At 34.9% G+C, this 230,686-nt stretch carries 163 protein-coding genes (1 of these 163 only partly in view); 84 read left to right on the top strand and 79 right to left on the bottom strand.

Annotated elements, in window-relative coordinates; translation table 11 throughout:
* Positions 1 to 282 precede the first annotated feature (282 nt).
* Positions 283 to 993 (top strand): pseudouridine synthase, encoded by a 711-nt coding sequence (locus ABID42_RS05195; protein WP_367282745.1) that lies wholly within the window; start codon positions 283 to 285, stop codon positions 991 to 993.
* A 7-nt stretch (positions 994 to 1,000) separates the two neighbouring features.
* On the opposite strand, the gene ABID42_RS05200 is transcribed toward ABID42_RS05195, so the two are convergent.
* Positions 1,001 to 1,708, bottom strand: a complete 708-nt coding sequence (locus tag ABID42_RS05200; protein WP_367282746.1) for a hypothetical protein — start codon at positions 1,706 to 1,708, stop codon at positions 1,001 to 1,003.
* Positions 1,709 to 2,052: 344 nt separating this feature from the next.
* Here ABID42_RS05200 and rpsJ point away from each other — a divergent pair, with 344 nt between their 5' ends.
* Entirely contained in the window at positions 2,053 to 2,358 is a 306-nt protein-coding gene (rpsJ, locus tag ABID42_RS05205) for a 30S ribosomal protein S10 (RefSeq protein WP_184135098.1), read from the top strand.
* Between the two features lie 72 nt (positions 2,359 to 2,430).
* On the opposite strand, the gene ABID42_RS05210 is transcribed toward rpsJ, so the two are convergent.
* Positions 2,431 to 4,155, bottom strand: a complete 1,725-nt coding sequence (locus ABID42_RS05210; protein ID WP_367282747.1) for a M3 family oligoendopeptidase — start codon at positions 4,153 to 4,155, stop codon at positions 2,431 to 2,433.
* Positions 4,156 to 4,337: 182 nt separating this feature from the next.
* Between ABID42_RS05210 and recQ the strand changes: the two genes are divergently transcribed.
* Together recQ and ABID42_RS05220 are read left to right on the top strand one after the other, a co-directional pair.
* The gene (gene recQ, locus ABID42_RS05215) at positions 4,338 to 6,482 is read left to right on the top strand and encodes a DNA helicase RecQ (RefSeq protein ID WP_367282748.1); all 2,145 of its coding nucleotides are present in this window, start codon (positions 4,338 to 4,340) and stop codon (positions 6,480 to 6,482) included.
* 632 nt (positions 6,483 to 7,114) lie between these two features.
* The gene (locus tag ABID42_RS05220; protein WP_367282749.1) at positions 7,115 to 9,994 is read left to right on the top strand and encodes a PAS domain S-box protein; all 2,880 of its coding nucleotides are present in this window, start codon (positions 7,115 to 7,117) and stop codon (positions 9,992 to 9,994) included.
* A gap of 60 nt (positions 9,995 to 10,054) precedes the next feature.
* On the opposite strand, the gene ABID42_RS05225 is transcribed toward ABID42_RS05220, so the two are convergent.
* From ABID42_RS05225 to rhaT, 3 genes are all read right to left on the bottom strand, one after another.
* The gene (locus ABID42_RS05225) at positions 10,055 to 11,578 is read right to left on the bottom strand and encodes a response regulator (RefSeq protein WP_367282750.1); all 1,524 of its coding nucleotides are present in this window, start codon (positions 11,576 to 11,578) and stop codon (positions 10,055 to 10,057) included.
* A gap of 5 nt (positions 11,579 to 11,583) precedes the next feature.
* Positions 11,584 to 12,723 (bottom strand): FIST signal transduction protein, encoded by a 1,140-nt coding sequence (locus tag ABID42_RS05230; protein WP_367282751.1) that lies wholly within the window; start codon positions 12,721 to 12,723, stop codon positions 11,584 to 11,586.
* Between the two features lie 444 nt (positions 12,724 to 13,167).
* Positions 13,168 to 14,244: an L-rhamnose/proton symporter RhaT gene (rhaT, locus tag ABID42_RS05235; protein ID WP_367282752.1), complete on the bottom strand. Its 1,077-nt coding sequence runs from the start codon at positions 14,242 to 14,244 to the stop codon at positions 13,168 to 13,170.
* Positions 14,245 to 14,601: 357 nt separating this feature from the next.
* Here rhaT and ABID42_RS05240 point away from each other — a divergent pair, with 357 nt between their 5' ends.
* Both ABID42_RS05240 and ABID42_RS05245 read left to right on the top strand, forming a co-directional pair.
* Positions 14,602 to 15,612, top strand: a complete 1,011-nt coding sequence (locus ABID42_RS05240; RefSeq protein WP_367282753.1) for a GntR family transcriptional regulator — start codon at positions 14,602 to 14,604, stop codon at positions 15,610 to 15,612.
* Positions 15,613 to 15,739: 127 nt separating this feature from the next.
* Positions 15,740 to 16,183, top strand: coding sequence for a transcription elongation factor (locus ABID42_RS05245; protein ID WP_323326918.1), 444 nt, complete (start codon positions 15,740 to 15,742; stop codon positions 16,181 to 16,183).
* Here ABID42_RS05245 and ABID42_RS05250 read toward each other — a convergent pair.
* On the bottom strand, positions 16,161 to 17,054 hold the full coding sequence (locus ABID42_RS05250) for an AraC family transcriptional regulator (protein WP_367282754.1): 894 nt from the start codon (positions 17,052 to 17,054) through the stop codon (positions 16,161 to 16,163). The genes ABID42_RS05245 and ABID42_RS05250 overlap by 23 nt on opposite strands.
* A gap of 264 nt (positions 17,055 to 17,318) precedes the next feature.
* On the opposite strand from ABID42_RS05250, the gene ABID42_RS05255 reads away from it, so the two are divergent.
* From ABID42_RS05255 to ABID42_RS05265, 3 genes are all read left to right on the top strand, one after another.
* Complete coding sequence (locus tag ABID42_RS05255) at positions 17,319 to 18,140, top strand: sugar phosphate isomerase/epimerase family protein (protein WP_367282755.1); 822 nt, start codon at positions 17,319 to 17,321, stop codon at positions 18,138 to 18,140.
* Between the two features lie 114 nt (positions 18,141 to 18,254).
* The gene (locus ABID42_RS05260) at positions 18,255 to 19,364 is read left to right on the top strand and encodes a Gfo/Idh/MocA family protein (protein ID WP_184137432.1); all 1,110 of its coding nucleotides are present in this window, start codon (positions 18,255 to 18,257) and stop codon (positions 19,362 to 19,364) included.
* Between the two features lie 214 nt (positions 19,365 to 19,578).
* Entirely contained in the window at positions 19,579 to 23,298 is a 3,720-nt protein-coding gene (locus ABID42_RS05265) for a PVC-type heme-binding CxxCH protein (RefSeq protein ID WP_367282756.1), read from the top strand.
* A gap of 21 nt (positions 23,299 to 23,319) precedes the next feature.
* Here the strand turns inward: ABID42_RS05265 and ABID42_RS05270 are convergent, their stop codons facing one another.
* Both ABID42_RS05270 and ABID42_RS05275 read right to left on the bottom strand, forming a co-directional pair.
* Positions 23,320 to 23,604, bottom strand: coding sequence for a hypothetical protein (locus ABID42_RS05270; protein ID WP_367282757.1), 285 nt, complete (start codon positions 23,602 to 23,604; stop codon positions 23,320 to 23,322).
* 96 nt (positions 23,605 to 23,700) lie between these two features.
* Positions 23,701 to 25,275 carry a reverse transcriptase domain-containing protein gene (locus ABID42_RS05275; RefSeq protein WP_367282758.1) on the bottom strand — a complete coding sequence of 525 codons (1,575 nt, stop codon included), beginning with the start codon at positions 25,273 to 25,275 and terminating at the stop codon, positions 23,701 to 23,703.
* Positions 25,276 to 25,669: 394 nt separating this feature from the next.
* Here ABID42_RS05275 and ABID42_RS05280 point away from each other — a divergent pair, with 394 nt between their 5' ends.
* The 3 genes from ABID42_RS05280 (at position 25,670) to ABID42_RS05290 (ending at position 28,972) form a co-directional block, all read left to right on the top strand.
* Entirely contained in the window at positions 25,670 to 26,842 is a 1,173-nt protein-coding gene (locus tag ABID42_RS05280) for a WYL domain-containing protein (RefSeq protein WP_367282759.1), read from the top strand.
* A gap of 500 nt (positions 26,843 to 27,342) precedes the next feature.
* Positions 27,343 to 27,807 (top strand): hypothetical protein, encoded by a 465-nt coding sequence (locus ABID42_RS05285; protein WP_367282760.1) that lies wholly within the window; start codon positions 27,343 to 27,345, stop codon positions 27,805 to 27,807.
* 178 nt (positions 27,808 to 27,985) lie between these two features.
* The gene (locus ABID42_RS05290; RefSeq protein WP_367282761.1) at positions 27,986 to 28,972 is read left to right on the top strand and encodes a PDDEXK nuclease domain-containing protein; all 987 of its coding nucleotides are present in this window, start codon (positions 27,986 to 27,988) and stop codon (positions 28,970 to 28,972) included.
* Between the two features lie 185 nt (positions 28,973 to 29,157).
* Here ABID42_RS05290 and ABID42_RS05295 read toward each other — a convergent pair whose 3' ends face one another.
* From ABID42_RS05295 to ABID42_RS05350, 12 genes are all read right to left on the bottom strand, one after another.
* A complete protein-coding gene (locus ABID42_RS05295; protein WP_323258517.1) occupies positions 29,158 to 29,700 on the bottom strand; it encodes a YceI family protein in 543 nt (180 codons plus the stop codon).
* A gap of 1 nt (position 29,701) precedes the next feature.
* The gene (locus tag ABID42_RS05300; RefSeq protein ID WP_367282762.1) at positions 29,702 to 30,613 is read right to left on the bottom strand and encodes a DUF5777 family beta-barrel protein; all 912 of its coding nucleotides are present in this window, start codon (positions 30,611 to 30,613) and stop codon (positions 29,702 to 29,704) included.
* Positions 30,614 to 30,712: 99 nt separating this feature from the next.
* On the bottom strand, positions 30,713 to 31,159 hold the full coding sequence (locus ABID42_RS05305; RefSeq protein ID WP_367282763.1) for a Rieske 2Fe-2S domain-containing protein: 447 nt from the start codon (positions 31,157 to 31,159) through the stop codon (positions 30,713 to 30,715).
* A gap of 206 nt (positions 31,160 to 31,365) precedes the next feature.
* The gene (locus ABID42_RS05310) at positions 31,366 to 32,535 is read right to left on the bottom strand and encodes an efflux RND transporter periplasmic adaptor subunit (protein ID WP_367282764.1); all 1,170 of its coding nucleotides are present in this window, start codon (positions 32,533 to 32,535) and stop codon (positions 31,366 to 31,368) included.
* Positions 32,528 to 36,859, bottom strand: coding sequence for a CusA/CzcA family heavy metal efflux RND transporter (locus ABID42_RS05315; RefSeq protein ID WP_367282765.1), 4,332 nt, complete (start codon positions 36,857 to 36,859; stop codon positions 32,528 to 32,530). The genes ABID42_RS05310 and ABID42_RS05315 overlap by 8 nt, the downstream gene beginning before the upstream one ends.
* A 158-nt stretch (positions 36,860 to 37,017) precedes the next feature.
* Positions 37,018 to 37,413: a hypothetical protein gene (locus ABID42_RS05320; RefSeq protein ID WP_323258522.1), complete on the bottom strand. Its 396-nt coding sequence runs from the start codon at positions 37,411 to 37,413 to the stop codon at positions 37,018 to 37,020.
* Positions 37,414 to 37,545: 132 nt separating this feature from the next.
* Positions 37,546 to 39,507, bottom strand: coding sequence for a 1-deoxy-D-xylulose-5-phosphate synthase (dxs, locus tag ABID42_RS05325; RefSeq protein WP_367282766.1), 1,962 nt, complete (start codon positions 39,505 to 39,507; stop codon positions 37,546 to 37,548).
* A gap of 199 nt (positions 39,508 to 39,706) precedes the next feature.
* Entirely contained in the window at positions 39,707 to 40,618 is a 912-nt protein-coding gene (locus ABID42_RS05330; protein WP_184137411.1) for a rhomboid family intramembrane serine protease, read from the bottom strand.
* A gap of 86 nt (positions 40,619 to 40,704) precedes the next feature.
* Positions 40,705 to 41,493, bottom strand: a complete 789-nt coding sequence (locus tag ABID42_RS05335; protein ID WP_367282767.1) for a rhomboid family intramembrane serine protease — start codon at positions 41,491 to 41,493, stop codon at positions 40,705 to 40,707.
* A 35-nt stretch (positions 41,494 to 41,528) separates the two neighbouring features.
* Positions 41,529 to 43,019, bottom strand: coding sequence for a cysteine--tRNA ligase (gene cysS, locus ABID42_RS05340; protein WP_367282768.1), 1,491 nt, complete (start codon positions 43,017 to 43,019; stop codon positions 41,529 to 41,531).
* A gap of 67 nt (positions 43,020 to 43,086) precedes the next feature.
* Positions 43,087 to 43,467 carry a HEPN domain-containing protein gene (locus ABID42_RS05345; protein WP_367282769.1) on the bottom strand — a complete coding sequence of 127 codons (381 nt, stop codon included), beginning with the start codon at positions 43,465 to 43,467 and terminating at the stop codon, positions 43,087 to 43,089.
* Positions 43,460 to 43,786, bottom strand: coding sequence for a nucleotidyltransferase domain-containing protein (locus ABID42_RS05350; protein ID WP_323258528.1), 327 nt, complete (start codon positions 43,784 to 43,786; stop codon positions 43,460 to 43,462). The genes ABID42_RS05345 and ABID42_RS05350 overlap by 8 nt, the downstream gene beginning before the upstream one ends.
* Positions 43,787 to 44,013: 227 nt before the next feature.
* Here ABID42_RS05350 and ABID42_RS05355 point away from each other — a divergent pair, with 227 nt between their 5' ends.
* Positions 44,014 to 45,189, top strand: a complete 1,176-nt coding sequence (locus ABID42_RS05355; protein WP_367282770.1) for a hypothetical protein — start codon at positions 44,014 to 44,016, stop codon at positions 45,187 to 45,189.
* A gap of 96 nt (positions 45,190 to 45,285) precedes the next feature.
* Here the strand turns inward: ABID42_RS05355 and porW are convergent, their stop codons facing one another.
* Positions 45,286 to 47,442 (bottom strand): type IX secretion system periplasmic lipoprotein PorW/SprE, encoded by a 2,157-nt coding sequence (porW, locus tag ABID42_RS05360; protein WP_367282771.1) that lies wholly within the window; start codon positions 47,440 to 47,442, stop codon positions 45,286 to 45,288.
* 174 nt (positions 47,443 to 47,616) lie between these two features.
* Here porW and ABID42_RS05365 point away from each other — a divergent pair, with 174 nt between their 5' ends.
* The 4 genes from ABID42_RS05365 (at position 47,617) to ABID42_RS05380 (ending at position 52,547) form a co-directional block, all read left to right on the top strand.
* Complete coding sequence (locus ABID42_RS05365) at positions 47,617 to 47,829, top strand: AtpZ/AtpI family protein (protein WP_323258531.1); 213 nt, start codon at positions 47,617 to 47,619, stop codon at positions 47,827 to 47,829.
* A gap of 272 nt (positions 47,830 to 48,101) precedes the next feature.
* A complete protein-coding gene (gene mrdA / locus ABID42_RS05370; protein WP_367282772.1) occupies positions 48,102 to 50,126 on the top strand; it encodes a penicillin-binding protein 2 in 2,025 nt (674 codons plus the stop codon).
* A gap of 87 nt (positions 50,127 to 50,213) precedes the next feature.
* Positions 50,214 to 51,503 (top strand): rod shape-determining protein RodA, encoded by a 1,290-nt coding sequence (gene rodA / locus ABID42_RS05375; protein WP_323258533.1) that lies wholly within the window; start codon positions 50,214 to 50,216, stop codon positions 51,501 to 51,503.
* A gap of 21 nt (positions 51,504 to 51,524) precedes the next feature.
* Complete coding sequence (locus ABID42_RS05380; protein WP_323258534.1) at positions 51,525 to 52,547, top strand: hypothetical protein; 1,023 nt, start codon at positions 51,525 to 51,527, stop codon at positions 52,545 to 52,547.
* Positions 52,548 to 52,616: 69 nt separating this feature from the next.
* Here ABID42_RS05380 and ABID42_RS05385 read toward each other — a convergent pair whose 3' ends face one another.
* Positions 52,617 to 52,988: a DUF423 domain-containing protein gene (locus ABID42_RS05385; protein WP_367282773.1), complete on the bottom strand. Its 372-nt coding sequence runs from the start codon at positions 52,986 to 52,988 to the stop codon at positions 52,617 to 52,619.
* Between the two features lie 221 nt (positions 52,989 to 53,209).
* Between ABID42_RS05385 and ABID42_RS05390 the strand changes: the two genes are divergently transcribed.
* From ABID42_RS05390 to ABID42_RS05415, 6 genes are all read left to right on the top strand, one after another.
* A complete protein-coding gene (locus ABID42_RS05390; RefSeq protein ID WP_367282774.1) occupies positions 53,210 to 53,782 on the top strand; it encodes an RNA polymerase sigma-70 factor in 573 nt (190 codons plus the stop codon).
* A gap of 64 nt (positions 53,783 to 53,846) precedes the next feature.
* Positions 53,847 to 54,908 carry a FecR family protein gene (locus ABID42_RS05395; protein WP_367282775.1) on the top strand — a complete coding sequence of 354 codons (1,062 nt, stop codon included), beginning with the start codon at positions 53,847 to 53,849 and terminating at the stop codon, positions 54,906 to 54,908.
* A 36-nt stretch (positions 54,909 to 54,944) separates the two neighbouring features.
* The gene (locus tag ABID42_RS05400) at positions 54,945 to 56,711 is read left to right on the top strand and encodes an STN and carboxypeptidase regulatory-like domain-containing protein (protein ID WP_367282776.1); all 1,767 of its coding nucleotides are present in this window, start codon (positions 54,945 to 54,947) and stop codon (positions 56,709 to 56,711) included.
* A gap of 71 nt (positions 56,712 to 56,782) precedes the next feature.
* The gene (locus tag ABID42_RS05405; protein ID WP_367282777.1) at positions 56,783 to 57,883 is read left to right on the top strand and encodes an energy transducer TonB; all 1,101 of its coding nucleotides are present in this window, start codon (positions 56,783 to 56,785) and stop codon (positions 57,881 to 57,883) included.
* A 107-nt stretch (positions 57,884 to 57,990) separates the two neighbouring features.
* On the top strand, positions 57,991 to 59,823 hold the full coding sequence (locus tag ABID42_RS05410; protein ID WP_367282778.1) for a 3-keto-disaccharide hydrolase: 1,833 nt from the start codon (positions 57,991 to 57,993) through the stop codon (positions 59,821 to 59,823).
* Positions 59,824 to 59,840: 17 nt separating this feature from the next.
* Positions 59,841 to 61,727 carry a hypothetical protein gene (locus tag ABID42_RS05415; RefSeq protein WP_367282779.1) on the top strand — a complete coding sequence of 629 codons (1,887 nt, stop codon included), beginning with the start codon at positions 59,841 to 59,843 and terminating at the stop codon, positions 61,725 to 61,727.
* A gap of 92 nt (positions 61,728 to 61,819) precedes the next feature.
* On the opposite strand, the gene ABID42_RS05420 is transcribed toward ABID42_RS05415, so the two are convergent.
* Together ABID42_RS05420 and ABID42_RS05425 are read right to left on the bottom strand one after the other, a co-directional pair.
* Positions 61,820 to 62,314 (bottom strand): GNAT family N-acetyltransferase, encoded by a 495-nt coding sequence (locus tag ABID42_RS05420; RefSeq protein ID WP_367282780.1) that lies wholly within the window; start codon positions 62,312 to 62,314, stop codon positions 61,820 to 61,822.
* An 8-nt stretch (positions 62,315 to 62,322) separates the two neighbouring features.
* Positions 62,323 to 62,724 (bottom strand): DUF983 domain-containing protein, encoded by a 402-nt coding sequence (locus ABID42_RS05425; RefSeq protein ID WP_323258545.1) that lies wholly within the window; start codon positions 62,722 to 62,724, stop codon positions 62,323 to 62,325.
* Between the two features lie 155 nt (positions 62,725 to 62,879).
* Here ABID42_RS05425 and ABID42_RS05430 point away from each other — a divergent pair, with 155 nt between their 5' ends.
* Positions 62,880 to 63,983 (top strand): hypothetical protein, encoded by a 1,104-nt coding sequence (locus tag ABID42_RS05430; RefSeq protein ID WP_367282781.1) that lies wholly within the window; start codon positions 62,880 to 62,882, stop codon positions 63,981 to 63,983.
* Here the strand turns inward: ABID42_RS05430 and ABID42_RS05435 are convergent.
* The 6 genes from ABID42_RS05435 to ABID42_RS05460 form a co-directional block, all read right to left on the bottom strand.
* Entirely contained in the window at positions 63,977 to 65,206 is a 1,230-nt protein-coding gene (locus ABID42_RS05435; RefSeq protein WP_367282782.1) for a glycosyltransferase family 4 protein, read from the bottom strand. The two genes, ABID42_RS05430 and ABID42_RS05435, sit on opposite strands and share 7 nt — an antisense overlap.
* 50 nt (positions 65,207 to 65,256) lie before the next feature.
* Positions 65,257 to 65,889 (bottom strand): LON peptidase substrate-binding domain-containing protein, encoded by a 633-nt coding sequence (locus ABID42_RS05440; RefSeq protein ID WP_323258548.1) that lies wholly within the window; start codon positions 65,887 to 65,889, stop codon positions 65,257 to 65,259.
* A gap of 39 nt (positions 65,890 to 65,928) precedes the next feature.
* The gene (locus tag ABID42_RS05445) at positions 65,929 to 66,405 is read right to left on the bottom strand and encodes a gliding motility lipoprotein GldH (protein ID WP_494337606.1); all 477 of its coding nucleotides are present in this window, start codon (positions 66,403 to 66,405) and stop codon (positions 65,929 to 65,931) included.
* A gap of 70 nt (positions 66,406 to 66,475) precedes the next feature.
* Complete coding sequence (locus ABID42_RS05450) at positions 66,476 to 68,050, bottom strand: PSP1 domain-containing protein (RefSeq protein ID WP_367282784.1); 1,575 nt, start codon at positions 68,048 to 68,050, stop codon at positions 66,476 to 66,478.
* 58 nt (positions 68,051 to 68,108) lie between these two features.
* Complete coding sequence (purD, locus tag ABID42_RS05455) at positions 68,109 to 69,389, bottom strand: phosphoribosylamine--glycine ligase (RefSeq protein ID WP_367282785.1); 1,281 nt, start codon at positions 69,387 to 69,389, stop codon at positions 68,109 to 68,111.
* A 94-nt stretch (positions 69,390 to 69,483) separates the two neighbouring features.
* Positions 69,484 to 71,838 carry a RecQ family ATP-dependent DNA helicase gene (locus ABID42_RS05460; RefSeq protein ID WP_367282786.1) on the bottom strand — a complete coding sequence of 785 codons (2,355 nt, stop codon included), beginning with the start codon at positions 71,836 to 71,838 and terminating at the stop codon, positions 69,484 to 69,486.
* A 107-nt stretch (positions 71,839 to 71,945) separates the two neighbouring features.
* Between ABID42_RS05460 and ABID42_RS05465 the strand changes: the two genes are divergently transcribed.
* From ABID42_RS05465 to ABID42_RS05475, 3 genes are all read left to right on the top strand, one after another.
* On the top strand, positions 71,946 to 72,914 hold the full coding sequence (locus ABID42_RS05465) for a KpsF/GutQ family sugar-phosphate isomerase (RefSeq protein WP_367282787.1): 969 nt from the start codon (positions 71,946 to 71,948) through the stop codon (positions 72,912 to 72,914).
* Positions 72,915 to 73,318: 404 nt separating this feature from the next.
* Entirely contained in the window at positions 73,319 to 76,531 is a 3,213-nt protein-coding gene (locus ABID42_RS05470; protein WP_367282788.1) for a T9SS type A sorting domain-containing protein, read from the top strand.
* A 406-nt stretch (positions 76,532 to 76,937) separates the two neighbouring features.
* Positions 76,938 to 78,077 (top strand): ATP-grasp domain-containing protein, encoded by a 1,140-nt coding sequence (locus ABID42_RS05475; protein ID WP_367282789.1) that lies wholly within the window; start codon positions 76,938 to 76,940, stop codon positions 78,075 to 78,077.
* Between the two features lie 109 nt (positions 78,078 to 78,186).
* On the opposite strand, the gene ABID42_RS05480 is transcribed toward ABID42_RS05475, so the two are convergent.
* The 3 genes from ABID42_RS05480 to crtD all read right to left on the bottom strand — a co-directional run bounded on the left by ABID42_RS05480 (position 78,187) and on the right by crtD (position 81,176).
* A complete protein-coding gene (locus tag ABID42_RS05480) occupies positions 78,187 to 78,666 on the bottom strand; it encodes a DUF4293 domain-containing protein (RefSeq protein ID WP_367282790.1) in 480 nt (159 codons plus the stop codon).
* Between the two features lie 71 nt (positions 78,667 to 78,737).
* Positions 78,738 to 79,628 (bottom strand): hypothetical protein, encoded by an 891-nt coding sequence (locus tag ABID42_RS05485; protein WP_367282791.1) that lies wholly within the window; start codon positions 79,626 to 79,628, stop codon positions 78,738 to 78,740.
* 69 nt (positions 79,629 to 79,697) lie between these two features.
* Positions 79,698 to 81,176, bottom strand: a complete 1,479-nt coding sequence (gene crtD, locus ABID42_RS05490; RefSeq protein WP_367282792.1) for a 1-hydroxycarotenoid 3,4-desaturase CrtD — start codon at positions 81,174 to 81,176, stop codon at positions 79,698 to 79,700.
* Between the two features lie 232 nt (positions 81,177 to 81,408).
* Between crtD and aspS the strand changes: the two genes are divergently transcribed.
* Positions 81,409 to 83,172, top strand: coding sequence for an aspartate--tRNA ligase (gene aspS, locus ABID42_RS05495; RefSeq protein WP_367282793.1), 1,764 nt, complete (start codon positions 81,409 to 81,411; stop codon positions 83,170 to 83,172).
* 77 nt (positions 83,173 to 83,249) lie between these two features.
* Here aspS and ABID42_RS05500 read toward each other — a convergent pair whose 3' ends face one another.
* The 6 genes from ABID42_RS05500 to ABID42_RS05525 form a co-directional block, all read right to left on the bottom strand.
* Complete coding sequence (locus ABID42_RS05500) at positions 83,250 to 84,284, bottom strand: glycosyltransferase family 4 protein (RefSeq protein ID WP_367282794.1); 1,035 nt, start codon at positions 84,282 to 84,284, stop codon at positions 83,250 to 83,252.
* Positions 84,285 to 84,309: 25 nt separating this feature from the next.
* Complete coding sequence (locus tag ABID42_RS05505) at positions 84,310 to 85,230, bottom strand: NAD-dependent epimerase/dehydratase family protein (RefSeq protein ID WP_367282795.1); 921 nt, start codon at positions 85,228 to 85,230, stop codon at positions 84,310 to 84,312.
* A gap of 191 nt (positions 85,231 to 85,421) precedes the next feature.
* Positions 85,422 to 86,687, bottom strand: coding sequence for a nucleotide sugar dehydrogenase (locus tag ABID42_RS05510; RefSeq protein ID WP_367282904.1), 1,266 nt, complete (start codon positions 86,685 to 86,687; stop codon positions 85,422 to 85,424).
* An 88-nt stretch (positions 86,688 to 86,775) separates the two neighbouring features.
* Entirely contained in the window at positions 86,776 to 87,978 is a 1,203-nt protein-coding gene (locus ABID42_RS05515; RefSeq protein ID WP_367282796.1) for a glycosyltransferase family 4 protein, read from the bottom strand.
* Entirely contained in the window at positions 87,953 to 89,560 is a 1,608-nt protein-coding gene (locus tag ABID42_RS05520; RefSeq protein ID WP_367282797.1) for a heparinase II/III domain-containing protein, read from the bottom strand. The genes ABID42_RS05515 and ABID42_RS05520 overlap by 26 nt, the downstream gene beginning before the upstream one ends.
* Before the next feature lie 314 nt (positions 89,561 to 89,874).
* Complete coding sequence (locus ABID42_RS05525) at positions 89,875 to 91,110, bottom strand: nucleoside recognition domain-containing protein (RefSeq protein WP_367282798.1); 1,236 nt, start codon at positions 91,108 to 91,110, stop codon at positions 89,875 to 89,877.
* A gap of 163 nt (positions 91,111 to 91,273) precedes the next feature.
* Between ABID42_RS05525 and ABID42_RS05530 the strand changes: the two genes are divergently transcribed.
* From ABID42_RS05530 to ABID42_RS05545, 4 genes are all read left to right on the top strand, one after another.
* Positions 91,274 to 92,008: a M15 family metallopeptidase gene (locus ABID42_RS05530; RefSeq protein ID WP_367282799.1), complete on the top strand. Its 735-nt coding sequence runs from the start codon at positions 91,274 to 91,276 to the stop codon at positions 92,006 to 92,008.
* Positions 92,009 to 92,299: 291 nt separating this feature from the next.
* Positions 92,300 to 93,754, top strand: a complete 1,455-nt coding sequence (locus ABID42_RS05535; protein ID WP_367282800.1) for a TolC family protein — start codon at positions 92,300 to 92,302, stop codon at positions 93,752 to 93,754.
* Between the two features lie 56 nt (positions 93,755 to 93,810).
* On the top strand, positions 93,811 to 95,187 hold the full coding sequence (locus ABID42_RS05540) for an efflux RND transporter periplasmic adaptor subunit (RefSeq protein ID WP_323258569.1): 1,377 nt from the start codon (positions 93,811 to 93,813) through the stop codon (positions 95,185 to 95,187).
* A 127-nt stretch (positions 95,188 to 95,314) separates the two neighbouring features.
* Positions 95,315 to 96,604 (top strand): aminotransferase class V-fold PLP-dependent enzyme, encoded by a 1,290-nt coding sequence (locus ABID42_RS05545; RefSeq protein WP_367282801.1) that lies wholly within the window; start codon positions 95,315 to 95,317, stop codon positions 96,602 to 96,604.
* A 75-nt stretch (positions 96,605 to 96,679) separates the two neighbouring features.
* On the opposite strand, the gene ABID42_RS05550 is transcribed toward ABID42_RS05545, so the two are convergent.
* Positions 96,680 to 97,819: a 2-isopropylmalate synthase gene (locus ABID42_RS05550; RefSeq protein WP_367282802.1), complete on the bottom strand. Its 1,140-nt coding sequence runs from the start codon at positions 97,817 to 97,819 to the stop codon at positions 96,680 to 96,682.
* Positions 97,820 to 98,194: 375 nt separating this feature from the next.
* Here ABID42_RS05550 and bioB point away from each other — a divergent pair, with 375 nt between their 5' ends.
* Positions 98,195 to 99,229: a biotin synthase BioB gene (gene bioB, locus ABID42_RS05555; protein WP_367282803.1), complete on the top strand. Its 1,035-nt coding sequence runs from the start codon at positions 98,195 to 98,197 to the stop codon at positions 99,227 to 99,229.
* A 28-nt stretch (positions 99,230 to 99,257) separates the two neighbouring features.
* Entirely contained in the window at positions 99,258 to 99,725 is a 468-nt protein-coding gene (locus ABID42_RS05560) for a redoxin domain-containing protein (protein WP_367282804.1), read from the top strand.
* A 60-nt stretch (positions 99,726 to 99,785) separates the two neighbouring features.
* Here the strand turns inward: ABID42_RS05560 and ABID42_RS05565 are convergent, their stop codons facing one another.
* Positions 99,786 to 103,091: a T9SS type A sorting domain-containing protein gene (locus ABID42_RS05565; RefSeq protein WP_367282805.1), complete on the bottom strand. Its 3,306-nt coding sequence runs from the start codon at positions 103,089 to 103,091 to the stop codon at positions 99,786 to 99,788.
* Between the two features lie 132 nt (positions 103,092 to 103,223).
* A complete protein-coding gene (locus ABID42_RS05570) occupies positions 103,224 to 105,968 on the bottom strand; it encodes a T9SS type A sorting domain-containing protein (RefSeq protein WP_367282806.1) in 2,745 nt (914 codons plus the stop codon).
* Between the two features lie 299 nt (positions 105,969 to 106,267).
* On the opposite strand from ABID42_RS05570, the gene ABID42_RS05575 reads away from it, so the two are divergent.
* Positions 106,268 to 108,070 (top strand): hypothetical protein, encoded by a 1,803-nt coding sequence (locus tag ABID42_RS05575; protein ID WP_367282807.1) that lies wholly within the window; start codon positions 106,268 to 106,270, stop codon positions 108,068 to 108,070.
* Positions 108,071 to 108,170: 100 nt separating this feature from the next.
* Here ABID42_RS05575 and rplI read toward each other — a convergent pair whose 3' ends face one another.
* The 4 genes from rplI to ABID42_RS05595 all read right to left on the bottom strand — a co-directional run bounded on the left by rplI (position 108,171) and on the right by ABID42_RS05595 (position 110,343).
* Positions 108,171 to 108,614, bottom strand: a complete 444-nt coding sequence (rplI, locus tag ABID42_RS05580) for a 50S ribosomal protein L9 (RefSeq protein ID WP_323258579.1) — start codon at positions 108,612 to 108,614, stop codon at positions 108,171 to 108,173.
* Positions 108,615 to 108,721: 107 nt separating this feature from the next.
* A complete protein-coding gene (rpsR, locus tag ABID42_RS05585) occupies positions 108,722 to 108,973 on the bottom strand; it encodes a 30S ribosomal protein S18 (RefSeq protein WP_184137058.1) in 252 nt (83 codons plus the stop codon).
* 34 nt (positions 108,974 to 109,007) lie between these two features.
* Positions 109,008 to 109,379: a 30S ribosomal protein S6 gene (gene rpsF / locus ABID42_RS05590; RefSeq protein WP_323258580.1), complete on the bottom strand. Its 372-nt coding sequence runs from the start codon at positions 109,377 to 109,379 to the stop codon at positions 109,008 to 109,010.
* Positions 109,380 to 109,500: 121 nt separating this feature from the next.
* A complete protein-coding gene (locus ABID42_RS05595) occupies positions 109,501 to 110,343 on the bottom strand; it encodes an OmpA family protein (protein ID WP_367282808.1) in 843 nt (280 codons plus the stop codon).
* Positions 110,344 to 110,610: 267 nt separating this feature from the next.
* On the opposite strand from ABID42_RS05595, the gene ABID42_RS05600 reads away from it, so the two are divergent.
* The 3 genes from ABID42_RS05600 to ABID42_RS05610 all read left to right on the top strand — a co-directional run bounded on the left by ABID42_RS05600 (position 110,611) and on the right by ABID42_RS05610 (position 114,386).
* The gene (locus tag ABID42_RS05600) at positions 110,611 to 111,159 is read left to right on the top strand and encodes a hypothetical protein (RefSeq protein ID WP_367282809.1); all 549 of its coding nucleotides are present in this window, start codon (positions 110,611 to 110,613) and stop codon (positions 111,157 to 111,159) included.
* 120 nt (positions 111,160 to 111,279) lie between these two features.
* Entirely contained in the window at positions 111,280 to 112,479 is a 1,200-nt protein-coding gene (lhgO, locus tag ABID42_RS05605) for an L-2-hydroxyglutarate oxidase (protein ID WP_323258583.1), read from the top strand.
* A gap of 143 nt (positions 112,480 to 112,622) precedes the next feature.
* A complete protein-coding gene (locus ABID42_RS05610) occupies positions 112,623 to 114,386 on the top strand; it encodes an ABC transporter ATP-binding protein (protein WP_367282810.1) in 1,764 nt (587 codons plus the stop codon).
* A 46-nt stretch (positions 114,387 to 114,432) separates the two neighbouring features.
* On the opposite strand, the gene smpB is transcribed toward ABID42_RS05610, so the two are convergent.
* The 4 genes from smpB to ABID42_RS05630 all read right to left on the bottom strand — a co-directional run bounded on the left by smpB (position 114,433) and on the right by ABID42_RS05630 (position 118,745).
* Positions 114,433 to 114,888, bottom strand: a complete 456-nt coding sequence (gene smpB, locus ABID42_RS05615) for an SsrA-binding protein SmpB (protein WP_184137047.1) — start codon at positions 114,886 to 114,888, stop codon at positions 114,433 to 114,435.
* Between the two features lie 124 nt (positions 114,889 to 115,012).
* Positions 115,013 to 115,612 carry an OmpH/Skp family outer membrane protein gene (locus ABID42_RS05620; protein ID WP_323258585.1) on the bottom strand — a complete coding sequence of 200 codons (600 nt, stop codon included), beginning with the start codon at positions 115,610 to 115,612 and terminating at the stop codon, positions 115,013 to 115,015.
* A 246-nt stretch (positions 115,613 to 115,858) separates the two neighbouring features.
* Positions 115,859 to 116,269: a hypothetical protein gene (locus ABID42_RS05625; RefSeq protein WP_367282811.1), complete on the bottom strand. Its 411-nt coding sequence runs from the start codon at positions 116,267 to 116,269 to the stop codon at positions 115,859 to 115,861.
* A 34-nt stretch (positions 116,270 to 116,303) separates the two neighbouring features.
* Positions 116,304 to 118,745 (bottom strand): penicillin acylase family protein, encoded by a 2,442-nt coding sequence (locus ABID42_RS05630; protein WP_367282812.1) that lies wholly within the window; start codon positions 118,743 to 118,745, stop codon positions 116,304 to 116,306.
* A 714-nt stretch (positions 118,746 to 119,459) separates the two neighbouring features.
* Here ABID42_RS05630 and ABID42_RS05635 point away from each other — a divergent pair.
* On the top strand, positions 119,460 to 120,719 hold the full coding sequence (locus ABID42_RS05635; protein WP_367282813.1) for an efflux RND transporter periplasmic adaptor subunit: 1,260 nt from the start codon (positions 119,460 to 119,462) through the stop codon (positions 120,717 to 120,719).
* A 219-nt stretch (positions 120,720 to 120,938) separates the two neighbouring features.
* Here ABID42_RS05635 and ABID42_RS05640 read toward each other — a convergent pair whose 3' ends face one another.
* Positions 120,939 to 121,289 carry a four helix bundle protein gene (locus ABID42_RS05640; protein ID WP_367282814.1) on the bottom strand — a complete coding sequence of 117 codons (351 nt, stop codon included), beginning with the start codon at positions 121,287 to 121,289 and terminating at the stop codon, positions 120,939 to 120,941.
* Positions 121,290 to 121,570: 281 nt separating this feature from the next.
* Here ABID42_RS05640 and ABID42_RS05645 point away from each other — a divergent pair, with 281 nt between their 5' ends.
* The 15 genes from ABID42_RS05645 to ABID42_RS05715 all read left to right on the top strand — a co-directional run bounded on the left by ABID42_RS05645 (position 121,571) and on the right by ABID42_RS05715 (position 155,692).
* Positions 121,571 to 122,248: an ABC transporter ATP-binding protein gene (locus tag ABID42_RS05645; RefSeq protein WP_367282815.1), complete on the top strand. Its 678-nt coding sequence runs from the start codon at positions 121,571 to 121,573 to the stop codon at positions 122,246 to 122,248.
* 162 nt (positions 122,249 to 122,410) lie between these two features.
* Entirely contained in the window at positions 122,411 to 124,807 is a 2,397-nt protein-coding gene (locus ABID42_RS05650) for an ABC transporter permease (RefSeq protein WP_367282816.1), read from the top strand.
* Positions 124,808 to 124,927: 120 nt separating this feature from the next.
* On the top strand, positions 124,928 to 127,306 hold the full coding sequence (locus ABID42_RS05655) for an ABC transporter permease (protein WP_367282817.1): 2,379 nt from the start codon (positions 124,928 to 124,930) through the stop codon (positions 127,304 to 127,306).
* 157 nt (positions 127,307 to 127,463) lie between these two features.
* Positions 127,464 to 129,938, top strand: a complete 2,475-nt coding sequence (locus tag ABID42_RS05660; RefSeq protein WP_367282818.1) for an ABC transporter permease — start codon at positions 127,464 to 127,466, stop codon at positions 129,936 to 129,938.
* Positions 129,939 to 130,082: 144 nt separating this feature from the next.
* Positions 130,083 to 132,509 carry an ABC transporter permease gene (locus ABID42_RS05665; protein WP_367282819.1) on the top strand — a complete coding sequence of 809 codons (2,427 nt, stop codon included), beginning with the start codon at positions 130,083 to 130,085 and terminating at the stop codon, positions 132,507 to 132,509.
* A gap of 111 nt (positions 132,510 to 132,620) precedes the next feature.
* Positions 132,621 to 134,981, top strand: coding sequence for an ABC transporter permease (locus ABID42_RS05670; protein ID WP_367282820.1), 2,361 nt, complete (start codon positions 132,621 to 132,623; stop codon positions 134,979 to 134,981).
* A 104-nt stretch (positions 134,982 to 135,085) separates the two neighbouring features.
* The gene (locus tag ABID42_RS05675) at positions 135,086 to 137,470 is read left to right on the top strand and encodes an ABC transporter permease (RefSeq protein WP_367282821.1); all 2,385 of its coding nucleotides are present in this window, start codon (positions 135,086 to 135,088) and stop codon (positions 137,468 to 137,470) included.
* A 116-nt stretch (positions 137,471 to 137,586) separates the two neighbouring features.
* A complete protein-coding gene (locus ABID42_RS05680; protein ID WP_367282822.1) occupies positions 137,587 to 139,971 on the top strand; it encodes an ABC transporter permease in 2,385 nt (794 codons plus the stop codon).
* A 116-nt stretch (positions 139,972 to 140,087) separates the two neighbouring features.
* Entirely contained in the window at positions 140,088 to 142,505 is a 2,418-nt protein-coding gene (locus ABID42_RS05685) for an ABC transporter permease (RefSeq protein ID WP_367282823.1), read from the top strand.
* Positions 142,506 to 142,629: 124 nt separating this feature from the next.
* Entirely contained in the window at positions 142,630 to 144,999 is a 2,370-nt protein-coding gene (locus tag ABID42_RS05690; protein ID WP_367282824.1) for an ABC transporter permease, read from the top strand.
* A 12-nt stretch (positions 145,000 to 145,011) separates the two neighbouring features.
* Positions 145,012 to 147,396 carry an ABC transporter permease gene (locus ABID42_RS05695; RefSeq protein WP_367282825.1) on the top strand — a complete coding sequence of 795 codons (2,385 nt, stop codon included), beginning with the start codon at positions 145,012 to 145,014 and terminating at the stop codon, positions 147,394 to 147,396.
* Between the two features lie 185 nt (positions 147,397 to 147,581).
* A complete protein-coding gene (locus ABID42_RS05700; RefSeq protein WP_367282826.1) occupies positions 147,582 to 149,984 on the top strand; it encodes an ABC transporter permease in 2,403 nt (800 codons plus the stop codon).
* Positions 149,985 to 150,088: 104 nt separating this feature from the next.
* The gene (locus ABID42_RS05705; protein ID WP_367282827.1) at positions 150,089 to 152,473 is read left to right on the top strand and encodes an ABC transporter permease; all 2,385 of its coding nucleotides are present in this window, start codon (positions 150,089 to 150,091) and stop codon (positions 152,471 to 152,473) included.
* Between the two features lie 90 nt (positions 152,474 to 152,563).
* The gene (locus tag ABID42_RS05710; protein WP_367282828.1) at positions 152,564 to 154,975 is read left to right on the top strand and encodes an ABC transporter permease; all 2,412 of its coding nucleotides are present in this window, start codon (positions 152,564 to 152,566) and stop codon (positions 154,973 to 154,975) included.
* 54 nt (positions 154,976 to 155,029) lie between these two features.
* Positions 155,030 to 155,692 (top strand): ABC transporter ATP-binding protein, encoded by a 663-nt coding sequence (locus ABID42_RS05715; RefSeq protein ID WP_323258604.1) that lies wholly within the window; start codon positions 155,030 to 155,032, stop codon positions 155,690 to 155,692.
* A gap of 55 nt (positions 155,693 to 155,747) precedes the next feature.
* Here ABID42_RS05715 and ABID42_RS05720 read toward each other — a convergent pair whose 3' ends face one another.
* Positions 155,748 to 157,088, bottom strand: a complete 1,341-nt coding sequence (locus ABID42_RS05720) for an aspartyl protease family protein (protein ID WP_367282829.1) — start codon at positions 157,086 to 157,088, stop codon at positions 155,748 to 155,750.
* A 330-nt stretch (positions 157,089 to 157,418) separates the two neighbouring features.
* Here ABID42_RS05720 and tpiA point away from each other — a divergent pair, with 330 nt between their 5' ends.
* The 3 genes from tpiA (at position 157,419) to ABID42_RS05735 (ending at position 160,085) form a co-directional block, all read left to right on the top strand.
* Positions 157,419 to 158,180: a triose-phosphate isomerase gene (tpiA, locus tag ABID42_RS05725; protein ID WP_184137839.1), complete on the top strand. Its 762-nt coding sequence runs from the start codon at positions 157,419 to 157,421 to the stop codon at positions 158,178 to 158,180.
* Between the two features lie 135 nt (positions 158,181 to 158,315).
* The gene (locus tag ABID42_RS05730) at positions 158,316 to 159,206 is read left to right on the top strand and encodes a glycosyltransferase family protein (protein WP_367282830.1); all 891 of its coding nucleotides are present in this window, start codon (positions 158,316 to 158,318) and stop codon (positions 159,204 to 159,206) included.
* 12 nt (positions 159,207 to 159,218) lie between these two features.
* Positions 159,219 to 160,085 carry a glycosyltransferase family 2 protein gene (locus ABID42_RS05735; RefSeq protein ID WP_367282831.1) on the top strand — a complete coding sequence of 289 codons (867 nt, stop codon included), beginning with the start codon at positions 159,219 to 159,221 and terminating at the stop codon, positions 160,083 to 160,085.
* A gap of 3 nt (positions 160,086 to 160,088) precedes the next feature.
* Here the strand turns inward: ABID42_RS05735 and ABID42_RS05740 are convergent, their stop codons facing one another.
* The gene (locus ABID42_RS05740) at positions 160,089 to 161,174 is read right to left on the bottom strand and encodes an endonuclease/exonuclease/phosphatase family protein (RefSeq protein ID WP_367282832.1); all 1,086 of its coding nucleotides are present in this window, start codon (positions 161,172 to 161,174) and stop codon (positions 160,089 to 160,091) included.
* A 253-nt stretch (positions 161,175 to 161,427) separates the two neighbouring features.
* On the opposite strand from ABID42_RS05740, the gene rpmB reads away from it, so the two are divergent.
* On the top strand, positions 161,428 to 161,667 hold the full coding sequence (rpmB, locus tag ABID42_RS05745; protein ID WP_184137596.1) for a 50S ribosomal protein L28: 240 nt from the start codon (positions 161,428 to 161,430) through the stop codon (positions 161,665 to 161,667).
* A gap of 152 nt (positions 161,668 to 161,819) precedes the next feature.
* On the opposite strand, the gene ABID42_RS05750 is transcribed toward rpmB, so the two are convergent.
* Positions 161,820 to 162,629 (bottom strand): SDR family oxidoreductase, encoded by an 810-nt coding sequence (locus tag ABID42_RS05750; RefSeq protein ID WP_323326719.1) that lies wholly within the window; start codon positions 162,627 to 162,629, stop codon positions 161,820 to 161,822.
* 163 nt (positions 162,630 to 162,792) lie between these two features.
* On the opposite strand from ABID42_RS05750, the gene ABID42_RS05755 reads away from it, so the two are divergent.
* The 13 genes from ABID42_RS05755 (at position 162,793) to porN (ending at position 182,303) form a co-directional block, all read left to right on the top strand.
* Positions 162,793 to 163,233, top strand: a complete 441-nt coding sequence (locus ABID42_RS05755) for a GNAT family N-acetyltransferase (protein WP_367282833.1) — start codon at positions 162,793 to 162,795, stop codon at positions 163,231 to 163,233.
* A 167-nt stretch (positions 163,234 to 163,400) separates the two neighbouring features.
* Complete coding sequence (gene rimP, locus ABID42_RS05760) at positions 163,401 to 163,874, top strand: ribosome maturation factor RimP (RefSeq protein ID WP_323258611.1); 474 nt, start codon at positions 163,401 to 163,403, stop codon at positions 163,872 to 163,874.
* Positions 163,875 to 163,977: 103 nt separating this feature from the next.
* On the top strand, positions 163,978 to 165,225 hold the full coding sequence (nusA, locus tag ABID42_RS05765; protein ID WP_184137602.1) for a transcription termination factor NusA: 1,248 nt from the start codon (positions 163,978 to 163,980) through the stop codon (positions 165,223 to 165,225).
* Between the two features lie 125 nt (positions 165,226 to 165,350).
* A complete protein-coding gene (infB, locus tag ABID42_RS05770; protein ID WP_323258612.1) occupies positions 165,351 to 168,782 on the top strand; it encodes a translation initiation factor IF-2 in 3,432 nt (1,143 codons plus the stop codon).
* A 211-nt stretch (positions 168,783 to 168,993) separates the two neighbouring features.
* Complete coding sequence (locus tag ABID42_RS05775) at positions 168,994 to 172,566, top strand: VCBS repeat-containing protein (protein WP_367282834.1); 3,573 nt, start codon at positions 168,994 to 168,996, stop codon at positions 172,564 to 172,566.
* A 469-nt stretch (positions 172,567 to 173,035) separates the two neighbouring features.
* Positions 173,036 to 173,911 carry a succinate--CoA ligase subunit alpha gene (gene sucD / locus ABID42_RS05780; protein WP_323258614.1) on the top strand — a complete coding sequence of 292 codons (876 nt, stop codon included), beginning with the start codon at positions 173,036 to 173,038 and terminating at the stop codon, positions 173,909 to 173,911.
* 86 nt (positions 173,912 to 173,997) lie between these two features.
* Positions 173,998 to 175,230: a DUF4271 domain-containing protein gene (locus ABID42_RS05785; protein ID WP_367282835.1), complete on the top strand. Its 1,233-nt coding sequence runs from the start codon at positions 173,998 to 174,000 to the stop codon at positions 175,228 to 175,230.
* Between the two features lie 87 nt (positions 175,231 to 175,317).
* On the top strand, positions 175,318 to 176,103 hold the full coding sequence (locus tag ABID42_RS05790) for a uroporphyrinogen-III synthase (RefSeq protein ID WP_323258616.1): 786 nt from the start codon (positions 175,318 to 175,320) through the stop codon (positions 176,101 to 176,103).
* Between the two features lie 204 nt (positions 176,104 to 176,307).
* The gene (locus ABID42_RS05795; RefSeq protein WP_323258617.1) at positions 176,308 to 177,285 is read left to right on the top strand and encodes a PorP/SprF family type IX secretion system membrane protein; all 978 of its coding nucleotides are present in this window, start codon (positions 176,308 to 176,310) and stop codon (positions 177,283 to 177,285) included.
* 267 nt (positions 177,286 to 177,552) lie between these two features.
* On the top strand, positions 177,553 to 178,689 hold the full coding sequence (gene porK / locus ABID42_RS05800) for a T9SS ring complex lipoprotein PorK/GldK (protein ID WP_367282836.1): 1,137 nt from the start codon (positions 177,553 to 177,555) through the stop codon (positions 178,687 to 178,689).
* A gap of 139 nt (positions 178,690 to 178,828) precedes the next feature.
* On the top strand, positions 178,829 to 179,617 hold the full coding sequence (porL, locus tag ABID42_RS05805) for a type IX secretion system motor protein PorL/GldL (protein ID WP_367282837.1): 789 nt from the start codon (positions 178,829 to 178,831) through the stop codon (positions 179,615 to 179,617).
* A 103-nt stretch (positions 179,618 to 179,720) separates the two neighbouring features.
* Positions 179,721 to 181,298, top strand: a complete 1,578-nt coding sequence (gene porM, locus ABID42_RS05810; RefSeq protein ID WP_367282838.1) for a type IX secretion system motor protein PorM/GldM — start codon at positions 179,721 to 179,723, stop codon at positions 181,296 to 181,298.
* 102 nt (positions 181,299 to 181,400) lie between these two features.
* The gene (gene porN, locus ABID42_RS05815) at positions 181,401 to 182,303 is read left to right on the top strand and encodes a type IX secretion system ring subunit PorN/GldN (RefSeq protein WP_367282839.1); all 903 of its coding nucleotides are present in this window, start codon (positions 181,401 to 181,403) and stop codon (positions 182,301 to 182,303) included.
* Positions 182,304 to 182,371: 68 nt separating this feature from the next.
* Here porN and xylA read toward each other — a convergent pair whose 3' ends face one another.
* Positions 182,372 to 183,703, bottom strand: a complete 1,332-nt coding sequence (xylA, locus tag ABID42_RS05820) for a xylose isomerase (protein WP_367282840.1) — start codon at positions 183,701 to 183,703, stop codon at positions 182,372 to 182,374.
* A gap of 457 nt (positions 183,704 to 184,160) precedes the next feature.
* Between xylA and ABID42_RS05825 the strand changes: the two genes are divergently transcribed.
* Positions 184,161 to 184,907: a polyprenol monophosphomannose synthase gene (locus ABID42_RS05825; RefSeq protein WP_367282841.1), complete on the top strand. Its 747-nt coding sequence runs from the start codon at positions 184,161 to 184,163 to the stop codon at positions 184,905 to 184,907.
* A 14-nt stretch (positions 184,908 to 184,921) separates the two neighbouring features.
* Positions 184,922 to 185,467, top strand: coding sequence for a CopD family protein (locus ABID42_RS05830; RefSeq protein ID WP_367282842.1), 546 nt, complete (start codon positions 184,922 to 184,924; stop codon positions 185,465 to 185,467).
* Positions 185,468 to 185,537: 70 nt separating this feature from the next.
* Here the strand turns inward: ABID42_RS05830 and ABID42_RS05835 are convergent, their stop codons facing one another.
* Positions 185,538 to 187,280 (bottom strand): RagB/SusD family nutrient uptake outer membrane protein, encoded by a 1,743-nt coding sequence (locus ABID42_RS05835; RefSeq protein WP_323258625.1) that lies wholly within the window; start codon positions 187,278 to 187,280, stop codon positions 185,538 to 185,540.
* A 114-nt stretch (positions 187,281 to 187,394) separates the two neighbouring features.
* On the bottom strand, positions 187,395 to 190,592 hold the full coding sequence (locus ABID42_RS05840) for a SusC/RagA family TonB-linked outer membrane protein (RefSeq protein ID WP_323258626.1): 3,198 nt from the start codon (positions 190,590 to 190,592) through the stop codon (positions 187,395 to 187,397).
* A gap of 591 nt (positions 190,593 to 191,183) precedes the next feature.
* On the opposite strand from ABID42_RS05840, the gene uvrC reads away from it, so the two are divergent.
* Positions 191,184 to 192,995 (top strand): excinuclease ABC subunit UvrC, encoded by a 1,812-nt coding sequence (gene uvrC / locus ABID42_RS05845; RefSeq protein WP_367282843.1) that lies wholly within the window; start codon positions 191,184 to 191,186, stop codon positions 192,993 to 192,995.
* Positions 192,996 to 193,031: 36 nt separating this feature from the next.
* Here uvrC and ABID42_RS05850 read toward each other — a convergent pair whose 3' ends face one another.
* The 3 genes from ABID42_RS05850 to ABID42_RS05860 form a co-directional block, all read right to left on the bottom strand.
* The gene (locus ABID42_RS05850) at positions 193,032 to 194,048 is read right to left on the bottom strand and encodes a GntR family transcriptional regulator (RefSeq protein WP_367282844.1); all 1,017 of its coding nucleotides are present in this window, start codon (positions 194,046 to 194,048) and stop codon (positions 193,032 to 193,034) included.
* A 60-nt stretch (positions 194,049 to 194,108) separates the two neighbouring features.
* Complete coding sequence (locus ABID42_RS05855) at positions 194,109 to 196,436, bottom strand: penicillin-binding protein 1A (RefSeq protein WP_367282845.1); 2,328 nt, start codon at positions 196,434 to 196,436, stop codon at positions 194,109 to 194,111.
* Between the two features lie 226 nt (positions 196,437 to 196,662).
* Complete coding sequence (locus ABID42_RS05860) at positions 196,663 to 196,800, bottom strand: hypothetical protein (protein ID WP_323258630.1); 138 nt, start codon at positions 196,798 to 196,800, stop codon at positions 196,663 to 196,665.
* A gap of 29 nt (positions 196,801 to 196,829) precedes the next feature.
* Here ABID42_RS05860 and ABID42_RS05865 point away from each other — a divergent pair, with 29 nt between their 5' ends.
* Complete coding sequence (locus tag ABID42_RS05865; RefSeq protein WP_367282846.1) at positions 196,830 to 197,744, top strand: PfkB family carbohydrate kinase; 915 nt, start codon at positions 196,830 to 196,832, stop codon at positions 197,742 to 197,744.
* A 45-nt stretch (positions 197,745 to 197,789) separates the two neighbouring features.
* On the opposite strand, the gene ABID42_RS05870 is transcribed toward ABID42_RS05865, so the two are convergent.
* The 12 genes from ABID42_RS05870 to ABID42_RS05925 all read right to left on the bottom strand — a co-directional run bounded on the left by ABID42_RS05870 (position 197,790) and on the right by ABID42_RS05925 (position 212,440).
* Complete coding sequence (locus tag ABID42_RS05870) at positions 197,790 to 198,227, bottom strand: CBS domain-containing protein (protein WP_184137209.1); 438 nt, start codon at positions 198,225 to 198,227, stop codon at positions 197,790 to 197,792.
* A gap of 71 nt (positions 198,228 to 198,298) precedes the next feature.
* Entirely contained in the window at positions 198,299 to 199,582 is a 1,284-nt protein-coding gene (locus ABID42_RS05875) for a M16 family metallopeptidase (RefSeq protein ID WP_367282847.1), read from the bottom strand.
* Positions 199,583 to 199,705: 123 nt separating this feature from the next.
* Positions 199,706 to 200,866 carry a type IX secretion system outer membrane channel protein PorV gene (porV, locus tag ABID42_RS05880; protein WP_367282848.1) on the bottom strand — a complete coding sequence of 387 codons (1,161 nt, stop codon included), beginning with the start codon at positions 200,864 to 200,866 and terminating at the stop codon, positions 199,706 to 199,708.
* Positions 200,867 to 200,960: 94 nt separating this feature from the next.
* Positions 200,961 to 204,377: a type IX secretion system sortase PorU gene (gene porU / locus ABID42_RS05885; RefSeq protein ID WP_367282849.1), complete on the bottom strand. Its 3,417-nt coding sequence runs from the start codon at positions 204,375 to 204,377 to the stop codon at positions 200,961 to 200,963.
* Positions 204,378 to 204,422: 45 nt separating this feature from the next.
* The gene (locus ABID42_RS05890) at positions 204,423 to 205,031 is read right to left on the bottom strand and encodes a SprT-like domain-containing protein (protein WP_367282850.1); all 609 of its coding nucleotides are present in this window, start codon (positions 205,029 to 205,031) and stop codon (positions 204,423 to 204,425) included.
* A gap of 107 nt (positions 205,032 to 205,138) precedes the next feature.
* Positions 205,139 to 205,312, bottom strand: a complete 174-nt coding sequence (locus tag ABID42_RS05895; RefSeq protein ID WP_184137199.1) for a PG1828 family lipoprotein — start codon at positions 205,310 to 205,312, stop codon at positions 205,139 to 205,141.
* 239 nt (positions 205,313 to 205,551) lie between these two features.
* A complete protein-coding gene (locus tag ABID42_RS05900; RefSeq protein ID WP_323258636.1) occupies positions 205,552 to 206,040 on the bottom strand; it encodes a GtrA family protein in 489 nt (162 codons plus the stop codon).
* Positions 206,041 to 206,042: 2 nt separating this feature from the next.
* The gene (locus tag ABID42_RS05905) at positions 206,043 to 207,458 is read right to left on the bottom strand and encodes an NADH-quinone oxidoreductase subunit N (RefSeq protein WP_323258637.1); all 1,416 of its coding nucleotides are present in this window, start codon (positions 207,456 to 207,458) and stop codon (positions 206,043 to 206,045) included.
* A gap of 70 nt (positions 207,459 to 207,528) precedes the next feature.
* The gene (locus tag ABID42_RS05910) at positions 207,529 to 208,980 is read right to left on the bottom strand and encodes a complex I subunit 4 family protein (RefSeq protein ID WP_367282851.1); all 1,452 of its coding nucleotides are present in this window, start codon (positions 208,978 to 208,980) and stop codon (positions 207,529 to 207,531) included.
* 62 nt (positions 208,981 to 209,042) lie between these two features.
* The gene (gene nuoL / locus ABID42_RS05915; RefSeq protein WP_367282852.1) at positions 209,043 to 210,944 is read right to left on the bottom strand and encodes an NADH-quinone oxidoreductase subunit L; all 1,902 of its coding nucleotides are present in this window, start codon (positions 210,942 to 210,944) and stop codon (positions 209,043 to 209,045) included.
* A 55-nt stretch (positions 210,945 to 210,999) separates the two neighbouring features.
* Positions 211,000 to 211,329, bottom strand: a complete 330-nt coding sequence (nuoK, locus tag ABID42_RS05920; protein WP_184137192.1) for an NADH-quinone oxidoreductase subunit NuoK — start codon at positions 211,327 to 211,329, stop codon at positions 211,000 to 211,002.
* 295 nt (positions 211,330 to 211,624) lie between these two features.
* A complete protein-coding gene (locus tag ABID42_RS05925) occupies positions 211,625 to 212,440 on the bottom strand; it encodes an exonuclease domain-containing protein (protein WP_367282853.1) in 816 nt (271 codons plus the stop codon).
* Between the two features lie 150 nt (positions 212,441 to 212,590).
* Here ABID42_RS05925 and ABID42_RS05930 point away from each other — a divergent pair, with 150 nt between their 5' ends.
* From ABID42_RS05930 to ABID42_RS05950, 5 genes are all read left to right on the top strand, one after another.
* The gene (locus ABID42_RS05930; RefSeq protein WP_367282854.1) at positions 212,591 to 213,562 is read left to right on the top strand and encodes a polyprenyl synthetase family protein; all 972 of its coding nucleotides are present in this window, start codon (positions 212,591 to 212,593) and stop codon (positions 213,560 to 213,562) included.
* Positions 213,563 to 213,685: 123 nt separating this feature from the next.
* The gene (locus ABID42_RS05935) at positions 213,686 to 214,303 is read left to right on the top strand and encodes a rhomboid family intramembrane serine protease (protein ID WP_367282855.1); all 618 of its coding nucleotides are present in this window, start codon (positions 213,686 to 213,688) and stop codon (positions 214,301 to 214,303) included.
* 173 nt (positions 214,304 to 214,476) lie between these two features.
* Positions 214,477 to 215,628, top strand: coding sequence for a 1-deoxy-D-xylulose-5-phosphate reductoisomerase (locus tag ABID42_RS05940; protein ID WP_367282856.1), 1,152 nt, complete (start codon positions 214,477 to 214,479; stop codon positions 215,626 to 215,628).
* A gap of 77 nt (positions 215,629 to 215,705) precedes the next feature.
* A complete protein-coding gene (gene rseP / locus ABID42_RS05945) occupies positions 215,706 to 217,094 on the top strand; it encodes an RIP metalloprotease RseP (protein ID WP_367282857.1) in 1,389 nt (462 codons plus the stop codon).
* Positions 217,095 to 217,646 carry a DUF6702 family protein gene (locus ABID42_RS05950; protein WP_367282858.1) on the top strand — a complete coding sequence of 184 codons (552 nt, stop codon included), beginning with the start codon at positions 217,095 to 217,097 and terminating at the stop codon, positions 217,644 to 217,646. It abuts the gene before it with no gap.
* Here the strand turns inward: ABID42_RS05950 and ABID42_RS05955 are convergent.
* The 5 genes from ABID42_RS05955 to ABID42_RS05975 all read right to left on the bottom strand — a co-directional run bounded on the left by ABID42_RS05955 (position 217,643) and on the right by ABID42_RS05975 (position 223,739).
* The gene (locus tag ABID42_RS05955; protein ID WP_367282859.1) at positions 217,643 to 218,692 is read right to left on the bottom strand and encodes a 5-methylcytosine restriction system specificity protein McrC; all 1,050 of its coding nucleotides are present in this window, start codon (positions 218,690 to 218,692) and stop codon (positions 217,643 to 217,645) included. The genes ABID42_RS05950 and ABID42_RS05955 overlap by 4 nt on opposite strands.
* 85 nt (positions 218,693 to 218,777) lie before the next feature.
* Positions 218,778 to 220,109: an AAA family ATPase gene (locus tag ABID42_RS05960; protein WP_367282860.1), complete on the bottom strand. Its 1,332-nt coding sequence runs from the start codon at positions 220,107 to 220,109 to the stop codon at positions 218,778 to 218,780.
* 85 nt (positions 220,110 to 220,194) lie between these two features.
* The gene (locus ABID42_RS05965; RefSeq protein ID WP_184135077.1) at positions 220,195 to 221,751 is read right to left on the bottom strand and encodes an Rne/Rng family ribonuclease; all 1,557 of its coding nucleotides are present in this window, start codon (positions 221,749 to 221,751) and stop codon (positions 220,195 to 220,197) included.
* A gap of 729 nt (positions 221,752 to 222,480) precedes the next feature.
* On the bottom strand, positions 222,481 to 223,338 hold the full coding sequence (locus ABID42_RS05970; protein ID WP_367282861.1) for a tetratricopeptide repeat protein: 858 nt from the start codon (positions 223,336 to 223,338) through the stop codon (positions 222,481 to 222,483).
* A 116-nt stretch (positions 223,339 to 223,454) separates the two neighbouring features.
* Positions 223,455 to 223,739, bottom strand: a complete 285-nt coding sequence (locus ABID42_RS05975) for an HU family DNA-binding protein (protein ID WP_184135073.1) — start codon at positions 223,737 to 223,739, stop codon at positions 223,455 to 223,457.
* A 325-nt stretch (positions 223,740 to 224,064) separates the two neighbouring features.
* Between ABID42_RS05975 and mutY the strand changes: the two genes are divergently transcribed.
* The 4 genes from mutY to ABID42_RS05995 all read left to right on the top strand — a co-directional run bounded on the left by mutY (position 224,065) and on the right by ABID42_RS05995 (position 228,200).
* Positions 224,065 to 225,156 carry an A/G-specific adenine glycosylase gene (gene mutY / locus ABID42_RS05980; RefSeq protein ID WP_367282862.1) on the top strand — a complete coding sequence of 364 codons (1,092 nt, stop codon included), beginning with the start codon at positions 224,065 to 224,067 and terminating at the stop codon, positions 225,154 to 225,156.
* Positions 225,157 to 225,292: 136 nt separating this feature from the next.
* Entirely contained in the window at positions 225,293 to 225,763 is a 471-nt protein-coding gene (locus ABID42_RS05985) for a single-stranded DNA-binding protein (protein WP_367282863.1), read from the top strand.
* A 132-nt stretch (positions 225,764 to 225,895) separates the two neighbouring features.
* A complete protein-coding gene (gene gldE, locus ABID42_RS05990) occupies positions 225,896 to 227,275 on the top strand; it encodes a gliding motility-associated protein GldE (protein ID WP_367282864.1) in 1,380 nt (459 codons plus the stop codon).
* A gap of 22 nt (positions 227,276 to 227,297) precedes the next feature.
* Complete coding sequence (locus ABID42_RS05995) at positions 227,298 to 228,200, top strand: hypothetical protein (RefSeq protein WP_367282865.1); 903 nt, start codon at positions 227,298 to 227,300, stop codon at positions 228,198 to 228,200.
* Between the two features lie 136 nt (positions 228,201 to 228,336).
* Here the strand turns inward: ABID42_RS05995 and ABID42_RS06000 are convergent, their stop codons facing one another.
* Positions 228,337 to 229,551 (bottom strand): ATP-grasp domain-containing protein, encoded by a 1,215-nt coding sequence (locus ABID42_RS06000; protein ID WP_367282866.1) that lies wholly within the window; start codon positions 229,549 to 229,551, stop codon positions 228,337 to 228,339.
* A gap of 76 nt (positions 229,552 to 229,627) precedes the next feature.
* Positions 229,628 to 230,686 carry the 3' portion of a leucyl aminopeptidase family protein gene (locus ABID42_RS06005; protein ID WP_367282867.1) on the bottom strand. Its footprint extends 399 nt past the window's final position, so the window shows 1,059 of its 1,458 coding nt (coding positions 400-1,458); its start codon lies off the right edge, out of view — the gene reads right to left on this strand; the stop codon is at positions 229,628 to 229,630.

Raw genomic sequence — 230,686 nt, forward strand, 5'->3', positions numbered from 1 at the left:
AAGTGAAGGATTTTGGGAGTTATGAATTTTGAATGATGAATTATGAAATTAATGTATTAGGATATAATGCTTCTCTTGAAATTACAGAATTTATGCAAGAAGACAAAATAAGTAATCTATGTAAAATGACTTGATTATATTGATTCAGCATTTTGTAGAGATACCTAAATTCATAACCTCAACGGCGGACTGCTCATAATTCATAACTCATCTTTCATAATTAGCATAAGCTTTCAATAAAAGCGTCGTAAATTGCAGGAATATTTTGTAATCTTATTCTGAATGTCCCAAGAATTTCCGCCACTTCCCATACTTTTTCAAGACGAGCATTTTGTTGCTATTAACAAACCGCATAATTTATTAGTCCATCGTTCTTCTATCGCTGCTGATGAAAGTGTTTTTGCCTTGCAATTACTCCGAGACCAGTTGAATTGTTGGGTAAGTCCATGCCATAGATTAGACCGCAAAACTTCGGGCGTTTTACTTTTTGCGCTTTCTTCCGAAGCCGACAAAGAAGTTAAAAAGCAGTTTGAAGCCCATACCATTCAGAAAAAATACTTGGCTTTGGTGAGAGGTTATTTGCCAGCATCGGGCATGACCGACCGACCATTGGAGCGAGAAAAAGGAGGTTTTCAGGATGCCATTACACATTTTAAATGTTTACAACAAGTAGAATTGCCGATTATGGTAAGTAGATACCCTACTTCTCGGTATTCATTGGCAGAAATTTCGCCAGAAACGGGAAGAATGCACCAAATCAGAAGGCATTTTGCACAATTGAGGCATTATTTAATTGGTGATAAAACTTACGGCGAATGCAAGCAAAATAAAATGTTTGAAGAGAAATTTGATTTACACACCATGCTTTTACACGCCAGAGAATTGGTTTTTGAACATCCATTTACGCAAGAAAGTACCCGAATTGTTGCTCCGATGAACGAAGAATTTATCCAAATACTTTCTGAAATTGGTATGAATACAGCAGGACTGTAGCGAAAATTTAGATATTTCCGCTTATTTCTTGAACGGTTGCAGCCAAACGAGTATAATATAAAGTCGTTGTAGCCTCAAAGCCAGAATCCGTTCCTAAAATCAACCAAAGGTTACCATTTGCATCAGTTTTACCTGTAGCTACTCCTGTTTTTCTGATTAATTTGTACTCGCTTTTTTCTGTACCATTGGCAATATTTCCATACACTTTCATATCGTCACCACTAGTGGCTTGTTGCATTTTTTTAATATTCATGGTATAATGATTTGAAGTACTGTCAAGCACTTTTTTAGGTTCAATACCTGTAAAACCTAAACCAAAATAAACACTTTCGCCCGGAGCACCGCCCACACCAACAGCATTTGAAGGAGCATTTGAAGCAAGTTCTACTTCAAAGCTAATCGTATATTTTTGATTAGCTTTCAGCCCTGAATATTTTCGGCTCAGGAACATAAACAAGTCGTCGCTATGGTTATTTCCCGAAATTCTGAGTGCTTTTTTAGTCGTATCTAAAGGCAATGGCAAATTGGCTCTACTGTACGATAATTGGTAAAAATTCTCTTCCCCAACAGGATAATCAGCGAAGTCACCCTTCCATCCTTCTATAGAAGTATTGAAGTTTTCATTGATATAAAACGTCGGAATGTAAGGTGTACTTTCCAAGGCACATGAAGATAGAATAGAGGCTACGAATAAACTTAAAATGATTTTTTTCATGATATTTTTTTAAAGTTTGTTTCACCAATGACCCTCCTCTTGTTCAAATAGTTGGAAAATATTTTTATATTTTTTAGAGGAAACAGCTATCATTCTGATAGTCAATACCATAAAATTTCTCACCCTAATTTTAAAAACAGTTTCAATTGTATTAATCATTTGAATGATATCCTTCCTTTATCTATTGAGAAAATAGGTAGTTAAAAGAAGATAATCTTTCATATAAAGAATATTTTTTACCGTTATCGTTCTGAATATTAATAAATTCACTAATTTTGCAGTCCCGAAAATGAAGCTAATGGTACTTTCGTTGCGGGAATTACAAATTTTAACGTACCAATACAATGAATCAAAAAATCAGAATTAAATTGAAGTCATTTGACCACACTTTAGTGGACAAATCGGCTGAGAAAATCGTGAAAGCGGTTAAAGCTACAGGTGCAGTAGTTTCAGGTCCAATTCCTTTGCCTACTAAAATTGAAAAATTCACAGTTTTGCGTTCACCACACGTTAACAAAAAAGCTCGTGAGCAATTCCAATTATGTACTTATAAGCGTTTAATTGACATTTTCTCATCATCTCCAAAAACAGTTGATGCGTTAATGAAATTAGAATTGCCTTCAGGTGTTGATGTTGAAATCAAGGTGTAGTTTTCCTTGCTTAGAACATAAAAAAATCCCTTTTAACCTTGTTAGAAGGGATTTTTTAGTTTTAGTCGGTTCTTACTTCTTCAAAATTACTAATTCAGCTTGAACGAAATTCATCAAAGACGCAATATGTTCTTTCGAGAAATCAAAAGGAATATTGGCTGCTGCATAAATTTCTTTCATCGGCTTGGTATAACCCAGTTTCAAAGCGTTTAAATAACCTTCCAAACCTTTTTGAGGATTTTCTTTATAATTTTTCCACACGCCAATCGCTCCTAATTGAGCAATTCCGTACTCGATATAATAGAAAGGCAATTCAAAAATATGCAATTGACGATGCCACATCCAAGATTTATAATTTTCTAAACCAGACCAATCTGTTACAGAATCAGCAAATTTCTCGTAAATACTTACCCAAGCAGTTGTACGTTCTTCTACGCTATGCGTTGGGTTTTCGTAAATCCAATGTTGGAATTTATCCACCGTTGCTACCCACGGAAGTGTACTGAGAATATCCTCTAAATGTTGAATTTTAGCACGTTTTAATTCATCTTCGTTATCAAAATACACATTCCAGAAATCCATCGAAATCAATTCCATCGACATTGAAGCCAATTCTGCTACTTCCGAAGGAAAATTACGGAAAGTATTCAACATCAAATCTTTCGTTACGATTGAATGCACCGCATGACCGCCCTCGTGAAGCATCGTAATTACATCACGCATCAGCGATGAAGCATTCATAAAAATGAATGGGAAACCTGTTTCTTCTAAAGGATAATTGTATCCGCCGGGTGCTTTGCCTACTCTTGATTCCAAATCCAAACGACCCATTTCTTTCATAATACTTAGGCATTCACCTAAAAATGGATCTAACTGAGTGAAACATTCAATGGTTTTATTCAATAAATCTTCGCCACCATTGAAAGGATGCAAAGCCGCACGACCTTGCGCATCCACAGATTTATCCCACGGACGTAGCTCGCTTACTTGTAAAGCATTTTTACGCTCAGTTGCTACATTATTTAAAATCGGAACAATGGTTTCAGCCACCGCTTCGTGGAAATTGAAACAATCGGCAGGAGTATAATCGAAGCGTTTTAAAGCAGCAAAAGAGTAATCACGATAATTTTCAAAACCTGCATTCAAAGCAATTTGATGACGCAAAGCAGTCAATTTATTGAAAACTTCGTCCATCTTTTCATGGTCTTGAAAACGACGTTCCTGAATTTTTCTATAAACAGATTCTCTTAAAGCACGGTCGGTATTTTCCAAGAAAACACCTGCTTGTTGAAGTGTTTTAGTTTGTCCGTCCAATTCAACCGTCATTGCTCCTACCGTTGCTTGGTATTGGCTTGACAGGTTTTGGATTTCCGTAAAAAGAGCAATGTTTTCATTTCTAAAAATCTCAGTCGATTTTTTCATTCCTCTAATCGTGATGTCAAAACCTGTTTCGGTTAATTCATCCAAGAACGGACTTTCAAGTGTTTTTTTGTTCAACACATCGTCGTACTCAGCCAAATGTGGTTGAATTTCCGTCACAAATTGATCAAAATGAGCTTTAATTTCTTTATCGCCCGTATCGCAAGTCATTTTGATATAGCGCCAAGCAAAGTTTTCAGAAAGGTAACTTTCTAATTCAGAGCGGTCGGTAAAAAATTTGCGTAAATCTTCTGCATTATTCAGTGTACGCTCTACTAAATTATCGAATAAAGGTTTTACACTTTCCCAAGTACTTAATTGGAAATCTGCCGTTAAAAACTTTCGAACTGGTGGATTAATGTTTATCGTTTTTGTCATTGTATTTTATAAAGAAATAGGCAGCTTTTTCATCACCTTTCAAGCTACTCTTGTTTTAAATTTTGTTTCTCAAAAGTAATAGAACTTTGTTTGATTGCCCCAATCTTAACCAAAAATCACCCGAAAAATGTAAATTGCATAAAAATGAGATTTAAAACAATTCCTACGTTTCGATAAAATTCATGTCACTCACCAAAGAACAAGTTCTTAAACAATATTACGGCTACAATGCCTTTCGTCCGCTACAAGCTGATATTATCGATTGGGTACTTTATGGGCAAGATGCGATGGTGTTGATGCCAACGGGTGGTGGGAAATCACTCTGCTTTCAGATTCCAGCTTTGGTTATGCAAGGTTTAACCTTGGTTATTTCTCCGTTGATTGCCTTGATGCACGACCAAGTTCAAGCCCTGAAAGCCAATGGTATTGCAGCAGAATATGTTAATTCATCACTTACTTCACAAGAACAAAGTACTATAGAACGCCAATGCAGAAATGGCGAGCTAAAACTTTTATATATTTCGCCTGAAAAGCTTTTTACACAGGGATATTTAGAGTGGATTCTTACTTTAAATATTAGTCTTTTTGCGATTGATGAATCGCACTGTGTTTCTACTTGGGGACATGATTTCCGCCCAGAATATACCAAGCTGAGTGTTTTAAAGAAAGCACTTCCAAACGTTCCGATGATTGCTTTAACAGCTACTGCCGACAAAGTAACTCGTAAAGATATTCTGACTCAACTGGGAATTCCAGAAGCTAAAATTTTTATTTCTTCTTTTGATAGACCCAACCTTTCGCTTTCCGTACAAGCTGGGCGAAATCGTATTAAAATCATTCAAAATTTCATTGCAGAACGCCCACGACAATGCGGAATTATTTACTGCTTGAGTCGAAAAAATACTGAAACAGTAGCAGAAGCACTTCGAAAAGTAGGCATCAATGCCAAGTATTATCATGCAGGAATGCCAGCACAAGAGCGTTCGGAAGTACAAAATCAATTTATTCAAGATGATATTCAAGTAATTGTAGCCACGATTGCCTTCGGAATGGGTATTGATAAATCGAATGTTCGTTGGGTGATTCATTATTCGATGCCCTCGAATGTAGAAAGTTTTTATCAAGAAATTGGTCGTGCTGGTCGTGATGGCGTAAAATCAGACACTTTGCTTTTTTATACTTACAATGATTTGTTGGTCAGGAAAGATATGATTGCGAATTCTGAACTTCCAGTGGAAATGAAAGAAGTACAAGTAGCCAAACTCGACCGCATGAAGCAATATTCTGAAGCAGAAATTTGTCGCAGACGCATCCTTTTGAGCTATTTTAACGAAGAGGTTACAAACGACTGTGGTAATTGTGATGTGTGTAAAAACCCTCCAATACGTTTTGATGCTACGCTGATTGCCCAAAAAGCCCTTTCTGCCATTGCCAGAACAGGCGAAAACGTAGCGATGAGTATGTTGATTGATATTCTGAGAGGTTCGAACAATAGACGCATCATTGAACATAAGTATCACGAAATCAAAACCTTTGGTGCTGGTAAAGAGTTAAAAGCAGACGAATGGGCAGACTATTTACAGCAAATGTTGAATTCGGGCGTGATGGACATTGCCTACGATGAAGCCCATGCTTATAAACTCAACAATGCGTCTTGGGCGATTTTGAAAGAAGGCAGAAAAGTGCAGTTGGTGCGTTACAGACCTTTTGAAGAAAAACAAGCCGAACGAGAAGCCAATATTCCAAAAGAAAAATCGAAAAGAGAAATCATCAAAGATGAACTTTTTGAAAGATTGCGAGTACTCAGAAAACAAATTGCTGATGAAAAAAACATTCCGCCTTTTGTGGTTTTCTCGGATGCTACGCTTTCGGACATGGCACAGAAAAAGCCATTGAATCAATTAGAAATGTTCAATGTTTCGGGCGTTGGTGAACAAAAATATCGACAATTCGGAGAAGCATTTTTAAAAGAAATTCGAGACTTTTTGAAAACAGTTGCCAAGAGTAGTTCAGCTACTGGCATTGATACTTTTCATTATACTTATCAGTTGTACAAAGAAGGTTTATCGGTAGAAGAAATTGCTGAACAGCGAAGTTTGAATCCAGTTACAATTTTTTCACACCTTGCAAAATTATATGAAGACGGCGAAGATATTAATATTTCAGCATTTATAACTGAAATGGAGTATCAGCAAATTATAGGTGCTGCAAAAATAATGAATGTAAAAAAAGGAGATCCTATCAAACCACTCTTTGAAGCTATGGATGCTAGGTTCGAATACCACAAAATAAGAATTGCTCTTTTAATTGCAGAAAAGAAAAAATAAAACTTTAATATTATATTTATACAATTATTGTTGCTACACATTTTTTTATCAAAAAAAATGTTAAATTTCATCAAATTTTTAGCTTGATAAAACCATTAATATTAAACTTGTATCTTTTTCAAATAATCTCAAAGATTCACTAATAGCAAGTGTTTCACTCTTAAGCCAAAAGCAGGTTTCGTTATTTTATGTTTTCAACTTTTGAAAGCAGTTTAACTGCAAAGCAAGATTTACTTATTTGAATTATCATCATTTTATACAAACAAAACATCATTGATGTACTTGCTTATTCGGTAAAATGCGAAATATTCACAAAATTCATCTTCCTACAAAAGCTTCAACTATAAAACTTAGAAAACATTAAATGGATAACCTTGTGTTTATCCTGAAGCCTTTTTTACTCCTAAAATATTTTGTTTATATAAATAATCTTTTGACCCCAAATAGTTTAGTACAAAAAAGCATTAACCATTTATAATTCATTATAAAAGAGTGAGTAAAAACTTCAACTTATGGCCTAAGTGAAGAAAAGTATCAGAAAATCATCAAAATGATATTTTGGAATAATTTATGATGTGTTGATACCTAATTAAGTAAGTTGAAGAAAAACTTTTGATTGTGTAAAAATTAATATGGAAGAAATAGAAAAGCTCAAACGTCAAATAGAGCTAGAGAAACAAGCTCACCAGCAAACCGAGATTATCTTGGAGAAAAAGGCTTTGGAACTCTACGAGACCAGCGAACAATTGCAACTGCTTAACCAAAATCTTGAACAACAAGTAAAAAATGCTGTTGATGAACTAAAAAAGACAGAAAAAAGATACCGCTACTTAATAGAATCAGTTCAAGATATTATTTATAAAATTTCTACTGATGGCATTTTTACATACGTCAATCCAGTTATCAAAGAAAGATTAGGCTTTTCTGAAGACGAAATTATTGGTCGTCATTTCTCTACTTTAGTTTTACCAAACTATCAGGAAGCTCTCATTAATTTTTATGCTGAAATGGTTCAGAATAAGGAAGAAAGTACTTATAATGAATTTCCGATTAAAGCAAAAAATGGTAATATCGTTTGGATTGGGCAAAATGTAAGACGCATCGAAAACGATGACGAATCTATTGAATTGGTAGCAGTAGCCCGTGATATTACTGAACGCAAAATAACAGAGGATACCCTCAGAGCTACTCAAGCCAGATTTAGCAACTTTATTTCTAATCTTCAAAAAGGAATACTTGTTGAAGACGAAAACCATACCATCATTTTAGCGAATCAGCTTTTTTGTGATTTATTCAATATTGATTTATCTCCTTCTGATCTTATAGGAATTAATTGTCTTTCATTAGCTGACGAAATCCAAGGGCACTTCAAAGACCCTGAAAATTTCCTTAGCAGAGTTAATGAAGTACTAGAAAAAAGGGAAATTGTTGTTGAGGAACAACTTGAAATGGTCGATGGAAGAATCATTGAAAGAGACTATATTCCAATTTTTATTGAAGGACAATACAGAGGTCATTTATATAACTTTTCGGATGTAACCGATAAATACTTTGCTCATGAGCGTCTTCGTAAAAGCGAAGAAAAGTATAGAGGTATTCTGGATAATATGACCTTGGGTTTATTGGAAGTTGACAATAACCATAAAATTCTAAGAGCTTACGATCGTTTCTGCGAAATGTTGGGCTATACCAACGAAGAACTTGTTGGGCAAAATGCTAAGGAGCTATTTTTACCCGAAGCTGAAACCGACATTGTTGATGAAAGACAAGAAGAACGAGAAAAAGGAGAAGCAAGCTCTTACGAGGTATGTCTTATCAAAAAAGATGGTACTCCTATTTGGGTATTGATTAGCGGTGCGCCAATTATTGATGAACATGGCGATACAGTTGCCTCGATGGGTATTCATTATGACATTACCGAAAGAAAATTACTAGAACAAGAACTAGAAAAAGCGAAAGAAGTTGCAGAAGAAGCTAGACAGGCTGAAAAGCAATTCTTGGCAAACATGAGTCATGAGATTCGTACTCCGCTGAATGCTATTATCGGGATGACACACTTGATGTTTGATACTCGTCCAACAAATGAACAATTTGAATACTTGGACATCTTGAAAACATCAGCTGACTTTTTACACAGTCTTATTTCAGATTTACTTGATATGGCAAAGATAGAAGCAGGACGAATAGAAATTCACAAGCATCCATTCGATTTAGTTGGTTTGCTTCGTACCATTCAAAGAGTTTTCCAGATAAAACTTGATAGTAGTCCTGTTGAAATTAATCTATTAACAGATGTCAAAATCACTGGTAATTATTTAGGAGATGATTTACTCCTAAACCAAATTCTATTGAACATTATAGGCAATGCTGAGAAGTTTACAGAACATGGAAGCATTGATGTAATGGTTAAACTTTTAAAAGAAGAAGATGAAACTTGCTGGATTGAATTCAAAATTTCAGATACGGGTATTGGTATTCCAGCTGATAAATTGGATTTAATCTTCCAAAAATTCAAGCAAGTAGATTCTGAACAAGGTCATAAACACAAAGGAACTGGACTAGGGCTTGCCATTACCAAGCAATTAGTTGAGCTTCAAGGCGGTAGTATTCTTGTAAAAAGTAGAGAAGGTGATGGTACTACTTTTACGGTTACCTTGCCTTTCCAAAGATCTAAGAATGAAGTTGTTAAAAATAACCATGTAATTAAAGAGGCTGATCGTAGCTTAGAATCTTGCAAAATACTTGTTGCAGAAGACAATGCGATGAACCAAAAATACATCAGTAGTTTATTAAACAAATGGCATTTTACTTATGCAATAGCTTCTGATGGTAAAAAAGCAGTCGATAAAGCATCAAAAGAACGTTTTGATATTATTTTGATGGACATACAAATGCCAAATATGGATGGATATGAAGCGACGATTACGATACGAAATACCAAAAATCCTAATCAAGATACGCCAATTATCGCCTTGACGGCATCCGCCATGCTCGACCAAAAGAACAAGGCTTTTGAAGTAGGGATGGATAATTTCGTTACTAAACCATTTTCACCTAACCATTTATTAAGTGTTATTCAGAATTATGTAAATACAAAATCTGAATATGCTGTAATGGTTACAGAAGAAGAAAGTACTGTTACGAAAACTTACGAAAACAATATTTTCCTTGATAACGAACGACTAACTGACCTTTATGGTGATGACAGAGAATATGCTGCTGATATTTTTCAGACTTTCCTAGAAGATGTTTTGCCTGATTTTCAAGAAATATCTAACTTAATTCATCAACAAAATTGGGAAGCATTAAGAAAGCTGGCACATAAACTCAAACCAACATTAGGAATGGTGGGGCTTACTGAACTGGAGCAATTATTGATTGGCATTGAAAATCAAGCAAAAGAAAAACCAGAGTACGAAAGTTTACAATACATGTGGAGCTTGTTTCAAATAAAATTAGACGAAAGTGTTCCTGTACTGAGAGCCGAATTAGACAAACTATTAGCGCAATAAAATTAAAAGGCTCAACGAATATTTCGTTGAGCCTTTTAATTTTATTAGCATTTCTATTATCTATCGATAACTATATTTTGCAATTTTTTGGAATAATTCGTTAGGGTTGAAAGGCTTAGTTACATAATCGTTCATCCCAACTAAAAATGCTCTATCTTGGTTATTGAGTGTTGCAGAGGCTGTCAAAGCAATAATTGGAGTGTCTGTATCTGTTTCTCTGATTCTTGCTGTAGCCGAGTAACCATCTAATACTGGCATCTGAATATCCATTAAAATCAAATCGTATTTTCCTTTTTCGTATTTATCCAAAGCGATTTGTCCATTTTCGGCTACATCAATTACAATTTGCCAACGCTCTAAGAATTTAGTAGCGACCTTGATATTCATTGGATAATCTTCTACCAGAAGTACTTTTACGCCTTTCAACGTGTTTTCATTCAATAATTCTGTATGTGCTTCGTTTACTTTCGTTCTTAGTTCTGTTCCTATTTCAAGGTCTAAAGTAAAATAAAACGTCGAACCTTTGCCTTCTTCACTTTCAAGATGAATATCACTATTATGCAATTGCAATAAACTTCTTGTGATAACCAAACCAAGACCAGTACCACCAAACTGACGAGTTGTTTCTGAATTTGCCTGCGTAAATTTATCAAAAATCATCGCTTGTTTCTCTAAAGGAATACCAATTCCTGTATCCGTTACAGAGACGTCAATCGTAACATGGGTTGCAGTACGGTGTCGTTGAGAAAGTTCTATCGTAATGCTTCCGTCTTTAGTAAATTTTACTGCATTTGAAATCAAGTTAGTGATGATTTGCCCTAAACGTAGCGCATCGCCCAATAAAACATTCGGCACATCATCATCAATCATTAATCTTACTTTGTTACCTTTCTCTTCAGCCTTTATCTGATTTGCTTTCTTGATGTTTGAGACCAATTGTTTAATATCAAAAGGCACTCGTTCAAGCTCAACTTTTCCTGCTTCAATTTTACTAAAATCTAAAATATCGTTGATAAGTACGTGCAAATTATTTGTTGAGAATTGAAGTATTTTCAAATTCTCAGCCAAAGATTCTGATACTTCTTCTTGTTGCATCAAATAAGTAAGTCCCACAATCGCATTCAAAGGCGTGCGAATTTCATGACTCATCATCGAAAGGAATTCCGATTTTGCTTGCGTAGCTGCTTCAGCCAATTCTTTCGATTTTCTTAAATCTGTTTCAAGCTGCTTGCGATTATCAATTTGAACTTTCAAGAAATCCATCAATCCTAACATATCATCAGGATTTAAAGGTTTTTCTTCTGTTTCTTCGCTTACCTCTAAAGAATAAATCGCTTCAATCAATTTTTCCACAGAAAGACGTCTTTGTTTAATTTCATCTTTGAGTTTATTATTGATTTCGGCATAATCTCTTTCATTCAATTGAGATGAATGTTCAAACAGTTCTTTATCTCTATCAAAGCTCAAGTAAGATTCATTAACCGCTTTAATAAAATTTTGAAAGTTTTCATTTTCCAGACATTCGTCTGTCAAATGTTTTTTGATTTGCTTGCCAAGTAATCTGTGAAATGTTGTGTTATTCATTCTAATCAATTTTCAGAAAGTGTGGTAATTGTCATGGTTTGGTTATGCAAGCCACAACGAGCATTTGGGTTTAATGGTGAAATTTCGCCATAAGAATAAAAACCTGTTATTACAGTTTCATCGCCCATTATTTCACGAGCCGCTTCTACTTCTTCTTCAGTTCTTTGTCCAAGTACTAATTTTCTACCCACGCAACTCACTAAAATGGCCAATTCTGGTGAATCTTCAAAAGGTTGGATAGAATCTTGGGCAGCTTTTGCCGAAGCGTCAATGAGTCGGTCGAAATTGGCTTTCATAAAACGAACCAAAGAGCCTTTGGGTAATTCTCCTGCAAAAGTCATACTTTTCTTTTCTTCATCAATAGAAAGTATGGTTCTTACAACGGGTTCAGCATCTTCGGTTTCACGCATTGATAAAGGAAAAAGTAAAGCCGCACCCGGAAGTCCTTCTACATATTTCCCTAAGTATTCTTTGTATAAATCCAAAGCGGCAACATCGCCAATTTTGTATAATATATTGTATTCAGATTCTGTTACTTCACGTTCCGGACCAAAACCATCCCAACCTCCCATTGTGCCATGCCCAACGCTCAGATTTTTACTGTACAAACCTATTGCAACAATTTTTCCTTCTTCTGGATTACGATTCAACCCAACTAAAGTTTTTTCAAATCTTGCTGCATCACCAGCCAAACCTCCAGAAATCAAAATCCTTTCGTCTGTCTTTTTATTCAAACTGGCAATCAACTCACTTCCATTTACTCTTCCTCCATCCGAAATGACAAAAATTGTTCTCAAATCGTCTCCAGTCAAAGCTTCAGCTATTTTTTCACCCGCAATACCGCTTTCATAATGCGAATTAATGTCTATTTCAACACTTTTGATTGATGTTTTTTCAAATTCAATGGCTGTTACAATGATTGAACCATCGTGTACAGAATCTTGGTAGATTTCACCCGAAGTTGAATTAATGACAATATCCGCATTAGGATAAAGATTTTTGAGATAATCAAAAGGTTTGATAGTCTCTAAAACAATTCTTTCCCCAAATGCCAATACCCAATTAGCATTTGAAGCAACAAAACCCTCATTTTCAGAGATAGTTTTCCATTGATTGTTAGTGAATACAGTTTGTTGGGTTTTCATAGTGAGCAAAGCTTAGGAATTTATCGAGATTATGAAATTGTATAATTTACTTCAAATCAATTCTTTAGATATCGACGAATAAATTGGGATTTACTCATCACAAATTTTCCATTTTCAGATAAAACCTTAGGCTAATTTCAACTGTAATTGGATAAAAAATTTGTCCTTTTACTCAAAGATACTACTATTATTAAAAAAAAAATATTTGACGCATTTCATATTTAAATAAATATTAACGTATAATATCCTTCATTCATCAGAACAAATAAATCAAATAGCATACCAATTTTAATCAAAAAAAATATTTGCCTTAAAAAAAGACATTTATCAAAATTTTTCATCGTTTAGTACAAACTTATATTATCACAAGATAATATTTTGGCATAAAAAAAGGGGCATCAAATTTTTCAATCTGATGCCCCTTTTTTTATATTTTTTATTTTTTTAACCTTTCAAAGAGTTGCCATAACCCACAATTAATACCGAAAGTACAATCGTTAAGATTCCGACGATGATTGTCGTTAAAGTCTTCTTAGAAACACCTTTCCATTCATTTAATACTAAACCCCATGAATTAGCTACTAAAATAATAAATGCCATGTGGAGAATCCAAGAACTAGGTCCATTTCCTAATTTACTCTCTCCCATTCCGTAAAAGAAGAATTGTAGAAACCATGTTGTTCCAGCAATGGCACTAAATACATAGTTTTTCAATAAAGGAGTTTCAGCATTGGTATAATCACCAAAAGATTTATTCTTGAAGTTCAAGTACATACACCAAATCAAATTAGTTGTTAAACCGCCCCAAAGAATAACGATATACACAACGTTGTTACGATAAAGAAATTCGCCTTGTCCGGGATTACTTGCTACCCAAATTTCATTCGCTACATTCGACATCGCCGAACCTGCTTCAATACCAAAACTAAAACAAGCACTCAACAAACCAGAAATAATCGAAAAAGTAAGTCCTTTCACAATATCAAACTCTTGGTTTTCAGCACTTGCTTGTCCTGCCAAATCTTTGTCTTTACTTCCACCTGCTTTTCCACAAATCACAATTCCTAACACACAAACAGCCAAACCAAGTAAAACCATTTGTCCCCAATTGGTAGATACTAAATCATAGATGGTATCTTTTCCAGGAGTTTTGGTGAAGTAATAATAAACTGAGGGAATCAAAGAACCAAAAACTGAACAAAGCCCAAGAATGATTGAACTACCCAATGAAATACCCAAATAACGTACTCCTAAACCGTAAGTTAAACCACCAATTCCCCACAAAACGCCCATGCCGTAAGTCCAAAACAATACGCTTCCTTCACTACTAGCAATAATTGAAGTAAAATCTGGAATGGTAAGATACGCTGCTAAAGGTGGAACAATTAACCATGAAAAAACACCTCCTGTAATCCAATAACTTTCCCATGACCAACCTCTAACTTTCTTGTAAGGAATATAAAAACTCCCTGATGCAAAGCCGCCGATAAAGTGAAAAATAACACCTAAAATTGCTCCCATAATCAATTATCTATTTGAATTTTGCTTGGCAAACACTTCTCTTTTATGTTTGCTTTTTTGTTAGAATGAATATTTTGTATCTAAGCGAAACCTAAGAATTGCCCCCAAACATCATCTTAAAAATTGAATAACATTTTTAGAGTAATTATTATAAATCTAGTTCTTTGAAAGAATAGTTTGTAAATTTGTTTCTTGGAATCGTATAAAATTTTACAAGGATAAACCAAAAACAAAAGGGAACTATCATGCACTTCCCTGCTCAAAAGATTTAAATTAAAAGAATGTATAGCAAAATTAATTCTCAGCCTTAACGCTTCTTACTAGAGAAAATGTGTGAAGCTGAGTTTCCAAAGAATCATGTACCAGCTCAAACTCAATCCAAACGATAAAACACCAAAGTACAAGCAGATAATCCAGTCGGTTATTTCGGATATTGAACGCAATGTCTTGAAGAAAAACGAACAGCTTCCATCTATCAGTGAACTCAGCGAAGAGTATTATTTAGCCCGTGACACCGTGGAAAAAGCTTATCGTGAATTAAAAGAAAGAGGCTTCATTACTTCTGTACAAGGAAAAGGATATTATGTAAACAGCGGAGAAAGTAGAAAAATGAGGATTTTGTTAATCTTCAATAAACTAAGCTCTTATAAAAAGTTGATTTACTATGCTTTTTTGAAAGTATTGGGCGATAAAGCTTCGGTTGATTTACAGATTCATCATTATAATGCTCGTCTTTTCGATGAAATCATTGATAAAAATCTTGGTAAGTATAACTATTATGTAGTAATGCCGCATTTTTTCCCTGATTCAGAAAAAGCTATTGCCATGAAGGCTTTGGAAAAAATCCCTTCGGATGAATTGGTTTTACTTGATAAAGATTTACCCGAATATAAAAACGAATGTTTGTCGGTCTATCAAGATTTTGAGCGTGATGTTGCAGAAGCTTTAGAAAGTGCTAATGATTTATTTGCTAAGTATCAACGAGTTGTGTTGGTTTTTCCGAGTGATGGCAATTATCCTGCTGATATTGTAAGAGGTGTTCGTTACTTTTGTGTAAATGCCCACAAAGAATTTATCATCAGAGAGAACGTTGATGAAGAATTACTCACTCCACATACTGCTTATGTAGTTGTTGAAGAACACGATTTGGCTGAATTAGTTAAAAAGGTTCGTCAATCAAGTTATACTTTGGGTGATGAAATCGGCGTGGTTTCTTTCAACGAAACAACTTTAAAAGAACTCTTAGGCATTACCGTTATCACAACTGACTTTGAAACAATGGGCAGAACGGCGGCGGCTTTGTTGTTAGATAAAAAGAAAATTAAAGTAAAGAATCCTTTTTATATGATTCGGAGAGAAACGCTTTGATAGCTTTGAGCTGTGAGCTATGAGCTATGAGCAGTGAGCTTTTTAGAAATTAAGCTCACAACTCAAAGTATAAAAAGTTAGACAAAAAGCTCAAAGCTAATAGCTCACGGCTCAAAGCTAAAAAAACATGAAACAAAAGATTGTCGATTATATTAATAATTTTTTAGACCAAAGAATACAAACTTCCTACGATGCCATGCAGGCGGCTCAGGCTTCTGCCAATGAAGAATCAAAATCGTCTGCGGGTGATAAGTACGAAACTTCCAGAGCAATGGGGCAACTCGACCGAGACATGCACGGTTTAATGCACGAACAAGCCAAAAGAGAAAAAGCCATTGTTGAAAGAATTGATATGAATCTTACTTTCAAAAAAGGAGCCGTTGGTGCTTTTCTGAAAACTTCTACTGGAAATTACTTCTTGGCTGTGAGTGTGGGTATTTGTAAAATCGATGGAGAAAATATCATGATTATTTCGCCACAATCGCCCATCGGAGCATTGTTGATGGGAAAAGGCAAAGGCGATACTTTTAATTTCAGAGGAAAAGAGGCTAAGATTGAGGAGATTTTTTAAAAGTTGTATCGCCAAAAGCAAGCCTAAATTGCGAAGGCGTTTGTCCTTTCAAATCCTTAAATTGTTTATTGAAATTCGATAAAGTATTAAAACCACTTTCATAGCAAACTTGCGTCACACTTAATTTATCTTCCATCAACAATTTGCAGGCATAACCAACCCGCAATTCACTGACAAAATCCGAGAAGGTTTTATTCGTTCTTGCCTTAAAGTAACGGCAAAAAGCCGCCGTAGCCATACCTGCCAACGAAGCTACTTCTGTTAAGTTGATTGAAGTACGATAATTGTTCAGCACGTACTCGTGAACTTTGTGCATTCGTTCGGTTTCAGAAGTTTTGAAAGGATTGGTATAACCAACGCTACTGATAAAATCATATTCGTTGGAGTTGGCTAATAAATTCAGCATTTCTAATAATTTCAAAATCCCTTCAAATCCCTGTAATGGCAATAACTCTTTCATAAAAGTAAGAATCTTGTCATGTAATTCTCCACTGATTTCTAATCCACGACTGGCATTTAAAAAGAAATGTTTGAGCTTCGTCATTTCATATTTCTCAAAGAAATCTTTTCCCAAAAAATCTTCTGTAAAATACACCACAATTCCATGCGTTTTTAATTCAGGATTACCCTGAAAGTAAATCTCATCACTCCGCCAAAGATGTGGCAAATCTGGTCCAACAAAAACCATATCTCCTGCTTCAAAATGTTTGATATTATCTCCAATAAAGCGGGTGCCTGTTCCTTCCAACACCACAAATAATTGATAATGCGGGTGAAAATGCCAGTTGGGGTCGAAGTATGGTTCTTTCAACTCTTTCATGGTGAAAGAATGATTTGGCGATTCTATACTTTTATTTAATGGACTTTTCAAAACCTATTTTTTTACTTTAATTACTGATACTAATCTAAAAAATATCAAAATACAGTCAAAACTAATCAAAACAGCGGAAATTTTTATGACTTTTTTTAGATTATTTTGTATTGTCAAAAATCCTTATCTGTTTGATTAAAATTAAACCCAAAACCAAATTTGGTTTGACGAACTCTGAAAATTAACAATTGAACACAATTAATAATTTATACACAAAATCAATCAAAAAAACCTTACGATAAAGATAAAATGAAAAAATACGGAATGAATTTGCTCTTATGGGGGACTGAGATTAACGAAGACCTTTTCCCAGTGTTAGAGCAGATTAAAGCGATTGGTTTTACGGGCGTTGAAGTACCCATTTTTGATGTTGACCCTGCGCATTGGAAATCTTGGCGTACAAAATTGGATGAATTAGGTTTAGATAGAATTGCGGTAACGATTTGTGGACCAGATTTCAATCAAATCAGTCCAGACCCAGCAATGAGAGCCACTACTTTAGAAAGAAACAAAAGAGCTATCGACTGTGCCGTGGTTTTAGGAGCAGATTTATTGACAGGCCCATATCATTCAGCATTAAGTCATTTTACAGGAAAACCTGCTACTCAAGAAGAATGGAATTGGGCGGTAGAAAACTTGAGAGAATTAGCAGATTATGCCCAAGAAAAAGGAATTGTTTTAGGCTTAGAATACCTCAATCGTTTTGAAAGTTACTTGGTTTCTTGTGCAGATGAATTATTTCAATTGGTTGAAGACATCAATCATCCACATTGTAAAATCATGTTTGATACTTTCCACGCTAATATTGAAGAGAAAAGTTTGGGCGATGCCATCAAAAAATTAAGTAAACATTTGGTGCATGTACAAGTATCTGAAAATGATAGAAGTACCGTTGGCAAAGGAAATGTAAACTGGACAGATGTTTTTACGGCTTTAGAAGAAATTAAATACGATGCTTATTTATCAGTAGAAGCATTTAGTTCAAAATTAGCAGTAGCCAATATTTGGAGAAAAATGTTTGACAACGAAGAAACATTGATGAAAGAAAGCTTGGAGTTTATTAGAGCTATGAGCTTTAAGCCTTGAGCTGTGAGCTAACATACTTATATATAGTTAATTATCGCTTTTTCATAAACTAACAAAGTACAAAACTCAAAGCTCAAGGCTCACAGCTGATAGCTTCTTAATAAATTAAACAAAATGAAACTAAACATTGCCATTGTCGGCTTAGGATTTGGAGCTGAATTTATTCCCATTTATCAACGTCACCCGAACACGAATATGTACGCTATTTGTCAGCGTACTGAAGAGAAACTCAATGCCATTGGCGATGCTTTCGGAATCGAAAAGCGTTATACCAGCTTTGAAGATTTATTGGCAGACCCAGCTGTAGATGTTGTACACATCAATTCTCCGATTCATAATCATGCAGAACAAAGCTTAAAAGCCTTGAATGCAGGCAAACACGTAGCTTGTACCGTTCCGATGGCAACTTCTGTAGAAGAATGTAAAGCAATCGTTGAAGCGACAAGAAGAACAGGCAAAAAATACATGATGATGGAAACCGTAGTTTACAGTCGTGAATTTTTGTATGTAAAAGAATTATACGAAAAAGGAGAATTAGGAAAAGTACAATTCTTGAAAGCTTCGCACCAACAAGACATGGACGGATGGCCGGGTTATTGGCCAGGTTTACCGCCAATGCACTATGCTACGCACTGTGTGGGTCCTGTAGCTGGTTTGTTGAAATTACAAGCAGAGTACGTTTCATGCTTTGGTTCAGGAACAATTCGTGAAGAATTACACCAACATTATAACTCTCCTTTTGCTATTGAATCTGCTCATATCAAATTCAAAGATTCAGATTTAAGTGCTTTGGTATATCGTTCATTATTTGATGTAGCTCGTCAATATCGTGAGAGCTTTGAAGTATATGGTTCAAAAAAATCTTTTGAATGGTCGTTGATTGAACACGAAGAGCATGTTGTTCATACCGCTAAAAAACCTGAACCAGAAATTCCTGAGAAAGTAACTGTGCCAGATTACGCACATTATTTACCAGAAGAAATTCAAGTATTTACGACTGGTGGAGTATATGATACCGACGAAAACCAACACCTTTCTTTCTTGCAAGGTTCTGGTCATGGAGGTTCGCATCCGCATCTTGTGCATGAATTTGTTTCGGCAATTGTTGAAGACCGTGACCCATTCCCAAATGCTGAACAATCTGCCAACTGGACATCAGTAGGTATTTTATCACATGAATCTGCTTTAAAAGGAGGCGAAATTATTTATATCCCTGATTTTTGATTTGCATAATAATGAGGCTGTCCTAAAAAATTTTGTGACCAAACATTATTCTGCGCAAGACCTCACCCCCAACCCCTCTCCTGTTGAGAGGGGAGCTTTGGGGACTAAAAAAAGCCCCCTCTCTGCGGGAGAGGGGGTTGGGGCTGAGGTTGAGTGTAGAAAAATATTCAATACCCAATTTTAAATTATCCATGAATTTATACTATCAAAAGAAATGAAAAAATCATTGCTTAGTCTTTGCTTATTGCTGACTTGCCTCGTAGGTTTTTCTCAGAAAAAAGCGAAAAAAAACAACAAAGCAGCTATTCAAACAGCGGTGAAAGCTCGTCGTTTGGAAGTACTGTTTCTTGGTGACAATGGTCATCATAAACCTGTAGAACGTGTGCCAACATTGATGTCTGCACTCGGAAATAAAGGTATCAATATTACTTATACTGATAAATTAGAAGACATCAATACTACTAATTTGAATAAGTATGATGCCTTAATGATTTATGCCAATTGGGATAAAATTACTCCTGAAGCTGAAAAAGACCTTTTGGCTTATGTGGCTTCTGGCAAAGGAATTTTACCTATTCACTGTGCTTCTTATTGTTTTAGAAATTCTGAAGAATACGTTAAAATGGTAGGCGGACAGTTCTGGAGACACACAATGGATACTATTCAAGCGAATATTGTTCAACCTCAAAACCCAATATTAAAAGATATTTCTGGCATTAAAGCCTTCGATGAAACGTATTTACACAGTCATTTACAAGCAGATAATAATGTTTTGATGACTCGTGACATTAAAGCTGACCAAACAAAAGATCGTCCAGATGCTAAAACTGAACCTTATACTTGGACTCGCCAGTATGGTCAGGGAAGAGTATTTTATACCGCTTACGGACATGATGAGCGTACTTGGACAAATCCTGATTTCTTGAAATTATTAGAAAATGGAATCATTTGGTCAGTTGACGAGCAAGCTCGTTTAGCACATGCAGCTTTAACCCCAGAACCTTTTTCTTACAGCGAAGCAAAATTGCCCAATTATGAAAAACGCCCTGGTCCACAATTATTACAAGCAGCGCTTTCTCCAGAAGAAACACTGAAACATATACAAGTACCCGTTGAATTTAATTTAGAAGTATTTGCGCATGAACCAAACGTAATGCACCCAATTGCGATGTCGTGGGATGAGCGTGGTCGTTTGTATGTTTTAATCACGAAAGATTATCCAAACGAACGCAAAGAAACTGGCGGTAGCGATTATATCTTGATTTGTGAAGATACCGACAAAGATGGAAAAGCAGATAAATTCACTCGCTTTGCCGATGGCTTGAGTATTCCTACAGGTTTGGTTTTTGCCAATGGCGGAGTAATTGTAGCCCAAGCTCCACACATGTTATTCTTGAAAGATACCGATGGCGACGATAAAGCAGATGTAAAGAAAATCTTGTTCTCTGGTTTTGGTACTTCTGATACGCACGCTGGGCCATCAAACTTACATTATGGTTTTGATAACTGGATTTGGGGTTCTTTAGGTTATGCAGGTTTTCAAGGGAAATTTGCTGAAAAAGATTCAGTAAAATTCGGTCAAGGTTTCTTTAGATTCAAAGCTGATGGTTCAGATTTTGAACATATCACCAGTACTTCAAACAATACTTGGGGCTTTGCTTTCAACGAAACGGGCGATGTTTTTGGTTCAACTGCCAACAATTCACATGGCTGGTACATGGCGATTCCACATAGAAATATTCTTTCGCCAACTGCCACAAACGGTAGCCGAAGTACAGATACGCACAAAGACATGAAAACCATCACGCCAAGAATTCGTCAGGTGGATGTTTTCGGTGGATATACTGCGGCGGCTGGTCATAATTTTTATACTGCAAGAGCATTCCCTAAAAAATATTGGAATCAAATCGCTTTTGTTTGTGAACCAACAGGACACGTAGTTCACCAAAACGTAATGACCAAAAACGGAACAGATTATAGCGACGTAGAAGGTTTCAACCTTTTGGCAGGTGCAGATGAATGGGTTTCTCCAGTTTTTGCAGAAGTTGGTCCAGACGGTGCGGTGTGGATTGCCGATTGGTACTCTTTCATTATTCAGCACAATCCAAAACCAAATGGTTTTGAGATGGGTCAAGGAAATGCTTATGAAACCGATTTAAGAAACTTTACACATGGTAGAATTTACCGTGTAAGTGCGAAAGATGCACCAAACTATACTCCTTTGAATTTATCAAAAGACCGTCCACAAGAATTATTGTCGGCTCTTAAAAATTCAAATATGTTCTGGAGAATGAACGCACAACGTTTGTTAGTAGAACGTGGACAAAAAGACGTAGTGCCAGCATTGATTGAAATCACGAAAGACCAGTCTTTAGACGAAGCAGGTATCAATCCAAGTGTGATTCATGCACTTCGTACTTTAGAAGGTTTGGGCGTATTGAACGATGCCGAAGTACAAAAAGCTTTAATCGCTTCTTTATCGCATCCATGTTCGGGTGTTCGTAAAACGGCAGTTCAATTGTTGCCTCGTAACGAAGCTTCAGTAAAAGTTTTATTGGAACAAAATTCATTGAATGATAAAGAGCCTTTGGTGGTGTTAAATACACTTTTGGCTTTATCTGAAATGCCTTTAACGGCTGAATCTGAAAAAGCTTTGTTGACTCGTATGGAACAATCAACAGAAATTAACGACCGTTGGTTGCCAGATGGTTTCGCTTCTGTATTGACAAGCCACAAACAAGCTTTATTGAAAAAGCATTTACAAAACCTTACTAAAAATGCTTCGCCAGTAAAAGCTAAAACAGAAGAAATGCCTGCTCATCACGACCATGCGGCCATGATGAAAGAAGAGAAAGCTACCGCTGTTTCGGCAAGCAACAAGCCTGATTTAGTGATTAGCAAAATCAACTTCACACCAGCAAATCCTGCTGTTCTTGAACCTGTACTTTTCAATATTGAGGTAAAAAACCAAGGCGGAGTAGCGATTGCAAAAGGAGAAGTAATCAATCTTAATGTTAGAATTGAAGGTGTAGGTAGAAAATATGATTTGGTAAGCCATACTTTTAATGACGGTATTCCAGCCAATGAAAGCGTTAAAATTAGTACTTACAATAATGGCGCATGGACAGGAAATCTTGGTTTAACATCTGATATGCCGGGTACTTATACCGTTTCTGTTGAAATAGACAAAGCCAATACCATTGCAGAAGAGAACGAGAAAAACAATGCTTATAGCCAAAAAGTGACTTTCAATGTTCCTAAAAGTATGTCGAATTATGCGATGGAGAAAGCCGTTAAAGGTTATGCCAATGTTAGCTCGGCTGATTCAGTAATTGCTTTATTGAAATTAAGCCAGAAGTTGGATGAAACTAGCGCTTCTTCCCTGATTAAAGGCATCACAGATGGTTGGAATTATAGAAAGAAAGTACAGGTAAAAGACAGCGACAAAGTATTCTTAGCAGGCTTAAACAAAACACTTTCAGCAGATAACAAAGCGAAATTAACTCGTTTGTTCCAAGCTTGGGAAGTCAAAGCCGAAGAAGCAACAGATCCAAACAAAGTAATTATTGTGATAAAATCTGTGAAAGAAGAAATGAAGTATGATAAAAAGGAATTCACGGTAAAAGCAGGAACTAAAGTAGAATTAGTTTTTGAAAACCCTGATGCGATGCAACATAATTTGGTAATCGGCAAACCGAAATCTTTAGAAATTATCGGAAAAGCCGCTAACAAAATGATTACGCAAAAGGATGCTTTGGATAAAAATTATGTACCAAACATTCCTCAAATCATCGCTTCAACACCTTTAGTAAACCCAGAAGAATCTTATAGATTAAGCTTCACCGTACCAGAACAAATAGGAGATTATCCATTTGTCTGTACCTTCCCGGGTCACTGGAGTATCATGAATGGAATAATGAAAGTAATAAAATAATTTTTTTGATTGAAAAGAATGCTAAACCTCCGCAGGCTTGTTTTTGCGGAGGTTTTTTTTGTAGATTATTGCTCCATCACTCTTAATGAATCTAGTGCCGTTGCGTGTGTCTTCACACGCAATCCTATTACAAAAAAAATCGCTCGTGATGACACGAGCGACGGTATAAGCGTACTTCCCATTTCCCTTTAATTCGCATAAGTGCGATGAAATGAGGGAATAAGAAATTTCTATTGAATGGGTACAAGTACTCAATAAGCCAGCCAATGGCTGGCTTATTGCAAAACCTTCAAATTGGGTAGCCACTTGTTGCCAAAGTTTAGAATAAGTATTACCAGATTTTATACCCTCATTAGAGAATTTTGCTTGGCATCGAGAGAAGGTTTTTAATAGGTAAGTGTATTAAATTTTTCTTAAATGTCTCTTCAACGCTTGATTAAATATTCCTTTATGCTTCTTTCCAATCTGTTTTGAAATAGCATCTTCGTCCATTATTTTACTTGCTCTTTTAATATAAGACAGATAATTACTTCTAAAACTCTTCTCACTTTTGCTTGATTCAATTCTGTATTCTCCTAAGTTATTTTGCGTAAAAATCTTTCGACGTAAATGAACTTTAACTTTATTAAGATTTGAATTCATATAGAGTTTATACAATCTTCTTTTATATAAAACAGGCTTTTCTTTACCTTCTCTTTCAGCAATCTTAATGGCTAATTTGCTTTTTCTCTTAACTGTCGAAATCATTCTTCTATAAAACTTAGCCAAGTTCGCAGACTTTATTAAAGTTTTACTTCCATAAAACTCAAATCCTAAATAAGTAAAAGGAGCTTCAATAATACATCTATCTTCTGTAATTTTTATTGATGTTAATCTTTTTTCTTTCTTGCCTAATTGGATACTTTTGAATAAAAAAGTTTCTGTTTTATTTCTACTAATTTCTACTAAACTATTTTCAATTTCAGACTCAACAAAAACTTTTAATTTGTCTGCGTTTTCTTGATTGCAAATAACAATCATATCATCTGAATAGCGTCTATAAAACCCACCTAAATCTGTTACCCGTTCAAAAACAAGTTTATCAAATTCTAATAAATAAAGATTTGCTAAACCAGCACTAATAGGTAGCCCTTGGGGAATACCCATTGGCTTATTATCTTTTTTATCTCTAAATGGGAAACGATGAAGTTTAATTTTTCTGTCTTTAAGTTGATTTCTAAAGTCTTCCGGTGATTCAAAAAAAGCATTAAATCCCTTTTCATTTCTTATCTTGGCTAATTTCTTTTCATCAAATCCTGCTTTTCTACCCCTATTTTTTTGAGTAAGCCGAAGGTCATCCAAAAGAATATAAGAAAATCTTGTCGCCGCTTTAAAAACATTATAGTGGTCATCTGGCAACTTATCTTTTTGAATGAGTTTTGCCCAAGCTTGTTTTAATAAATGATGGTTTAGACTTGAAAAAAAGCTTTTAATATCAAATGTTAGAACAATACAATCTTCGTTTTGACTTCTTCTTTGAATTTCAGAAAATACTTCATCTGCAAAATGAATAGTGCTTTTGCATTTACTATCTTTTTCTTCAGAAATTTTTATTTTACGATACGCCAAAATACATTTTGAAAATTCTTCATTACGTAGTAATTCTTTTTCGTATTCTGTTTGTAGTAACTCAGCATAATAGCCAAATATTAAGGCATCCATGTGAGTTGCATAATGAAGAGGTCTTTTCTTAATGTGCCTTTGAGTAAGCCCATTCTCATCTTTGTATGAATGACAATGTTTATTGAATGGATTACGCTTATACCTACGTTCGTCTATTGAAGCATGAATTAATGGGAAGAAAGCATATTTAGCAACATAATTGCTATTATATATCTTTGATAATAGCCTTTGGGGATTGTCGTAAACGTTTATTTGTTGAGTGATATGTAGGTATCCTCTATTTTTTAGCCAAGTAGGAAATTCTTTAATCTTCATAGAATAAATAAACCTTGATAAGAATACATGAGTGGTGTAATAGATATAAAATTAGACATATACCTCCGAAGAGTAAGACCAGTACCCAAGTTCTTGAGTCACACTTAATTTGAATTGTATAAATTTGAGTCAATTAATATTTACAGTTATGAAAATATACTTTATGTTCATATTTATTACAGAAGACATCAATGAAATCATAAATCTATTGCAGAAAGTTATGAGCATTGAATGTAATCATTCACCTGCATAATCTACATATACAGTAAATTTCTATTTAAAATAGAAACTTTATAGTCCATACCAGATGTCTAAAATCTTTCATAATTATCCTTAACAAGGTTTAGCCAAAGATACAGATTTTCAGTATGTTTGTCAAAAAAATAAACTTACTATGGAAACATCTTCTACTCCAGTTACACACTCATTTAAAATTGGTGATATTGTAGCCTTAACCTCCCACCCTTTTACCGCATTAAGTCAAGACGTTCTTATTGGAGGAGACCCTCTACTAATTTCTCCATTAATGGTAATTGTTGAAATTATTGGAGACTCTCAAAACTTGTATGATGAAAATACAGGTCTATTACTACAAGAAAAAAGTCATAAAACTGCTCAATGTAAATGTATTTGGTATTCTTCCAAATCTTTTCAATTTGAAGAAGCTTGGCTTTCAACAAAGCTTTTAAAGAGAATTAAAGAAAAAAATAGTAATTCTGTTTTAAAAGAAAAAGATAATAGCGACAATTATCAAAATATTCAAATTGGGACAAAAGTCACTCTCTCCACAGCAGAAATGGAGTTAAAAAAACTAAAAAGTTCATACAAAAGTGAAGGAGAAAATGAACGAATGAGTATAAATCCACTACTATCTTTTGTAAGCCCTATTATGCAGATTATTGGCACTGCTAAAAATGATTTAAAAGAACCTTCTTACGATACAAAAACAGGGAAAAAGAAACGAGAAGTATCTGACCTATTAATTAAATGTAAATGGTTTAATCCATCGTCTGAAAAAATGTCAGAAAAGTTACTTCCGATTGATGCTTTGACTTTAATTCCAGATGTTGATGAAGAGAAACTAAATGAAATACAAGCTTTTATTAAAAATAAAAAACATATATTAATAGCTTACAAAGGAGTTCAAACTATACTTCAACCAGAACGTATTATTTGTGTTCATGGGTTTTATAGACTTTCTGGATATGACTATATAAAAAATACTTTAAACACATTCCCCATAAATAAAAATCTATCATTACCTATAGAAGGATGTCAACCATATTCAATTAAGCATTCAAATTTTAAAGAAGAAAATACTGATTATGTAACACAATTAGAAGAAGTAATAATTAATGCAATTCAAAATAAAAATTACTTGAGAATAAAATATTGTGACAGGCATGGAAATGTGACTACACGAAGCGTCAGTAACTTTAAACATTCCAGAACAGAGAATGGCAATTATCTTGAAGGAATGTGCATGCTACGCAAAGCAGAAAGACAATTTCATCTTGATAGAATTCAGTTCTTAGAAGTGCTTAATGTTAAGTTTGGTACAAAGTAATTCGTGTCATTTTAACATTTTACAAAAACTCTTTTCAAACTACTAAGTCTCTAAATCATTCTTATCCTTTTGAATCTCCAACCATATCCCGACATACTTCAAGTATCTCACGAGATATTTTTTTGCGGTATTTTGCGGGATTTAGTATCTCTCGACATACTTGAAGTGTCTCATGAGATACTTTTTTGCGGTATTTTGCGGTAATTAGTATCTCACGACATACTTGAAGTATCTCGTGAGATACTTCAAGTATGTATTTTGGCTCCAAAACCGCAAAATGCCGCATTTTATTACTTTTCAAATACCGTTTTTGTATTTATCAAATTTTTTAGACCGTTAACTAAATAACAAACAGCACTTTAAGATATTTTCTATATTTTCAAAACGTTAAATATTTCTACTCCTTGTAAGATGAAAATCATTCTACAAGGTCTTCTTTTAAACCGCAGTAGCATTATTTAGCTTCAATATTTTATTTCTACTTTTAAACAACCAATCAAATGGAAAATCGCATTTCTTTTTCGCTTACCGAAGCTGAACAAACTCAGCTAAACCAACATCTCAACAGTATTATTGCTATTCTTCAACCCAAAGCCATTGTCTTGGATGCCGAAGACAGACTAGAACTCATCAAGATGGCTGATGGCAACTTACCTTTTACCGAAAAAGCTATTGGTTACATGGACAGTAACCCTAATTTCAAACCTGATTTTGTCAGTAAAGAAGAGGCAGAAGTCGATTTAGATGCCTTTAAATTGGGGAAGCAATTTTTGACCGTCGCCCAACAGGTAGAAAGTATCTTAGAAAACATTTGCGTATTGTCGGGTTCAGAAGCTTATACTGCAGCTTTGATTTATTATAAAAATGTTAAGATGCAGGCACAATTAAAACAGCCTGGCGCACAAGAAATATATGAAGAATTAGCCAAACGATTCATCAAAAAAAGTAGTAAAAAGAAAGAATAGTTAACCAAAAACCCTAGAAGGTCAGGCATAGCACCTGACCTTTTTTTATTGGTGATAACAAGTGATTTGTTTCATTGTGTATATCTCCACAAACAATCCAATTACTACTAAAAATTCGCTCGTGATGACACCGAGCGATGGCATAGATTTACATCCATCTTAATTTTTCCTTTTGAATATGCAATTAGAACAACAATTCAGTCATATTTCTAACCTGATTAAAGAGGCAAAACAAAGAGCTTTTCAGGCTGTTAATAATGAGCTAGTTAACCTTTACTGGCAAATTGGAATGTATGTCAGTCAGCAAGTGACATCAAATGTCTGGGGGAAATCTGTCGTGAAAGAATTGTCTGAATTTATCCTTCAATCAGACCCTAATATTATTGGCTTTTCATCGCAAAATATTTGGCGAATGAAGCAATTTTATGAAAGCTACAAGGATTTCCCAAAACTCTCGGCAGTGCTGAGAGAAATTTCGTGGACTAATAACACAATCGTTTTTTCAAGATGTAAAAGTGCTGATGAAAGGGAATTTTATTTACAAACAATAATAAAAGAAAGATGGTCGTCAAGAGAATTAGAAAGACAAATTAATTCTTCCTATTTTGAACGTGTAATGATTGGCAATTCAAAACTTCCACCAATGGCTAAAACATTACCACAAAATATCATCGATTCTTTCAAAGATACTTATGTTGTTGAACTGCTAGACTTACCAGAAAAGCATTCGGAAAAAGACCTCAAAAAAGGAATTACACAAAATATCAGTAAATTTTTACTGGAATTTGGAAGAGATTTTGCTTTTATGGGAGAAGAATACCCTGTTCAAGTGGGTAATCAGGATTTCGCAATCGACCTTGTTTTTTATAATCGTAGTCTTAATTGCATGGTAGCTATTGAATTGAAGATAGAGAAATTTACCCCTGCTCATTTAGGACAACTTAATTTCTATCTTGAGGCTCTTGACCGTGATGTAAAAAAGTCTCATGAAAATCCTTCAATTGGTATTTTGTTGTGTAAAGGGAAAGATGATACGGTAGTTGAGTATGCCCTAAATCGTAGTCTTTCACCAACTCTTGTGGCAGATTATCAGACTAAACTTCCCGATAAAAAACTATTACAAGCAAAATGGGAGGAGTTATTGGACGGTTTAGAGGACGATTAGCTACTTCGTACAAGTTATCTGAAATCTGTTAATCGTTTGTTTTCAATCAATTGACAGATTTCAAGATTTCTGAAAACTTTTGTCTGTGCCGTTGCGTGTGTCTTCACACGCAATCCTATTACAAAAAAATCGCTCGTGATGACACGAGCGATGGTATAAATCCTTTCACGACTTGAGAATTCGTATTACTTTTTGATTAAAGAAAAGCTGTTTTTAACAGCAATTTTCTCGGCAATTTTTTCCCAAACTAATTTAGGTACGTCAATTTTATAATCTACTAAGGCGATTTCAAAATTGGTGTCGATGCTGATATTATCTTTTCCAACCGTTAGTTTTCCTGTGAGTACTTTTTCTTTGCTTACTCCGTGAATCATCATCACACCTTTGGCAGTTACATCATAAGTACCTTCTTTGGTAAAATCTATCTTTTCAGCAATTTTGCCTTTGAAAGTAGCCGCTGGAAATTTCTCTGATTCTAAATAGTTTTCGTTGAAATGCTCCTCCATTAATCTATTTGGAAATCTGAATTGATTGATGTTCATTCGCACGGCGATGTCGTTGGTTGCCGTGTTTAAAATAGAAGAAACTGTGCTGTTTACTGCTGAAATATCTTCTAAAGGTGTTTTGGAAAAGAAGCTAGTTTTACCTGTTTGGGTAAAATATAGCTGTGCAAAACTGGCTTGACTTATCAATAAAGCCCAAACCAATACTAAAATATTTTTTTTCATGTTAGTGCTTATCTTTCTTTGATTTGCCATCAAAACTGAATGTTCTGGCAATGTTAAATCCATAGAAAATATCTCCTTTACCCCATTCTCCAAGCGTTTGAGCAATAAAATGACGCTCTACCATTCCTCTTGAATTGGTAAAATGCAATTGGAAAACGTGTCCACCTGTTTCAATATCAAAGCCAACTGCTAATGAATTATGGTACTTGCCTGAAATACTGCTATTGCCGTGGTCTGCTAGGTAATATTCGGCATTTAGCGTTACTCGTTTAGAAAGCTTATATCTACCTCCAAAACCCAATGCTAACATATCGTTTTTCATATCTTCCACTTCAGTTTTGTTGAAGTGAATAACCGTTGGCATAATTTGCAAAGAAAGTTTATCGCTGAATTTACGAGCAATCAGAATTTGTGCACAGTACGTTTGGCGTTCTAGGTTATCATCAAATTTCAAGGTTGAACCAGAAGGAAGTGTATAACCTGTAGCCATTGTATTGGCTGCACCACTCAAATAACCAGTAACAGTAACAGGCACGCTATTCGACTGACGAATTGCTTTATACTTCAGATAGTAGTCGTATGTTTTTTCTTGTGAACTTCTGCCCAAACCAATGGTCAGGTTATCACTCAAACCATATTCTAAACCGAGTCTGATACGAGCTTCGTCTAAACCAAAAAAGTTATCAATAAAGCCTGAGTTTACTGCTCCAAATCGATGAGAAATCCAGAAATTAAGATGCTTTTTACTGACGGTTTCAATGGTTTGTCCATTGATTAAGCGAGTCGCTTTAAATGTTGCGGAAGTATATTCGGGTTGCGTTCCTTTTTCTTTGTTAAGCATATCCATCAGGTCGTCCTGACAAAAACTTTGGAAACTGATTAAGCAACTGAATACCAATAGATATTTTTTCATAAGTTGGATATTTTTAAACGAAATGGTTTTAAATCTTTCATAAAACCATTTCGTAATTTACTGTCGAAAAGACATACGTAATTTTCGGTTGTAGGGTCTCTAGGTTATCGTTAAAACTGTACCGCTTTGTGTAACCGTATAAGCTTTTAAACCAGCACTTCCATTGGCATTCGTTCCTTTGCCAGTATTATCATAAGTAGCGCCGTGAGCAGTACAATAAAATTTATCCGTAGCATAAGTAATTTGCTTTTGTCCTTCATGACTACAAATCAACGTTACAGCCACATAAGTACCCACATTGGTAAAGGCTACCACAATGTTGTTGGTTCTATCCACAACATATCCACCTTTTGTGAGCAAAGCAGCATTGGCTGCTAGCGATAAATCAAACGTTACTCCAGTACTTGGTAAAGGCGTTACTTCGTCGCTTTCGTTAGTACAAGAACTCATCGTTACACCACAATACACTGCCATTAAACTTGCCCCTGAAAGTCCTAGTTGTTTTAGAAAAGTAAGGCGATTCATTTTTTCTTCTGTAGTATTCATAAATTTTAAGGATTAATTGAAAAATATTTATTTGCTCGGATGAAAACGTAGAACATTATGAAAGTTATATCATCTATAAAAGATTATTGGGTATTACTTTCAAAAACCAAATACTTGGTATGCTCTAATCCTTTATACAGGATAAAACGCTAAACGGTTGCGTCTAAACATTAATTTATTTCTTAATCACTTTTTTATGCTACAAATTACTCTTCTGAACCCGTCAGCATTGCTTGTAAAATAGAAGCTCCTTGTTTTACAACCTGTTGATTACCTATATTTTTTTCAGGAATTACTTCGATATTTCCTCTTTCAGTAATGCCAATTTTTACTGGGATTTGCTGGAAAGTACTTTCTTTCGTTTTGATAAAAATAAAACCGCCATTTCCATGCAATACCACTGCTGACTCTGGCAAAGTATTAACGATTCTTTTTCCTGTTAGGATTTTCGTGTTGACGTACTGCCCAACGGTTAGTTTATCTTCCATCGCTTCATCATCAATATGCCCGTGAATATTAATGGTTTTGGTATCCGCTTCAACATTTTTTCCTACCAAAAAAACCGTTGCGGTCATGTTTTTTTCCGAGAATTTCGGATTTTCTACCATGATTTTTTGTCCTACTTTTATTTTATTGATGTCGTTTTCAAATACTTTCAATTCGATATGCTTATGGGCATCGCCAACAATTTCAAACAAAACATCAGTAGGTGCTACATTTTTCCCAATGGATAAATTAGCGATTTTCACATAGCCATCAATCGGAGAAGTAATATTAATGACAGATAAAATTTGTCCTTTTTTAAGCTTTTCCACAGAACAGCCAATCATTTCAAGTTTCAATTCAAGAGCTTTCGTCAATGCTTTTATCGACGAAACTTCCGAATCAGCCTGTTGAAGTTTTTTCTTAGCACCAACATCTTCTTTACTTAAAGTATTCTGGCGGTCGAGTTCCAGCTCTAAATACTTCAATTTACTAACAGCCTGTAAATAATCTTGCTGTAATTGAATATAATCCATGCTGTAAATCGTGGCTAAAACTCCTCCTTTACGAATGGCCGAACCGGGCAAAATATTAGTACTTTTTACATAGCCGCTAATAGGAATACTCACAGAAGCCATATTCATCGGCGGAACATCCACCATACCATTGGCTTTTACTTCATCCGAAATAGTGGTTTGGTCGAAATTCCCCAAAGTCAGCTTTGCATTTTTGATTTGTTCAGCCGATAAAGTAACGACGTCGGTTATTGTTTCAGCCTCTTTGTCTTGTTCTTCAGCTTTTGTATTTGAACAAGCAATATTGATTAATAAAGTAATACCTAATAAAAAGCCTTTTTGAAAGGAAATTATATGATTTTTTGGAAGATTATTCATTGCCAATTAAAGTTTCGATATTGATGATAATTTGATTAAAGTGCTGTAATTCAGCCAAGTAATTTTCTTTGATTTGCCAAGCTTGTGTGATATTCTGTACAAATTCCACATATTCAATTTCGCCTGATTGATAGCTTTTTGAAGCCGTTTTAGCAATCAATTCCGCTTGTGGCAAGGCTGAATTTTTGTAATAATTCAGTGACTTTTCAGCTTTATCAAACTGTATTTTCAATGAATTCAACTGACTTTGCAATTGGTTTTCAGCATACTGATATTGCTGAGTAATTACTTGCTCATTGATTTTTGAAGCAGTAATTCTAGCTTGTTGCGCTTTGGTAAAAATCGGCACATTTAGCCCAAGCTGTACAAAGTTTTGATTGAAATGATTTTCAATACTTTGGTTGGTTAACGCCAATCTCACATCTGGCTTCAAGCGTTGTTGTTCCAAATTGGTTTGCAATTTGCTTACTTCGCTTTGCTGTTTAATGATTTCTAAGAAAGGATTGGAAGCTAATTCAGCATTATTTAACACCATTGCTTTTTGTTGATTTCCTGCGTAATCAATCTCAAAGTTTTCGTTGGTATTCATCAAAAACCTTAATGTTTGATACAAATTCTGCTCATCAGCTTGGCTTTGTTGGATACGATTTTGGATTTCTCTGAGTCGAGTTTCAGAAGATACTTTTTCTAATAAATCCGTCTCTCCAGTTTTGTATCGCACCGAAGTCGCTTTGAAAGCACTCTGATAAAGGCTGTCTTGCTGGGCTAATAATTGAATAAATTGATGCGTATGTAAAATCTGAAAGTAAACACTTTTTACTTCGCCTATTAATTGTGTTTTGGTGAGTTTTGCACGTTTTTCAGCCGTCAACACATTGCCTTTTAGCAAATTTTCTTGAGCTTTATACAAACTTGGCAAAGCAAAAGATTGTCCGACCGTAAAGGTTACATCATTTCCGTTGAATACTTGTGTTCGCCCGTATTGAGCATCAAAACTGGTTTTGGGCAATTCTTTAGCCGTTTTCACCAAAGCCTGATTCCCCGAAATTTCTAAATTAGCAATCTGTACATTTTGGTTTTGACGAACCGCTTTATCAATACACATTTGCAAATTCTGTGGCGGAGTATTTTGTGCAAAAGTGGCTGTACTTATCAACAATAAAGCGATTGAAGTAACTAGGGTTTTCGAAGCTTTTGGTTTTCTACCAAAAACCAGACTGTAAATTACAGGCAAAACCACCAAAGTAAGAATGGTTGCGGTAATCAATCCACCAATTACTACCGTTGCCAAAGGTCTTTGTACTTCTGCACCGGGCGAATGGCTCAAAGCCATTGGTAAAAAACCCATTGAAGCCACAGCCGCCGTCATCATGACGGGTCTGAAACGAGTTTTTGTTCCTTCTAAAATCCGTTGTTTAATATCACTTATTCCTTCTTTTTCCAGAATTTTAAAGTAAGAAATCAGTACGATACCGTTTAAAACCGCCACACCAAAAAGAGCAATAAAACCAATTCCCGCCGAAACAGAAAAGGGCATATCACGCAACCAAAGAGATAAAATACCACCAATTGCCGAAAGTGGAATAGCTACAAAGACAATCAAGGCTTCTACAAAAGAATTGAACGTAAAGAATAAAAGCGCAAAAATTAAGAAAAGTGCCACTGGCACAGCGATAAACAATCTACTTTTCGCCGCTTGAAGATTCTCGAAAGCACCACCATATTCAACCGTATAGCCAATTGGAAGTTTTACTTGTTTGTCGATAATCGTTTGAACTTCTTTCACCAAGCTTTCTACATCACGATTTCTAACATTAATACCAATCGAAATTCTACGGCGAGCGTTATCTCTGGTAATTTCAGCGGGCGCATCTTTGTATGAAATTTCTGCTACTTCCGAGAAAGGAATTTTACCACCATTGGGTAAATCCAAGTATAAATCTCTGATATTTTGGATGTCTTTTCTGTACGAAGAATCCAATCGAATTACCAAACCAAAACGTTTTTCTCCTTCATAAACAACGCCTGCTTCTTCGCCTGCAAAAGCTGATTTCAACAAAGTATTCAGATTGCTGATTTTTAAACCATATTGAGCTATTTTCTGACGATTGTAAGTTACCACCATTTGTGGTACGCCATCAATTTGCTGTACTTTCATATCAGCGATACCATTTACTTTATGAATCTTCTTGGCTACTTCTTGGGCTTTTTCGAATAAAACATCTAAATCTTCTCCAAAAATTTTAATGGCTACATCCGACTTTACGCCTGCAATTAATTCATTAAAACGCATTTGAATAGGTTGCGTAAATTCAAAAGTGACACCCGGAATATCTTTCAAAACATCATCCATTTTTTGGGCGAGTTCTTCCATCGTTTCCGCTTTTTTCCATTCTTTGGTATCTTTCAAATCAATAATTAAATCACAGGCATTGATACCCATTGGATCAGTTGGAATTTCGGAAGAACCAATTCTGGACACTATTTGCGCTATTTCATCGGGAAATTCACGAAGTAAAAGCTTTTCTGCTTCATTGTTAGAATACACACTTTGAGACAATGAAGCATTACTGTGAAGAATGGTTTCAACAGCAAAATCACCTTCGTTTAATTCAGGAATAAATTCACCGCCTAAACTGCCGAAAAGCATCAAACTTGCTACAAAAAATGCCAATGAAGTACTTAAAATAATCGTTTTCTTATTCAACGACCAAGTGATGATGGGTTGATAGAATCTATACAGAAAGTTGATAATTTTATCAGCGATGGTTTCTGAATGGTCAATCTTTTTACTTAAACATAAAGAAGACATCATCGGCACGTAAGTCAACGACAAAATCAATGCGCCAATAATGGCAAAACTTACTGTTTCAGCCATTGGGCGAAACATTTTTCCTTCAATGCCCGTCAAGGCAAGTATTGGGAAGTAAACAATCAAAATGATGATTTCACCAAATGCAGCAGATTTCCGAATCGTAACGGCTGAATCATACACAGATTCATTCATTTCAAGCTGAGTGAGTCTGTAAGCTTGTCCGTCATGATTTTCAGGAATGGTTCTAGTATGTAATCGGTGTACAACGGCTTCTACGATAATTACTGCTCCATCGACAATCAAGCCAAAGTCAATCGCACCAAGTGACATCAAATTAGCCGACACGCCAAAGAGTTTCATCATGGCAAAAGAAAAAAGCAAGCAAAGTGGAATCACCGAAGCAACGACCAAACCTGCCCTGAAATTTCCCAAGAATAAAACCAAAATGAAAACCACGATTAAACCACCTTCAATCAAGTTTTTCTGAACCGTACCGATAGACTTATCAATCAGTTTACTCCTATCAATAAACGATTCTACTTTTACGCCTTCTGGCAAAGATTTTTGAATTTCTGCTACTCTTTTCTTAACATCTACCACTACTTTTTCGGCAGATTCACCTTTCAGTAAAAGTACAACTGCGCCAACAGCTTCACCTTCGCCATTACGAGTCATCGCTCCATATCGCACTGCATGACCAAACTGAACTTTCGCCACATCATTTACTAACACAGGAACGCCTCCACGAGTAGTAATCACAACGTTTTCAATATCTTGCAAACTATTTACTCTTCCTTCCGAACGAATAAAGTAAGCATCTGTGCCCTTCTCGATATAACTACCGCCAGAATTGGCATTGTTATCTTGTAAAGCTTGAAATACTTCTGCGACGCTCAGATTCATCGCTCTTAGTTTTTCTGGGTTAATTGAAACTTCGTATTGCTTCAAATGTCCACCAAAAGAACTTACTTCTACGACGCCTTTTATGCCTAAAAGTTGTCTTTTCACAACCCAATCTTGCAAGGTTCGTAAATCAGCTAAGGAGTATTTGTCTTTGAATTTTGGGTCAACGACCAAAGTATATTGGTAAAATTCGCCAAGACCAGTCGTAATTGGCGCCATCTCTGGGCGACCAGCACCAGCAATTAAATTAGGTTCTGCTTCTCTAATTTTTTCAGAAACTTGTTGTCTGGCTTTTTCAGTAGGCACATCGTCATCAAAAACGACAGTAATAACCGATAAACCCATTCTTGAAATTGAACGAATTTCTTTGGTATTAGGAACAGTTCTTAATGAGATTTCTAACGGATAAGTAATAAATTTTTCTACTTCAGAAGCAGGCAAAGCTGGCGACTGCGTAATTACTTGCACCTGATTGGAAGTAATATCTGGAAGGGCATCAATGGTTAATTGAGTTAGTGAAACACCACCCCAAGTCGCCAATGCCAATACCAATAAACCGATTGTCAGCTTATTGTATATGCTGAATCGAATGATTGAATCTATCATTGTATATTTTTCAAGAAGAAGAGCCCAAATTTTAAGACATAAAAATTTGTAATTCCATGACGGAAAAGCTCATTATTATAAATAAAGGTATTTTCACGAAGGAAACTTCGTGATGGAAAAATGATAAGAAATGACAAAGCGGATTTTGCCTAGAGAAATTAGAATCGAGGAGGATTGAATAGCGTCTGAACTATAGAAAAACTATAGAAATTTTTCCAAACGAAATTGGGTTCAGAAAAGACTTTGAAGATAGCATCAAAGTGGAGTACAATTTTTTTATTGAAAGTAGGTTCAAACAGCGTTGCTGTACTGTGTGAATCTAAATTTGGTAAATTTGAATGAGAATGTTTCGCTGTTTTTAAGTGTTTAGATGCGGTAGAGTAGTGCATCGTTAAAAACTCTAAAAAGCTAATGTTTTCATTCCAACTATTTTTGTGTTCTTTATAGTGTTTTACCAATTCTCCAATTTTTGCTAACTGCAAAGCATCGGCTTTGGGGAATAGGCTTCCCACAAAGATGACTAAACTTAGCAATATGGCTGTAAATTGTTTCATTGGGCAAATGTAGTTAATAAAGCCAAAATAAAAAAGGCGAAAAATCATTTTCGCCTTAGTCATTATTAATTAGCCTTCAGATGTGAGTGTTATTAGTTATCCCTCTTATTTTCAGCAGATTATCTCTAAAAATTAATTTAGAGCCACCTTAACTATTTCTGCTTTGTTCATATTCTTTTGAGTTCCAAGAATACTTCTAACCGCTTCTGCAATGCCTTCTGGGTCAAATCCGCATTCATGATGTAACTCTAATTGTTCTCCATGCTCTACAATTCTATCAGGAATACCCAAACGTTTGATTTGCGCTGCGTAATTATTGTCCAACATAAATTCTGCTACCGCTGTACCAAAACCACCTTGAATACAACCATCTTCTACCGTAATTACTTTATCGTAATTTTGGAAAATTTCATGAAGCATCGTTTCGTCTAAAGGTTTTACAAAACGCATATCATAATGTGCTGGATTGATGCCTTCGTTGGCTAATGCTTCACAAGCTTGAACGGCATAATTTCCGATATGACCGATTGTGAGTATCGCTACACTTTCACCATCTTTAATTTTTCTACCTTTACCGATTTCCATTTTCTCAAATTCGGTTTTCCAATTAGGCATAACACCTTCGCCACGTGGATAACGAATAGAGATACATTTTTTCAAGTCTTTAAATTCGTCTTGAGCAACAGTAAACATAATATCTCTCAACTCTTTTTCATTCATCGGAGCGAAAACAATCATGTTTGGAATACAACGCATATAAGCAATATCGTAAGCTCCATGATGCGTAGGACCATCAGCACCAGCAAAACCAGCACGGTCTAAACAGAAAATAACGGGTAATTCCTGAATAGCAACGTCATGAATTACTTGGTCATAAGCACGTTGCATAAAGGTTGAATAAATATTACAGAAAACCGTAAGCCCTTGCGTAGCCATACCCGCCGAGAAAGTAACTGCATGTTGTTCCGCAATTCCAACATCGAAAGCACGATTTGGCATAACTTTCATCATCAAATTCAGCGAACTTCCCGAAGGCATTGCAGGCGTTACACCCATAATTTTTGGATTTTTCTCTGCTAATTCAACAATCGTATGCCCAAAAACATCTTGATACTTTGGCGCCTGAGGCGTAGAATAATACTTTTTCTTGATTTCACCAGTAATCTTATCAAACTTACCCGGTGCATGCCATAAAGTTTGGTCTTTTTCAGCCAAGGCATAACCTTTACCTTTGGTAGTAATACAGTGAAGAATTTTAGGACCAGGAATGTTTTTCAAATCATTCAAGACCGTAACCATATATTCTACATCGTGTCCATCAATTGGTCCGAAGTATCGTAAATTCAGTGATTCAAATAAATTACTTTGTTTGAGCAAAGTAGCTTTTAAGCCATTTTCAATTTTAGAAACAATGTCTTGAGCAGATTTCCCAAATGTTGACATTTTTCCTAACAGATTCCACACTTCATCTTTTACTCGATTATAAGTATGTGAAGTAGTAATATCTGTTAAATATTCTTTCAAAGCACCTACATTGGGGTCGATTGCCATACAATTATCATTCAAAATGATAATCATATTGTTCGGAATATCTCCCGCATGGTTCATCGCTTCAAAAGCCATTCCTCCCGTCATTGAGCCATCACCAATTACTGCAATATGCTGACGGTCAGTTTCTCCTTTATAATTAGAAGCCACCGACATTCCCAAAGCCGCTGAGATAGAAGTAGAAGAATGCCCAACACCGAAGGCATCATATTTACTCTCTTTGCGTTTTGGGAAACCAGAAATACCACCATAAAGGCGATTGGTATGAAAATTATCTCTACGCCCTGTTAAGATTTTATGTCCGTAAGCTTGATGACCTACATCCCAAATTAACTGATCGTTGGGCGTATTGAAAACATAATGAAGTGCTACGGATAATTCAACCACACCAAGCGAAGCCCCAAAATGTCCGCCATACACCGATACATCATCAATAATGTATTGACGCAGTTCATCACAAATCTGCAACAATTCAGAACGATTACGTCTCCTTAAATCTTCTGGAGTATTAATCTGAGCTAATATTTTTCCGGGTATAATTTGCATGGGTTTTCCGAGTGTGAATTTGAAAGTAATAACCCTGTTAATCCTTAAAATGTTTTACTAAACTTAAATATAGAAAGAATCTTAGGTCAAACTTCGTATTGAGCTGACAAATTTACGGAAATATTTTAAGCTTGGTAACAATAAAAAAGGTCAAGCAGATTTACTACTTAACCTTTTTTTGAAAAATGAGTATATTATCTTACTTCTGAGAAGCTTTGAATAGTTTTTGTTTTTCTTCTTTTGTTAAACTTTCGTAGCCTGAGCGTGAAATTTTATCTAAAATAGCATCAACTTCATCTTCATCTGGATAGCCAACGCCTACACCTACACTTGTACTATTGTAAGAAGTTTCTTTTTGTCGGTAAGCAACTTTAATCTTCGGTTTTTCGGTACGATTGATAATTCTTTTGAAAAAATCTACCGTTACATCAATTGGTGTTCCCCAATCGTTACCTGCTTGCAATTGTTTTACGTACAAGTAACCCAATAAAGCACCGCCTAAGTGGACAATTCCTCCGCCAGCATTTACTCCAATTGCACCAGCCAATGAAATCAAAAAGAAAAAGAAGGCGATGTATTTTATTCTAACAGGACCAATCAAAAACAAGAAAAAAGTATAATCTGGAGCAAGCGTAGCGGCGGCAAACATAATTGCCATTACACTGCCAGAAGCACCAATAATGGTTGTATTAATTCCTGTTTGATAATAAGGAATAAAGTTGAAAGTAAGTAATGCAAAAACACCTCCGAAAATTGCCCCTAAAATATACAGATTAATTAATCTACGGCTACCCAAAAATTCTTGAATGATGGCTCCAAACCAGTAAAGCATCAACATGTTGGGCAATAAATGAGCAATGGGATTAACAGAGTGAAAGAAAGAGTAAGTAAGAATCGTCCACGGACGATACATAAAAACCCCTAAAGACGGTGTGAGACTTAGGTATGATAAAGCATTATCAAACAATTCAGCTTTTTTAAAGAAAATTGTTAGACTTATCAACACCAACAACATCACAACATATACAGCCACATTCAACCATATTAGCTGAATTAAGCCATTGTTTCGCTTGGAAAAAGCGTCTTTAAAGTCATCTAAAATCCCACTCATTTTTATATTCCTTTATAAACTTTAATATTACTCAAAAAACTTCAATGTTTCAATATAACAATTTGAAAAACAGAATGTTATTATTTTCAATAAAAGGAGTTTCTATTTTTACCCCAAATTTTAATTAGAATAAATGCAAATATCATTCCACCGATATGGGCAAAATGTGCGACATTATCACCCGGCATTTTATTCAAGCCAGCATACAGTTCGTATAGACCGTATAAAGCTACAAAATATTTCGCTTTTATCGGGATTGGTAATAAAAAAAGCATGAGTTCAGTATTAGGAAAAAGCAAGGCAAAACCTGCCATTACACCAAACACTGCTCCAGATGCTCCGATTAGTGGAGTATCTAAAACAGACTTCAAGCATTCTTGTGCAACTAGAACTGAATTCTGTACGGTAATATTGTTTGGATTCCCTTCAATTAGTGCATAAGCATTATGCGGTATTCCGTCTGGAAAATACTGATACAAAAATTTACTAAACTGATTTAAGTCTGGATGTTCAATATATGCTCTTGTGGCTGATTCAAGCATTGAATAATCATAATACTTTAAACCCATATATAGTAAACCAGAGCCCATTCCTGTTACTAAAAAGAAAGTCAAAAAACGCTTGTCTCCCCAATACATTTCTAACATTGGTCCAAGAAAAAACAAGCCCAACATATTGTTAAATAAATGATGAAGATCTGCATGAACAAAAAGAGATGTTAAAAACTGAAAAGGTAAAAACTTATCAGAAGTAAAGTAATGAAGCCCCATTACCGACACAATCATATCTTTATGACCAAAATACTCTACACCAAATACGATAATATTAATCGCCATCAATGCCTTCACAACAGGCGTTATACTGGGAGTTCTCATTTGAATTCGTTAAAAATTGAATAAAATAGTTAAGGTTACTCTTCGTAAGCCCAATCAATTTTTGTTTTCATGTCTTTGATGACTAAACCATTCGCCTTAAAATAACCTCTGATTTCATCTACTTTATCGTATTGCTTTGCTTCTTTGTATTCACGATAAAGCGATAACATTCCTTTCGCAAAAGCTTCTACATTCTCGTTTGGTTCTTCAATTAAGCCAAGTACATTTTCAATAATAGCAACGAATGATTCTTTCAACAAAGTAAAAGTACTTTCGCCTAATTGGGCGGTTTGTACTTGTCCCATATAAAGCTGGTTGATTTTCTTGACCAAATTAAACAAGCCTGCAATAGCGACAGCCGTATTCAAATCATCATTCAAACCATCGTAGCAGTTTTGAATACCTTTCTCTACTTCAGATACTTGTTTTTCATCAACGGCGATAGCATCATCAGCAATGTATTCAAGATTTTTGACGATTCTTAATCCATTAATCAAACGTTTATAACCTTTCTGAGCAGCTTTCAAAGCATCGTTTGAAAAATCCAAAGTACTTCTATATTGCGATTGCAACATAAAGAAACGAACTGTCATTGGACTAAAAGCTTGTTCCAACAATGGATGCGAACCAGCAAATAATTCAGCAGGCAAGAATGAATTGCCCAAAGATTTAGACATTTTTTGTCCGTTCACGGTAAGCATATTCGAGTGCATCCAATAGCGAACAGGCTCAACACCATTCGCACCTTTTGCCTGAGCAATTTCGCATTCATGATGTGGAAATTTTAAATCCATTCCTCCGCCATGAATATCGAAAGTATCACCTAAATATTTGGTACTCATGCAAGTACATTCTAAATGCCAACCTGGAAAACCATCGCCCCAAGGCGAAGTCCAACGCATTAAATGTTCTGGAGCGGCTTTTTTCCAAAGAGCAAAATCTAATGGATTACGTTTTTCGCCAACACCATCCAAATCACGAGTTTCGGTTAATAAATCTTCCAGTACTCTTCCCGAAAGTTTACCATAATTTCCTCCTTCTGCATTATAACGAGCAATATCAAAATATACAGAACCTTGCGATTCGTAAGCTAAACCTTTGTCAATTAAAGATTTTGTAGTTTCGATTTGCTCTACAATATGACCCGTAGCCGAAGGTTCGATACTTGGCGGAAGTAAATTAAATTGTTCGAGTACTTTATGAAAATCGTTGGTATAACGCTGAACAATTTCCATCGGCTCAAGTTTTTCAAGCTTCGCCATTTTACCGATTTTATCTTCGCCTTCGTCGCCATCGCCCACCAAGTGACCAACGTCTGTAATATTTCTTACATAACGCACTTTGTAGCCAATATGAGTAAGGTAACGATTGAGAATATCGAAAGTTAAAAAAGTACGGACATTTCCAAGGTGAACGTAATTATAAACCGTTGGTCCACAAACATACATTCCCACATGCGGGACGTTGATGGGCGTAAAAAGTTCTTTTTCTCGGCTGAGGGTATTGTATATTTTTAGGGGTTGCATTAATTTTTTGATTAATATTATTTTTGGTTCTCTTTATATGTATTTAAAAGAGTTTATTAATAATTGATTAAATTTTTGAGTGATTTTCTTTGATGAATTCTATAAATTTTTTAACCATTTCAATGGCTTTATCAATATCTACATCATCTATATTTTCTTCTAAATCATAGTCTGCGGTTTGTCTCTGGTCAAATAAGAAAGCAAGTGCATCGCTAAATTCTTTTGGAATGATAGCTGTTTTAATAAACACCTTACTAAACTCACTATAAAGTCCAGAATGTGTTTTGGTAAAGACTCCTCTTGCAAGTAACAAACTCCTGATTAAATAAAAATACGCATAATAACAACGATTAATAGCTACCCTATTTCTGTGATCCTCAGCATTGTAGATTGCATCATCCAATGTGTCCTCCGCAAGAGCAAGAGCGTTTTTAATATCTTCATTCATAAACAATCACACCTTCTTGTTTTACAAATCTAAACAAAGCTTTGGTTGCGGTTTCAAACTTACTTCTCGAAGTCGCAAACATTGAAACCCAAACATCATTCTTTAAAGTTAATTCGTTTAAAAGTTGATAAGTATGCGTAATCTCTTTACTTGCTTTCACTTCTTTATCATTCAAAATCACCATAAAATCAATATCCGATTCCTCATGAAAATCTCCACGAGCATACGAACCATACAAAATTATCTTTGATAGTCGTTCACCATAATGAGCTTTCATGGTTTCTGTAAAATCTTTTATGATTTTTGCTTTGTCAGTCATGATTATCAAAAATTGATTTCTTTACAAAACTAATAAAAGTATAACGGATTGAAGTAATTTTCGTTCCAAAATGCTTATCGCATGACAAACGTAAGTCCTTCGGGTATATTTGACAATTTTTCTGTTATTTTTCTATCGGCTTCCTTCGTAACTTGCAAGCTGACTCAGTAAACATGGAGGCTCTATACAAATCCTCTATCTTTGAAAAAATATTCAACCCAACAACAATGACCATTTTAGAAGTAGCTAACCATAAACATCTCCAACAAGAATTTCTTTTATTACCTGTGAGTTTGTATGAACAGGATAAAAACTGGATTCGTCCGCTCGACCAAGATATTGAAAATACTTTCAATCCTGAGAAAAATAAATACTTCAAACACGGAGAAGCCATTCGTTGGATTTTGCAGGACGAAACAGGTAAAACAATCGGAAGAGTTGCCGCTTTTATCAATCATGAAACGGCTACAAAAGAAGAGCAACCTACTGGCGGAATGGGTTTTTTTGAATGTATCGAAGACGAAACTTCCGCTTTTTTATTATTCGATACTTGTAAAAACTGGCTAGCGTCTAAAGGTATGGAAGCAATGGACGGACCCATTAATTTTGGAGAAAGAGATTCTTTCTGGGGTTTGATGACCAAAGGTTGGCAATATGAACCTACCTACAAAATGCCTTGGACGAAAGAATATTATATTCAGTACTTTGATAAATATGGTTTCAAAGATTATTTCCAACAATATGTTTATGTATCGCCGATTCGTGCAGCATCAGTTGCGAATGCTGTAGAGGAAAAAGCTAAACGTATTTATGAAAATCCAGAGTACTCATTTAGACATATCGAAAAGAGTAAATTGGCGAAATACGGTGAAGATTTCAGAACCATTTTCAATGAAGGTTGGGCAAAATTTCCTGGCGTAAAAGCCATGACAGAAGAACAGGCAAGTAATTTGGTAAAACAAATGAAACCTATTATCGACGAAGAACTTACTTGGTTTGCCTATGCTGGCGAGCGTCCAATCGCATTTTTTATCGTGATTCCAGATATTAATCAAATTGTAAAACACCTTAACGGGAAATTTGGCGTTTGGGAAAAAGCTAAGTTTATGTTACTCCTCATGCGTGGCGTGATTACTCGTACTTGTGGCGTAATCTTTGGCGTTGTGCCAGACTTTCAAGGAAAAGGCGTTGAATCTGCTATCGCTTTGCGTTTCCGTCAGGCGGGAAGAGATAATCCGCATTATCAGTATGAAACCATTGATATGAACTGGGTGGGCGATTTTAATCCAAAAATGAATCGTTTTGTTTCTCAATTAGGAACTACTCGTGACAAAGAATATATCACTTATCGCTATTTGTTTGATAGAACGAAAGAATTTAAGCGCTGTCCGAGAGTGGGGTAGTTAGTGAATGAGTGAGTTGTGAATTGTATTAAAAATTGTACAGAAAGATACTTATTTTTTCAATCACTAAATCACAACTCACTCAATCACAATTAATTATTTAGCACTTAAAACTTCTAATCTTTCTTTCGCCAAAGTAATTAATTGACTTTTCGGATAATCGGAAATGAAATTTTCTAGTGCCGTTTTATATGCTTTTGTATCTTGTGTTTTGGCTAATAATATCGCTTTCAAAAACACTAATTTATCTTCAATTTGACTATTCGGATAATCTTTCAAGCCTGTCTCAACAATTGCTAAAGCATTTGCGAAATTATTCTGACCGAAGTAATTATAAGCTTCCGCATACAATTTCTGTACTTCCGATTCTTTGCCTGTACTTAAACTTTCATTTTGACTTCTTATCAACAATCTTGCAAAATATGAGTCTGCATATTTTGTCATCAATTGATTTTTATAAGAAGCATAAACTCCTGCGTTGTCTTCCGTTAATAAACAAAGTAAATACAATACTTCTGTTTCGTGGCTAGAATTTGGAAATTCTTTCAAGAACTTCTCGAAAGTAATAATGGCATTTTTAGGCTCGTTCAAATTGAGTTTATATACTTTCCCTAAAGCAAAAGTAGCTTCTTCTTGTCTTTTCTTTGAGGCTAAAAGTGCTTCTGGAGAAAATGGAATTTTGGCTCTTAAAGCCGCAATCCCTGCTTTCATTCCTTCAGCTCCTATGTTTTTAGCATTTAATTCACCAAGGTTATTTCCTAAAGTATTCGTCAGATTTTGATTTGAAAGTGCATTATTATCAAACGAAAGCGTGTTTTCTTTGCTACTTCTTCGCCAATTATCTTCTAAAGCTCTATTACCCCAACGAGCAGTAAAGGCTGTTTTTCCTTGTGAAATAGCAATGGGATTATTAAAATACCACATCGGTTTATTCGGGTCATTGAAAGTACTTGCTGTATTTTTATTCTGTAATTGCTTTCCTTTATTGGCAATTTCGGCTGCACGCTTTTGGCTATCTTCTTTGAATTGTTGGTCTATATAAACTTTTTCTAAAATCTTATCCAATTGTTCTGGACTCATTTTCGACAAGCGTTGTAGCGAATCTTCCGTTCTGATAATTCTTACTTGTGTTACAAAATCAGCCAAAGAACGTTGTCTATCAATTACTCTTTTATATTGGGCGTCATGCTGAGGCAATAAAGTAGCAGTACTATCATAATAAGCGGATGCCATTTCATAATCGCCCATTTGGTTATAATAAGAATCCGCCAATCTGATGTAAGTAAATGCTAATTGCTGTGGATTTTGATTCGTTCTGGCAGAAGATTGCAATAAAGTCAAACCAGATTTTGTATTCCCTTTTCTGATTTCAGCAGTTGCCATTGCTTCATAAATCTTATCTTGTAAATCTTTGTTTTTCGGGTCTTTCAATAATTTCTGAAAACTATTAGTTTGTCCTAAAGCCAAAGATTTATTGAGTTTCGCATAAAAACCCAAATTATAAGATGGTCTATTTTTACTAACTGATGAATATTTTTGAGCTGCCAATGTTGGATTATTAATCAATTCATACAATTGCCCTGCCACAAAGTATAACCTTGCTTTTTCTTCATTTTTCGGTAATAGCGGCAAAGCTTCTTCCAAAATAGCAACAGATGTTTTGTACTCTTCTTTCAGTTGGTGTAAATATGCTTTTGTCAAATAAAAATCTGCGGTATTTTCTTTATTCAAAGGTTCTTCACGAAGAATTTCGGCTACTCTTAATGCCGTTTGATATTCGCCTTGTTCGGTATAAGCACGCATCAAACCGATTAAAGCGGCGTCTCGTGCATCATCGCTCGTGGCATTGGTATTGACAAACTTAAACGTTTCGATAGCGTTTTTATAATCTTCTTTCAACAAACGAGCTTGACCGATAATCACATAGGCATCGTCGAGCCATTTAGAATTTTGATGGCGTTCGGCAACTAAAGAAGCTTTTTTAATCACAGAAGCGAGTTGTTCATTGACCGTTTGAGCGGACATAGAATCTATCGGAAGTAATATGGGAAGAAGTTGAGAAAAATTATCTTGACGAGCATCAAAAATTAAGGTTTCGGCTTCTTTAAATTTAATCTTTGCTTGAAACAACGCATTGTACTTGGCATTAACATTATGAAACCCCACGCTCAACGGAGAATTACTGTACTGAGAACAACTCAATACCAAAACTCCTGTAAGACAAGCGACACATAAAATAAAATATTTATTCATAGAGATTTTTAATGCTGAAACCGTGAAAGAAACGCAACTTTACGTAAAATTAGTATCAGTTTTTATGTTAAAGCTAATTTTTTAATTTATTCAATCAAAAAGCCTCATAAATTCAGTTTTGGGTTGAATCATAAGCTTTTCTCTATTTATTCGATTTTAAATATATTCAAAATCATGAAAGACGACTCGCAAAATAATAACAATAAATATATGCGTTATATGGGTGCTGGCACACAAATGTTGGTGACTATAGCAGGAGGAGTATTTTTGGGAAGATGGCTTGATGAAAAAATGATGATGAAAACTCCTTGGTTTACGGTGGGCTGTTCGCTGTTTTTTATTTTTGCAGGAATGTACCTTTTTATCAAAGGGTTACCAAAAGAATAATTTATCAGAATATTACAACTCATTTGGCGTTTTCGTTGATATTTTCCTTAAAAATAACAAATTTTGTAGTAAGCGTTTTTTCAAGAAGAATTGGTATGATTTTCTTGAAAATTTGCTTCAAAGATTAAAAAATTATTAAAACATGCTGTTTAAAATAATTAATTTTTTGAATAGCGTTTTTACCAAAAACAAAGCTCAAAGCTTATTACTCGTTTATTTAAAATACAGACATTCATCAGCCTCGTGGCTTATTTATAAAATTTTTATTACTCGTGGACGAACTAAGAAAACGATTTATCCAAGGTTTCTTTATCCTTATTGCATTTATCTACATCTGTAGGCTGTTTTTCCTGCAAGTTGTTGATGAAACTTACAAGCTAGATGCCGAAAACAATGCCATCCGAAAGATTATGCAAGTGCCTTTCAGAGGTTTGGTTTATGATAGAAACAAAAAACTAATCGTGAGCAACACGGTAGTTTACGATTTATACATTACTCCTAAAAAAGCAAAAGTTGCTGACACACTTCGTTTCTGTCAAATTTTTGGTATTACTCGCCAATCATTTGATAGTCTTACCCATTTAGCAAGAATATATTCTCCCGTTCGTCCTTCTCTTTTTCTAAGACAGCTTTCTCGTGAAGATTTTGCCAAAGTACAAGATGCTATGGTAGATTATCCTGGCTTTGAATTTCAATTAAGTGCTGTCCGTACTTATGATTCAAAAGCAATGGCAAATGCTTTGGGATATGTTGGTGAAATCAGCCCTGAACGCTTAGAAAAATTAGAAGAAGAAGGTGATGAATATTATCGTCAAGGCGATTATATCGGAGTAACTGGTCTTGAGCGATTTTATGAAGAAGACCTTCGTGGTGAAAGGGGAATCAAATATATGATGGTCAATAGCCGAGGTGTTGAAAAAGGAGCTTTTAAAGGAGGTGCTTTTGATAAAAACCCTGTGGCTGGTAAAAATCTTTTGAGTTCGGTTGATATTAATTTGCAAGCTTATGCTGATAGTTTAATGCAACATAAAGTAGGAAGTGTTGTAGCGATTGAACCAAGTACTGGCGAAGTATTGGCAATGGTTTCGGCACCAACTTACGACCCAAGCCAATTATCTGGACGTACTTTTTCCAAGTATTTTCAAACCTTGAACCTAAATCCTCTTCATCCATTATTGAACCGTCCACCGAGTGCTTATTATCGCCCGGGTTCTACGTTCAAAATTATTCAAGCATTGGTAGCTTTACAAATGGGTGTAATTACGCCAAATACTGGTTTTGGTCATGCTGGTTCTCCAATTCGTTGTAGTCACGGTCATCCAGTAGCGAGTGATGTGCAAAAAGCTATTCAATACTCTTGTAACCCCTATTTTTATCAGACTTATAAGCGAATGATTTATAATAATTCTGAAAAGAATATCTTCAAAAAATCAGCATTGGGTTTACAGAAATGGGATGACATGGTGGCAAAATTTGGAATAGGTCAATCATTGGATATTGATTTACCAAATGAGAAAAAAGGCAAATTGCCCAATGTAGCGTATTATAACAAAATGTACAAAGGCGAACTTACTTGGAAATTCTCTAACATTGCCAGTAACAGTATCGGCGAAGGAGAAATCATCGTAAATCCCTTAAAAATGGCAAACGTTGCGGCAATCATTGCCAACAGAGGCTGGTACATTCGTCCACATTTAGTAAAAGGCATTGACACTTTCGGAGCAATCGATCCGAAGTATAAAGAGAAAATATCTGTCGGAATCGACCGCCGTCATTTTAATACTGTTATTGATGGAATGGTTTTAGCAGTAAACAATGGGACGGTTTCAGGAGATGGACGAATGAGTGATATTCAAATGTGTGGAAAAACAGGTACTTCACAAAACCGTCATGGAGAAAACCACTCTATTTTTATTGCTTTTGCGCCAAAAGATAATCCTAAAATTGCCATTGCTGTTTTTGTAGAAAATGCAGGTTCTGGAGGTGCGCATGCTGCACCAATTGCTTCTTTATGTATTGAAAAATACATAAAAGGACATGTTGACAGAAAAGCCATCGAAACTAAATGGATGAATAAAAGCTATCCAAACTTGCTGACAGTTAGAAACGAATTGGCTTCAAAACCAAAAACACAAATGAAGCCAGATACTGCTCAGAAAGTAGATGAAGAGCTATTCTTAACCACACCTACCACCATTACTTTACCTATCGGCGGTTCACCAAAAAAGAATGAAGTAAAAATACCGATGAGCCCCAAAAAAGCAATCAATTCAAAACCATCAGTAAAAAAGAAGTAACGTAGTTGAAAACGTTTCTATTTTTTAAAAATTCTAATTACTCGTTATTCAAAACAACTGAGAATAACCTAATTCATCGAACTCAACTTGGCAAGGCAAGAAAAAATATCTAAAAATCTGGACTGGATTACAGTCTTACTTTTTATCGTTTGCGTAACTGTGGGCTGGTTTAATATCTATGCAGCCATTTATAATCCTGAAAATCCTCTTTGGATTGGCGACCCCGGCTTTTTTGAAACCAATGCTGGCAGACAATTAATTTGGATTGGCACAACAATACTGCTCATTATCGCTATTTTAGTGATTGACTACCGCTTTTATGATACTTTTGCGTTCATCATTTATGGCTTTTTCACATTCATGTTGGTCGTCGTTTTACTGGTTGGAACAGAAGTAAAAGGTTCGCATTCGTGGTTCAGAATTGGTGGGTTTCAATTACAGCCTGCCGAATTTGCCAAAATGGCGACTGCTTTGGCTTTGGCAAAATATGTAAGTACGCCAATGGTGAACTTGGCTCGCTTCAAAGACCAATTTACGGTGGCGTTAATTATATTAGTTCCACCAATTCTTATTTTGGCATCTCATGAAACGGGTGTAGCATTGGTTTTTGCTTCATTTATGATACTCTTGTATCGTGAAGGGCTTCCGGGCGTTTATCCTGCTGTTTTCCTTTCTACTATTATTTTATTTGTACTTTCGCTGATTTATGAAGAGTGGGAAATTTATATTGGTTTAGCTGTTTTGGCAGGAATTGTTATCTTAATTATGCCTCGTTATGAACGAAAAACAAAAAATATCATCACCATTTTAGGAATCGCTTTTGTAATGGGTTTATTCGTTACAGGGGTTGACTGGGCCATTAATAATGTACTTCAACAACATCAACGAAACCGTATTAAAGTATTGGTTGACCCAGATTTTGACCGAAAAAAAACAGGCTATAATGTGCGTCAGGCAAAAATTGCTATTGGTTCTGGTGGACTTTTAGGCAAAGGATATTTACAAGGTACCCAAACAAAATTTGATTTCGTCCCCGAACAAAGTACCGATTTTATTTTCTGTACAGTGGGAGAAGAAGAAGGTTTTCTTGGAAGTTTATTGGTTGTAGGTTTATTCCTTGGACTTTTATTGAGAGTAGCTTATTTGGCTGACCAACAGAAATCCAGATTTGCCCGAGTCTATGGCTATGGCGTCGTCTCCATTTTGTTTTTTCACTTTATGGTAAACATCGGCATGACGATTGGCTTAATGCCAGTTATCGGAATTCCACTGCCTTTCTTTAGTTATGGAGGTTCATCGCTTTGGTCATTTTCAATTTTATTATTTATTTTCTTGAAAATTGACGCCCATCGTACTCAAGTACTTTCAAGATGGTAAACTTTTCGCTCTTATTTAACTATGGCATTAATATCCAAAAAGAAAGTTCCTTTCAAGATTAATCTTCAGCTCAGAAAATATTTAACAAAATATGGTCGGGAGATTAAAATGCCAATTCAATATAACGATTTACTCCGCTTCGAAAGCTCAATCAGTTTGTATGATAAATTTGGGAATGATACTTTATGGATTACCGTTTTTTTCCCTCATTCCGAAATTGAACATGTTTATGAAGGACTCAAAAAAATCTACGCCGATTTAAAAACTGAAGGTGACGAAAAAGTAATCAAACACTTAACTGTTGATAGAATTGATTTGTGTACTTATGGCAATACCCAACCCTTTCGGATTCGGATTGTCAACCGAGTAAATGATAATTTCGATTATTTTTATATCAAAAGAGCCGACTGTTCGAGAGTGTATGGAATGGAATTAGAACATTTACTTTCACCCAATAGAATCAGTTATCTTACTTATGAAAACTCATTAGTTGAAGAACATATCGCTGGTATTCCGGGTGATCAATTTTTCAAAAACTACCTGAGTAATCCCGATATTAATGAAATTCGTTTGGCAAAAGAGTTTGTAAAATTCAATGAAAGATGTTTGGTTTTACTATTAGGAGATATGCACTCTTCTAATTTCGTAGTGGAAATCACGCCAGATTTTGAAGAAGTATATTTTAGAATCAGGGCTATTGACTTCGACCAACAGAGTTACGAAGGCAAACGTACCGTTTATATGCCTCAGTACTTCAAACAGAATAATCCTTTGATTGAAATGGGCATGCGCCACATGACGCCAGAATCGGTAAAGCAGTATCAAATTGAAGAACGTTCACTGATTTCAAAGCGATTGAAAGTAGAAAGCCAAAGAGTCTATGAGTTGATGGCAATTATGGCAAAAGACGATATTTCAACCCCTGAAAATACAGAGCAACTCAAAGTTGAACTTGCAAAATATTATAATTCTGATGAGTTCCTGAAATGCAAAACGATGGGAGAAATCGTTTGGGCAAGTTTAGAACAAGTAAGAATGCAATAATCTCAAAACGAGATAAACTAAAAAAGCTATATACTTCCTCACACAAGGAAAGCATATAGCTTTTTTTATCTACTTCTTAGCTACACCTAAAAAGAAAAAAATCCACCCCGCTATCAAAGCCGTTCCACCAATTGGAGCAACAGCACCCCACATTGTTACGCCAGTCGCACAAATCAAATATAATGACCCCGCAAAAATAAGCGTTCCAATTAGCAATAGATAACCCGCCCAATTCAAAAATTTATGAGGGATTTTCTCTGATAAAATGCCTACAAAAATCAAAGCTAAAGCTCCGTACATTTGGTAACGAGCTGCTGTTTCAAAAGTATCTGTTCGGTTGGCAGCTTCTAAAGCAACTTTGAAAGCATGAGCACCAAAAGCACCCAAAGCCACGGAAAGTCCTGCAAGTAAAGCACCAGCCTGTAAGAAAAATCTATTCATGTTTTTACGAGATAAAAGATAAATTTCCACAAAGAACGCTAATGGAAAATAGAGTTTCAAAATAAGTCATTGAATATTTATTGCATTTTAAAGTATAATTCGACCAATCATCATTTAATCAATAGGGGTTAAACCAAATTTGGTTGTCATCACTGAAAAATACCAAGGAAGTTTGTAATTTTGCGGGAGTAACTCTACGGAAAAAATAACCTCTATCAATTTTGCAACTCTCTGATTCTGATATTTTATTGGCCATTCGACAAGGAAATGAGCGTGTTTTCGAAACAGTATTTCGAAAGCATTATCAGGCTTTGTGCAACTATTCTTGCAATATCCTGAAAGACATGGATGATGCCGAAGAAATAGTGCAAAGCGTTTTCTTGAAGTTTTGGGAACAACGCCAAGAAATAGAAATTACAGTTTCCTTAAAATCTTATCTATATCGTGCCGTTCATAATACCTGTTTAAATCGTATAAAACACCTAAAAGTACAAGAAGTATATCGCCAACATGTTGGCGATTTTATAGAAAATACTTTTGATTCTGCCACCGATTTACTTGATAAAAATGAGCTAGAAATACGCATTGCCGAAGCACTAGAAAAGCTACCTGAACAATGCCGACTTATTTTTAAAATGAGTAGATTTGAAGAACTGAAGTACCAAGAAATTGCCAATCAATTAGGACTTTCTATCAAAACAGTAGAAAATCAGATTGGAAAAGCCTTGAAAATTATGCGAACAGAATTAGCCGATTATTTGCCTTTATTAATTTTTATGGCGATTTTCAACTAAATAATACTGTTTTTGATTAACCAGAACTAAATATTAATATCCTGATAAAGCCTTTGGGTTGAAGATGATTAACGAAGAAAACATAGACGATTTATTAGCAAAATACCTTGCTGAAGAAGCTGACAATCAGGAAGCCGAAGCAGTAAGCGAGTGGATTGCGTTGTCGGATGAAAATCAGAAAACCTTCGAACAAACCAATCTTATTTGGGAAAAATCAAGCTTACTTCGTACTCAACAACAAGTAGATGTTGATGCCGCTTGGAAAAAACTTGGTATTAGTTCAAAAGCCCAAAATATTCATCAAGTTGATTCCGTCAATATTATCAAAGCTTTGCCAAAAACAAATGGTGGCGAGGATAGTACTTTTGAAGCGAAGAAATCAATTAGTAATAACCTTATCTTTAAGAATTTCCTCAAAATTGCTGCTGTACTAACTATTCTTGTAGGCGGAGCATTTTTTCTGAATAAGAACCTTCAATCTCAAGCTGAACTTTTGAGTTTCCAGACTGGTAATATTCCGACGGAAAAAGTCTTGGCTGATGGCACGAAAGTATTTTTAAATAAAAATTCTTCAATTAGTTTTCCAGAAAAGTTTGATGGAGATTTCAGAGAAGTAAACCTTACAGGCGAAGCATTTTTTGAAGTACACCATGATAAAACGCATCCTTTTATCATTCATGCCAATGGCTCTGATATTAAAGTATTGGGTACTTCTTTCAATGTAAAAGCTTATGATGCTCAAGTACAAGTGGCTGTGAGTACGGGAAAAGTACAATTCTCGAAAAATACTCAACAAGTAATTTTGGTAAAAGGCGAAAAAGCGGAAATCACCAAAGGACAAGAAACGATTGTAAAATCAACGAATATCGACGAAAACATACTTTCTTATAAAACAAAAACGTTTACTTTTCAAGATGCTAGTTTAGAAGAGGTATCACAATTGCTTTCTGATAATTTTGGAAAAAATATCGTTTTCGAACAAGATAAGTTTAAAAACTGTAAACTGACTGCCACCTTCAAGCAGGAAAGCTTGGATAATATTCTCACCATAATTTCTGAAACCTTCAATCTGAAAATTACCAAACAAGGAGATTCAATCCTGCTTAATGGCGAAGGCTGTCAGTAGAATGAGATTGAACAACGACCTGAACGTCGTTCTACTATGATAGCTTATTATTTGAAATACATTGCTTTTATAATTTGTTTTTTACTGTTAATTACTCACTCTTCTTTAGGACAAATCCCTATTTTAGAGCGAAATATTAGTGTTAGGTTCAATAATGATAGAATTACCGAAGTGTTGGATGTAATTGCCGACGAAGGTGGTTTTAATTTTTCCTATAATTCTAATTTAATTGATGGCGACAGACGAATTGATTTGGCTGTTACGAACCGTCCCGTTCGTGATGTGCTAAAACAAATTTTTGGCACTTCAATAAGCTACAAAGTACGTGGACAATACATTATTCTTCAGAAAAATCTTACAGAAAACCAAAACTTACATTTCATATTAAGTGGATATATTGTTGCGCCTGAAGAAGGCATAAAATTGCCCGATGCCAGTATTTATGAGAAAACCAGTTTAGCATCTGCGATTTCTAACCAATATGGATTTTACAAAATAAAGCTTTCTACCAAGAAATTCCCTATTCGTTTAAGCATTTCAAAACCAGGTTATGAACGTCAAGTAGTTTGGATTAAAAATGCTCAGAACGATTATCTCAACATTGAACTGATAGCAGAAAAAAAGGAAATCGTTTATGAAACACCTTTTGAAGACAATTCGATAGAACAAATGGAGGCTTTCAAAAGAAGGCACCAGTATGTTGAACCGATTCCAGTTTTTAAAGATAACAGACCTCCATTTGTAGATGCCGCTGGCGACGAAAGTTTTCATCCTGTTTTCGTTTCGACTGATTCGCTGGCATACAGAACCGATTGGGAAAAGTTTAAAAATGAAGTTAGTAAGTTTTTTGTAAGACGCAGTCAACGAATCAACGCATTTAATATCAACGACACCCTTAATCAAAGACTTCAAATATCACTTTTACCTTTTTTAGGCACCAATAGATTATTGTCAGGAAGTATCATCAACGATTTCTCTGTAAATATTTTAATGGGATACTCTGGCGGAGTACGTAAACTAGAAATCGGGGGTTTATTAAATGGTGTTCGCCATGATGTTGAAGGTGTACAAATGGCAGGTTTAGGCAATATCATTGGCGGTGAATTAAGAGGTTTACAAATGAGTTCTTTATTGAATATTACAGGAAATCTGGGAAGAGGACTTCAACTAAGTAGCGGTATCAACGTTGTTGCAAATAGAGCGAATGGTTGGCAAGTTGGTCTTATCAATTTCGCCCAAAATGTTGATAAAAAAGGCAAACAAATCGGTTTACTCAACATCAGTGAAACCACAGAATCAACGCCATTTGGTTTGTTAAGTTTTGTCAGTTCAAGTGATGGCTACAAACGCCTTGAATTAACCGTTGATGAAAACGAAACAGGAAGTGTTACGTTTAAAACTGGCGTAAGAAAATTCTATAATATTCTTACAATTGGTTATAACTTCCTCAGAACTCGTGAGCTTTTCAGTGCTGGTTATGGAATAGGCAGAGCCTACGAAATGAATCATGGTTGGATGCTCAATACAGATTTGGTAGCCAATGTAATGGTTGAATACGATGCTTTCAATCCCAATGTTGGTACTTTATTGAAATTTGATGTGAGCTTCGAAAAACAAATTGCCAAAAATGCCGCTATTACTTTTGGTCCATCATTGAAAGCTCTTTTTATTGATAGGTATAACGTTTCTACTTGGCAAAGTAAGCCTTTCAGCAGAATGCCAACCTATACTCCACTATTTGCTACCGACCATTCTACATTTTGGTTGGGCTTTCAAATGGGTTTAAGAATTCGTTCTAAATAATATCTTTATTTATTAAATTACGAAAATTTAGAACTTTTCTAATAACATACGACTTAAACTAGCACGCATTTATGAAAATACTGTATCTACTAATATTGTCTTTATTATTTAGCTTTTCAGGAGTTAGTCAAATTAAGCGTGATTCCAGCAAAGATTATGATCAGAAAATCATTGGAAATTGGATGAAAGACTATATCGATATGAAAGATGGCAGTAGAATAGACGACCCATCTATTGATGAAATCACCGCTTCAATGCTCATTTTCAGAAAAAATAATATTGCAGTTGTCATACAAGGAAAAGCCGCTGCCACTACTCCTTTTGAAATTTTTGGTGATACTTTATTGGTTGGTAAAATGGTAATGTACCATATCGAAAAACTAACCAATTATGAATTTGTATTCACACAAATTCTAGAAAACATTCCCGATTATCAGTTAAGACGTTACCATTACTTGGCTACACAAGAGAGTTCAAGTGATTATTTTACTCGAAGATTTATTACTTCAAATCTGAAAATTCAAGCAAAGGGCGATTCTGTTTACGCTTTCAGTAAATATATTTTTCCAAAATTCAAATCCAATAGAGAAGATGCTTTCAAAGGCTTAGTTTTTAATACTTTTGAAGATGTATATGAACAATCTTATGATTTAATCGAATCTGTTTTCAATTTTCCTGAAAAGAAAAAAGGCAGCTTTAAAATAGCCTTTGTCATTAGCAAAAAAGGGATTTTGAAAGACATTTCTATCAAAGAAAGTTCTGATTCTAGCTATAATACTCGGTTACAACAAGCCATTTTACAAACTCGTAAATTGTGGATTCCTGCTGATATTGACGGCAAAGCAGTCGATGTCCTTTTTAATTATGAATTCAATTATAATGATAAGCAAGATGAAAATGATGACGGAAAGTACTTCGACCCAACTATCTATCAAAGCTTACTAGAACGTGGCGATAGGCAAATCGAAAAGAAAAATTATATAAAAGCCATCAAGTTATACACCAAATGTATTTTGATGAAAGATGATGCTTTTGATGCTTTATACAAAAGAGCTGATGCTTACTTTACCTTGAAAGTAGAAAAAAATGCTTGTTCCGATTGGAATTATTTAGCGACCAAAGGGCAGAAAAAAGCAGAGGATTTATTTCTAAAAAATTGCTTAAATCGCTAAAAAAACAACTGTTCTAGTGTGTTATACAATTTTTATGAAAATTAATGCCAAAACGTGATAGTCAAAGCAATTTTTTTTTATAAATTCCCTGAAATATTCTCAAATCAATGAAAAAACTATTATTTCTATTATTTCCAATTTCGGCATTTGCCCAAACAGAAATCCCACTCAATGATTTAGGAGCTTTCAAAAATCCAAGTACAAATTGGACAATTGTTGGCGGTATTTCAGGAGATTATCAAGCAACCACGCTAACAAGTACAGAAGGCAAAGGCATTTTATATGGTACTGCCAAAGGTGCAAAATACCAAGCAAATGATGATTTGATTTTCAAACTTGAACATGGCGATATCAGGCTTTCACTTGATTTCATGATTCCGAAAGGTTCAAATTCTGGCGTGTATTTACAAGGACGTTACGAAGTACAAATCTTGGATTCTTGGTTGAAAAAAGAAATCAACGATGGCGATTGTGGTGCCATTTATCATCGTTGGGACGAAGCTCGTGGAGCTGGCAACGAAGGTTATGAAGGACATGCACCTCGCCAAAATGCCGTGAAAGCGCCCGGCTTGTGGAATCATCTTGAAATTGATTTCAAAGCACCAACTTTTGATGCTGCTGGTAAAAAACTAACAAATGCCCGTTTCAATAAAGTAACATTGAATGGCATTATTATCCACGAAAACATTGAACTACTTGGTGTTACTCGTGGTGCCATTTCTCCAAAAGAAGCAGCAACGGGTCCAATCAGAATTCAAGGCGACCACGGTCCAGTAGCATTCAAAAACATCAAATACGAAGTTTTTGATAAAACTCTCGCTACTTTTAGCCCAACTACTTACGAATATTATCAAGGCAAATATGCAAGCCTTCAAACTGGAAATGCTAAACCAGTAAAAACAGGTACTGCTACACAACCAAGCATGAAATTGGCTGAAGCAAAGTCTGATTTCTTACTGAAATTTCAAGGAAAAATCACCATTCCAGAAACAGACAATTATATTTTCACAACGAATTGGACGGGAACAGGAGCATTATTAATTGATAATGATACCATCACAAAAGGTGACCATTGGTACAGCGAAAGTGTACAAGGAAGTAAAAAGCTTTCGGCTGGTGAGCATACTTATACCTTGATTCATGCCAAAGATTTTGGCTGGGGACCAAAAGCATTAGGCTGTTTCGTTGAAAGAATCGGTACTCCAAAACAAGGAATTACTGAAAGAACATCTTTACCAGAACCAGAAGCAACACCACTTATTGAAGTAAAAGTTGGTCAAGAACCCGTTTTACAACGTTCTTTTGTAGTTTATGGCGACAAGAAAAAAACACATGCCATCAGCGTTGGTTTACCAAATGGTTTGAGTTACTCTTATGACCTAAATCAAGGTGGATACTTACAATTATGGAGAGGGAAATTCTTGGATGCAACTCAAATGTGGCACGACCGTGGCGAACCTCAAACCTCATCGCCAATGGGTACAACGGTAAATTCAAACGATAAATTTCCTTTAGCATTTTTAGCGAGTGAATCAGCGGCATTTCCAGATACTTTAACGAAAAGCGATTTGAAATACAAAGGCTATCGTTTCCAAAAGTATGATGTTGGTGGTCAGCAAATTGCTTTTCCTGATTTCATGTATGAATACAAAGGAATCAAAGTAAAAGATACTTCATTGCCAATGGCACAAAATGAAGGAATTAGCCGTCGTTTAAGTTTTGATACTGGTTCAGATTCAAAACTATACGCTCTTTTAGCCGAAGGCATTACAATTACCAACATTGGAAATAACCGTTTTGCAGTAGATAATCAGCAGTATTATGTACAAGTAAATGCAACAGAAGCCAACAAAGTAATCGTTCGTGAAAGCAATGGTAAGAAACAATTACTAATGCCTTTAACTGGATTGAAAGAATTGTCTTATCAATTGATTTTTTAAGTATAATATCTCAAGAAATGAAAATATCATTAAAAATATTGCTTTCAATGGGTTTATTGAGTGTAGCAACTCAAGAACTTTTTGCCCAAGCAAAACCAAAACCTTACACAGAAGAGGATTTTTACGAAATTAAAACGATTGCCATTCCTGACGAAATAAAATTAGAAGCAGGTGGAATTGCCCCAATGCCCGACGGACGAGTAGCCGTTTGTACCAGAAGAGGCGAAGTATGGATTATCGAAAATCCATACCAACTAAACGGTACAAAACCAAGCTATACGCTTTTTGCAAGTGGCTTGCACGAATCTTTGGGCTTGGCTTATCATGAAGGTTCTTTGTATTGTACTCAACGTGGAGAATTGACAAAATTGACTGATACCAATGCCGACGGCAAAGCAGATATTTATGAATCTGTAGCCAATTGGGATTTATCTGGAAATTACCATGAGTACTCTTATGGTCCAGTTTTCGATAAAAACGGCGATATGTATCTTACGTTCAACGTAGCTTGGGTTGGTTATGGCGAAGGGAAATTAGCAAAATGGCGTGGCTGGTTAGTAAAAGTAAAAAAAGACGGAACACTTGAGCCAGTGGCTACAGGTTTACGTTCGCCAGCAGGTTTTACGGTGAATTCAAATGGCGATGTACTTTACGGTGAAAACCAAGGCGACTGGGTAGGTTCTGGTAGAGTTACTCATTTAGAAAAAGGAGATTTTGCGGGAAATGCTGGTGGATTGTTCTGGACAAAAGAACCAGATTCACCTTTGAAATTGACAAAAGCTGACATTCCAGATACTGGCGAGCCAATGTATGAAGCCGCTAAAAAAGTAAAAGCCTTGAAATTACCAGCTGTTTGGTTTCCACACGCTTTGATGGGAATTTCAACAGCCGATATGATTGAAGATGAAACAAATGGAAAGTTTGGTCCATTCCAAGGCCAATACATTGTGTTTGACCAAGGGCAATCAAAAGCCATGAGAATGAGCTTAGAAAAAGTAAATGGCAAATATCAAGGTGCTTGTTATCCTTTCCGTGAAGGTTTCCAATCTGGAACAGTTCGTGCTAGATGGGGAAATGATGGTTCCATTTTTGTTGGGATGACGTCAAGAGGTTGGGGTTCAACAGGAAAAGCTTTGTTTGGTATTCAGCGTTTGGTTTGGAACGGAAGAACTCCTTTCGAAATGAAAAATGTTCACGCTATGCCAGATGGTTTTGAAGTAGAATTTACACAACCAGTAAATCTTAAATCAGCACAAGATTTAGCGAGTTATGAATTAAAAAGCTTTACGTACAAATATCATCACCAATACGGAAGTCCAATTATCAATCAAGAAAAAACTCCACTTAAAGGCGTAATTGTATCGGAAGACCGTCTAAAAGTACGTTTGGTAATGGATAATTTACGCAAAGGTTATATCCATGAAATCTTGGCTTCTGGTTTAGTAAATGATGAAGGACAGCCTTTATTGCACGACATCAGTTATTATACTTTGAATGATATTCCAGCCGGAGAATTAGCAAAAATTACAACAAAGGCTACTCCAGTCGCTCCTGTAAAACCTGCTACTTTGCCTGCGAAAAAAGAAAAAGTAGTTGTAGGAAATATTGTTGATACCAAACAAGTAGCTTCATTATTGAAAAAACACGCTTGTACAAGTTGCCATGCAGAAGCGACGAGAGTTGTAGGTCCTCCGTTCACAGAAGTAGCAAAAAGAAATTATACCAATGAACAAATTTTGGATTTAGTATATCATCCAAAACCAGAAAACTGGCCAGATTATGCTACAGAAATGGCTTCAATGACACATGTTCCCAAAGCGGATGTATTGAAAATTGCTAATTGGATTAATTCTTTAGGAAAAAAACAAAAACCCGATTTAAATAAAATAGAGAACAGAGATTAATGATTATATCATAAAATAACATTCTCTTAATAAAAGCAAAGCGCTCAGAATTTCTTATTCTGAGCGCTTTGCTTTTATACTTTTATCAAAACTTATTCCTCTAAAGATTGATACAGCACATAAGCATCAACCAAACCTAATTGCTGATGATTGAACGCTTTTGGAAGAGTACACATAATCTGAAACCCAATATTTTTCCACAGCTTTACCGCATAAGTATTGGTACTAACAACAATATTAAATTGCATGGCTTTAAACCCTAATGATTTAGCTTCTTGCAAAGAATGTTCTCCTAAAATTCTCCCAATTCCTTTTCCTTGAAAAGCTGGATGAACCATATAAGAACCATTGGCAATATGCGAACCCAAATCTATTTGATTTGGCTTAATGATATAAGTACCACAAATTACACCATCTTCAAGCGCCACATAAGTAAACATATAATCGGCAAACCAATGTTTGGTTAAAGCTGATTTAGGCGTATCAGGAGCAATAACATAAGTATCTCCAGAAGCAATTACTTGGTGAAAGATTTCCCAAATACCATCATAATCTTTCGTAATATCGGCTTTTCTAATTTCTATCATTTTTTCAATTATCTTGGTTTATACTTTACAAAACCAAATAAATGGATGAACAATGAACGTGAAGCCCTAAAATTAAAAGGCACAGCCGCCAAAGAAAGTACTGTTATCGGAATGATATAATAAAGTATCGGTGGGTCATTGAAAACGAAGAAAATAGCAACACCTAAAAATGCCAAAAAAGCCACATTAATAGCATAACTGATAAACATTGCGCCATACCAAAAGCCCGGTTCTACTTCAAAACGTAGATTACATACCGGACAATTATCGTGCATTTTATCAAATTTTCCGATTTGCCAAAACGGATACATAAACATTTTCCCTTCTCTACATTGTGGGCATTTCCCTTCAACAATTGCTTGAATCCTAGAATGTTTTACATCCAATTTCAGCTTAGTACTGTCTTCCATATCAATTTAATTTATATCGACAAAGTTAAACTAATTCGATAAAAACTCAATTTTTATCCTCTACCCTTTCTTGATTATCACAGTTGATGAATACTTTACTTTTAAAATAAAGTAAATTTGTAACATCGAATCCTTCATTTTAAAACAAAAGACGTATGTCAAATCTTAATAGCTTAATTCTTACCAAAAAAGCTGAGAAAAATCTGTCTAAACTTCAAAAACAGTTTAATACTTATGTCCAGAAAATTGATGAATTAAAAGTAAGATTGGCAAACGATAAAGTTCAGATTCAACAAATAGAGCATTTTTTTCAAACGGAAATTGCGCCACTCGAAAGAAAACATACCAACAAAATTGTGGACTTGGTTTATGTTTTTGATAAACATTATGAAGACCCATTTTTCAAGTTTCATGAAAAAGATAAAATAGCACATTTTATCTTAGAAAAATCTGTTGAGCTAATCGAAAAAGCAGGAAAAGAAGAATTGATACCGATTTTTAATAAGTATAATGATACTGGAACTTACGAGGAAATCAGCGAAGAATATGAAAAAGACAGTGCGGAAACGATGAAAAAAATGATGCAATCGTTCTACGGATTGGAATTAGATAAAGAGGAATTGAACATCAATAACCCTGAAGAATTACAAGATTTGTTTCAGCAGAAACTGGCAGAAAAACAGGCACATGACGAGGCAAAAAAAACAAATAATACAAAAACTGAAAAGCAGTTAGCAAAAGAACAAAAGCTAAAAGAAGAAGCTAAAAACATCAGTAAAACGGCAAGAAGTATTTATACAGATTTAGTGAAAAGTTTTCATCCCGACCGTGAAAAAGATGAAGCTGAGCGTGTCCGTAAAACGGAAATCATGAAGCAAGTAACGGCTGCTTATGAAAAAGATGATTTGTTTGAATTACTTCGCCTTAAAGTTTCATTGATGAACACCGATGTGGCTTCGCTTACGATGGCTGACGAGCAATTGAAATACTTCAATAAATTATTGAAAGAACAAATCAATGAATTGGAAGCCAATCTTTGGGAATTGTACAATCAAAATCCACTTACCAACAATGGTTCAAACCTATTGAAACGTTATGGCGGAGATGCCAAAACAATGAAAATGAAATTTAATAAAGAAGTAAATCAACTCAAAAAATCAATTAAAGCTATTGACGAAAGTCTTTCTGAGTTGAGATTCAAGGAAAATATGAGACATTTCTTGAAAGTTTATCAGATTGAAGAAGACGATTTTTATTGATTCACGACTTCGGTTAATGCAGTAATAAGTCTTTCTGAACCAGCCTGTAAAGACCAATTTTCTCTAACATTTTGCAAAGCAAAGGCTGACATTTCTTGTCTGAGTCCTTTATCTGCAATTAGTTTTTCAACATAAAAAGCCAATTCACTTGCTTTATTATTGGTCAAAAATCCATTTTTTCCATGAATAACCGTTTCACGAACGCCTCCTTCTGCAACGGCTACAACGGGTGTTCCGCAGGCGTTGGCTTCAAGTGGTGCAAAACCAAAAGGTTCTAATTTTGAAGTATAAACCATACAAACTGCATTACTGAGCAATTGTATCAATTCTTCATCAGAAACCATTTTCTTTAGTTCAATTTCCACATTCAGCGACTGCGCAAGTTTAGACATTTCGTTCCAATACTCATCAGTAGCCATGTTGCCAATCCAAAGTAATTTTGGGCGATTTTGTTTGATTAATCCCAAAGCTCTAATCGCAAATTCTGGATTTTTATGCGACATAAAACTTCCTAAACCTACCACATATTGCTCCTGATTTGTCTTTTCAGTTGAAGGATGAAACAAAGTTGTATCAACACCCAAGTAACAAACCTCAGAAGGCAAAGCATATACTCTTTGGCAACTCTCGGCAGAAAAATATGAATTGACTAATACTTTATCAAAAGCTTGATAGTTTTTCCATTCTTCACGCACGAAAGTACGGAATCTGTTCAAACGCCAAGCACTGGCAAAAGTGTGCGTCCAATACTCAAGGCTCAATTTACTTTGCGTTCTATTTGGTGCTTCCCAAACTTGCTTTGGCATGGCTTCGTACAAAAAACGCATGGGTTCGCCCAAGTACAAAACTTTTGGAATTTTCACAAATCTTCCAATAAAAGGAACAGCGTAATATGAACAACTATTGGCAAATAATACATCAAAATTCTCCGCATGAATTTCATCCGCACATTGCTGACAATGCGCTTCCATCGCCAACATATTAGCTTCTTTCTCGAAAAAAAGTAAAGAAATTTTTTCTTTAAAACTAGGATTAGCTTTAGAATGAACTGCTGGAACAGCATGAAGTTTTACACTCGCTGGCAATTTCATAAAGCCATTTGCATCAGGATTTACTGCCCAAACTTCTACTTGATGTCCACGCTCTATTAAACCCAAAATGTGATACTGCAAGGCTCTACTACCTCCACCACTATGTAAATTATGCCAAACAGCAATCTTCATTTTTGTAATTTTTAAAAATTAATCGTGAATAGATTATAGAATTTAGTTTCTTAGAAATTCAATGGATCCAAATTCTTGAAATGTCCATTCATTCTGATTCTTTCTTTTGTTTTTTCAACTTCTTGCAAAACAGAAATTACTCTTTCTAAATGTTGAATTAAAAAGCCTTGTCGCTCGGCTTCAGTTGGCATTTTTAGCAACTGATATTCCTCTTCTAAAGTCAAGCCAATTTTATGAGCAATCTGATACGAATAAGGTTGAGCTTTATTCATATCAAAAGTATTTTCTTCTTCTAAAAGGCGATATAAAACCTTTACTCTTTCCAATAAACCAAGCATTACCGTTGGGCGAATTTCTGCTTCTGGCAACATTTCTAGCACGCCACCAGCATACATTTTTTGAGGAACTGGATTCTGAAAATCTATGATTCTGAATGTTCTAACGCCTTCGGTTTTAATGTCCATTCGTCCATCATCAAAGCGTTTAGACAAAGCGATGATTTTTACTTCTGTTCCAAATCCGGGTAATTTCCCATCCATAAAAGTAGGAATCCCGAAGGTTGTTCCCTTCTCTAAACATTCATTGATTAATTCACGATAGCGTGGTTCGAAAATGTGAAGATTGAGCGCTTCCATCGGATAAACCACCAAATTGAGCGGAAATAAAGGAAGAAATTTTTGCATGGCTAAGTTTCTCTTTACGATTACTTATCGATTTAAAAATTAATGAATCACTTTTTCAATCGAAAAGCCTGCACTTACTATATCTAAAAGTGGGTCTTGTCGCATGTACTGGCGAATCTGGATTTTATATTTTCCATTCTTGGGGAATCGAAAATCTTTAAAGACAAGTACTTTATGGTCGTAAATATCACCAAGTCCTTCGCCTAAAGGTCGCCCAGAAGTTTGGTCGAATAAAATTACTTCATCCAATTTCTGATGAATTACTTTTCCTGCATCTGTACTTAAATAATGAGTTAAGTACAAATTGTAATATGGATACGAACGATTATTACGAATGGTATAAAACACATTGTAAGTCGATTCTGCATCTTTTACTTCAAAAGTAAAAGTGGGCGCATCCTTGATAAACCACTTGGCATCTGGAATGTCATAATTATCTTTTAAAATTGTGTTGGTATCACAAGATGAAAGCGTGAACAAACAAATAGTTAACAAAGCCATTATTTGAACATTCAGTAAGTTTTTAGCCTTTCTGAACGATTCTGCAATGACTTTATTAACTAGATATCTTTTACTCCACATATCGCTAGACTGCTTTGTTATCGTCATTGTTACGGTTATTGTTCCGATTTTGTGGCGGACGATTCTGTTTTTGATGGTTGGGCTTTCTATTTCCCTGATTATTATTGTTCGCTTTTGGCTGTTGCGCTTGCGCAGCTGGCTTTTCCTGAGCGTCCGCTACATTAGCTGGTTGGTTCGGCTGTTGTTGTGGTTTCGGACCTTTCTGATGATGCGGTCTTTGGTTATTCTTAAGATGCGCTGGCTTTTGCTCTTGCGGTTTCTGAACTTGTTGTTTTGGTTGATGAACAGGTTTTTCTGCCTGTACTTTATCTTCAACTTTTGCAGGACGTTGCTCAGGTTTTACTTCTCCTCTTTTTTCTTGTTTGAAATCTCTGCGTTCACGTTCAGGACGAGGAGTATCTCTTTTCTCTGATTTGAAATCTGGACGATCTCCTTTTTTCTTATCAAAGTTTTTCTTCCCACCGTTTCCACCGTACTTTCTATCCATTTTATCCAAATCGGCATTCAATGGACCAGTACCTTTTTCGATTTCCATTTCAATTTTGGCAGATTCAGCACCATCGATAGTCTGTGGTTTTATGCCCTTTTCATTCAAAGTCATAATTTCCTTTACTCTATCAACCGTTACAGGAATCCAGTTACTTTCTTCGCCTCTGTAGCCAAACCACATAACTCTTTTAAAAATATCCGTTTTCTGTAAAAAAGCTTCTCCTTTAATGGTTTGAAGCGATTTCTCAATCGTTGGAATATCCTTCAAAGCATCCATATAAGTTTCTAGTTCATAGTTCAAGCAACATTTCAATCGCCCACATTGACCAGAAAGTTTTACAGGATTTAAGGAAAGATTTTGATAACGAGCCGCCGAAGTAGTAACATTTTTGAAGTCGGTCAACCAAGTAGAGCAACATAATTCTCTTCCGCATACACCGATTCCGCCCACTCTGGCAGCTTCTTGGCGAAGAGAAATTTGTTTCATTTCAACCCTAACTTTAAATTCTCCAGCCAGCATTTTAATTAACTCCCTGAAATCCACACGGTCGTCGGAAGAATAATAAAAAATGGCTTTGGTATTATCAGATTGGAACTCAACATCCGAGAGCTTCATGTTCAACTTTAAGTCCTTGATAATTTCACGAGTTCGGTACATTGTCGGATAATCACGAGCAACGGCTTGATCATGTTTTTCAAGGTCTTTTTCATTGGCTTTTCGATAGATAACTTTTATTTCTTCATTATCTTTCAGCCCTTTTTTCAACATTTGTAAACGAACCAGTTCGCCTTGTAAAGATACAAAGCCAAGATGATGCCCACTCGGAACATCAACAATTACAGGATCGCCAGCGTAAAGTTCAATTTGGTTTGTATTACGAAAATATTCTTTTCTACCACCTTTAAATTTTACTTCTACAACATTGAATTTACTAAAAGTAGGAATGTCCATATTCGACAACCAGTCGAATACGTTCATTTTATTGCAACCTCCAGTACCGCAAGCGCCGTTGTTTTGACAACCACCTACAGCACCATCGCTTTTATTTTTAGTTCCACAGCTTCCTGAGGAGCAAGATTTACATCCCATAATTTAAGGAGAGAATGAAAAAATCATTCTACTTTATGTGTTTATTAACTAGATATAATTAATACCTCAACACATCTAACCCAATATCTTTTCGATAATATTTCCCATCAAAAAGCACATCTTGGGCAGCTTTTTGAGATTTTTGAATGGCTTTTTCTAAAGTATTCGACATTCCAGTTAATGCCATTACTCTACCACCATTCGTAAGTACCAAACCATTTTCAGGCTTAGTTCCTGCATGAAAAATTGTAGCATCTTTTACTGAATCATAGCCTACAATTACATCACCTTTTCTGTAGTCGCCAGGATAACCGCCAGCTACAACAACCGTTGTTACAGCATGTTGTTTACTCACGGTGAAATCGGCTTCATGAAGTTTATTTTTAGCCGTAGCAATCATCAAGGCTAAGAAATCAGACTCAATTCTTGGTAAAACTACTTCTGTTTCAGGGTCGCCCATACGAGCATTGTATTCAATTACATAAGGTTCGCCTTCGTGATTCATCAAACCAATAAAGATAAAACCATTGTATTTTATTCCTTCGGCTTTCAAACCAGCCATTGTTGGTTTGATTACTTGGTTTTCTACCGCATCCATAAATTTTGCCGTAGCAAATGGAACAGGCGAAACAGCACCCATTCCACCAGTATTTAAACCTGTATCGCCTTCGCCAATGCGTTTATAATCTTTGGCTTCAGGTAAAATTTTGTAAGAATCGCCATCCGTTAATACAAAAACAGAAAGCTCAATTCCAGTTAAAAACTCTTCAATAACTACTTTACTACTAGCATCGCCAAATTTAGCATCAACCAACATTTCTGTTAAAGATTCTTTGGCTTCATCTAACGAAAGTGCAATAATTACTCCTTTTCCAGCCGCTAGTCCATCTGCTTTTAAAACGATAGGTAACTTCTGAGCTTCTAAATATTTTAAACCATCTTCAAGCGTATCTTTAGTGAAAGTCTCAGATTTCGCCGTTGGAACTCCGTACTTTACCATAAAGTTTTTCGAGAAATCTTTTGACCCTTCCAACATCGCTCCATGTGCATCTGGACCAACCATTAGAACGTGTTTCAATTCCTCTCTCGATTGAAAATAATCTCTTACTCCTTTTACTAAAGGCTCTTCAGGCCCAACTATCACTAACTCAATATCATTTTCTAAAACAGCCTCCGCTATTTTCTCAAAATCATTATATGAAATAGGTAAGTTTGTAGCAATCTGAGCAGTACCAGCATTACCTGGTGCTACAAACAATTTATCACAAAGTGTACTCTGGGTTATTCTCCAAGCAAAAGCGTGTTCACGTCCGCCAGAGCCTAAAATTAGTGTATTCATTGATTGTTATTTTCTGGTTTTCCAATGATTCAGTGAATCATTGGAAAACTTCATTAAGCAATTTTATTAATTTTCAAGGATTAATTTCCTTGCATTAGTTGCCTACTTCACTTAAAAATTTAATTCTCATTAATCTTAATTCCTCTTCTGTAATATCATCAATATTACATTCATCCATGGCAAGTGCGATATTGTCTGACTCCGCTTCCATGAAGTATTCGAAAATTTCTTCTTGTTTATCAGGCTCAACTACTTGATTGATATAATAATCAAGATTTAGTTTTGTTCCAGAATAACAAATATGTTCGATTTCTTCAATCAATTCTGCCATCGAAAGTTCTTTCTGATCAGCAATAATGTCTAAATCTACTTTTCTATCTACTTGTTGGATGATATGAATTTTGATTTTTGATTTATTTACTGCCGATTTCACTACTACTTCCGTAGCCGTTTCAATCTCGTTATCTTCAACGTACTTCTTGATTAAATCTATAAACTGACGACCAAACTTCACTACTTTACCCATACCAACACCGTTGATTTGAGCCATCTCATCTTTCGTAGTTGGATAAGTAGTTGCCATTTCTTCCAAAGATGGATCTTGGAAGATTACATAAGGAGGTAAGTTTTTCTCTTTCGCAAGCTTTTTACGAAGGTTTTTCAACAATTCGAACAAGGCTACATCATAAGAACCGCTACCTGAAGCTGCTTCTTTTTCTTCGTCTTCTTCTATTTTCTCGTTTTCGTAATCGTGGTCTTTTGAAAGTGTTAATGGATAAGGGTCTTTCAAGTACTCTTTTCCTTTTTCAGAAACTTTCAAGACGCCATAGTTCTCAACGTCTTTTTCTAAGAAACCTAAAACTGCAATCTGACGTACCATCGAAACGCATTGTTCAATAGGTTCAGGTTCTGCATTTTTTCTACTCTTAGATTTCGCAGCAGGTTTTGTTTTCTTTTGTTTCGGAATCGGATTGCCGTCCTCATCTTCTTCATCCGAAAATTCTACTTCGTCATCATCCTCGTCGTCGTCATCTTCATCCTCATCTGCATTGAGTTTGAACAATGATTTCGCTTTTCCAAAAGTTTCAATTTTGTTGTGTTCATAACTACCTACATATTGGCTTTTATAACCCATCAAAATATCGGCAATGTGTTGTGCATCAAAACGTTCGCCAGTTAATTCAACCGTTTTCAAAGCCAACACTACGGCTTCTTCTACTTTATATTTTGGCGTTGGTTTGTTACAGTTATCGCAGAAACCACAGTCTTTATCAACGTGTTCACCAAAGTAATTTAATAATTGGCGACGGCGACAAGTACCCAAATTAGCATAATGCACCATTTCGTGCAAAAGCATACGGGCAGTATCACGCTCTGTAATGGTTTTATCTTTGTTGAATTTATCTAATTTATTGATATCTTCTTTTGCATAAAACATGATACAAGTACCATCCAAACCATCACGCCCAGCTCTACCCGTTTCTTGGTAATAACCTTCTAATGACTTTGGCGCATCATAGTGAATCACAAAACGAACATCTGGTTTATCGATTCCCATTCCGAAAGCGATAGTTGCTACCATTACGTCTGTTTCTTCGTTCAAGAAAGCCTCTTGATTAGCCATACGAACATCGCCATCTAAACCAGCATGATAAGGCAAAGCTCTCACACCATTTACATTTAATAAATTAGCGATTTCTTCTACTTTCTTACGGCTTAAACAATAGATAATTCCTGATTTTCCATGATTAGCCTTGATGTATTTGATAATTTGTTTATCAACATCATCACGCTTCGCACGGATTTCGTAATAAAGATTTTTACGATTGAAAGAAGATTTAAACAAACGAGCATCGTCCATATTTAAGTTCTTCTGGATGTCCTGTTGAACTTTTGGAGTAGCCGTTGCTGTAAGGGCAATGATAGGCAATTTAATGTTGATACTCTCAACGATTGAACGGATACGGCGATATTCTGGACGGAAGTCATGCCCCCATTCAGAGATACAATGCGCTTCGTCGATAGCTACAAAAGAGATTTTTGCTTGTTTTAAAAAGGCTAAGTTATCTTCTTTAGTTAAAGATTCAGGAGCGATATATAATAATTTTACCTCTCCGCTGATAACCGCATTTTTAACTTTCGTCATTTCAGCACGGTTCAATGATGAATTCAAGAATTGAGCATTGATTCCAAATGCGTTCATTTGGTCAACCTGATTTTTCATCAGGGCAATCAAAGGCGAAATAACAATAGCAGTACCTTCCATCGCAATGGCAGGCATTTGATAACATAATGATTTCCCTGCACCCGTTGGCATGATTACAAAAGTATTCTCGCCAGAGAGAGTATTTTTTATAATATCTTCTTGTTCACCACGGAACTGGGAAAATCCAAAAGTCTCTTTGAGTTTCTCTTTTAAAAAGTCGGTGGTTTCTTGTGTGACACTCATTGTTTTTGAAACTTATAAAAGGTTTTTTGATTAATATGGTGGTTAATAATCCTTTATCTTTGTAATAAATTTAACACAAAATCAGTCTTGAAAAACTGTTTCTAACATTGAAATTAGTAAAAAATATCCAATCAACTGCAAAAAAAGTTTTACAGGAAGAAGCAAATGCAATCCTGAAAATCGTATCAACAATTGATTCTTCCTTTGAATCATGTGTAAATCACCTACTTAACGCCAAAGGGCGCTTTGTGATTACTGGCATTGGCAAATCTGCAATTATCGCACAGAAAATTGTGGCTACTCTTAATTCAACAGGAACTCCCGCTTTGTTCATGCACGCCGCCGATGCTATCCACGGCGACCTAGGAATGATTCAAGCGGACGACACCGTAATGTGCATTTCAAAATCAGGCGATACGCCCGAAATTAAGATTTTAGTCCCTCTTATTAAGCGTACTGGTGTAAAATTAATCGCAATGGTTTCAAATACAAGTTCTTATCTAGGTAAAAATGCGGATTTTATTTTGCACGCACTAGCCGAAAAAGAAGCGGATATTCTAAACCTTGCTCCAACTACAAGTACCACCGTCGCTTTGGCATTGGGCGATGCCCTTGCGGTATGTTTATTAGAATGTAGAGGCTTCAATAGTCAAGATTTTGCCAAGTATCATCCGGGTGGAGCTTTAGGGAAAAAATTGTATTTAAAAGTATCAGATATTTATCCAAATCATGAATTACCGCTAGTTTTTGAAAACGCAAGTATTAAAGATGCCTTTTTAGAAATCAGTTCTAAGCGATTAGGAGCAACAGCAGTAGTGAATCAAAATAACCAAGTAACAGGCATTATCACTGATGGTGACGTACGAAGGATGCTAAACGTTCATGATAACTTGACAGGGCTAACCGCTAAAGACATTATGACTGTTTCACCCAAATCAATACATCCCGATGCTTTTGCTGTAGAAGCATTACAGTTAATGCAAGAAAAAAGCATTACTCAGTTAGTTGTGGTAGAAGATGACAAACCATTAGGTTTTGTACACATTCATGATTTATTGAAAGAGGGTTTGGTTTAGAGCAACAAATATTAAGTAATTCAAAAGCTTCAACAGTATTTTTTCATCATTTTTAAATCTTGTATCCTCTTTAAAGCCGAACTTCGAATTGTATTGGCTAGAGGATACTGGATGTCAATTACCAATCTTCCAAATTCCTTTTCCAAATTTATTGTAGCCAACTATAAATAAATTATATGTTGGGTAAGCTCTCTGCTATCAATAAGGATAAAATAGTCTTCCAAATATCATTTCAATCTAACTTATTTAATTAGAATAATTAGCCTTTTTCTGCACTCAACATTTTGCTAAATAAATAAATGTTAATTTTCAAGCGCAATAAAAGTGATAAATGATAAATATATTATATTTGAATCTACATATAACAATTTACACTTTTCACGCTTTTATTATATTCTATCAAAATGAAAAAAATTCTATTACTCTGTTTAACACTAATTTGTGTTATGAATTCTGGACTAGCACAAAGTACCAATCGAGTAAAATTCATCTCAATAAATCCTTTCGAAAATACTGGACAAGACTACTCTCCTTGGTTAACTGACAACCTTGATACTCTGGTAAAAAATGCTTGGGGTAATAATCTCAAATGGGTTGATGTTAGGCTAACTTTTGAAAATCGAAGTACTATTTCAAAACTTTCGTTTTATGATTATACGGGTGTTTTTACGGATAAACCAGCTTATATCTATGCTTTGAAAGATACGACTTTAACATATCTTGGTTTATTTGACGGTTCTACTTACAATGCTTATGTTGATTTGAACTTAACCAATCCTATTATTGCCGACGCTATCGTCGTCAAGAAATATGGCAATAATATTCCTCAGAAAATCAAAGTATTCGGTGACCCAACACCCAATAGTTCGTCATTGAATCGTGTAAGATTCTTTGCCATTACTCCTAGCCAAAATACAGGTCAAGATTATACTCCGTGGTTTTCAGATAGTTTAAATGTATTAGTAGGAAGTGCTTGGGGAAATAATCATACTTGGGTTGATGTAAAACTGACTCTTGAATTTAAGAGTACTATATCAAAACTTTCTTTTTTTGATTATACAGGTGTTTTTACCGATAAACCTGCCTTAATTTATGCTTTAAATGATACTACAAAAACATATTTAGGTTTATTTGACGGCTCATCATATAATTCATTCGTTGACTTAAATTTAACAAGTCCAATTATAGCTGATGCAATTATTATTCATAAATATGGAAATAATATTCCTCAAAAAATCAAAATTTATGGGAACCCTATCAACGGAGCAGCCAAAGCAACTGTTTCAAGCCCGCCAACAACTCCTACCACACCAACTGGTCCAACAATAGTAGGCACTAAAATTCCTATTACACCTAAAAGATGGTATCAATTAAATCATGTAGGAAATGGATTAGAAGGCCTATTTGATGGAAATATACAAAATGAGGTTTTTACAGGATGGAGTAAAATGTTAAGTAATTACGATTCTTATTATCCTTTAAAGGAGGGAGAAGTAATTAATATTCAAAGTGTAAAGTTTTATGATGGTTCTGGCACAATGACTAATACGCCATTTAAGTTATATGGTATTACTGACCAATGGCAACGAGTACTCATCGCTACATTTACAGGAGAGTCTTATAATCAATGGGTCGGTCCCAACCCAAGTGATGTTAATAATTTTGTACTTTCAAATCCTCCTACAGCTAACTTCAGGTATTTACTCATCAATTGTTATGATGGATATCCTAGAGAAATGGAATTATATGGTACTTATACAGCAAGTACAGTAGCCCAAACTAACCCACCGCTTAAAAGCATAAAAATGAAAGATGCTTTTGGTATCAATTCATTTGAATGGAATTTCTTAAAGTCATCAAATGCTTCTTTAATTGATGAAAATAAAATGCCTGCATTTAAAGCATTTACTGGCTTTCGCCAATACATGGATTGGGAAAAGGTAGAACACTTTGAAAATGTCTATACTTATAACCCATGTTATAACGGAGGATGGAATTATGATGTCATTTATGAACGCTGTAAAACCGAAGGGATAGAAATTCTTCCATGCTTACAAGGTGTTCCTAAATGGTTTTATAATACGTATCCTGATTCTACCTATCACGATAGTGAAATTATCCCTGCTAGATATGGATACGCTTATTCTGACCCAAATGCCTACAGAGACCAAGCTCAGATGGCTTTCCAATATGTTGCTAGATATGGAAGTAATGCAAATGTGGATCCTACATTATTGAGCGTTTTTAATCAACCACGATGGACGGGGGATAGACCTAATGAATTGAAAATTGGAATGAATCTCGTTAAGTATATTGAATGTGGTAACGAAAGAGATAAATGGTGGAAAGGTAGAAAAGGCTATCAGACTGCTCGTGAATATGCTGCCAATCTATCTGCTTTTTATGATGGACATAAAAATACAATGGGTGCAGGAATAGGTGCAAAAAATGCTGACCCTAACATTAAAGTGGTCATGGCGGGTTTAGCTTCTGCAGACCCTGACTATGTACAAGGAATGATTGATTGGTGTAAAGAATTCAGAGGATATAAACCTGATGGTAAGGTTAATTTGTGTTGGGATGTTATCAACTATCACTTATATTCAGACAATGCTAATTCTTCACAAAGTGGTTCTTCAACTAGAGCCGCTGCTCCTGAAGTTTCTGCTGCTTTAAATATTGCCAAAGAGTTTGTACAATTAGCCCATGACCAAGCTTATGATATGCCAGTTTGGATTACAGAGTTAGGCTTTGATTTAAATCAAGGTAGCCCATTAAAAGCTATTCCAATAGGCAGTAAATCAGCAATCATGACTCAAGCTGATTGGGGACTTCGTTCAGCATTAATGTATAATCGTTTAGGTTTAGAAAGAAGCTTTTTCTACATGCAGTATGATTCAAATCCTTATAATCCTACTCAATTTGCTTCTTCTGGTTTAATAGATTCATTAAGACAACGCCGTCCGATTGCTGATTATTTATATCAAACTAAGAACCTAATTGGAAATTACGTTTATAAAGAAACTATTTCACAAGACCCTTTGGTAGATAGATATGAATTAAACGGTAAATCAGCTTATGCTTTAATGATTCCTGATGAAGTAGGTAGAACAGGTAATTATACTTTAACTTTAAGCAACATCAATGATATTAAAATCTATTATCCAAAAGCTGGAAGCGACAAAATGGATAGCCTAAGTGTTGCTGATAGCACAAATAATTTCCATTTAACGGTAACAGAAACTCCTATTTTTGTTATTCCTGGGCAAGAAGTAATAGCTAATAATAATCAAATCCACCCACTTAGTACTACTCGTAATGGTATTCCTTTTTCTAAAGACGATATAACTACTGATAATAACAAGACCGATGAAAGTGTAAGCTCAACAGTAGTTTATCCCAATCCAACGCCTGATATTCTATACATTTCAGCGAGGAATTTAAATAATATTAGTAATTTAAAGCTACAAAGTATCAGTGGTATTACTGTACTTGAAACAAATTCTGTTTCGACGAATGGAATTAACATTAAAAATCTTCCTTCGGGAAGTTATTTACTTTCTATTAGTTTAAAAGATGGAAAAGTAGAGACCCATAAAATTGCTTTAATCAAGTAATTATAATTTTTAACAAATCCTGTTCTAAAGAAATGTATTCATTTTTTTAGAACAGGATTTATCCTAAATTGAAATTCTCTTCAAAAAAATAAATGATTTTCTATTTAAAATAGTAAATTTAAAATCTAAACACTCCTCAAAATCAATATCTCGTTGTTCCTCTTAGTAATTGGGTTATCAAGTTTTGATTTTATTATTTTTAAAAATTATGCTTTTTTATATTACATCAGCATAATTAATGGAATCACAACATTTGTCGAGACGATTAAGTAATATAACCTTCAATATTGCTTAATTCACAGCTATATTTTGATGTTTAATTCTGGTTTAGCACATTATCATTTATCAATACTGGAAAACAACAACATTGCTTAACAACTTATAAATCCTATACTAAGCTATTTTTATGTATAAAGTACTACTTGTTTCTGTTGGACATTTTTTCGACTCAACGGCGGAGATTCCTTCTATTTTCAAAAGAGCTGGTTGCACTGTAGATATTTTTTGTTCAGAAAAATCTTGGCTCAAAAGTAATAAGTTTCATGATAATTGGATTGAAGCCTCTGAAGAAGAAGAGAGCTTTAAATATGAATTAGCCGATTATGTAAAAAAAAATCCAGATAAATATAACTGGATTCTGCTCCTTGATGAATTTACTTTAAAGTTGATGAATAACTTTATTGGAGACGACCCACTCCTTTTTGAAAAGCTTTTACCTATCACTAAAATTGAAAATAGAGAGGTTCTATCTTCAAAAATTGGCATGTCTAGAGCTTGTTCAAGATATAACATTACGACTCCAAGATTTATCAATTATACTGAAGACATTAGCTTGGATGATATTGCTAAAAACCTTCATTTCCCAATTTTATTAAAGGAAGATTTTAGTTTTTCTGGCTTAGGAATTCAGCATTGTGCAAATATTAATGATTTCCAACCTTGTTTGGATAAAGTATTAAATAAAAAAAATCTTGTTCTACAAGAATTTATTGAAGGCGATGACATCGGTGTTGAAGCTCTTTTTTATGAAGGGCAATTAGTAAGTTACAATTGTGCTACTATTTTATCTTATATGGGTGGAAAGTTTTCATTTACTACTCGTAGAACTTATTATCAAGATGCTGCTTTAGCAAAAGAATTAAAAAAACTGGGGGAGTCTTTCGGGATAAGTGGCTTTGGGAGTATTCAATATATTTATCACAAAGGAAGAAATCTATTTTATTTAATAGAAACAGATTTACGTTCTAACTCTTGGATGCCTTATTCTAAATTTACAGGAAAAGATATAGCAGATGGTATAAGGCAAATTATAAGTGGGAAAATCATTGGTGATTTTTCAGAAACAACACCACTTAACGCAAGAACTGAAATCGCTATTTTTGACAGAGATATTAGGCGTTGTATGAAATATAAAGACCTGAAAGGTTTCCTACGTTGGGCTGTGAATTATAAAGGTTATTGGAAATTCATTCCATTTTATGACACAAAACTCTTCAATCGTATTTTCACAAAACTATACAAAGACTTATTTAAGATAAAATATTAATTATTGAAATATATTACCCAAAAAGCTGACTGCAGAAAAGAAAAAGGCTTACAAAAGATTTATTTCTTTGTAAGCCTTTTTTAATGCCTAATTTCGAAAGTCAATAGCACTATCTCATTCTGTCTGAAGATTTTACTAGCATTTCATCTCTACGGATAAAACGGTTTGCAATCATGTTGGCTAACATCGCAACAACTGCGGCGGCAAATCCTGCACCATAATTCCCTTGCACTTCTGGTTCAAACATGGGTACGCCCACTTTGAATACTTGATAAAAACAAATACCTAAACTTATTGCAATCAATACTGAGTTGATTAACCCTAAAGTCATTTGTAAAACTCTTTTTTTGTATTGTGTAATTGAAAAAATTGCAATACAAACAACGATAATTCCTAAAATACCAATAACAGCTGTACTGTTATTACTTACAATAGCATCTCCTTTTGAATGTTCAAGATTAAAAGCTGTAAGACGTACTTTTTCATTTAAAGTAGCACTACTTTTTTCCCAAATAGGTAATGAAGCTGTTACTGCAGCCATTGCCACTGCAACAACAAGTAATAATAAGGTTTGAATTCTTTGAAGCATCTTTGTATGTAATTCGTAAAATTTTAAATTTAATAAGGCAAAGTTCTAAAACTTTACGAAAGTACGCAAGATTACAATTTCAAATCCGCATTTTTATAATATTCATATTCCACTCTAAGGAAAGGAACAGGCCTTTGATTTTCAAATTTCACCCAATCTGACATGATTAAACGGTTTTTGGCATCATAAAATAATTGTTGGCGACGTACCAACGCATTTTTCCAATACACTTTAAGTTCCGTCAATTTTCCAGTACTGTTATAAATGGGAAAAAGCTTTTCGGTATGCCACATCGAAGACGAAACTGAACTATTATTAATATCATCTACTTCTAAAAACTTGGGAATTTTATCTGAATCAGAGGCATAATTCAAGTGTATTTTTTTGATAGTCACTCCTTCATTACTTTTTAATTTGCGCCTTTCTATTCGATTAAAAATATCGGGACTTTCTTGCCAACGAGATGATTTATCTTTTATCAAAAAATCAAAATCGTAATTCAAGATATTGTCTTCAAAATAAGTAACTAATTCTCTACTTTGATTAGGTTTTAAGCTACCATCAATATCAAATTGTACATCGCCACTGCCTTTATTATTGTTGATTGGAATGATGCGGATAGTCTTTAAAAAAGCCACTGTAGAATCTAAGGTTGCCATATTTTTCTTATACTTCGCTCCTATTCCTATTAAATGACCTCTGTCATAATTCATGATAATCACAGCATCCGCACCAACCAATTGGGCTTTTTGCTTGATTTGAACGATGGCATCGTTATAATCATTCCCATCGGTTTCAATCATTTGTGTTTTGAAATAAGGTTCTTTGATGGGCAATTCATGCAAGAAGAAAATATCCACTTCATGCGTATGCGCTAAAGTCGGTACTTTTGTAAATACATTTTGAGCCGAAACTTTCCCACAAACATTCACTAAAATCAGTAGAGCGATTAGTTGTTTCATCGTTGTAATATTTAGTTTTTTAGCTAGACAAGCCATCGCCTAAAAACCCCTAAGGTTTCGTCTTATTATTTAAATCTCAATATATTTACAGGCAATTTTTGCCGAAGAAATCGCCAAAGGGATTCCTCCGCCCGGATGTACGCTTCCACCTACAAAGTACAAGTTCTTAATTTTAGACGAAAAATTAGCATGACGCAAAAATGCGGCATAACGATTATTCGACGAATTACCATACAAAGCTCCTTGTGCCGACGAAGTTTTTGATTCAATCGTGCGTGGGTCGAGGATTTCTTCGCATTCAATCAAATCTGCAATGTTTTCGCCTAACATTCTTGATACTTTTTGAACCACATTTTGGCGAGTATTCGCTATGATTTTATCCCAATTTTGTCCTTCGTTCGCTGGTGCATTGATGAGTACAAACCAGTTTTCACAGCCTTTGGGAGCGTCGTCTGGTTTTAGTTTTGAAGTAATGTTGATATATACCGTTGGGTCGTTGCTGATGGTTTTTTCTTGAAACATTGTGTTAAATTCTTTCTGATAATCATCACTAAAGAAAATATTATGCAAACCTAATTCGGCAAATTGTTTTTTGATTCCCCAATAAAAAATCACGCCCGAACTACTTTTAGGTTGATTCAGCAAACGGTCTGGATGTTTTTGATTGGGCATCAATTTCCGATAAGTAGGCGTTACGTCCATGTTGGAAACTACCACATCAAATGCTTTGCTGATACTTTTCTCCGAAATATTACTGTAACGAATCCCCGAAACTTTATCTTTTTCTACCAAAATTTCTTCTACTTTATTTTCATAGAAAAACTGTACGCCCAAATCTTCCGCCAATTTCACTAAAGAATTGGTAATAGAAACCATGCCTTTTTTCGGGAAAAATGCACCGATATTATACTCCAAATGTGGAATAATATTCAAAGTAGCAGGCGTTTGGTAAGGGTCTGAACCATTATAAGTAGCGTAACGATTGAAGAGTTGAACGATTTTCGGGTTTTTAAACAGTTTTTCGTTGGCTTCGTTCATCGTTCCAAAAATACCGAGTTTGGGTAAATTCAAATATCCTTTTAGGGCTTTGGCGGACGTCCAAGTAGAAAATTTGTGCAAAGAATCTTGTAAAAAAAGTCCGTCGAGTACTTCATATTTAAAAGCGCTGTCTTTCAAAAAATTGAGGATTTTCTGGGCTGGCTCGCCCGTAATTTCTTCTACCTCTTTGGCAAAGCGTTCATTTTCAGCCCAAGCAGTAAGTTTTGTAGCATCTTCCCAAAAATAATGACAAATATCTGGCAACTTTATGTACTCGAAATATTCCTTTGGATTTTTACCGACTAATTCAAAAAGTTCTTCTACTAAATTGGGTAAAGTAAAAAGCGATGGACCCGCATCAAAACGATAGCCATTCAAGTTAAAACTGCTTAATTTACCTCCTGCATAAGTATTTTCCTCAAAAACTGATACTTCAAAACCTTTATGAGCCAAACGAATGGCTGTTGAAATTCCCCCAATACCTGCACCGATGATTGCTACTTTTTTCATAAATCTGTACCACGATTTTCCAAATCGTGCCTATAAATATTTATTTTCTTCAATCAATTTTACTAATCTTTATATAATTACCAATCTTTAAACCAGTCAAATAGTTTTCAAAACGTCTAATTTCTGTAATTTTGCAAAAATTAAAAACTTACCACAAGTTTCTGCCTTTCTGGAATTGGAAAATTCCTATTGATTTTTGCAACAAAAGCCTGTGGCAGGATATACATTCTTTATGCTCAGAACACACAATAATGGCGAACTCCGCCTAACAAATGTAAACCAAACGGTTACCCTCTGTGGATGGGTACAAAAAACTCGTGATAAAGGCGGTATGATTTGGATTGACCTCCGTGACCGCTACGGAATTACGCAGTTGATGCTTGAAGAAGGCAAAACGCCTAAAGAAGTATTGGATTTGGCTCGTACTTTCGGTCGTGAATATGTGATTGCTGCGACGGGTACAGTAGTTGAACGTCTTTCTAAAAATGATAAAATTCCTACTGGAGATGTTGAAGTAAAAGTTACTTCTTTGGAAGTATTGAATCCAGCAAAATTACCTCCATTCTTGATAGAAGATGATACAGACGGCGGCGATGATATTCGCATGAAGTATCGTTACTTAGACTTACGTCGTAATCCTGTAAGAGCCAACTTACAGTTACGTCACCAAGTAGCTCGTTTTACAAGAGATTACCTTGACAGACAAGATTTTATAGAAGTAGAAACGCCAGTGTTGATTAAATCAACCCCTGAAGGAGCAAGAGATTTTGTTGTGCCTTCAAGAATGAATCCGGGCGAATTTTATGCTTTACCGCAGTCTCCACAAACATTCAAGCAATTATTGATGGTTTCTGGTTTCGACCGTTACTACCAAATTGTAAAATGTTTTCGTGACGAAGATTTACGTGCTGACCGTCAGCCTGAATTTACTCAGATTGACTGCGAAATGTCGTTTATCGAACAAGAAGATGTATTGAATATGTTTGAAGGTTTGATTCGTCATTTATTCTTGAACGTAAAAAATATGGAATTGGGCGAGGTATCACGTATGACTTACGCACACGCCATGAAATATTACGGTTCTGACAAACCAGATATTCGTTTTGATATGAAGTTTGTAGAATTGAAAAGCGAAGAAGTTGACTTAACTTCTGGAAAAGATTTCGTTGTTTTCGATTCAGTAGATACAGTAGTGGGTATCAATGCAAAAGGCTGTGCAGAATATACTCGTAAGCAAGTGGACGAATTGACTGATTTCGTGAAACGTCCACAAATTGGTGCAAAAGGTTTGATTTACCTTCGTTACAATGCCGATGGAAGTTTGAAGTCATCTGTAGATAAATTCTATTCAGAAGAAGATTTAAAGAAATGGGCAGAGGCTTTCGGAGCAGAAAAAGGAGATTTAATCTTGATTCTTCCGGGAATAGGCGATAAGGTACGTAAACAATTAAACGAATTACGCCTTGAAATGGGTAATCGTTTAGGTTTGCGTGACCCTAAAAAGTATGCAGCACATTGGGTTATCGACTTCCCTCTATTGGAGTACGGCGAAGAAGAAAACCGTTGGTTTGCGATGCACCACCCATTCACAAGTCCGAAACCAGAAGATTTACAATATTTAGCAACTGGAGAGCTAGGCAAAATTCGTGCAAACGCTTACGATTTAGTAATCAATGGCGTTGAAGTAGGCGGTGGTTCAATTCGTATTTTCCAAAAAGAACTACAAGCTAAAATGTTTGAAGTACTTGGATTCTCGGACGAAGAAGCAAAACATCAATTTGGTTTCTTGATGGATGCTTTTGAATATGGAGCGCCACCACACGGAGGTTTGGCATTCGGTTTCGACCGTCTTTGTTCATTATTCGGTGGTTCAGATTCAATCCGTGATTTCATTGCCTTCCCGAAAAACAACTCAGGACGTGATATTATGATTGATTCACCTTCAACAATCGACCAAAAACAAATGGATGAATTAAAAATCCGCACGGTGCTTTAGTTTTATCCACATAAATAAAAAGAGCTTGTTTTCATGATGAAGACAAGCTCTTTTAGTTTATAGTTAGTTAGAAATTTTCAAGATAAAACTTTTTTTCCTCCTTTTTCATACATTATCTGCAAAAATAACCAAACCAACAAGATATAAATTAGCACAATTATCGAACACATATTTCTCCAGTGATTCGTTCTGACAATATCTTCCATAAAAAAGATAATCATTCCTGAAAGTAAAGAAATCATACTTAACAGCACAACTGTTTGGCGTTCTGAAAAACCCGCATAAACCAAATGATGAGTAAGGTGGTCTTTCCCTCCAACAAATGGTGAAATGCCTTGCTGCATTCTAAAAAAAATAACGGTTGAAGTATCAATCAAAGGAATAATAAAAGACAAAATTGGTACTAAAAACTGTTTTCCTTGTAAACCTTCTACTCCCATTTCTCTAAAATTCCAAAAGTATTGAATACTTATCCAAGCCAAAAATGCTCCTAAAAACTGGCTTCCTGAATCGCCCATATACATTTTAGCAGGTTGCCAATTGAAAAATAAAAAGCTAATCAATCCCCCCATGATACAAGCTATGTAAAAATTTAGCTCTAAACTCGATTCTTCAGGTCGTATTATTAAAGCAATCAACAATATTATCAAAACCGTTGAAGCCAAAATACCATCCATATTATCAAGCATATTAATGGCGTTCATCAAACCAATGATCCAGAAAAAAGTAAAAACAGTATTCACAACATTGCTTTCAACCAAATGAATTGTGTGTTCATTGCCAATTAATAAAGCCACTGAAGATTGTCCAAGTAATTTGAAGAAAGGTGAAAGAACAAAATAATCATCAATCAAGCCAAAACCAAAGGCAATACTCAGCGGAACTAAAAGTGAAATCGTCGGATGGCTTGAGTACACGAATGCAATCAAAAACACAATGTAAAATGAAATTCCACCAAGTGTTGGTTTCTTGGAAATATTCCAGCGTATTTGAAGTTTTGATTTTTGAGGGGCTTGAAATTTAAGATATTTCAACAAAGTATTATTCAATACTAATGAAAAAATCAGGAAAAAGACTCCTAATACAATCAATGGTTCGTAGCTAGTGTTCATAGAGGTAAATTTTAGAGGTATGGATTTATAGATTTATAATACGTTTGAGACCTTCTTCCAAAGAGATTAATTCTCTTCCTAAAATTTGTTTCATTTTAGTATTATCAGGTTTTCTTCTAGCCATATCGCCTTTTTCCAGCGCAGGCAAATGCACAATGGATGAATGTGAGTCAGTAAGCGTAATAATCTTTTCTGCCAAGGATAAAATACTGATTTCAATTTCAGAACCGAGGTTAATTACTTGATTTAATGCCAGATTTTCGTTGAATATTTTATGCGTTACTTCAATATTATCGTCGATATAGCAAAACGTTCGGGTCTGAGAGCCATCTCCATAAATTGTAATCGGTTCATTTTTCAAGGCTAAATTCAAAAACCTTGAAACCACAAAATCATGATTCTGTTTAGCACCATAAGTATTGAAAAATCTGAAAATGGTATAATCTAAATCAAAAGTAAATTTGAAAGACTCAATAATCGTTTCTCCAACTTTCTTGACTGCCGCATAAGGTAATTTCCCATTCAAAGGCGTTAATTCTTCATGTTGGGGATACTCTTTAGATTCTCCATATACTTCCGAAGACGAAGCAAAGAAAATACGCTTTACATTTTTGTCTTTCGCTAAACTCAGAATATTCTTAGTTCCTTCAATATCTCCTAAAACACTCGAAGGGTTTTCAAGTGTTCTTTGAACACCAACAATGGCGGCATAATGGAAAATATAATCAAAATCAAATTGATTCATTATCTCTGAAAGACTTCCATAATCATTGACATCACATTTCAGAAATTGGTAATTGGAAGGCGGTTTTTGGGGAAGATTTCGCTCATTCCCAGTAGAAAAATTGTCGAGAGCAATTATAAAATTTTGCTCATCCTGCAAAAGCCTGTCGGCCAAAGAGCTTGGTATAAAACCTGCTCCTCCTGTGATAAGAATCTTTCTCATGCTAAGGGTAGATTAGGCAGTAAAACGTAGGTTTATCAATATTCTAAAGTAGTAAAAAAATAAAAACGATTTCAAAAAATAGGCATATTTTTTTTATAACTATCTAACAATTAGGCACAAAAAAAGAGACAAGCAAATTGCTTATCTCTTTTTTGTACCTGATTGAATAGTAAACTGAAAAACAAAAATTTTTATAGCCTTGCATCCACTAAATCTTTTTGCCATAAAGATTTAATGTCATAAACTACAGCATCTGGATTTTTCAGTTGTTCCAAATCTAAATTTTTATATTCATCGTGTGAAACTGCTAATAAAATTCCATCATACTTTTCAGTGATTGAATCCAAAAGCGAAATTCCGTACTCTTCATGTACTTCTTTTTTGTCTGCCCATGGGTCATGAACGTCGATTTGTACACCAAATTCTTTTAATTCTTGATACACATCAATTACTCTTGAATTACGAATATCAGGACAATTTTCTTTGAAAGTAATTCCCAAAATCAGGACTTTACTTCCTTCAATTTTATGCCCTTTTTTAATCAATAATTTAATGAGTTTTCCGCCCACAAAAATTCCCATGTTATCGTTTACTCGTCTTCCCGAAAGAATTACTTGTGGATAATAACCCAAACTTTCAGATTTATGCAACAAATAATAAGGGTCAACGCCGATACAATGTCCGCCAACTAAACCTGGTTTAAATTTCAAGAAATTCCATTTTGTACCAGCAGCTTCTAATACTTCGGAAGTATCAATACCCATTTTATCAAAAATCAATGACAATTCATTGACGAACGAAATATTCACATCTCGTTGAGCATTTTCAATGGCTTTGCTGGCTTCCGCAACTTTCAACGACGAAGCTTTGTAAGTTCCTGCTTCGATGATTGAGCCATAAAGTTGGTCAACAAACTCAGCAATTTCTTCTGTTGAGCCAGAAGTTACTTTTCTGATTTTAGTTAAAGTATTGATTTTATCGCCAGGATTGATACGCTCTGGCGAATAACCACAGAAGAAATCTTCATTGAATTTCAGTCCACTTTCTCTTTCCAAAACGGGTACGCAATCTTCTTCTGTACAACCCGGATAAACTGTTGATTCATAAATCACGATGTCGTTTTTCTTCAATACTTTTCCGACTGTTTTACTTGCCGAAAGCAAAGGAATTAAGTCTGGCTTTTTGTATTTATCAATCGGCGTTGGCACAGTTACAATAAACACATTGCAAGTACTCAACATTTCAGGTGAAGCCGAAAAAGTAAGTTTTTCAGAAGCTTTCAACTGCGACGATGCTACTTCGTGCGTGCGGTCGTGACCAGCATTTAACTCGTTTACTCTTGTTTGATTAATATCGAAACCCAAAACTTGGTACTTTTTTCCAAATTCTACTGCTAAAGGTAAGCCTACATAACCAAGGCCAATAATTGCGATTTTTGTTGCTTGTATATCCAAAATGAGCTTCAATTTTAAAAATGCTATCGTCGTTTCATTAATTCTAAATGAAAAATTAATGATTTTTTTGAATTAAAACATAAAGGTAAGCTTATACTACATTTTTTTCAATGTTAGGCGAATGAATCATTGCTAAAATGATTTTTGCCATTTCGTCCATAATCGTTTTTCGACTAAATTTTTCGATAAAATCACTTCGATTTACTGTTGAAAAATGGTGATTTTTTAATTTTTCAACTAAATTTTCTGCATCGCAAGGCTTGAAGAGAATAACGTTTGCTACATTTTTTTCGATGAAATTTCTTGCAAAACCATTTACGCCTGCAATAATGGTTTTGTTGGTCGCTGCATATTCAAAAATCTTGGAAGGCAATACTTTTTCAAAAGCTTGGGCATCGTTCAGGTGTAAAAATAAGTAATCGCTTTTCTGATAAAAATCAATCAACTCTTCCTGACTGACTGGCGTAAATAGATTCACATTTTTTACATCCAGAATACTTAGTTTTTCTGCCAACATTTTTTGGGTATTTCCATCGCCAATGATGTTGAAAATGTACTTTCCCTCTAAAACCTTCGCTACTTCTGGAATAATTTTCTCCAAACCTTGTCCATTGCCAATATTTCCTGCATAAGTAATTATTTGGGGCAGATTCTGTGTAGTATGCTGAAAATTATGCTTTAAAAATACTTCATCAATGCCATTGGTGAAATAACTAATATTTCCCTTGAAGTACTTAAAATTATCGGCAAAAGCTTCTGAAACAAGATTGAGATGTTGAGCGGTATTGACGCTAAATTGTTCAATCATTTTCAAGATTGGCACAAGAAATACTTTCATCAAAAATTTGAGAAAAGGATTTTGAAAAGCTTCTAAAACTGCTTCTGAAAAAATGTCTCTGATGTCAAGAAAAAGTAAAGTTGGTTTTCGGCGAGCAATTATCGCTCCGAGTAAAGCCGTGAAAAGTCGAGACGAAGAAGCGTAAATCAAAGTGTAATCATACTTTTTAGTATATTTCAGCACCGATTTTGCGTAAAATATAAAGGCGAAAATTTGTCCGAAAATACTGTTTTTATGTGCTGGCAAAGGAATTCTACGAATGATTAAATTATCCTTTTGCTCAAAAACTGGGGCTTGATTGCTGAAACTGTGATAGCGATTTGGCGTAGTGGTGAGTACTTCTATTGAATCGGTAGAAGCAATTTTCGTTTGAAGTGCTTTTACCAAAGCTGTACTTCTGAATGAACCTGCACATAAATCTGGCTGAAAATTAAAACTTAGGACGAGGATTTTCATAAGCTTCATGGAATTTAATTGTTGTAGTTAATTCATTTTGAAAGTGTATAATCGCTAATTGGGCTGGTTTGAGTACATTAAATTCTTCGGCTAATAAATAATCCGTAAGCGTAATTTCAAGGTTTTTAGCAAAAGTAATTGTGGCAAAATCGGTTAAAATTGTATTTCCACTAAGCTTAATTTCGATGTTGGGGTAAAAGTGTAAAAATGCTTTTGCTGGAAAATTCTCATTCCCAAGTATTGTATCATGAATAGAAATTTGCTGTTCTTCTATCCAAAAATCTCTTTGATGAACAATTCCCAAACGCTGATAGCCGTTGTGCGAAGCCGAAATATGATTTGCCGATTCTGATAAAATCTTTGGTTTCGCTCGCCTCGCTACTCTAAAAATACTCCAAATTTCTGATTGTTCAAAATCCCCAATTTGAACGGTATTATGTGCCGCAGTCGAACGTTCCTGCTGTCGCCTTTCAGCAAACTGATAAGTAGAAGTACCAGTGTCCACAATAAAAGGCTTTCCACGAATGTGCAAAACAAAATTGAGCGTATCTGAATGAGCGTGTGCAGATAAATACTTTGGAGAAATTTCAGCTACATCAACAAACAATTCGTAAGCTTTTTTCTGAAATTTTCGATAACCGCTTTCTTTAATTTTAGTAGGTTTTGGCAATAAACTCAAGCTTTTGGCATACGCTAAAAGTTCAGCAGTATTGGGTGCAAAATTTTGTGCGGAATCATTTACCAAAGGAATATCGCCATTTTCAAAAGTAATTTCAGCTAAAAACCCTACCATTTTTTGAGCGTAAGTCTTCAACATTTCATTTATTGAGTGCTCGCCAAAATCAGGATTATTCTTCACCAAGTTCAAACAGTCGAGCAAACGAAAGAGTACGATTTGATGATACATGGGCGATAATTCAAAATGTCCGCCATCGGCTAAAATCTGTTCTTTTAATTCATCTTCCAAAAGCTTGGTGGCAATTTTCAGAAAGTATTTATCTCTAAAATAATAAGCTGCGAAAAGTAAAGAAAAAGCATTTTCGAGTAAGTGATTTCCTAAAATGTGATATTCCAGATTCTTGCTTAAAATACAGTAATGAGCCACCAAAACGGCATCTATTTCTGGTTGTTGGATTTGATGATAAGTCAAAAATTTCATCCAATTAATGCCTCTCAAAGAAATCGGATAAGATTCTAAACCTGTGCTGAGGTTTGAAGTGTTGATAAATGAATTTATTAAAATCAAGCCTTCTTCTTTAGATAGGTCTTTTTGATGCAGAAAGTCAAAATAATTCAACTGATAAGCCCATAATTTTCCGAAAGATTTTTCATCATTCCAGTCGATAGCTTCTTTAAAATTCTTGGATTGATTCAGAAAAACGAAACGTTTTTCGATTGGGAAATAAGTCTTTTTAGCAGGAATTGATACTTGTAAATGTAAACTAAAACTTCTCGCTTCAATCGTTTTGGGATATTGCCAGCGAAGTATTTTTCTAACCAAGCGTTTTGTCCGATAATACAATTGATAAAATATTTGCTTCGGACGTAAATGTAGGATTGTGTAGAAGTAGAGCTTTAGCATTTTCATAGATTTGAAGACTTTAGGACATAAGAAACAAGATACAAGATTTTAGACGCAAGATGCTGTATTTCAAAAAACTGATTTTTGAAATACAGCACAAAAGATTCAGTTGGTAATCAATAACTGAAGTAGCGGCAATCCCTTGCGGTTGCCGTTTCGAGAGAGGCAACCGCAAGGGATTGCCGCTACTCGTTTAGTTTTAAAATCAGTTTTATCATTTTTTCGCTTGTTGTTCAATCAAAATTGGCGTTTCTAAACCTTAAAGCAACACAAATCCAACATCCGATAGCCGACTTCTGAAAGCCAACAACAGCCTAATGAAAGAAAATATAGCTCACCCAAATGGCAGTAATCACACTGACTAAATCGGCTGTTAAACCTGCCCAAAGTGTGTAGCGTGTATTTCTGATATTCACTGAGCCAAAGTACAAGGCTAAAACATAAAAAATGGTATCCGAAGAACCTTGAAAAACACATGACAAGCGTCCCGCAAAAGAATCTGCACCGAAGGTTTTCATGGTATCAATCATCATTGCTCTTGAACCTCCACCACTCAAAGGGTGCATCAAAGCCGTTGGCAAAGCGTCCGTAAAATCGGTGTTCATTCCCGTTAAAGAAAAAGCAAATTTCATTCCGTCAACAACCCAAGTTAAAGCACCAGAATTTCGCAAAGCACCAATCGCCACCAACATGGCTACCAAGTAGGGAATAATTTTCACAGAAGTCTCAAAACCTCCTTTTGCTCCTTCAATAAAAGCACTAAAAACATCTACTTTTTTACGCAAAGCACCCAATAAAAATGAAATGATAAATGTAAATAAAATCACATTTGAAGCTATTTTTGAAACTACTTCAATTTGTTCTTTCGGAATACTTGAAAAATACCAAAGTACCAAACCGATGAATAGCGAAATGCCACCTAACCAAGAAAGTATTACTTTGTCAAACAAATTGATTCTCTGGCGAATCGCTACAAAAAGCAAACCCGTAACCGTAGCCACATAAGTAGCTATTAAACAAGGAATAAAAATATCAGAAGGATCTGCCGCACCATAAATCGAACGTTGAGCCATAATACTCAAGGGAATCAAAACGGGGCCAGCACTGTGCAAAACCATAAACATAATTTGTGCATTAGAGGCAACATCCTTACTCGGATTCAGTTCTTGTAAACTTTGCATCGCTTTCAGTCCGAAAGGTGTTGCCGCATTGTCCAAACCCAACATATTGGCAGAAAAATTCATAATCATTTGTCCATTTGCTGGGTGATTTTTAGGAATTTCAGGAAATAAACGATTGAAAAAAGGACCAACCAAACGAGCCAAAAAATTGATTGCTCCTGCACGTTCGCCAACATTTAACAAACCCATGAAGAAAGTCATCACGCCAGCCAAAGGCAATGCGATTTTCATCACCGCTACTTCGGAAGAATCAAACATTCCATCAATGATTAATTTGAATATTTCGGTATCACCCGTAAAAATAAGTTTGATTAATGCAACGATAAAAGCGACAATAAAAAAGGCAATCCAGAGGTAATTTAAGGCCATGTTTAATTGGTTTGATAATCTCAATTTAAAATTTGAATCGATTGGCGAATTGCTCTAACATTTAGAAAATAGCAGTATTAAAAGCGAAAAATGGCTTTATTTACATTATTCAAAGAAATTCACCCTTAAATTTATATTTTATTCTCCAATGAACATCAACAATATGAGAAAACATATTTTTAGCCTCTTACTTTTTTCACTAGCTACTTCTAGTTTTGTAGCCAAGCATGAAAACTTTGAAAATGAAGAAAAAAAGAAATCTTCAAAGCCACAAACTCCATCAACTTGTGAATACGAAAAGAAGATGATTCAACAAGGATTAGTCAATGTTAAAGAAATTGATTCTTCTATTTTGGTAGAACTGAAATATTCAACGACTGATAATTTTGTTGGGAAAGACGTTTATGGCTGTATTACCAATTGTTTTATGCAGAAACGTCCAGCGCAAATGCTAAAAAAAGCGAATGCTTTACTCCAACAAAAAAATCCCAATTACAGACTTTTGGTGTATGACGGCGGTCGCCCATTAAGTATTCAAAAAGTACTTTGGAATACTCTGAGCCAATATCCGCCTAAAGAACGTGCAAAATATGTGGCAAATCCAGCCGAAGGTTCTATTCACAACTATGGAAGTGCGGTAGATTTAACCATTGCTACAGCCGATGGAAAAGCTTTAGACATGGGAACAAAATATGATTATTTCGGAGAATTGGCTTATCCAGTAAAAGAAGATTTTTTTCTCGCACAAAAAAAACTGACCAAACAACAAGTAGCCAATAGAATTTTGTTGAGAAACGTCATGGAAGCCGTTGGTTTTATGCCTATTGACTACGAATGGTGGCATTTTAATGCTGTTTCGAGAAGAGAAGCAAAACAGATTTACCAGATTATTGAATAAAGCTTTGATAAAAATACAATCAACCGTTCGATTTTAGCAAAAAGTGTTCGTTTTCGGACACTTTTTTAGTTTACAAACATTTATAAATACTTGTAAAACAATCATTTATAATCGATGGCATATTACTTGATGATTTTAAGAACAGAACATTTTAGGCATAAGCTTAATGAGATGCAAATTCTATGGAATATTATCAATTTCCCTTTTATCATAGCATCATAGCCGTTTATCCTAAAAATTTTTAAAGCCCCAAAAATCATTCGTAACATTGAACCATAAATTATAAGAATTATGAAATTCTCATTACTAATCCTAACAGGCATTACTTTATTGACTTTTCAAGGAAAAGCTCAGAACGCTATTCAAGCAAGCGGGAATGAAACAAAGTTATCGTTGCAAGAAGCCGTAAATATTGCCTTGAAAAACAACATTTCAGTCAAGCAAAGTGAAAACCAGCTATTGTTGAGCAATTTGCAATTGAAACAATCAAAAGATAATCGCTTGCCGAATGCCAATGGTTCAATTAATGAATCTTTCAATTTTGGTCGAAGCCTTGACCCTTTCACTAACACTTATATTGAAAAAAATATCAATTACAATAGTTTGAGTGTTAATGCTAACGTAACGATTTTCAATGGTTTTCTATTGAGAAATACAATTCTTCAAAACGATTTATTGTTGAAAGCTACCGAATTAGATTTACAAGCTATGAGAGAAAACGTCTCTTTGCAAGTAGTCTTAGCTTACCTCAATATTTTGAATGCTCAAGATATTCTTGTTATTTCTCAAAGTCAAACCCAAATTACTGCCTTACAAATTCAACGTACTGATAAATTGGTTCAGGCAGGTTCTTTACCACAATCTAATTTGTTGGATTTAAAAGCACAATTAGCAACGGAAGAAACAACGGTTATTAACAACCAAAGTACTTTAGATTTAGCTAAACTTTCATTAATTCAATTATTGAATGATAAAAATATTACTGACGTAGCCGTAGAAAGAGTTTCATTACCTGTTCCTGCTACTTCGCAAGGATACGATGCTACTGCTACTAAAATATTTGAAATTGCTGAGAAAAATCAGCCAACTATCAAAGCCGCTGATTTAAGAATACAAGGAGCAATGAAAGGTATTGAAATTGCAAGAGCAGGTTTTTTACCTACTGTTTCTGCAGGAGCAAATTTAGGTGCGAATCAGTCTAATGCTCAAAAATTATACCGCCAAGATGGTACAACAAGTTCTAATTTAGGAACTGTAAATGTAAGCGGAGTTGACTATCCTTTAGTTGTAACCCAAGCAAGATTTGTTGAAGATGGAACAGTAGCTTATTTCCAACAACTAAAAAATACCGCCAACTACGGTTTTGGTTTTAATGCTACCATTCCAATTTTTAGCCGTTTCTTAAATAAAAACAGAGTAGCACAAGCTAAGATACAAAAAAGTAATGCCGACTTGACAGCCCTTCAAGCTCGCCAAACATTACGCCAGAATATCGAACAAGCTTATACCAATATGAATAATGCTGCCAAACGTTTTGATGCCCTTACAATACAAGTAACCGCTTTGGAAGAATCGTTCAGAGCAGCCGAAAGCAGATTTGGTGCAGGTGCTATTGATTTTGTGAATTATAGTTTACAAAAAACCAATCTTGATAAAGCTCGTGGCAACCAAATTCAGGCGAAATATGACTTTATTTTTAGAACAAAAATCTTAGATTATTATCAAAATAAACCACTTACCTTTTAACTTGTGATGAAGTGATTTTAATCTCTCACTAACAGTCACACAATTTAACCAACATTATGGCAAAGAAATCTTCAAATAAAATCTGGTGGATATTAGGTGGAATCATCGTAGCATTAGGCATTGCATTATTTGTTGCAAAACAACAAGGTCTGATTGGCAAAGAACCATCAACAGAAGTAGAATTCTCCAAAGCTAAAAAAGCAGATATTATCGAAAGAGTATCCGCTTCAGGAAAAATTCAGCCTGAAATTGAAGTAAAACTTTCACCAGATGTTTCGGGAGAAATTGTAGGATTGTACGTAAGCGAAGGTGACTCTGTAATAGCTGGTCAGTTACTTTTGAAAATTCGTCCTGATAACTATGAATCTTTATTGGCTCGGGCAGAGGCACAAGTAAATTCATCGAAAGCATCAGTTGAGCAATCAAAAGCAATGCAATCTCAAGCAGAGTCACGTTTGTTGAAAGCAAAAATTGATTATGATCGCAACAAGAAATTACACGATGATAAAGTGATTTCAGATGCAGATTTTGACCAATTCAATTCACAATACTTGGTTGCAAAACAAGATGTAGAATCGACCAAAGCAAGTGTTTTAGCAGCATCTTTCAATGTAAAAAGTTCGGAAGCGGCTTTGAAAGAAGCGAGAGCCAACTTAACAAAAACTACGATTTATGCGCCACAAAGTGGGACGATTTCAAAGTTGAATGTTGAATTGGGCGAACGTGTAGTAGGTACATCACAAATGGCTGGTACAGAATTACTTAGAATTGCCAATTTAAATAAAATGGAAGTACGTGTAAATGTGAACGAAAACGATATTACCCGTGTTTCAATGAATGACACCGTTATTATCGACGTTGACTCATACAGTGCTTCTGGCAGAAAATTCAAAGGAGTAGTTTATGAAATTGCGAGTTCAGCAAATGGTTTGGGAGGTACTTCTGCTACGACGGTTTCTACCGATGCAGTAACAGAATTTGAAGTAAAAATTAGAGTGTTGCGTAAATCTTACGAAGATTTAATTGTAGGCAAACATTCTTATCCATTAAAACCAGGAATGACGGCATCTGTTGAAATTATCACCGACCGTAAAAATGGAGTTTTATCTGTTCCACTGGCTTCTGTAACCACTCGTGACCCAAATGCTAAAGAAGGAGATGAGAAAAAAGAAGGTGCTCCAGAAGAGAACAAGGAAGAGGAAAAAGTTATTAAGAAAGAGAAAGTAAAAGAAGTAGTTTTTGTATTGGGTAAAGACAACAAAGCAAAAATGAAAGAAGTAAAAACAGGTATCTCTGATTTTGAAAATATTGAAATCCTTTCAGGTTTAACAGATGGCGAAACAATTATTTCTGGTCCATATTTAACCGTTTCAAAAAAATTAAAAGACGGTGAATTGGTCAACAAAAAAGAAGTTAAAAAAGACAAAAAATAGTCATTATAATAGTTTGGTTTAGGGTTTATGAAAAAGCCAGTCAGGAATGTTTTGACTGGCTTTTTTGTGGACTTTGGTTTCGCTTCGTTGAAGATTCTTTTGTATATTTATGTAAAACAAACTAAATATGACAACAAGACGACATTTCATCAATCAAGTTTCTGCGCTTGCTGGCGCCTCCTTACTTCCAACTTTTAAAGGTTTATCATCCAATGACTTACAGTTTATTAGTAGTTTCTCTCCAGAAAAATCTGCACTACTGATGGCTTCCGATGAAGACTATTGGTATCAAATTCAACAGGCTTATACCGTTTCTCCACAAATCATCAATTTGAATAATGGCGGTGTTAGTCCGGCACCAACAGTGGTTCAAAATGCGGTGGAACGATACGGAAAATTTGCCAATGAAGCTCCAAGCTATTTTATGTGGCGAATTCTTGACCAAGGTCGTGAACCCTTGCGTGAAAACTTAGCTAAATTTTCAGGCGTTTCGCCCGAAGAAATCGCAATCAACCGCAATGCTACAGAGGCATTGGATACTGTGATTTTAGGCTTGCCTTTAACTCGTGGCGATGAAATCGTTATGAGTAAATATGACTACCCAAATATGCTTCACGCTTGGCGACAAAGAGAGCTTAGAGAAGGTTTGAAAATCAATTATGTAAACATAGATTTACCGCTAGAAGATAACGATTTGATTGTACAGAAATATGTAGAACAAATGACTCCACGAACAAAAGTTGTTCATATTACACATATTGTTAATTGGAACGGACAAATTTTACCCGCAAAACGCATCGCTGATGAAGCGCATAAACGTGGGATTGAAGTAGTAATTGATGGAGCGCATTCATTTGCTCATCTTGAATATAAAATTCCCGATTTGGGTGGAGATTACTTCGGAACAAGTTTACACAAATGGCTTTCGGCACCAATCGGTTCAGGAATGCTTTGGGTGAAAAAAGAGAAAATCAGTAAAGTTTTTCCGCTGATTCCAAATGACAAACCCAATTCAGACAATATTCGAAAATTTGAAAACCTAGGTACTCGTCCATTTATGATTGAACAAGCCATTGGACAAGCACTTAATTTTCAATTAGCCATTGGTAATGCCAGAAAAGAAGCACGTTTACATTTCTTGAAAAATTATTGGGCAAAAGAGGCAAGTAAAATGCCGAAAGTAAAATTCAATACACCCATCAAACCTGAATATTCGGGTGCTTTAGCACATTTTAGTATCGAAGGTATGGAAGCTGGAAAAGTTGAAGCAGAATTATTCGCAAAATATAAAATTCATACGTCGCCTGTAAAATGGGAAAAATTAGATGGCGTAAGAGTTACTCCACACGTTTATACAAGTTTACAAGATTTAGATAGACTTTTGGATGGAATTAAGTATTTGGCAACAAAATCTTAATCATTTGAAAAGATAAATATACTAAAAGGCTTCCCTGATATTCAAGGAAGCCTTTTTACATGATTTAAGAATATATTATCCAACCAATTCTTTCAAATCTTCATCGTTCAATTGTTTACGAGCATCAGCCATCAACAAGAATCGAGTATAAAGTTTATCTAAATCTGGTTTTTCAAATTCATAACCTAATAATTGCAAACGGTGACGCAAGGCAGCACGTCCAGAACGAGAAGTCAACACAATCGCCGATGAAGGAACACCAACATCTTCTGGATTCATAATTTCATAATTCTGAGTATGTTTCAAGAAACCATCTTGGTGAATACCTGAAGAGTGTGCAAAAGCATTTGCACCAACAATTGCTTTATTCGCTTGTACTGGCATTCCCATCAAATTAGAAACAAATTGCGAGAATGGATACAAGTGTTTAGAATTGATTCCTGTGTGGTAACCTAAATCTTTATGCGTATTCAAAATCATTGCTACTTCTTCTAAAGAAGTATTTCCAGCACGTTCACCGATTCCGTTGATAGTTACTTCAACTTGTCTTGCACCAGCTTGAATACCCGCAATGGTATTAGCAGTTGCCAAACCTAAATCGTTGTGGTTGTGCATTGAAATTACCGCTTTATGAATATTCGGAACGTTTTCAAACAAATAGTTAATACGTTGGAACATTTGTTGAGGTAACAAATAACCAGTAGTATCTGGCAAGTTTACCACTGTTGCACCAGCATCAATCACAGCTTCTGTTAATTGTGCTAAGAAAACTAAATCTGCACGACCAGCATCTTCTGCGAAGAATTCAACATCTTCTACATAAGATTTTGCATATTTAACCGCCCAAACACCTTTCTCAAGAATTTCTTCACGAGTAGAGTTGAATTTATATTTAATGTGCGTATCAGAAGAACCAATTCCTGTATGAATTCTTGGATATTTTGCGTGCTTCAACGCTGCGGCTGCCGCATCAATGTCTTCTTTTTTAGCACGAGTCAGTCCACAAACAGTAGCGTTTTTAACTAATTTAGCAATCTCTTCAACCGAACGAAAATCGCCAGGAGAAGAAATCGGAAAACCAGCTTCGATAATATCTACCCCAAGTAATTCCAGTTGTTCAGCAACTTGCAATTTTTCTTCGGTATTTAATTGACAACCTGGCACTTGTTCGCCATCACGAAGGGTTGTATCGAATATTAAAATTTTCTGACTCATGATTCTTGTTTTTTGAAGGATTCTTATTCAAAAATAACACCTGATTGTAGAAAAAACAAATTTTACAAATTCGTCCTTATAGAATTAAATTCTAAAAAAAGTAAAAAATCAATCAGTTATAGAATTAAATTCTATACAATATTCAATTAAAAGAATTTAAAACTAATCATATCCAACTTTGGTGTATTATTTATTTCTTTGAAAAAATTGTTAAAAAAATAATCTCAAAGATAGTTGTCAAGCGAAATCCGTAAAAAATCCAATTTTCTGATAAATTTCAAAACACAAAAAGGCTTATCAATTTGTCAAACCCGAAATCCATGTTTAATTTTGATTAATTAACATAAAGCGAATAAAAATCGCCAAGATGATACCATGATAAAAAATAATTGGACTAGAGAAGAAATCGAAGAAATTTATAACCTCCCATTCATGGAATTAGTGTATCGTGCAGCCACTGTACATCGCCAATTCAATGACCCACAAGAGGTACAAATCAGTACTTTACTTTCAATCAAAACAGGTGGCTGTCCAGAAGATTGTTCTTATTGTTCGCAGGCTGCTCGTTATCATACAGATGTGAAAGTTCAAAAATTAATGGAACTTGACGAAGTATTGTCAGCAGCACAAAGAGCAAAAGATGCAGGAAGTTCACGTTTTTGTATGGGTGCAGCTTGGCGTGAAGTACGTGACAACAAGGATTTTGACAAAGTATTAGGCATGGTACAAGGCGTAAATTCTATGGGTTTAGAAGTTTGCTGTACTTTAGGAATGTTGAGTGAATCGCAAGCTGAAAAATTAAAAGACGCTGGTTTGTACGCATACAACCATAACGTTGATACAAGTGAAGAACATTACGAAGACGTAATTTCTACTCGTACTTTCGCTGACCGTTTAAATACTATTGATAATGTTCGTAAAGCGAAAATTTCAGTTTGTTCTGGTGGAATTATCGGTTTAGGAGAATCTGATGGCGACCGTATCGGAATGTTGAAAACCTTGGCTAATATGCCTCAGCATCCAGATTCTGTGCCAATCAATAACCTTGTACCCATCAAAGGTACGCCACTTGGTGACCAAGAACCAGCTTCTATTTGGGATATGGTTAGAACAATCGCTACTGCAAGAATTTTGATGCCAAAATCAATGGTAAGACTTTCTGCTGGACGTTTGGATATGACTTACGAAGGACAAACACTTTGTTTTATGGCGGGTGCTAACTCAATCTTCTCAGGAGATGTATTGTTGACAACGCCAAATCCAGCTGTGAAAAATGACCAAGAGTTATTTCAAATCTTGAGTATCAAACCACGTGAAGCTTTTAAAGATAGCAAAAAATCAGCTGTTGAATTTCAAGTAACGCCAACCGCAGGTAAAGCTTTGGGAATTGAAGAAGTAACAGTATTATAATCATTATTCACATCTAATTATAGATAAAATGGCTTTACAAATTGGTGAATTAGCTCCAAGTTTTACTTTATTCAATACCGAAAAAAAAGAAATTAGTCTTTCAGATTACAAAGGTAAAAACGTTGTTATTCTGTTTTTCCCTTTAGCATTTACAAGTGTTTGTACTGCTGAATTATGTGAAATGAGAGATAATATCGCTACTTATTCAAAGCTAAATGCTGAGATTATCGGTATTTCTGTTGACTCAATTTTTACTTTAGGTAAATTCAAAGCTGAACAAAGTCTTCCTTTTGATTTATTGTCTGATTTCAACAAAGAAATATCAACTGCTTACGAAAGCATTTATGAAAACTTTGTTTTAGGCATGAAAGGTGTTTCAAAACGTTCAGCCTTTGTAATTGATGGAAACGGAAGCATTCAATATGCAGAAGTACTTGAAAGTGCGGGCGATGTTCCAAACTTCGAAGCAGTAAAAGAAGTTTTAGCAAAATTATAAAACATAAAAAGCTCGATTTCTAAATTGAAATCGAGCTTTTTTATATTTTATATAATCGAACTAACGATTAATAATTATCCTTTTTGCGATTAAAAGAGATTCTGTATTGAGTCTCAACATGTATTCTCCTTCAGGCAACATTGTAAGGTCTAGTGTCCTATTACTATTCAAAGATGCTATTGTTCCTCTTCTCACCATTCTTCCTAATAAATCATAGACTTCATAAGTTGTGTTATTCCAATCATATCTAGCTTCAATTTTTAAAACACCATTACTTGGATTCGGATAAATTGATACTCCACGATCATCAAAATATCTAAAAGCATATTCTTTAGAAGTTGGAGAAAAACAAAATTTATCGCCATAGAAAAGTGTTTTATAGACATTTTTTGCAATTACACTCAGATTTGCTTCTTCAGTAAACCTAATAGGACTTCCCGAAAGAGCATTATTAACCACACCATTTACTTGCCAAACATACTGGTCGGCCTTGACGGCATTTACCGCAACAGTATATGGACTTAAACGAACGATTGAATCTACCGTAGGAGGATTCGGCTTTACTGCCACATAGACATTAGGGGAAATTACAGATTTGCAATTATTAATATCTGTTTGAAATGCACGAAATGCCCCAGACTGAGTTACTGTTAAATTCTGAATTCCATAACTTGTTACTCTTCCATTCTGAGCAGCTAACCATGTTGGCTTATTTCCAGAAGCTAAACTCATTTGCAAAATAGTATTATCTCCATCACAGAAAACACTGTCTTTACTCGTCACAATTGTTGGAGTAGTAGGTAATTGATTTACTGTAATTCTCATTGTAGGAGAATTAATTGAGTAGCAGTTATTATTATCAATTGTTCTTACGATATAATTCCCTTGCGTATTGATTTTAATAGCATTACTTGTAGCACCAGTACTCCATAAATATTTAACAGCATTTTGAGATGTTGAAGTTAAGACCACGTTGGTGTCAGCACAAAATATAGTTGGCCCATTAGCTAAAATACTTGGTGTAGGAGGCAAAGGATTTACGACAACTCTAATACCATCAGAGCTTGGCGAATAACAACCTTGATTATTGATTGTTCTGATGGTGTAGTTTCCTGAAAGATTAATTTTTATATTCTGGCTACTACTTCCAGTACTCCATAAATAATTAACAGCTTGAAGATTCGAAGAATTAAGTACTACATTCGTATCAGCACAAAATGTAGTTGGACCATTCGTCGTAATAGTTGGCTTTGGTGGTAATGGCTTAACAACGATTTGAACAACTGGAGAAGTAGGAGAAAAACATCCTTCCGTACTAATGGTTTTAACAGTATAATTACCCGAATTAATAATTGTTACATTCGGCGTAGTACTTCCTGTACTCCATAAATATTTATTGGCCTGTAAAGTAGAAGAAGTTAATGTAACATCTGTATCTGCACAAAATGTAGTTGGTCCACTAGCAGTTACGCTTGGAGTTGGAGGTAAAGGATTTACTACAATCTGAATACCATCTGAAGTTGGAGAAGCACAACCTTGAGAACTTACCGTTGTTACACTATAAGTACCAGAAGTGGTAACTTTGATATTTTGGCTATTGCTTCCTGTACTCCAAATATAGTTACTAGCTTGTAAGTTTGATGAGGTTAAAGTAACATCTGTATCTGCACAAAAAGTAGTTGGCCCACCTGCAGTAATAACAGGTTTTGCAGGTAAAGGTTTATTTGTAGTAATTACTGATGATGAAAATCCAGATTGACAACCAAACTGGCTAACGGTTCTTACAGAAAAATTTCCAGAAGAAGTAACTGTTATTGATTTAGACGTACTCCCATTGCTCCATTCATAAATAGAGGCATTATTTGCATTTAAGACTACACTATTCCCATCGCAGAAACTAACATCACCACTAGCAGTAATTGATGAAGAAGGAACAGCACTACCTACAAAAGAAATATATGGTACTTGAATGATATTCCCTACATTATCACTATAGCGTGCATAATACGTTTTATCAGTACCTACAGCAAGTGTTGCGTTGCGTTGCGTTGAGAATACTCCATTGGCAAAATTAGAAGCATTATTTGACCATTGATAGTTTGAAAAGCCGTCAGGCAAACTTACGTTTACTTGGTTATTACCACAACTAAAAGCTAAATCAGAAATTGTATTTGGTAATTGAGGTTTTGAATTACTAAAAAAATTATTGTCGAGTACATTATTCCAAGCACTTGCCAGTTGCTCTAAACCTACTCCATTAAAATGTACTCCATCTTGTCTGCCAGTAACTTGAATAAGGTCTGTATTGGGCCCTTGAAAAACATTATTGTTGGCTTGATTAATAACAGCTTGCTGCCCTTTTATAACATTTGCATCTGTCACGATAGGCGTACTACAAAAATCACAAGGCGTTGCAGAACCTCCAGAAGTCAAAGAAACTACCCAAGTAATATCTTTTCCAGCATCTGATCTTGATTTATTAATAACTGTTTGAAGATTTGAACGATATTTTTCACTATCTACTACTAATTTTTGATTGATAAAGAAATTATCTGATTCACCTTGACACCATAACACAGAACGTACACCTAATTGTGCAACAAAATAATGAAAGGCATCTGAGAGGTCTTGATAAGGGAGTTTATTTTTATAAGTATCTCCTGTATATGGATTAGGAGCTATATTTCCATTCGCTGTAGTTGCCCAAGTACTACTTGAAGTACCTTCGAAGGCAGCATTAAAAAACATTACAGGAACGTTCAATTTATTCACGAGTAAATCACCAAGTCTTCCCCAACACCAACCATTCATTCCTCTTGGAGCAATTCTACTTCCAGCCTCTAATTTTGAAAAAGGCGATAAATTAATATAAAAATCTCCTCCAAGATTGGTATCAGTTGCAGAACCAAAACAGTTTACCCTGTCGTTTGTCGCCCCAATTCCGGCAATATTGGGCATTCCTTGTGCATTAGATTGCCCAGCTATCACAAATACTTCCCCAACTCCTACTCTATCCACTCGTGAAGTTCCACCAATATTTGCGCCATTTAAACTTCCTCTTAATTCTAAACTATACCATCCTTGCTTAACTCTCATGACGGCACTAAAATTTCCATTAAGAGGTAAAAGTTTTATCACTGTCCAATCAACAGCTTCGCCTTGTCCAGCTTCCACAGGAATTAAACGGGCTTCAATTTTGTCAATTTGAGTAGCGTAAGTACCAGAAACCGTAATCTGAGAAAAACCCTCTTGATTACGTTGATATACAGCTCGGTTTTGCGGTGAAGTAATCTTTATCTGACAAAAAAGTAAAGTTGGAAAACAGGTTATTAATATCAGTAAAAGAATTCTTTTGGATAACATCATCAGAATTATTGTTTTGAATTTATCTTATGTAAGGATAATATTGTTTTTATCATAGAAAGCTTGCTTAGTCAGTCCATAATAAGTAAAAATACATAATAAAGTTCAGAAGTGTAGATTTTGTGTAAAACGAACTTATCTACTAATCTGTATCATTTTAGAAATTTTAAAGTTATTATTCGTTGCTCTTAAAATGTATGAACCTTCAGCCAAGGTGCTCAAATCCAAGAGTTTCTGAGAATTTAACAACTCTATCTTTGTTTGCAAAAGCTGTTTACCATCTATACTATAAATTGTAATGGTGGTATTCTCTAATTCATATCTACTTTCCAAGGTAAATTTCCCGTTCGATGGGTTTGGATATATCGACAGCCCCTTATCGTTGTAAGCTGCTAAATCATAACTAGCTATTTCCGAAATACAAGTTAATGGATTTACACTTCCTTGAATTTGATAAAGATTTCTAGCTTGAACTGTATAATTTCCTGCTTCGATTGCTCTGATGACAGTATCTTTTGCTGAAGTACTCAATACTTTCCCTTCATACTTCCAGATAAATTCAGTTGGTAATGTTGATGTCTTTACACCCAATGTATAAGTACCTTTTTGAACAATACTTACCGATGTTGGATTATCTTTTTTAGTCGTTTGAATCACATTTGATGATTTTGATAAACAACCTTTATCATCTCTTACAAAACCTTTAACTAATTCTGTGCCAGTAACTTTTATCAAAGACGGATTATTGTTAGTAAGTACATTGTTTCTTTCCCAAGTAAAAGTATATTTTTGGGTATCCGGAGCAGTCAAATTGATATTAACACTAGCGCCATCACAAAATACCACATCACTCAAAGCACTAATTGTAGGTGGCTTTGGCAAAGGATTAACGAAAGTCGTAATATTATCTTTAGAAATTGGAGATAAACAATTATTGGCTCCTCGAGTCTGGACGGAAAATGTACCTGCTTTTTTAACTACAATACTTTGGCTAGTTTCGCCAGTACTCCATAAATAGCCTGAAGCTCCTTCATTTGATGCAACCAAAGTAACACTTTGTTCATCGCAAAATTCCGTTGAACTATTGAATGAAATAGTAGGCGCTACTGGGCGAGGCTTTATCGTCAATTTTATTTCATTTGAAACGGGTGATTGACAAGCATTTTTATCAACTACTCTCAATTTATAAGACCCTTCGTTATTTACAGTAATTGTGTTTGTTGGAGTAATATTAGGATTAGCACCAATCCATTGATAAATAGGGTTTTCGGCTTCTGTTGTACTTTGTATTGAAACACTTGTTCCAATACAAAAATTAACATCATCAATCGCTTTAATCACAGGTGCTTTTGGTGGAGTATTTGCTTTTACAGTAAAGCTTGGTATTTGTATAATGTTTCCATTTGAACGAGTGACTCTCGCAAAATAAGTTCCTGCGGGAACATCTACAGTTCTGCTAGTATATTCTTTATAGTTCTCTTCATTAACCCACTTATATTGCTGATAACCTGTTGGTAAGCTTAATCTCACTAAATCAGCAGAAAGGCATTCTAAGGCAATACTTGGAATTGTATCTGCTGAAATTGGTTCAACCGTTTCAAAGAAATCTTTGTTATCAACAGTCAGCGTTTTTATCCATGCGTCGGCTACGTCGTCTAAACCTTTTCCAAAAAAATGCACACAACGATCTCTTTCCCCAATAAAATCTACTTGAATATTATCTGTAAATGGACCAGGGAAAATCGGTCTGAGAGCATCAGTCGTAATTGCTTGATTTTGTGCATTTACGATAATGGGAGATGGTTTGGGTGGAGATATGATAGAATCGCAACCTCGTTGACTTGAATAAGAAGTACGAGCTACAACCCACGCCAATTTATTGGTTCCTAAATCCTGACGACTCTTTTTGATTAAGCGTTGAAGATTATCTAAATAATTTTCAATCGTTACTGGAGCTGGCTTACCTTGGGCTATAGCCTCCAGATTAAGTAAATTTTGTGTTTCGCCTTCTATCCAAAGTACCGCTCTCACACCTAGATTGATTCCATAATAGCGTAAAACAGCATTCAAATTTTCATAAGGAAAGCCAACAGGTAAATATCGAGTAGGAACATCTATATCCTGAAAATCGTTGAGTACTGCCATATTTGGATTCTCTGCACTTTCTCGCCAAGCCCTAACAGAAGCACCGCCCCAACCTGTATTAAAAAACATAATCGGTACATTCAATTTTGAGGCTAAAGCATCACCAACTTTTCCCCAATAATATGGACCAAGACCAAGTGGACCAATAGTAACTTTTTTACTTAATTGAGAAAATTGAATAATTGAAAAATTAGACGTAGTATAAGTAATATAACTTGTGTTTTGCGGGTCGAATCCTGCTTTGTAAAAGTTATCTCCAAAATCTTTCAAAAAATCAGCACAGTTTACTCTATCGTCAGAAGCAGGAGTTTCGTTTGCAGAACGCAAGCCACTTCCTCCAGCATTTGACTGTCCAGCAATTACAAATACTTCACCAACACCTACTTTTTCTATCTTTGAAATAGCACCAACTACTTTACCTCTTAAAAGCCCTCTTACTTCCATAGAATACCAACCGCCTTTTACTGTAATTGAACCTTTAAATAAGCCCCCAAGTGGGTTAGCTTTTAATAATGTCCAGTCTATTGCAATACCTTGTCCAGCTTTTACAGGAATCATTCTTACTTGTATAGTATCAATGGGTTGCGAATAGCTCCCAGCTACAGCTACGATAGCTTCGTTTTTCAAATTGCGTTGAAATACTTGTCGGAGTACGGGAGAAGTAATCGTAATTTGACCTAACAATAATGTCGGAATGCTGATGAGCAAAAATATCAGTAACAATCTATTAAACATATTCACTGAATTTAAAGATAAAAATTGTTTGTGAAGTGTAAGACGCTAATAGTCAAAAAAGCGTTGCTTTCATCATCAAGAATCGATGTGCAATCGTAGAAAAATCCTACAAAAATAGAGAAAGCATCCCATAATCTGAGATGCTTTCTTTACTTTATTTGAAAATTTATATAATAACAATCAAGAGAAAAGCCACTTAACGACTGCCTTTTTTGAATTTTAGAGAATAGGAATTCAGTAATCTTAACAGTACACACGAAAATTTACTTAATTTTAGCTAATAAATAAATTAATAGCCAATGAATTCTTTGAAAGAAAACCTGTTTTTAAAAACCAGTTCAGTATTAAGTCCATTCAAACTAATCAGTATTTTATTATTTTCATGTCCGATACTTTTATTTTTTTATTGTTTTTTCACCTTCTCTACTGATTTCCCATTCAATGATGACATCGTATTAAACAACTTTCTTTTACTTCACGAAAGGCTAAGTTTTACAGAGAAAATACTTTCATTTTTCCAGCAATATAACGAACACAGAATAGCCTATACAAAGCTAATCATGTTTTTATACTACAGTATTGTGGGAACATTGAACTATAAAGTATTCATGTTGCTAGGAATATCGTCAATATTGTTTTTACTAAGATTACTTGTAAAACAGTTTTCGAACATGAGTTACTTGGCTTTAGTGCCGATCAGCATTTTGCTGTTTTCACCATTGACACACGAGAATGCGCTATGGGCAATGGCATCTTTACAAAATTATACTGTTGTGTTATTTATGGTACTTGCCATTTATTTTATTACACAAAATAAACTAATCTTGAGTATTGTATTTTTTGCACTATCGGTTAGTACCAGTGCTTCCAGTATGATTTTAGCTCCAGTAGGCTTTGTACTGTATTTATTACAACGAGAAAATAAAAGTGCTTTTTATTGGCTAGTAGTCTCTATCATTGCAATATTTCTTTACTATACCAATTATACTCAACCTGATTATTATCCAGGCAAAAGTGTAATTCTTGAAAGACTAAAACACCCTAAAGAATTAATAGCGATTATAGCAATGCCAAGTTTATTAATCGAACCTATTTTTTCTCAACATAAAATAAATACAGCCCTTAATTATGCTTTTGGATTCCTTATTTTCTCATGTTATATCTCTTTTGGTATTGAAGTATTAGAGAGTTACTTTAAAAAAGAAAAAACAACGAAACTATTCCTTTTTGGCATCACAACAATTTGTCTGGCGATTATCGTATTAACTTTCTTTTTAAGAAATGGGAAACAGGAATCAAGGTATATGATTTATCCCTTGTTATTAACGGCTTGTACTTATTTATATCTTTTTTCAAAAATCAATGCTTTTGTAAAAGACACCGTTTTCATAAAAATATTTATATGGGTTTCTGTAGCTTTTTCTTTTGTCTTTATGGCTTATACTTATGCCATTTCTCTTTCAAAATTTGCTAATAAAAGAATCGAGATGCAGGTTTTCAGTGCTAATTTCGAATTGAATAACAGGTATTTTTTCTTTAGGAATGATTCTACAAGAACATTTGACGACCATGAAACAATGCAGCCAGTATCGCTTTCGAAACTTCCAATAAAATTTCCAAGTGGATTACACGGCTTTAGAAAAGGCGATATGAAATTCATCAACGATGTAATGGCAGTATCTTTGAAGCAAGGCGTTTGTCGATTTACGCCTGAAACTGATTCTTTAATAAAGAAAATGCTTGTGGAGACTTCGATTGAAAAAAACAAGCAATCTTCAAAAGGTCAATTCGAATTTCCTTTTTTTATTGTTAGAAATCCAGCAGGTTTTACATATCATGGTTTTGACGAAAGTGTTTTTGTCTTATTTAAGTCTAATAAACACAACATTCTTTTCCCTGTAAATAAAAAAGCTTCTTCAATAAAAACTATCTTAAAGAAAGGTGATTTCATTCAAAGTGATTTTGAAGAAAAAATACATTACTCAACGCTACCAAATGACAAGTATGAGATTTATCTTTTTAGCTTTTATAACAACGAAGTAAAAATCTTAGCCAAATCACACTACGACTTAAATATCACCAGTACAGCAGCCATCAATTGAACGGACTCATAGGCATAAAATAAAGAAAGCATCCCAATTATGAGATGCTTTCTTTATTTTATCTGAAAAATTATCAAACGGTAATAATACCTATCAATTATTAGTCAGCTACAACTGTGAATTTCACTTTGTGTTTTACTTCTTTGTGTAAGTCAAGTGTTGCAGTGAAATCACCAACAAACTTCACTTCAGAATCCAAAGCAATTTTCTTTCTATCTACATCAAAACCTTTTTCTTTCAAAGATTCAGAGATTTGGATAGTAGTAACACGACCAAAGATTTTACCGCTTTCACCTACTTTCGCAGCAATTGCTAAAGTAATATCACCGATAGCTTCTGCCAAAGCAACTGCATCCATTTTCACTTTTTCAGCTTTGTGAGCTACTTGCTTAATGTTTTCAGCAAGAATTTTTTTGTTTGATCCCGTCGCTTGAACTGCGAAACCTTGTGGAATCAAGTAGTTACGTCCGTATCCTGGTTTTACGGTAACTACGTCATTTTTATAACCGAGACCTGCGATGTCAGTCTTTAAGATGATTTCCATTTTTTTATTTTATTAAGATATTAGGGCTTTACTTCGAGGCGACAGTTAAACTCTCAACCTATCTTTTATTACCTAAAACCTATTATCTAAAACCTTATTTATGATAACTATTTCAATCCGTCAGCCACGTAAGGCATTAAAGCCAAGTGTCTAGCACGTTTGATAGCTACAGCTACTTTACGTTGAAATTTCAAAGAAGTACCAGTAAGACGACGAGGAAGAATTTTTCCTTGTTCGTTTACTAACTTCAATAAAAAGTCAGGGTTTTTGTAGTCGATATATTTAATGCCTGATTTTTTGAAACGGCAATATTTTTTGCGGATTACGCTTTTGTCAACTGGTTCGTTTACTAATGTCATGATTTCAAAATGTTGAATTTCGTGAATGTCTTACTTATTCTGCTTTAGCTTCTGCAGCAACTGGTTTCTTACCTACTAAACCTTTTTGCTTACGCTCGTTATATGCAACTGCGTGCTTATCAAGAACAGTTGTCAAGAAACGAATCACTTTTTCGTCACGCTTGTATTCAAGTTCCAATTTAGCTACTAACGTTCCTTCTGCTTTGAATTCAACGATGTAATAGTAACCAGTTTGTTTGTTTTGAATAGGATACGCCAGCTTACGTATTCCCCATGCTTCTTCATTTACGATTTCAGCATTGTTATCCGTTAGGATTTTTTTGAACTTTTCAACGGCATCCTTTGTCTGCTGTTCAGACAAAACGGGAGTTAAGATGAATACCGTTTCATAATTACGTAATTCCATAAGTATGTAATGTTGTTTTAAAAATTGGAGTGCAAAATTACACATTCTGTTTGTAATTACAAAATGTTACCAAGAAAGTTTTTGATAATCAGCAAGATAGAGTTGATATTTGCAGGATTAGTTAATTTCTCGCCCCAGAAATAGCAGTTCCTCTTTGTTGTTCTGATACTTTGCTGTTGATTTTATAGCCTAAAACTTTGATTTCTGTTCGTCTATTAAGTGCATGTTCTTTCTCTGAACAATTTACACCATCCTTACAATGATTCAGTAATTGGCTCTCGCCATAGCCTCTAGCAATAATTCGTTCTTGGGCAATTTTACCTTTATTTACAATGAAATTAACGGCTTCGTCAGCACGTTTTTGAGATAAAACCATGTTGTAACCTTCATCAGAACGGCTATCAGTATGAGACCCAAGTTCTACTTTGATACTTGGATTATCTTTCAGCAACTGAATTAAATTATTCAATCCCGCCCAAGCATCTTTTCTGATTTGCCATTTATCAAAATCATAATGAATATGTTCAACGCCAAAGACATCATTCAAATTAATCTTTTTCATACTCATCGAAGCCTCTATTAAACTACTTTGATTAGACAGTTTACTGATATGCTCAATATCAATTCCCGAAACACAAAATGCTTTGCTGGGATTTTGTAGATAACAAGCGGCATTAAAGCTAGCACGCTGAGTCAGGTACTCGTCGAATTGGGCTAAAAGTTCATATTCATTTCCTTTTTCAAGCTTAAAAATTGCATAGCCATTTTCAACGATACTTGAGTCAACCCTTTGAGGCTTATTTTTCGTATATAGTTTTAAGAAAGTGCCTTCTAAACTTTTATGATTTTCAGCATCTAATACTTTCAGTTTTAGGTGAAAATATGACTTACTGGCAGACTGAACATCTTGTGAAAAAACACGAGTAAAGCTCATCAACAAGAGCAAAAAAGAAATCGATTTCATCTGATTAATTCGTTTAAACAGTACATTCGTTCGGACGCTTTTAGCTCACGATTTGATGGTTTTCGATGAAAATAAAAGATAGGAGCAAAAAATTGAACAAAAATTTCAGCTTTAAAAAAAGTAATTACTACGCTTATCGTAAATTTATAACGAAAAACACGGATTTATCTTTCTTAATGTAAGTATAAATTTCAACATGACTTTGCGCATTTGGCAATGTCGTTTTTACTAATATATTTGTAATGAATTTAACCGCCATTAAATTTCATGAGAAAACCACTATTCTTTATCATCTCGATACTGTGTATCGGGCTGATGACTAGTTGCGATGAAAGCATAACACCTTTAGAAAAGGTTGTTCCTTCAAGTGTAAAAAACACTTCTATTAGTTCTAGCGTTAAGCAAACGTTGGTCAACGGGTTTTGGCAATACAGCGAGATTAATATGCTGGCTGGTACCAAAAACAAGATGTTATTTTCAAGACAAAATAATATTGGTTTGAGTAATACGATTTCAAAAATTCAAATCAATTTCAAACCCGATGGTACAATAACAAGCCTTCAACAAGGTTTAGTTTTGCAAAAAGGAAAATGGAAGTTGCTCAATAACGATAAGCAACTAGAACTTGCTATCGAAAATCAGCCCGCAGAGCTTTACGATATTGTTACTTTCAATAAGGATGTTATTGAATATCATGCTGTTTTAAAACAAAGTAACACAGATGATGCTACTTGGTCGATGAATTTAGCATTTTTAGGCGTATCTGCCACTTCGGTCACAGAAATCGTAACTGTTTATAAACTATCGCCGATATAAGATAAAATACAAGACTTCTTGAAAAGACCTGTGATGTTTTAAATCGTCACAGGTCTTTTTGTTGTATCTTTACAGCCTGTTTTTACAGAAACATTACATGAGAAAACCCTAAAATATATTATGCAGCACGATATTATCGTAATCGGTGGAGGAATCGTTGGGCTTGCTACCGCTCTAAAAATCAAGGAACAACGACCAGAAATGAAAATTTTGGTTCTTGAAAAAGAACGTGAAGTAGCCGTTCATCAAACAGGTAATAATTCTGGTGTAATTCACTCTGGGCTTTATTATAAACCTGGTTCTTTGAAAGCAACCAACTGTATTAGAGGCTATCATCAACTTATTGATTTTTGTAATCAAGAAAATATTCCTTACGAATTGACTGGAAAAGTTGTAGTGGCAACCAAACACGAACAACGCCAACAATTAGAAAACCTTTATATCCGTGGTCAACAAAATGGTCTGGAAGGTTTACGTAAAATTTCAGCTGCCGAAGTAAAAGAATATGAACCTTACGTTACTTGTGTAGAAGGAATGTGGGTACCACAAACTGGTATTGTTGACTATAAAGTAGTTTCGCAAAAAATGGCGGATAAATTAAGAACGCTTGGTGCAGAATTACTCTTTAATGAAAAAGTGACAGGCGTAACCAAAGGACATTCTTTATCAATCATCAAAACTGAAAGAAATACTTACGAAACCAAATTGGTTATCAATTGTGCAGGTTTGTATTCTGATAAAATAGCGCAAATGTCACAAGACAGACCGATTGATGTGCGCATTGTTCCTTTCCGTGGAGAGTACTTTAAGATTCGTCCTGAAAAACATTATTTAGTAAAAAACTTGATTTATCCTGTTCCTGACCCAAATTTCCCATTCCTAGGAGTACATTTTACTAGAATGATGCGTGGTGGAATTGAGGCTGGACCAAATGCAGTATTAGCATTTAGAAAAGAAGGTTATAAAAAATTAGACATCGACCCAAAAGAATTGTGGGATACACTTACTTGGGGTGGTTTCCAGAAAGTAGCAGCAAAATATTGGGAAACTGGTTTAGGAGAAATGTACAGAAGTTTCTCGAAAGCAGCTTTCACTAAGGCTTTGCAAGAGTTAATTCCAGATATTCAAGAATCAGATTTAATTGAAGGTGGTGCAGGTGTAAGAGCACAAGCTTGCGACCGTACTGGTGGTTTACTCGATGATTTCTCAATCATTGAAGATGAAAAAGTAATCAATATTTTGAATGCTCCTTCGCCAGCGGCAACGTCGTCTTTATCTATCGGACAAACTGTTTCTGAAATGGCATTGAAGCGATTTTAAATAAACATAATATATCAAAAACAGCCACAGAATTCTCTTAAATGAGTTTTGTGGCTGTTTCATTTTAAGCCTATTGCATTATTGAGAACTTATTTTTTGAGCTTTGGGTTAATAAGTAGTCTTTAATTCAGCAAATTACCCACATGAAAATACTTTACCGTTACCTCAAAAAATACCAAACTACTGTTTTGGGAGCATTGCTCTTAGCTGCAATCAATCAAATCTTTTCATTACTCGACCCTTTCATTTTCCGAAAAATCATTGATGATGTTGCCACCGTTTATCGTTCCGATAATCACACCGTTCAAGAATTCCTTTATGCCATTTTACCACTTTCTGGTGCTTCAATCGGAGTAGCTTTTGTGAGTAGAGTCGCTAAAAACTTTCAAGATTATTTCATCAGTACTGTTACTCAACGAGTAGGAGCGCAAATTTATGCCGATGGTATTAGCCACTCGCTTGAATTACCTTATGAATCTTTTGAAGATCAACGTTCAGGTGAAACTTTGGGCAAATTGCAAAAAGTAAGAGTTGATGTCGAAAAACTAATTTCGGTCGGAATCAATATTCTTTTCCAATCTGTCATTGCTTTGATATTTATCTCAGTTTATGCCTTTTCGGTTCATTGGATGATTCTGCCTTTATTCTTGGTAACAGGGCCTTTGATTGCTTGGATTAGCTCTGTTTTGAGTAAAAAAATTAAAACCATTCAAATTCAAATTGTAAAAGAGTCTACAGGTTTGGCAGGTTCTACCACTGAATCTTTACGGAATATTGAATTGGTAAAATCACTAGGTTTAGCCAAACAAGAAATTGCCCAACTTAATGCTACCACGCAAAAAATCTTAGCTCTCGAACTCAAAAAAGTACGTTATGTTCGTTCGATGTCTTTCGTGCAAGGCACTTGTGTAAACTTCATTCGTGCTTTGATGGTGTTGGTTTTAATCTATTTGATTTACGAAAACAAAATCACCATTGGTGAATTTTATTCATTGAATATTTACTCTTTCTTCCTTTTTGGACCTTTACAAGAAATTGGAAATGTGGTGAATACTTATCGTGAGGCAGAAGTATCATTACAGAATTTTGAAGATATTTTTAAAATTCCTGTAGAAGTAAAACCTACAAATCCATATCCAGTTATCAGCATTGATTCTTTGGCTTTTGAAGACGTTAAATTCCGTCATCAATCTGCTAATAAAGATGCTCTTCGCAAAATTTCTTTTGAAGCTAAAAAAGGCGAAACCATTGCATTTGTGGGTCCATCAGGTTCAGGGAAATCTACTTTAGTGAAATTATTAGTAGGTTTATATCGACCGAAAGAAGGAAAAATCCTATTCAATGGACATAACTATAATGAAATTGATTTCGACCAACTACGTGAACGCATCGGTTTTGTAACGCAAGATACTCAACTGTTTTCAGGGACAATTCGTGAGAATCTATTATTCGTGAATCCATCTGCAACAGATGAACAATGTTTGGACGTACTGAAAAAAGCGGCTTGTAATACGCTGTTAGAACGTGCTGATAAAGGACTCGACAGCGTTATTGGAGAAGGTGGCGTAAAAGTATCAGGTGGTGAAAAACAACGTTTAAGTATCGCCAGAGCTTTATTGCGTAATCCGAATTTATTAGTATTTGATGAAGCGACTTCTTCTTTGGATTCCTTAACTGAAGAAGAAATTTCAGAAACTATTCGTGAAGTATCGGAAGGACATACACATCTTACCATCGTGATTGCCCACAGACTTTCAACGATTATGCACGCCGATAAGATTTTTGTATTAGAAAAAGGTAGAATTGTAGAAAATGGGTCGCATACTGAATTACTCGACAACAAAGGTTTGTATTATGCGATGTGGAGACAACAAGTTGGTGAAAAAGATTCTATTGAACTAGAGTAAAAATTCGAATCAGTGATTTAATATGGAACGTATTAAATCACTGATTTTATTCACGTTCCATACTTCTTTTCACATCTTTTTCTTTGATAGAATCACGCTTATCGTATAGTTTTTTACCTTTTGCCAAAGCAATATCTATCTTTGCAAAACCTCTGTCAGAAATATACATTCTTGTCGGAACAATGGTTAAACCTTGGTCTTTCAATTTATTCTGTAATTTCTTAATTTCTTTTTTTGTCAATAATAACTTGCGGTCTCTGAGTGGCTCGTGGTTATAATGTGTTCCTTCGTTGTACTTCGAAATATTCATTTGTCGGATGTACAATTCCTCATTCAAGAACAAACAATAAGCATCCGTCAAATTTACTTTCCCCTGACGAATCGACTTAATTTCTGTTCCCATCAACATCACACCAGCCGAGAATTTTTCAATAAAAAAGTACTCGAACGATGCTCTTCTGTTTTTAATTTCTATATTTTTTTCAATGCTTTCCTTTGCCATCTTGATATAGTTTAATCTGTTTTTGAAAAAGTGTAGGGAGAATTCTTGCTAAAAAAAGCCATACAGTAAATCTGTACGGCTTTTTCTTTGACAAAATTATAAAAACTTTAAAGAATAATCTTAATTATTTCTTTTCTGGTCCTTTTTTCTCAGCATATTCTTTGTTTAAGCCTTCTACGATTTCTTTCGTTCTGTCAGCGCTATCGTCAGCAAAAAGAATTCCACCGCCACTCAAAGTATAACCTAATACGAATTCAAATTTGTTTTCAGCATTGTGTTTTTTGATGTATTCACGAATGTTAGCATACAATTCTTGCATTTTTTTGCCTTGTTCTTCGGCTAAAGCTGCTTGTTTTTGTTGGCTGTATTGCTGTAATTCAGAACCTTTTTTCTTCAACATCATGTCGGCAGCTTGTAAATCTGCTTGTGTCATTGTTTGCGCTCTTTGTTGAATTGCTTGTAATTCACCTTGAAGCGATCTTTCACGTTGACCTAAATCTACTTGTAAGCGGTAGCCCTTATTTTCAAATTCTTTTTGAGCATCCTTGTAAAATTGATAGTTTGCCAATAATGAATCTGTATTGACATAAACTGTTTTCTTTTCGCCACTAGCGGCTGATGAAGAAGAGCCAGAAGTAGCAGTTTCCTTGTTGGCAGATTTATCACACGAGAAACATCCAATTGCTAATAAGCCACTGCACAAGATTAGGGATAATTTTTTCATTTCAGTTAAAGCCCCTGCCCCAAGGGATAATTTTTGAATTATGTTTGTCTTCGGTTGGGGTATTTAGAAGATAAAAATTTAACAAATATACTAAATTTGTGGCAATTTGAAAATGAAGTATTCAGCACAATATTACACTGATAATCAAACAGTTAATATCAAAAAGCACGCTTACCAATAAGTTATTTAATTGTTAAGAAGTTACAATTTAAGTGCTTTCATTCATTTTCAAAGCCTTCGTGCCAATTATTTATTGAGTGAACTTCTTACCAAGTAACCACTCATGCCTGCAAAACCGCCTACTAAACCGCCAATCAAAACCGTAATAGCGATTAAAAGACCAGCATTTCCATTCAAAGGTAAAATGCTTGCAATTTTGCTAGAAAGGATGCCATCTGTAGCAATATGATAATATAAAGTTACCAAAAGCCAAAGCATTGCAATGCCGCCTGCTCCTTTTCGGAAGGCTTCTCCGCTAGATTTTGCCTGTAAATAACAGGCTGTAAAAGACGCCAATGCAATTACCCACCAATCAAAAAAGTATTGACTCACAAAAGCCAACATAATAATAATTGAGGTTAGTGGACTAAAAAATGCTGAAACTAGTTTTCCTAAAAAAGTAGTTTCTTTATCGCTTGTTGAAATATTATTTATCATCTTATTATCTGATTTGTATTTTAAAATTATGCCCTTACTTCGTTAGCTTGATTGTTTTTTTGATTCTTGCTGACTTCTCGTTTTTGTTTTGCAGGAATAATAACTCATTGAGTTTTCCTTGTCGCCAAGTTTCAATCATATCATCATAATGCGGACTGCCCGGATTGCCCGATTGCCCACCCGGAATTACACCGTAACCTTTCACAGCATTGTTTTTTCCTAATTGTATAATCATTCTCCAAGATGGACCTGTACGTTCGGTTGTGGCATTGACAATCCCTGTTCCTCCGCCAATATTCACGTTCATTTTACTGAAAGCATCCAAACCGGGAATTAAATGTTTGATGTCAGTAGATTTATAATTTGCCCAAGCCCAAGTATCGCCCATATCGGCTTTTTGCCATTTGGTTAAACTATCTAAAGTAGCGGTTAAGGAAGTACTCGCTAATTCTTCCAGCGTTTCTACTTTGTTTTTTGTATTTACATTATCAAACCATTTTGCTGTTGGCTCTTGTTTGATTAACTGAATAGTTTTATCCAAAGATGGATACTTCATCGGAATATTTTCATCGTAAGCAAATTCATCTTTCCAGATAGATTCGTACAATAAATTCGACCATGTTTCAAAAATCGTTGGTGCTATTTCGGCTACATCATTTTGCTTATTCCAAGTTTGTAATACTTTAATGGCTTTGGCTTGTTTGGCTGTTGGTGCTTTTACCAAGCTGATTAGTTTATCTAATATCCCTGCCGCTTTAAGATTATAATTATCATTTTGCAAAGCTCTTAAACTATCTACTGTAATCTTACTCATACTCTCTAAACGCTGATTGATTCGTCTGCCACGTTGTGAAGGAGCAAATTCCCAATTGATATAATATGGATAAGTTGGGTCGGTAGATGATTGATTGGCTGAACTCACAAAACCTCTTGCTGGGTTTTTCACATGTGGATTGTGTGCATGAGGAATAAATCCTTGCCAATCTGCCATTTTATCTGTTCCATCTAAAATGTACTTTCCTTGTAATTTAGCTTTCAATGGAAATTTGCCATTTACCCAAAGTGCAATGTCGTCTTGATTACTCGCAAAGACAAAATTCTGTGCTGGAGCAGCGTAGAAGCTCAAAGCTTTTACATAATCATCATAATTTTTAGCACGATTTAACTGATAGAATGTCGTTAATTCTTGCGATTTATCATGTGCAATCCATCTTAGTGCATGACCCGTCGGAATATTTTTCTTAAATGGTTTTTCATTATCTAAATACACGATTGGTCCATGATGTGTAAATAAAACGGTATCTAATACAACGTCTCCGTTTTTCATAATATATCTTTCAGGACGCTTGGTAATCTTTTTCCATTGTCCGTCGTGCCAATATTCATTCATTTTGGCATCTTTAAATTTCACTTCATACCAGTCAACAATATCAGCCCCTACATTGGTTACTCCCCAAGCGATGTCCTTATTAAAACCACTAATTACATTCGGAGTACCCGGCATAGTAGCACCATAAACATTAACATTGGGACCAACCAATTGCATTTGATACCAAATAGAAGGAAGACTTAAAGTAAGATGTGGGTCGTTTGCTAAAAGTGGTAAACCCGAAGCAGATTTACTTCCGCTTACTGCCCAGTTGTTTGAACCAATGCCTTTATCACGTTCGGTACTGGCTTTCATACTTCCAGTTCCTACAAAGTCGGCTGGTGCTTTTGGTAAAGGGAGTGGCGTAAAATCTTGTGGTGTTCCAGTTGGAATAATCGGACTTTCTTCAAAAGGATAATTCGGAAAAAGTTCTTCAGCTACTTCTCTGCCATATTTTCTCAAGATATTCGTCATGCGTAAATCGTCTGTGCCAGAAGCTAATACGAAAGACATATTTTTCAAGAACAAAGCACTTTTGATAGGCGTCCAACGCTCTGGTTGATAACCCAACAATTTATATTCTACGGGTAATGTTCTTACTTTTAGCTGGTCGATGTACGCATTCACTCCTTCTGAATAAGCTTCTAAAGCTACTTTCGACTGTGGGTCTTCCATCATGCCTGCTAAAGATTTCTCCGCACCATATACTGCCCCCATTCTACGGTTGTACTTATCAGATTCCAAGGCTTTTTCACCCACAATTTCCGTCAGCCTACCTGCTGCATAATGCGTTTGAAATTCCATTTGCCAAAGTCTATCTTTCGCCGTAACGTATCCTTGCGCTAAGTATAAATCATGGTCATTATTGGCAAAAATATGCGGAATGCCAAGTTCATCGTATTCAATGGTTACTTCATCCTGCAAACCTGCTAATTGTAAAGAACCCTCAACAGGTTTATCGCTCAAAGGTTTTTCGGCATTTACCCAAAAACCTGTAAAAGGACTCAGAAAACGCCCAAAGGCAGGAGCTGTTCCCCAACCTCTATTAAGTGCATAACATAAAGCAATGGTGAAAGCAAGCGAGGCAATGGCTTTAGAATATTTCATTGAAATCAGTGAATGTTAGTTTGACGATAATTGCACTAATTTAGAGAAATTTTATATTAAACATAGCTCCGTAAGGAAATAAAGGACGGAATCTTGATTGAGAATTAATCTTGGATGATTTTTCAACAATCAAGCGAGGCACTAAAAGGATAAAACTTTCCTCTTTTTACCCCAATTTTCCTAAAAAAAGAGGAAAATTTTATCCTTTTAGTGGGAAAATTGGTACTTAAAGTATCTATTTTCCTTCTTTTTTGCGGGAAATTGCGGTATTAAGTAGCAAATTCCCTATTTAACTTCGGATAATTGCGGTTTTAGGTGGCAATTTTGCTATTCCGAGTATCAATGTTCCTGTTTCAAGTGGAAATTTTGCTTGTTTTTTGCGGGAAATTGCGGTTTTAACTGAGATGATTCGATTAGCGAAATAAAACACTCTTTCAATAATCAGGCTTCTATTGGATTTGACATCCATACAATTGCTTAATCTATTCCCTGTCTTTTCCTTAACATTACTATCACCTCAAAAAACAAGCATTAATCCTTGTTCATTTCCGAACAAAAAGTGTATCATTTCCGAACACTTCTTCAAGAAAAATACAACCAAATGCCTAGCTATCAACCACTTAACTTTTTGGCATTATCTTGTTAATAAATCATGCAAAACAGAATGGATAATTGATGAAACACATCTAATCTTATTAAATTAATTTCAATACAATGGATAGAGTAATCGAAAAAAACAAATGGTCTGCAAAACGAATTCTCCCGTGGATTGGTGGCGTAGCAGTAATTGGACTGATTGCAGCAAGTTATTTCAATACCACAGGCAACAGCAAACTGAATGTAGAGGAAGATAAAATTATGATTTCGGAAGTAAGCAAAGGAAGCTTTCAGGAGTTTATCCCTGTCAACGGAATTGTGATGCCTATCCAAACCATTTACCTAGATGCCCTTGAAGGCGGTAGAGTTGAAGAATTGTATGTAGAAGATGGTGCTATTGTAAAGAAAGAACAACCGCTCTTGAAATTATCGAATACCGACCTTGAATTGGATTTGGCAAACCGTGAAACTTCTGTTTTCCAGTTGATTACGCAAATGCAATACACTCAAAATTTGGCTCGTGAAAACACCATTCGTCAACAAGCTAATTTAGCGGATATTGATAACGCTTTGGTAGAAGCCAAAAGAGTATATGAATTGAATAGCCGTTTGCATAAAGAAAAAGTAATCTCTGAACAAGACTATAAATCATCTCTAAACCTATATAACTATAACGTTAGACGTAAATCGCTGATTGAAAAAACCTTAAAACAAGATTCAATCACAACGGCAACACAACTAACACAAATGAAAGAAACCGTTGCCCGCACACAAGAAACCTTGAAATTGATGCGTAAAAAGGCTTCTGATTTAGTGGTGAAAGCTCCAGTAGCGGGTCAACTTACTTCAAGAAATGCCGAAATTGGTGAAAACAAAGTACGTGGTGTAAGGTTAGGACAAATTGATGTACTCAGCGGTTTTAAAGTACGTGCTGATATTGACGAACATTATATCGCCAGAGTATTCATTGGCTTGACGGGTGAATTTACGATTTCGGATAAGACTTATAAACTGCGTGTTAAAAAGGTTTACTCACAAGTAACAAACGGTAGATTCCAAGTAGATATGGAATTTGTTGGAACACCTCCAAGTGACATTCGCCGTGGACAAACGCTTCAAGTTCGTCTTTCATTAAGCGACCAAACACAAGCAGTTTTATTGGCAAAAGGTGGGTTCTATCAACAAACTGGCGGAAACTGGATTTTTAAAGTAGGTGAAAACGGACAGAAAGCATATAAAGTTGACATTCAGTTAGGTCGCCAAAACCCTGAGTTTTATGAAGTATTAGAAGGCTTAAAACCGGGCGACAAAGTAGTGACTTCAAGCTATGAAAATTACGGAGATATGCAGGAGTTGGTGATTAAGAAGCAGAAATAGCTTTGAGCTATGAGCTGTGAGCCTTGAGATTTTAGCTTTGCCTGAAATTGTGCTTAGGATAAAATCAAAAAAAGCTCATTGCTCACAACTCAAAGCTATGAGTCTTGAGATTTTATGTTAAGAGCTTTGAAATTACTTAATGTAAATAAAAAAAGCTCATAGCTCACTGCTCAAAGCTCAAGGCTGATAGCTCACGGCTAATAGCTCACAGCTAAAAAGCTACAAAAGCTTCGCACCATATCCATAAATCATTTTTCTGATTTCGTTGATTTTTTCATTTAAAGATAAAAAAGCTACTGAATCAATATAGTTTAAATCTTTCGCTAAAAGCAATTGATATTCTAATTCAGAAGCAGAGCCTTTAGCAATTGTCAGAAAACGGTTGAGTTCAATATTACTTTCTCGACCACAACCTTCGGCAATATTAGTTGGAATAGAAGAAGAAGAACGTCGCATTTGGCTCACAAGTCCATAGAGTTCATCTTTCGGAAATAAAGAAGTGGTTTTATAAATTTCTAAAGTGAGTAAATGGCTTTTTTGCCAAACTTGTAGTTTCTTAAAATCTCTCATTGTAGTGTATTTTAGCGTTGAGCTACGAGCCTTGAGCTGTGAGTTATAAAAAAGCTGATAGCTCAAAGCTCATTACTCAAGAATAAAAGTTAACAACAATTTACTCAAAAACCTAAATCAAATGCTGAAAAAAACTATAAAAAACTCAAAGCTCATTGCTAAACACTAAAAAGATATCACAAAAAAACAAAAGCTAAAAACTCAAAGCTCATTGCTCATAGCTCAAAACTAAAAACTCATAGCTCACGGCTCATTGCTCAAAGCTAATAAATCCTAAAATCATGCTTAAAATAACAGACTTAGAAAAAATTTACCGTACCGAAGACATCGAAACGGTTGCTTTAAACAAACTTTCTTTAGGTGTAAAAAAAGGAGAATTTGTTGCCATCATGGGTCCTTCTGGCTGTGGCAAATCTACTTTATTGAATATCATCGGAATGTTGGATGATGCCGAAAAAGGTAGCTTTATGTTCAATGGCGAAGAGATTATCCATTTCAACGAACGCCGCCGTGCCGACCTCCGCAAACGCAATATTGGTTTCGTTTTCCAATCATTCAACTTGATTGACGAGCTAACAGTATATGAAAATGTAGAATTACCATTGTTGTACTTGGGCGTGGATGCTGCCGAACGCAAACAAAGAGTAGAAGCTGTATTAGAGAAAGTACAAATCATGCACCGTAGAAATCACTTCCCACAACAATTATCGGGTGGTCAACAACAACGTTGTGCGGTAGCTCGTGCCGTAGTAAATACTCCAAAATTAATCTTAGCCGATGAGCCAACAGGTAATTTGGATTCTACGAATGGTAACGAAGTAATGCAGTTATTGACAGAATTGAATGAAGCAGGAACGACCGTAATCATGGTAACGCACTCTGAACACGACGCTCGTTATGCCCACAGAATCATTCGTTTATTAGATGGAAAAGTGGTGATGGAGAATATTTTGGGATAAAAGATTTTAGCTGTGAGCTTTTAGCCTTGAGCTACGAGCATTGAGTTGTGAGTTATGAGCCGATAAACTTTCTCATTATTCATAGCTAAAAACTCTATACTCATTGCTAAAAGCTCATTGCTCACGGCTCACAGCTAAACAGCTATTAAAACCTTTAAAACCATGTTAACAAATTATATAAAAATAGCTTTTCGTAACCTTTTGAGGAACAAAAGTTACGCTTTTATCAATATTGCAGGTTTGTCTTTAGGACTTACTTGTGCCATGTTGATTTTTGCTTTAGTTCGCTACCATTTTAATATTGATAAACATCACAGCAAATACCAAAATACTTACAGAATTGTAAGCGAATTTCTTTCAAGAGAAGGCGGTGAAAATTTTCATACACCGGGCGTTCCATATCCTTTTGGCAAAGCTGTTTTAACAGATTATCCCAATATCGAAAACCTTTCGATGACGGAATTAGCAGAAGATTTTTTTGAAGCAATTCCTGCTGCAAATGGTGAAGACAAAAAGTTTAAAGAAACAAGTGATGGCGCTTTTGTAGAACCTTCGTTCTTTAAAATCTTTGACTACGAATGGATTCAAGGAGGTTTTGAAGAATTAAAAAATCCTAATACGGTTGTCATCAGTGAGAAAAATGCCATAAAGTATTTTGGAACAACAGACGTAATAGGTAATGTCATAAAACACGAAGGTCGTTTGAACCTTAAAATCGTTGGTGTTTTCAAAGACTATAAAGACAACACGGATTTTGCTTATGAAGTAATGCCTTCCTATGCCAGTTTGAAAGAGTTTTACGGAACGATTAATGATAATTTTGGAAATACGAATAGTAGTACTCGTTGTATTGTTTCGCTCAATGAAAAATTCACCAAAGCTAATTGGGACAAACAAATGCTTGCTTTTGTAAAAAAGTATCGTCCTGATGAAGTACAGTATGTTCGTTATCCAATGCAGCCATTGAGAGAAATTCACTTTTCGGAAGACTACGGTGGCATCAACAAAAACCTTATTTTATCTCTTTTTGCTATTGGAGTTTTCTTGATTATCACGGCAAGTATCAATTTCGTAAACTTAGCGACGGCTCAGGCTTTGAAACGTTCTAAAGAAGTTGGTGTACGAAAAGTATTGGGTAGTTCAAAGGCTCAATTATTTTGGCAATTTATGGCAGAAACAGCCATGATAACCCTTACTTCTTTACTGATTTCAATCGTACTATTTCAGTTAGGTGAAAAGGTAGCTCGAGAATATCTAAATGGCGCTTTCAGATTTACTTTTTACTTCGATGCTTCAGTTATTTTATATGTTATCCTTATCATTCTTGCAGTCATTATCCTTTCTGGAGCGTATCCAGCTTTGGTATTGGCAGGTTTTCAACCTGTAATGGCATTAAAAGGAAAAATATCTACGCAACAAGTAGGCGGTTTTTCGGTAAGAAGAAGTTTGGTAGTGGTTCAATTTGCCATTTCACAAATGCTAATTATCGGCATGGCTGTAGTAACAAGCCAATTATCGTATTTTCAAAGTAAAGATTTGGGCTTCAAAAAAGAATCCATTTTAGCGGTTCAACTTCCTTTTGTTCCACAACAAGATATTATAAAAATGAATACCTTCAAGAACTTGGCTTCGGCAGTTCCTGATGTAGAAAAAATCAGTTTTTCAATGTCTGGTCCACCACAATCTGGTTGGGTAAGTAGCACAAGTTTACGATTTGACAATCGTACAGAAAACGAAAAGTGGAGTACTCAAGCCAAAGGCATTGATGCTAATTATTTAGATTTATATGGCATAAAATTAGTAGCGGGTCGTAACCTTTATCCTTCAGATTCTATCAGAGAAGTAATTGTTAACGAAGCCTTTGTAAAAAAATTGAGCATCAAAGAGCCCTCGCAAATTATTGGTAAAAAGATTGATTCGAGAGGAAAGACGGTAGAAATCGTTGGCGTGGTAAAAGACTTTCATCAGCAATCGCTCGCCAGAACGATTGACCCATTATACATGACGACCGATGCCACAAATTACTATTTTGCCAGTTTGAAATTACGTTCAGCTAATTACAAAAAAGTAATTAAAACCTTAGAAAAGTCATTCAACCAAGTATATCCAGAAAGTTATTTCAATCATCAATTTGTGGATGAAACGATTCAAAGAGCTTATCAACAAGAAGAAACAATGGGCAAGCTTATCAATTTCTTTGCTTTGGTGGCTATTCTGATTGGTTGTTTGGGGCTTTACGGTTTGGTGTCGTTCATGGCAGCACAAAAAACCAAAGAAATCGGTATTCGAAAAGTATTAGGAGCAAGTATTGGCAATATTTTAATGATGTTCGGAAAAGAATTTGCTCAATTAATCATCATTGCTTTTTTCATCGCCGCCCCAGCCGCTTGGTGGATTATGAATGGTTGGTTACAAAACTATGAGTACCGAATCAGCATTGGTGCAGGGATTTTCTTGCTCTCTATTGCCACGACGATTCTCATTGCCAGCATTACGGTAGGTTATCGTTCGGTACGTGCGTCCTTAGCAAATCCAGTAAAAAGTTTAAGAACAGAATGATTTGATTTGGGATGTTGGATTTCGGATTTTATAAAAATAGTTTATCCGAAATCCGAAACCTCAAATCCCAAATCCAGTAGTCCTCTAATCCTAAAATCATCAATCCTAATTCATAAAATCATGTTACAAAATTATTTCAAAATTGCCTTAAGAACTTTACTGAGAAACAAAGCTTTCTCGGCTATTAATATTGTTGGGCTTTCAGTAGGTATGGCTGTAGCAATGCTAATTGGCTTATGGATTTTCGATGAAATTTCTTTCGATAAATATCACCAAAAATACGACCGTCTGGCACAAGTAATGCAAAACCAAACTTGGAATGGCGTTACTGGTTCGCAAACGGCAATGCCTTTGCCTTTAGCACCAGAACTGAGAGCTAAGTATTCAGGAGATTTCAAAAATGTGGTGTTATCGTCTTGGACCTTTGAACACGTTTTATCTGTTGGCGATAGAAAATTCACTAAAACAGGAAATTTTGTAGAACCGAAATTTCCAGAAATGTTTACTTTCAAAATGTTGAAGGGTTCTCAAAAAGGCTTGAAAGACCCCTACGCTATTCTTATCTCAGAATCTGTTGCCACAGCTTTGTTTGGGAATACCGACCCAATGAATAAAGTAGTGAAAGTAGATAATAAAACAGATGTTAAAGTAACGGGAGTTTATGAAGATTTACCGCATAATACCAGTTTGAACGAAGTTACTTTTGTATTGCCTTGGGAAATGTATTTGGCTACAGAAAATTGGGTAAAGAACTCGCAAGACCAATGGAATAATAATTCTTTTCAAACTTTTGCTGAATTGAATCCGAATGCGGATTTTGATAAAGTATCTGCAAAAATCAAATTGGTAAAGTTCAATCACGACAAACAAGATGCGGCTAAACCAACGGTTTTCTTGCATCCGATGAATAAATGGCATTTATATTCTGAATTCAAAGATGGTAAAATTGCTGGCGGACGTATTCAGTTTGTGTGGTTATTTGGCATTATTGGCGTATTTGTGCTTTTATTGGCTTGTATCAATTTTATGAATTTAAGTACGGCTCGTTCAGAAAAACGTGCGAAAGAAGTTGGAGTACGTAAAGCTATCGGCTCGGTTCGTTCACAATTAATTACACAGTTTTTAAGTGAGTCTTTGCTGATTGTGTTTTTTGCATTTGTCCTTACAATTGTATTAGTATTGCTTACTTTACCTTGGTTCAATGAATTATCAGATAAAAAAATGTCCATTCTTTGGGCAAATCCATATTTCTGGCTCATCAGTATTTCATTCTCTTTGATTACAGGTTTGGTTTCTGGAAGTTATCCAGCATTTTACTTATCATCTTTTGACCCTATCAGAGTACTAAAAGGTACTTTCCGTGTAGGCAGATTTGCCGCCATTCCTCGTAAAGTATTGGTAGTCGTTCAATTCACGGTTTCGGTTACTTTAATCATCGGAACGATTATCGTTTATCGCCAAATTCAACATGCCAAAGACAGACCAATTGGTTATAGTCGTGATGGATTAATTGCTATCAACATCAATACTCCTGAACTCGTAGGGCATTATGATGCACTTAGAAGTGATTTATTAAAAACAGGAGCAGTGTATGAAATGTCGCAGTCATCAAGTCCAACAACGGCCGTTTATTCCAACCAAATTGGTTTCAATTGGGAAGGAAAAGACCCTAATCTACAAGCACTTTTCGGCGTAATTGCCGTTTCACATGATTATGCAAAATCGGTAGGTTGGCAATTTGTAGAAGGCAGAGATTTTTCAAGAAGTTTTTCGACAGATACTTCTGCCATGATTTTGAATGAAGCTGCTGCAAAATTTATTGGTTTCAAAAAAACGGCAGGACAAAACATTAATTGGAACGATAAAAATTACCGTATCGTGGGTGTCATTAAAAATATGGTGATGGAATCGCCTTATGAACCTATCAAACCAACAATATTCTTTATCAATTATGGTTGGGCAAATATTATTAATATCAAGTTGAATCCAGCCATGAGTGCCTCCGCTTCTTTAGAAAAAGTAGGAGATGTATTCAGAAAATATAATCCGGGTAGTCCATTCGATTACAAATTTGCCGACGACCAATATGCCTTAAAATTCAGTGGCGAAGAACGAATTGGTAAACTGGCAACTTTCTTTGCTTGCTTGGCAATTTTCATTTCTTGTTTAGGCATTTTTGGTTTGGCATCTTTCACGGCAGAACAACGCACGAAAGAAATTGGTGTCAGAAAAGTATTAGGTGCTTCGATTTTCAATTTATGGCAATTATTATCCAAAGATTTTGTGGTTTTAGTGATGATTTCATTCTTAATCGCCACGCCAATTGCGTATTATTTTATGAATGGCTGGCTGAAAAACTATGAATATCGCTCAGAAATCTCTTGGTGGATTTTTGCAGCATCGGGTTTTGGCGCTTTAATCATTACTTTACTAACGGTGAGTTATCAAGCGGTAAAAGCGGCTTCGGCAAATCCTGTGAAGAGTTTACGGACAGAATAATTTGGAGTGAGGAGTTGTGAATGCTGAATGGGGAGTAATTTTTTACCAAAATCCGAAATCCGAAATTCAAAATCCCAAATCTTTAGTCCTTTAGTCCTTTAGTCCTTTAGTCCTTTAGTCCTTTAGTCCTTTAGTCATCAATCCTAAAGTCAAGAAAATGTTCAAAAATCATTTAAAAATCGCTTTGAGAATCTTGTTGAGAAACAAGGTTTACTCTTTCGTTAATATATTGGGTTTGGCAATTGGCGTAAGTGCCTGCTTGGTGATTTATTTACTTGTAAGTTTTGAACTGAGTTTTGAGGACTTTCAACCCGACCGTGAACGTATTTATAGAGTAACTTCTGGTTTCAAAAACCAAGAAGGAGAAGCTTTTTATAATGCAGGATTATCATCTCCGATGCCCTCTTCTATTGTACAAGAAATTTCGGGCATAGAATATTTATCGGCTTGCCATGTTTGGAGTGCAAGAGCCACCGTGCCAAATGATAAAAAAGATGGAAAAAATCCACCTAAAATCTGGAAAAATGAAGACTCAGAAGTATTAGTTTGTCAGCCTGAATATTTTAAAATTTTCAACTACGAATGGTTAGCTGGCAATCAAAAAACGGCACTAACTACACCAAACGAAGTAGTTTTATCACAAACCGAAGCAGAAAAATATTTTGGCAAAATTCCTTTACAACAAGTGTTAGGCAAGCAATTATACTTTAATGATTCTTTGGCTACCACCGTAACGGGCGTTGTGAAAGACTTCCCTGTTAATTCTGATTTTAAGTTTAAAAACTTTATCTCTTTCAAAAGTATTGAATCCAAAAATTGGCGTAAAGAATTTCAATTAGACCAATGGACGAATACCAATTCGAGTTCAATGGCTTTTGTAAAACTTACTCAAAATACCAAAGCCATTACTGTAAATGCACAATTTCCTGCTTTTCTAAAAAAACATCTCGACCAAAAAGATGAATGGAATATTGGTAGAACACTGACTTTGCAAGCCTTATCAGACATTCATTTTAGTGATAAATTACAAGACAATTTCTCAAGACAAGTACATTTGCCAACGCTATACACATTGTTGGGAATCGCTGGATTTTTGCTGTTGATTGCCGCCATCAATTATGTTAATCTATCAACGGCTCAATCTATTACTCGTGTGAAAGAAATTGGTGTTCGGAAGGTTTTAGGAAGTAATAGAAAAACTTTAGTGATTCAGTTTTTATGCGAAACCTTTATCATCACTTCTTTAGCTGTATTTTTCTCTGTTATTTTAGTAGAACCCATTCTTTGGATTTTCAAAGATTTTATTCCGAAAGAATTATCTTTCAATGTTTTGAGTCCAAATATTTTAGGCTTTTTAGGCATCATCACACTTGCAACTTGTGTATTGTCGGGCTTGTACCCTGCTTGGATGATTTCATCTTATCAGCCCGTTTCATCTTTGAAAAACCAAGTATCATCTGGCGGACAAACTCGTACTGCGCTACTTCGTAAAGCCTTAATTACTTTCCAATTTACGGCATCGCAAGTATTTATTTTGGGAACAATCATCGTGGCTACACAGTCGAAATATATGCTTAATAAAGACCTTGGTTTTAAGAAAGATGCCATCGTTCATTTTTACACAGATTGGAACGACCCAGACAATAACAAGAAATTTGTATTGATTCAAAAAATCAAGCAAATACCTGAAATAGAAAGTGTTAGTCTTGGAGAAACCCCTGCAAGAAATGGTTATTCTACCAACAGAGTAACTTATAACGAAGGCGGAAAAGAAATCAAAATAGACGTTCATAGAAGAACGATTGATGAAAATTATATACCGATGTTTGGTATAAAAATTTTAGCAGGCAGAAACATTATTGATAGCGACTCCGCCAAAGAATTTATCATTAACGAAACCTACGCAAAAGCACTGGGCTTCAAAAAACCAGAACAAGCCGTTGGACATTTTTTAGTGTATTCGGGCGGAAAAGGAGATTATAAGTTGCCCATCGTAGGCGTAGTGGCTGATTTTCATTTACAATCATTGCATAAAGCCATTCAGCCTTTGTATATGATGTCGGAAACCAAGTATGAGTCTGCGATGAGTGTAAAAATTCATAGTAAAGGACAATCTTCTGCTGATTTCAAAAGTGTTTTAGCCAAAATAGAAAAAGCTTACAAAGAAATATATCCTAATAGTTATGAAGAATTCAGTCCGAAGTTTTTTGATGAAAGTATTGCCAAATTCTATGAAAAAGAAGAACGCTTTGCCAAAATTCTCAATACAGCTACGGGCGTTGCTATCTTGATTTCTTGCATGGGTTTATTTGGCTTGGTGGCTTTTACAACCCAACAACGCACCAAAGAAATTGGTATTCGCAAAGTATTGGGAGCTTCAGTGACACAAATCATGCAATTGTTGTCGAAAGACTTTTTGAAATTAGTCATTTTAGGAATCTTCATTGCTACGCCAATTGCGTATTGGGCGATGAATCAATGGTTACAAGATTTTGCTTATCGCATTAATATTAGTTGGTGGATTTTTGCTTTAGGTGGCATTACCTCTATCATCATTGCTTTGATTTCTGTAAGTTATCAATCCGTAAAAGCTGCTTTGATGAACCCAGTGAAGAGTTTACGAACAGAATAATTCGATTTGGGATTGGGGATTTCGGATTTGGGATTTTAAAAAATGACCGAAATCCGAAATCTCAAATCCAAAATCCTTTAGTCCTTTAGTCCTTTAGTCCTTTAGTCCTTTAGTCCTTTAGTCATCAATCCTAAAGTCAAGAAAATGTTCAAAAATCATTTAAAAATCGCTTTGAGAATCTTGCTCAGAAACAAGGTTTACTCATTTATCAACATTGCAGGCTTGGCATTGGGGATTGCTGCCTTTTTGTTGATTTTGGAATATGTAAGTTTAGAAAAAAGCGTGAACCAATTTCACGCCAACTTGCCGACAATGTACCGACTTTTGAACCAAAATACTAAAGGTGAAACTTGGGCACAAATAGAACCAGGTTGGTCTGAAAAAGCACAAGAACGTTTTCCCGAAATCAAAACTTATTGTCGTGTAGCCGAGAGCGTTGGGAAAGGCGTGGTAAAATATGATGCTAATAGTGTTTCTTTCCGAGAGAAAAAAATTGCTTATGCAGAAGGCAACTTCTTCACGTTTTTTAGCTTTCCATTGCTTCAAGGTACGGCTTCGGCTTTGCAAAAACCAGATGTAGTTTTTGTAGCAGAATCGGCTGCAAAAAAGTATTTTGACACAGAAAATCCTATCGGTAAAACCCTTACTTTATATAACCAATTTGGAAAAAAAGATTATTTAATAGAAGGCATTTTTGCCAATATGGGCGACAATTCCGACATTCAACTCGACTTTGTTTTTTCTTTAGAAACCTTAAAAAACCCAGCCAACCTCAATGATAACTCTTGGGCAAATCTTACTAATCTGGATTCTCAGTATATTGACACCTATTTTCAGCTAAATCAAAATGCTGATTACTTGGCACTTGAAAGCAAGCTCAACGTACTTCGCAAGGAACTCAGCAAAGAAAACGATGATATTACTTTCCGTTTACAACACTTTTCAGAAATACATTTGGCAAGTAGCTTATCGGATACTTATCAACACAATGGCAACATCAAATATGTATTTATTCTAAGTGGTATCGCCTTTTTGATTTTACTGATTGCATGGTTCAATTATATCAACCTAAGTACCGCCAACGCCCTGAAAAGAGCGAATGAAGTAGGTGTAAGAAAAGTAATTGGAGCAACCAAAAACAATTTGGTGATGCAATTTTTGGGTGAATCTATTTTGGTAAACCTTTTTGCCTTTGTCGGAGCAATTTTTCTGGTGACGCTTTTGCAACCATTTTTCAATGATATTATTCAGAAAAATCTTTCACTAAGTACTTTACTTTCCTCTTCTTTGTGGATAATTGGCTTGGGCTTGTTGATTATTGGTTCTATCGCTTCGGGCATTTATACCGCTTGGGGTTTGGCGAATTTTAAATTGATAGAAACCCTAAAAGGTAAATTACACAAATCAACCAAAGGTATTTTCTTACGTAAGTCATTGGTGGTTACGCAATTCAGTATTTCAATTGTACTGATTATCGTTACGTTGATTATTTTCAGTCAATTGAAACACATGCAAAACCAAGATTTGGGCATGAATATCAAGCAATTATTGGTGATAAAAGGTCCTGAAATTGGTAAAGACAGCACTTTCAAAAACCGAGTAAATGCTTTTGAAAATGATATTGCTAACCTCAATTTCGTGAATGATTATTGTACAAGTGGAAGCGTGCCGAGTAACTGGTATAATTTCACAACGGTTGGTTTTACTTCTGCAAAATCAAAAACTGGCGATGAACAAAAACCATATTCATTTATAACTATCGGACATAATTTTTTTAAAACCTACGACATTCCTTTGAAAGCAGGAAGAAGTTTTACCGAACAAGAATGTGACGTTGAATGGAACAACAACAACAAAGTACTCTTGAACGAAAAAGCCCTTGAACAAATGGGTTTTAAGTCAGCCAACGAAGCCGTAAATGCTAAAATAAAATGGGACGAACGCTATTTGGATGTGATTGGCGTTGTGAAAGATTATCATCACAAAAGTTTACAAACTGCCATCGACCCGATGATTTTTTATCCTTTCAATAGTTCTTCGTACTTAACGATAAAACTTGCTGGCGAAAATATGAATAGTAAAGTGGCGACTTTGGAGAATGTATTTAAAAAGCATTTTTCGGGAAATCCCTTTGAGTTTTTCTTTATGAGCGAAAGTTTCAACAAACAATATGAAGCCGAAAGTCAGTACAGTACTTTATTCACAACGGCTTCGGTTTGGGCAATTTTTATCGCTTGTATGGGACTTTTCGGATTGGCTACTTTCACTGTAGAATCTCGCACCAAAGAAATTGGTATTCGTAAAATTTTGGGTGCTTCGGTATTCAGTATTGTACAATTATTATCAAAAGGTTTTTTGATTTTGGTAAGTATTGCCATACTCATCGCTTGCCCGATTGCCTATTATTTTATGCAACAATGGCTACAAGATTTTGCAAGCAGAATTAATATTGAATGGTGGTATTTTGCTTTTGCAGGCGTTTTGGCTTTGGCAATTGCCTTAATCACCGTTGGTTTCCAAGCCACAAAATCAGCCTTAATGAACCCTGTGAAGAGTTTAAGAACGGAATGAGTTGAGTTGGGAATTTTGAGTGCGGAGTGAGGAGTAAATTTTCCCGAAATCTGAAATCCCAAATCCAAAATCCCAAAGTCTTTTAGTCATAAATCCTAAAGTCATCTAATCATGATACAAAATTATCTAAAAATCGCTTTTCGTAACCTGTTGAGAAACAAGGTTTTTTCTGTGATTAACATTCTTGGATTGGCTCTTGGCATGACTTGTAGCCTGATGATTATGCTTTGGGTTCAGGACGAGCGAAGTGTTGACGCTTTTCACGCCAATAAAAACCAATTGTATAGAATTTATATGAAGGAGTTTTTTAGCGGAAAAACACAAGGAGTAATCTGGACACCAGGCCCATTAGCTGAAGAGCTAAAAAGAGTAATTCCTGAAATACAAATGTCAACTGCTTTTTCTTGGCCTAGCAGCCAAACTTTTATGGTTGGCGATAAAGTAAATAAACAAGAAACCAACGTAGCCGGAGCTGACTTTTTTAAAATGTTTAGCTTCAAGCTATTACAAGGAAACCCCGAATCTGCTTTAAAAGACCTTAATAGCCTAGCTATTTCTAGAAAAATGGCTGAAATATTTTTTGGCAGTCCAGCATTAGCCATTGGCAAAACAATTCGTTTCGATAATCGCAATGATTTAATCGTTACTGCTGTTTTTGAAAACATTCCGCAAAATAGCACCTTGAAATTTGATTGCCTCCGTAGCTGGGATGCTTACCTTATTGATAATTCATGGGCTAAGGATTGGGGCAGTACAGATCCACTGACCTTTTTTATGATTCGCCCAGATGCTAACCCTACACTAGTAGCCAATAAGATTAAGCATGTACTAGATAAATACAGAAAAGGACTGGATAAAACAGAGTTAGCCATGCAGCCTTTTCATGAATATTATTTGAATAGTAATTTCAAAAATGCTGAAATGGAAGGTGGACGAATAGAGTACGTTCGTCTATTTAGTATTGTTGCTGTTTTTATCTTATTAATTGCCTGTATCAATTTCATGAACTTAGCAACGGCACGTTCGGCCAAAAGAGCTAAAGAAGTTGGTGTACGTAAAGTAGTTGGTGCTGTTCGCTCTGCGTTAATCAAGCAATTTGTGGGAGAAGCCATGTTACTTACCATTTTTGCGATTATTATTTCAGTTCTATTAGTTACGTTATTGTTGCCTTCGTTCAATAGCCTTACTGGCAAAGGAATCGTTTTACCTATCAATGAAATTTATTTCTGGGGTTTATTAATTGGGCTGACCTTTGTAACAGGTATCATCGCTGGTAGTTACCCAGCATTCTTCCTATCGTCACTCAACCCGATTAAGGTGTTGAAAGGTACCTTGAAAGTAGATTCAGCATCTACTTGGTTAAGACAGGGCTTGGTTGTGTTTCAATTCTCCCTTTCTATCATCTTGGTAATAGGAATGATTGTTATTTATCGTCAAATAGATTATATCCAACATAAAAACTTAGGTTTCAACCGTGAAAACCTGCTCTATTTTCCTGTTGAAGGTAATTTGAATAAAAAGTATAATATTCTAAAAGAAGAAATATCTCATCTATCAAGCATTAAGCAAATATCCCATATGACAGCAAACCCTGCTGGCATTGGCGATGGTACAGAGGCTATTAGCTGGCCAGGTAGTAACCCTAATGATAAAATAAGGTTTACGCCAGTGGGTGTTGGCTACGACTTTGCCAAAACAATGAAGCTTGAACTAGTGGCGGGTAGAGAGTACTCAAAAGATTTTGCTTCAGATTCATTAGGCTTTATCATCAACGAAACGGCACAAAAGGCAATGGGTTTTAAAAATCCTGTTGGTCAATCTGTTACTTGGGGTAGAGCAAAAGGTAGAATTATTGGTGTTGTGAAAGACTTCCATTTTCAATCACTTCATACGCCAATCAGGCCGATGATTACTTATTTGAGTGATAGGTACAAACAAGGCAACATCATTGTTCGGGTTGAAGCAGGCAAAACAACTGAAGCTATTGCACAATTAGAGGTATTATGTAAAAAAATAAATCCAGAATATCCATTTACCTATTATTTCACGGACGAAGAGTACGCCAAACAATATAGAAGCGAGCAAGTGGTAAGTACATTATCTAGCTTATTTGCTTTCTTGGCTATTTTCATTTCCAGCCTTGGCTTATTTGGTTTAGCGGCTTTTATGGCCGAACAGCGTACCAAAGAAATCGGTATCAGAAAAGTATTAGGTGCTTCTGTAATAAATCTTGTTAATCTTCTTTCAAAAGATTTCTTAAAACTAGTACTATTAGCTTTTGTAATCTCAGCACCACTTGCTTGGTATGTAGCTAACAATTGGTTACAAGATTTTGCTTATAGAACTGAAATCTCTTGGTGGATTTTTGCAGTAGCTGGTATGTTGGCTTTATTAGTTGCTATGTTAACGGTTAGTATTCAGGCTATCAAAGCAGCGTTAATGAATCCTGTAAAAAGTTTAAAAACAGAATGAAATGGAGTTGGAAGTTTTGAGTGCGGAGTGAGGAGTTTTTTTCACCAAAATCCCAAATCTAAAATCTTTTAGTCCTATAGTCATAAATCCTAAAGTCCCCAAAAATGATACAAAATTATTTAAAAATCGCTCTAAGAACCTTACTCAGAAACAAGGTCTATTCCTTCATTAATATAGCAGGATTGGCTACTGGTATGGCAGTAGCTATGTTAATTGGTCTTTGGATTTATGATGAAATTTCCTACGATAAATCCCATGAAAATTATGACCGCATCGCACAAGTATTGCAACATAATCTTTATAATGGAGAAAAAACTACTCAGCCATCTAATCCTGCGGTAATGGCCGAAGAAATTCGCAGTCATTATGCCAGCGATTTTAAATATGTTTTACAATCTTCTTGGACATCAACCCATATTCTGACTTATGGAGAGAAGAAATTTACTAAATCTGGTAATTACTTTGAACCACAAGTAACAGATATGTTGAGTTTAAAGATGCTAAAAGGCACAAGAGGGGGATTGAAAGAACCAAATTCAATTTTATTATCTGCATCAGTAGCAAAAGCATATTTTGGGGACACAGACCCAATGAATAAACTCCTAAAAATTGATAATAAAGAAGTAGTAAAAGTAACAGGCGTTTATGAGGATTTACCTTATAATTCAAGTTTTAGAGAAATGGAGTACATTTTGCCTTGGGAATTATACCTGATTACTAATCCTTGGATAAAAAAGATGGATGATCCTTGGGGAAGCAATTTTACCCAAACTTTTGTACAATTGGCTGATAATGCTGATTTAGATAAAGTTTCAAAAAAAATCATCAATGTTAAATTCAATAAAGTTGCTAAAGAATACAAAAGCTATAAACCCGAAGTATTCTTACAACCTATGAATAAATGGCATTTATTTGGTGAATTTAAAAATGGAGTAAATGTTGGGGGAAGAATTGAATTTGTATGGCTTTTTGGTATTATTGGCATTTTCGTTTTACTATTGGCTTGTATCAATTTCATGAATTTAAGTACCGCTCGTTCGGAAAAACGAGCGAAAGAAGTAGGTGTGCGTAAAGCCATTGGTTCAGCTCGTAGCCAATTAATTATTCAATTTCTAAGTGAATCTTTATTGGTTGTAGTGTTTGCATTTGTATTATCAATTCTTTTGGTTCAGCTTATTTTACCTTCTTTCAATGAAGTAGCTGATAAAAAAATGGTAATTCTATGGACAAACCCTTTCTTTTGGCTTTTGGGTCTTAGCTTTAGCCTACTCACAGGTTTAATTGCGGGAAGTTATCCAGCCTTATATTTATCATCTTTCCAGCCTGTCAAAGTATTAAAAGGTACTTTCAAAGTGGGTCGTTATGCGGCTATTCCTCGTAAAGTATTAGTTGTTATTCAGTTTACAGTTTCTGTTACTTTAATTATCGGAACGATTGTAGTTTTCCGCCAAATTCAACATGCCAAAAACCGCCCAATTGGTTATAATCGTGATGGTTTAATCACCATGAATATGGCAACTCCTGATGTTCATAATCATTTTGAGGCTATCCGTGGTGAATTAAAAAATACTGGAGCGATTTCAGAAATAACTGAATCTGGAAGCCCTACTACTGAAGTTTGGAATACAAATGGCGGTTTCGATTGGGAAGGAAAAGACCCAAATTTAGCCATTGATTTCCCGAACAATGGCGTTACTTATGAATATGGTAAAACCGTAGGTTGGCAATTTGTCGATGGACGAGATTTTTCAAGAGACTATGCTACTGATTCATTAGCCTTCGTAGTGAACCAAGCTGCCATAAAATTCATAGGGTTAAAAAATCCAGTTGGAAAGACCCTTAAATGGAATGGTAAACCATTCAAAATTGTGGGAGTAATTAAAGACATGGTTGTACAATCGCCTTACCAGCCAGTCAGACCATCACTATTTCATATTTCAAGTGATCAAGAAAATGTTCTTATCATTAAAATAAATCCTAAAATAAGCTCAAGAGAAGCATTGAGTAAAATAGAAACAGTTTTCAGAAAGTATAATCCAGCAGCTCCGTTTGAATACACTTTTGTAGATGAGGAATATGCGAAGAAATTCGGAAACGAAGAACGAGTTGGAAAACTGGCGACATTCTTTGCGATACTTGCCATTTTCATTAGTTGTCTTGGCATATTTGGTTTGGCTTCATTCACAGCAGAACAGCGCACTAAAGAAATTGGCGTAAGAAAAGTATTGGGAGCAACGGTATTGAATTTATGGCAATTACTTTCTAAAGATTTTGTCTTTTTAGTGATGCTTTCTTTTTTACTCGCAGCGCCAATTGCTTATTTCTTCATGAACAGTTGGTTGAAAAAATACGAATATCGTTCTGATATTTCTTGGTGGATTTTTGTAGCGTCAGGTTTGGGAGCATTACTGATTACTTTATTAACCGTGAGCTACCAAGCCATCAAAGCCGCTTCGGCAAATCCTGTAAAGAGTTTGAGAACAGAATGAGTTGATTGGGGATTTTGGATGTCGGATTTTGGATGTTGAATTCATTTTTCCGAAATCCTAAATCAGAAATCCCAATTCCAAAAGTCCTTTAGTCATCAATCCTAAAGTCCCAAAAAATGATACAAAATTATTTAAAAATCACATTGAGAACCTTATTTAGAAATAAGGTTTATTCTTTCATTAACATCGGTGGACTTGCCGTTGGGATGGCAGTAACTATGTTGATTGGACTTTGGGTTTGGGATGAACTAAGTTTTAATAAATATCACAAAAACTACAACCGAATTGCTAAGGTTATGCAACACATAACCAATAATGGGGATGTTCAAACAAGAGAAAGTGTACCTTATCCTTTAGCAGAGGAACTCCGCAAAAACTATGGAAGTGATTTCAAGCATGTAGTGTTGTCAATGGACGATGTATGGAATGTATTGAGTTATGGAGATAACAAGTTTTTAAAAGTAGGTTCATACTTTGAACCACAAGGAATAGAAGTCTTTGGTGTAAAAATGTTAAAAGGAAGTGCTGATTGTTTAAAAGATCCGTCTTCTATCATTTTGTCAGAATCAGTAGCAATTGCACTTTTTGGAAAAATAGATCCATTAGATAAAGTCATTAAAATGGACAACCAATATACTGTAAAAGTAACGGGTGTTTATGAAGATTTCCCGAAGAATTCTACTTTCAATACAGTAACATTCATTGCTCCTTTTAAATTATTTTACAATAGATATGGATGGGTCAGAACCATAGCCGACCCGTGGCGAGCAAATGCTTTTCAGATTTATACTCAAGTAGATGATAATGCTGATTTTGATAAAGTTTCATTAAAAATAAAAGATGTAAAATTAAAAAAGGTTAATTCTGAATTAGCCAAAATGAAGCCTACGCTATTTCTACAACCGATGGCTAATTGGCATCTGTATTCAAACTTTAAGGATGGCTTTAATGTTGGTGGTCGTATTCAATATATCTGGTTTTTCGGTATCATTGGAGCATTCGTTTTGCTTTTAGCGTGTATCAATTTTATGAATTTAAGTACTGCTCGAAGTGCAAAAAGGGCAAAAGAAGTTGGCGTTCGCAAAGCAATTGGTTCTGCTCGTGGTCAGTTGATTTCGCAGTTTTATAGTGAGTCCTTTTTAGTGGTTACTATTGCATTTATATTTTCGCTGTGTCTGGTTCAGTTATGCTTACCATTTTTCAACGAGCTGGCTAACAAAAACATCATCATTTTATGGTCAAATCCACTGTTTTGGCTGGCAGGAATAAGCTTTAGCGTATTTACTGGACTGATGGCAGGAACTTACCCAGCACTTTATCTTTCGTCTTTTCAACCAGTAAAAGTATTGAAAGGCACTTTTAGCATTGGTCGTTTTGCTTCAATTCCACGCAAAGCTTTAGTAGTAATGCAATTTACAGTTTCAATTACTTTAATAATTGGCACAATCGTCATTTTTCGACAAATACAATATGCTAAAAATCGTCCTATAGGTTATGAAACCAACGGATTAGTGTCTTTGCCACAAGCCATTAATGAAATTCACAAGCACTTCGATGTGGTAAAAGATGAGCTATATAAAACAGGAGCAATTGTTAGTATTTGCGAAACGTCTGGGCCAACCACAGAAAGTTGGTCAAGTAGTAGCGCATTTGAATGGCCAGGGAAAGACCCCAATCAATTAGCAGAAATTCCAATTGTTGGTACTTCTTACGATTATGGCAAAACAATAGGCTGGCAAATGAAAGAAGGACGAGACTTCTCTAAGGCTTTTGCAACAGACTCATCATCAGTCATTTTGAACGAATCAGCCGTAAAATTAATGGGTTTGAAAAACCCTATTGGCAAAACAATTACTTGGTTCAAGCAACCTTTTACAGTAATTGGCGTGGTGAAAAATGTAATTATGCAATCGCCTTATGAACAAGTAAAGCCTACAATATATAATTTCAACAAAGAGGATGTCGCTTATATTCTTGCTAAAATCAACCCTGAAATGAGTGCAAGTATGGCTTTGAGTAAAATAAAAACTGTCTTTGATAAGTATAATCCTTCTCAACCATTTGACTACAATTTTGTAGATGAGGAGTATGCCAAAAAATTCGGGGATGAAGTCCAAATAAGTAAATTAGCCAGCACCTTCGCCGTACTTGCCATATTTATTTCATGTTTAGGTTTGTTTGGCTTAGCCTCTTTTGTAGCAGAACAACGCACCAAAGAAATTGGAATCAGAAAAGTATTAGGAGCAACAATCTTGAATTTATGGCAATTACTTTCTAAAGATTTTGTCTTTTTAGTAATGCTTTCCTTTTTACTCGCTGCGCCAATTGCTTATTTCTTCATGAACAGTTGGTTGAAAAAATACGAATATCGTTCTGATATTTCTTGGTGGATTTTTGTAGCGTCAGGTTTGGGAGCATTATTAATTACTTTATTAACCGTGAGCTACCAAGCCATTAAAGCCGCTTCGGCAAATCCTGTAAAGAGTTTGAGAACGGAATGAGTTGATTGGGGATTTCGGATGTCGGATTTCGGATGTTGAAATATTTTTTCCGAAATCCCAAATCTGAAATCCAAAATCCAAAAGTCCTTTAGTCATCAATCCTAAAGTCCCAAAAAATGATAAAAAATTATTTAAAAATCGCTATTCGTAATTTGCTCAGAAACAAGGTTTTCTCTGCAATTAACATCGTTGGTTTGGCTTTGGGAATTGCCACTTGCCTTATCATTATGCTTTTTGTGTATGATGAGTTAAGTTATGATAGATTCAACGAAAAAGCTGATAGAATTTTTAGAGTAGTTTTCAAAGCCTCTATCAACGACGGAAAAATCAATGAAGCAAACGTGATGCCCCCAACGGCACAAGTGCTAAAAAACGATTATCCTGAAGTATTAGACGCTACTCGTTTACGCACCAGCGGTTCGCCAGAAATTGTGTATCAAAACAAGAAATTCAAAGAACATTCTTTCGCTTCTGTCGATGCCAATTTCTTTAATGTTTTTACTTTGCCATTGTTGAAAGGCGATGCAAAAACGGCTTTGCGTGAACCAAACACCGCCGTCATCACACAAGAATTTGCCAAAAAATACTTTGGTGATGAAAACCCAATCGGTAAAGTATTATTTATCAAAAGTTGGAATGAAAATTATAAAGTAACTGGACTTATCGACAAAGTACCGCATAATTCTCATTTCCATTTTGACATTTTTGGTTCGATGGCTGGTGTAAAAGATGCCAAAGAACCTTCTTGGATGTCGTCTGGCTATTTTACTTATTTGGTTTTGCCAGAAGGTTATGACTACAAAATTTTAGAAGCGAAGCTACCTCAAGTCATTAAAAAATACATGGGTCCGCAAATTCAAACGGCGATGGGCATGAGTATTTCGCAGTTTTTACAAAAAGGTAACCAACTTGGACTTTTCCTTCAACCATTAACCAGTATTCACTTAGACGCTGGTTATACTGGTAGCATAGAAGCCAGTGGCAATATTCAGTATGTCTATATTTTCGGGGCAATTGCGGTGTTTATGTTGCTCATCGCATGTATCAATTTTATGAATCTTTCTACGGCTGGAGCTTCCAAACGTGCCAAAGAAGTGGGCGTTCGTAAAGTATTGGGTTCTATAAAACAAGATTTGATTACCCAGTTCTTATTTGAATCAGTACTTCTAAGCATCGTTGCACTTTTACTTTCTTTGATGTTGGTACAATTAGCTTTACCTGTTTTTAACGATTTAGCCGAGAAAGATTTACAATTAGATTTCCTCAAAAACCCTCTCCTACTCCTTGCTTTTTTACTTTTTGGATTGTTGGTCGGTGTTTTAGCAGGCAGTTATCCAGCCTTTTTTCTCTCATCCTTCAATCCCGTTGAAGTATTGAAAGGCAAATTCAAATTGGCAGGAAAAAGTATTAGTCTGAGAAGTGGTTTAGTAGTTTTTCAATTCTTCATTTCTATTGCTTTAATCATCGGGACTACGGTGGTGTATCAACAAATTAAGTTTATCCAAAGCAAAGATTTGGGCTATGCCAAAGACCAATTACTCATCATGCGAAATACTTGGTCACTGGGCAAAAATGAAGAAGTATTTCGTCAGCAAATTTTACAAGATCCAAGAGTATTGAGCGTAACCAGTGCGGGTTATTTACCTGCTGGTCCAAGCGATTCTAATAATTCGATGGGCTATCCAGACAGCGATGAATCGCAAGTAATGCGCACATTGGAATACAAAATCGACGACCAATATATTCCAACAATGGGTATGAAAGTAATTGCTGGAAGAAATTTCTCCAAAGATTTCGCTACCGATTCTACCGCAATGATTATCAACGAAACAGCAGCAAAAGCTTTTGGTTGGAAAAATGCCATTGGACATACCATCACTCGTTTTAAAACCAATGATGGCTTAAAAGTTACTTATAGAATTATCGGCGTTGTGAAGGATTTTCACTTTAAATCTCTCCACGAAAGTATCACGCCTTTGTTGATGGTTTCTGAAAAAACTTATGGTTTAACCATCAAAGTAAAAGGAAAAGATGTGGAAGGTTTATTGGCTTCCTTGAAAAATCAATGGCAAAAGTTTAATGTTGAAGAGCCTTTTTCTTATGCTTTTATGGATGAATTGTTTGAAAAAACTTACCAAAGCGAACAGAAAATTAGTGTGATTCTAAGCATCTTTTCTGGACTTACCATTTTTGTAGCTTGTTTGGGATTGTTTGGTTTAGCAACTTTTACGGCTGAACAACGCACCAAAGAAATTGGTGTTCGCAAAGTATTGGGAGCGTCGGTAAGCCAAATCGTTACTTTACTTTCTAAAGAGTTTTTAAAATTGGTTTTAGTGGCTTGCTGTTTTGCCTTTCCATTGGGTTATTGGCTGATGAACAAATGGTTACAAGACTTCGCCTATCGCATTGAAATCAGTGCTTGGATTTTTGTTTTGGCTGGCATTTTAGCACTCTTTATCGCTTTGTTGACGATAAGTTATCAAGCCATCAAAGCGGCATTAGCCAATCCTGTGACGAGTTTACGAACGGAATGATTCGATTTTGGAATTGGGATGTCGGATTTCGGATTGATTTGAATCGATTTTTTTCCGAAATCCCATATCCCAAATCAAAACTCCTAAAGTCTTTTAGTCCTGAAATCTTAAAATCTTTAAAACCATGCTACAAAACTATCTAAAAATCGCCATCCGAAATTTGTGGAGAAACAAACTATATTCTGCCTTGAATATTGGCGGATTAGCTACTGGGCTTGCCGCAGCTATGCTCATTTTTTTGTTTGTCTCTCACGAATTTAGCTACGACCAATTCCATCAAAAAGCTGATAGAATTTATAGAATTTTATCTATTACAAAATACGGAGAACAAACCGTTCAGACAACGGCAATGAACGCTAAATTGGGTGAAATGCTGAAACAGAATAATCCTGAAATTAAAGATTTTGTACGCATTAGTAAGATAGATAATCCTACTTTCAAGAACGGTAGTCATCCAGAAATTAAATTTAAAGAAGAAAAACTCGCATTTGCCGATCCTGCTTTTTTTAATATTTTTTCATTCAAAACTTTAGAAGGGAATTTCAATACTGCCCTGAAAAATCCTTTTAGTTTAGTACTTTCTGAAAAAGTAGCGAAAAAATACTTTGGCAACGAAAATCCAATTGGCAAAACCTTGCTTTTAGAAGGCAAAAAGCCATTTATCGTTACAGGTGTTTTTGCACAAATGCCTTCTAATTCAACATTTCAGTTTGAAGTAATTACTTCAATGGCTACTTATCCTAAATTGGATGAAGAACGTCAGTACATTTGGGAAAAAGCTGGATCTTTCGAAACTTTCATTTTACTCAATCAACAAGCTTCTGTTGCTAAAGTAGAAAAATCGATTGCCCAAGTAGGTAAACTAACAGGTTTTTTTGATGAAACTTCAAAATATTCATTAGAACAATTTGATAAAATTCATAATGGAAGTAGTTTTTCAGGCCACCAAAATACAAAGTTTGCTTACATTTTTTCAGGTGTAGCCATCTTGATACTTATTTTGGCACTTTTCAATTATATGAGTTTGACAACGGCACGAGCTACGATTAGAGCTAAAGAAGTAGGTGTAAGAAAAGTAGTAGGTGCTGAAAGACTTGGTTTAGTAAAGCAGTTTTATATCGAAGCCTTTGTGTATTGCTTCTTCTCTTTTGTACTGGCTTTCTTGATGTTGGAATTGCTACGTCAACCTTTTTATGACATTTTGGGCTTGCAAGTCGATATTGTTTTTATGAAAAGTCCACTTTTCATGGGTATTATTGCTACAATTTTCACCCTGAGTGTTTTATTATCAGGCAGTTATACTTCTCTTTTTTTATCAAAATTCAATCCGATAGAAGTACTAAAAGGCAAGTTTTCAAGCCAACAAAATGGTGCAGTTATCCGCAAAGGCTTTTTGATTTTCCAGTTTTCTGTTTCTGTAGTCTTGATAATCTGTACAATGGTTGTGCAAAAACAACTGGATTTTATGCGAAATATGGATTTGGGCTTGACCAAAGACCAAGTTTTGGTCATTCCAATTGAAGAAAGTCCTGCTTCTAAAATCGCTACGCTTAAAAATGATTTAAAACAAATTGCAGGAATTAAAAATGTATCTCACGTTTCTACGCCACTTTATAAGGGTGTAAATTCATGGTTTACCAAATCGCTGGTTTCTAAAAAAGAAGTGACATTATTTTCAATTGATTCAGACGAAAATTTCTTCAAAACAGTTGATTTAAAATGGAAAAATCCGCCCATTGACAGCAAAAATCTTGATTCAAAAATATACCTCAACGAAATAGCAGCAGAACAACTGGAATTGGGCAAAAATCCCGTAGGGAAATCGGTGTTTTTATTTGGAAGCAAACCAAGTATTGTAGGCGGCATTATGAAAGATTTCCATTTTACTGGCGTAAAATCTAAAATTGAACCTTTGATGATTTCCATCTCTGCACCAAAGGCTACCGAAACTTTGTATGGAAGTATTTATTTACGTTTAGATTCAAAAGTAGATGTACAAGCCAAAGTAGCTCAAGTACAACAATTTTATGAAAAATATCCAAGCGAAAAGCCTTTTGAGTTTTACTTTTTAGACGAAGCTTTTCAGAAAACTTTCAGTGACGAAATCAGAATGTCTAAAATGTTTTTCAGCTTTACGAGTATCGCCATTCTCATCGCTTGTTTGGGTTTATTTGGCTTAATTACTTTCTTGGCAGAACAAAAAGATAAAGAAATCGGCATCCGAAAAGTATTAGGAGCAAGTGTAAAAAACATTGTTTTCTTACTTTCAAAAGACTTTTTAGGATTGGTACTTTTAGCCAATTTTATCGCCATTCCATTGGCTTGGTGGGCAATGCAAAAATGGTTACAAGATTTCGTTTTCAGAATCTCACTTACTTCAGAAATTTTTCTATTAGCAAGCCTTACAAGTATTGTTTTAGCTTTTGTTACGGTAAGTTATCAAGCTGTTAAATCGGCGGTGGCGAACCCAATCAAAAGCCTTCGTAACGAATAAATCTTTAAAACCATGCTACAAAACTACTTCAAAATCGCCATCCGAAACCTCCAACGCAATAAGGTGTTTTCGTTGATTAATATCGCTGGACTAAGTATTGGTTTGGCTTGTTGTATGTTGATTGTACTTTATACAAAAGACGAAATCAGTTATGATCGTTTCCATAAAAACGTCAATCAGATTTATAGAATCACTTCTACAGAAACAGCTCCCGACGGAAAAGTACAGAAATTTGGTATCACGGGCATGATGCCAGGGCCAGCTTTTAAAGCACAATTACCCGAAATTGAAAATTACGTTCGTCTGCAAGGCGAATCTTATAATATCAAAAAGGGAAATGATATTTTGGTACAAGATGCCTTGAAAGTTGATAGTTCTTTCTTCTCAATTTTTACTTTCGATTTTATAGAAGGTTCAGCCAAAACAGCTTTGAAAGATCCTCAATCAGTCGTGATTTCTGAAGAAGTTGCCGAGAAATACTTTGGGAAAGAATCGGCTTTGGGGAAAACTTTGTCAATCAATTATGAAGATAAGTTTCAGCCTTTTACAGTTGCGGGTGTGACTAAGAAATCACCTCAAAATTCATCTATCAAAATAGATTTATTAATGCCATTTCATCGTGAAAAAAGCCATGATGACCAATGGATTAATTTTTACCTGAATACTTTCGTAACCTTAAAACCTTTGGCAAATCCAAAAGCTTTGGAGGCAAAATTTGCCAATATTTATGCTCGTGAAGCAAAAGGGCAATTGATTGAAGCGAAAGAAAAATGGAATTTTCAAAACACTATTCAATACGGTTTACAACCCTTTTTAGAGGTTCATCTTTCAACAGACTTTAGAGCGGCCAATGGTTTAAAAGACGAAAGTAATCCAATGTACTCTTATGTATTAATTGGTCTTGCAGTGTTTTTATTATTGATTGCTTGTATCAATTTCGTCAATCTCACTGTCGCTCGTTCTGTCAAAAGAAGTAAAGAAATTGGTATCAGAAAAGTAGTCGGTGGCGACCGAAAACAGTTGATTTTTCAGTTTATGGGCGAATCTTTTGTGCTGAGTCTTATTGCTTTTTTATTAGCCATTGTTCTGGTAGAATTGGCTTTGCCAATCTTCAATACTTTAGCCAACAAAGCTCTTTCGATAAAATATCTTTTTGATACACAGCTCATTACCTCATACTTCTTACTCTTTCTGTCAACAGGATTTCTGGCAGGAATTTATCCCGCTTTGGTACTTTCAAGTTTTAGTCCTGTCGATACACTTTATGGTCGCTTTAAATTATCAAAAGGTAGTTTCTTACAGAAAAGTTTAGTCGTTTTTCAGTTTTCATTGGCAGCATTTATGATGATGGCAACGCTTATTTTGTATGCTCAATTTGACTTTATGGTTAAACAAGATTTGGGTTATAATGATAAAAACATCGTAGAAATTGCTACAGGGAGAATGAATCGTACCGAAACAAATACCTTTAAACAAGAACTTTTAAAAAATCCAACAATTGAAAGCGTAGCTCCACGACAAGGTGGAACTTGGAATACACTTGCCAATGTAAATGGTAAAAAAGAAATTATTTTTGCCATTGATATTGTGGACGAAGATTATCTTTCCACTTTAAAAATTCCAATGGTTCAAGGCAGAAATTTTTCTAAAGATTTCCCTTCGGATTCTTCGCAATCAATTTTAGTAAATGAAGCATTTGTGAAAGAAGCAGGTTGGAAAAACCCAATCGGACAAACAGTTGATTTCTTTTCCCGCAATAGAAAATTTCAAGTAGTTGGCGTCGTGAAAGACTATCATTATAATTCTTTGTACGAAACCATCAAACCACAATTATTCACTTGTCATCCAGACATGGGAACTTTTGCACAATTAAGCATTAAAATTAAGCCAACCAATACGCCCAACAGTTTAAAATTCATTGAAAAAACATTCAAAAACTTACGCCCAACACAGCCTTATATTTACGATTTTAAAGACCAGAGTAACCAAAAACAATATGAAAAAGAAGCGAAATGGAAACAGATTATTAGTTTCTCGGCTATCCTTATCATTTTCATTTCTTGTATCGGTCTTTTTGGCTTAGCGACACTTTCAGCTGAAAAACGCACCAAAGAAATTGGCATCAGAAAAGTATTAGGAGCCAATGCTTTAGCCATCGTGTCGATGCTCACAAAGGACTTCTTAAAATTAGTACTGGCTTCGGTAGTTTTTGCATTTCCATTAGCTTGGTGGTCGGCGAATAAATTCTTAGAAAGTTACCCATATCGTATAGCTATTGACGGTTGGATGTTTGCCTTAGTATTGGTGATTTTGGTACTTATCACCATCTTGACGATAAGCTATCAAGCCTTAAAATCAGCTTTGGCAAATCCTGTAAAGAGTTTAAGAACAGAATAACTATTGTAGAGACGTTGCAATGCAATGTCTCTACGTGTTCAAAATCGCACAAAAAGTGTCCGAAAACGGACACTTTTTTTATTTTAATAAAACACAAGCATTTAATTATCAATCGATTAACTTTCTGGTTTTGTTTTTGGAATAAGTTTATTATCATTAGCTAATTCTGTTTAACCTCATAAAATATGCTCAGTAATTACTTCAAAATAGCATTTAGAAATCTTGTAAGAAACAAGGTTTACTCTTTTATTAATATTGGTGGATTGGCTGTTGGAATGGCAGTGGCGATGCTTATTGGGCTATGGATTCATGATGAGCTAACTTATAATACTTATCATCAAACCTATGATAAAATTGGCTTGGCGATGCAACACCAAACAGAAAACGGGACAGTTTTTACTGGACAAGCGATGCCTTTTCCGATTGGTGCTGAGCTAAAGAATAAATATGGAAACAACTTCAAATACATAGCGATGGCTTCGTGGGAAGGCGAACATATATTATCTATCGGTGATAAAAAATTATCTACTCCTGGAATATATTTTGATGTAGATGCCCCAAAAATGTTGTCTTTAACAATGCTGAAAGGAACAAACGAAGGTTTAAAAAACCCGAATTCTATTTTACTTTCGGAATCGACAGCAAAAGCTTTTTTTGCAGATGCTGACCCTATCAACCAAACACTAAAAATTGATAATAAACTATCAGTAAAAGTAACGGGCGTTTATGAAGATTTACCTTTTAATACGAATTTCAAGGATTTAAAATTTATAGCACCTTGGGATTTATATGTTTCTTCGGAAGATTGGATAAAAAGAGCAAGAGATAACAATCAATGGGGTAATAATTCCTTTCAACTTTACGCTCAAATTGCTGATAATGTAGATTTTGAAACAGTTAACAAAAGAATACTTCGTTCAAAATTCAATAATTTACCTAAGGAAGAAAGACGTTTTGATGCCCGAATTTTCTTGCAACCAATGGCAGATTGGCATTTAAAATCTAATTGGAAAGACGGCGTAAATACAGAAGGATTAATAGAATACGTTTGGCTATTTGGCATTGTAGGCATTTTTGTATTGCTTTTGGCTTGTATCAATTTCATGAATTTAAGCACCGCTCGTTCAGAAAAACGTGCGAAAGAAGTTGGCGTTAGAAAAGCAATTGGCTCTGCTCGTAGTCAATTAATCATTCAATTCCTGAGTGAATCTTTATTAGTCGTTACTTTCGCTTTTGTATTTTCAATTATTTTAGTAGAAATCGCCTTGCCTTTTTTCAATGAAGTAGCCGATAAAAAAATGACGATTCTATGGACAAATCCTTTGTTCTGGTTACTTTCTTTGGGCTTTAGTTTATTGACTGGTTTAATCGCTGGAAGTTATCCAGCTTTGTATTTATCTTCTTTTCAACCTGTGAAAGTACTAAAAGGTACTTTTAAAGTTGGTAGATTTTCTTCGCTTCCACGCAAAGTATTGGTAGTTTTTCAATTCACAGTTTCGGTTGCTTTAATTATTGGAACAATTATCATTTACAAACAAGTACAGTTTTCTAAAAACAGACCTATTGGCTACAATAGAGATGGATTGATGATGATAATGATGAAAACACCTGAGTTTTATGGAAAATTTGATTTACTCCGCAACGAACTTAAGAGTACTGGTGCAATCGTAGAGCTATCAGAATCTTCAAGTCCAATCACTGACGTATGGTCGAACTCAGGTGGTTTTTCATGGGAAGGCAAAGACCCCAATTTAGATACTGACTTTGCACACATCTTTGTTACCCATGAATTTGGAAAAACAGTAGGCTGGAACTTTAAAGAAGGAAGAGATTTCTCAAGAGACTTTTCTACCGATTCGTCAGGCTTAGTTATTAATGAAGCTGCCGTGAAGTTTATGGGTATTAAAAACCCTGTCGGAAAAACTGTTACATCAGGAACTGGTAAAGATGCACAAAATTTCACCATTATTGGTGTAATTAAAGATATGCTGATGCAATCGCCATACAAACCCGTAAAGCAATCTTTTTACTTCTTGAGTTCGCATAATGTAAATTGGATAAACCTTAAATTGAATCCTAATAAAAGTACGAGCGAGTCTATTTCAAAGATTGAAGCGACCTTCAAAAAGTATATTCCCTCCGCTCCTTTTGACTATAAATTTGCAGATGATGAATTTGCAAGAAAATTTAAAACGGAAGAACGCATTGGAACATTAGCTTTATTTTTTGCCGCACTTGCTATTTTTATTTCATGTTTAGGTTTGTTCGGATTAGCATCTTTCGTAGCAGAACAGCGAACCAAAGAAATTGGTATCAGAAAAGTATTGGGTGCTACCATTTTGAATTTATGGTCTTTATTATCAAAAGATTTTCTGGTTTTGGTGATTATTTCTCTGCTTACGGCTACGCCACTTGCCTATTACTTTATGCACGATTGGCTACAAAAATATGAGTACAGAACTGATATTTCTTGGTGGATTTTTGTACTGGCTGGCTTGGGTGCATTAACCGTTACATTATTAACAGTAAGTTTTCAGGCGATAAAAGCGGCGCTGGCAAATCCTGTGAAGAGTTTGAGGACGGAGTAATTTGAGTTGAGAGTTTTGAGTGCGAAGTGAGGAGTACTTTTCGCCAAAATTCCAAATCTAAAATCCTTTAGTCATTTAGCCATCAATTCTAAAGTCATATCATTATGTTACGAAATTACCTCAAAATAGCCTTACGTAATCTTGTCAAAAACAAGGTTTACTCTTTTATCAATATTGGTGGATTAGCCGTTGGCATGGCAGTAGCAATGTTGATTGGTTTGTGGATTCATGATGAATTATCATTCAATAAATATCATAAAAACTACGACAAGATTGTACAAGTAATGCAACACCAAACCTTTAATGGTGAAGTGGGTACTCAGACATCTAATCCTTATTTACTCGGAGCAGAAATTCGTGAAAAATATGGAAGTGATTTCAAATTCGTACTCATGTCTTCTGGAAGAGAAAAGCATATCTTGAAGTTTGGTGATAAAAAGCTTTCTATACGAGGCGAATACATTGAAGCTGAAGCCCCAGAAATGCTAAGCTTAAAAATGCTGAAAGGAACAAACAATGGATTGAAAGATCCATCATCTATCTTGATTGATGAATCCACAGCAAAAGCATTTTTTGGTGATGAAAATCCTTTATTCAAATCTTTTAGAATTGATAATAAATTTACGCTAAAAGTAACAGGCGTTTATGAAGACATTCCCAAAAATTCCGACTTCCATGATTTAGCATTCATCGCTCCTTGGGACCTTTACATTAAAAATGAAAATTGGGATGAAAAACTCTCTAATCCTTGGCGAAGTAATGCTTTTCAAACTTATGCACAATTGACTGATAATGCTGATGTGGATAAGGTTTCTGCAAAAATAAAAGATGTTAAACTTAATAAAGTAGATAAAGCTAATGCTGCTTTTAAACCCGAAGTATTTCTTCATCCTATGAAGAAATGGCATCTATATTCTGAATTTAAAAATGGTGTCAATACAGGAGGACAAATTGAATTTGTTTGGTTATTTGGTATCATTGGAATAGCTGTATTGCTCTTAGCTTGTATCAATTTTATGAACCTAAGTACTGCTCGCTCAGAAAAACGTGCGAAAGAAGTAGGTGTCAGAAAAGCGATTGGCTCTATGCGTGGACAGTTAATAACCCAATTCCTTACTGAATCATTTTTGGTAGTAATGATAGCTTTTATTTTATCCTTACTACTTGTTGAACTCAGTTTACCTGCTTTCAATGAAATTGCTGATAAAAAAATAAGCATTCTATTCACAAACCCGCTTTTTTGGCTTTTAGGTTTAGGCTTTAGTTTAGTGACTGGTTTTGTGGCAGGAAGTTATCCAGCTTTGTATTTATCTTATTTTCAACCTGTTAAAGTACTAAAAGGCACTTTCAGAATTGGGCATTTTGCTTCTATGCCACGGAAAGTGTTAGTGGTCTTACAGTTTACAGTTTCTATTACATTAATCATTGGAACAATTATCGTCTATAACCAAATTCAATTTGCTAAAAACCGCCCAATAGGATATAACAGAGATGGATTATTAGCCATGTTTGTCAATAATCAGGAGCTAATACAACATTATAATGCCATTAGAAATGACTTGATAAAGACGGGAACAGTGTCAGAAATGTCTGAATCTTCAAGTCCTACAACAGGCGTTTGGGCAATTAATAATGGTTATGATTGGAAGGGCAAAGACCCAAGTGTTCAAGGCAATTTTGGAACAGTAGCAGTAACCCACGATTTTGGAAAAACTGTAGGTTGGCAATTTAAAGAAGGTAGAGATTTCTCAAGAGCATTTTCAACCGATTCTACTGGTGTTGTATTGAACGAAGCAGCGGTGAAATTTATGGGCATTAAACAAGTAGTTGGCGAAACCATGCAAATTGATGGAAAACCCTATAAGATACTTGGAGTAGTAAAAGATATGGTCATGAATTCTCCGTATCAACCTGCTTTGCGAACTGTTTTTATGTTAGACTATAAGTGGATAAATATCATTAATATAAAAATCAATCCTAAAGTAAGTTCCTCAAAAGCATTAGATCAAATTGAGACTGTATTAAAAAAATACACTCCTGATACTCCATTTGATTATTGGTTTGTTGATGATGAATATAATCTAAAATTTCTTAACGAAGTAAGAATCGGTAAACTGACTTCATTCTTTGCAGTACTTGCTATTTTTATTTCTTGTTTAGGTTTGTTTGGATTAGCGTCTTTTGTAGCTGAGCAAAGAACTAAAGAAATTGGCATCAGAAAAGTATTAGGTGCTACCGTTTTGAATTTATGGACATTGCTCTCAAAAGAGTTTGTATTACTCGTATTAATCTCTCTCTTAACAGCAGTACCAATCGCATATTATTATATGAACAATTGGTTACAAAGCTATGATTACAGAACAGAAATTTCTTGGTGGACTTTCGCAATTTCTGGCTTAGGAGCATTAGTTATCACTTTATTGACGGTAAGTTTTCAAGCCATTAAAGCAGCTTTAGCCAATCCTGTAAAGAGTTTGAGGACGGAGTAATTTCTATTGAAATGTTAAAAAAAGTTAAGCTAATTCAGAATCTCTTTTTGCCTGATTATCTTCACTTTAAACTAACAAATTTTAGAAATCATGATACAAATTTACTTTAAAATAGCTTGGAGAAACTTGATGAAACGGAAGTTTTACGCTTTCGTTTCTATCTTGGGTTTATCGGTCGGCATTACTTTTACTTTACTCATTGGCACTTATATCTGGGGAGAATTACAAGTAAACACTGATTTAAAAAATGTAGAAAATCAGTACTTGATTCAAAGCAAATGGAAAAAACCTGATATTGGCTTAGAAATAACAACGCTTGCCCCTTTGGCAAAAACCTTAAAGGAAAACTATCCAAATTTGGTAGAAAACTATTATGGTTTTGAAGGTTATACCTCCACTATTTCAAATGGAGATAAAGTTTTCAGAGAAGATATTCAAATTGGAGATGCTACTTTGTTGAACATGTATGGTTTTGAATTACTGTATGGAGATAGCAAAACTGCTCTAAACCAGCCTTATACAATGGTAATTTCCTCAGAACAAGCCATTAAGTATTTTGGGAAATTAGATTGTTTGGGAAAAAGCCTGACGGTAGAATCTAATGCAGGTCAGAAAAAGAGTTTTATGATTACTGGAGTACTGGGAAAAGTAAATACTAATTCGGTAATCAACTTACTTTCTGATACCCGAATTCCAATTTTAATGTCTTTTGAGAGCAGTAAATTTTGGGGAATAGAGAAGTACTTCGCTTGGAACAATCCTTATAATGTGGGCTATATTGAGTTGAAAAATGGTGTAAAACCTGAAAGTGTTGCTCAGGTAATGTCCAAGCTCATCAAAGCAAATGCTCCTGAAAATATTAGTGCAAACCTTCAAGCTTATCTTGTTCCCATGAAGGATGTTTATCTGGAAGCAAACAATGGCATTGTAAAAAAGACAATTTTTACTTTACTCTTTGTAGCCTTATTTATACTGCTGATGGCGATAGTCAATTTCATCAATATGTCTATCGGAAATTCAGTAACAAGGTTAAAAGAAATCGGTGTTCGGAAAATGCTTGGTAGTGAAAAAGGACAGTTAATTCGACAATTTTTAGCTGAATCAATCTTAATTTCATTTTTTAGCTTATTGATTTCCTTAATTCTTTACGAAGTTTTTCAACCGTTTTTTGGTGAAATGCTTCATAAGAAAATACCTTCTTTGTTAACAGTATCATCTTATTTTTATCTTTTTGCTGTTCTATTTGCAGTGTTGATTGGCTTATTATCGGGTATTTATCCCGCATTTATTTTATCAAATTTGCCTTCTATAGATTCTTTAAAAGGTAAATTGAAATCTATCAAAGAAAACATTTTTTTCAGAAGGTTATTAATTGTTTCTCAATTCACCATTGCTCTATTTGTTTTTGTCGGAGCATCTGTTATTTCGAAACAAGTAAATTACTTTTTCAATAAAGATTTGGGTTATCAAAAAGAAGCTGTCGTTACGCTAAGTGTTCCTCGTGATTGGTCGCCTGTGGGCGTTGATAAAATGGAACGCATCCGTGACGAAATGGCAAAACTAAAAGAAGTAAGCCAAGTAAGTTTGTCGTATGATATTCCAGCAGGACATGGCGGAAACAATAATGCTTTTTATAAAATGGGGCAAGATTCCACCCAAGCAGTATATGTTCAGACCATTACAACCGATGAAAAATATGCGGATGCTTATCAAATTCCAATGGTTGCAGGAGTATATTTTCAGCGAAAACAGGAAGGTTTTCAAGCGAGAAAAATCGTACTGAATGAAACAGGCTTTAAAACTTTGGGCTTTAAAAACCCTACGGAAGCCATTGGTAAAGAAATACGGATTCATTATTATCCACAGCCATTTACGATTGTTGGTGTTACTAAGGATTTTCACATCGCTTCAATGCACAAAGCGATTTCTCCTTTGGTATTTATGAATGTAAAAGATTTTACTTTTTTCAGGTACTTTTCTTTTAAAATTCAGCCGAATAATCTTGCTCAATCTTTATCAAGTATTGAGCAAAAATGGAAAACTTTAATGCCCGGTTCAGCTTTTGAATATACTTTCATAGACGATACGCTTCAAAAGCTTTATCAATCTGAAATTCAGCTTAAAAAAGCTTCACAAGTAGCCACCATTTTATCAATTATTATTGTGCTATTAGGTATTTTAGGAATGGTTTCAATGAGTATTGCCAGAAGAACAAAAGAGTTAGGAATTCGTAAAGTTTTGGGAGCATCAAGTATCAGTATTGTAATGCTGTTTTTGAAAGAATTTATAGTTTTGATAGCCATTGCCATCGCTATTTCTTTTCCTCTTGGCATTATCAGTATGAATCATTGGCTGACGGCTTATGCTTATAGAATTCAATTAGATTGGCAAACTTTTCTAACTGTTGCTTTAGGATTTAGCCTAATAATAGCCATTTTTGTTTGCTTACAAACTTTTAAAACAGCTTTAGAAAATCCGATTAAAAGCCTCAAAACAGAGTAGAAACATCGTTTTCAAGATTATTAATAGAAAAAGACATTTTATAAAATCAACAATATGCTAGAACTCAAAAATATTTTTCGTTGGTATAATTCAGGCGTAAATCGTGCTTTCGTTTTGCGTGATATAAGTTTAACTATTGAGCAAGGAGAATTTGTTTCTATCATGGGTCCTTCGGGTTCAGGGAAATCTACGCTTTTACATGTTTTAGGAATGATGGACGAACCTAATGAAGGAGAATACTCATTTTTGGGAGAAAACGTACTGAAAATCAAAGAAAAACAGCGTGCAGAATTATACAAAAAACATATTGGTTTTGTATTTCAAGCGTATCATTTGATTGATGAACTAACGGTGTATGAAAACATAGAAACTCCATTATTATATCATGGCATTGGTTCTTCTGAAAGAAAATCGATGGTCGCTGATATTTTAGATAGATTCAATATTGTTGGTAAAAAAGACCTATTCCCGAATCAGCTTTCGGGCGGACAACAACAATTAGTGGGTATTGCTCGTGCCATAATTACAAAACCCAATTTGATTTTGGCAGATGAACCTACAGGCAATCTGAATTCAAAACAAGGACAGGAAATAATGGAATTATTTAAAACATTGAACGAGGAAGGCGTAACCATTATTCAAGTAACTCACTCAGAGAAAAATGCTACTTATGGAAGCAGAGTAATTGAGTTATTGGATGGACGCATCGAAAGATAAAAAATTTAGTTTTGGTTTAAGTGTTAGTCGCTCATTGATATTCAGTGAGCGACTTTTATATCAGTCTTTTCAAATTTACCGTTGTAAAAATCACTTCTTGTCCCCTTTTCACCACCATACTAATGGGCTTGCCTTCACCTTTTTGAAAGATTTTATATATCTCAGTAATTGATATATCTTTATAAGACTTATTATTGATAAAAATCACTCTATCTCCTTGCTGTAAACCTGCCAAATGAGCTGGAGAATTTTCAATAATTCTTTCAATCAAAAACTCATGATAATCACTTCCACTTGCCAATAATTCCATCCCACTCATATTGTGTTCGAATGGTTCTTTCATTCTTCTATTAATCGGTTTCAACACCACATATTTATCCCGATAATTAAAAGTAACTTTAAATCTTCTGAGAAATTCACAACCAATATTTCCTTGGCGTTCAGAGAAATTTGTTGGTTTTAAGTGATAAGAAGAACTATCAGGAAATGAAGCAACTACATTATTTAGCTCGTATTTTCCGAATTTTATTTTAGGCAATCGTCCTAAATTTCCATTAATGATACCACTCAAGCCACGTCCTAATTGAGCTTTCACAACTTTAGGGGGCAATTGAATATTAAATTTCTTATTTACTTCAATCGAAATGGCATGTCCTGCACCAGTATCCAATAATACTTTTATAGGTACTGTTTGGTCACCATTTACTAATTCTACAGCATCCAAATAAGGCTTGTTTTCTTCAATTGTTATCGGGAAACGTTGTCCTTTAGACGTTTTGTATTTATAATGTTCGGGGTTTTCCAAAACTATTTGATTGACCGAAAAATCAATTGTTACGGCAAAACGATTGAAAAGGTCATATCCAATAATTCCATGAATGGGTTTTCCTACAAATTCGCTAAGTTTTAAAATATCATTTTTCAGTACTACGATATTCTGGCGATAACCAATTACGTCTCCCATTTTTATCGTATTGTCAATCACAATACCGGCTTCTAAGTCATTTCCAACACCAACGCCCGCTATTTTCACATTTCTGCTGTATAGCATTCCTTGTTTTTCAGCCACTTTTGAATCTGTCACAATAATAGAACTCACACCCGTATCAAGGATAAATCTTAGCGTATCAGAGTTATTAATTCTGATAGGTACAATCACCAAATTGGCGTGAAGTTCAAAAGGGATGACGGAGATTTTTCTTTTTTTTACTAACTGAAAACCAAAGTTTTCTTCAATGGCAGGTTTGAATTTTAATTTTTTAGGTCTTTCACTTCGAACATAAGTGCTTACCCTTACACCTCCATTATTTTGTTCAGCATAACTCGTAGAGTCTTGACAATACCCTGCCAGCGGTAAAGTACTGAACAATAATATTTTATGCCAAGCCAGTTTCATGATAAGAGTCGTTTTTCTTATCTTAAATATCGGGATAATATTACTTATTTCCAAAGAGTTACATTAAAAAATTAATGTTTATTCAAAGAAAAATACCGAAAATACTTATAAAATTTTATTCATGAATATTATGTGATTGAAAGTGGGGATATGATTGATTCCAATTTTGTAAAAACAAAATCCAACCTTTCTGTTTTTTATGTTGTCTTTCTTGTAGAATTTTCAAAATATTCACCTTTAAGATGAAGATACTTATGGCTTTTTGTTTTTTAGAATTGTGATAAGAAGTACTTTTGTCAAAATATCTAATTTATAATTAACCAAAAAACAATGAGAAAGCAAATTGTAGCAGGAAACTGGAAAATGAATAAAACAGCCGAAGAAGCCTTGATTTTGGCATCTGAAGTTGTAAATATGGTGAAAGACGAAGTAAATACTGATGTGCAAGTAATTATTGCTCCACCAGCGATTTACTTATCGACACTTCAAAAATATACAGAAACAGCTCCAAATATTGGCATTGCTGCACAAAATTGTTCTAACAAAGCTTCTGGTGCATATACTGGTGAAATTTCAGCTTCAATGTTGAAATCAATTGGTGTTACTCATGTAATTCTTGGACACTCAGAGCGTCGTGAGTATTTCAAAGAAACAAATGAACAATTGGCAGAAAAAGTAAACATCGTTCTTGAAAATGGTTTAACGCCAATTTTCTGTTGTGGTGAAACATTAGAATTACGTCAAGGTGGTGATTTTCTTGCTTTCGTTGCTTCTCAATTAACAGACAGCCTTTTCCATCTTTCTCCAGAAGATTTCGCTAAAGTGGTAATCGCTTACGAACCAATCTGGGCAATCGGAACTGGCTTAACGGCTTCTTCTGAACAAGCACAAGAAATGCACGCTTATTTAAGAGGACATTTAGCAACTAAATACGGTCAGGAAGCAGCAGATAACACTTCTATTCTTTACGGTGGAAGTTGTAATGAGAAAAATGCCCAAGAATTATTTGCTTGCGCAGATGTAGATGGCGGATTAATCGGTGGAGCATCGTTGAAATCTCGTGAGTTTACAAACATTGCAAAATCATTCTAAGCATTGAACCCCGTTTAGCAAAAACTAAACGGGGTTCAGTAAAAATGTTTGTTTCTCCACCCTACATTTTTAGTTACCTATTTTTAATACATTGATCCTCTTTGAAACTTATTCTCTCAATTGCTTAATTAATATATGCTCTTTAAAAAACTCAATCCTCTTGAAAAATTATATCTAAAAAACACGAACAAAGAAGCTTATCAAAATTATAAATACCAATTAAAGGTAAATGATTTGCCTTCGATTAACTTTTTAGATACCCCTAAAGCCCTTGTTGATTTTAAACACAGTGGGCATCTTGGCGATATAATTTATGCTATTCCAGCGATGTATGCTTTGGCTGAAAATGGTAAGATAAATCTTCATTTAAATATCGGTCAAAGAATAAAAGTTGATGGTAATCATCCGCTAAAAGATATCGGTTTGAATGAAAAATCGGTTGCGATGTTAGAGCCTCTTTTAGCTTTACAAAACCAATTTCAACAAATTGACATCTTTAAAAACCAAGCAGTAGATTATGATTTAGACATTTTTAGGCAATTTACATTTGATCACACAAAAGGACACATCAGCAGGTGGTACTTTAACTGTTTTGCAGTAAGCTATGATTTAAGCAAACCTTGGCTAGTTGTACCAAAAAATACTTCAATGAGCGATAAAATCGTTATTGCAAGAAGTACTCGTTACAATTCACCCATGATAGACTATTCTGTTCTAAAAAAATATAACAATCTAGTTTTTGTGGGTTTGTCAGAAGAGTTTAAGTTGATGAAAGCGATTATACCTAACCTTGAGTATGCCAGAGTAAACAATTTTTTGGAGATGGCAAGTATCATTGCAGGTGCAAAATTATTTATTGGGAATCAATCATTCCCTTACGCTATCGCAGAAGCTTTAAAAACACCAAGAATGCTAGAAAGTTATTACAAATGTCCAAATGTAATTCCTGAAGGAGCCAACGGCTTTGAATTTTCGTTTCAACCTCAGTTTGAGTTATTAATTAAAAAATTAATTGCCCAACTATAAACCTCTATAATCATGAAAATTGCGGCAGTAGTAATACTTTACCATCCAACTGAAAATACTTTAGACAATATCAAAACGTATGCTAAAGCTGTTGATAAAGTATATGTCTTTGATAATACTGAAGAAGGGACATTTCTAAAAAAGAATTTGATGGAAATTTCCAATATCACTTATTTACATGATAACCACAATGCTGGTATTGCCAAAAGATTGAATACTAGTGCGCAAATGGCAATTAATGAAGGCTTTGATTGGTTATTGATGATGGACCAAGATTCTAAATTTGAAGGAAATGCAATTCAATATTATTGGGATGGAGTAAGCAAATTTCCACACCCAGAGAGTGTTGGATTATTTGGTCCACAATTCTCACGTAATAATAAACAATCGTTAGCACAATCAAGCTATCAAGAAATTGATGGAATGATTACTTCAGGAACACTTTTAAATCTTAATATCTATCAACAAATAGGAAAATTTGATGAAGCGCTATTCATTGATGCTGTTGATATTGAATACTGTTTGAGAGTTCAAAAAGCAGGCTTTAAAATGATTCAATTAATCAACGTTTTCATTCAGCATGAATTAGGACAAACCGAAAAGAAAGCGTCTATTAAAACACTCTACTTAATTAAAAAAGAAAAAGAATTGCATTCTCCGTTAAGATATTATTATATGTATCGTAACAATCTTTATGTACAATCAAAGTATAAAGGCTTTGACAAACAAACGATGCAAAAAATCAATCGAAATGCAATGTCTTTTCTAAAAAAAGGTTTTTTCTACGGCAGTAATTCATGGGAAATAGTAAAATACATCGTTGAAGCCAGACGAGATTTCAAGCAAAATAAAATGGGAAAGTACCAATCAAACACTTAATAATCAGCGTATTTTATATTTTGCAAATACTGGGTAATGATCTGAAGATTTAATATGACCATGCGTTTGGAAATCTAATACTTCTATTGATTCACTGCAAAATTGGTTATCAATTCTAACAAATCTTGGACTACGATTAAGTGTAAAACCAAAACCATTTCCAGCTTCCTCAAAAGCATTTTTCAGTCTATCACGAATATGTCCGTAGGCATTTCCGTAAGGCGTTTCATTAAAATCACCACAAACAATTACTGGAAAAGGACTTTCATCAATCAATCTTTCAATTTGTTCTATTTCTTCTGCATGATTCACAAAACCTGTTTTTAAACTTGATAAAATAGATTTGGTCTCATCCTTAGCCTGAGAATACGACTTCTCTTTTACTTCCTCTACAACTCTTTTCACTCTAATTCCCATCGACTGGAGTTGTAAATTAATTACTCTTATCGTATCCTTTTCCATGGCTATATCAGCCAATAAATAGCCATTGCCATTATCTTTTCCGGGCTCTTGACCAAACAAACTCTTTTCTTCATGAATGATGGGATACTTTGAAAAAATCGCTAATGAAAATATTCTATGCGTACCATAAATGCTATTAATCACATAGTACGGATTCTCTTTGGTAATGGCTTCAAAAACCCTGAAATCTTTTTCATTACTCATACTACTAAACTCCTGAAAACATTTAATATCTGCATTGGTTTCTGAAACATAAGTAACAGATGCTTTCGTTTTGTCTTTATTAAATGGATAACTATTATGGTAAAAACCAAAAACATTATAATCTAATACCGACAAACTTTTCTCTGCTTCCTTAGCAGTATGAAAACTGTAAGTTCTTCTAATAAATGGATAACCAATCAGTAAAACAACAAGAGGAAGAAGCATTCGGGAAGGTCTGATAAATAGCCACATAAGAGCAATGATGGCACAAAGTATCATCACTATTGGCAAACTCATCATCATAAAACCAACAAACCAATGGTCAATCACCAAAGTGTAAGCTAATAAATAGGTAAAAAGAGTATATATACACAGAGGAAGACTCGTTAGCCACAAAAGAGAAATTGCATTTTTTTTCAGCATGATGTAATCTTGGCGGTTAGCTTTAGACAAAAGTACAAATTAAGAATGTCTTGAATAAACAAAGCCTAATGAATATTTTGGTTTGCAAGCTTTTTTATAACATTAACAGAAAAGTATCAATTTTATTTCTGTAATTAATTGTTAGATTAATAATTATTTCCTAATTTTGCATTCCATTTCGGAAAACACTGGTAATCAAGTCTATTACATCGCTCAAAAAGCGATTTTACATAACAAATAAAAGAATTTTATCATGGCGAAGGTTTGTCAATTAACAGGAAGAAAAACACAAGTTGGAAATAACGTTTCTCACGCTAACAATAAAACTAAGCGTAAATTTTTTCCAAACTTACACACTAAGAAATTTTTCTTAGAATCAGAAGGTGTATGGGTACAGTTGAAAGTTTCAGCAAAAGCTATCCGTACTATCAACAAAAAAGGCTTAGAAGCTTCTTTAGTAGATGCTGCTCGTAGAGGTACTTTAAGTTTATAGTACTCCTAAAATATTTTCAAAAGCCTCTTCGGATTCATTTCGAAGAGGCTTTTGTTATTTATCGCCTTTATTCATTATCAATGATAGTGCATCAAAAAAGGCACTTGTAATTGCTACAAATGCCTTTTCATATATTTTCTTCAACAAGAATATTAGCTCATTCTTGCTACGATTTCTTCTGAAATACCTACTGCACTGAAACCTCCATCATGGAAAAGGTTTTGCATCGTTACTTTCTTCGTCAAGTCAGAGAATAAAGTAATTACATAATCAGCACATTCATCCGCAGTTGCATTTCCTAATGCCGACATTTCGTTAGCATATTCATAGAAAGCATTAAAGCCAGAAATACCTGTACCAGCCGTAGTTTTAGTTGGTGATTGTGAAACAGTGTTTACTCTTGTTCCGTTTTTCTTTCCATAATGATAACCATAAGAACGAGCAATCGATTCTAACATCGCTTTTGCTTGTGCCATATCAGTATAGTCAGGGAAAGAACGTTGTGCAGCGATATAAGATAAAGCTACTACTGAACCATTATCAGAAATAGCATCCATTTTATCAGCAACTTGCAACATTTTGTGGAATGATAAAGCAGAAACATCTAAAGATTTCATAAACCATTCGTAGTTCAAATCGCCATAAGGACGGTTTTTACGAATGTTAGTACTCATACCGATTGAATGCAATACGAAATCAATTTTTCCACCCAAAGCATCCATTGAACCTTCGTAAAGTTTTTCCAAATCTTCTACAGAAGTAGCATCCGCTGGAATAATCTTAGCTTCGCATTCTTCGGCTAATTTGTTGATTTCTCCCATTCTCATGGCTAAAGGAGCATTCGTAAGTGTGATAATTGCGCCTTCTTCTTTAGCACGTTGAGCCACTTTCCAAGCGATAGAGTTGGAATCTAATGCTCCAGAAATAATTCCTCTTTTTCCTTTTAATAAACCGTATGACATTTTTTTGATTTCTGATTGTTGATTTTAGTTTAAAATAAATTATTCTTGAACGAAGCTTCTTAATATGAATATGAGCTTCATTTTAAAATAATTAAGTATTTTAGTTGTATGCTAAAATCAAGGTTAAAATTTGTCCAAAAGTACTATTTTTTTTCTTAAAACCATGAATATTCAAATTCGACAAGCGATAAAAGAAGATTTACCTCAGATACTAAATCTATATGCCGAGGTTCTCGACAAAGGTGAAGTACTTTCGCTTGAACAAGCTGAAACGCTTTTCTCAAAAATGGCTACTTATCCAAACTACAAAGTGTATGTAGCTGAAACTGAAAGCACAATTATTGGCACCTTCGCTTTATTGATAATGGATAATTTGGCTCACTTGGGTACTCCTTCAGCCGTTGTTGAGGATGTTGTGGTTGCTGATAATTATCAAGGAAAAGGAATTGGCAAAACCATGATGATATTCGCTATGGAAAAATGCAAAGAAACAGGCTGTTATAAATTGGTACTTTCAAGTAATTTAAAACGGACTGAAGCACATGCTTTTTATGAAAGTTTAGCTTTTGAAAAACATGGATTTAGCTTTAGGGCAGATTTGTAGTTGAATTTCCTTAATTAATTATGAAAAACACTGTAAACCAATCATGAAACTTGCTTTCTAAGACAATTTTTATTACTTTTGCAGAGAATTTAAAGGAAGAGGGGTCGATAGTCCCTCTTTTTTGTTTACTAGATTGTAGCACAGTTGACTTAACTGTGAAAAAAGAAATGACAAAAGAAAAAATAATCGAACTGCTTGAACCCTATCTTGAAGAAGGAAGGTTATTCATTGTAGATGTTCAAGTAAGTGAAGGTAAAACTAGGCAGAACATTACAATTCTATTAGATACCGACGAAGGCATTAAAATAGAAGAATGTGCATCTGTTAGTAGAAGATTAGCTCATTTTATAGAAACCAATGAATTAATTGCTGGAGCCTATAATTTAGAAGTATCTTCTCCGGGCATCGATCACCCACTTACATTTAAGCGTCAGTTTGTAAAAAATATTGGTCGTAACTTGAAATTAGTATTGAACGACAAAATAGAAAAAATAGGGGCTTTAGAAGAAGTAAGCGACGAAGGCATAACTTTCAAAGAAGAACCAAAGAAAACAAAAAGTAAGAAAGTAGAGCCAATAGAGGCAATCACCATTCCTTTTTCGAATATACAACAAGCAAAAGTACAAATATCGTTTAAATAGTGGTCGAGTTGCCGAACGGTTGAATTGTTGAAATTAGAGTAAATCTTATCCTTCATCCATTCTACTTGCTGGCTTCTTTTCACATTAATAAAATTATGAAAAGATGAATAGTGCAGAGTTAATTTCATCGTTTGCGGATTTTGCAAAAGAAAAAAATATCGACCGTCCGACGATGATTAAAGTGCTGGAAGACGTTTTCCGCACAATGATTCGTAAAAGATACGGTACGGATGAAAATTTTGATGTAATTATCAACCCTGAAAGTGGCGACTTAGAAATGTGGCGCACACGTGAAATTGTTGATGACAATTCAGAAGATATTTGGGATTATGACAAAATTCCTTTGGCAGAAGCAAAATTAATTGAACCTGATTTTGAAATTGGCGAAGAAGTAGCGGAATTAATCAAATTAGAAGATTTCGGTCGTAGAATTGTTCAAACGGCTCGTCAAACATTGATTCAAAAAGTTAAAGATTTAGAAAAAGAGGGTCTCTTTGAAAAATACAAAGACTTAGTTGGAGAAATGGTTTCGGGAGATGTTTACCAAATTATTGGAAAAGAATTTATCATTACTGATGGTGAAGGCAATGAATTGACTTTACCAAAATCAGAGATGATTCAAAAAGATCGTTTCAAAAAAGGTGAATCGGTAAAAGCTGTTATTCATAAAGTTGATATGAATAATGGTACGCCAAAGATTATCCTTTCTCGTACTTCTCCTGTTTTCTTAGAACGTTTATTCGAACAAGAAATTCCTGAGATTTACGACGGACAAATCATGATTCGTAAAGTAGTTCGTGAACCAGGTGAGCGTGCAAAAGTAGCGGTAGAATCTTATGATGACCGTATCGACCCAGTAGGTGCTTGTGTGGGGATGAAGGGTTCTCGTATTCATGGAATTGTTCGTGAATTACAGAACGAAAACATTGACGTTATCAATTATACAGAAAACCTTGAATTACTTGTAGGTCGTGCTTTAAGCCCTGCGAAAGTAAGTTCAATGAAAATTGATAAAGAAAGAAAAAGAATTGCGGTGTATTTACAACCAGACCAAGTTTCCTTGGCAATTGGTAAAGGCGGACAAAACATTAAGTTAGCAGGAAAGCTAGTTGGCTACGAATTAGATGTTTATCGTGATATTAAAGAAAGTGAAGTTGATGACGAAGATGTTGACTTAACTGAATTTTCTGACGAAATCGAAGATTGGGTAATTGCAGAATTACACAAAATCGGTTTGGATACGGCGAAACAAGTACTCAAATTGAATAGCGATGAATTAATTCGTCGTACAGAGCTTGAGGAAGAAACCGTAAACGAAGTATTATCAATTCTACGTTCGGAGTTTGAGTAATTTAGAATGAGTAAGTGATAGAATGATAGAATAGTCATTGTTTTTTTCTCACTTACTCATCAAAACTATTCTATCATTCATTACTTAAAATTAAAAATTACTATAGAAAAGTATCAACAGAAATTATGGCAGAAGATAAAATGATGCGTTTGAGCCTTGTGGCAAAGCAGATTAACGTGGGAACCTCAACCATTGTTCAATATCTCTCTGTCAAAGGTCACAAGGTTGAGAACAACCCCAACGCCAAACTAAATTTTGAGCAATTAAAGCTCGTTGCAAAAGAATATGGAGCTGAATCTTTATTGAAAGATGTTAGCCCAGCACCTGTAGTTTCATCGAAACCTACAGTGGAAGAGTTTGTTCCTACGAAAAAGCAAGATGACGATATGCCTCTTTATTTCCGTGGAAAAGATAAAGCTGATGAGGCTGAACAAACAAAAGTAGCCGAACCAGCAAAAGCTGAGAAAGAACCAGAAGTGATTTTGGGAAGAGCCGAAGTACAATTTAAAGTACTTGGTAAAATAGAATTGGATGCAAAAGGAAATCCAGTTCCTCAAAAGCCTGTAATAGCTGAACCAAAACCAGAGCCAAAAGTTGAAGAGCCTGAAGTGAAGATTGAAGCTGTTAAACCTGAGCCAAAACCAGAAATTCAAGTTAAAGTTGAAGAGGTGAAGCCAGTGATTATACCTGTGGTAACCGAAGAGGTTAGAGTAGTAGAGATTCCAAAAGTTGAAAAGGTTGAGGAAGCAACAAAGCCTGAGCCTGTGGTAGTATTAGAAAAACCAGTAGTGATAGAAGCAGTAGCAACACCAATAGCAGAAACCAAAATTGCTGAAGCAGCAATACAGCCGAGTAATCAGAACCAACACAATAGACCACAAGGTGGGGTGAACAATAACCAAAATCAACAAAATAAGCCACAACAAGGCGGTGGAAATAATAATCCAAACCAACAAAACAGACCGCAAGGTGGCGGAAATCCGAACCAAAATCCACAGCATAATAAGCAACAAGGTAGCGGAAATCCAAACCAAAATCCACAACAGAACAAACAGCAAGGTGGTGGCAATCCAAACCAAAACCAAGCTCGTCCAATACAACAGGGAAGTAGTTTACCAACACCAAACCCTGCACCACAACCACAGCAGCAACGTCCTGCGCCAGCACAAAAACTTGGTCGTAATGATGAAATTCCAGAAGATACTTCCAATGTGGAATTAATTGAAGCGAAAGGTGAACAACTAAAAGGTTTGACGGTTTTAGGTAAAATTTCTTTACCTGTTGAACCTGCCCGTGGTGGTTCTAGAAATAACAACAATAATAACAACAATAAGAAAAAGCGTAAACGCATCGATAAACCGGGCGGAGCTAAAGTTACTGAAGCTGAAATTCGCAATGAAAGAGGTGCTCCTCGTCCGAAAAAAGACGGTGTACCGGGCGCTCCTACTACGAATGATCCTAATGCTAGAAAACCTGCCAATACTGGTGGTAATACTGGTAACAACAATAATACCTCGAACAATAATCAAGGTAACAACAACAATCAAAACAATAATAACAGTAATAACAACTTTAAGAAAAAACCAGCTGGAAATAATAACAACAATGCTGGCGGTGGCGTAAAACCACAACCTAAAGGAGAAGTTTCTGAAAAACAAATCCAAGACCAAATCAAGGCTACGATGGCTCGTCTGCAAGGACAAACCAACAAGTCGAACTTTGGTGCAAAAGAACGTCGTGTTAAACGTAAGTTCCGTGCCGAAAGAAACGAACAACGTCAATTAGCAGAAGACGAAGAAGCAAAAATCTTGAAAGTAACTGAGTTTATCTCAGCAAGTGAATTAGCTTCTTTAATGGATGTTTCGGTTAACGAAATTATTTCTACTTGTATGAGTTTAGGAATGTTCGTTTCAATCAACCAACGTCTTGAAGCAGATGTTATCGCTTTAATTACTGAAGAATTTGGATTTGAAGTACAATTCGTATCAGCAGAAGAAGAAATTGAATCTGCTATCGTAGAAGAAGAAGATGCTCCAGAAGATTTATTACCGAGAGCGCCAATCGTAACCATCATGGGTCACGTTGACCACGGTAAAACATCTTTACTTGATTATATCCGTCGTGCAAAAGTTGCCGCTGGTGAAGCCGGTGGTATCACTCAGCACATTGGTGCATACTCAGTAAAACATGACGATGGTCGTAGAATTACATTCCTTGATACTCCTGGTCACGAAGCCTTTACAGCGATGCGTGCTCGTGGTGCTAAGTTAACTGACGTTGCCATTATCGTAATTGCAGCGGATGATGCTGTGATGCCACAAACTGAGGAAGCTATCAACCACGCAATGGTTGCTGGTGTACCTATCGTTTTTGCTTTCTCGAAAGTAGATAAGCCGGGTGCTAACACAGAAAAAATTCGTGAGCAATTATCAATTAAAAACATGCTTGTTGAAGAATGGGGTGGTAAATACCAAACTCAAGAAATTTCTTCTAAATCAGGGATGGGTATCAATGAATTATTAGAGAAAGTATTATTGGAAGCTGAATTATTAGAATTGAAAGCCAATGCTAATAAACGTGCTGTAGGTGCTGTTATCGAAGCTTCGTTAGATAAAGGTCGTGGTTATGTTGCCAATATCATGGTTCAAGCAGGAACATTGAAAGTTGGAGATATGATGCTTGCCGGTGCGCACTATGGTCGTGTAAAAGCCATGTTCGATTACCGTGGAAATAAATTAAAAGAAGCTGGTCCATCAATTCCTGTACAAGTACTAGGACTAGGCGGTGCTCCTGCTGCGGGTGATAAATTAAGCGTAATGGAAAATGAACGTGATGCACGTGAAATTGCCAACAAACGTGAACAAATCATCCGTGAACAATCATTACGTACTCGTAAACATATTACCTTAGATGAAATCGGTCGTCGTAAAGCAATCGGTACATTTAAAGAATTGAACGTAATTGTGAAAGGTGACGTGGATGGTTCAGTAGAAGCATTGTCAGATTCATTATTGAAACTTTCAACCGAAGAAGTACAAGTTCGTATTATTCACAAAGGTGTTGGACAAGTTTCAGAATCAGACGTATTGTTGGCTTCTGCTTCAGATGCAGTAATTGTAGCCTTCCAAGTTCGTCCAAGTGTAAACGCTCGTCGTTTGGCAGAAAACGAACAAATCGAAATTCGTACATACTCTATCATCTACCAAGCAATTGATGATGTAAGAGATGCGATGGAAGGTTTATTAGCACCGAAATTTGAAGAAGTTGTAACAGCTAACATTGAAGTACGTGATGTATTCAAAATTTCTAAAGTTGGTACTGTTGCAGGTTCTTATGTATTAGATGGTACCGTGAAACGTGCTCATAAAATCCGTGTGATTCGTGACTTCGTCGTGATTCATGAAGGTGAAATTTCTGCTTTGAAACGTTTCAAAGACGATGTAGCTGAAGTTAAATTCGGATATGAGTGTGGACTTTCAATCAAAAACTTCAATGACCTTGAAGTGGGAGACATCATCGAATGTTACGAAATGAAAGAATTGAAACGTACGCTTTAATTCATTAATAATATTTTTAGTCAAAAAAGCTCGGAGATTTCTTCGAGCTTTTTTTATGTTTTATGCTCTAAAATCTCCATTTTAAATCAAATTTGACTATTCAAATATAAATTATTAAAAATATACGTTCATATTCTTCAAATTAGGTCATTCACGAATAGTATTCATATAAAATCTTGTTAATTTTATATTCCAAAAAAGACCCAATTTTATGAATCAAAAATTACTGCTATTATTCTTCATGATAGGTTTCTCTCTTTCCTCATGTAAAAAAGAGAGTACGCTCTTTACTCAATTATCCGCAGAAGACACAGGTATTACATTTTCTAATAGGATTACAGAAAATGACACCATGAATGTACTTGAATTTGAATACGTTTATAATGGTGGCGGTGTTGCTTTAGGCGATTTCAACAATGATAACCTTACCGACATTTACTTCACAGGTAACCAAGTTGCCAATAAATTGTACCTCAATAAAGGAGTAGATGAAGCCAACAAACTAAAGTTTGAGGACGTAACCGATAAAGCAAAAGTTGCAGGCAATGGCAAATGGTGTTCTGGTGTTGCCCTAGTTGATATTAATAATGATAAATTATTAGATATTTATGTTTGTGCAACCGTAAAAGATGTTGCTTCTGAAAGAACTAATATGCTTTATGTAAACCAAGGAGTTGGGAAAGATGGTGTTCCAACTTTTAAGGAAATGGCAAAAGAGTATGGCATCGACGATGATTCACATAGTACTAACGCCGCTTTTTTTGATTATGACAATGATGGCGATTTAGATTTATATGTATTAATTAACGAAATGGAAGACATCCGTTTCCCTAATAAATATCATGATAAAATTGTGGATGGTTCATCAAAAAGAACAGACAAATTATTCCGTAATGATTGGGATGAAAAGCTCCATCATGCCGTTTTTACAGATATTTCAAAACAAGCTGGAATTTTGATTGAAGGATACGGTTTGGGACTAAACATTACCGACATCAATCGTGATGGCTGGAAGGATGTTTATGTAACGAATGATTATTTAACGAATGATTTACTTTACATCAATAATCATAATGGTACTTTCAACGACCAAGCTCACGACTATTTCAAACATACTTCATATTCGGCAATGGGAAATGATGTTGCCGACCTTAATAACGATGGTCTGGTAGATATTTTGGCTGTAGATATGATGCCCGCAGATAATTATCGTAAAAAAATGATGTTGCCTCCCAACAATTACTTGACTTATCAAAACAATGAAAAGTTTGGTTACGACTACCAATATGCACGAAATACTTTACAAATGAACCAAGGAGTAAATCCTAAAACGGGCAAACCTGTTTTTAGTGAAATTGGTTTATTGGCTGGCGTTGCTGAAACTGACTGGAGTTGGACTCCTATGGCAACCGATTTTGATAATGACGGACTCAGAGATATTATTATCACCAACGGATTTCCAAGAGATATTACAGATCAAGATTTCATGATTTATCGTGCTGAAATGAGTAATATGATGTCTAAATTGATGTTACTTGATTCTATTCCTTCAGTAAAAATCACTGATTATGCTTTCCGAAATAAAGGTAATTTTAATTTTGAAGATGTATCAATGGCATGGGGATTGAACAAACCGAGCTTCTCGAATGGTGCAGCTTACGGAGATTTGGATAATGATGGCGATTTAGATTATGTTACGAATAATATCAACGATTCAGCTTCGGTTTATCGTAACAATTTGATTGAAACCAAACCTGATGAAAGTAATTATCTTCGATTAAAACTAAATGGTGCCGATAAAAATATTGGTGGTTTAGGTGCTTTTGTTGAAATCAAGTATCAAAATGGACAGACTCAAGTTTATGAAAATTCGCCTTACCGTGGTTATCTTTCTACAATTGAAAATATTGTACATTTTGGTTTAGGGAAAAATCATATTGTTGATGAAGTAAAAATTATTTGGCAAAGTGGTAAAGTACAAGTACTCAAAAATGTGAAAGCAAATCAAGTTTTGAATATTTATGAAAAAAATGCGGTTGTGAATCTTGAGAAAAAATCAAGTAAACCTACTCTTTTCGAAGACATTACCGATTCCTTGAATATCAATTTTACGCATACTGAAAAAGATGCTATTGATTTTAATATTCAAAAATTAATGCCTCATAAATTCTCTCAGTTCGGGCCAGCCATTTCTGTTGGAGATGTTAATGGAGACGGACTTGAAGATGTTTTCATCGGCGGACCAAGCGACCAAAAAGGTACATTTTTACTCCAAAATCAATCGGGAAAATTCACACAAGCTGATTTAATTGCCAATGAAACGAATCTGACAAAACCTTCTGAAGACATGGGCGTATTACTTTTTGATGCAGATTCAGACAATGACCTTGATTTATACATCGTCAGTGGCGGTTACGAGTATCCAAATGGCTCCCCTGTTTATCAAGATAGATTTTATGAAAATGATGGAAAAGGACATTTTACACAGAAAACCCAAGCACTTCCAGCATTCTTAAAAAGTGGTTCATGTGTAAAAGCTGCCGATTATGATAAAGATGGCGACCTTGATTTATTCATCGGTGGCAGAGTAGAAGTAGCAAGTTATCCAAAACCTGTTTCAAGTTATATCCTTAGAAATGACTCAAAAGCTGGGCAACCAAAATTCACTGACGTAACAGCACAAGTAGCTAAAAACTTAGTAAATATCGGTTTAGTTTGTGATGCCATCTGGACAGATTATAATAACGATGGTTGGATAGATTTGATGCTCGCTGGCGAGTGGATGCCTATCACCATTCTTAAAAATAATCATGGAAAATTAGAAAAATTAGCAACGGCTACTGATTTAGACAAACAAGTAGGTTTCTGGAACAGTATCACTACTGGTGACTTTGATGATGATGGTGACATCGACTACATAGTTGGAAACTTCGGAAAAAATTCGCTTTTCAGAGCAAGTGATACCGAACCAGTTTCTATCTATGGAAAAGATTTCAACACCGATGGTAATTTTGATGCCATTCCTACGGTTTTTTATAAATCAAAAGAAGGTGAATTGCTCAAAAAAGAAGTGCCATTCAACGGAAAAGATGATTTAAATAAGCAAATGATTACGATGCGTAAGAAGTTTGTTCGTTATAATACTCTAGCAAATGCGGAGATAAAAGATGTACTTTCAGAAGAAGACTTGAAAGATGCCATCATTTTAAAGGCCAATTATCTTAAAACAAGTTATATCGAAAATCTTGGGAATGATACTTTTAAAGTAAAAGCATTACCAATGGAAGCACAAACAGCGCCAGTTTTAGGGATGCTAACCGAAGATTTTGATAACGACGGAAACCTTGATGTGCTGATGGTTGGAAACGATTTTGGAGCAGAAGTTTCAGTTGGAAGATATGATGCTTTCAACGGATTACTTTTAAAAGGAAACGGTAAAGGCGACTTCAAACCTATTACTTTACCTGAAAGTGCTTTTATTGTTTTAGGCGATGCCAAAGGCTTAGTCAGAGTGAATAATCCACAAGGAAAAGCGTTGATGATGGCAACACAAAACCGTGGCGCACTAAAAACCTTCAAATTAAGAAACAGTGTGTTGCAAAGTAAACCATTGAAAAATACAGATATGGTTGTTTTAGAAACACTTAAAAATGGCAAAACGAGAAGAGTAGAAGTAAATTATGGAAGTTCGTTTTTATCGCAATCTTCACGAAGTATCTTGGTTAGTTCAAATGTAAAATCAATGGAAGTAATTGATTCAAAAGGAAAGAAAAGAACACTTTAAGTATATTATTAAAAATTAGATAACATAAAAAAGCAAATTCAGGTTAATCACTGGATTTGCTTTTTTTGTGCATATCCTTTAAAAAGCACTTCAATTGTTTATCACCAAAGGAGTACTCCCCTCCTATCTTTTCTCAAAAAACAATATTTCAAACTTCTGGGTAATTCATCAGTAAATTTCTATCAAATCAATCTTAACATAGAATTAGGCAATTAAATTATCGAAAAATGATAAGCTATACTATATTTCCAGAAATAGAAATAGCTTTAAATATCTATAAATCAATCAATTAAATACAATTTAAAATAAGTATATTACTCAATATCCAAATTCCTTTTTGTCCTTTGCCTTGCAAACTATACCTTTACAATAAATTTACGTAGGCACTGTATAATTATAATCTCTATTAAGGTTAAATACAGTAATTTCACAAAAAAACTGATTTTTACAAACCAAATATTTATCTGAAATGAGTGTACTTGTTAACAAAAACTCAAAAATAATCGTACAAGGCTTTACTGGGTCTGAAGGTTCATTCCACGCTCAGCAAATGATCGAATATGGTACTAACGTAGTTGGTGGTGTAACACCAGGAAAAGGTGGTTCAACCCATCTTGACCGTCCTGTATTTAATACAGTTGCTGAAGCTGTAGAAAAAGCAGGTGCTGATACTTCAATCATCTTTGTACCGCCTGCATTTGCTGCTGATGCTATCATGGAATCTGCTGACGCTGGTATCAAAGTAATTATTTGTATTACAGAAGGTATTCCAACCAAAGACATGATTTATGCTAAGGAATACATTCAGAATAAAGATTGTCGTTTAATTGGTCCAAACTGTCCAGGAGTAATGACGGCTGGTGAATGTAAAGTAGGAATTATGCCTGGTTTTATTTTCACAAAAGGTAAAATTGGTATCGTATCAAAATCAGGAACTTTAACTTACGAAGCTGTTGACCAATTGACAAAAGCAGGTTTAGGACAAACAACTGCAATTGGTATTGGTGGTGACCCTATCATTGGAACAACAACTAAAGAAGCTGTAGAATTATTAATGAACGACCCTGAAACTGAGGGTATCGTAATGATTGGTGAAATTGGTGGTGGAATGGAAGCTGAAGCTGCACAATGGATCAAAGCTGATGGAAACAGAAAACCTGTAGTAGGTTTTATTGCTGGACAAACTGCACCGAAAGGTCGTAGAATGGGTCATGCTGGTGCTATCATCGGTGGTGCAGACGATACTGCTGCTGCTAAAATGGCAATCATGGAGGCTTGTGGAATCCACGTAGTACATTCTCCTGCTGATATTGGTGCTACAATGTTGAAAGCATTAGGATTGTAGTAAACGGTTTCAATGAATATTGATAGTTTTTTTCTAATTTTGCACAAAACTATCAAGACTTGAACTTTTACCAGAAATATATTCAATTGCAAAATCCTGCACGATTTACTGAATCATGCAGGATTTTGTGTTTAGACAAACAGTACTCCTTTTTCCAGTCACTAGTTTTTTTGATTATCGCTAGTCTTCTGTCATTCTCTAATCATAGCTATGCTAAAGGCACCGTTGGACCAAGCAATAGCTTTTATTTAGTACATGACTATCACGACGACTGGCAGGTCTTTGACGAACCCTACAAGGCTTATGTACCTTATGTTCGTGAGCTTCATAAAGATTATAATTCATTCAGCTTATTTTGTGATATTGAAAACTACAAGACTTACAAAATACTCTATTACTCATCCAAAGAAAATTATCTATTTATCAATGCTTCTTTACAACAAAAACTACCAGTAAATCAGTGGCTTGTATTAGATGTTGATAGTCTTCAAAACGTTTATAAAAAAACGAAGTTATTCCTCACGATTTATGGTACTAATACCAACGTAGATGAATTAATGCTGTATGTAGGAAACCCAAAATCAACAAGTCAAGCAGTAATTGAATTATCAGAATCTTTATTGACGATTATTCCTCGAGAAATTTCTTCTTTCCAGAATTTCTTCGTGATTGGTATTTTTTTGTTGGTATGTGCTTATGCTTTTCTGTATAACTATCAACCAAAATCTTTTGAACGTTTTTTTAATCCAAAAGACCTTTTAACAATAAGTCTTCGAGATGATACTTTTGTTGTAAACAAGCCTTTCGATTTGGGAAATTTATTGTTTGTGATAAACCTCAGTTTTACGATTGGTTTTATTTTCATGTTAATTATTATTGAGAAAAACGACTTATTCTCGACAAGTACCATTCTTCAAGAAGGAGAAACACTGGGTGTATTATTTAGTAATTTCTTGGTAATAACCTCTATTATATTCGGAGCATACATTTTCAAATATGTTTCATTGATGATTCTTTCCAATCTTTACAGACTTGATAAAATTATAAATATTCACTTTTTTAAAATTATTCAAGCTTCAAGTATTTTTTTCCTGATTGTATTAATTGTACTGACATACAGCACAATATCTATCCCAGAAATCACAAAAAATGCAGAAAAGTATTTGTTCCTACCAGTTTCTATATTCTTTATTGGACGCTTGGCCCTCTTATACTTTACGATAAATAAGATGACCTCATTAAAAAATCTATATTTATTTTCGTACCTTTGCATCGTTGAATTAATCCCACTTATTGTTGGCATCCGTTTTGCACTCTAAATAATGTGATAATTCAACAAAAAAATGTTCTAAAAAAGAACATCATTAGCCCAAACAATAATCCAATCAAGTTTAACTGCATTGAGCATGAGCGAAATAACATTAACCGCACATCCAGACAGATTAACCAAAGTAACCAGTATTTTAGTTACGCAAGCACGCCCAACCGACGAGAAATCACCATATTTTGAGTTGGAGAGAAGATACAATATCAAGGTTGATTTTCGCCCATTTATCGAAATTCAAGGCGTTGCTTTTAAGGACTTCCGGAAGCAAAAAATCAACATTCTTGAGCATACAGCCATTATTTTTACTAGCCGTAATGCCGTAGATCATTTTTTTCGTATTTGTAAAGAAGCACGTATCGAAGTACCAGCCGATATGAAGTATTTCTGTATTACAGAACAAACTTCAAATTATTTGCAGAAATATATCGTAATACGTAAACGTAAAATATTTACAGGAACAAAAACTGCTGCAGAATTACTTGAGTTAATCAAAAAACACAAAACTGAAAAGTTTTTATTCCCTTGTTCGGATAAACGCCGTAGCGATATTCCTGAATTTATGGGAACAAACGATTTACATCTTACTGAAGCAGTAATGTATGAAACAGTTTCTTCTGATTTATCTGACTTAGAAAGTGTTTTTTATGATGTCATCGCATTTTTTAGCCCTTCAGGTATTAAATCTTTATATCATAATTTCCCTGAATTCAAACAAAATAAAACGAGAATTGCAGCCTTCGGCCCTACAACAGCAAAGGCAGTAACCGAAGCTGGTTTGATTTTAGATATTCAAGCTCCACTTCCAAATGCTCCGTCAATGACTGGCGCTTTGGAACTTTATATCAAAAAAGCCAATAGCCTTTAAAGGTTATTGAAAATAAATCATTCAAGACCTGTGAGTAATAAAACTCATGGGTCTCTTTTTTTATCAGACTTTTTACAACAAATATCAATAAATTAGCGTTAGGAGTATCTGAGAGATACAAATTTTAGCGTAAATTATACAAATGTTTATTAGATTTGGAATTAAAGCCTGTATTTTGACTTATCTGTACTTTTTTGAAAGACTATGCGAAAGAATTTACAATATTTTACTCTAATTCTACTGCTATTGGCAAACTGCTCCGTTTTTGCGCAACAAGATGCACAGTTGAGTCAATATATGTTTAATCCATTATATATTAATCCAGCAACGGCAGGTACCGATGGTGTAATGAGATTTCAATTGCATTACCGTAATCAATGGACTGCCTACCAAACTACTTATGATGGTTCAGGTTCATTAGGTACACAAGTACTTACTGCCTCAATGCCATTGAACGGCTTGCATAGTGGCTTAGGAATACAATTTGTAAATGATAAAACGCCTTCTGGAAGTGGCTATCAGAATATGTTATTATCTTACGCTTATCAAATTGGCTTAAGAAACGGTTCAATATTATCAATTGGTGTAAAAGGTGGATTTCATACCAAAACTTTTGACTCACGCTTTAGACCAGGTGAAACAGGAGATCCAATTGTAGATGCAGCCTCTAAAAGTATTAATGAAACCAAAGCTGATTTAGCACTAGGCATTTTATACAAAGCACAAGATTATCAACTAGGAATAAGCCTTAACCACGTCAATACACCCAATTATAGTTTTGGCGTAACAAGAGATAGCGATTACCGTATCAAACAAGTATTAAATATTACGGCAAGCTATGATTATTATCTTAATGATGAAGTAAAAGTTACTCCAACAGCACTTTGGAGAAGCGATTTCGTAACTTCAGCCTTAGAAGGCGGTGCCATTTTTACTTATACTGAAAAATATTGGCTCGGAGGCTCTTATCGTTTAAACGATGCTGGTATCATTATTGCAGGGTTATCCATGCTGAAAGACAATTCGTTACGATTAGGTTATTCACTCGATTTAACAACAGTTGGACAAACAGCAAAATCTCCTACATCACATGAAGTACTAATCAGTTATGCACTGCCTGCACCAAAATTATTTGGTGGGAAAAAGACTCCAGTTCGTACACCAAGATTCAGACATCAATAATTTTTTTCCTACAAAACCCAACAGAAGCAATTTACAAAAATCACAAATAAACGATTGGTGTACTTACAACAGAAAAAAATATTAACTTTGTTTTTGGGTTACTATACTAACCAAGTAAATAAGGTCGTTTTTAAGAAGATTTAACATTAAAAATTGAATTTTATTACAATAATATAAAACACGATTATATTAGAAAACCATTATCAAAATTTTAGAGATCATTACCTTATTTTACTTACGGGTATCAATTAAAAAAGTTAAGACACTATGAATTACAGTGGAATTTTCAGGAAAATATCCTTACTACTCTTAGTAGTTACTCCTGTTTTGTTTTTGGATAGCTGTAGCTCTGGTACTAGCAAAACAGCTAGTAGCAAAGGTAGAAGTAGCAAACGAGGAGAACAGGTTGCTAAAGGCAAGAATAGCAAACGAAGCAGAAGTAGCAAAAAAGAAGATATCAAGATGGTCAATGGGGAAATTGCAGCAACCAGTCGTAAAGGTTGGAAACAAACTACCCCACTAGGTATGGTCTTGATTCCTGCTGGCTCATACATGATGGGACAAGCAGATGAGGATATTGCTGCAACATCAGTAGGCTTCAACAAACGTGTAACAGTTGTTCAGTTTTATATGGACGATACTGAAATCACTAATAATGAATATCGCCAATTCACAGATGTGATGTTGACAGATTCAATTTCTGTTCTTGGCGAAGAAAAAGTACTTTCTGAATATTATCCTGATACTACAGTATGGAGTAAAGATTTTACTTATCACAATGGTGACCCAATGACTGAATATTATTTCTCAAGCCCAGCTTTTGATATGTATCCAGTAGTTGGTGTTAGCTGGGTTGCAGCTAGATATTTCTGCGACTGGAGAACAAAAGCTTATAATGACTATAGAACATCTGAAGGGATGTACATTTCTCCAAGATTCCGTTTACCTTCTGAAGCAGAATGGGAATGGGCTGCTCGTGGAGGAAAAGCTTCTGCTAAATATCCTTGGGGTAACCCTTATGTTGCTAACGTAAAAGGTTGTTTATTAGCAAACTTCAAACCTCACAGAGGTAATTATGATGCTGACGGTTATGCCTACACAGCGCCTGCAAACCAATTCAATGCAAACGATTATGGTTTATATAACATGGCTGGAAACGTAGCTGAGTGGTGCTTAGATGCTTATGCTGATAATGCTGTAGCAATTACTTGGGACTTAAACACAATGAATGACGATAAAGACGAACCACGTAAAGTAATTCGTGGAGGTTCATGGAAAGACGTTGCTTATTATCTTGAAACGGGTACTCGTTCTTACGAGTATGAAACCAAGAAACGTTCTTATATCGGCTTCCGTTGTGCGATGAATCATTTAGGGCGTTCATCAGGTAAAGAATTCAGGTAAAAGAAAAAACGATTTTGAATCGTAAGCGAGGGAATCCAGTCGTAAATACGACAACGTTCTCTCGCTTCGTTTTAATAATCCATCCAAACATCAAAATCATTCTCATTAATCGTTACACTCAAAATCATTACAAAAACAAATGGAAAGAATTATTAACGTTATCGCCAGTTTTGGTGCTGCAGTAGTTATCGTTGGTGCTTTATTTAAAATCTTACATTGGAATTATGCCAATGAAATGCTAATGGTAGGAATGTTTACTGAAGCATTTATATTTATATTATTCGGAGTTTTATATCTTTCTGTAAGACCTGAAAAAAGTTACGATTGGGAAAAAGTATATCCTGAATTAGCAAGTGATTTCCAAGGAGAATTACCTAAAAGAAGCGTTACAGCATCAAACGCTGGAGTTGGTTTAACTGCTAAAATGGACGAGATGTTAGCTAATGCTAAAATTACTCCTGATGTTTTTGAAAACTTAGGTAAAGGCATGAAGTCTTTAACTGAAACTGTTTCTAAAATTGGAACAATTACTGAAGCGACTGTTGCAACAAACGACTATGCTAAAAATGTAAAAATTGCAGCAGGAACAATGACAGAAATGAATAAGGCTTACGGGGTAACGATGACTGCTATGGGAGAAATGGCAAACGCTTCTCAAGATGCTAAAGAATATCGTCTTCAATTCCAAAAAGTAACTCAAAACATGGGTGCTTTGAATGCTGTTTATGAATTAGAATTACAAGACACCAACAAACACTTGAAAGCAATGAATGCCTTCTATGGTAATTTAACTGTAGCAATGGAAAACATGGCTGACGCAAGTAAAGATACTCAGCAGTTTAAGCAAGAATTAGCAAAATTGACTACTAACCTATCTTCATTAAACACTGTTTATGGAAGTATGTTATCAGCCATGAAAGGAAACTAATTTAAGAGACATATCGGTTATGATTAGTTCAAAATTAATTATAACAAGCATATTGAAAAAAACTTAAACAAAAATCCTATAAGTAGATAAGAAAATGGCTGGAATGAAAGAAACGCCCCGTCAGAAGATGATTGGGATGATGTATTTAGTGCTAACAGCTCTACTTGCTTTACAAGTAAGCGATGCACTTTTACAAAAATTTGTACTATTAAATAATAGCTTAGAAGTTGCAAACAGCTCGGCTGTTCAAAAAAATAATCAAACTGTTGAAGGAATTAAGGCAAAAGTAAACGATTCGCCTAATCCTGCTCAATATGCAGATATCATCAAACAAGCTCAAGAAGTACGTAAACTTTCGGATGTGATGGTTGGTGAGTTAGATGATTTAAAAAATACGATTATTGAGAAAAGTGGCGGTATTGATCCTGAAACAGGTACTTATGTCGGTATGAAAGAAACCGAAAAAGTATATGAAGTAATGATTGGTGGTAAAAAAGACGGCTTGGCTTATGGCTTAAAAACAAAGCTTGATAATTTTGTTACTAAAATTGCAAGTTATGGTGATAAAAACACCAAATTTGAACCGCTCGCTCTCTCTGGAAAAGAAGACCCAGCAGTAGCCAAAGATGCCAATAATAAAAATAAAGACTTTGCTGAATTGAATTTTGCTGAAACACCAGTACCTGCTGCTTTAGCAACTTTAAGTCAAAAACAATCTGAAATTCGTCGTTACGAAAGTACAGTTTTAGGGCAATTGGCCGAAAAAGTAGGGATTAAAGACGTTAAGTTTGACAAAATCTTAGCAATGGTTTCTGCAAAATCTAATACAGTAGTTGCTGGGATGGATTACGAAGCAGAAATGTTTATTGCAGCTTATTCAAGTGGAATTACGCCAAGAATGAGTTTCAATGGAGCTGGAGTACCGGTTAGAGATGGTAAAGGTCAAATTAAGTTTAAAGCTCAAGGTGGTCAATACGATAGCCGTGGACTTTCAAAGAAAACTTATTCAGCAAGTATTTCATTTAATGGACCAAATGGAGCTGAGACAAGAACAATTAATGGTGAATATTTCGTATTAAAACCAACTTATAATATTGAAGCTGGAAGTTTACCTCCATTGTATTTAGGTTGTGCCAATAAATTAAGTATTGTTAGTCCAGGATTAGGTGCTTTATGGCAACCAAGTTTCAGTGCAAATGGAGCAGAAGTCATTGCAGCAGGTGGCGGAAAAGTTACAGTTGTACCAAATGCTGCTTCAGTTGAATTGAATATCAATAATGGTGGTATTTTATTAGGAACAGAGAAGTTCAGAGTAAGAAGAGTTCCAAAACCAGAAGTGAAAGTATATGGTGGTGGTGGTGAACTGGATGAAAAACGTGGTGCAAGTGCAAGTGGTTTAAGAAGTATTGATGTTAGGGCAATCGCCGATGAATCATTCAAAGCAACGAATCCAGAAGATGCTCAATACCGAGTTTCAGAAGTTTACATAGCATTAGCAAGAGGCTCAAAGAAAGTTGCAGACCTTACATTACAAGGTGGTGGAAATATTAGTACTTTAGCACAGAGTGCCCAAGCTGGAGACCGTTATTATATAGAAATAAAAGCTGTTCAACGAAAAAACTTTAAGGGTACAATAGAAACCATTCCCTTCAATATAATAAAGAATATTCCGTTAAACTAATATATTTTTGACAGTGTTGACTGTGTTCTAAATATATTAGCTATAAGTTTACAAGTATTTGATAATCAAGCTTAACGTAAAACTTATAATGATATTAACATTATGAAAAATTTAATTAAAATTACCGGAGCAATCGTTTTTAGTCTAGCTTCTTGTTCACTGGCAACAGCACAAGAAAAAGACAATAGAGGCAAAAATCCAGATTCAGTTCGTCCAATAGACGATTCTAATATCATGTGGAAAATGCGTTTATGGAGAAGAATGGATTTGAATGAAAAACAAAATCAGCCTTTTTTCTCTAAAGGAAACGAGATTACTAAATATTTAATGGAATGGGTTCAAAGTGGGGTTTTACAGCCTTACAGAAACGATTCTTTAAAGACTAAAATCTCTAAAGAAGAATTTTTAAAGAACCTTGTTATAGAAAACTCTATTGGCGACAATGCCCTTTCTGATGCTGAAAAAGCAGCAGGTTTTGGAGCAGAAGGTGCTGCAGCAGCTGGTACTGACGATGGTTGGGGTGATACTAAACCTGCTACAGGTAATGCGGCTCAAGCTTCTTCAACCGCTAAAAATACAAGTGGTACAGGAGATTTATACTTCGCAAAAGAACTTTCTATCATAGAAATCAGAGAAGATGCTATTTTTGATAAACAACGTTCTCGTTTGTATTATGATATTCAGTCTATTACAATCATTATACCTGCCAACAAAACAGCTGCAGGTTTTGATAAGACTGTTGCTTCATTCAAGTATAAAGATTTAGACAAGTTATTCAGAAGTAACCCAAATTGTATCTGGTATAATTCTCAGAACGAAGCACAACATAAAAATATGGCAGATGCTTTCGATTTAAGATTATTCCATGCCAGACTTACAAAGAAAGGGAATCCAGAAGATAAAAGTTTAGATGAATTCTATGGTGGTGAAAAACAAGGTTTGATTCAATCTCAACAATTAGAGTATAAATTGATGGAAATGGAGCATAATCTTTGGGAATATTAATCCAAAATTGAATTCATAAAAAAAGCGAGTGGAAATTTCCACTCGCTTTTTTTATGAATTCAATCAGACTAGATAAATTGATTGATGATATTTTCAAACAATTCTTGTTTACCGCTAGTCGCTTTAGGTTCTCCTACTTCAAAAGCATAATTTCTTAAATCTTCTAAAGATAATTTGCCAGCTTCGTATTCAGCACCTTTTCCACTATCAAAAGAAGCATAACGATCTTTACGCAATTTCTTATAAGATGATTTTTCTAAAATATTATCTGCAATTACTAATGCACGTGCAAAAGCATCCATACCACCGATATGAGCTAAGAAAATATCTTCTAAATCAGTTGAATTTCTGCGTGTCTTAGCATCAAAATTGATCCCTCCTTGGGTAATACCACCTGCTTCTAAAATAATTAACATAGACTCAGCTAATTCATTCAAATTCGTAGGAAATTGGTCTGTATCCCATCCGTTTTGATAATCTCCACGGTTGGCATCCATACTTCCTAGCATATTGTTATCCACAGCAACTTGTAATTCATGCTGGAAAGTATGCCCAGCCAGAGTAGCGTGGTTTACTTCTAAATTCAACATAAAGTCATTTTCTAAACCATATTCTTTCAAGAAGCCGATTACAGTAGCTGAGTCAAAATCATATTGGTGTTTCGTTGGTTCACATGGTTTTGGTTCGATAAAGAATTTACCTGTGAAACCATTTTTACGAGCATAGTCACGAGACATTGTAAGAAATTTACCAAGATGTGCTAACTCACGCTTCATATCAGTATTCAATAAAGTCATGTAACCTTCACGACCTCCCCAGAACACGTAATTTTCTCCGCCTAAAGCAATTGTTGCATCAATAGCATTTTTCACTTGAGTACCAGCATGAGCTAATACAGAGAAATCAGGGTTTGTTGAAGCCCCATTCATATAACGTGGATTAGAGAATACATTGGCAGTACCCCATAATAATTTCACGCCACTTGCAGCTTGTTTTTGTTTTGCATAATCAACAATAGCCTGCATATTACTTTCATATTCTGACAAAGAGCTTCCTTCATCAACTAAATCAATATCATGAAAACAATAGTATGGTGCTCCAATTTTAGTAATGAATTCAAAAGCAGCATCCATTTTATCTTTCGCTCTTCCTACAATTTCATTTTTTGCATCCCAAGGAAATACTTTTGTACCTGGACCAAATGGGTCAGCGCCAGTTCCACAGAAAGTATGCCAATAAGCAATTGCAAAACGCATTTGCTCTTTCATTGTTTTTCCTGCAATAATACGATTTTCATCATACCATTTGAATGCTAAAGGATTATCAGATTCTTTTCCTTCAAACTGTATTTTACCAATTCCTGCAAAATACTCTTTGTCGCCTAATGTGATGTTTGCCATTGTCTTTGTTATTGATTGTTTAATTTGTTTAGTCAGTAAATTATGTGTTCTATACTGTTCTATAAATTTAATGCAAAAATACTATTACATCTATGAAACACAAAAAATGTTTGCTTTAATTTGAAATTATTTTTGTTAACGACAATACATTTTCTTAAATCTTGTTAAAAATGGTAATAATTGGAATTTAAACATCTTTCAATTGATTGTAATTAGAATAGTCTAATTTAAATTTCAAACAACTTACAATCAACAAAGTACAATTATACAATTAAATAGTTATATTAAACCAATTTAAAAGGCATGTTTATGAAAAATCGTCATCGTATTAAAACAGATAAAGTATTGAAAAATATATACTTTAGTACTTACCCTAATAAGTAAGCTAATCTGTAATATGATATAGTTTTTCGTAACTTTGTATTAATATTAAATTTTAACCTTCTAATATTCCATAATGATCTCTCGTCTTGTAATTATACCGACATACAACGAAATTGAAAATATTGAAGCCATTGTCCGTAAAGTAATGAGTTTAGAACCAAGTTTCGATTTACTAATCGTTGATGATGGTTCGCCTGACGGCACAGCAATTAAAGTAAAAGAATTACAAGAAGAGTTTGGGCTAAGTAGATTGCATTTACAAGAAAGAAAAGGGAAACTCGGTTTGGGTACAGCTTATATTCATGGATTCAAATATGCTCTTGCCAATAATTATGAGTATATTTTTGAAATGGATGCCGATTTTTCGCATAATCCAGAAGATCTCATTAAACTTTATGACGCTTGTGCAAATGGAAGTTTTGATATGGCGATAGGCTCTAGATATGTAAGTGGTGTAAACGTGGTAAACTGGCCAATGGGAAGAGTTTTAATGTCGTACTTTGCTGGATATTATGTTCGCTTTATCACAGGGATGTCTATTATGGACGTTACAGCTGGGTTTAAATGCTATCATTCAAAAGTACTTAAAACCATCAATTTAGATACCATTAAATTTGTAGGCTATGCTTTTCAAGTAGAAATGAAGTTTACTGCTTGGAAATATGGGTTTAAAATTGCTGAAATACCTATCATTTTTACCGATAGAACAAAAGGCGTTTCAAAAATGTCTGCTAATATTTTTAAGGAAGCTATTCTAGGAGTAATTGAAATGAAAATTAATAGTTTTTTCAAAAAATATCATCGCAAAGAAATTAACTGAAAATGATATAAGTAATGGAATATAATCATATCAAAGCAATACATATCATTTTTGTAACTAGTTGGTTTGCGGGGCTTTTCTATTTACCTCGATTATTTGTATATCATACTGAAGCCAACGAAAAACCAGAAATTGAAAGGCAAATTCTACAAAATGAGTACAAGCGGATGCAAAAAGTACTTTTTAATGCCATCATGGTGCCAGCAATGTGGCTAACAATTATTTCTGGTACAACAATGATTTACTGGTTATGGTGGGATAGTTTTGCATCTCAAGCTTGGTTACATTTAAAGTTAAGTTTTGTAATAGGTTTAGTTTTTTATCATTTCTATTGTCGAAAAATAATTTTAGAATTACGAAATGATAAATATAGATTTACAGGTTTTCAATTAAGGTTATTTAATGAAATTGCTACCATCTTTTTATTCGCTATTGTATTTTTAGTCGTTTTAAAGAATACCGTTGATTGGATTTGGGGGATTTTAGGGTTAATTCTATTCGCTATTATTATTATGTCTGCTGTTAGAATCGTTAAGTCAATCAGAGAAAAAAAGAAATAAAGCATATTAAAAAAATAAGCGGATGGCAAATTGCCATCCGCTTATTTTTTAATAATATTCCTATTATAGATTAATATCCAGGATTTTGTTTTAAAATATCTTTTCCTTGAATATCAATTTGTGTTTGTGGGATTGGCATATATTCGCTCTTTCCTGTAGTAAATTTAGCACCACCAAACATTGTACTTAATACTTTAGCTTCGTTAGCTAAATAAGCATTTAAAGTACTTTCAGCGATACCCCAACGTACTAAGTCAAAGAAACGGTGACCTTCACCAGATAACTCTAATTTACGTTCAAAACGAACAGCTGTACGAGCAGCATTTTTATCAGTCCAAGGAGTATCATAAGTTCCGATTACATATTTTGCAGCTGGTGCACCATTTTTTGTAACCCATGAAGCTTTATTAGCAGCTCTTGTACGAATCATATTTACATACTCTTGCGCTTTTGCTAAAGAACCAACTTCAACTTCAGCTTCAGCAGCCATCAATAAAATATCTGCATAACGAAGAATTGTATAGTTCATTACAGAATAACCTCTTGTCCAACCACTACCATCAGTTAATGTATTTTCTTGAGACTTGTAATAAACATATTTTTTAGTTGAGTATGGACCAGAGTAAGGTTGAGAACGAATCCAATCTTTACCTGGGTGCTCTTTCCAATCCAAATAAGGAATACCACGACGACCAACAGAGTGATCTAAACGAGGGTCAAGGTTTCCAGCATCTGGAGTAAATGCGTCTTTAGATTCAACACCATAATCATTTTTAACGGCATTAGCTGCGCTATTATATGAATTATCTAATAATGGTAAACCATTTGCATCTGTACGGAACGAGTTCACTAAATCAAAACTTGGGGCAAAGAAACCACAACAGTTACCAGGACCATCAGCACCAGTATTATATGGATAGTTCAAAACATCATAAGAGTTTGAGTTTGAAACATCACCAGTATTCATTGAAGTTTGTGTTGCAAAAATTGATTCTTCATGATTATCGTTAGCAGCATTATAAATTTGTGCATAATTCGATACCAAACCATATTTTTTGCCATTTGTAGTTTTACCATTAGCAATGATTAAATCAAACAAAGCTTTAGCTTCTGCATACTTCTTTTCAAACATATAAGCTTTAGCTAAATAAGAAGCTGCTGCCCATTTATTTGCTCTACCTGCAGCACCTTGTGTTTCAGGCAAGTTATCATAAGCAAATTTGAAATCAGCTTCAATTTTGCTCCATAAATCTGCAGTGTTAGTCACTTTTTCAATACCTGTTCCATAATCAACTGTTTCGTCAATAAAAGGAGCATTGTTGAATATCTTTTTCAATTCGAAATAGAAGTGACCTCTGATAAATCTTGCTTCACCGATGATTCTTTTCTTATCAGCATCAGTTAAAGCTGTTGAACCAGTAGCTAATCTAATTGTAGCATTTGCTCTACTAATACCTTCGTATTTAGCATTCCAAGTACCATTAAATTCTCCGTTAGTAGGGTCAGCCTCATAACGTTGAATTGGGTTAATGGCAGAAAAGTCACCAGGGTCAGTTCCTTTATTGGCATCACCTCCTAAAATACTTCCAAATACCCAGTTATTTGGTCCAGCTAATTGCGTAAATCCTTTACCCAACATCATCGAGTAAGCACCAAGTAAAGTTCCCTCTACACCTGCTGCACTTGATAATTGGGCTACTCCTAGAGAACCTGTTGGAGCAACTTCCAAAAAGCTATCTTTACAGGAGAATGTAATTGAAGCCACAGCAAACGTGGCAATCAAAGAATTCTTAAAATTGATAGTTGTTTTCATTTATTATATTTTTTTATAATTTTCTACTTGTTATTTCAAAAGAATTAACCTGAAAAAATTAATATAATGCTTTTATTATTAATTAATCATTTGCTGTAAATCAGCTATGATTTTTTAAAAAGTTAAGTTTAAACCTAAGTTGAAACCTCTTGATACTGGATAGTTACCAACATCAATACCGAAGTTAGTATCAACAGCACCACCAACACCTGGATCAAGACCTGAATAAGAAGTAATTGTGAAAATATTTGTCACAGAACCACTTACTCTTGCTTTGCTAAGACCTAATTTAGAAATTAAAGCCTTTGGAAGCGTGTAGCCTACTGAGATGTTTGTCATTCTTAAATAAGAACCATCTTCAACATACCATGAGTTTTCTGCACCGTTTGTACTGATGTTTGAAGCACTTTCCCAAATAGGAGCTTTTGCATTATCACCTAAAGCTGGAGTCCATGATTCTTTAGCAATAGCACCTTTTCCTGAACCTTGGAATGAACCATAGAATGCAGTGTACCATTTAGACATATTGAAGATTTTGTTACCCAATGATGTATATAAATACGTTGAGAAATCCCATTGCTTATATTTTACATCTAAAGTAATACCACCTGTATAAACTGGAACTGGATTACCTAAGAATGTTCTATCATCTGGAGTAATTTTTCCATCACCATTCACATCAACATATTTGAAACGACCAACTCCAGCACCTGTTTGAGTAGAATTTTTAGCTTCTTCAGCAGTTGCAAAGTAACCTGCTACTTTATATCCAAAGAAAGAAGAAATTGGTTGATCTACAGCATTTCTGATTGGGTTGATACCACGATAAGCAGCGCCACTAAAGAATTTAATTGATTCAGTTAATGAAGTAATTTTGTTACTTAAGAATGAACTGTTCCAAGTAATATCATACTTAACATCTTGTGAGAATTTACCATGATTGATTAACTGAATATCAAGACCTTGGTTTCTCATACTAGCAATGTTCACAGAAGGAGCAGATGCTAATACACCAACAACTCCAGGAATAGGTACTTGATATAATAAATCTTTAGTATCTTTTCTCCAGAAATCAATTACTGCTTCTAACTTACCATTCAAGAATGTTGCATCAATACCAATGTTAGTGGTTGTACTTGTTTCCCATTTAGCATTGTTATTACCAATACGAGTTCTGTAGTATCCTTCATCAGCACCGTTGTTAGTACCTGAAATTGGATAATATGAATTACCTTTACTTGAACCAAACAATGAGTATTGGTTACTTGGATCTACTGGGTTAGAGTTACCCATTTGTCCCCAACCTCCACGGATTTTTAAATCTGTAATGAATGGAATTTCTTTCATGAAATCTTCACTACTCATACGCCAAGCAGCAGAGAACGCAGGGAATACACCATAACGGTTGTTTGCACCAAATCTTGAAGAACCATCACGACGAACTACAGCAGATAAATAATATTTATCTTGTAAGCTATAATCTACTTTAGAGAATAATGAATAGAAGTTAATACCGCTGAATAAACCAGAGTTTACTTGTGGGTTTTGAACTTTACTCAAGTTTACGTAGTCTAAATCTGTTGAGAATGGGTTGATACCTGAACCTGAAATTTGTCTTCCTTTACCAGTGTTCAAAGCTTCAATACCAGCTAAAGCACTAATTGAATGACTACCAAATTTCGCCTTATAAGCAGCAGTGTTTGTAAATACCCACGAGAAGTTAAATCCAGAACCTTCGCTGAAGCTGTTGTTACCTTCTGGCTCAGAGTCTCCAAGGTATTTATAACCATAATCTTTGAAATAATAGCTATTAAACTGACCACCAATGCTTGAACGTAATGTCAAGTTTGCAATAGGATCTACTTCAATGTAAACGTTACCAAAGCCATTAGCATTAAAATTATTATCGTTGGTATTGTTATTCTTTAATTGTCTAACTGGGTTTCTTGGGTTGTTAAAACCACCAGCTTTAGTACTTGCAAAATTTCCTAATTCATCATAAACTGGGATGATACTTGGCATACGATAAGCAGCTAAGATTGGAGATTCATCTTGAGCAATACCCAAACCATTTGTAGCACCAGATTGCCCTAATACTGAACGATAAGTAAATTGTAAGTTTTCACCAATTCTTACTCTTTTACCTAAATCAAATTCTGAGTTAGCTCTGAAACTATATCTTTTGAAACCGTTAGTAATCAAAATACCATCTTGTTGTTGAGCAGAAAGACCGAAGTAATAACGACCATTTTCTGTTCCACCACTGAAACCAAGGCTATGTCTCATCAAAGGAGCAGATCTAGTAATTTCTTTATACCAGTTTGTTCCAGCCATGTTTGGTTTAATCAAGAACACGCCATAAGGATCTGCTTGAGCTGCAGCTTTAACAGCAGCTAAATCTACAGTACCATAAACACCACTCTGACCATTTGCATATAAATAGTTAGGAATTGTAGCCGTTTCACCATTACCATATTGTGGGTGTTTCAAACCATTAGCCCATTCAGTTGGGTTAGCTGTACGAGACAAACCATTGGCAATGTTAGTGTTGATTTGTGCAATTTTAGTCCAATCAGCTTCTTCTTGAGGAGTCAAGTTTTTAGGAGCACCAGCAGCGTTAGGGTCAGTTACACCATAAACACCGTCATAAGTAACTTCCATTTTTCTAGCTTTCTTAGTACCTCTTTTAGTTACGTAAACGATTACACCGTTTGCAGCACGAGCACCATAGATAGAAGCAGCAGCAGCATCTTTCAATACTGTAGTTGATTCAATATCATTTGGAGAAAGGAAATCTGTAGATTGTACAGGAACTCCATCAACTACATAAAGAGGATCGTTAGAACCCGCAGGTCCGATTGAACCAAATCCACGAACACGAATAATTGAACTTGTTCCTGGCTGTCCGTTTGTAATTAAAGTAACACCTGATACACGTCCTTGTAATTGTTGTTCAACGTTACCAGAAGGAACTACTTGTAAATCTTTTGCTTTAACAGTAGCAACAGCAGCAGTTGATTCTTTTTTGTTTGAACTTGAATAACCTGTAACAATTACTTCATCAAGTGCTGAAACATCTTCTGCTAACTTAACATCTACATTACTTTGCGACCCAACTTTAACTTCAGTGCTTTTATAACCAATCGCTGAAATTAATAATACATCCTTACCTGATTTGAGATTAATTGCAAAACCACCGTTTGCGTCTGTTGATACACCTGTTTGTGTGCCTTTTAGAAGAACCGAGACTCCAGGAATTCCCTGACCATCCATGCCAGTAACTTTCCCTGTTACTCGTCTGTCTTGTGCCATTGTTAAGAACGTACTTAATAAAAATACGCACGACAAAAGCATACCCCTCCATGTAGAGTAAAATTTTGTGTTCATAATAAAATTGGGTTTTTGATTGAAAAAATTAGATTTTTGGTTGAAAATCCTTGTAAATATATGTTTAATTTAATTTCATAACAAACTGATTATTTATATTCTAATAATTTATTTCATTTTTGTCTGAAGGCGGTTTTTTATTAATGTATCATTTTGATAATGTTTATTGTATCATTTTGATACTTTTTAGAATTTTTAAAATATCAACCAATATTATTTTAACATTTTATAAGCACTTGACTATCAGTGATTTATTTTCATTTATGTCGTTTTAGTATTATTGTATTTTTTGGCAAAATAATATAAATATACTCAAATAAGCTTTATTAAGGCATTTTCAAAACAATAGAAAATAACTATTCATACGAGTAAAAAATAAAAAAAATCTATTTAAAGAATACAACACCAACAAAGCCGTACAATATTTATTCTTAAATTTTTTTGTAATTTTCTAAGTATAAATTTCCAGAATGATGGTCATTTTATTTAGTAAATTTGTATTCTAAATAAAACAATATGACTGAGTTTGATTACAAAAGTGCTTTAGCTAAAGTACCCGAGCTTCCGGGTGTATATCGTTATTTTGATGATGAAGGGACAGTAATTTATGTAGGTAAAGCAAAAAATTTAAAAAATAGAGTAAGTAGTTATTTTGCAAAATCCAACCAACACGATAGAAAAACAAAGCGTTTAGTTAGCCAGATTAGAAATCTAGAATTTACCATTGCTCATACAGAATTTGATGCTCTTCTATTAGAAAATACACTTATCAAGCAATTTCAGCCCAAATTCAACATTTTGTTGAGGGATGATAAAATGTATCCGTTCATCTGCATTACGAATGAGGCTTTTCCGAAAATTATAACCATTAGAAGGATTGACAAAAAATTAGGTACTTTTTTTGGCCCATTTGCTAATCAAAAAGCCATGCACGCTATTCTGGAAATGTTCAATCAGCTGTATAGCTTCAGAACTTGTAATTTGAATCTTAGTGAAAAAAACATTCAGGATAGAAAATTTAAGGTTTGTTTAGAATATCATATTGGCAATTGTAAAGGTCCTTGCGAAGGGCTTCAAACAGAAAATGATTATTTAAAAGAAATTGACCAAGCCAAAAATATCTTGAAAGGTAACATGAGTTTTCCGAAACAATACTTTGAAGAAAGAATGTTGGAAGCAGCCTCTAAACTTGCCTTTGAAGAAGCTCAGGAGTTTAAAGAAAAGTTGACTTACTTGGTCAATTTCCAGAGTAAATCGACGGTTGTGAATCCCAATATTAAAGATGTGGATGTGTTTTCAATCGTTTCTGACGAAAATGCTTTTTACTTCAATTTCATGAAAGTATTAAATGGTTTTATCACACAAACGCAATCCTTAGAAGTAAAAAAGAAGCTTGATGAAACTGACGAAGATGTTCTGACGATGATGGTTTGGGAAATGCGTGATAAGTATGAAAGCGAAGCCAAAGAAGTAATTACAAACATTCCACTATCGGTAGATTTAAAAGGTGTTGAAAATACCATTCCGCAAATTGGTGATAAGAAAAAACTGTTGGATATGTCTTTGAAGAATGTATTGTACTTCAAAAAGGAAAAAGCCGACCGACAAGCTTCTGAAGAAAGTGCTGGTGATGCCAAAATGAGAATTTTGTTAACGCTCAAAAATGATTTACAATTAAAAGCCATTCCACGTCATATCGAATGCTTCGATAACTCGAACATTCAAGGGACAAATCCTGTTTCAGCGATGGTCTGCTTTAAAAATGGATTACCTTCGAAAAAAGATTATCGTCATTTTACACCAAAAACAGTAGAGGGTCCAAACGATTTTGCAACCATGCACGAAGTAGTAACCAGAAGATACACAAGACTCATTGAAGAAGAAGCCGATTTACCAGATTTGATTATCATTGATGGTGGGAAAGGGCAATTAAGTGCTTCGGCAGATGCTTTGAAGAATTTAGGATTGTATGGGAAAATTCCAATTATTGGGATTGCTAAACGTTTGGAAGAAATCTATTTTCCGGAAGATAGCATTCCTTTATACATTGACAAAAAATCAGAATCTTTAAAACTGATTCAACGTCTCCGTGACGAAGCTCACAGATTCGGAATTACAAAACACCGAGACAAACGTTCTAAAAACTTTATTATTAGTCAATTAGAAAGTATTGATGGCATTGGGAAACATACTGCAGAAAAACTCTTGAAGCATTTTGGTACGGTAAGTAACATTTATAAAGCTACTCCAGCAGAGTTAGAAAGTCTGTTAGGAAAGGCTAAAGCGATAAAGTTAAGAGAACAATTGAATGTAATTAATGACCAATAAATTACAATTGTAGCATAATTTAAGTCTTGAATTATGCTACAAAGAACCACGCACAATAAGTGAACTTGTACTAGCAATTTTTCCTTTCTGACGATTGTGCACCATTCTTCCAACCATTTTTCCCATCTGAACAAAGTCATTTGAAATTGTCGTGATACCGTCTTCTGCTAAAATTTCTTTAATCGGAGTATCATCATAAGAAAGTAATCCAATGTCTTCGCCTAATTTTAATTGCTTTTTATGGGTAAAATTTACAAATCTCACTAAGTCATTTTCCAAGAAAAGAATGTAAGCATGTCCTTTTTGTAAATTTTCTACATCAAGGTTATCAACGATTTCTCCTTTTACCTGATATTCTTCACAAAATTTATTGAAGCCAATTAAAATGCCTTTGGGAGTATATTGAAATTGATTTTTACTGAGGAATAAAGTAAGGCTTTCATATTTTCTTAACATCGGTAATGCTTCGGTCAGCCCTTGATAAAAGTTTTGTTCAAAATCTTGGTACAAAACGGCATACTCTTCATCCAGTTGTTCAACATCAATATCTAATATCAATAATTTATCTTTCGAGATTTGTTTAACAATATCAGAAACATCTTCATTAAAGTGAGGCATGATGATGTAGAAATTGTAATTACCAATGTTATTGACAATGACATTTTCAAAAACCTTTAAATCATGGTAATGAAAAAATAAATCAATAGAAACATTTTCGCCCAAAGCCTCTTTCATAGCATGAAAAAGCACTTCTTTATAGGCATTCATTGCATCAAAAAGCACAAAAACGTGCATGGATGCCTGAATGTTAGTTGAAGCGATATAATATCCTTTTCCATGTTGAGCCGCCACGATACCTCTTTCTCGAAGTTCTTCATAAGCCCGAATTACAGTCATCCTAGCAACACCCAAAGAAGCCGTAATTTCATTAATCGTAGGAAGCTGATCACCTCTTTTCAAAAGTCCCTGCTGGATTCTCTCAATGATTTCATCTACAATTTGTTGATATTTCGGTTTCTGAGCTTTAGGCTCAATTTGTAATTTATTTTTCATGGTTAGATTAAATCGCCAATTAGTTATGTTTCTTTTATTCAGCCCTCAATTCTTAAAATATTATTTCAAGAATCCTTCTTCTTCTTTGGGTTTAGCCGTTGGGACTTGTACTTGGGTTGAATCTACAGTATAAGTATTACAACCTAAATCAGCTCCATCTGGCTTTTTGAAAGGTTCTTTTTTGAAACCCGCAATTGCCAAAGTTTGGTCTGCATATACTTTATCCATAAAATTAGCATAAGCTGGCATTGCCATTTTCGCTCCTTGCCCTAATGCCAAACTTCTAAAGTGAATACTCCTATCATCGCCACCAACCCAAACACCAGCTACTAAATTTTGAGTAACACCCATAAACCAACCATCAGAATAATTTGAAGTAGTACCTGTTTTAGCACCAATATCATTTCCTTGAGCACAGTTGTAGCGATTTAAACCTTGTGCCGTTCCTCCTGATTCTTGTACAGCACCCTTTAACATATAAGTCATTTTATAAGCTAAATCTGCGCTAATTACTTGTTTGGTTGTGGTTTCAAAACGTCTTAATTCATTTCCATGTTTATCTTCAATTCTTAGAATCATTATTGGTTCAATTCTATAACCTTGATTCATGAAAGTACTGTAAGCCGCAACTTGTTCATAAACTGATACTTCACTAGCTCCTAAACACAAAGCAGGTACTTCCATTAAAGTACTTTGAATTCCTACTCTATTGGCAAATTCTGCTACTTTTTTAGGGCCTAGTAATTTCATTAATCCTGCAGAAACAGAGTTAATTGAAAGCCCCATCGCATGACGAAGCGACATGGAAGCATAAGAATAACTTCCTGTTGAGTTTTGTGGTGTCCATGTTCTATCTATACCATCTTCAGGTCCAAAAGTTACGGGTTCATCAACAACGCTTCCACATAAATTTACGACATCGTTTTCGAGTGCAGTAGCATAAACAAATGGTTTGAAAGTAGAGCCAGGCTGGCGCTTACTTTGTTTTACGTGATCAAATTTGAAGTATTTAAAATTGATTCCTCCTACCCAAGCTTTAATATGACCGTCGTTTGGATTCATCGCCATAAAACCACAATTCAAAATCCTTTTATAATAACTCATAGAATCAAGTGGCGACAATGTTGTATCTCTATCTCCCTGCCAAGAAAATACAGTCATTTTCACAGGTGTTTTTAATACTTTCCAAACGGCCTCTTCGTCGCCATCCAATTCTTCCATCAAGGCTTTATAACGCTGAGTACGCTTCATCGCATCTTTCAAAAACCCTTTGATTTCGTGCATTTTCTCATCTACCCACGGATTTCTCCCTTTCCAATGTGCATAAAACAATTTTTGTTGGTTTCGCATGTGGTCATCCAAAGACGATTGTGCATAAGCTTGAATTCTTGAATCAATGGTTGTGTAAATTTTCAAACCACTGGTGTATAAATTTAATTTATCTCCGTCATCTCTGGTTGAATTCAAATCGGCAATAATTTCTTGCAATTGTCTTTTTACTGCTTCACGCAAATAAGGTGCTTGACCTGTATTTTGATTTTCCACTTTGAACTTCAGTCCGAGTGATTCTTCTTGCAAAGCAAGCATTTCTTCTTCAGATAAATGTTCATACTTGTTCATCTGACTAAGTACTACATTTCTTCTAATCGTACATTTTTCTGGATGGCGACGTGGGTCGTACAGAGATGGATTTTGTAACATCCCAACCAAAGTAGCAGCTTCTTTTACGCTTACATTACCCACATTTTTACCAAAATAGGTTTTGCAGGCAACTCTGATTCCGTAAGCGTTATTCCCAAATTCTACTTCATTCAAGTACATCTTTAGAATTTCTTGTTTGGTATAACGACTTTCCAAACGTATCGCTAAAATCCATTCTTTTGTTTTAGCTATGACAGTTCTTACCAAAGGAATTTTAGCTAACAAACCTTTATAGCTTGGTCCATCTTCGGTTGGATCTAATCTACGAGTATCAAAAAGATTTTTGGCTAATTGTTGCGAGAGCGTACTTCCTCCACCAGCACGACCAAAATGAGAAATCACCCTGAAAGTACTTCTTAAATCAATCCCAGAATGCTGTGTAAAACGAGCATCTTCTGTTGAGACAAGTGCATTAATAATGTTGGGGGAAAGTTCTTCGTATTCTACAGGAGAACGGTTTTCACGGAAGTATTTTTCTAATTCTACGCCATCTTCCGAAATCAAAACAGAAGCAATTTGGCTTTTAGGGTTTTCCAGTTCCTGCAAACTTGGCATGCCACCAAAAAGCCACAAAAAATTATATTGAACGGCAATAATGTATAATATAAATGCAATAAAACCAATAATCGACAGTTTCCAAAGTCGAGAAATTACTTGTTTATATTTGCCAGCTTGAAGTTGAATCATGTGTAATTTTCAATAAGGATTATTAAGAGGACTGTTTAAAAGCAATTAATACTCAAATAAAAGCTCTTCAAAACAGCGAATGCTGTTGTTTCTGAATAAACTATCTTACAAATTTAAAAATTTAATATTGAATTCCCGCAAAGACCTATACTTTAGGCAATTTCGTTAGATTCTTGTTTCAGAGAACGTCAGCTATTTTCAAAAATTGTAATATCAGTAATATCCTTCAATCGTTTTCCTCAAGATACAAGATTTTAGCAGTTTTACACAAAATATTCAAAAGCATTTCTTGATGTTTTTCTACTTCAGCGTCAATTTTATAAACAAGCCCTGCATTCACACATGAAAAATCTGTAAATTGCATGATTATTTCAATATTCTAAAATATTCTAAATGAGTTTATTAGCAATTGGTTCGGTAGCTTTTGACGCCCTCGAAACACCCTACGGCAAAACAGACAAAATCATAGGTGGTGCAGGAACATACATTTCTTTGTCTGCTTCTTACTTTAAAATCCCCGTAAATCTTGTAGCCGTTGTCGGCGAAGATTTTCCACAAGAATACATTCAACTTCTTGAAAATAAAGGAATTAACACAAACGGTTTGCAAATTAAAAAAGGAGAAAAATCGTTCTTTTGGTCTGGTCGTTATCACAACAATATGAATTCTCGTGATACATTAGTGACTGAATTGAATGTTTTAGCCACTTTTGACCCTATCATTCCAAACGAATACCAAGACTGTGAATACTTAATGTTGGGAAATTTAACACCAGCAGTGCAAATTACAGTAATTGAACGTTTAGCGAAACGACCTAAATTAGTTGTAATGGACACCATGAACTTTTGGATGGACATTGCAATGGATGATTTGAAGAAAGTACTTACAATGGTTGATGTACTTTGTATCAATGATGAAGAAGCTCGCCAACTTTCTGGTGATTATTCTCTTAGAACTGCTGCCAAAACGATTATGGCAATGGGACCAAAAACCTTAATCATTAAAAAAGGGGAACACGGAGCTTTACTTTTCCAAGGAGATAAATTATTTTTCTGTCCAGCTTTAGTGCTTGAAGAAGTTTTTGACCCAACTGGAGCTGGCGATACTTTTGTTGGTGGTTTTATTGGTTATTTAGCTAAAACTGATGACATCAGCTTTGAAAATATGAAAAGAGCTATCGTTCATGGTTCGGCAATGGCTTCTTTCTGTGTAGAGAAATTTGGAACTGAGCGCATCGTTAATTTGAGCGATGAAGAACTTACTGCCCGAATCAATGAATTCAAAGAATTAGCAGGATTCGACATTTAATATTTTCGGATTACTAGATTCAGCGAGTCTAGTAATCCGATTTTTTCACATCCCACCTCCTGAAATAAAATTCTGTAAATGGCTAATGGTGGCTTTTTGGTCTTCAATAATATAACGAACTACATCGCCCATCGAAACAATTCCTACAACGTGCTTATCGGCAATAACGGGTAAATAACGAATATGTTTTGCCGACATAATTTCCATACATGTCTCAATAGAGTCTTCAAATTTCACAGATGGATATTCAGATTCCATGATTTCCGACACCAGAGTATCATTTGAATGCTTCCCTTTTACGATTACTTTTTGGGCGTAATCTCGCTCGGTTAGTATTCCTACAAAATCATCTTGGTTATACACGACAAGCGCTCCAATATTTTTCTGAGACATAATCTCAAGTGCTTCATAAACAGTTTTAGAAGCATCAATAACGGTAACAGTATTTCCTTTGTGATAAATAAGATTAGATACTCTTTTCATAGTGCGATTTTTATTTTGTTATAATGCTATAATTTAACAAAAAAATACAAAATAAAAAACCAAAAAATAAATTATTTTCCGCCTACAATGATTTCAACCAATGAATCTATCCCTAAATGTTGATTCGCTGCCTCTAAAACCATCTCAGCGTTTATTCCTTGAATATGCTGAATGTAACAATCATAAAAATCTAAAGGAAGTTCTTCTGATAAAATCACTTTATAGCGATCTAAAATATCGAAAGGAGTATTTAATGAGCCCGCAAAAGATCCAATCATATAATTCTTCACTACTCCTAATTCATCATCTTTGATTAATTCTCTTTGAAGAACATTAATTTCTTTATAAATCTCATCAATTGTTTGTTGAGTATTTTCTCTTTTAACATCAGTGCCAATCACAAAGTATCCAGCTTTTGAAAAGGGAGCAATATTAGAAGAAATACCATAAGTAAGCCCTTTCTCTTCACGAATATTACTCATCAACCTTGAGCCAAAATAACCACCCAATGTCTCATTTAAAACTAACATTTTGAAGTAATCTGGATGCTTGCGAGTCATCATTTGTTTCCCCATTCTAATCGACGATTGAATTGAATCTTCTTTTTCGATAAGTACAGATTTTTCAAGTATAACATACTCGCCTTTATTAAGCGAAATATCTTTCACAATCTGCTGAACATCATTTTTTCCAAAAAAATCGTCCAGCAGATTAACTTCACTTTCTGTAATTTTTCCAGAAAGAAAAATTCTAGGTTTCTTTCCTAACCAGAAATTTTGATAAAAATTTAGTAAAGTATTTCGGTTAATAGCTTGGATAGCTTCTTCATCTAAAGAATTTCCATAGGAATGGTTGTCGCCAAATACTTTTTTTCTAAACACTTTATTAGCGATGAAAGATGTTTTTCCTGCATTTACTTCAAGTGTTTGTAATTGTATTTTCTTGAATTTTTCTAATTCATCTTCTGGGAAAATGGCATTTTCTAATATGTCTTTTACCATAGGCAAAAGCGTTGGCAAATACTTTGTCAAACCGTAAACCGTAATATTAGCTCTGTCAAGTCCATGACCAAATTCAATAAATGCTCCATACTGGTCAAAAAAAGCACTTATCTGTGAAGAAGAATATCTCTTTGTTCCTTCTCCAAGCATTTTAGCTACAAATAGCGATACTCCATTTTGCTTTTCATACCAATTTCCTGCCTCAAAACTAATTTCTAGTTTAACAACTGACTGTTCACCAATACTGATATAATGAACAGGGATGCCATTTGATAGCATCGTACTCTCTATTTTAGGAATAGATACTTGTTGAATCGTCTGAAATGCCGGGCTTTTTACTCTGTCTAAAATCATTGCTTATAAATGCTATTTTCTTGCTGGATTTTGATGATGCCAGATATTATTATCTAAAAAAAATGACATCTCGTTGGAGATGCCATTTCACTATTGTAAAATATTTTTGAAACGCTACAGAAACTAGTTTGTAGTAGTTGTTGCTACTTTAGGAGCTGCATTAAAATTTGCGTGTAAGCTCAATCTAAGTGTTTGTGCTAAAGCGTTTCCACTTGAAACTGGAATTAAGTATGCAAAATCCAAACCGAATTTTTTCTCTAATTTCACTCCAAAACCTGCTGTAAAATACTTACGTCCACCTTTACTAGCATCTTCAAAGAAATAGCCACCTCTTAAAGCAAACAAATCATTGTATAAATATTCTGCTCCTAAAGAAAGATTGATTTCTTTTAATTCTTCGCTAAAGCCATCTGGAGCATCTCCAAATGAACCTAAAATTCCACCAATCGCTGTTGAAGGTTGTTCTAATTTACCATTCACTACTTTCGGAGTAGGTACCATTAATTTATTGATATCAGCCGTTAAAGTTAATTTATTGTGCTGATCAATTGTATTGATTGCAGCAAAACCTGCTTTCAAATTCGTTGGAATAAAGTTTGATTCGTTCAAACCATAAGAAACACGACCAGAAATGTTTTGAATCATTACACCCCAATTGTAGTTCCAAGGTTTATCTCTTTTTGAAGTATGGAATAAACCAATATCAGCACCAACTGTTGATTCAGTCTGAACCTGAACTGTACCTGCTGCTCCTGATGTAAGTGGCGATAATGCAGAATTAATATATTTTACATTTACTCCTAGTCCTAACTTCTCAGAAAGTTTACGAGAATAAGAAAGGGAAACTGAATATTCTTTAGAATTGAAATTTCCTAAAGATTGTCCAGCACTATTGGTAGCTTGAAATTCTCCTTGGTCAAAATAATGAACTGATAGGCCAATCGCTTGATTCGTTTGAATTTTTTTGTAGAAACTAGCGTTCAAAAGTCCCATATCATTCACTAACTGGCGTAACCACGGAGTATAAGATACTGAAACAGCCATATCTTTACCAGAAAAAGGAATTTTTCCTGGATTCCAGAAAATGCTGTTAGCATCGCCATCTCCAGGCGAAAGCGCTACACCTGCATCACCCATTGCAGCTGAACGAGCATCTGGAGTAATTATTAAAGATTGGATAACTGGTGATGGTGTACGAGTAGTTTGAGCAAAGACGTTCACAGCGGGCACTGTTAATCCAAACAACAGAGACACTCTTAGAGCGCTGGTAATTTTTTTAATCATTGTCTTTAAGGTTAAAGTTTCTTGGAACGAGGCATATCAAAAGTAGTCAATAAACCTTTTTTTACAAAATTTATCCAAATATTCTTTGCTGGAATTATTTAAGCAAAATAATCTTGCCACTTCCATTGGCTTGATAGCCAGTTGTTAGTGACTTTACAAAAATACGATAAAAGTAATTACCAGTTACATTTGAGACAGAATCTTCTACAATATTCCATGAAATTTTATTAAATGGTGAGCTTACTCGGTAAGCATTCTCGTCTATTTGTTTTATTAAATGCCCAAAAGTATCAAAAATTTCGACAATTATATTCAAATCATCTCCTTCTTGGTTATGCTCAAAACTGAAAGTAGCTTTTTCTTTTGCTGGATTCGGAAAACTAAATACATTTTTTAAGCGATTTTGGCTTTCTGAATTGACACTGAATCGTAACGAAGCTTCGTTTGAATTATTATTTGTATCCCAAACTTTTAATTTTAATTGATGTTCGCCAGCCGTCAAACCCTTGATTTGATATTTTACTTGCCCACTTTTGTAATCATCTTTTGTTGCGATAAAATACTGATTTACAGCAATATTCAAAGTGTCATCAATCGTTAAAAGCAACTCATGCCCTAAACCTTCACTGGCAATATTAATACCGCTCTCATCTGAAATATTGGCAATAAAAATAGGATTATCATTCGTAGCCCCTCCATCCACAAAGGTATTATCATTGAGGAAGAGATTTAATTGAGGCGGAACATTATCAAGTACTAGGCTATTATCAGCACCACCAATCAAAGGGCTCAAAGCACCTAGTGCATCTGTTAAACCATCGTTCGTTTGCGCATAAATGTAAATTTTACCTTCTCCCAATTGATAATTAATATCTTTAGGAATCATAAAAGTGCTAGTAAAGCTTCCATTCAAAACACTGACTTCTCCTTTAAATAAAATATTTGTAAAATCTTGATAATTGAACTTCGCTCCTTTATTTCCTTTGGTTAAAATACTCTTTTCTTTATCATAAACGGTAATAATTGCCTTTCCTGTAAAGTTATTTATTTTTGTTTCACTCGCCAATTGTCTAATTTCTCCTTCAATGGTTACTTTACTTTGTGCCTTTATGGTATCAGCTTTTGCAGTTTCTTTTCCATTTACTTTCAATACCACAGCTTCATATTGTGGGTAAGCCAGTTTCATGGATGGGTCGCCAAGTAAAGAGAAATTTCTATTCAATATGCCTTGAAAACTATTGTTTTTCGTATAAATCATAACATCTCCCAAACGTGGCATTTCACCATTTTTAGCAGTAAAGACAGATTCATAAAAGGCTTGATTAATAAAAAAATTGGTGTTTTGATAAACGGGTCTTGTCGTCGTTAATAATGCGATGGCTCCACCATTTGGATTAAGAATTGATAACTCCGCCCCTGAAATTTGATTAGGGTCATCAAAGCGACCAAACTGACAAGTAGCAGTTAGCATCAAAGGCATATTATTAAAATTTGTCCACGATTCTACATCTTTCAATGTCAAAATTTGTTCGTCTGTCAGCCCTCCTTCTGCACCATGTCCATTATAGTTGATAATTAATGAACCTTGTTGGAAAGCTTGATTAAGCGCAGTATTAGCTGCTGGCGACCTTTGTCCTTCTGGTAAAGAAACAAGCGGGTAAGCATCTAAATAAATTTTATTGGTTTGATATGCTGGATAAAAAGAATTGACCATTGATGCAAATGCTTCAGCATCTTGTTGGTGAATATTTCCATCGCCATCATCAGCAACAAAAGCTACTTTGTTTCGCCATTGCCCAATTGTATTTTTATTCGTTCCATAATTGATTAGCTTGTCAACAATTTGCTTGGCTTCTTCTACATTTTTCACGGGCAATCTCCCAATTCCGATTTCAAGACTATGATTTCCAGCTTGATTTTCAATCCATTCGCCTTCATTATCTTCTAAAAAACCAAAATAATCATCGGAAGAATAGCTAAAAATAGGATGCAAAGATTCTCTGCTTTCATAAGTTGGAATCAAAATAGCTCTGGTTTCATCATTAATGACATTCAGCCTTTTTTTATAATCATACGAAGCATCACCAAAAAGTAATAAGTACTTTATTTTACTAGGATTTCTTTGATAGAGATTTCTCATAAAATCTCTGATGGCAGAAATATCTTGTTTCCCTGAAGCATATTCATTATAAATTTCTTCTGGTGAAACCACCAATACTGATAATTTATCATGCTGACGTCTAAAATCCGCAAGTCTTTCTACTTGATTTGTTAAAAGTTTAGACGCAACAATTACCAAATCAGGTACTTCAACATTATGTAAATTTTGATTATTAATCTTTTGAGAAGAAACTGGATTCAGGAATTCTGTTGTATTAAAAATAATATATTCTTTAACAATCTGACTACTTGCTCCAAAATTAAGCGTTTGGCTTTGTTGTAAAAAAGCCTGACTAAATGGTTGTAAAGGATTGGTAATATCCCAAATTTTAAAATTGATAAATGGTTTTTCTATCACATAATTTACAGAAGGATAATTTGAACTTTCTAAAGACCGAAAAATAGTTTGTTGGTTATATAATTTTAAAGTTCGTTGAGATTGTAATCCTAAAAAATTCAAATATCCACTTCCAAAAGTAAGCGTCTTTTTATCGTAAGTTAGTCCGATTTTTAAGTCATTGACATTCGTAAAGTTACTCCCATTTATGATGAAACTTTTACTAGCAATTGCCCCTTTATAATCATATCGGTCTGAACCAATGGCTGAAATTGCCAATCTTCCGAGGTTTTGTTCATTTGCTCTTAATACAAAATCTGTTTGTCCGTAAGCAACAGCAACCGCAGAACAAGTAATATTTACAGAAGAATTAGCCGTAATTCCAGGAAGATTAAAAGTAAATATTTGTTCATTGGTTCCTGAAAATTCTTCCCCAAACCATTCTCTTCCAGAACCTGCAAAAGGTGCTTGCGCTAATATATTTTTCTGGTCTATTTCATGAAAAACGTAATCGTCGAATGTGTAAATATTTTTGGTGGCTTCAATAGAAGGCTGTTCTTTTATTCGTAAACCCTTGGTTTCAGAGACTCTCAGAAAATAAAAAGTAGTATCAGAATAAATATTGAATTGATGCTTGTAGGAATTGGTAGAGGAATTATAAATTGTTTTATGCGGACTTTGTCCATAAAAAAGAATATAATCTTGGGCATCAAATTTCCCATCTGCTTCTCCTTCGATATAAATACTATTTTCTGTTAAATCAACAGGACGATTTTCAGCATTACTTTGGGGTAGCATTCCACCTCCATTTCCAAAAAGTTGAAGATTCTGAGGATTAATTGTTGCTAAATCAAAGCCATTTTTTTGTAGAAATGTAGCGTCTAGTCGATAAACACCATTACTGTTGACTCCAATTTTTAGCCAATTTCCTTTAGCCAATACAGCATTGTTCTGTGCGTAGCTGTTGAAAGAAATAATAAAAAGTAGAAGATTATATAGAAATGATTTTTTCAAAATGCCAGGTCTTTTTAATTTTTAAACGTAAGCTTATTTCAAAAATTATACTTTTTTCACCAAGGCAATTGCAGAAACTACATATCGTTTTCCATTTGCTTTGTCCGTACAAAGAAAACGGGTTCTACGCAAATCACCTTTCTCGAAATACCTTCCATTCAATTCGAAGACTTCTCCTTTTTGTAAATTTGTCAATATCATCTTATCTCCTTCATCCGCCAATTTGTCAAACTTTCTTAGCTCTCTCACCAAAGGAGAATAACTCTGCGTGGTAGCTGAAGGATTTTGTAAATATTCTTTTAAAGGAATCAGTATTTGAAGTGGCAAAGCCGATTCATTTAATAACGGTAAAAATACTTCTTTGAAATTCTTTTTCCATTCCTTTCCATGCGGGTTGGGCTTGTTGCCAAACTGCTTAAAGGTAACCAAGTGTGCTACTTCGTGAATATAAGTAACCAAAAATGCGTAAGGATTCAAATCGCCATTAACGGTAATTTTATGTCCTTTATCTCTTCTAAAGGAATAATCACCTAATTTGGATTGGCGAGTACGAGTAATCTTGAAGTTAAATTGATACGTTTCCCATAAGCTAAAGCAATAGTTAACAGCAGTACTAGGGAAGTATTTTTGAAAAACCTCTAAGTCTTTTTTCATGATGCTAATATACAAGAAAACTTTGTTGACATCTGAGTGAAAACTATTGGGCAATAAAAAAGCCTTAACTAGGTTAAGGCTCTTTTCTTTCCATAAGGAAACTGTAATTACTTAGCAGCAGCAGTATCAGCAGCAGCAGTATCAACTACAGCAGCAGTATCAACTACAGTAGTAGTATCAACAGTTACTGAATCAGTTGTAGTAGTTTCAGCTTTCTTTTCTGAACAAGCAGCTAATGAAATCATACCAGCTACTAAAGCGAATGCAAAAAATTTCTTCATTTCGTTGTGATTGGGGTTTGTTTGATACAAATTTATGTACAACTTTTATTCCATGCAAGGAATTGTAAATAAATTTTAAGTATTTCTTAATAATTGATTAAAAATCTAGTTTTTACAGTGTTTTTTCGAAGAAAAATACAAATACAACCTTAAAAACTCTTTTATTTTAAGTTGTTTTTATAAATTCAAGAACAAGACAGACGATGAAAATTAAAATAAAATATAAAAATAGTACTATTTCATAAAATTGACCTCTTTAGTCTATCATAAAAACCTGTATCCTTAAAAGTAAAAGTTTTATGAAGTGTGTAATTAGACATAAAACTAAAACCATTCCCAATTAAATGGCAAGTCAATTGATTCACATTGATTACTTTCTTTGAAAAAGGAATCAAATAATGAAAAATCTCGAAATAATGATTTGAAATTCTGTAGGAAAATGTTGCGAAAAACCATGTTACTCCACCCGAAAAAGTTGCAACGATAAGATATTTTACCATTTCACGGCGAGTCTGACTTGTTTTACGAGCATTAAAGGCAAATAGTTTAGTTAAGATAAAGCCTACAATCAAAGAAATAAAGTACGAAGGAGTAATACTTGCTTCGTAACTAATGGTAAACCAAGATTGAAAAAGACTACTACAAACTAGTTGAATGATAACACCAGTACCAGCAACTAAAAAGTAAACAATTAAATCCTTTTTGTTAAGTAATTTTGAATTTGACAAGATTAAAAGATATTTTTAACTAAATCAGGAGCAAGTCCTAATAAAATTGTTAGTGTCGTTGTAAGAATTAAGATGAATTTATACAGTGGTGAGAGCTCTATTTTTGCGACTTCTCCTTTTTTCATGTAAGCTGCAATGATTGGTTTAAAGTAGTAATAAATACCAACAGTTGACATCAAAACGGCAATCACAAGAATCCATTTAAATAATGATGATGGATTTGAAAAAGCATCACTAAAGACAAAAAACTTTCCAAAGAAACCAGCTGTTAATGGAATTCCTGCAAGTGATAACATTGAAATTGTTAAAGAGAATGCTAATAGTGGATTGTTTTTAGCTAATCCGTTCAACGCATCAAAACTCTCATCTGCTTTACCATTTTTAGCTTGTGCTTCCGATACTACCATCAATACTGCAAAAGCCGTAATTGTAGCAATAGCGTAAGCCAATGAATAGAATAAAAGCGAAGAATTCGTTTCTGGTCTTTTCGCTAAAACTGTAATCAACAAATATCCAGCATGAGAAATACTAGAGTAAGCTAACATTCTTTTGAAGCTTTGTTGATAAACCGCAGTGATATTACCAATGATTAAAGTCGCACAAACAATATACACTAATGGATTTCCCCATAAACCATAAACGGTAGGGAAAGAAATTGACAAAATACGATAAGTAGCCGCAACACCAGCCGTTTTCACGACAGTTGACATAAATGCAGTAAAGATACTTGGTGCTCCATCATAAACATCCGGCGTCCAGAAATGAAAAGGTGCTGCCGAGATTTTAAAGAGTAAACCAACCATTACCAGAATTACCCCTGAATATAATAATGGACCATAAGCACCGCCCATTTGTTCTTTAGCTTTCGCTACTCCTTGAGCAATCCCGTGAATATCAAAAGAGCCCGTTGCGCCATATACCAATGCTACTCCAAATAATAAAATCCCTGTAGCGAATGAACCCATTAAAAAGTATTTTAACGCTGCTTCGTTCGAACGTAAACTGCGTTTGTCAGAACCTGTAAGTACATACATAGAAACTGAAAGAATTTCTAAACCTACAAAAAGCATAATCAGGTTCTCGAAAGTAACCATCATAATAGCTCCTACTGCAGAGAAAAGCAAAATGGCATAATATTCAGCAGGATGCGAATGCTCATCGTCATCACCAAAACTACGAGAGATAGCTACCACTAATAATGTTGATAGTAGAATAATCGTAACAAAATTGACAGAAAGATTATTGGTTTTCAGCATATTGTTGAACCAATAATATTCATGATTCCAGTCTGCAAAATTTAATCCAAGAGCAATAAGGATAAAAACTAGCGTAGCTGGTAACAAGATTTTACGGTTGTTCAAAAACCCTAAAAACAGATTAGAAATCCCGAAGAGTGATAATGCTATAATTGCGTTCATGTTTCAAATTTGAAAACTTGAGAAATTGTGTTTCTGAAAAGTAAAACTTTGCACAAACCCAACAATCAAATTATTTGATGATTGATAATAATTGGCTAACAGCTGGTTCAGTTAATTTTAAGAAAATATTTGGAGCAATTCCCAAAGCAATTACTAAAAACGAAAGTGGGAATAAAACAGCTTTTTCATTGAATGTTAAATCTGTAAATCCTTCTGTAATTTTAGAAGTAATCCCAAACATTGATTTCTGAACCATTCTCAACATATATACCGCACCCAAAATGATGGTTAATCCTGCTACTGCTCCTATCCAAGCATTGTATTCATATACTCCTTTCAATAACAAAAATTCGCCTACAAAACCATTTGTAAGTGGTAAAGCTACTGAACCAAGCATTAAAATGATAAAGTAAACTGTAAGGTTTGGAGTAGTTTGTGTAATACCGCCTAAAAGAGATAATTCACGAGATTTTGCTCTTCTTTCAATAATTTCTACGACGAAGAATAAACCTACAACATTGATACCATGCGCCAACATTTGAATCAAAGAACCTTGAATACCTTCTAAATTTCTTGAAAAAATACCTGCTGACATTAATCCAACGTGAGCAAACGATGAATAAGCAATTAATCGTTTCATATCTTTTTGCTGAATCGCAATCACAGAACCATAAATAATTCCTATTACAGATAGAAGAATCGCAATTCCACCCCATTGATCTACACCAAGTGGCACAATTGGTAAAATAAAACGAATCAAACCATAAACCCCCATTTTCAACATGATACCTGATAAAAGCATTGTTCCTGCTGTAGGTGCTTCCACATAAGTATCTGGTTGCCAAGTATGGAATGGGAAAAGTGGCATTTTAATGGCAAATGCAATAAAAAACGCCCCAAATAAGTAACTCTGAGTTGATAAATCTAAAGCATCTGCTGCTTGATAAATAGCATTAATATCAGCTGAATGTGTTCCTGGCGTCAATAAATACAAGTAAACCAATGCCAACAACATAAACAAAGAACCAAAAATGGTATAAACAAAGAACTTAAATGTTACTTTGATACGATTTTCGCCTCCCCAAATAGCCGCAATAAAATAAATTGGGATTAAAGCTGCTTCGAAGAAGAAGTAAAAAAGGAAAACGTCTTTTGCAGTAAATACACCTATTAATGCTGCTTGCATAAATAAGATGAGCGCATACAAATTTGAACTATTTTTATATTCCGCTCCAAAAGTAGAAAGAATGATAAAAGGTACCATTAAAGTGGTAAGAAATACCAAAATCAAACTGATACCATCAACTCCTACAGAAAATTTTATTCCAGCTGAATGAATCCAATCATAACTTACGCCAAATTGTGAAGTAGCGTCTGGCACAAATGACTTATACAAGTACGCTCCTAAAGCCAACTCAGCAAAAGCAAAGACCAAGGCAACAGTTTTAGCGGTTTCTCCCTTGATGACTAATGTAATTAGCCCTGCAATAATGGGAAGAAGAATGAGAGAAAGTGTTAGCATATTTTTTTATCAATCGGATTTGTAATGAGCAAATCTTTCAATGTATTTATATTGTCTTTAATCTATCCCAAAAGGAAACTTTTCAAGCTCCAAACTAATATCGCTGCAATTGATAAAACCATTGCAAAAATATAATAACCCGTTGTTCCATTTTGAAGTAAACGAACTTCACTTGAAAGTGTTTTCACGAGTTTTCCAACTCCTTCTACAATTAAATCTATTACTAAGAATTCAATTACTTCTCTAAAGAAATTAGAAAGTGCTGTGATTGGTTTTACAAAAAGAGTATCGTACAATTCGTCGATATAATATTTGTTGTAAATTACTTTTTGTAAGCCTGTTTCCTCTCCTTCTGCTACTGGAACGGTTTTCTTCACTACATAAATAAAGTATGCAACGCCCGCAGAAAGTAAAGCAGCAACGACAGAAACAATCATTAATTTAATTTCAAGTGATTCATCTACGGCAACATGTTCAATTGCTGAATGTTCAAACAATGGCGCCATAAATTCTGCTAAACTAGCGTGACCACCAAAAATATGTGGAAAATTAAAGAATCCACCAATGGCAGAAAGTACTGCAAGAATCATTAATGGAGCTGTCATCGCAATTGGCGATTCGTGCAAATGATGTTTTTGTTTTTCCGTTCCTCTGAATTCTCCGAAGAAAGTAAGAAACAATAAACGGAACATATAGAATGAAGTCATTATCGAACCTAAAACACCGAATGCCCACATTAATTTGTTGTGTTCGAAAACATGTGCTAGAATTTCATCTTTCGAGAAGAAACCTGCAAATGGAGGAATACCTGAAATAGCAATCGTTGCAATTAGGAAAGTAATAAAAGTAATTGGTAGTTTTTTACGAAGTCCGCCCATTGAACGAATATCTTGTTCATCAGACATCGCATGAATCACAGAACCTGCTCCTAAGAATAACAAGGCTTTAAAGAAAGCGTGTGTCATTACGTGGAAAAACGAAGAAGAATAAGCCATTACTCCTAAGCCCATAAACATGTAGCCTAACTGAGAAACTGTAGAGTAAGCCAATACTTTTTTAATATCATTTTGGAAAAGACCAATTGAAGCCGCTAATAAAGCCGTTGCCAAACCTACCCAAGCTACAATATCAAGAGTTTCTGGTGCCAATGAATACATAATATTCGAGCGAATAATCATGTAAATACCAGCAGTAACCATCGTAGCAGCGTGAATCAAGGCCGAAACTGGTGTTGGACCAGCCATTGCATCTGGCAACCAAGTATATAATGGAATTTGGGCTGATTTACCCATTGCTCCAATAAATAGAAGAATCGTAATATAGAATAAAGTTTTATCGCCAGAAGAATAACCACCTTCAGCAATTCTACTAAATACTTCTGAATATTCTACAGAACCAAAATGATTGATAATTAAGAAAATACCTAACAAAAAGCCCAAGTCACCGATACGGTTCATAATAAAGGCTTTGCGAGCAGCATTTCCATAATTACTATTTTTATTCCAGAAACCAATCAATAAATAAGAACATAAACCTACGCCTTCCCAACCAATAAACATCACGACATAGTTTGAACCCATTACTAATAAAAGCATGAAGAACAAAAATAGGTTTAAGAAAGCAAAAAACTTACCAAAACCTTCGTCGTGGCTCATGTAGCCAATTGAATAAATATGAATCAAAGTTCCTACGCCAGTAATAATCAAAAGCATTAATAATGACAATTGATCTAACTGAAATGACATCGAAATATTCAAAGTACCAACTGTAATCCAGTCGAATAAATGAATAATTTGCGGTTGACCATTAAAGCCTAAAAACAAGGTTAAAGCACAAGCAAAAGATGCAAATGCCGCCGCAGAGCTAATAATGCCAGCTAAAGATTTAGGAACATGACGGAAACCGATTCCATTGATAAGGAAGCCGATTAAGGGAAATAGTGGAATGAGTGTAATTAGAGACATAATTCTAATTTGAAAGTTTTCTAAGTTGAAGATGATAATGTTTTAAATTGGAAGATTACCATTTCAATTTATTCAACAAACCAACATCAATTGTCTGGATATTTCTGTAAATCATCACAATAATGGCAAGCCCAACTGCTACTTCTGCCGCTGCTACAGCCATGATAAAAAACACAAAGATTTGCCCAGCGGGGTCTGCTTTGTAAGAAGAAAATGCTACCAGTAATAAATTTACTGAATTGAGCATTAATTCTACCGACATGAAGATGATGATTGCATTGCGGCGTGTTAATACGCCAATAATTCCGATACAAAATAATGCGGCACTGAACCAAACATAATAGTTCAAGGGTATTTCTCGGATGACATCAGGTATTTGTTGCATGAGTATTGCGTTTCTGCTTGAGAACTTATTAAAACGAAACTTGTTTTGCTAAATCAAAAAGACCTATTTGTTTGTTTACAGACAAATTAAATAAGAGTTATGAATTATGAGTGATGAGTTGTGATTTTAAAATATTGACATAAAACACTTTAAACCAAACAAAACGTCCTTCACTTTACATAGACTGCTTAATAATGAAAACTTATCAGCAAAATTAAGGAAAAACTGATAAAAGCATAAAAACATAAGACAAAAGTGTAGGTTTATTCTGACCTAACCTTTGTCTTATGCTAATTTACTTGTTATTGAAAGCTCTTAACTTTATTTCTGTGAGTTTTCTTTTGGTATCCATCGGGAAATCGCCCTTCATCATCCAATCATAATAAGAAGGTTCTTCCTTTAATACTTGAACAACTGGCTTGCCTGCGTGTTTACCAAAATTGATTACTTCGATTCCATCTTTATTAAATGCCATTCTTTGAGCAAAGTCAACCAATTTAGACGCTGTGATTTCATGCAAAGCATCCATGTCGTTTTTTACAGGCTCAAATTCTACGCCATTGCTGTCTTTAATTTTTACTCCTTCATAATACTTCACTTGTTCATTCAGTACTTCTAAAGTAGCAATCGTATCTGCTTCTGCAGAATGGGCATCAATTAACTCTTTCTTGCAATAAAATTTATAAGCAGCCGACAAAGTACGAGGTTCCATCAAATGGAAAATACGTTGTGCATCTATTAATCGACGATTCTTAATATCAAAATCTACTTCGTTTCTTAAAAATTCTTCTACTAAAATCGGAACATCGAAACGATTAGAATTAAAACCTGCCAAATCGCAACCTTCTAAAAACTGAGCCATCGACTTAGCTATTTGTCTGAAGGTGGGTTCATTCGCAACATCTTCATCATAAATACCATGTACAAGTGACGATTCGAGTGGAATCGGCATTTCAGGATTTACACGACGGGTTTTTACTGTCACAGTTCCATCAATATTAGCTTTGGCAATACTGATTTCTACAATGCGATCTTTGACAACATTTACACCTGTCGTTTCTAAATCAAAAACGGCAAGTGGTTTACGGAGTTTGAGCTGATGGTTGAGCATATAATATAGACCTCGTTTAGAGGTTTTGCAAAGTTAGCCAAAATAAATCTGAAACGAGTGAGAGTTTAAATTCTTCTTTCTATTTTTGACAATTCATAACATTTCTAACATGGAGTGCGTTACTCTCAAAGAGAAACTATCAATTATTAAATGAAACTTACACAATTCGTACAAGCTCTCAACGAAGAATTTTCCCAGCAAACTTACGGTGAACATCCCGAAGAATTATATGAGCCCATCCGCTATTTAATGTCTTTGGGTGGTAAAAGGATGAGACCATTAATGACTTTAATGGCAACAGCCTTATTCACAGACGATTGGCAAAAAGCAATTAAACCTGCTACTGCGGTAGAAGTTTTCCATAATTTCACTTTAATGCACGATGACATCATGGACAAAGCGCCCTTGCGTCGTGGCAAACCGACAGTTCATGCCAAATGGAATGATAATACTGCCATTCTTTCGGGCGATGTAATGCTAGTGCAAGCTTACGAATTATTGATGTTTGTAGAAGATGCTAAATTTAAAAAAGCTTTAAAAAGATTTAATCGTACTGCCGCAGAAGTTTGTGAAGGACAACAATTAGATATGAATTTCGAAAATCGTGAAAACGTTAGCGAAGAAGAATATCTTGAAATGATTAAATTAAAAACTTCAGTACTCTTGGGTTATGCCTTAGAATTAGGTGGAATTATTGGTGGAGCAAGCGAAAAATCGTGTGATTTACTTTATAACATTGGTCTAAATATTGGTTTAGGTTTCCAACTAAAAGATGATTTATTAGACGTTTACGGCGACCCTGAGAAATTCGGAAAACAAGTAGGTGGCGACATTATTTCGAATAAAAAAACTTTTATGTTGATAGAAGCTTTGGAAAAAGCCGAAGGTGAAACCAAATTAGCTTTAGACAAATGGCTTTCTCTGAAAGAATTTGACGCTACCGAAAAAGTAAAAGCAGTTACAGCCATTTATGATACTTTAGGTATTCGTGAAGTAGCAACGATAAAAATTAATACTTACTTCGATAAAGCTTTTGAAGCGCTAGATTCGCTAAAAGTAGATGAAGACAGAAAGCTTATTCTACGAACATTTGCTGAAACTTTGATTGATAGAGAGGTTTAACGTAAATTTGTAATGAAAGATACTGGCAGTCGAACCAATTGTTTCGGCTGTTTTTGTTTTATAAAAATTGAGAATTTGTCGTTTCATTCAAATTCTTTTCCACAGATATTCTAAAAAAATAATATGTCATTAACTTACATTTTTATTGGAATTACGATTGCACTGAGCCTTTATGCTTGGAATAATCAAACTGTTTTGAATAAGTGGATTATGCATCCATATTCAGTAAAAGAATACAAAGAATACTATCGTTTCTTAACTTCTGGTTTTTTACATGCTGATTATGGACATTTATTTTTCAACATGCTGAGTTTGTATTTTTTCGGAGATATTGTAGAATATTATTTTTCAGAAATTTTCGGCTCAGATATTGGTTCATTGCTTTATGCTGCTCTTTACTTATTAGGTATTATTTTTGCGAATGTGCCAAGTTATGCAGACCATAAAAACGACCGCTATTATAATGCACTGGGTGCTTCTGGTGGTGTTTCGGCAGTTGTGTTTTCAGCAATTCTTTTCCAACCGACGGCTCAGATTTATGTATATTTCTTTCCAATGCCAGGTTTTATTTATGCCATTTTGTATTCGGCGTACTCTTATTATATGTCGAAACGAAATTTAGATAATATTGGGCACTCAGCTCACCTTTATGGTGCTGCTTTTGGAATTGCTTTTACATTGCTCCTAAAACCTTCGTTATTTTCGCACTTTATTAGCCAAATTCTGGGTTGGGCTCTTTAATTTTATATCATTAATCTAATCATAAAAGACAATTAACCCGCTTAAAACTTCTTACTGATAATTTCAAGAATAAGTTTTGAGAAAAAATTAGATTTCACCAATAATCTAATTTGCAAACCGTCTGATAATAAGACTCATAGCTTGCAACTAATTGCTCAAGGCTAATATCATTTATGCAAAAAAGAAAAATTGCCATTTTAGGCTCAACGGGTTCAATCGGAACACAAGCCTTAGAAGTAATAAAAGCCAACGAAGACATCTTCGAAGTAGAAGTATTAACAGCCCAAAACAATGCCGATTTATTAATTGAACAAAGTTTAACGTTCAAACCAAATTGTGTTGTTATTGGCAATGATGATTTATACGATAAAGTACATTCAGCATTAGATAACGCAGGAATAAAAGTTTATGCTGGTGCAAAAGCCTTAGAATCTGTTGTTCAAATGGATTCTATTGACATAGTTCTTACTTCGATGGTTGGTTATGCAGGTTTATTGCCTACTATCAAAGCCATTGAAGCTGGTAAACATATTGCACTTGCCAATAAAGAAACTTTAGTTGTTGCTGGAGAATTAATTACTAAACTTGCCGAAGAAAAAGGAGTAAATATTTATCCAGTTGATTCTGAACATTCTGCTATTTTTCAATGCTTGGTTGGAGAATTTCATAACCCAATCGAAAAAATAATTTTAACAGCTTCAGGTGGTCCATTCAGAGGAAAAAAACGTGAAGATTTGGCAAAAGTAACCAAAGCTCAGGCACTAAAACATCCAAATTGGGTAATGGGTGCTAAAATCACGATTGATTCTGCCAGTTTGATGAACAAAGGACTAGAAGTAATTGAAGCAAAATGGTTATTTGGGTTGAAAGCTTCGCAAATTGAAGTTGTTGTTCATCCGCAATCAATCATTCATTCTTTGGTTCAGTTTGAAGATGGTTCTATGAAAGCACAAATGGGTTTGCCTGATATGAAGCTTCCTATTCAATTTGCTTTGGGATTTCCGAATAGAATAAAATCAGATTTTCCACGTTTCGACTTCACAAAATATCCTTCTCTAACATTTGAACAACCTGATACCGAAACATTTCGTAACTTGCAATTAGCTTTCGAGGCGATGGACAAAGGCGGAAACCTTCCTTGTATCATGAATGCAGCCAATGAAATTGCTGTTGAAGCCTTTTTACAAGACAAAATTGGTTTTTTAGAGATGTCAGACCTCATCGAAAACTGCATGAGTAAAGTGGATTTTATTCAAAAGCCAAGTATTGATGATTATATTCAGACAGACCAAGCAACAAGAAGACTAGCCCAAACGCTAGTTTAATTTCAATATTTAATCAGTAAAAAATCTTAGAACACAAATCGTAAATAAATTTGATTTTACGAGATAACACTTAACAAATGGACGGTTTAGTTATGGCGGGGCAGTTAATTTTAGGACTGTCAATTTTAGTAAGTTTACATGAATTTGGGCATTATATTACCGCAAAGTGGTTCAAAATGCGTGTTGATAAATTCTATCTTTTCTTCGACTTTTTGTTTCCAGTACCTACTGTTTTAAACTTCGCTTTATTCAAAAAGAAAATCGGTGATACAGAATATGGTTTAGGATGGTTTCCATTAGGTGGTTATGTTTCAATTGCCGGAATGATTGACGAAACACAAGATGCTTCAAAATTATCTGCCATTCCTGAACCTTGGGAATTTCGTGGAAAACCAGCTTGGCAACGTTTAATTGTAATGCTTGGTGGAATTATTGTCAACGTAATTTTGGGAGTTGCTATCTACTTCGGTATCAATTATAAAACTGGAAATAATTATATCGCTAAAGACGAACTAAACAAAAACGGTATTTATGCTGGTAGTTTGGCACAAGAAGTTGGTTTTAAAACTGGCGATAAAGTATTGAAAGTAAACGGAAAAGATTTCAAAGAATATAGCGAAATCGGTGGTGCAATTCTCGATGATGATGTTTCTTATACCGTAGAACGTGCTGGAAAAACTATCGAAGTAGTAATTCCTTCTGATTTCTTGAATAAATTATCTGACCAAAAAGACCAATTCATTCAACCATTATATCCATTCAAAATTGCACAAGTAACAGAACCTAAAAAACCTTCTTTATTAAGTAAACTTTTTGGTAAGTCTGCACCAGAAGACTTACCTGCCTACAAAGTCGGCTTGAAAGCGGGTGATAGAATAGTAAGTATGAATGGACATCCAGTTGTTTTCTATCAATTATTAAAAGATAGCTTAACAAAATATGCTGGAAAAAACGTTGCTTTTGGTATTGAAAGACAAGGAAAAGTAGATACCATTAACATGACCGTTACCAAAGAAGGTAAATTAGGCTTTGCAGCAGAACGCATAATCAAATTCTCACACGAAGATTATACCATCGGCCAAGCCTTTGTAATGGGTGCAACAGACGCATTTGATGTAGTTGTGAAAAATGTTAAAGGTTTCAAAAAGATTTTTGCAGGCGATGTTCGTGCCGATAAAGCCTTGAGCGGACCTTTTGAAATTGCTGAAATGTACGGTGCTCACTGGGATTGGTTAAATTTCTGGACACTTACAGGTTTACTTTCAATGGCTTTGGCATTTATGAATTTATTGCCAATTCCTGCGCTTGATGGTGGTCACGCTTTGTTCTTATTGTATGAAATCATCACTGGTCGTCCGCCATCAGAAAAAGTATTAGAAAGAGCGCAACAAGTAGGAACAGTAATCTTGTTAGCCTTAATGGTTTTTGTACTAGGAAACGGAGCATTCAAAGCATTTTTTAAATAAATGACGACTATCAAAAATAACAATATTTTAAAACCTGTCAAGATGAACAATCTTGGCAGGTTTTTACTTTTAGGAATCATCATTCTTTCAAGTAGTTTCAAACTAAGTAATACTTTGCACGCATTTCATACCAGCCTTACCGAAATGCGCTATAATGCTAAAAGTAAAGGGTTTGAAGTAAGTGTAAGAGTATTTACGGATGATTTGGAAAAAGTACTTTCGCACGATAATCAGAATAAGAAAATTATTGTTGAAAACAACGATAAAAACGATGCTTTGGTAGAACAATATGTGAAAAAACACTTTATGTTGGTTAATGCTAAGAATCAACTCAAAGCCATTCAATACATAGGAAAAGAAAAAGAAGGAGACGCAACTTGGATTTACTTAGAATTACCAATGAACGAAGCACTTTCAGGACTAAGATTAAAAAATGATGTACTCATTGATATGTTTGAAGACCAAACTAACATCGTGAATGTCTTTGTAAAAGATGAAAAAAAGTCATTTATCTTCAATGCAAAAACAAAAATTTTCACAATTGATTTTTAAATATTTTCAGAAGAACGAGTTTCCAGCTCGTTGAATTTTCTTTCTAATATCAACAGTAAATCTCTTTTGATTTCTATCCACGGTTGATTGAGGTTCAACGTTTCGACCCTGATTCGATGTTCTTCATAAGTATAAGTGAGGCTTAGACTTTTCTGGACAGTTGGGTACAACAAAATACCTTCCGCTTGTAGGTTGGGCTGGTTTTTCAAGTAGGCAAACATTTGGTATAAATTCCGAGAATGTATTTTCTCGGCATCATAAAAATGCTGAAGTGTTTCTGAATAATACTTTGCATCAATAATAATCTTCCGATTTGAAGGCAATTTGATTGAAATATCCGTTTGCATTTTGGGCAAAAACTGCATTTGTTCTCCCGTAAATTGCCAATGTAAATCTTCTCGAAAGACTTTTGCTTCTGGTACTTCTATTTTATAAAAATTACGTACAAATTCTTCAAAAAGCCTAGCCATTTGGCGTTCATCTCGCAAAAAATCTTTGAATTTTACTTCTCCCGTTTTTTCATGAATGGATAGGTTTTGATGCAACAATTCACAAATATTCAATAGAAAAAGATAATACTGATTATTACGGTGAATCTGAACACTTGAAAAAGTACCATTCCTAATTTCAATTGCATCAACATCCGTTAATTGATACAAAACAGCTTGAATATCTCTCTTCAATTTTCTATCAAGCGTTGGCAGTTTTATAACATTCTGTAATGAAGTTTTTAAGATTTGATTCGGTAAAATATTTATTGAAAGTTCATCAAACTCGCACATTGCCAAACCTTGTTGAAAAAGATTTTTACGAAGAGAATAATTAAAAGCTACTCTTCCTTTAATGCCTTGATAAAGATTTTGTTCAGCAATATATTGTTTATCCAAACCACGATTTATCAAGGCTTTCATGCCTTTTAAAAGTACTTTAGCTAATAAATTAGGCAAATCGGGTACTTCAATCGTAGAAACATTCATCAACTCTTTTTCCTCTAGCCGATTCCAAGCGTAGCAGAGTAAGAAATATATGTTTTCAATAGGAATCATTTTGAGTGTGGAGTTTTGAATGCGGAGTGAGGAGTATTTTTACTAAAAAATAAAAAGCTCAAAGCTCATTACTCAAAGCTACAAGCTAAAAAATATCAAGTAATTTCTTAATTTCAGTTCTTACTTTCTCCTCATTATCAAACCAATATTCTTCTAAAAGAGGAGCGATTTCTAGATTTACAATCCTACGATACCATTTTCGAGTATCTTCTTCGTTAGCAAAAGTTGAAAAATAACTATGTCCAATCTGAAAACCTTTTTGCAGGTTTTTGTCATTCGAAATCACTTGATTTAGCTGAGTAATTGCTTTACTTAGTCTTTCTGCAAAGCTTTTCTCTACTCCTTTTTGAACCAAATATGTCTCAAACTTTTGATTGAAAAGAGGTTCTAAAGTAATAAAAGCGAAACGTCGGCGTAAAGCATAATCAATCATTGCCAAAGAGCGGTCGGCAGTATTCATCGTGCCGATGATGTACAAATTCTCTGGTACATAAAAAGGCTCAGAATCTTTATCACCATAGGTTAAAGGCATTTCGTTCACTCTTCCACGCTTGTCAGACTCAATCAAGAGCAATAATTCACCAAAAATTTTACTCAAATTTCCACGATTTATTTCATCAATAATAAAGAAATGGTCGATACCAGCATTGCGCTGTGCTTGGCGACAAAACTCATAAAATACGCCATTTTTAAGTTTGAAACCTCCGTCACCATCAGGTCTTAAACCTTGAATAAAATCTTCGTAAGAGTACGACTGATGAAACTGTACCATTTTTATCCTGGAATCATCTTGCGTTCCGACCAAAGTATAAGCCAAACGCTTGGCGATAAAAGTTTTGCCCACGCCCGGAGGACCTTGAAGTATGATGTTTTTCTTGTATTTCAGCGTTTCAAGTATTTCCTCAAACTGCTCTTCATCCATAAATAAATCGACTAAAGCATCTTTTTTTTCATAAGGGATTAATACGTCTTCGCTAATCATTGCTTCTTTCTGTGCATCAATCATGGCTTGAATTGCCTCAAATTCATCTTCTGTAATTTTGAATAAACTTCCTTGATTGTTTTTTAATACTTCTGAATCTTTAAAAAATTGAATAGATTTTAGTTCAATCCAGTCAATCGGTTCAGGAACTTTCTCCTTCATTTTAAAGGAAATAATTTCACCATGATAAGGGTCGAAATGAAGTGCTTCGGTGATTTCAAAAATAGCTTTGATTTGTTTTACTGGTGTAGATTCATAGCCAATCACCAAATCGCCTTTTTTAACTGCCTCGAAATACTTATAGATTCTACGTTTATGGTCAAATTCATTGTGGGAAGTATAAGACTGCACTTGTCCAAGTTTGAACGAGTCTATCGACCAAAGGCGTGGATTAACATTTAACCACCAATAATTTCTAGCGTTTTTTTGAGGCATTTCAGAATAATATTTACACAAATATAGGCAAAAAAAACAGCCTGAAATCAAGAAGAAATCAGGCTGTTATACAAGTAATTATCTTTTATCCATTTAATTCAATTGGCTCGCTATGGTCGTTCAGAAATTTGAAATCTGTAATTCCAAAGGAAGTATCTTGAATTAAATTCACCCAAGTTTTATATTTAAAGAACCACTTCATACGAATTGAAGGGAAACCTTTTGTAAAATATGCGTGTAAAAATGGATGTAATAAAATTGTTGGTTTCTTTTCGTTTTGCTTCTCAAGAATGTGTTCTAGATGATGCTCGATAATATCCGAAATAGCAATGCTTGCTGTAATTTTACCTGTTCCGCCACAAGTTGGGCAGTTTTCTGCTGTAACAACATTCATCTCAGGACGAACACGTTGACGAGTAATTTGCATTAAACCAAACTTCGTCAAAGGCAAAATGGTATATTTCGAACGGTCGGTTTTCATTTCTTCTTTCATGATGTCCTGAATCAATTTCTTGTTTTCAGGTCTTTTCATATCAATGAAGTCAATGACGATAATTCCGCCCATATCTCGCAGTCTTAACTGACGAGCAATCTCTTTAGCAGCTTCACGGTTTACACTCAGCGCCGTCGCTTCTTGACCATCCTCATTGTTAGATTTATTTCCAGAGTTTACATCAATTACGTGTAAAGCTTCTGTGTGTTCTACAATTAAATAGCCACCTTGCGGTAAACTTACTGAGCGTCCAAACAACATTTTCAGTTGTTTTTCGATACCCAATTGTTCAAAAACTTTATTTTTGCCTTGGTGAAGTTTCACAATTTTTTCCTTTTCAGGAGCAATATTCGAAACATAATTGCGGGCTTCTTGAAACAATTCGGGCGTATCAACAACAACGCTATCAAAATTTTCATTTAATAAATCTCGCAACATTGATGTTGCACGACTCATTTCACCGATTATTTTGTCACGTGGTTTCGCACTTTTCAGTGCTTTCATACCAGCATCCCATTTAGCGATGGATTCACGGAGGTCTTTATCCAATTCCTCTACTTCTTTTCCTTCGGCTACTGTTCTTACAATCACTCCAAAATTCGCAGGTTTAATCGAAGACATCAAACGTTGTAAACGCTGACGTTCGGCTTTTGCGGTAATTTTTTTGGAGATATTCACCCCATTCGAAAAAGGAACTAAGACTGTGTAACGTCCTGCGATAGAAATATCACAAGATAAACGAGGTCCTTTTGTCGAGATAGGTTCCTTTACAACTTGCACTAAAATCGGCGTATTTTTACTTAATACTTTATCAATTTTATCGTGCTTGTCAATTTCAGGTTCTAGCTTAAAGTTATCTAATCGTCCAGACTGCAATCTTTCAGCGATAACCTCTTTCGTAAATTTGTTTAAGGAATTGACGTTCGGACCTAAGTCATGATAATGAAGAAAGGCGTCTTTCTCATAGCCAATATCAATAAAGGCAGCGTTCAATCCCGTTACCATCTTCTTGACCGTCCCGAGATAAATATCTCCGACTGAAAAGTGTGGTTCAGACTCCTCTAAGTGGTATTCCACAATACGCTTGTCTTGCAACAAAGCTATGCGGTCACCTTTGGGAGTCGAATTGATAATTAATTCATTACTCACAGGTGATTAAAGCATTTAGAAATGAAAGAGATATGAAGGACGTCGTAGTTAGTGAGTATGCTTTTGAGTTAAGTCTTTAAAAAATTAGGAAATTACAGATATGTGCGAGCCTAGAAAAAAAGGAGAAAATCGATTTTTTATTAGGGGAATCATCGTTTAAAAACGATAATTATTAAATGAAATCTGTCTGTAATTTAATTTTTTTAAGTTGACTTTAATGTGGGTGAATATCTTGGTTAAGCAAATGATTTTATAAATAATCTCGTTAAATTTCATTTATTAACAATTAAAACATCGAGTATTAATACTCAGTGAATTTCTTCAAAATCAATACATATCCCCAAAATGTCATGACCAATAATTACATAAAAAACTGAGAATGAAACCTTTATGTAATTAAACTTTTCTTTCAAGCAAACAATCTCACAAAAACAACAAAAACAGGCAAACTCCATAAAGGAGATTCTGCCTGTTTTTTGGGTATCAAGGCGAAAGGAAAAAAGAGTCGTAATAAATATTTACTTTGCCCATTCCTTATTGCCTTAACTACTTCTTCTTATGTCTACTTTTTCTAAGACGCTTCTTTCTTTTGTGCGTTGAGATCTTATGTCTCTTTCTTTTTTTTCCGCAAGGCATGATTATAAAAGGATTTAAATGTTAAAAATATGTTTAATTTTTTTGTATTTCTGATGCTAAAGAAGCTCGAAAAGTAATATTTAAAATACAATATTACTTTAATTTTGACAGAATTTCATTTGCTGCGGCTTTTTCTTGTGAATCTGTACTATTATTCAGTACTTTTTCAAGAATTTCCTTGGCTTCTTCCTTTCTGTCTAGTTCAGCTAAACAATATCCTAAATTCAAAGCCGCCTTTGAATTCGACGGGTTATTCTTTAAAATTTGTTTGAAACGATCAACCGCTTTTCCAAACTGATTTGAACGAATCGATAAAATACCTAAACTGAACAAAGCTGGTTCATAATCTGGTTCCTTTGCAATTACTTCTCTCAACATCGTAATTCCCTGCATGGGCGTAGAAGTTGAAACGTAAGTCATTGCCATGTTGGTTTTTGCCAACAAGTTTTCAGGATTTTTCGCCAAAACTTTCGTAAAAATCTCTCTGGCCTTTTCCCCTAACACAGTTGTTTTTTCCGCTTGAAGCGAGTAGGTAAATGCTTCGTAATACAAATTACCTGCTTTCATCAAATTCGTTTCTGAGGGTTCGATTTTGGCTACTTCCTCGGCATAATAAGCAGCACTGTCGAAGCGAGTGTATTCCACAAATTTAGCGATTAATTCATCCGCTGCCTTCATTTTTACTTTCGCAGTACTCCCATTCAAATAACTCCCCTTCAATTGCGCAATCACACGTTGCTGTTCAACACTCAATGTTGCTCCATGACTTTCGGCACTCTCTTCTGTTTTCGATGCTGTCGCTTTATCACGATTAGCAGTTGCAGCAGGGGCTTCATTTGAAGATTGCTCTAACGTCCTTTTCTCATCGCTAACAACTACTTTGGGTAAACTGTACAAACCGCCAACTAATCCGAAGGCAATTACGATGATAATGATAAAAGACTTTTGCATGATTTCTTAGTTTTTTAAGCTATTAATTTATCTGTTAAGGTAAATTTAAAACCCAAATCACTGTTAAAGCGCCACCCACGGATAACAAAGAATTTGAACAGACAACTAAACTTAATCTATTTTGCGTTTGACTTAACCTGTTCTACAAAAGTTTTTGCAGGTTTGAAACTAGGAATAAAGTGTTCTGGAATCTCAATTGAAGTATTCTTAGAGATATTACGAGCGATTTTGTGTGCTCTTTTCTTGTTTACAAAACTTCCGAAACCTCTTACATAAATTGGTTCACCATTCGCAAGGTTGTCTTTAACTACCGAAAAGAAAGACTCAATTGCACTTGATACATCTGCTTTGTCGATACCAGTCTTGTCTGAAATTTCTGCGATTACGTCTGCTTTAGTCACTTTTTGAAAATTTTAGGATTAATAAAAAATATGTTAAACAAATAATGATTGGTTGCGTTTCAGCATTGAAAATAACGGTAGAGTTCACCTTGAATTTAGTGATGAAATCATTACTTTCGTAACCCCTTGATTATTAAGGGTCACAAAGGTACGGCTTTGGTTTGAATTATGAAAGAAACAAAAAAATATTATCCGAACTTTTTTTTCGTAATTGCTTAATTTTGAACCGTTTGCCAAAACTGAAAACCGTTCTCGAATATCAATTTTTACGTGATTTTCTTGAAAAAGCAACAAAATCACTCATTTTAAGTACAAATCTCTATTTGTGAACAAACAAACTACTCATCCCTTGAAAAACGATTTTTTCTCAAAAAAAATTACGAATTGGTATCTTCAAAATAAACGAGATTTACCTTGGCGAAACACTCAGAATCCATATTACATCTGGTTATCTGAAATTATTCTTCAACAAACTAGGGTTGCACAAGGCATGCCTTACTATTATAAGTTTGTGGAGGCCTTTCCTACTGTACAAGATTTAGCAAATGCTGATGAAAACGAAGTACTCAGGCTTTGGCAAGGTTTGGGCTATTATTCCAGAGCAAGGAATTTGCACAAAACCGCCAAAATGGTTGTGGAAGATTATAACGGAGTATTTCCAGAAAAATATTCGGAATTATTAAAATTAAAAGGAATCGGCACTTATACTGCGGCGGCGATTGCCTCTTTCGCTTTTGGTGAAAAAGTAGCTGTTTTAGATGGTAATGTTTACAGAGTATTGTCAAGAGTATTTGGTGAAACAACCGATATTTCGGGCAAGGATGCTAAGAAAGTATTTACACAATTGGCTGAAAGTGTATTACCGGCAAGCGATTCGGCTACGCACAACCAAGCCATTATGGAATTCGGAGCAATGCACTGTACTCCTGCTTCGCCCGATTGTATGTTCTGTACACTGGCGATGGAATGTGTGGCGAATGCCACTGGACAAGTATCCTTATTACCAATAAAAACGAAAAAGGTAAAAGTAAAAGAACGTTTTTTTAATTACTTTATCATCGAACAAAATGGTAATTTTGCCATGCGTAAAAGATTAGGAAGAGATGTTTGGGAAGGAATGTATGATTTTTATCTGAAAGAAATTGAGGAAAATATTCAAGATTTATCGTATCTTGCTATGGAAGACACTTTCTTGTCTGAATTAATAAAAAACTCCTTAATCAAAAGAGAATCAAGCATATACACCCATATACTTACTCATCAGCGCATACAAACAAAATTTTGGCATTTAGAAGTAGATAATCATTTTCTCTTACATTTGCCACAAGAACTTGAATGGTACAACCTCAATGAAGTTGATGATTTACCTAAATCAACCTTGGTAAATAATTACTTAAAAGAGTATGTATTTGAATAAAAAATAGATTTTTAGAATGAACTTTTTTTACTTGGTAAAAGCTAAATCATAGCATTAGCACCTTGGTATAAATTGGTAAGTTGTAAGTTTTTCATTAAATTCACATAGGTTCTCAAACTTTTAAAAACAAACAAAAATGGCTGGCGTAAACAAAGTAATTCTTTTAGGAAGATTGGGCTCTGATCCAGAAGTAAGATCCCTACCGAGTGGCTCGAAAGTGACAACTTTTAGCATTGCAACCTCTGAGGCATACAATAACAAGGATGGGCAAAGAGTAGAACAAACAGAATGGCATAGAATTGAACTTTGGGACAATTTGGCTAACATCGCAGAACAATATCTTCATAAAGGAGATTCAGTGTATGTAGAAGGCAAAATTCGTACTGAAGAATATACTGATAAAGATAATATCGTAAGAAAAACAATTAAAATTAGAGGTACTTCAATGACCTTAGTTGGCGGTAGAGCAAGTAATGAAGGAAGTGCAGAAAGTGGTTCAGCAATGCCAGCACAACAGCAACGTCCAGCACCAGTAAGAACGGCAGCACCAGCGCCTGAATTCAATAATAATACTGGTAGTGACGACAGTGATGATTTACCATTTTAAATTATAAGTTATTTGGTGATTAGAGATTGGTAATTAATATTTTTCATTCGAAACTATCAAAAAAGATAGCCTGAAAATGCTTAATTACCAATCATTTCAATTTAATCACTAGAAACTAAAACCCATTATATTTTGGAAACCCGATTATCCGACGAACCTCACCCGATTTTGGTGCTTTTAGCCCAAGTTGAAAGCACCTCTTCTTATAGCGTTTATGGAATCAATGCCTTGATTCTATTGGGCTTATTAATTTTATCAGCTTTATTGGCTGGCTCTGAAGTTGCATTCTTTTCATTATCTGCCGAAGAACGTGCTGCTTGCCGTGATAGCGACAGCGGAACAGAACGAAAAATCTCTAAATTACTAGACAAACCACAGTTACTTCTTGCTACTTTATTGATTTCCATCAATTTAGTCAACATTACCTTTATTACCATTTCTACTTATGTAACCGAACAAGTAGTTGGTGAAGAACAAAAGGAAGGATTAGTAGCTACATTAGTCCTTTTAGTAGGTGTTACTTTTATCATTACATTTTTTGGAGAACTCATTCCTAAAGTATGGGCGCAACAAAACAACCTTCGCTTTGCCAAAATCACCGCTCCATTATTAGAAATTGCGACCATCGTTTTTCAACCTCTTTCTTCGCTTTTATTAGGAATAAGTAATGTTATCGAAAAAAGAGTAGAAAGAAAAGGTTATACCATCACTGCCGACGAACTAAATCATGCCCTAGAAATTACCACGGGTACAGACACATCAGAACAAGAAAAAGACATTTTAAAAGGCATTGTAAACTTTGGAAGTACTTCGGCAAAAAGTGTAATGCGTTCAAGAAGAGACATTACTGCTTTTGATATTGCTTTCGACTTCCACGAATTGATGGATAAAATCAATAAATCTGGCTATTCGAGAGTTCCCGTTTACAAAGAAACCATTGATAAAATAGAAGGTATTTTGTACATCAAAGACCTTTTACCTCATCTTGAAAAAGACGAACATTTTAAATGGCAAGATTTGTTGCATCAAACTTTTTTCATTCCAGAAAGTAAAAAAATTGATGATTTACTCTATGATTTTCAAGAGAAAAGAGTACACATGGCAGTGGTAGTCAATGAATATGGAGAAACGGAAGGCATTGTGACGATGGAGGATATTATCGAAGAAATTGTAGGCGATATTCATGATGAATCGGATGTAGAAGATTTAGGTTATGTGAAATTTAACGATGGTTCTTTTGAGTTTGAAGGAAAAGTTTCTTTAAATGATGTCTGTCGTGCTTTGGGGCTTGATAATGATTATTTTGATAAAGCCAGAGAAGACAGTGAATCGCTTGCGGGACTTTTGATTGAACTTTTCACAAGACTACCACATGCTGGCGAAGAAATTGAATACGAAAAATATAAATTCAGAATTTCTTCAGTCGATACTCGTAGAATCAAAAAAGTAAAAGTAACGCCCAAAGTAGAAGAAGAAATCAATACAAATACGCCACCAAAGGAAAGTGAATAGGCTTTTCAAGATCAATCTCAATATGAAAAAGCTTATTATGCTACTTTTAATGGCTTTGTTTTCTTGTGAAAAAAAGCCAAATCCGACACCGACAATCAGTGATAATTTCGATAATCCTACTGATGCTGGCTTACTCGAAAATAAAGCAATCGACGAAGCTTCAGGTTTAATTGCTAGTCAGAAAAATAAAGATTATCTCTGGACACATAACGACAGCGGTGACGAAAACAGGATTTTCCTGATTGATAAAAATGGAAAAGGTTTATTTCAGTTCAATTTAGAAGGTGCTACAAATCGTGATTGGGAAGCAATCGCAATCGCTACTTTTACTGAAGGTTCATATTTATATATCGGTGAAATTGGTGATAACAATGCTCAATATGAAGATTATGCCATTTATCGTGTAGCCGAACCAACAATTACAGGAAGTACCCAAGCAGTGAATACTTTAAGTAATGTTCAAAAAATTACTTTTAAATATCCTGATGGAGCGAAAGATGCAGAGTGTATGTTGATTGACCAGCAAAGTAAGGATATTTATATTTTGAGTAAGCGAGAAAAAAATCAGCGACTTTATAGACTTGCTTATCCACAGTCGTTTACCCAAACAATGACCGCTGAATTTGTAGAAGAAGTATCATTTTCGTTAGGAACAAATCAAGCATTTTATATTACAGATGGAAGTATTTCTTCGGATAATCAGGAAATACTCATCAAAAATTATCTGCAAGTTTTTCATTGGCGACGACAAAGTAATGAAAGTATTCCTTCAGCTTTGAAGCGTGCCGCAAGTTTGTTGCCCTACACTGCCGAACCGCAAGGAGAAGGCATTTGCTTTAGTAGCGATGGCTCAAGCTTTTATACTATTAGTGAAGAAAGCGACAATAAAATTCCAGTGCATTTGTATCAAAGTAAAAGAAAATAAAAAGGCTGAAACCAATGTGGTTTCCGCCTTTTTATTAAGTATTTTTCAAAAGTTTTCAGGCATCTTATTTTTACCAATTTATTGAAGGACAAACTATTAACAGTTTTCAGATAACGGATAACTTGTACTGAAGTACTTAATGTGTTGGTCTGTTGGGAACAGGAGCCGAAGCATGAAAATTTTGGTAAATTTTTTGAGCGAAATCATCTAAAATCTCAATTACTCTTTCACGACTTTCAGATTTAACAACCATTCCAATGTGATATTCTTCATTCATTCGCCAACAAATTTCTGGCACATCAAAGTCGGCTAAATTTGGGTATTGTTGTCTTGTCAAAGAAATAATAATTCCTGAATAAAGATTTTCAAAAGTCGGCAAAACATACTCTTCCTTTTTCGCAACAGCCGTTTCTATATTTGCCCACTCTCGCCACAAATTAATTCCCGAAGAAGCTTCAACCATTTCCGCCAAATTTGCCCCTCCAACTCTGGATGCAGTTTCTAGAAATATAATTTCGCCAGTTTCATGGTCTTTGATGAATTCAGAATGCGTGGCAGAGTAATTCATGCCAAAAGCTTTCATTACTTGTGCATTTACTTCTTGAAGTTCAACATCTAGTGCTGAACCGATAGGAACTGTCACCGAGCGAAAAATACCACCGCCATGCGCAACTTCCATCGGAGTTGATAAATACTGACTTGAGCGAGAAAATATAAATTCCCCATTTAATGAAAGTGAATCAACATGAAAAACATCACCGGGTTTAAATTGTTCTACCAAATACTCATGTCGGCGATCGCCCAAATAATGAACTACTTCCCACAATTGTCCCGAGTTATATACTTTTCGGATACCCGTTGCAGAAGCTTCTGAGCGAGGTTTTACAACACATGGATATTGTACTTTTTGGGTAAATTCAAAGATTTCGTTATCATTAAACAAGCTTGAAAACATCGGTACTTTTATGCCAGCTTCTTGCGCTTTCATGCGCATTGCCAGTTTATCCCTAAAATGTCGCCCTGTGGTTTGCCCCATTCCCGGAATTCTAAAGTGTTCACGAAGGTGAGCTGCTTTTTCTACATCAAAATCATCTAAAGCAACAATTCTATCAACCTTTCTTGAACGCATCATGTAGGCTAAACCTAAAATAATTTCATTCATATCAATAGAACCATCCGCTTTTTCTTCTACATAAAATATTTCATCAATAAATTCTCTTACCCAAGGTTTATACTCTAGCTTTTTATTGGTCAGTAAATACACTTTATTTCCTGCTTGCTTGCAGGCTCGCAAAAACTCATTCCCTTTAAAATAAGTTGAAATACAAAGAAAAGAAAGCGTTGAAGACATAGTTTTTAGGATTTACATAGATTTCGGAATTAACTAAAATTAATAAAATCTAAGGACTAAGCCAAGAAACTATGTACTATATTTTCATTAAAAAATCGACTAATAATCTTACTCCAAAAGCCGTTCCGGCTCTTTGTGGTGCAAAATCTGTGTCGCCAAAAGCAGTTCCTGCAATATCCAGATGCGCCCAATTTGGGTGATTATCTGTAAATACTTCTAAAAATTTTGCCGCAGAAATAGCACCCGCCATTGGTTTCCCAGAGTAATTACGTACATCGGCAATATCCGAAGAAATATCTTCTTTATAAACATCCCACAAAGGCAAACGCCATAGTCGCTCGCCAGTTTGGTTAGCTGCTTCGGTTAAAGTATCCGCCAATTCATCATTATTCGTAAACATTCCCGCCGCATAATAACCCAAAGTAGCAATACAACTTCCTGTTAAAGTAGCTAAATCAATGATGGTATCGACTTTGAAATTACGAGTCAAATAACTTAATCCATCTGCTAAAATCAATCTACCTTCAGCGTCAGTATCAATAACTTCTATCGTTTTTCCTGAATAAGAATTAATCACATCACTTGGCTTGAACGATTTTCCATCCACCGCATTTTCGCAAGCAGGTACAATTCCAATTAAATGAACGGGCAACTCAAGTTTTGCAGCTAATTCTATCGCACCAAAAACAGCGGCGGCTCCACCCATATCCGACTTCATCAAGTGCATATTCGTTGAAGATTTTATCGAAATGCCACCTGTATCAAAAGTTACTCCTTTGCCAACCAAGCCAACAGTTTGTTTGGCCTTTGGTGAATGATATTCCATAATAATCAACATCGGAGCATGTTCACTGCCTTGTCCAACAGCCAAAAGCGCATTTAATTTTTGGCTATTCAATTGTTGTCGTTCTAAAACCTTTACAGAATAATTGTACTTTTCGCCAGAAGCCACAGCCCATTTTGCCAAAGTATGCGGAGATTTTTTGTTTGCGGGCGCATTCATCAAATCAAAAATCTGCATTTGTGTTTCTGCAATGGCTTTTCCTTTTTCAATGAAAGTTATTGCATTTTTCGATTCTGTAAGAACATTCAAAACGCCATCGTTTCCTAAAAGTGGGATACTTACTTTTTCATC

The sequence above is a fragment of the Arcicella rosea genome (assembly GCF_040543805.1).
Taxonomy (GTDB): Bacteria; Bacteroidota; Bacteroidia; order Cytophagales; family Spirosomataceae; genus Arcicella; species Arcicella rosea.

Excerpts from the sequence above, each read along its gene's own strand:
- ABID42_RS05195 (WP_367282745.1), top strand. The coding sequence starts at position 283 with ATGTCCCAAGAATTTCCGCCACTTCCCATACTTTTTCAAGACGAGCAT.
- ABID42_RS05200 (WP_367282746.1), bottom strand. The coding sequence starts at position 1,708 with ATGAAAAAAATCATTTTAAGTTTATTCGTAGCCTCTATTCTATCTTCA.
- rpsJ (WP_184135098.1), top strand. The coding sequence starts at position 2,053 with ATGAATCAAAAAATCAGAATTAAATTGAAGTCATTTGACCACACTTTA.
- ABID42_RS05210 (WP_367282747.1), bottom strand. The coding sequence starts at position 4,155 with ATGACAAAAACGATAAACATTAATCCACCAGTTCGAAAGTTTTTAACG.
- recQ (WP_367282748.1), top strand. The coding sequence starts at position 4,338 with ATGTCACTCACCAAAGAACAAGTTCTTAAACAATATTACGGCTACAAT.
- ABID42_RS05220 (WP_367282749.1), top strand. The coding sequence starts at position 7,115 with ATGGAAGAAATAGAAAAGCTCAAACGTCAAATAGAGCTAGAGAAACAA.
- ABID42_RS05225 (WP_367282750.1), bottom strand. The coding sequence starts at position 11,578 with ATGAATAACACAACATTTCACAGATTACTTGGCAAGCAAATCAAAAAA.
- ABID42_RS05230 (WP_367282751.1), bottom strand. The coding sequence starts at position 12,723 with ATGAAAACCCAACAAACTGTATTCACTAACAATCAATGGAAAACTATC.
- rhaT (WP_367282752.1), bottom strand. The coding sequence starts at position 14,244 with ATGGGAGCAATTTTAGGTGTTATTTTTCACTTTATCGGCGGCTTTGCA.
- ABID42_RS05240 (WP_367282753.1), top strand. The coding sequence starts at position 14,602 with ATGTACCAGCTCAAACTCAATCCAAACGATAAAACACCAAAGTACAAG.
- ABID42_RS05245 (WP_323326918.1), top strand. The coding sequence starts at position 15,740 with ATGAAACAAAAGATTGTCGATTATATTAATAATTTTTTAGACCAAAGA.
- ABID42_RS05255 (WP_367282755.1), top strand. The coding sequence starts at position 17,319 with ATGAATTTGCTCTTATGGGGGACTGAGATTAACGAAGACCTTTTCCCA.
- ABID42_RS05260 (WP_184137432.1), top strand. The coding sequence starts at position 18,255 with ATGAAACTAAACATTGCCATTGTCGGCTTAGGATTTGGAGCTGAATTT.
- ABID42_RS05265 (WP_367282756.1), top strand. The coding sequence starts at position 19,579 with ATGAAAAAATCATTGCTTAGTCTTTGCTTATTGCTGACTTGCCTCGTA.
- ABID42_RS05275 (WP_367282758.1), bottom strand. The coding sequence starts at position 25,275 with ATGAAGATTAAAGAATTTCCTACTTGGCTAAAAAATAGAGGATACCTA.
- ABID42_RS05280 (WP_367282759.1), top strand. The coding sequence starts at position 25,670 with ATGGAAACATCTTCTACTCCAGTTACACACTCATTTAAAATTGGTGAT.
- ABID42_RS05285 (WP_367282760.1), top strand. The coding sequence starts at position 27,343 with ATGGAAAATCGCATTTCTTTTTCGCTTACCGAAGCTGAACAAACTCAG.
- ABID42_RS05290 (WP_367282761.1), top strand. The coding sequence starts at position 27,986 with ATGCAATTAGAACAACAATTCAGTCATATTTCTAACCTGATTAAAGAG.
- ABID42_RS05295 (WP_323258517.1), bottom strand. The coding sequence starts at position 29,700 with ATGAAAAAAAATATTTTAGTATTGGTTTGGGCTTTATTGATAAGTCAA.
- ABID42_RS05300 (WP_367282762.1), bottom strand. The coding sequence starts at position 30,613 with ATGAAAAAATATCTATTGGTATTCAGTTGCTTAATCAGTTTCCAAAGT.
- ABID42_RS05305 (WP_367282763.1), bottom strand. The coding sequence starts at position 31,159 with ATGAATACTACAGAAGAAAAAATGAATCGCCTTACTTTTCTAAAACAA.
- ABID42_RS05310 (WP_367282764.1), bottom strand. The coding sequence starts at position 32,535 with ATGAATAATCTTCCAAAAAATCATATAATTTCCTTTCAAAAAGGCTTT.
- ABID42_RS05315 (WP_367282765.1), bottom strand. The coding sequence starts at position 36,859 with ATGATAGATTCAATCATTCGATTCAGCATATACAATAAGCTGACAATC.
- ABID42_RS05320 (WP_323258522.1), bottom strand. The coding sequence starts at position 37,413 with ATGAAACAATTTACAGCCATATTGCTAAGTTTAGTCATCTTTGTGGGA.
- dxs (WP_367282766.1), bottom strand. The coding sequence starts at position 39,507 with ATGCAAATTATACCCGGAAAAATATTAGCTCAGATTAATACTCCAGAA.
- ABID42_RS05330 (WP_184137411.1), bottom strand. The coding sequence starts at position 40,618 with ATGAGTGGGATTTTAGATGACTTTAAAGACGCTTTTTCCAAGCGAAAC.
- ABID42_RS05335 (WP_367282767.1), bottom strand. The coding sequence starts at position 41,493 with ATGAGAACTCCCAGTATAACGCCTGTTGTGAAGGCATTGATGGCGATT.
- cysS (WP_367282768.1), bottom strand. The coding sequence starts at position 43,019 with ATGCAACCCCTAAAAATATACAATACCCTCAGCCGAGAAAAAGAACTT.
- ABID42_RS05345 (WP_367282769.1), bottom strand. The coding sequence starts at position 43,467 with ATGAATGAAGATATTAAAAACGCTCTTGCTCTTGCGGAGGACACATTG.
- ABID42_RS05350 (WP_323258528.1), bottom strand. The coding sequence starts at position 43,786 with ATGACTGACAAAGCAAAAATCATAAAAGATTTTACAGAAACCATGAAA.
- ABID42_RS05355 (WP_367282770.1), top strand. The coding sequence starts at position 44,014 with ATGACCATTTTAGAAGTAGCTAACCATAAACATCTCCAACAAGAATTT.
- porW (WP_367282771.1), bottom strand. The coding sequence starts at position 47,442 with ATGAATAAATATTTTATTTTATGTGTCGCTTGTCTTACAGGAGTTTTG.
- ABID42_RS05365 (WP_323258531.1), top strand. The coding sequence starts at position 47,617 with ATGAAAGACGACTCGCAAAATAATAACAATAAATATATGCGTTATATG.
- ABID42_RS05380 (WP_323258534.1), top strand. The coding sequence starts at position 51,525 with ATGGCATTAATATCCAAAAAGAAAGTTCCTTTCAAGATTAATCTTCAG.
- ABID42_RS05385 (WP_367282773.1), bottom strand. The coding sequence starts at position 52,988 with ATGAATAGATTTTTCTTACAGGCTGGTGCTTTACTTGCAGGACTTTCC.
- ABID42_RS05395 (WP_367282775.1), top strand. The coding sequence starts at position 53,847 with ATGATTAACGAAGAAAACATAGACGATTTATTAGCAAAATACCTTGCT.
- ABID42_RS05400 (WP_367282776.1), top strand. The coding sequence starts at position 54,945 with ATGATAGCTTATTATTTGAAATACATTGCTTTTATAATTTGTTTTTTA.
- ABID42_RS05405 (WP_367282777.1), top strand. The coding sequence starts at position 56,783 with ATGAAAATACTGTATCTACTAATATTGTCTTTATTATTTAGCTTTTCA.
- ABID42_RS05410 (WP_367282778.1), top strand. The coding sequence starts at position 57,991 with ATGAAAAAACTATTATTTCTATTATTTCCAATTTCGGCATTTGCCCAA.
- ABID42_RS05415 (WP_367282779.1), top strand. The coding sequence starts at position 59,841 with ATGAAAATATCATTAAAAATATTGCTTTCAATGGGTTTATTGAGTGTA.
- ABID42_RS05420 (WP_367282780.1), bottom strand. The coding sequence starts at position 62,314 with ATGATAGAAATTAGAAAAGCCGATATTACGAAAGATTATGATGGTATT.
- ABID42_RS05425 (WP_323258545.1), bottom strand. The coding sequence starts at position 62,724 with ATGGAAGACAGTACTAAGCTGAAATTGGATGTAAAACATTCTAGGATT.
- ABID42_RS05430 (WP_367282781.1), top strand. The coding sequence starts at position 62,880 with ATGTCAAATCTTAATAGCTTAATTCTTACCAAAAAAGCTGAGAAAAAT.
- ABID42_RS05435 (WP_367282782.1), bottom strand. The coding sequence starts at position 65,206 with ATGAAGATTGCTGTTTGGCATAATTTACATAGTGGTGGAGGTAGTAGA.
- ABID42_RS05440 (WP_323258548.1), bottom strand. The coding sequence starts at position 65,889 with ATGCAAAAATTTCTTCCTTTATTTCCGCTCAATTTGGTGGTTTATCCG.
- ABID42_RS05450 (WP_367282784.1), bottom strand. The coding sequence starts at position 68,050 with ATGGGATGTAAATCTTGCTCCTCAGGAAGCTGTGGAACTAAAAATAAA.
- purD (WP_367282785.1), bottom strand. The coding sequence starts at position 69,389 with ATGAATACACTAATTTTAGGCTCTGGCGGACGTGAACACGCTTTTGCT.
- ABID42_RS05460 (WP_367282786.1), bottom strand. The coding sequence starts at position 71,838 with ATGAGTGTCACACAAGAAACCACCGACTTTTTAAAAGAGAAACTCAAA.
- ABID42_RS05470 (WP_367282788.1), top strand. The coding sequence starts at position 73,319 with ATGAAAAAAATTCTATTACTCTGTTTAACACTAATTTGTGTTATGAAT.
- ABID42_RS05475 (WP_367282789.1), top strand. The coding sequence starts at position 76,938 with ATGTATAAAGTACTACTTGTTTCTGTTGGACATTTTTTCGACTCAACG.
- ABID42_RS05480 (WP_367282790.1), bottom strand. The coding sequence starts at position 78,666 with ATGCTTCAAAGAATTCAAACCTTATTATTACTTGTTGTTGCAGTGGCA.
- ABID42_RS05485 (WP_367282791.1), bottom strand. The coding sequence starts at position 79,628 with ATGAAACAACTAATCGCTCTACTGATTTTAGTGAATGTTTGTGGGAAA.
- crtD (WP_367282792.1), bottom strand. The coding sequence starts at position 81,176 with ATGAAAAAAGTAGCAATCATCGGTGCAGGTATTGGGGGAATTTCAACA.
- aspS (WP_367282793.1), top strand. The coding sequence starts at position 81,409 with ATGCTCAGAACACACAATAATGGCGAACTCCGCCTAACAAATGTAAAC.
- ABID42_RS05500 (WP_367282794.1), bottom strand. The coding sequence starts at position 84,284 with ATGAACACTAGCTACGAACCATTGATTGTATTAGGAGTCTTTTTCCTG.
- ABID42_RS05505 (WP_367282795.1), bottom strand. The coding sequence starts at position 85,230 with ATGAGAAAGATTCTTATCACAGGAGGAGCAGGTTTTATACCAAGCTCT.
- ABID42_RS05515 (WP_367282796.1), bottom strand. The coding sequence starts at position 87,978 with ATGAAAATCCTCGTCCTAAGTTTTAATTTTCAGCCAGATTTATGTGCA.
- ABID42_RS05520 (WP_367282797.1), bottom strand. The coding sequence starts at position 89,560 with ATGCTAAAGCTCTACTTCTACACAATCCTACATTTACGTCCGAAGCAA.
- ABID42_RS05525 (WP_367282798.1), bottom strand. The coding sequence starts at position 91,110 with ATGGCCTTAAATTACCTCTGGATTGCCTTTTTTATTGTCGCTTTTATC.
- ABID42_RS05530 (WP_367282799.1), top strand. The coding sequence starts at position 91,274 with ATGAGAAAACATATTTTTAGCCTCTTACTTTTTTCACTAGCTACTTCT.
- ABID42_RS05535 (WP_367282800.1), top strand. The coding sequence starts at position 92,300 with ATGAAATTCTCATTACTAATCCTAACAGGCATTACTTTATTGACTTTT.
- ABID42_RS05540 (WP_323258569.1), top strand. The coding sequence starts at position 93,811 with ATGGCAAAGAAATCTTCAAATAAAATCTGGTGGATATTAGGTGGAATC.
- ABID42_RS05545 (WP_367282801.1), top strand. The coding sequence starts at position 95,315 with ATGACAACAAGACGACATTTCATCAATCAAGTTTCTGCGCTTGCTGGC.
- ABID42_RS05550 (WP_367282802.1), bottom strand. The coding sequence starts at position 97,819 with ATGAGTCAGAAAATTTTAATATTCGATACAACCCTTCGTGATGGCGAA.
- bioB (WP_367282803.1), top strand. The coding sequence starts at position 98,195 with ATGATAAAAAATAATTGGACTAGAGAAGAAATCGAAGAAATTTATAAC.
- ABID42_RS05560 (WP_367282804.1), top strand. The coding sequence starts at position 99,258 with ATGGCTTTACAAATTGGTGAATTAGCTCCAAGTTTTACTTTATTCAAT.
- ABID42_RS05565 (WP_367282805.1), bottom strand. The coding sequence starts at position 103,091 with ATGATGTTATCCAAAAGAATTCTTTTACTGATATTAATAACCTGTTTT.
- ABID42_RS05570 (WP_367282806.1), bottom strand. The coding sequence starts at position 105,968 with ATGTTTAATAGATTGTTACTGATATTTTTGCTCATCAGCATTCCGACA.
- ABID42_RS05575 (WP_367282807.1), top strand. The coding sequence starts at position 106,268 with ATGAATTCTTTGAAAGAAAACCTGTTTTTAAAAACCAGTTCAGTATTA.
- rplI (WP_323258579.1), bottom strand. The coding sequence starts at position 108,614 with ATGGAAATCATCTTAAAGACTGACATCGCAGGTCTCGGTTATAAAAAT.
- rpsR (WP_184137058.1), bottom strand. The coding sequence starts at position 108,973 with ATGACATTAGTAAACGAACCAGTTGACAAAAGCGTAATCCGCAAAAAA.
- rpsF (WP_323258580.1), bottom strand. The coding sequence starts at position 109,379 with ATGGAATTACGTAATTATGAAACGGTATTCATCTTAACTCCCGTTTTG.
- ABID42_RS05595 (WP_367282808.1), bottom strand. The coding sequence starts at position 110,343 with ATGAAATCGATTTCTTTTTTGCTCTTGTTGATGAGCTTTACTCGTGTT.
- ABID42_RS05600 (WP_367282809.1), top strand. The coding sequence starts at position 110,611 with ATGAGAAAACCACTATTCTTTATCATCTCGATACTGTGTATCGGGCTG.
- lhgO (WP_323258583.1), top strand. The coding sequence starts at position 111,280 with ATGCAGCACGATATTATCGTAATCGGTGGAGGAATCGTTGGGCTTGCT.
- ABID42_RS05610 (WP_367282810.1), top strand. The coding sequence starts at position 112,623 with ATGAAAATACTTTACCGTTACCTCAAAAAATACCAAACTACTGTTTTG.
- smpB (WP_184137047.1), bottom strand. The coding sequence starts at position 114,888 with ATGGCAAAGGAAAGCATTGAAAAAAATATAGAAATTAAAAACAGAAGA.
- ABID42_RS05620 (WP_323258585.1), bottom strand. The coding sequence starts at position 115,612 with ATGAAAAAATTATCCCTAATCTTGTGCAGTGGCTTATTAGCAATTGGA.
- ABID42_RS05625 (WP_367282811.1), bottom strand. The coding sequence starts at position 116,269 with ATGATAAATAATATTTCAACAAGCGATAAAGAAACTACTTTTTTAGGA.
- ABID42_RS05630 (WP_367282812.1), bottom strand. The coding sequence starts at position 118,745 with ATGAAATATTCTAAAGCCATTGCCTCGCTTGCTTTCACCATTGCTTTA.
- ABID42_RS05635 (WP_367282813.1), top strand. The coding sequence starts at position 119,460 with ATGGATAGAGTAATCGAAAAAAACAAATGGTCTGCAAAACGAATTCTC.
- ABID42_RS05640 (WP_367282814.1), bottom strand. The coding sequence starts at position 121,289 with ATGAGAGATTTTAAGAAACTACAAGTTTGGCAAAAAAGCCATTTACTC.
- ABID42_RS05645 (WP_367282815.1), top strand. The coding sequence starts at position 121,571 with ATGCTTAAAATAACAGACTTAGAAAAAATTTACCGTACCGAAGACATC.
- ABID42_RS05650 (WP_367282816.1), top strand. The coding sequence starts at position 122,411 with ATGTTAACAAATTATATAAAAATAGCTTTTCGTAACCTTTTGAGGAAC.
- ABID42_RS05655 (WP_367282817.1), top strand. The coding sequence starts at position 124,928 with ATGTTACAAAATTATTTCAAAATTGCCTTAAGAACTTTACTGAGAAAC.
- ABID42_RS05660 (WP_367282818.1), top strand. The coding sequence starts at position 127,464 with ATGTTCAAAAATCATTTAAAAATCGCTTTGAGAATCTTGTTGAGAAAC.
- ABID42_RS05665 (WP_367282819.1), top strand. The coding sequence starts at position 130,083 with ATGTTCAAAAATCATTTAAAAATCGCTTTGAGAATCTTGCTCAGAAAC.
- ABID42_RS05670 (WP_367282820.1), top strand. The coding sequence starts at position 132,621 with ATGATACAAAATTATCTAAAAATCGCTTTTCGTAACCTGTTGAGAAAC.
- ABID42_RS05675 (WP_367282821.1), top strand. The coding sequence starts at position 135,086 with ATGATACAAAATTATTTAAAAATCGCTCTAAGAACCTTACTCAGAAAC.
- ABID42_RS05680 (WP_367282822.1), top strand. The coding sequence starts at position 137,587 with ATGATACAAAATTATTTAAAAATCACATTGAGAACCTTATTTAGAAAT.
- ABID42_RS05685 (WP_367282823.1), top strand. The coding sequence starts at position 140,088 with ATGATAAAAAATTATTTAAAAATCGCTATTCGTAATTTGCTCAGAAAC.
- ABID42_RS05690 (WP_367282824.1), top strand. The coding sequence starts at position 142,630 with ATGCTACAAAACTATCTAAAAATCGCCATCCGAAATTTGTGGAGAAAC.
- ABID42_RS05695 (WP_367282825.1), top strand. The coding sequence starts at position 145,012 with ATGCTACAAAACTACTTCAAAATCGCCATCCGAAACCTCCAACGCAAT.
- ABID42_RS05700 (WP_367282826.1), top strand. The coding sequence starts at position 147,582 with ATGCTCAGTAATTACTTCAAAATAGCATTTAGAAATCTTGTAAGAAAC.
- ABID42_RS05705 (WP_367282827.1), top strand. The coding sequence starts at position 150,089 with ATGTTACGAAATTACCTCAAAATAGCCTTACGTAATCTTGTCAAAAAC.
- ABID42_RS05710 (WP_367282828.1), top strand. The coding sequence starts at position 152,564 with ATGATACAAATTTACTTTAAAATAGCTTGGAGAAACTTGATGAAACGG.
- ABID42_RS05715 (WP_323258604.1), top strand. The coding sequence starts at position 155,030 with ATGCTAGAACTCAAAAATATTTTTCGTTGGTATAATTCAGGCGTAAAT.
- ABID42_RS05720 (WP_367282829.1), bottom strand. The coding sequence starts at position 157,088 with ATGAAACTGGCTTGGCATAAAATATTATTGTTCAGTACTTTACCGCTG.
- tpiA (WP_184137839.1), top strand. The coding sequence starts at position 157,419 with ATGAGAAAGCAAATTGTAGCAGGAAACTGGAAAATGAATAAAACAGCC.
- ABID42_RS05730 (WP_367282830.1), top strand. The coding sequence starts at position 158,316 with ATGCTCTTTAAAAAACTCAATCCTCTTGAAAAATTATATCTAAAAAAC.
- ABID42_RS05735 (WP_367282831.1), top strand. The coding sequence starts at position 159,219 with ATGAAAATTGCGGCAGTAGTAATACTTTACCATCCAACTGAAAATACT.
- ABID42_RS05740 (WP_367282832.1), bottom strand. The coding sequence starts at position 161,174 with ATGCTGAAAAAAAATGCAATTTCTCTTTTGTGGCTAACGAGTCTTCCT.
- rpmB (WP_184137596.1), top strand. The coding sequence starts at position 161,428 with ATGGCGAAGGTTTGTCAATTAACAGGAAGAAAAACACAAGTTGGAAAT.
- ABID42_RS05750 (WP_323326719.1), bottom strand. The coding sequence starts at position 162,629 with ATGTCATACGGTTTATTAAAAGGAAAAAGAGGAATTATTTCTGGAGCA.
- ABID42_RS05755 (WP_367282833.1), top strand. The coding sequence starts at position 162,793 with ATGAATATTCAAATTCGACAAGCGATAAAAGAAGATTTACCTCAGATA.
- rimP (WP_323258611.1), top strand. The coding sequence starts at position 163,401 with ATGACAAAAGAAAAAATAATCGAACTGCTTGAACCCTATCTTGAAGAA.
- nusA (WP_184137602.1), top strand. The coding sequence starts at position 163,978 with ATGAATAGTGCAGAGTTAATTTCATCGTTTGCGGATTTTGCAAAAGAA.
- infB (WP_323258612.1), top strand. The coding sequence starts at position 165,351 with ATGGCAGAAGATAAAATGATGCGTTTGAGCCTTGTGGCAAAGCAGATT.
- ABID42_RS05775 (WP_367282834.1), top strand. The coding sequence starts at position 168,994 with ATGAATCAAAAATTACTGCTATTATTCTTCATGATAGGTTTCTCTCTT.
- sucD (WP_323258614.1), top strand. The coding sequence starts at position 173,036 with ATGAGTGTACTTGTTAACAAAAACTCAAAAATAATCGTACAAGGCTTT.
- ABID42_RS05790 (WP_323258616.1), top strand. The coding sequence starts at position 175,318 with ATGAGCGAAATAACATTAACCGCACATCCAGACAGATTAACCAAAGTA.
- ABID42_RS05795 (WP_323258617.1), top strand. The coding sequence starts at position 176,308 with ATGCGAAAGAATTTACAATATTTTACTCTAATTCTACTGCTATTGGCA.
- porK (WP_367282836.1), top strand. The coding sequence starts at position 177,553 with ATGAATTACAGTGGAATTTTCAGGAAAATATCCTTACTACTCTTAGTA.
- porL (WP_367282837.1), top strand. The coding sequence starts at position 178,829 with ATGGAAAGAATTATTAACGTTATCGCCAGTTTTGGTGCTGCAGTAGTT.
- porM (WP_367282838.1), top strand. The coding sequence starts at position 179,721 with ATGAAAGAAACGCCCCGTCAGAAGATGATTGGGATGATGTATTTAGTG.
- porN (WP_367282839.1), top strand. The coding sequence starts at position 181,401 with ATGAAAAATTTAATTAAAATTACCGGAGCAATCGTTTTTAGTCTAGCT.
- xylA (WP_367282840.1), bottom strand. The coding sequence starts at position 183,703 with ATGGCAAACATCACATTAGGCGACAAAGAGTATTTTGCAGGAATTGGT.
- ABID42_RS05825 (WP_367282841.1), top strand. The coding sequence starts at position 184,161 with ATGATCTCTCGTCTTGTAATTATACCGACATACAACGAAATTGAAAAT.
- ABID42_RS05830 (WP_367282842.1), top strand. The coding sequence starts at position 184,922 with ATGGAATATAATCATATCAAAGCAATACATATCATTTTTGTAACTAGT.
- ABID42_RS05835 (WP_323258625.1), bottom strand. The coding sequence starts at position 187,280 with ATGAAAACAACTATCAATTTTAAGAATTCTTTGATTGCCACGTTTGCT.
- ABID42_RS05840 (WP_323258626.1), bottom strand. The coding sequence starts at position 190,592 with ATGGCACAAGACAGACGAGTAACAGGGAAAGTTACTGGCATGGATGGT.
- uvrC (WP_367282843.1), top strand. The coding sequence starts at position 191,184 with ATGACTGAGTTTGATTACAAAAGTGCTTTAGCTAAAGTACCCGAGCTT.
- ABID42_RS05850 (WP_367282844.1), bottom strand. The coding sequence starts at position 194,048 with ATGAAAAATAAATTACAAATTGAGCCTAAAGCTCAGAAACCGAAATAT.
- ABID42_RS05855 (WP_367282845.1), bottom strand. The coding sequence starts at position 196,436 with ATGATTCAACTTCAAGCTGGCAAATATAAACAAGTAATTTCTCGACTT.
- ABID42_RS05860 (WP_323258630.1), bottom strand. The coding sequence starts at position 196,800 with ATGCAATTTACAGATTTTTCATGTGTGAATGCAGGGCTTGTTTATAAA.
- ABID42_RS05865 (WP_367282846.1), top strand. The coding sequence starts at position 196,830 with ATGAGTTTATTAGCAATTGGTTCGGTAGCTTTTGACGCCCTCGAAACA.
- ABID42_RS05870 (WP_184137209.1), bottom strand. The coding sequence starts at position 198,227 with ATGAAAAGAGTATCTAATCTTATTTATCACAAAGGAAATACTGTTACC.
- ABID42_RS05875 (WP_367282847.1), bottom strand. The coding sequence starts at position 199,582 with ATGATTTTAGACAGAGTAAAAAGCCCGGCATTTCAGACGATTCAACAA.
- porV (WP_367282848.1), bottom strand. The coding sequence starts at position 200,866 with ATGATTAAAAAAATTACCAGCGCTCTAAGAGTGTCTCTGTTGTTTGGA.
- ABID42_RS05890 (WP_367282850.1), bottom strand. The coding sequence starts at position 205,031 with ATGAAAAAAGACTTAGAGGTTTTTCAAAAATACTTCCCTAGTACTGCT.
- ABID42_RS05895 (WP_184137199.1), bottom strand. The coding sequence starts at position 205,312 with ATGAAGAAATTTTTTGCATTCGCTTTAGTAGCTGGTATGATTTCATTA.
- ABID42_RS05905 (WP_323258637.1), bottom strand. The coding sequence starts at position 207,458 with ATGAACGCAATTATAGCATTATCACTCTTCGGGATTTCTAATCTGTTT.
- ABID42_RS05910 (WP_367282851.1), bottom strand. The coding sequence starts at position 208,980 with ATGCTAACACTTTCTCTCATTCTTCTTCCCATTATTGCAGGGCTAATT.
- nuoL (WP_367282852.1), bottom strand. The coding sequence starts at position 210,944 with ATGTCTCTAATTACACTCATTCCACTATTTCCCTTAATCGGCTTCCTT.
- nuoK (WP_184137192.1), bottom strand. The coding sequence starts at position 211,329 with ATGCAACAAATACCTGATGTCATCCGAGAAATACCCTTGAACTATTAT.
- ABID42_RS05925 (WP_367282853.1), bottom strand. The coding sequence starts at position 212,440 with ATGCTCAACCATCAGCTCAAACTCCGTAAACCACTTGCCGTTTTTGAT.
- ABID42_RS05930 (WP_367282854.1), top strand. The coding sequence starts at position 212,591 with ATGAAACTTACACAATTCGTACAAGCTCTCAACGAAGAATTTTCCCAG.
- ABID42_RS05935 (WP_367282855.1), top strand. The coding sequence starts at position 213,686 with ATGTCATTAACTTACATTTTTATTGGAATTACGATTGCACTGAGCCTT.
- ABID42_RS05940 (WP_367282856.1), top strand. The coding sequence starts at position 214,477 with ATGCAAAAAAGAAAAATTGCCATTTTAGGCTCAACGGGTTCAATCGGA.
- rseP (WP_367282857.1), top strand. The coding sequence starts at position 215,706 with ATGGACGGTTTAGTTATGGCGGGGCAGTTAATTTTAGGACTGTCAATT.
- ABID42_RS05950 (WP_367282858.1), top strand. The coding sequence starts at position 217,095 with ATGACGACTATCAAAAATAACAATATTTTAAAACCTGTCAAGATGAAC.
- ABID42_RS05955 (WP_367282859.1), bottom strand. The coding sequence starts at position 218,692 with ATGATTCCTATTGAAAACATATATTTCTTACTCTGCTACGCTTGGAAT.
- ABID42_RS05960 (WP_367282860.1), bottom strand. The coding sequence starts at position 220,109 with ATGCCTCAAAAAAACGCTAGAAATTATTGGTGGTTAAATGTTAATCCA.
- ABID42_RS05970 (WP_367282861.1), bottom strand. The coding sequence starts at position 223,338 with ATGCAAAAGTCTTTTATCATTATCATCGTAATTGCCTTCGGATTAGTT.
- ABID42_RS05985 (WP_367282863.1), top strand. The coding sequence starts at position 225,293 with ATGGCTGGCGTAAACAAAGTAATTCTTTTAGGAAGATTGGGCTCTGAT.
- ABID42_RS05995 (WP_367282865.1), top strand. The coding sequence starts at position 227,298 with ATGAAAAAGCTTATTATGCTACTTTTAATGGCTTTGTTTTCTTGTGAA.
- ABID42_RS06000 (WP_367282866.1), bottom strand. The coding sequence starts at position 229,551 with ATGTCTTCAACGCTTTCTTTTCTTTGTATTTCAACTTATTTTAAAGGG.